The sequence below is a fragment of the Streptosporangium sp. NPDC050148 genome (assembly GCF_055586505.1).
In genome coordinates this window covers 1-215629 of record NZ_JBVJIA010000006.1, presented here as the reverse complement: position 1 = coordinate 215629, position 215629 = coordinate 1, and the positions used below count along the sequence as shown (strand labels likewise).

At 72.4% G+C, this 215629-nt stretch carries 177 protein-coding genes, 2 tRNA genes and 2 pseudogenes; 86 read left to right on the top strand and 95 right to left on the bottom strand.

The window, feature by feature from the left end:
* Positions 1-250 precede the first annotated feature (250 nt).
* The 3 genes from cysS (at position 251) to ACZ6RT_RS08775 (ending at position 3419) form a co-directional block, all read left to right on the top strand.
* Positions 251-1630 (top strand): cysteine--tRNA ligase, encoded by a 1380-nt coding sequence (cysS, locus tag ACZ6RT_RS08785; RefSeq protein WP_399187950.1) that lies wholly within the window; start codon positions 251-253, stop codon positions 1628-1630.
* A 243-nt stretch (positions 1631-1873) separates the two neighbouring features.
* The gene (locus ACZ6RT_RS08780) at positions 1874-2350 is read left to right on the top strand and encodes a GNAT family N-acetyltransferase (RefSeq protein ID WP_399187952.1); all 477 of its coding nucleotides are present in this window, start codon (positions 1874-1876) and stop codon (positions 2348-2350) included.
* 121 nt (positions 2351-2471) lie between these two features.
* Entirely contained in the window at positions 2472-3419 is a 948-nt protein-coding gene (locus ACZ6RT_RS08775) for an aldose 1-epimerase family protein (protein ID WP_399187954.1), read from the top strand.
* 38 nt (positions 3420-3457) lie between these two features.
* Here the strand turns inward: ACZ6RT_RS08775 and ACZ6RT_RS08770 are convergent.
* Positions 3458-3673: pseudogene (locus tag ACZ6RT_RS08770) on the bottom strand (RraA family protein); the annotation flags it as partial.
* 18 nt (positions 3674-3691) lie between these two features.
* Here ACZ6RT_RS08770 and ACZ6RT_RS08765 point away from each other — a divergent pair.
* Positions 3692-6346, top strand: coding sequence for a penicillin acylase family protein (locus tag ACZ6RT_RS08765; protein WP_470152690.1), 2655 nt, complete (start codon positions 3692-3694; stop codon positions 6344-6346).
* 43 nt (positions 6347-6389) lie between these two features.
* Here the strand turns inward: ACZ6RT_RS08765 and ACZ6RT_RS08760 are convergent, their stop codons facing one another.
* The 4 genes from ACZ6RT_RS08760 to mshB all read right to left on the bottom strand — a co-directional run bounded on the left by ACZ6RT_RS08760 (position 6390) and on the right by mshB (position 9814).
* Positions 6390-7706, bottom strand: a complete 1317-nt coding sequence (locus ACZ6RT_RS08760) for an MBL fold metallo-hydrolase (protein WP_470152689.1) — start codon at positions 7704-7706, stop codon at positions 6390-6392.
* 58 nt (positions 7707-7764) lie between these two features.
* A complete protein-coding gene (locus ACZ6RT_RS08755) occupies positions 7765-8208 on the bottom strand; it encodes a hypothetical protein (RefSeq protein WP_399187960.1) in 444 nt (147 codons plus the stop codon).
* Between the two features lie 65 nt (positions 8209-8273).
* Positions 8274-8804 (bottom strand): DUF6113 family protein, encoded by a 531-nt coding sequence (locus ACZ6RT_RS08750; RefSeq protein ID WP_470152750.1) that lies wholly within the window; start codon positions 8802-8804, stop codon positions 8274-8276.
* A gap of 14 nt (positions 8805-8818) precedes the next feature.
* Complete coding sequence (mshB, locus tag ACZ6RT_RS08745) at positions 8819-9814, bottom strand: N-acetyl-1-D-myo-inositol-2-amino-2-deoxy-alpha-D-glucopyranoside deacetylase (RefSeq protein WP_470152749.1); 996 nt, start codon at positions 9812-9814, stop codon at positions 8819-8821.
* Positions 9815-9932: 118 nt separating this feature from the next.
* On the opposite strand from mshB, the gene ACZ6RT_RS08740 reads away from it, so the two are divergent.
* Positions 9933-11993: a S9 family peptidase gene (locus tag ACZ6RT_RS08740; protein ID WP_470152688.1), complete on the top strand. Its 2061-nt coding sequence runs from the start codon at positions 9933-9935 to the stop codon at positions 11991-11993.
* A gap of 126 nt (positions 11994-12119) precedes the next feature.
* On the opposite strand, the gene ACZ6RT_RS08735 is transcribed toward ACZ6RT_RS08740, so the two are convergent.
* From ACZ6RT_RS08735 to ACZ6RT_RS08725, 3 genes are read right to left on the bottom strand one after another with little or no spacing between them, the layout of a single operon-like run.
* On the bottom strand, positions 12120-12509 hold the full coding sequence (locus ACZ6RT_RS08735; protein WP_399187964.1) for a hypothetical protein: 390 nt from the start codon (positions 12507-12509) through the stop codon (positions 12120-12122).
* A 24-nt stretch (positions 12510-12533) separates the two neighbouring features.
* Positions 12534-14327: an ABC transporter ATP-binding protein gene (locus tag ACZ6RT_RS08730; protein ID WP_470152687.1), complete on the bottom strand. Its 1794-nt coding sequence runs from the start codon at positions 14325-14327 to the stop codon at positions 12534-12536.
* A complete protein-coding gene (locus ACZ6RT_RS08725) occupies positions 14324-16015 on the bottom strand; it encodes an ABC transporter transmembrane domain-containing protein (RefSeq protein WP_470152686.1) in 1692 nt (563 codons plus the stop codon). Before ACZ6RT_RS08725 ends, ACZ6RT_RS08730 begins: the two co-directional genes overlap by 4 nt.
* A 107-nt stretch (positions 16016-16122) precedes the next feature.
* On the opposite strand from ACZ6RT_RS08725, the gene ACZ6RT_RS08720 reads away from it, so the two are divergent.
* Positions 16123-16356 (top strand): RNA polymerase subunit sigma-70, encoded by a 234-nt coding sequence (locus ACZ6RT_RS08720; RefSeq protein WP_344902477.1) that lies wholly within the window; start codon positions 16123-16125, stop codon positions 16354-16356.
* Between the two features lie 2 nt (positions 16357-16358).
* Positions 16359-16916 (top strand): Clp protease N-terminal domain-containing protein, encoded by a 558-nt coding sequence (locus ACZ6RT_RS08715; RefSeq protein ID WP_470152685.1) that lies wholly within the window; start codon positions 16359-16361, stop codon positions 16914-16916.
* Between the two features lie 73 nt (positions 16917-16989).
* Here ACZ6RT_RS08715 and ACZ6RT_RS08710 read toward each other — a convergent pair whose 3' ends face one another.
* The 3 genes from ACZ6RT_RS08710 to ACZ6RT_RS08700 are packed head-to-tail and all read right to left on the bottom strand — an operon-like array spanning position 16990 to position 20437.
* Positions 16990-17727, bottom strand: coding sequence for a succinate dehydrogenase/fumarate reductase iron-sulfur subunit (locus tag ACZ6RT_RS08710; protein WP_470152684.1), 738 nt, complete (start codon positions 17725-17727; stop codon positions 16990-16992).
* A complete protein-coding gene (locus tag ACZ6RT_RS08705; protein WP_399187974.1) occupies positions 17724-19661 on the bottom strand; it encodes a fumarate reductase/succinate dehydrogenase flavoprotein subunit in 1938 nt (645 codons plus the stop codon). The genes ACZ6RT_RS08710 and ACZ6RT_RS08705 overlap by 4 nt, the downstream gene beginning before the upstream one ends.
* Positions 19658-20437 carry a succinate dehydrogenase cytochrome b subunit gene (locus tag ACZ6RT_RS08700; RefSeq protein WP_399187976.1) on the bottom strand — a complete coding sequence of 260 codons (780 nt, stop codon included), beginning with the start codon at positions 20435-20437 and terminating at the stop codon, positions 19658-19660. Before ACZ6RT_RS08700 ends, ACZ6RT_RS08705 begins: the two co-directional genes overlap by 4 nt.
* Positions 20438-20671: 234 nt before the next feature.
* Between ACZ6RT_RS08700 and ACZ6RT_RS08695 the strand changes: the two genes are divergently transcribed.
* The 7 genes from ACZ6RT_RS08695 (at position 20672) to ACZ6RT_RS08665 (ending at position 28924) form a co-directional block, all read left to right on the top strand.
* Positions 20672-21616, top strand: a complete 945-nt coding sequence (locus tag ACZ6RT_RS08695; RefSeq protein ID WP_399187978.1) for a LysR family transcriptional regulator — start codon at positions 20672-20674, stop codon at positions 21614-21616.
* A 217-nt stretch (positions 21617-21833) separates the two neighbouring features.
* Positions 21834-22988: a PP2C family protein-serine/threonine phosphatase gene (locus ACZ6RT_RS08690; protein ID WP_399187980.1), complete on the top strand. Its 1155-nt coding sequence runs from the start codon at positions 21834-21836 to the stop codon at positions 22986-22988.
* On the top strand, positions 22985-24583 hold the full coding sequence (locus tag ACZ6RT_RS08685; RefSeq protein ID WP_470152683.1) for a sensor histidine kinase: 1599 nt from the start codon (positions 22985-22987) through the stop codon (positions 24581-24583). The genes ACZ6RT_RS08690 and ACZ6RT_RS08685 overlap by 4 nt, the downstream gene beginning before the upstream one ends.
* Positions 24576-25025: a response regulator gene (locus ACZ6RT_RS08680; RefSeq protein WP_344902498.1), complete on the top strand. Its 450-nt coding sequence runs from the start codon at positions 24576-24578 to the stop codon at positions 25023-25025. Before ACZ6RT_RS08685 ends, ACZ6RT_RS08680 begins: the two co-directional genes overlap by 8 nt.
* Before the next feature lie 426 nt (positions 25026-25451).
* Entirely contained in the window at positions 25452-26237 is a 786-nt protein-coding gene (locus ACZ6RT_RS08675) for a hypothetical protein (protein ID WP_399187984.1), read from the top strand.
* A gap of 9 nt (positions 26238-26246) precedes the next feature.
* Positions 26247-28160: a fumarate reductase/succinate dehydrogenase flavoprotein subunit gene (locus tag ACZ6RT_RS08670; RefSeq protein ID WP_470152682.1), complete on the top strand. Its 1914-nt coding sequence runs from the start codon at positions 26247-26249 to the stop codon at positions 28158-28160.
* A gap of 2 nt (positions 28161-28162) precedes the next feature.
* Positions 28163-28924, top strand: coding sequence for a succinate dehydrogenase/fumarate reductase iron-sulfur subunit (locus ACZ6RT_RS08665; protein ID WP_399187988.1), 762 nt, complete (start codon positions 28163-28165; stop codon positions 28922-28924).
* 63 nt (positions 28925-28987) lie between these two features.
* On the opposite strand, the gene ACZ6RT_RS08660 is transcribed toward ACZ6RT_RS08665, so the two are convergent.
* A complete protein-coding gene (locus tag ACZ6RT_RS08660; protein ID WP_470152681.1) occupies positions 28988-29428 on the bottom strand; it encodes a MarR family transcriptional regulator in 441 nt (146 codons plus the stop codon).
* 136 nt (positions 29429-29564) lie between these two features.
* On the opposite strand from ACZ6RT_RS08660, the gene ACZ6RT_RS08655 reads away from it, so the two are divergent.
* The gene (locus ACZ6RT_RS08655; protein WP_470152680.1) at positions 29565-31007 is read left to right on the top strand and encodes an MFS transporter; all 1443 of its coding nucleotides are present in this window, start codon (positions 29565-29567) and stop codon (positions 31005-31007) included.
* A gap of 142 nt (positions 31008-31149) precedes the next feature.
* Here ACZ6RT_RS08655 and ACZ6RT_RS08650 read toward each other — a convergent pair whose 3' ends face one another.
* The 11 genes from ACZ6RT_RS08650 to ychF all read right to left on the bottom strand — a co-directional run bounded on the left by ACZ6RT_RS08650 (position 31150) and on the right by ychF (position 49387).
* Positions 31150-32574, bottom strand: a complete 1425-nt coding sequence (locus tag ACZ6RT_RS08650; RefSeq protein ID WP_470152679.1) for a hypothetical protein — start codon at positions 32572-32574, stop codon at positions 31150-31152.
* A gap of 117 nt (positions 32575-32691) precedes the next feature.
* Positions 32692-35589, bottom strand: a complete 2898-nt coding sequence (locus ACZ6RT_RS08645) for a DNA polymerase III subunit gamma/tau domain-containing protein (RefSeq protein WP_470152678.1) — start codon at positions 35587-35589, stop codon at positions 32692-32694.
* A 108-nt stretch (positions 35590-35697) separates the two neighbouring features.
* On the bottom strand, positions 35698-36111 hold the full coding sequence (locus ACZ6RT_RS08640) for a (deoxy)nucleoside triphosphate pyrophosphohydrolase (RefSeq protein WP_399187998.1): 414 nt from the start codon (positions 36109-36111) through the stop codon (positions 35698-35700).
* A 14-nt stretch (positions 36112-36125) separates the two neighbouring features.
* A complete protein-coding gene (locus ACZ6RT_RS08635; RefSeq protein ID WP_399188000.1) occupies positions 36126-37226 on the bottom strand; it encodes a C40 family peptidase in 1101 nt (366 codons plus the stop codon).
* A gap of 110 nt (positions 37227-37336) precedes the next feature.
* Complete coding sequence (locus ACZ6RT_RS08630) at positions 37337-38017, bottom strand: hypothetical protein (RefSeq protein ID WP_399188002.1); 681 nt, start codon at positions 38015-38017, stop codon at positions 37337-37339.
* Between the two features lie 14 nt (positions 38018-38031).
* A complete protein-coding gene (locus ACZ6RT_RS08625; protein WP_470152748.1) occupies positions 38032-40389 on the bottom strand; it encodes a type IV secretion system protein in 2358 nt (785 codons plus the stop codon).
* A 194-nt stretch (positions 40390-40583) separates the two neighbouring features.
* Positions 40584-43076 carry an ATP-binding protein gene (locus ACZ6RT_RS08620; protein WP_470152677.1) on the bottom strand — a complete coding sequence of 831 codons (2493 nt, stop codon included), beginning with the start codon at positions 43074-43076 and terminating at the stop codon, positions 40584-40586.
* A gap of 151 nt (positions 43077-43227) precedes the next feature.
* Entirely contained in the window at positions 43228-46269 is a 3042-nt protein-coding gene (locus ACZ6RT_RS08615; protein ID WP_470152676.1) for a TcpE family conjugal transfer membrane protein, read from the bottom strand.
* A 47-nt stretch (positions 46270-46316) separates the two neighbouring features.
* Complete coding sequence (locus ACZ6RT_RS08610; protein WP_399188352.1) at positions 46317-46592, bottom strand: hypothetical protein; 276 nt, start codon at positions 46590-46592, stop codon at positions 46317-46319.
* Between the two features lie 151 nt (positions 46593-46743).
* A complete protein-coding gene (locus tag ACZ6RT_RS08605) occupies positions 46744-47775 on the bottom strand; it encodes a conjugal transfer protein (protein WP_399188010.1) in 1032 nt (343 codons plus the stop codon).
* Between the two features lie 523 nt (positions 47776-48298).
* Positions 48299-49387, bottom strand: a complete 1089-nt coding sequence (gene ychF / locus ACZ6RT_RS08600) for a redox-regulated ATPase YchF (protein WP_470152675.1) — start codon at positions 49385-49387, stop codon at positions 48299-48301.
* A 155-nt stretch (positions 49388-49542) separates the two neighbouring features.
* Between ychF and ACZ6RT_RS08595 the strand changes: the two genes are divergently transcribed.
* On the top strand, positions 49543-50847 hold the full coding sequence (locus ACZ6RT_RS08595; RefSeq protein WP_399188354.1) for a DNA recombination protein RmuC: 1305 nt from the start codon (positions 49543-49545) through the stop codon (positions 50845-50847).
* 127 nt (positions 50848-50974) lie between these two features.
* Complete coding sequence (locus ACZ6RT_RS08590; protein WP_399188014.1) at positions 50975-51496, top strand: DUF6542 domain-containing protein; 522 nt, start codon at positions 50975-50977, stop codon at positions 51494-51496.
* 105 nt (positions 51497-51601) lie between these two features.
* On the opposite strand, the gene ACZ6RT_RS08585 is transcribed toward ACZ6RT_RS08590, so the two are convergent.
* Positions 51602-52573 (bottom strand): 4-hydroxy-3-methylbut-2-enyl diphosphate reductase, encoded by a 972-nt coding sequence (locus ACZ6RT_RS08585; protein ID WP_399188016.1) that lies wholly within the window; start codon positions 52571-52573, stop codon positions 51602-51604.
* Between the two features lie 123 nt (positions 52574-52696).
* Between ACZ6RT_RS08585 and ACZ6RT_RS08580 the strand changes: the two genes are divergently transcribed.
* Together ACZ6RT_RS08580 and xseA are read left to right on the top strand one after the other, a co-directional pair.
* Complete coding sequence (locus tag ACZ6RT_RS08580; RefSeq protein ID WP_470152674.1) at positions 52697-54463, top strand: hypothetical protein; 1767 nt, start codon at positions 52697-52699, stop codon at positions 54461-54463.
* Positions 54464-54490: 27 nt separating this feature from the next.
* Entirely contained in the window at positions 54491-55699 is a 1209-nt protein-coding gene (gene xseA, locus ACZ6RT_RS08575) for an exodeoxyribonuclease VII large subunit (protein ID WP_399188020.1), read from the top strand.
* Here the strand turns inward: xseA and ACZ6RT_RS08570 are convergent.
* Positions 55677-56147 (bottom strand): GNAT family N-acetyltransferase, encoded by a 471-nt coding sequence (locus ACZ6RT_RS08570; RefSeq protein WP_399188022.1) that lies wholly within the window; start codon positions 56145-56147, stop codon positions 55677-55679. The genes xseA and ACZ6RT_RS08570 overlap by 23 nt on opposite strands.
* A 73-nt stretch (positions 56148-56220) precedes the next feature.
* On the opposite strand from ACZ6RT_RS08570, the gene ACZ6RT_RS08565 reads away from it, so the two are divergent.
* Positions 56221-56451: an exodeoxyribonuclease VII small subunit gene (locus ACZ6RT_RS08565; protein WP_344902563.1), complete on the top strand. Its 231-nt coding sequence runs from the start codon at positions 56221-56223 to the stop codon at positions 56449-56451.
* 108 nt (positions 56452-56559) lie between these two features.
* Here the strand turns inward: ACZ6RT_RS08565 and ACZ6RT_RS08560 are convergent, their stop codons facing one another.
* Positions 56560-57093 (bottom strand): DUF4245 domain-containing protein, encoded by a 534-nt coding sequence (locus tag ACZ6RT_RS08560; RefSeq protein ID WP_344902566.1) that lies wholly within the window; start codon positions 57091-57093, stop codon positions 56560-56562.
* Between the two features lie 38 nt (positions 57094-57131).
* Positions 57132-57737, bottom strand: a complete 606-nt coding sequence (locus ACZ6RT_RS08555; protein WP_399188025.1) for a TetR/AcrR family transcriptional regulator — start codon at positions 57735-57737, stop codon at positions 57132-57134.
* 83 nt (positions 57738-57820) lie between these two features.
* Here ACZ6RT_RS08555 and glpX point away from each other — a divergent pair, with 83 nt between their 5' ends.
* Positions 57821-58855 (top strand): class II fructose-bisphosphatase, encoded by a 1035-nt coding sequence (gene glpX, locus ACZ6RT_RS08550; RefSeq protein WP_399188027.1) that lies wholly within the window; start codon positions 57821-57823, stop codon positions 58853-58855.
* Between the two features lie 68 nt (positions 58856-58923).
* Here glpX and ACZ6RT_RS08545 read toward each other — a convergent pair whose 3' ends face one another.
* Positions 58924-59526: a DUF1707 domain-containing protein gene (locus ACZ6RT_RS08545; protein ID WP_399188029.1), complete on the bottom strand. Its 603-nt coding sequence runs from the start codon at positions 59524-59526 to the stop codon at positions 58924-58926.
* A 210-nt stretch (positions 59527-59736) separates the two neighbouring features.
* Between ACZ6RT_RS08545 and ACZ6RT_RS08540 the strand changes: the two genes are divergently transcribed.
* A complete protein-coding gene (locus tag ACZ6RT_RS08540) occupies positions 59737-60990 on the top strand; it encodes an MFS transporter (RefSeq protein ID WP_470152673.1) in 1254 nt (417 codons plus the stop codon).
* Between the two features lie 13 nt (positions 60991-61003).
* Here the strand turns inward: ACZ6RT_RS08540 and iolD are convergent, their stop codons facing one another.
* The 7 genes and pseudogenes from iolD to ACZ6RT_RS08505 all read right to left on the bottom strand — a co-directional run bounded on the left by iolD (position 61004) and on the right by ACZ6RT_RS08505 (position 69431).
* Entirely contained in the window at positions 61004-62863 is a 1860-nt protein-coding gene (gene iolD / locus ACZ6RT_RS08535) for a 3D-(3,5/4)-trihydroxycyclohexane-1,2-dione acylhydrolase (decyclizing) (protein WP_399188033.1), read from the bottom strand.
* The gene (gene iolB, locus ACZ6RT_RS08530) at positions 62860-63681 is read right to left on the bottom strand and encodes a 5-deoxy-glucuronate isomerase (protein WP_470152672.1); all 822 of its coding nucleotides are present in this window, start codon (positions 63679-63681) and stop codon (positions 62860-62862) included. The genes iolD and iolB overlap by 4 nt, the downstream gene beginning before the upstream one ends.
* A gap of 120 nt (positions 63682-63801) precedes the next feature.
* Positions 63802-64677 carry a class I fructose-bisphosphate aldolase gene (locus tag ACZ6RT_RS08525; RefSeq protein WP_470152747.1) on the bottom strand — a complete coding sequence of 292 codons (876 nt, stop codon included), beginning with the start codon at positions 64675-64677 and terminating at the stop codon, positions 63802-63804.
* Positions 64678-64779: 102 nt separating this feature from the next.
* Positions 64780-65703, bottom strand: a pseudogene (gene iolC, locus ACZ6RT_RS08520) (5-dehydro-2-deoxygluconokinase); the annotation flags it as partial.
* Entirely contained in the window at positions 65700-66584 is an 885-nt protein-coding gene (locus ACZ6RT_RS08515; protein WP_399188037.1) for a TIM barrel protein, read from the bottom strand. The gene ACZ6RT_RS08515 and the pseudogene iolC, both read right to left, overlap by 4 nt.
* A complete protein-coding gene (locus tag ACZ6RT_RS08510) occupies positions 66581-67558 on the bottom strand; it encodes a Gfo/Idh/MocA family protein (protein ID WP_470152671.1) in 978 nt (325 codons plus the stop codon). Before ACZ6RT_RS08510 ends, ACZ6RT_RS08515 begins: the two co-directional genes overlap by 4 nt.
* Before the next feature lie 202 nt (positions 67559-67760).
* Positions 67761-69431, bottom strand: coding sequence for an aminotransferase-like domain-containing protein (locus tag ACZ6RT_RS08505; protein ID WP_470152670.1), 1671 nt, complete (start codon positions 69429-69431; stop codon positions 67761-67763).
* Between the two features lie 67 nt (positions 69432-69498).
* Between ACZ6RT_RS08505 and ACZ6RT_RS08500 the strand changes: the two genes are divergently transcribed.
* From ACZ6RT_RS08500 to ACZ6RT_RS08445, 12 genes are all read left to right on the top strand, one after another.
* A complete protein-coding gene (locus tag ACZ6RT_RS08500; RefSeq protein WP_470152669.1) occupies positions 69499-70500 on the top strand; it encodes a DMT family transporter in 1002 nt (333 codons plus the stop codon).
* 50 nt (positions 70501-70550) lie between these two features.
* Positions 70551-70856, top strand: a complete 306-nt coding sequence (locus ACZ6RT_RS08495; RefSeq protein WP_399188045.1) for a hypothetical protein — start codon at positions 70551-70553, stop codon at positions 70854-70856.
* A gap of 160 nt (positions 70857-71016) precedes the next feature.
* A complete protein-coding gene (locus ACZ6RT_RS08490; protein WP_399188047.1) occupies positions 71017-72669 on the top strand; it encodes a fumarate hydratase in 1653 nt (550 codons plus the stop codon).
* 224 nt (positions 72670-72893) lie between these two features.
* Positions 72894-74099 carry a serine/threonine-protein kinase gene (locus tag ACZ6RT_RS08485; RefSeq protein WP_470152668.1) on the top strand — a complete coding sequence of 402 codons (1206 nt, stop codon included), beginning with the start codon at positions 72894-72896 and terminating at the stop codon, positions 74097-74099.
* Positions 74100-74134: 35 nt separating this feature from the next.
* Entirely contained in the window at positions 74135-75958 is a 1824-nt protein-coding gene (locus ACZ6RT_RS08480) for a serine/threonine-protein kinase (protein WP_470152667.1), read from the top strand.
* A gap of 93 nt (positions 75959-76051) precedes the next feature.
* Entirely contained in the window at positions 76052-77452 is a 1401-nt protein-coding gene (locus ACZ6RT_RS08475) for a class II fumarate hydratase (protein WP_470152666.1), read from the top strand.
* 73 nt (positions 77453-77525) lie between these two features.
* Positions 77526-77912, top strand: a complete 387-nt coding sequence (locus ACZ6RT_RS08470; RefSeq protein ID WP_344902607.1) for a tautomerase family protein — start codon at positions 77526-77528, stop codon at positions 77910-77912.
* A 159-nt stretch (positions 77913-78071) separates the two neighbouring features.
* Positions 78072-80006, top strand: coding sequence for a tetratricopeptide repeat protein (locus ACZ6RT_RS08465; RefSeq protein WP_470152665.1), 1935 nt, complete (start codon positions 78072-78074; stop codon positions 80004-80006).
* A 147-nt stretch (positions 80007-80153) separates the two neighbouring features.
* The gene (locus ACZ6RT_RS08460) at positions 80154-80900 is read left to right on the top strand and encodes a 3-hydroxybutyrate dehydrogenase (protein WP_470152664.1); all 747 of its coding nucleotides are present in this window, start codon (positions 80154-80156) and stop codon (positions 80898-80900) included.
* Between the two features lie 260 nt (positions 80901-81160).
* A complete protein-coding gene (locus ACZ6RT_RS08455; protein ID WP_470152663.1) occupies positions 81161-83242 on the top strand; it encodes a helix-turn-helix domain-containing protein in 2082 nt (693 codons plus the stop codon).
* 201 nt (positions 83243-83443) lie between these two features.
* Positions 83444-84763, top strand: a complete 1320-nt coding sequence (locus tag ACZ6RT_RS08450; RefSeq protein WP_470152662.1) for an MFS transporter — start codon at positions 83444-83446, stop codon at positions 84761-84763.
* 188 nt (positions 84764-84951) lie between these two features.
* A complete protein-coding gene (locus ACZ6RT_RS08445; RefSeq protein WP_470152661.1) occupies positions 84952-86244 on the top strand; it encodes a tannase/feruloyl esterase family alpha/beta hydrolase in 1293 nt (430 codons plus the stop codon).
* A 79-nt stretch (positions 86245-86323) separates the two neighbouring features.
* Here the strand turns inward: ACZ6RT_RS08445 and ACZ6RT_RS08440 are convergent, their stop codons facing one another.
* Entirely contained in the window at positions 86324-88300 is a 1977-nt protein-coding gene (locus ACZ6RT_RS08440) for a glycosyltransferase family 2 protein (RefSeq protein WP_399188063.1), read from the bottom strand.
* A gap of 60 nt (positions 88301-88360) precedes the next feature.
* Positions 88361-89095: an aggregation-promoting factor C-terminal-like domain-containing protein gene (locus ACZ6RT_RS08435; protein WP_399188065.1), complete on the bottom strand. Its 735-nt coding sequence runs from the start codon at positions 89093-89095 to the stop codon at positions 88361-88363.
* A 298-nt stretch (positions 89096-89393) separates the two neighbouring features.
* On the opposite strand from ACZ6RT_RS08435, the gene ACZ6RT_RS08430 reads away from it, so the two are divergent.
* The 3 genes from ACZ6RT_RS08430 (at position 89394) to ACZ6RT_RS08420 (ending at position 92166) form a co-directional block, all read left to right on the top strand.
* Positions 89394-90068: a response regulator gene (locus ACZ6RT_RS08430; protein WP_399188067.1), complete on the top strand. Its 675-nt coding sequence runs from the start codon at positions 89394-89396 to the stop codon at positions 90066-90068.
* On the top strand, positions 90065-91471 hold the full coding sequence (locus ACZ6RT_RS08425) for an ATP-binding protein (protein WP_399188068.1): 1407 nt from the start codon (positions 90065-90067) through the stop codon (positions 91469-91471). The genes ACZ6RT_RS08430 and ACZ6RT_RS08425 overlap by 4 nt, the downstream gene beginning before the upstream one ends.
* Before the next feature lie 164 nt (positions 91472-91635).
* Positions 91636-92166 (top strand): hypothetical protein, encoded by a 531-nt coding sequence (locus ACZ6RT_RS08420; RefSeq protein WP_399188070.1) that lies wholly within the window; start codon positions 91636-91638, stop codon positions 92164-92166.
* Between the two features lie 107 nt (positions 92167-92273).
* On the opposite strand, the gene ACZ6RT_RS08415 is transcribed toward ACZ6RT_RS08420, so the two are convergent.
* From ACZ6RT_RS08415 to ACZ6RT_RS08355, 13 genes are all read right to left on the bottom strand, one after another.
* Positions 92274-93596 (bottom strand): PhoH family protein, encoded by a 1323-nt coding sequence (locus tag ACZ6RT_RS08415; RefSeq protein WP_399188072.1) that lies wholly within the window; start codon positions 93594-93596, stop codon positions 92274-92276.
* A 242-nt stretch (positions 93597-93838) separates the two neighbouring features.
* Complete coding sequence (locus ACZ6RT_RS08410) at positions 93839-94606, bottom strand: isoprenyl transferase (protein WP_344902639.1); 768 nt, start codon at positions 94604-94606, stop codon at positions 93839-93841.
* Positions 94607-94685: 79 nt separating this feature from the next.
* Entirely contained in the window at positions 94686-95210 is a 525-nt protein-coding gene (locus ACZ6RT_RS08405) for a hypothetical protein (protein ID WP_470152660.1), read from the bottom strand.
* 40 nt (positions 95211-95250) lie between these two features.
* Positions 95251-96279, bottom strand: coding sequence for a DUF7064 domain-containing protein (locus ACZ6RT_RS08400; protein ID WP_470152659.1), 1029 nt, complete (start codon positions 96277-96279; stop codon positions 95251-95253).
* Positions 96280-96421: 142 nt separating this feature from the next.
* A complete protein-coding gene (locus ACZ6RT_RS08395; protein ID WP_470152658.1) occupies positions 96422-97279 on the bottom strand; it encodes a TIGR04222 domain-containing membrane protein in 858 nt (285 codons plus the stop codon).
* A 139-nt stretch (positions 97280-97418) separates the two neighbouring features.
* Positions 97419-97868: an SCO6045 C-terminal-like domain-containing protein gene (locus tag ACZ6RT_RS08390; protein WP_470152657.1), complete on the bottom strand. Its 450-nt coding sequence runs from the start codon at positions 97866-97868 to the stop codon at positions 97419-97421.
* Between the two features lie 16 nt (positions 97869-97884).
* Positions 97885-98697: an MbnB/TglH/ChrH family RiPP precursor modification enzyme gene (locus ACZ6RT_RS08385; RefSeq protein WP_399188082.1), complete on the bottom strand. Its 813-nt coding sequence runs from the start codon at positions 98695-98697 to the stop codon at positions 97885-97887.
* Positions 98690-99679: a TIGR04222 domain-containing membrane protein gene (locus ACZ6RT_RS08380; RefSeq protein WP_470152656.1), complete on the bottom strand. Its 990-nt coding sequence runs from the start codon at positions 99677-99679 to the stop codon at positions 98690-98692. The genes ACZ6RT_RS08385 and ACZ6RT_RS08380 overlap by 8 nt, the downstream gene beginning before the upstream one ends.
* A 307-nt stretch (positions 99680-99986) precedes the next feature.
* Positions 99987-101783 carry a phosphoenolpyruvate carboxykinase (GTP) gene (locus ACZ6RT_RS08375; protein WP_399188086.1) on the bottom strand — a complete coding sequence of 599 codons (1797 nt, stop codon included), beginning with the start codon at positions 101781-101783 and terminating at the stop codon, positions 99987-99989.
* Positions 101784-102073: 290 nt separating this feature from the next.
* On the bottom strand, positions 102074-102601 hold the full coding sequence (locus ACZ6RT_RS08370) for a hypothetical protein (protein WP_399188087.1): 528 nt from the start codon (positions 102599-102601) through the stop codon (positions 102074-102076).
* A gap of 169 nt (positions 102602-102770) precedes the next feature.
* Positions 102771-104078: a C40 family peptidase gene (locus ACZ6RT_RS08365; RefSeq protein ID WP_470152655.1), complete on the bottom strand. Its 1308-nt coding sequence runs from the start codon at positions 104076-104078 to the stop codon at positions 102771-102773.
* Between the two features lie 369 nt (positions 104079-104447).
* On the bottom strand, positions 104448-104948 hold the full coding sequence (greA, locus tag ACZ6RT_RS08360) for a transcription elongation factor GreA (RefSeq protein ID WP_344902669.1): 501 nt from the start codon (positions 104946-104948) through the stop codon (positions 104448-104450).
* 108 nt (positions 104949-105056) lie between these two features.
* Positions 105057-105485: a DUF4307 domain-containing protein gene (locus ACZ6RT_RS08355; protein ID WP_399188092.1), complete on the bottom strand. Its 429-nt coding sequence runs from the start codon at positions 105483-105485 to the stop codon at positions 105057-105059.
* 232 nt (positions 105486-105717) lie between these two features.
* Here ACZ6RT_RS08355 and mca point away from each other — a divergent pair, with 232 nt between their 5' ends.
* The 3 genes from mca to ACZ6RT_RS08340 are packed head-to-tail and all read left to right on the top strand — an operon-like array spanning position 105718 to position 107331.
* The gene (mca, locus tag ACZ6RT_RS08350; protein ID WP_399188094.1) at positions 105718-106602 is read left to right on the top strand and encodes a mycothiol conjugate amidase Mca; all 885 of its coding nucleotides are present in this window, start codon (positions 105718-105720) and stop codon (positions 106600-106602) included.
* A 34-nt stretch (positions 106603-106636) separates the two neighbouring features.
* Positions 106637-106939: a hypothetical protein gene (locus ACZ6RT_RS08345; protein WP_470152654.1), complete on the top strand. Its 303-nt coding sequence runs from the start codon at positions 106637-106639 to the stop codon at positions 106937-106939.
* Positions 106940-106977: 38 nt separating this feature from the next.
* A complete protein-coding gene (locus ACZ6RT_RS08340) occupies positions 106978-107331 on the top strand; it encodes a GNAT family N-acetyltransferase (RefSeq protein WP_470152653.1) in 354 nt (117 codons plus the stop codon).
* 42 nt (positions 107332-107373) lie between these two features.
* Here the strand turns inward: ACZ6RT_RS08340 and ACZ6RT_RS08335 are convergent, their stop codons facing one another.
* Positions 107374-108534, bottom strand: a complete 1161-nt coding sequence (locus ACZ6RT_RS08335) for a hypothetical protein (protein ID WP_399188100.1) — start codon at positions 108532-108534, stop codon at positions 107374-107376.
* A gap of 135 nt (positions 108535-108669) precedes the next feature.
* Here ACZ6RT_RS08335 and ACZ6RT_RS08330 point away from each other — a divergent pair, with 135 nt between their 5' ends.
* The 5 genes from ACZ6RT_RS08330 (at position 108670) to ACZ6RT_RS08310 (ending at position 114886) form a co-directional block, all read left to right on the top strand.
* Positions 108670-109131 carry an STAS domain-containing protein gene (locus ACZ6RT_RS08330; protein ID WP_470152652.1) on the top strand — a complete coding sequence of 154 codons (462 nt, stop codon included), beginning with the start codon at positions 108670-108672 and terminating at the stop codon, positions 109129-109131.
* 133 nt (positions 109132-109264) lie between these two features.
* Positions 109265-110503: a cytochrome P450 gene (locus ACZ6RT_RS08325; protein WP_470152651.1), complete on the top strand. Its 1239-nt coding sequence runs from the start codon at positions 109265-109267 to the stop codon at positions 110501-110503.
* A gap of 169 nt (positions 110504-110672) precedes the next feature.
* The gene (locus tag ACZ6RT_RS08320) at positions 110673-111479 is read left to right on the top strand and encodes an alpha/beta fold hydrolase (protein WP_399188106.1); all 807 of its coding nucleotides are present in this window, start codon (positions 110673-110675) and stop codon (positions 111477-111479) included.
* Entirely contained in the window at positions 111476-112720 is a 1245-nt protein-coding gene (locus ACZ6RT_RS08315; RefSeq protein ID WP_399188109.1) for a PP2C family protein-serine/threonine phosphatase, read from the top strand. The genes ACZ6RT_RS08320 and ACZ6RT_RS08315 overlap by 4 nt, the downstream gene beginning before the upstream one ends.
* Positions 112721-112837: 117 nt before the next feature.
* Positions 112838-114886: a thioredoxin domain-containing protein gene (locus ACZ6RT_RS08310; RefSeq protein WP_470152650.1), complete on the top strand. Its 2049-nt coding sequence runs from the start codon at positions 112838-112840 to the stop codon at positions 114884-114886.
* 80 nt (positions 114887-114966) lie between these two features.
* Here the strand turns inward: ACZ6RT_RS08310 and ACZ6RT_RS08305 are convergent, their stop codons facing one another.
* Together ACZ6RT_RS08305 and ACZ6RT_RS08300 are read right to left on the bottom strand one after the other, a co-directional pair.
* Complete coding sequence (locus ACZ6RT_RS08305; RefSeq protein ID WP_470152649.1) at positions 114967-117057, bottom strand: transglycosylase domain-containing protein; 2091 nt, start codon at positions 117055-117057, stop codon at positions 114967-114969.
* A gap of 177 nt (positions 117058-117234) precedes the next feature.
* Entirely contained in the window at positions 117235-117714 is a 480-nt protein-coding gene (locus tag ACZ6RT_RS08300) for an Lrp/AsnC family transcriptional regulator (RefSeq protein WP_399188115.1), read from the bottom strand.
* 102 nt (positions 117715-117816) lie between these two features.
* On the opposite strand from ACZ6RT_RS08300, the gene hppD reads away from it, so the two are divergent.
* Entirely contained in the window at positions 117817-118926 is a 1110-nt protein-coding gene (hppD, locus tag ACZ6RT_RS08295) for a 4-hydroxyphenylpyruvate dioxygenase (RefSeq protein ID WP_399188117.1), read from the top strand.
* A gap of 443 nt (positions 118927-119369) precedes the next feature.
* Positions 119370-120863 (top strand): M1 family metallopeptidase, encoded by a 1494-nt coding sequence (locus tag ACZ6RT_RS08290; RefSeq protein ID WP_399188119.1) that lies wholly within the window; start codon positions 119370-119372, stop codon positions 120861-120863.
* A gap of 46 nt (positions 120864-120909) precedes the next feature.
* On the opposite strand, the gene ilvA is transcribed toward ACZ6RT_RS08290, so the two are convergent.
* On the bottom strand, positions 120910-122118 hold the full coding sequence (gene ilvA / locus ACZ6RT_RS08285; protein WP_399188121.1) for a threonine ammonia-lyase: 1209 nt from the start codon (positions 122116-122118) through the stop codon (positions 120910-120912).
* 182 nt (positions 122119-122300) lie between these two features.
* A complete protein-coding gene (locus ACZ6RT_RS08280) occupies positions 122301-123482 on the bottom strand; it encodes an FIST signal transduction protein (RefSeq protein WP_399188122.1) in 1182 nt (393 codons plus the stop codon).
* A gap of 242 nt (positions 123483-123724) precedes the next feature.
* Between ACZ6RT_RS08280 and ACZ6RT_RS08275 the strand changes: the two genes are divergently transcribed.
* The gene (locus tag ACZ6RT_RS08275) at positions 123725-125152 is read left to right on the top strand and encodes a sigma 54-interacting transcriptional regulator (RefSeq protein ID WP_399188123.1); all 1428 of its coding nucleotides are present in this window, start codon (positions 123725-123727) and stop codon (positions 125150-125152) included.
* 9 nt (positions 125153-125161) lie between these two features.
* Positions 125162-127108 carry a VWA domain-containing protein gene (locus tag ACZ6RT_RS08270; protein ID WP_399188124.1) on the top strand — a complete coding sequence of 649 codons (1947 nt, stop codon included), beginning with the start codon at positions 125162-125164 and terminating at the stop codon, positions 127106-127108.
* 188 nt (positions 127109-127296) lie between these two features.
* Here ACZ6RT_RS08270 and ACZ6RT_RS08265 read toward each other — a convergent pair whose 3' ends face one another.
* Positions 127297-127719, bottom strand: coding sequence for a DUF6292 family protein (locus ACZ6RT_RS08265; RefSeq protein ID WP_399188125.1), 423 nt, complete (start codon positions 127717-127719; stop codon positions 127297-127299).
* Positions 127720-128036: 317 nt separating this feature from the next.
* On the opposite strand from ACZ6RT_RS08265, the gene ACZ6RT_RS08260 reads away from it, so the two are divergent.
* Positions 128037-128462, top strand: coding sequence for a hypothetical protein (locus ACZ6RT_RS08260; protein WP_470152648.1), 426 nt, complete (start codon positions 128037-128039; stop codon positions 128460-128462).
* A gap of 199 nt (positions 128463-128661) precedes the next feature.
* On the opposite strand, the gene ACZ6RT_RS08255 is transcribed toward ACZ6RT_RS08260, so the two are convergent.
* Both ACZ6RT_RS08255 and ACZ6RT_RS08250 read right to left on the bottom strand, forming a co-directional pair.
* On the bottom strand, positions 128662-129801 hold the full coding sequence (locus tag ACZ6RT_RS08255; protein WP_399188127.1) for a cystathionine gamma-synthase: 1140 nt from the start codon (positions 129799-129801) through the stop codon (positions 128662-128664).
* A 31-nt stretch (positions 129802-129832) separates the two neighbouring features.
* A complete protein-coding gene (locus ACZ6RT_RS08250; protein WP_470152647.1) occupies positions 129833-130003 on the bottom strand; it encodes a hypothetical protein in 171 nt (56 codons plus the stop codon).
* 150 nt (positions 130004-130153) lie between these two features.
* Between ACZ6RT_RS08250 and ACZ6RT_RS08245 the strand changes: the two genes are divergently transcribed.
* A complete protein-coding gene (locus ACZ6RT_RS08245; protein ID WP_470152646.1) occupies positions 130154-131341 on the top strand; it encodes a sensor histidine kinase in 1188 nt (395 codons plus the stop codon).
* Positions 131342-131423: 82 nt separating this feature from the next.
* On the opposite strand, the gene ACZ6RT_RS08240 is transcribed toward ACZ6RT_RS08245, so the two are convergent.
* Positions 131424-132794 carry a cystathionine beta-synthase gene (locus tag ACZ6RT_RS08240; RefSeq protein ID WP_344898998.1) on the bottom strand — a complete coding sequence of 457 codons (1371 nt, stop codon included), beginning with the start codon at positions 132792-132794 and terminating at the stop codon, positions 131424-131426.
* A 131-nt stretch (positions 132795-132925) separates the two neighbouring features.
* Between ACZ6RT_RS08240 and ACZ6RT_RS08235 the strand changes: the two genes are divergently transcribed.
* The 3 genes from ACZ6RT_RS08235 to ACZ6RT_RS08225 all read left to right on the top strand — a co-directional run bounded on the left by ACZ6RT_RS08235 (position 132926) and on the right by ACZ6RT_RS08225 (position 136774).
* Positions 132926-133900, top strand: a complete 975-nt coding sequence (locus tag ACZ6RT_RS08235; RefSeq protein WP_470152645.1) for an SGNH/GDSL hydrolase family protein — start codon at positions 132926-132928, stop codon at positions 133898-133900.
* A 59-nt stretch (positions 133901-133959) separates the two neighbouring features.
* Positions 133960-135303: an outer membrane protein assembly factor BamB family protein gene (locus tag ACZ6RT_RS08230; protein WP_470152644.1), complete on the top strand. Its 1344-nt coding sequence runs from the start codon at positions 133960-133962 to the stop codon at positions 135301-135303.
* Between the two features lie 250 nt (positions 135304-135553).
* Positions 135554-136774: an acetyl-CoA C-acetyltransferase gene (locus ACZ6RT_RS08225; protein ID WP_470152643.1), complete on the top strand. Its 1221-nt coding sequence runs from the start codon at positions 135554-135556 to the stop codon at positions 136772-136774.
* Between the two features lie 197 nt (positions 136775-136971).
* On the opposite strand, the gene ACZ6RT_RS08220 is transcribed toward ACZ6RT_RS08225, so the two are convergent.
* The 14 genes from ACZ6RT_RS08220 to mfd all read right to left on the bottom strand — a co-directional run bounded on the left by ACZ6RT_RS08220 (position 136972) and on the right by mfd (position 152389).
* Positions 136972-137382: a PPOX class F420-dependent oxidoreductase gene (locus tag ACZ6RT_RS08220; RefSeq protein WP_399188136.1), complete on the bottom strand. Its 411-nt coding sequence runs from the start codon at positions 137380-137382 to the stop codon at positions 136972-136974.
* Positions 137383-137454: 72 nt separating this feature from the next.
* Positions 137455-137682, bottom strand: a complete 228-nt coding sequence (locus tag ACZ6RT_RS08215; protein ID WP_344900051.1) for a DUF4287 domain-containing protein — start codon at positions 137680-137682, stop codon at positions 137455-137457.
* A gap of 184 nt (positions 137683-137866) precedes the next feature.
* Positions 137867-138652 carry a Bax inhibitor-1/YccA family protein gene (locus tag ACZ6RT_RS08210; RefSeq protein WP_399188358.1) on the bottom strand — a complete coding sequence of 262 codons (786 nt, stop codon included), beginning with the start codon at positions 138650-138652 and terminating at the stop codon, positions 137867-137869.
* A gap of 747 nt (positions 138653-139399) precedes the next feature.
* Positions 139400-139472, bottom strand: a tRNA-Leu gene (locus ACZ6RT_RS08205).
* 215 nt (positions 139473-139687) lie between these two features.
* On the bottom strand, positions 139688-141004 hold the full coding sequence (locus ACZ6RT_RS08200; protein ID WP_470152642.1) for an NAD(P)/FAD-dependent oxidoreductase: 1317 nt from the start codon (positions 141002-141004) through the stop codon (positions 139688-139690).
* 170 nt (positions 141005-141174) lie between these two features.
* A complete protein-coding gene (locus ACZ6RT_RS08195) occupies positions 141175-141975 on the bottom strand; it encodes a uracil-DNA glycosylase (protein ID WP_399188141.1) in 801 nt (266 codons plus the stop codon).
* Between the two features lie 147 nt (positions 141976-142122).
* A complete protein-coding gene (locus ACZ6RT_RS08190) occupies positions 142123-143199 on the bottom strand; it encodes a hypothetical protein (protein ID WP_470152641.1) in 1077 nt (358 codons plus the stop codon).
* A 188-nt stretch (positions 143200-143387) separates the two neighbouring features.
* Positions 143388-144371, bottom strand: coding sequence for a Ppx/GppA phosphatase family protein (locus ACZ6RT_RS08185; RefSeq protein ID WP_399188145.1), 984 nt, complete (start codon positions 144369-144371; stop codon positions 143388-143390).
* Between the two features lie 99 nt (positions 144372-144470).
* On the bottom strand, positions 144471-144980 hold the full coding sequence (locus tag ACZ6RT_RS08180) for a DUF501 domain-containing protein (RefSeq protein ID WP_470152640.1): 510 nt from the start codon (positions 144978-144980) through the stop codon (positions 144471-144473).
* 40 nt (positions 144981-145020) lie between these two features.
* Entirely contained in the window at positions 145021-145431 is a 411-nt protein-coding gene (locus ACZ6RT_RS08175) for a septum formation initiator family protein (RefSeq protein WP_399188147.1), read from the bottom strand.
* A 203-nt stretch (positions 145432-145634) separates the two neighbouring features.
* The gene (gene eno, locus ACZ6RT_RS08170; protein ID WP_399188149.1) at positions 145635-146912 is read right to left on the bottom strand and encodes a phosphopyruvate hydratase; all 1278 of its coding nucleotides are present in this window, start codon (positions 146910-146912) and stop codon (positions 145635-145637) included.
* Positions 146913-147191: 279 nt separating this feature from the next.
* The gene (locus ACZ6RT_RS08165; RefSeq protein ID WP_399188152.1) at positions 147192-148166 is read right to left on the bottom strand and encodes a MazG family protein; all 975 of its coding nucleotides are present in this window, start codon (positions 148164-148166) and stop codon (positions 147192-147194) included.
* Between the two features lie 8 nt (positions 148167-148174).
* On the bottom strand, positions 148175-148810 hold the full coding sequence (locus ACZ6RT_RS08160) for a SurA N-terminal domain-containing protein (RefSeq protein WP_470152639.1): 636 nt from the start codon (positions 148808-148810) through the stop codon (positions 148175-148177).
* Positions 148811-148837: 27 nt separating this feature from the next.
* Positions 148838-152389 (bottom strand): transcription-repair coupling factor, encoded by a 3552-nt coding sequence (mfd, locus tag ACZ6RT_RS08155; RefSeq protein ID WP_470152746.1) that lies wholly within the window; start codon positions 152387-152389, stop codon positions 148838-148840.
* A 152-nt stretch (positions 152390-152541) separates the two neighbouring features.
* On the opposite strand from mfd, the gene ACZ6RT_RS08150 reads away from it, so the two are divergent.
* Both ACZ6RT_RS08150 and cysC read left to right on the top strand, forming a co-directional pair.
* A complete protein-coding gene (locus ACZ6RT_RS08150) occupies positions 152542-153270 on the top strand; it encodes a class I SAM-dependent methyltransferase (protein WP_399188158.1) in 729 nt (242 codons plus the stop codon).
* Positions 153271-153362: 92 nt separating this feature from the next.
* Positions 153363-154592: an adenylyl-sulfate kinase gene (cysC, locus tag ACZ6RT_RS08145; RefSeq protein ID WP_399188160.1), complete on the top strand. Its 1230-nt coding sequence runs from the start codon at positions 153363-153365 to the stop codon at positions 154590-154592.
* Positions 154593-154663: 71 nt separating this feature from the next.
* Here the strand turns inward: cysC and ACZ6RT_RS08140 are convergent, their stop codons facing one another.
* Complete coding sequence (locus ACZ6RT_RS08140) at positions 154664-155899, bottom strand: glycoside hydrolase family 26 protein (protein ID WP_470152638.1); 1236 nt, start codon at positions 155897-155899, stop codon at positions 154664-154666.
* Between the two features lie 310 nt (positions 155900-156209).
* Between ACZ6RT_RS08140 and ACZ6RT_RS08135 the strand changes: the two genes are divergently transcribed.
* Genes ACZ6RT_RS08135 through ACZ6RT_RS08110 form a run of 6 tightly spaced genes read left to right on the top strand, consistent with a single transcriptional unit; the run spans position 156210 to position 163197 of the window.
* Entirely contained in the window at positions 156210-157739 is a 1530-nt protein-coding gene (locus ACZ6RT_RS08135) for a Wzz/FepE/Etk N-terminal domain-containing protein (protein WP_470152637.1), read from the top strand.
* The gene (locus ACZ6RT_RS08130) at positions 157736-159028 is read left to right on the top strand and encodes a hypothetical protein (RefSeq protein ID WP_470152636.1); all 1293 of its coding nucleotides are present in this window, start codon (positions 157736-157738) and stop codon (positions 159026-159028) included. Before ACZ6RT_RS08135 ends, ACZ6RT_RS08130 begins: the two co-directional genes overlap by 4 nt.
* On the top strand, positions 159025-159996 hold the full coding sequence (locus tag ACZ6RT_RS08125; RefSeq protein WP_470152635.1) for a hypothetical protein: 972 nt from the start codon (positions 159025-159027) through the stop codon (positions 159994-159996). The genes ACZ6RT_RS08130 and ACZ6RT_RS08125 overlap by 4 nt, the downstream gene beginning before the upstream one ends.
* Positions 159993-160877, top strand: a complete 885-nt coding sequence (locus tag ACZ6RT_RS08120) for a sulfotransferase family protein (protein WP_470152634.1) — start codon at positions 159993-159995, stop codon at positions 160875-160877. Before ACZ6RT_RS08125 ends, ACZ6RT_RS08120 begins: the two co-directional genes overlap by 4 nt.
* The gene (locus ACZ6RT_RS08115) at positions 160865-162280 is read left to right on the top strand and encodes a lipopolysaccharide biosynthesis protein (RefSeq protein ID WP_470152633.1); all 1416 of its coding nucleotides are present in this window, start codon (positions 160865-160867) and stop codon (positions 162278-162280) included. The genes ACZ6RT_RS08120 and ACZ6RT_RS08115 overlap by 13 nt, the downstream gene beginning before the upstream one ends.
* Positions 162214-163197, top strand: a complete 984-nt coding sequence (locus ACZ6RT_RS08110) for a sulfotransferase (RefSeq protein ID WP_470152632.1) — start codon at positions 162214-162216, stop codon at positions 163195-163197. Before ACZ6RT_RS08115 ends, ACZ6RT_RS08110 begins: the two co-directional genes overlap by 67 nt.
* Positions 163198-163233: 36 nt before the next feature.
* On the opposite strand, the gene ACZ6RT_RS08105 is transcribed toward ACZ6RT_RS08110, so the two are convergent.
* The 7 genes from ACZ6RT_RS08105 to ACZ6RT_RS08075 all read right to left on the bottom strand — a co-directional run bounded on the left by ACZ6RT_RS08105 (position 163234) and on the right by ACZ6RT_RS08075 (position 171330).
* On the bottom strand, positions 163234-164163 hold the full coding sequence (locus ACZ6RT_RS08105; RefSeq protein WP_470152631.1) for a WecB/TagA/CpsF family glycosyltransferase: 930 nt from the start codon (positions 164161-164163) through the stop codon (positions 163234-163236).
* 278 nt (positions 164164-164441) lie between these two features.
* On the bottom strand, positions 164442-165383 hold the full coding sequence (locus ACZ6RT_RS08100) for a glycosyltransferase family 2 protein (RefSeq protein ID WP_344899047.1): 942 nt from the start codon (positions 165381-165383) through the stop codon (positions 164442-164444).
* The gene (locus ACZ6RT_RS08095) at positions 165380-166339 is read right to left on the bottom strand and encodes a sulfotransferase (protein WP_399188178.1); all 960 of its coding nucleotides are present in this window, start codon (positions 166337-166339) and stop codon (positions 165380-165382) included. The genes ACZ6RT_RS08100 and ACZ6RT_RS08095 overlap by 4 nt, the downstream gene beginning before the upstream one ends.
* 355 nt (positions 166340-166694) lie before the next feature.
* Positions 166695-167957 (bottom strand): sulfate adenylyltransferase subunit CysN, encoded by a 1263-nt coding sequence (gene cysN / locus ACZ6RT_RS08090; protein WP_470152630.1) that lies wholly within the window; start codon positions 167955-167957, stop codon positions 166695-166697.
* Positions 167958-168132: 175 nt separating this feature from the next.
* A complete protein-coding gene (cysD, locus tag ACZ6RT_RS08085) occupies positions 168133-169047 on the bottom strand; it encodes a sulfate adenylyltransferase subunit CysD (RefSeq protein WP_399188182.1) in 915 nt (304 codons plus the stop codon).
* A 19-nt stretch (positions 169048-169066) separates the two neighbouring features.
* On the bottom strand, positions 169067-169834 hold the full coding sequence (locus tag ACZ6RT_RS08080; RefSeq protein ID WP_399188184.1) for a 3'(2'),5'-bisphosphate nucleotidase CysQ: 768 nt from the start codon (positions 169832-169834) through the stop codon (positions 169067-169069).
* Positions 169834-171330 (bottom strand): sugar transferase, encoded by a 1497-nt coding sequence (locus ACZ6RT_RS08075; protein WP_470152629.1) that lies wholly within the window; start codon positions 171328-171330, stop codon positions 169834-169836. The genes ACZ6RT_RS08080 and ACZ6RT_RS08075 overlap by 1 nt, the downstream gene beginning before the upstream one ends.
* Before the next feature lie 99 nt (positions 171331-171429).
* Here ACZ6RT_RS08075 and ACZ6RT_RS08070 point away from each other — a divergent pair, with 99 nt between their 5' ends.
* The 3 genes from ACZ6RT_RS08070 to ACZ6RT_RS08060 all read left to right on the top strand — a co-directional run bounded on the left by ACZ6RT_RS08070 (position 171430) and on the right by ACZ6RT_RS08060 (position 173008).
* On the top strand, positions 171430-171945 hold the full coding sequence (locus ACZ6RT_RS08070; RefSeq protein WP_470152628.1) for an exonuclease: 516 nt from the start codon (positions 171430-171432) through the stop codon (positions 171943-171945).
* A complete protein-coding gene (locus tag ACZ6RT_RS08065; protein ID WP_399188189.1) occupies positions 171942-172388 on the top strand; it encodes a MarR family winged helix-turn-helix transcriptional regulator in 447 nt (148 codons plus the stop codon). Before ACZ6RT_RS08070 ends, ACZ6RT_RS08065 begins: the two co-directional genes overlap by 4 nt.
* Positions 172389-172516: 128 nt before the next feature.
* Positions 172517-173008 (top strand): hypothetical protein, encoded by a 492-nt coding sequence (locus ACZ6RT_RS08060; RefSeq protein ID WP_470152627.1) that lies wholly within the window; start codon positions 172517-172519, stop codon positions 173006-173008.
* Between the two features lie 196 nt (positions 173009-173204).
* On the opposite strand, the gene pth is transcribed toward ACZ6RT_RS08060, so the two are convergent.
* The 5 genes from pth to ACZ6RT_RS08035 form a co-directional block, all read right to left on the bottom strand.
* On the bottom strand, positions 173205-173801 hold the full coding sequence (pth, locus tag ACZ6RT_RS08055) for an aminoacyl-tRNA hydrolase (protein ID WP_399188193.1): 597 nt from the start codon (positions 173799-173801) through the stop codon (positions 173205-173207).
* Between the two features lie 72 nt (positions 173802-173873).
* Positions 173874-174488, bottom strand: a complete 615-nt coding sequence (locus ACZ6RT_RS08050) for a 50S ribosomal protein L25/general stress protein Ctc (protein WP_470152626.1) — start codon at positions 174486-174488, stop codon at positions 173874-173876.
* A 369-nt stretch (positions 174489-174857) separates the two neighbouring features.
* A complete protein-coding gene (locus tag ACZ6RT_RS08045) occupies positions 174858-175835 on the bottom strand; it encodes a ribose-phosphate diphosphokinase (RefSeq protein ID WP_399188198.1) in 978 nt (325 codons plus the stop codon).
* Positions 175836-175910: 75 nt separating this feature from the next.
* On the bottom strand, positions 175911-177365 hold the full coding sequence (gene glmU, locus ACZ6RT_RS08040; protein WP_470152625.1) for a bifunctional UDP-N-acetylglucosamine diphosphorylase/glucosamine-1-phosphate N-acetyltransferase GlmU: 1455 nt from the start codon (positions 177363-177365) through the stop codon (positions 175911-175913).
* 163 nt (positions 177366-177528) lie between these two features.
* Positions 177529-177603: transfer RNA gene (locus ACZ6RT_RS08035), tRNA-Gln, on the bottom strand.
* 322 nt (positions 177604-177925) lie between these two features.
* On the opposite strand from ACZ6RT_RS08035, the gene ACZ6RT_RS08030 reads away from it, so the two are divergent.
* The 17 genes from ACZ6RT_RS08030 to ACZ6RT_RS07950 all read left to right on the top strand — a co-directional run bounded on the left by ACZ6RT_RS08030 (position 177926) and on the right by ACZ6RT_RS07950 (position 197918).
* Positions 177926-178870, top strand: a complete 945-nt coding sequence (locus tag ACZ6RT_RS08030) for an acyl-CoA desaturase (protein WP_399188201.1) — start codon at positions 177926-177928, stop codon at positions 178868-178870.
* 279 nt (positions 178871-179149) lie between these two features.
* A complete protein-coding gene (locus ACZ6RT_RS08025) occupies positions 179150-180238 on the top strand; it encodes a TetR family transcriptional regulator (protein ID WP_470152624.1) in 1089 nt (362 codons plus the stop codon).
* 62 nt (positions 180239-180300) lie between these two features.
* A complete protein-coding gene (locus tag ACZ6RT_RS08020) occupies positions 180301-182364 on the top strand; it encodes an RNA degradosome polyphosphate kinase (RefSeq protein WP_470152623.1) in 2064 nt (687 codons plus the stop codon).
* Entirely contained in the window at positions 182357-183268 is a 912-nt protein-coding gene (locus tag ACZ6RT_RS08015; RefSeq protein ID WP_470152622.1) for an NUDIX hydrolase, read from the top strand. The genes ACZ6RT_RS08020 and ACZ6RT_RS08015 overlap by 8 nt, the downstream gene beginning before the upstream one ends.
* Before the next feature lie 751 nt (positions 183269-184019).
* Positions 184020-185048 carry a UDP-glucuronic acid decarboxylase family protein gene (locus tag ACZ6RT_RS08010; protein ID WP_470152621.1) on the top strand — a complete coding sequence of 343 codons (1029 nt, stop codon included), beginning with the start codon at positions 184020-184022 and terminating at the stop codon, positions 185046-185048.
* Positions 185049-185056: 8 nt separating this feature from the next.
* Entirely contained in the window at positions 185057-186610 is a 1554-nt protein-coding gene (locus tag ACZ6RT_RS08005; RefSeq protein WP_470152620.1) for a nucleotidyl transferase family protein, read from the top strand.
* A complete protein-coding gene (locus tag ACZ6RT_RS08000) occupies positions 186600-187589 on the top strand; it encodes a hypothetical protein (RefSeq protein WP_399188213.1) in 990 nt (329 codons plus the stop codon). Before ACZ6RT_RS08005 ends, ACZ6RT_RS08000 begins: the two co-directional genes overlap by 11 nt.
* A gap of 20 nt (positions 187590-187609) precedes the next feature.
* Positions 187610-187972, top strand: a complete 363-nt coding sequence (locus ACZ6RT_RS07995; protein WP_399188215.1) for a YybH family protein — start codon at positions 187610-187612, stop codon at positions 187970-187972.
* A 70-nt stretch (positions 187973-188042) separates the two neighbouring features.
* A complete protein-coding gene (locus tag ACZ6RT_RS07990; protein ID WP_399188217.1) occupies positions 188043-188915 on the top strand; it encodes a hypothetical protein in 873 nt (290 codons plus the stop codon).
* Between the two features lie 136 nt (positions 188916-189051).
* A complete protein-coding gene (locus tag ACZ6RT_RS07985) occupies positions 189052-189804 on the top strand; it encodes a HalD/BesD family halogenase (protein ID WP_470152619.1) in 753 nt (250 codons plus the stop codon).
* 94 nt (positions 189805-189898) lie between these two features.
* Positions 189899-190855, top strand: coding sequence for a glycosyltransferase family 2 protein (locus tag ACZ6RT_RS07980; protein ID WP_399188221.1), 957 nt, complete (start codon positions 189899-189901; stop codon positions 190853-190855).
* On the top strand, positions 190852-192066 hold the full coding sequence (locus ACZ6RT_RS07975) for an ATP-grasp domain-containing protein (RefSeq protein WP_470152618.1): 1215 nt from the start codon (positions 190852-190854) through the stop codon (positions 192064-192066). The genes ACZ6RT_RS07980 and ACZ6RT_RS07975 overlap by 4 nt, the downstream gene beginning before the upstream one ends.
* Positions 192063-192866, top strand: a complete 804-nt coding sequence (locus ACZ6RT_RS07970; protein WP_470152617.1) for a hypothetical protein — start codon at positions 192063-192065, stop codon at positions 192864-192866. The genes ACZ6RT_RS07975 and ACZ6RT_RS07970 overlap by 4 nt, the downstream gene beginning before the upstream one ends.
* 3 nt (positions 192867-192869) lie before the next feature.
* Positions 192870-194174 (top strand): phenylacetate--CoA ligase family protein, encoded by a 1305-nt coding sequence (locus ACZ6RT_RS07965; protein WP_470152616.1) that lies wholly within the window; start codon positions 192870-192872, stop codon positions 194172-194174.
* Positions 194171-195430 (top strand): hypothetical protein, encoded by a 1260-nt coding sequence (locus tag ACZ6RT_RS07960; RefSeq protein WP_470152615.1) that lies wholly within the window; start codon positions 194171-194173, stop codon positions 195428-195430. The genes ACZ6RT_RS07965 and ACZ6RT_RS07960 overlap by 4 nt, the downstream gene beginning before the upstream one ends.
* Positions 195431-195432: 2 nt before the next feature.
* The gene (locus tag ACZ6RT_RS07955) at positions 195433-196905 is read left to right on the top strand and encodes a cation:proton antiporter (RefSeq protein WP_399188232.1); all 1473 of its coding nucleotides are present in this window, start codon (positions 195433-195435) and stop codon (positions 196903-196905) included.
* Positions 196902-197918, top strand: coding sequence for an NAD-dependent epimerase/dehydratase family protein (locus ACZ6RT_RS07950; protein WP_399188234.1), 1017 nt, complete (start codon positions 196902-196904; stop codon positions 197916-197918). The genes ACZ6RT_RS07955 and ACZ6RT_RS07950 overlap by 4 nt, the downstream gene beginning before the upstream one ends.
* Before the next feature lie 129 nt (positions 197919-198047).
* Here ACZ6RT_RS07950 and ACZ6RT_RS07945 read toward each other — a convergent pair whose 3' ends face one another.
* Complete coding sequence (locus ACZ6RT_RS07945; protein ID WP_470152745.1) at positions 198048-199520, bottom strand: CYTH and CHAD domain-containing protein; 1473 nt, start codon at positions 199518-199520, stop codon at positions 198048-198050.
* Positions 199521-199841: 321 nt separating this feature from the next.
* On the bottom strand, positions 199842-200606 hold the full coding sequence (locus ACZ6RT_RS07940; protein WP_470152614.1) for a trans-aconitate 2-methyltransferase: 765 nt from the start codon (positions 200604-200606) through the stop codon (positions 199842-199844).
* 57 nt (positions 200607-200663) lie between these two features.
* On the opposite strand from ACZ6RT_RS07940, the gene ACZ6RT_RS07935 reads away from it, so the two are divergent.
* Entirely contained in the window at positions 200664-201215 is a 552-nt protein-coding gene (locus ACZ6RT_RS07935; protein ID WP_399188238.1) for a MarR family winged helix-turn-helix transcriptional regulator, read from the top strand.
* Between the two features lie 157 nt (positions 201216-201372).
* Here ACZ6RT_RS07935 and ACZ6RT_RS07930 read toward each other — a convergent pair whose 3' ends face one another.
* From ACZ6RT_RS07930 to rsmA, 3 genes are all read right to left on the bottom strand, one after another.
* Positions 201373-203184: an ABC-F family ATP-binding cassette domain-containing protein gene (locus ACZ6RT_RS07930; RefSeq protein WP_470152613.1), complete on the bottom strand. Its 1812-nt coding sequence runs from the start codon at positions 203182-203184 to the stop codon at positions 201373-201375.
* Between the two features lie 154 nt (positions 203185-203338).
* Positions 203339-204241 carry a 4-(cytidine 5'-diphospho)-2-C-methyl-D-erythritol kinase gene (locus ACZ6RT_RS07925; protein WP_470152612.1) on the bottom strand — a complete coding sequence of 301 codons (903 nt, stop codon included), beginning with the start codon at positions 204239-204241 and terminating at the stop codon, positions 203339-203341.
* 102 nt (positions 204242-204343) lie between these two features.
* On the bottom strand, positions 204344-205252 hold the full coding sequence (rsmA, locus tag ACZ6RT_RS07920; RefSeq protein WP_470152611.1) for a 16S rRNA (adenine(1518)-N(6)/adenine(1519)-N(6))-dimethyltransferase RsmA: 909 nt from the start codon (positions 205250-205252) through the stop codon (positions 204344-204346).
* Positions 205253-205477: 225 nt separating this feature from the next.
* Between rsmA and ACZ6RT_RS07915 the strand changes: the two genes are divergently transcribed.
* Complete coding sequence (locus ACZ6RT_RS07915; RefSeq protein WP_470152610.1) at positions 205478-207565, top strand: serine/threonine-protein kinase; 2088 nt, start codon at positions 205478-205480, stop codon at positions 207563-207565.
* Complete coding sequence (locus ACZ6RT_RS07910) at positions 207562-208956, top strand: FG-GAP-like repeat-containing protein (protein ID WP_470152609.1); 1395 nt, start codon at positions 207562-207564, stop codon at positions 208954-208956. Before ACZ6RT_RS07915 ends, ACZ6RT_RS07910 begins: the two co-directional genes overlap by 4 nt.
* A gap of 121 nt (positions 208957-209077) precedes the next feature.
* On the opposite strand, the gene ACZ6RT_RS07905 is transcribed toward ACZ6RT_RS07910, so the two are convergent.
* The 3 genes from ACZ6RT_RS07905 to ACZ6RT_RS07895 all read right to left on the bottom strand — a co-directional run bounded on the left by ACZ6RT_RS07905 (position 209078) and on the right by ACZ6RT_RS07895 (position 213239).
* Positions 209078-209938 carry a TatD family hydrolase gene (locus ACZ6RT_RS07905; RefSeq protein ID WP_470152608.1) on the bottom strand — a complete coding sequence of 287 codons (861 nt, stop codon included), beginning with the start codon at positions 209936-209938 and terminating at the stop codon, positions 209078-209080.
* A gap of 106 nt (positions 209939-210044) precedes the next feature.
* On the bottom strand, positions 210045-211826 hold the full coding sequence (gene metG, locus ACZ6RT_RS07900; protein WP_470152607.1) for a methionine--tRNA ligase: 1782 nt from the start codon (positions 211824-211826) through the stop codon (positions 210045-210047).
* Between the two features lie 36 nt (positions 211827-211862).
* Positions 211863-213239: a glycosyltransferase gene (locus tag ACZ6RT_RS07895; protein ID WP_399188255.1), complete on the bottom strand. Its 1377-nt coding sequence runs from the start codon at positions 213237-213239 to the stop codon at positions 211863-211865.
* 101 nt (positions 213240-213340) lie between these two features.
* On the opposite strand from ACZ6RT_RS07895, the gene ACZ6RT_RS07890 reads away from it, so the two are divergent.
* Complete coding sequence (locus ACZ6RT_RS07890; RefSeq protein WP_470152606.1) at positions 213341-214942, top strand: hypothetical protein; 1602 nt, start codon at positions 213341-213343, stop codon at positions 214940-214942.
* A 45-nt stretch (positions 214943-214987) separates the two neighbouring features.
* On the opposite strand, the gene ACZ6RT_RS07885 is transcribed toward ACZ6RT_RS07890, so the two are convergent.
* Positions 214988-215629 (bottom strand): dolichyl-phosphate-mannose--protein mannosyltransferase (locus tag ACZ6RT_RS07885; RefSeq protein ID WP_470152605.1); only part of this gene is annotated, 642 nt, incomplete at its 5' end.

Below are 215629 nucleotides of genomic sequence, written 5' to 3'. Positions count from 1 at the left end.
GCGCGGACCCGGGCGCCACACGGCCATGCCTTCCCTCGTCAGACGAAATCGCTCGTACCTCACGATCCCGCCCTCCTCGGTCCAGGCACGGCCGCGACATTGCTCACGGCGCCCGCTCCGCGAGCGCGGACCCGGGCGCCACACGGCCATGCCTTCCCTCGTCAGACGAAATCGCTCGTACCTCACGATCCCGCCCTCCTCGGTCCAGGCACGGCCGCGCCCGGGTCGGGTCGCGGCGTAGGCTCGACGCATGTTGCGCCTGTATGACACGCGGAATCGCCGGATCGAGCAGATCGTGCCGGAGGGGAGCCGTTCCCTGCGGATGTACAGCTGCGGCCCGACCGTCTACAGGTCGGCCCATGTCGGCAACCTCCGGTCGTACCTACTGTCGGATCTGATCAGGCGGGTCAGCGAGCGGCAGCGGGTCCGGGTGGTGGCCTGCCGCAACATCACCGACGTCGGTCACCTGGTCGACGACGCCGAGATCGACTCCTCGGGCGAGGACAAGGTGCTCGCCCAGGCGCGGGCCGAGGGGCGCAGCCCTCTGGAGGTCGCGCGGTTCTACGAGGAGTCCTTCCTCGCGGACACGACCGCGCTGAACATCCGCCCGCCCGACCACTCGCCCCGGGCGAGCGAGACCATCGACCTGATGGTCGAGATGATCGCCAAGCTGATCGAGAAGGGGCACGCGTACGCGGTGCCCGACGGGTCGGTCTTCTTCGACGCGACCTCCTTCCCGACGTACGGGGAGATCTCCGGCAACCGGCTCGACCAGCTGCGGCCCGCGCACCGGATCGAGGGCGTCGACCCGCGCAAGCGGTTCCACGCCGACTGGGCGCTGTGGAAGCCCGCGGAGGGGGAGCCGACCTGGGAGACCCCGTGGGGCCGTGGTTTCCCCGGCTGGCACATCGAGTGCTCGGCCATGTCGCTGCGCTTCCTCGGCGAGCACATCGACGTGCACACCGGCGGCATCGACCTGCGCTTCCCGCACCACGAGGACGAGCGCGCCCAGTCCGACGCCACCGCCGGGCACGAGGTGGTACGGCACTGGGTGCACGGTGAGCACCTGCTCTTCGACGGGCGCAAGATGTCGAAGTCCACCGGCAACGTGGTCCTGCTCAAGGACGTGGCGGAGGCCGGGCTGGACCCGCTGGCCGTGCGGCTGGCGCTGCTGGAGCATCGTCACCGCCAGCAGATGAACCTCACCTGGGACACCCTGCGGGCCGCCGACAGGACCCTGCGGCGCTGGCGCGGCCTGGTGGCCCAGTGGTCGGAGTCCCCGAGCGGCCCGATGCCCGCCGACCAGGTCTCCCGGATCGAGGCCGCCTTCGACGACGACCTCGACACCCCGCTGGCGCTGCGGCTCCTGCGCGAGCTGGAGCGCGACGGGTCGGTGGCCCCCGGTTCCCGCTTCGAGGCGTTCCTGCACCTCGACCAGATCCTCGCCCTGGACCTGTCCATCGACATCGGCAGGACCAGGAGCCTCCCGGCGGGCGCCGCCGAGCTGCTGGAGCAGCGTTCGCGGGCCCGCGACGCCAGGGACTGGGCCGCCTCCGACCGGCTCCGCGACGAGCTGGCCGCCCTCGGCGTGCGGGTCACCGACACCCCGGAGGGCCAGACCTGGTCCTGACGGCCCCGGGACGACCGTGCCGGGGCCGCGGGACCCGTTCCCGCCGACAAGGCGGGCCGTCCCGGGGAAGGCCGGGTTCTCGCCGGGAAGGAGGGCCGTCCCCGGGAGAGTCCCGCTCTCGCGGAAGGGGCACCCGTCTCCCGGGAGGGGGCTCACCTCCCTGGAAAGAGCGCCGCCCCGCCCGGAAGGGGGGAAAGCAGCAGATCACTCGTAATGTCGGTCGCGACCGGTAGCGTCCGGCCCATGAGTGAGAGCACCGTCGCCGTACGACCCGGCACGATCGCGGATCTGGACGAGATCGTCGCCTGCAGTTCGGCGCTGTTCGCCGAGGACGCGGGCACCCGTGATCCCGCCCTGAACGTGAACTGGCCGAAGGAGCACGGCCGGGCCCGTTTCGCCGACGCGCTGGAGGACCCGAGCCGGCTGGTGATGGTCGCCGAGGACGGCGACCGGATCGTCGGCCACCTGACCGGCGCGCTGTCCGAGCCCACCCCGATGCGGCCGGTCACCGTCGCGACCCTGGGCAGCATGTACGTCCAGCCGCCCTATCGGGACCGCGGGATCGGCACCAGGCTCGTGGAGGAGTTCAGGCGGTGGGCCCGCCTGCACGGCGCCCGCTACGCCGGGGTGACGGCCTACGCGAGCAACGAGGGCGCCGTCCGCTTCTACCGGAGGAACGGTTTCGCGGTGCAGTCCACGGTCCTGGAGACGGTGCTGTAGCGGTCCCGGAAAGGTCCCGCAAAGGCGCTGGAGCGGTCCCGGAACGGTCCCGGGCCGATGCCGGCGGCGTTGCGGGACGGGGCGGCGATACGACCGTGATCGATGGGTGTTCAATGACCGGGTGACGAATATCGCGCCCACCGGGACCCAGCACACCATCGCGGCCGACGGCTTCGAGGCCGTCATCACCGAGCTCGGGGCCGGCCTCAGGAGCCTCACCCAGGACGGCAGGCCGCTCGTCGTCGACTTCCCCGCCGACCGGCCCCCGGTCGGCGGGGCGGGGCTGCCCCTGCTCCCCTGGCCGAACAGGATCGAGGACGGCCGCTACACCTTCGACGGCGAGGAGCGGCAGCTCGCGCTGAGCGAGCCCAAGACGGGCAACGCGATCCACGGCTTCTCCCGGACGTTCCCCTGGAGGGTCCTGTCCCATGAGGAGTCCTCGATCCGGATGGGGCTGCGGCTGTTCCCCCAGCTCGGCTACCCGCACATCCTGGACCTCTCCATCCGGTACGCGCTGAGCGCCACCGGGCTGGAGGTGGAGATCGAGGCGGAGAACGTCGGTGCCACCGACGCGCCGTACGGCTTCGGGGCCCACCCCTATCTGACCCTCGGCGCCCCGGGCACCTCCGTCCCCCTCGACGAGGCCGTGCTGGAGCTGCCCGCCGCCCAGTGGATCGCGGTGAACGAGCGGAAGATCCCCACCGGCCGCAAGGACGTCAAGGGGACCGAGTACGACTTCCGGACCGCCCGCCCGATCGGCGGGACCGAGCTCGACACCGCGTTCACCGACCTGGAGCGCGGTGACGACGGGCTGGTGCGGGTCAGGCTGACCTCCCCGGACGGAACCGACGGAACCGGCGGGACCGGCGGGGTCCAGCTCTGGGCGGGCGAGGGGATCGAATGGCTCCAGCTCTACACCGGTGACACCCTGCCCGAGGAGCACCGCAGGCAGGGGCTGGCGGTGGAGCCGATGAGCTGCCCGCCGAACGCCTTCGCCACCGGCGAGGACGTCGTCCGGCTGGCCCCCGGCGGCCGTGCCGTGCACCGCTGGGGGATCGGCCCCGCCTGACGTCCGCCGCGAACACCCCGCGCGGCGCCCTTCTCGGCGCTCCTGGCCGGGTTCGGCCCGAGGGCCTCGATCCCCAGGTCCGGCCCGGCCAGGGCGACGGTGTCACGGACGGCGCCGTCGGCCACGACACCGGACCGGCCGTTCGAGACGGCCGGGGCGTCGACCAGGCCGTCGGCCGAAAGTCTCATGCCCGCATCTTCGTCAATGATCATCATGCCGGGACGGCGGAGGTGGTGCCACACTTGCGGGACCATGCCGTCTAGGAGGTTTTCGTGAGGTTCCGCCCATATGCCCGGCTCCCCCGCGCGCTCAGGTGGCCCGCGCGGGTGCTCACCGTTCTCCTGGTGCTGGGCCTGGCGCTCGCCGGTGCCGGGGTGTGGGGCGTGCGGGCCTCGTTCCCGCAGCTCGGTGGCGAGCTCACCGTGGACGGCCTCACCGCCAAGGTCACCGTGTACCGCGACGGGACCGGCATCCCGCACATCTACGCCGACTCCCCCGACGACCTGTTCATGGCCCAGGGATACGTGCACGCGCAGGACCGTTTCTTCGAGATGGACTTCCGCCGCCACGTGACCGCCGGCCGGCTGTCGGAGATGTTCGGCGCGGCGACGCTGACCGAGGACAGGGTCATCCGGACCATGGGCTGGCGGCGGGTGGCCGAGAAGGAGCTGCCCCTGCTCGACGAGCGGACCAGGCGCTACCTGAACGCCTACGCGGCCGGGGTGAACGCCTGGATGCGGCAGAGCGGCGGCTTCGCCGACCGGAGCCTGGAGTACGTGCTGCTGCGGGCGACCAGCCCGGACTACCGTCCCGAGCCGTGGACCCCGGTCGACTCGCTGGCCTGGCTCAAGGCCATGGCCTGGGACCTGCGTTCCAACATGGGCAGCGAGATCGGCCGCGCGCTCGCGGCGAGCAGGCTGCCGCGCGGGCGGGTGGAACAGCTCTGGCCCGACTACCCGTACGACACCAACCCGCCGATCGTCACCCGGGGCTCGCTCGGCGAGCGCGGGTTCGACCAGGACGCCGAGCCCGGGGCCAGGACGACCGAGCCTCCCCGGCGGCCGGGCGAGCGGGCCCCGGAACCGACCCAGGGTCCGGTCGAGCGGGCCCCCGAACCGACCCTGCGGCCGGACGGGCCACCGGACGGCCGGGTCGCGACGGGGGCCGGGGCCCTGGCCAGGGCGGCCGCGGCCGTGCGCGCGGTGCCGAGCCTGATGGGCGACCCGTCGGGCGGCTCCGGCATCGGCTCGAACTCCTGGGTGGTCGGCGGCGGGCACACCAGGTCCGGCAAGCCGCTGCTGGCCAACGACCCCCACCTGTCGGCGGGGATGCCCTCGGTCTGGTACCAGGCCGGGCTGCACTGCCGGATCAAGAACGCCGAGTGCCCGTTCGACGTCACCGGATTCACCTTCTCCGGCGTGCCGGGGGTGATCATCGGCCACAACGACAGGGTCGCCTGGGGCTTCACCAACCTCGGCCCCGACGTCGCCGACCTCTACCTGGAGCGGACCAGGGAGGACTCCTACCTGTTCATGGGCGACTGGAAGCCGATGGCCACCAGGGTCGAGACGATCAAGGTGGCGGGTGGCGCCGACGTCCGGCTCACGGTGCGCGACACCATGCACGGGCCGATCATCTCCGACGTCATGAAGGACGCCGAGGGCACGCTGCCCGGCATGGGCGCGGTCCTGGGGCAGGAGGCCGACGCGGTCGCGCTCCAGTGGACCGCCCTGGAACCGGGCAGGACCGCCGACTCGATCTTCGCGCTGAACACCGCGCAGGACTGGCAGCAGTTCAGGAGGGCGGCGAGCGGGTTCGAGGTGCCCGCGCAGAACCTGGTCTACGCCGACACCGCGGGCAACATCGGCTACCAGGCCCCGGGCCGCATCCCGGTACGGACCCGCGGCGACGGCACCTGGCCGGTGCCGGGCTGGACCGGCGAGTACGCCTGGCGGTCGACGATCCCCTTCGACGAGCTGCCCAGCGTCTACAACCCGCCGGAGGGCTACATCGTGACCGCGAACAACGCGGTCGTCGACCCGGACCGCTACCCGCACGATCTCACCAGGGACTGGGCCTACGGGTACCGCTCCCGGCGCATCCTGGACCGCCTGGGCCGGGCGGTGAAGGACGGCAAGGTGGACGTCGCGGCGATGAGCGCGCTGCAGCAGGACGACCACAACGGTTTCGCCCGCTTCCTGGTGCCCAGGCTGACGGCCGTCGAGGTGGCCGGGCCCGTCCGGGACGCCCTCGCGCTGCTGCGCGGGTGGGACCACTCGCAGGGGGCGGGCTCGGCACCGGCCATGTACTTTAACGCCGTCTGGCGCCACCTGCTCATCGAGACCTTCAACGACGACCTGCCCGAGGGTGCCCGGCCCGACGGCGGCGACCGCTGGTTCGAGGTCGTACGGGTCATGCTGGAGCGGCCGGACGACGCGTTCTGGGACGACCGGGCCACCCCGCGCGCCGAGACCCGCGACGACATGCTGCGCCGGGCGATGGCCGCGGCCTACGACGAGCTGACCGCCGAGCTCGGCCCGGACCCCGGGGACTGGCGCTGGGGCGACCTGCACTCGCTGGAGCTCGTCCACCAGACCTTCGGCACCTCGGGGATCGGCCCGATCGAGTGGCTCTTCAACCGCGGGCCGTTCCCGGTGGCCGGTGGTGACGACGCGGTCAACGCCGCCGGCTGGGACGTGCAGGAGGACTACACGGTGGGCTGGCTGCCGTCCATGCGGATGGTCGTGGACCTGGCGGACCTGGACGGGTCCCGCTGGATCAACCTGACCGGCGCCTCCGGGCACGCCTTCCACGACAACTACTGGGACCAGGCCCCGCTGTGGGCGGACGGGCGGACCGTCCCGATGCTCTCCCGCCCGGAGTCGGTCAAGAAGGCGGCCGTCCACACGCTGGTCCTGACCCCCTGAGGGCGGGCCCGGGCCCCCGCCGGGGGTGCCCGGGCTCCGCGGCTCAGGTCGTCAGCACGCGGGACTCGCCGATCGCCAGGTCCCACAGGTCGGCGCGGTCCCGCCCGGCCGCCTCCCAGGCCGCACGGGCCTCCAGCACCGGCGCGAGCAGCGGCTCGCCGGACAGCACGAACGTCCCCCAGTGCATGGTCGCCATCCGGCGCGCGCCCACGTCCGTGCACGCCCGTACGGCCTGCTCGGGGTCGACGTGCGCGGCCTTCATGAACCAGCGGGGCTCGAACGCGCCCACCGGCATCAGGGCCAGGTCGATGCCGCCGGGGTAGCGGGCCCCGATCTGGGCGAAGCGCTCGCCGTACGCGGTGTCCCCGGCGAAGTAGATCGTCCGGTCGTCGCAGGCGATCACCCAGCCGCCCCAGAGCGTCCGGCAGGTGTCCCAGACCGACCGGCGGCTCCAGTGGTGGGACGGGACGAAGTCGAACCGGACGCCGCCGACCCAGGCGCTCTCCCACCAGTCGAGCTCGGTGACGTCGCGGAACCCGCGCCTGGTGAACCAGGACCTCAGTCCTGCCGGGACCAGGACGGGCGTGTCGCGCGGCAGCCGCCGTACGGTCTGCGCGTCCAGGTGGTCGTAGTGGTTGTGGCTGATCACCACGGCGTCGATCCGGGGCAGGTCCGCCCAGGCGACGCCGGGCGGGGTGAGGCGGGGGCGGACGCCCGGGATCTTCCTCGCCCATACCGGGTCGGTCAGGACGGTCAGCCCGCCGATCTGTACCACGTACGTCGCGTGCCCCACCCAGGTGACGACCGCGTCGGTCCCGGCCGGGCGGGGAAGCCCGTCCCGGTGGACCGGGATGAGGTCGGCGTCCCCGACGTCGGGCCGGAGCGTGCCGTGCCAGGCGACCGCCAGCAGTTCCTGGAACGTGGGGATCGGCGAGGTCAGCCGGTCCTTGAAGCCGCCCGGCCAGGTCCGCTGCGGCGCGGGCGACCGGCCCGGCCGCAGCGGGGGCGCCGGGCGGGTGCGTGCCGGAGACGCGGGAGGCGGCGCGGGCGCGTGGCGCACCGGGCCTGTCGGGGAGACCGGGGAGACCGGGGACACCGAGGGGGCCGAGGGCACCGGGGACACGGCGGCCGGGGGCGTGCGCGGGGCGGGAACCGCGACGGGCGTCCCGGGCCCGTTCCCCGGGGACCCGGTGGCGCGATCACCTCGCGGCTCTCCCGGGGCCCTGCCCAGCCGTCTCAGGGCGCGTACCGGCCCCGCGGCGAACCGGGCCGACCAGCCGGAACGTCGGCGCGGCTCGCCCGGGAGGACGGGCTCCTCGGCGACGCGTGAGGCGGTCTCGGGGTGGGATGTCGGCGACATGGGCGGCCCCCTTCGGTCATCGTCGGCTCACCCTCTGTTGATCCCCTCACACGGGAATTCATTCCTTTTGCGGGGGTCCATTCCGCGAACCCCGGGACCACCAGGGCGATCTGCGGACGTAGTTGCCGTCCTCCAGGTTCGCCAGCCGCTCGAAGACGTTCCAGGACGCCTGGTTCCCGCAGACCAGGACGGAGACGACCACCGCGAGGAGGTAGAGCGGGAGCATCGGCAGGCCCACGCAGAGCATGTACTGGGAGGCGTGCCGGTCCTCGTGCCGCAGCAGGGCCTCGGTGAGGTACCCCTCCTCGTGCCGGGTCAGCACCACGTTCCCCACGGTGAAGGCCGAGGCGATCGGGAACCGGAAGCGATAGCCGTACGCGAGGATCAGCCCGTCCGGTCCCGGGGCCGGCCGGGCGCGGCCGAGGCGCGCCACCAGCAGCCCCAGGGGCGTCGACAGGTTGATGTAGTTGAGTGTTCGCCGTACCCGGTGGAACCGCCGCATATCGGGATTGTGCGTCATCCGGATGCCCCGCGGTAGCGCTGTCGCGCCACGGAGCCCTCCCCGGCTCAGGAGACGGCGGGAGCGCCCGGCGGGGCGGGCGCGGGCGGCGGGGGCGGCAGGGGCGGGGCGGAGGGGTCGGGCGGGGTGGACGCGCCGGGGGCGGCGGACGGGCGGGGCCCGTACCCGTGCTGGGTGAGCAGCCAGGATCCGCCCCCGGCCGACGGCGCCAGCAGCACCCCGGCCGTGATCGCGACCAGGCCGCCGTAGAGGTAGACGTACCCGGCCACGTCGTCGGCGATGACCAGGTCGCCCTCGGGCCGTCCGGCGGCCCAGATCACGGTGATCAGCGTCCAGCCCGCCGCGAACGCCAGGGACACCGACTTGCCGCGCGCCATCCGGCCCGCCCCGTAGGAGATCGCGAACAGCAGGGCGACGCAGCCGAGGGCGGAGACGGGGACGGGGACGGCCCCGACCGACCAGGAGTGCTGGAAACCGCAGAGCAGGCCGACCAGGAACCCGAGCACGGCGAGCACCGCGCAGGCCGCCACGGTGACGACCGTCTCCGAGGGGCTGCGCACCACCGGCACCTGCTCCATCACAAGCACCGAGGCTAGTGGATACCGGCGAAGAGGTCGTCCTCGCGGTCGTACGGCTCGCCGAGCCCTCCCGTCTCGATCGGCGCTCCGGCTCCCGGGGGGCCCGGCACGCCGGAGGCCAGGATGAAGTGCTCCACCCCCAGCACCTCCTGGCCGACGGTGTTGGACAGGGCGTACCAGGGCGGGACCACGCTGATCTGGGTGGCGTGCGCGCGCATCGCGTCGATCTTCCGGCCGAGGTGGGCGCGGGCGTCGATCTCGGTGGTCACCTCCTCGTCCGCGCAGCCGAACGGCAGGTCCTCGACCGCCTCGGCGAGGAAGGGCGTGTCGCTGTCGCGCAGGGCCTCCGCGCTCCTGCGCAGCACCGACCGGGGGACGGCGGTGTGGTAGAACTTGGCGACCCGCCACAGCCCCGTCCCGCCGGTCACCGGTGTCCCGCCGGGTGCCGCGACTTCACCGGAGGCGGGGTTCCCGTCGGAGGCGGGTGGCTCATCGAAGGCGGGGGCCGGGACGAAGGCCGGGTCGGCGGCCAGCTCGACGGCGCGCCGGGAGACGCGGTGGGCCTGGATGTGGTCGGGGTGGCCGTAGAAGCCGTTCTCGTCATAGGTGACCAGGACCTGCGGCCGGACCTCGCGGATGATCGCGGCCAGCTCGCCCGCGGCCTCGTCCAGGTCGGCCCGCCAGAAGGCGTTCGCCCGGTCGTTGGAGGCGACGCCCATCATGCCGGAGTCGCGCCAGCGGCCCGCCCCGCCCAGGAACCTGTGGTCGGTGACGCCGAGCGCCGCGCAGGCCGCGGCGAGCTCCCCCACCCGGTACGGGCCCAGGGCGTCGTCCCGGTCCGCGGCCAGGTGGGCCAGCTCCGCGGGGATGACCTCCCCCTCCTCGCCGAGGGTGCAGGTCACCAGCGTGACGTGCGCCCCCTCCGCGGCGTACCTGGCCATGGTCGCCCCGGTGCCGATCGTCTCGTCGTCCGGGTGGGCGTGCACGAGCATCAGGCGCCGATCCGTCAGCCGCTCCGTCATGGGTCGAGGGTACCGACGCCGATTTCACCCGACATATCGGGATCCGGTCGGTGCCGTGGCCGCGAGAGCACGAGCCGGGCGGGACGGAGCTGGCAAGATGGCTCGTATGAGTGAGACCTTCCCTCGCCTGCACGCCAGAACCCGCCGCTTCACCCTCGGGGCGCCCCGGGGGTTCACGATCGCCCCGGGCGGCGACCGCGTCGTCTTCCTGCGCACCCGGGGCGGTTCCGACCCCGTGACCTGCCTGTGGGAGTACGACGTGCTCAGCGGGGAGGAGCGGCTCGTCGTCGACCCGCGCGACCTGGCCGGGGGCGACGAGGACCTGCCGCCCGAGGAGCGGGCGCGCCGGGAGCGGAGCAGGGAGCAGGCCGGGGGCATCGTCGGGTACGGCACCGACGCCGCGGTCACCGTCGCGGCGTTCGCGCTCGCCGGCGGCCTGTACGTGGCGGACCTCGCGAGCGGGCGCGTACGCCACCTGGAGACCGCCGGGCCGGTGATCGACCCGCGCGTCTCCCCCACCGGCGCCCACGTCGGCTACGTCACCGGCGGCGCGTTCCACATCCAGGACCTGCGGGACGGGGTCGACCACGCGCTGGCCCGTCCCGAGACGGCGGAGGTCACCTACGGCCTGGCCGAGTTCGTGGCCGCCGAGGAGCTGGACCGGATGCGGGGGTACTGGTGGTCGCCCTCCGGCGACGCCGTGCTCGTCGAGCGGGCCGACGAGTCCCCGGTGCAGCGGTGGTACATCGCCGACCCGGCCAACCCGGCCCGGCCGGCCGTCGAGCAGCGTTACCCCTCGGCCGGGACGGCCAACGCCACGGTCGAGCTGTTCGTGCTCACCCTGACCGGGGCCCGCGTCCCCGTGCCCTTCGACGACGAGTACCTGGTCAACGCCGTCTGGGACGCCCACGGCCTGTCGATCGTCACCATGACCCGCGACCAGCGGACGATGCGGCTGCTCGCCGTCGACCCGGCCACCGGCGCCTCCACCGTGGTGCGCGAGGACACCGACCCCGCCTGGGTCGACGTGGTCACCGGCGTCCCGGGCCACCTGTCCGACGGCCGCCTGGTCTGGGCCGTCCACTCCGAGGGCGGTCACCGCCTGATCGTCGGCGACGAGCCGGTCACGCCGCCCACCCTGCAGGTCCGCGAGATCCTCGACGTCGACGGCGAGACCGTGCTCTTCCGGGCCAGCGGCGAGCCCACCGAGATCGCCGTGTGGGCCTACCGCAACGGCCGGATCACGCTCGTCAGCCCGCCCGAGAGCGGCGTCTACAGCGGCCACACCGCGGGCGGCACCCTGGTGCTCACCGGCCAGACCCTGACCGGCGAGGGCTCGGTCACCCGCGTTCTGCACAACGGCAAGCCCCGCGGCCACATCGCCTCGCACGCCGACCGTCCCGGCCTGGACCTGCGGGTCTCCCTGATCAGGACGGGCGAGCGCGAGCTGTCCACCGCCGTGCTCCTGCCGTCGGGCCACGTGCCCGGCTCGGCCCGGCTCCCGGTTCTGATGGACCCGTACGGCGGGCCGCACGCCCAGCGCGTGCTGGCCGCGTCCGGGGCGCACCTGACCAGCCAGTGGTTCGCCGACCAGGGGTTCGCGGTGGTCGTGGCGGACGGCCGCGGCACCCCGGGCCGGGGCCCGGAGTTCGAGCGGGCCGTCCTGCACGACCTGGCCGGGCCGGTGCTGGAGGACCAGATCGACGCCCTGCACGGCGCCGCCGCGCGGTTCCCCGACGACCTGGACCTGTCGCGGGTCGGCATCCGGGGCTGGTCCTTCGGCGGCTACCTGGCCGCGCTGGCCGTGCTCCGCCGCCCCGACGTGTTCCACGCGGCCGTCGCCGGTGCCCCGGTGACCGACTGGCGGCTGTACGACACCTGCTACACCGAGCGCTACCTGGGCCACCCGGACGAGGGGCACTACGACTCCTCGTCGCTGTTCGGCGACGCCGAGAAGCTGGACCGCCCGCTGCTGCTGATCCACGGCCTGGCCGACGACAACGTGGTCGCCGCGCACACCCTGCGGCTCTCCTCAGCCCTGCTGGCGGCGGGCCGCCCGCACACCGTGCTGCCGCTCTCGGGCGTCACCCACATGACCCCCCAGGAGGTCGTGGCCGAGAACCTGCTGCTGCTCCAGGTCGACTTCCTGAAGAAGGCGCTGTCCTGAGGCCTTCCCGGGAAGGATCCGCGCCTCCCCGGGTATGACCAGTCCCTTCCCGGGGAGGACCCGCGCCTTCCCGGGAAGGTCACCGTCCGGACGTCCCCGCCCGTTCGCGGGCGGGGCCGGTCGGCGTCAGTGGTTCCGACCGGGAGGGTGGGGGAGGGTGTGGCCCTGCCGGGGGTCGTACGGCTGCGGTGCGGCGTGCCCCTGCCAGGGGTCGTGCCCCTGCCAGAGGTCGTGGCCTTGCGGGGGGTAGGGCTGCTGAGCCGGCGCCTGGTGAACCGGAGGCTGCGGGGCGGGGGGTTGCTGAACCGGGGGCCGCGGGACGGCCGGCGGAACGTACGTGGTCCTGCGCTCGGCGGCTCCGCAGGCGGCTCCGGCGACCATCAGCCCGATGCTCCCGAGCGCGAAGACCTGTGCCCGTTGCATGTTCGCGGGTTCGTCGTCGTCGAACGTCCACATCAAGGCGAAGATCAGCATCAGGGAACCGAAGGTGAGATAGAGGATGCGGCCTATACCCATGGGGCGAGAGTGTAGCTTCCGGCGTCAGAGGACCTTCGGCCCCGCGGTGGCCCGGAGGTCCGGGGCATCGTCGTGACCGGACGTGCCGTGCCAGCTCCCCCACAGGGCCGCGTACGAGCCGCCCGCCGCCACCAGCTCGTCGTGGGAGCCCAGCTCGCTGATCCTGCCGTCCTCCACCACCGCGACCCGGTCGGCGTCGTGGGCGGTGTAGAGGCGGTGGGCGATCGCGACCACCGTACGCCCCTCCAGCACGGCGGCCAGCGAGCGTTCCAGGTGGCGGGCGGCGCGGGGGTCGATCAGCGAGGTGGCCTCGTCCAGGACCAGGGTGTGCGGGTCGGCCAGCACCAGCCGGGCCAGGGCGAGCTGCTGGGCCTGGGCGGGCGGGACGGACTCGCCGCCGGAGCCCACGACCGTGTCGAGCCCCTCGGGCAGGGTCTCGACCCACTCCCATGCCTCGACCGCCTCCAGGGCCTCGCGGACCCGCGTGTCGTCGGCCTCCGGGCGGGCGATCAGCACGTTGTCGCGGACGGTGCCCCGGAAGATGTGGTGCTCCTGGGTCACCAGGGCGACGTGGCCGCGCAGGTCCTCCAGGGGGAGCTCGACCAGCGGGACGCCGCCGACCGTGACCGAGCCGGTGCGGGGGCCGTGGACGCCCGCGAGCAGGCGGCCCAGCGTGGACTTGCCCGCCCCGGACGGGCCGACCATGGCCAGCCGCTCGCCCGGCTCGACCACCAGGTCGATGTCGTGCAGCACGTCGTGGCCCTCGCGGTAGGCGTAGCGGACGCCGTCGGCCCTCAACCGGCTGCCCTCGGGCCTGGCCGAGCCGGGCTCGCGGTCGTCGGGCACCTCGGAGACGCCCAGCAGGCGGGCCATGGAGGCGCCGCCCACCTGGAGCTCGTCGATCCACATGAGCAGCCGGTCGAGCGGGTCGATGAGCTGCTGGACGTAGAGGGTGGCCGTGGTGACCTGCTCCAGCGAGGCCCAGCCCCGGATGTAGAACAGGCCGCCGACGACGAGCGTCGCCACGACCGGGATCACGTAGCCGAGCTCGACCGCGGGGAACCAGACCGTGCGCAGCCTCATCGTGTAGCGCTCGGCCGCCCAGGACCGGGCGATGTCGGTGTCGGTGCGCCGGTGCCTGCGCTCCTGCAGGCCCAGCGCCTCCACGGCGCGGGCGCCGGTGACGGTCTCGGCCAGCCCGTCGGTCATGTCGGCGTACGCCGCGCTCTCGCGCAGGTACCCGTCCCTGGCGCGCTTGAGGTACCAGCGGGTGGAGATCCACAGCAGGGGGACGGCGAGCAGCGAGGGCAGCAGGAGCAGCGGCCCGACGACGGCCAGGGCACCGATGGTGATCACGCAGGTGACCAGCGCGATCAGCGTCTCGGGCACGGCGTGCCGCACGGTGCGCGAGAGCGCGTCGACGTCGCGTGAGGTCCGCGAGATCAGGTCGCCGGACCCGGCGCGCTCGACCGTGGAGAGCGGCAGGCCGAGCACCCGGTCGACGAACTCCTCGCGCAGCTCGGCGAGGACCTTCTCGCCGAGCCGGGAGGAGGCGTACACCGCGAACCTGATCAGCACCGCCTGGGCGATCAGGAAGGCGCCGATGCCCAGCGAGACCGCGGTGACGTCGACGCCGGCGCCGCTGTGGAGCCCCTGCACGAGGCCGCCGAGCAGCCACGGCACCGCCAGCCCGGCGACCGCGGCCAGGCCGTGCAGGGCCAGCGCGCCGAGCAGCTCGCGCGGGTACTTCAGGGCGAGCCTGCGGGCGTAGGCCCGCACCTGCGCGCGGTCGGCGACGGGCAGGACCTGCCTGCTCATGGTGTCTCTCCCCGGGTGACGACGGCGGTGTATCCGGGGTGGGCGGCAAGCAGGTCCCGGTGTGAGCCCTGGGCGCGCACGACGCCGCCCTCGACGTAGACGACGTGGTCGGCGCGGTCCAGCACCAGCGGGCTGGTCGTGCAGACCAGGGTGGTCCGGCCGGCGCGGGCCTTGGCCAGCCGGTCGGCGATGCGCGCCTCGCTGTGGGCGTCGACCGCGCTGGTGGGTTCGACGAGGACGAGCACCTCGGGGTCGAGGACGAGCGCCCTGGCGAGCCTGAGCCGCTGCCGCTGGCCGCCGGAGAACTCCCGGCCCGCCTCGGCGACGCGCCCCTCCAGGCCACCGGGCAGCGCCTCGACGATGTCGGTGGCGCACGCCGCCCACAGGGCCTGGGAGATCTCCTCGGCCGAGGCCGTGCCGGTGACGTCCAGCTCGTCCCGCAGCACGCCGGCGAAGAGCAGGGCGTCGTTGTCGGCGACCAGGATCCGGCGCCGTACCTCCGAGACGGGCAGGCCGTCCAGGGACACGTCGCCGAAGTCGACGTCGCCGTCGTCGTAGCGGCCGAGGCGGTCGGCGATGGCCGCGGCCTCCTCGGGGACGGCCGCGGCCAGGGCGGTGAGCATGCCGGGGCGTACGGCGACCCCGGAGGCCACGTCGCGCAGCAGGCCGCCCTCGGACCGGCCGGTGCCGCCCTCGATCTCGGGCCGCAGCGAGAGGATCCGCACCACCCTGCGGGCCGCGACATGGCCCTTGGTCAGCTTGTCGGCGGTCTCGGTGAGGGTCCGCATGGGGCCGATCAGGAAGGTGGCGTAGCCGTAGAAGGCGACGAGCTGGCCGACGCTGATCTCGCCGCGCTGCGCGAAGGACGCGCCGAGCCAGGTCACCCCGGCGATCAGCAGGCCGGGCAGCAGGACCTGCGCCCCCTCCAGCACCGACTCCACCGCGGCCACCCGCACGCCGGCGTGGCGCACCCTCTGGGACTCGGTGCCGTAGCGGTCGGCGAAGACCCGCTCGCCGCCGATGCCGCGCAGCACCCGCAGGCCCGCGACGATGTCGGCGGCGCGGGTGGACAGGTCGCCCTGCAGGTCGCGGTGGGCGTTCTGGCGCCGGTGCAGCGGCTTGAGCAGGGGGGCGACCGCGCCGGCCATCAGGGGCAGGCCGACCAGGACCGTCAGGCCGAGCGTCGGCGAGGTCCTGATCAGGATCACGGTCACAGCGGCGATGGCGACGACCGCGCCGACGCCGCGGAGCAGGATGTCCATCGCGTTGCCGATGTGGGCGATGTCGGAGTTGCCGACGCTGACCACCTCGCCGGTGGACATCCGCCTGGGCAGGGTCGCGCCCAGCCGGGTGGACTGCCTGACGGTGACCTGGACGGTCCGGTAGGCGGCGCTCAGCCAGTTCAGGACGGCCATCCGGTGGCGCAGGACGCCGGTGACGGCCTGCGCGACGCCGAGCGCGAGCACGACCCCGCCCCAGGTGAGCAGGCCGTGCGGGTCCCCGGCCCGGAGGGCGTCGATGCCGTTGCCCACGGCGGCGGGGACGAGCGCCATGGTGAGCCACCACAGGGTCGCGTACAGGGTGCCGAGGAGCAGCGGCCTTCTCTGGGTACGGGCGATCCACCGCAGGTAACCGATCGGGCTGCGGGCGTCGGGAACGCCGGGATCGGCGACGGGTAGGGAGCGCATGGCCCTGCCAGCCTGACAAAGTCCGTCCTCGTCAGGCAAACCATTTACTGACAGCGAGCGCGTCAATCACGGTTGACATCGGGGCGACGTCAACTTAGATTGACACCATGAGCGATACGGCACAGCTGGCCTCCGACGCCGGCAGCCGCGATCCGGCCGTGGGCCTCAGGGCCGTGCGGGCGCTGCGGACACTGGTCGACCGGCTGGAGGCACTCCAGGTGGAGAACGCGAGGGAACAGGGCTGGTCCTGGCAGGAGATCGCCCACTGCCTGGAGGTCACCAGACAGGCGGTCCACAAGAAGTACGCGGGCGGCCGAGGGCTGCTGAGAAGGGACAGATGACCATGTTCGAGAGATTCCATCACGAGGCCCGCCAGGCGGTGACCCTCGCGCAGGAGAACGCGCGCCGCCTGCGGCACGAGATCATCGGCACCGAGCACATCCTGCTCGGGCTGCTCGGGCTGCCGGGCAGCCTGTCGGCCCGGGTGCTGGTCCGTCACGGCCTCGACCACGACGCGGCCTTCCGGGCCGTCGCCCGCCTGTCCCCGCGCAGGCCGGGCGCGGCCCTGGACGCCGAGGCGCTGGAGACGATCGGCATCGACCTGGCGGCCATCAGGGAGAAGGTCGAGGCCGCCTTCGGCCCCGGTGCCCTGGACCGCGAGCCCGCCCCCCGGCGCGGCCGGCTGCTCGGCGGGTCGCACATCCCCTTCAGCCCCCGCGCCAAGAAGACCCTGGAGCTGTCGCTGCGCGAGGCCGTGCACCTCAAGCACAACTACATCGGCGACGGCCACATCCTGCTCGGCATCCTGCGCGAGGGCGAGGGCCTGGCCGCCCGCGTCCTGAAGGACGCGGGCGTGGACGCCGCGGCCCTGCGGCGGGAGGTCGTCGCCGAGCTGGACTGAGATCCCGCCGGCCCCGCCGCGCCTCCGGCCGGCCAGAAGGCCGGCCGGCGGGGCCGGCCGCGGGCCGATCGGGCTACCGGGAGGCCCGCAGGTAGTCGTGGTTCATCTGGGCGATGGTGTCCAGCGGGATGCCCTTGGGGCAGACCGCCGTGCACTCCCCGGTGTTGGTGCAGCCGCCGAAGCCCTCGGCGTCCATCTGCTCGACCATGGCCCTGGCGCGGGAGTCGCGCTCGGGCTGGCCCTGCGGCAGCAGGCTCAGGTGGGTGATCTTCGCGGCGGTGAAGAGCGAGGCCGAGCCGTTCGGGCAGGCCGCGACGCAGGCGCCGCAGGAGATGCAGGTGGCGGCGTCGAACGCCGCGTCGGCGTCGTCCTTCCTGACCGGGACGCTGTGCGCGTCCGGGGCCGACCCGGCCGGGACGGAGATGAAGCCGCCCGCCTGGATGATCCGGTCGAACGCCGAGCGGTCCACGACCAGGTCCTTCACCACCGGGAAGGGCGCGGCGCGCCACGGCTCGACGGTGATGACGGCCTCGTCCTCGAAGTGCCGCATGTGCAGCTGGCAGGTGGTGGTGGCCACCTGCTCGCCGTGCGCGACGCCGTTGATGACCATCCCGCACATGCCGCAGATGCCCTCGCGGCAGTCGTGGTCGAAGGCGATCGGGTCGTCGCCCTCCAGGATGAGCCGCTCGTTGAGGACGTCGAGCATCTCCAGGAAGGACATGTCCGGGGACACGTCCTGGACCCGGTAGGTGACCATCCGCCCGGTGTCGTCGGGGTTCTTCTGCCGCCAGACCTTCAGGGTGAGGTTCACTTGTAGCTCCGCTGGCTCATCGTGACGTACTCGTAGTCGAGATCTTCCTTGTGCAGGACCGGGCCGTTCTCGGAGTGCTCCCAGGCGGCGACGTAGGCGAAGTGCTCGTCGTCGCGCAGGGCCTCGCCGTCGGCGTCCTGCGACTCCGCGCGGAAATGGCCGCCGCACGACTCGGTGCGGTGCAGCGCGTCGACGCACATCAGCTCGGCCAGGTCGAAGAAGTCGGCCACCCGGCCGGCCCGCTCCAGCGCCTGGTTGAGCTCGCCCGCCTCGCCGGAGACCTTGACGTTCCTCCAGAACTCCTCGCGCAGCTCGGGGATGCGCTCCAGGGCCTTGCGCAGCGACTCCTCGGTGCGCTCCATGCCGCAGTAGTCCCACATGAGCTTGCCGAGCTCGCGGTGGTAGGAGTCGGCGGTACGGTCGCCGTCGTTGGTCAGCAGGGCGTCGATCCGCCGGCGCACCCCGATCTCGGCCTCGGCCACGGCCTCCTCGTCGACCTCCCCGTAGGGGCCGTTCGCCAGGTAGTCGCCGATCGTGGTCGGCAGCACGAAGTAGCCGTCGGCCAGGCCCTGCATCAGCGCGGACGCGCCGAGGCGGTTGGCGCCGTGGTCGGAGAAGTTGGCCTCGCCGATCACGAACAGGCCCGGGATCGTGGACTGCAGGTCGTAGTCCACCCACAGTCCGCCCATCGTGTAGTGGACGGCCGGGTAGATGCGCATCGGCTGGGCGTAGGGGTCCTCGCCGGTGATGCGCTCGTACATCTCGAAGAGGTTGCCGTACTTCTTCTCCACGGCGGCGCGGCCCAGGCGGCCGATCGCGTCGGCGAAGTCGAGGTAGACGCCCAGGCCGCCGGGGCCGACGCCGCGCCCCTCGTCGCAGACGTTCTTGGCGGCGCGGGAGGCGATGTCACGCGGGACCAGGTTGCCGAACGCCGGGTAGATGCGCTCCAGGTAGTAGTCGCGCTCGGCCTCGGGGATCTCCGCGGGCGGGCGGGCGTCGCCCCGCTCCAGCGGCACCCACACCCGGCCGTCGTTGCGCAGCGACTCCGACATCAGGGTCAGCTTCGACTGGTACTCGCCGCTGACCGGGATGCAGGTCGGGTGGATCTGGGTGTAGCAGGGGTTGGCGAACATCGCGCCGCGCCGGTGCGCCCGCCAGATCGCCGTGGTGTTGCAGCCCTTGGCGTTGGTGGACAGGAAGAACACGTTCCCGTAGCCGCCGGTGGCCAGCACGACCGCGTCGGCCAGGTGCCGCTCGATCTCGCCGGTGACCATGTCGCGGACGATGACGCCGCGCGCCCGGCCGTCGGAGACGATCAGGTCGAGCATCTCGTGGCGGGTGTGCATGGTGACGGTGCCCGCCGCGATCTGCCGCTCCAGCGCCTGGTAGGCGCCGAGCAGGAGCTGCTGGCCGGTCTGGCCCCGGGCGTAGAAGGTCCGCGAGACCTGGGCGCCGCCGAAGGAGCGGGTGTCGAGCAGGCCGCCGTACTCGCGGGCGAACGGCACGCCCTGGGCCACGGCCTGGTCGATGATGTTCACGCTGACCTGGGCCAGCCGGTAGACGTTGGACTCGCGGGCGCGGAAGTCGCCGCCCTTGACCGTGTCGTAGAACAGCCGGTAGATCGAGTCGCCGTCGCCGCGGTAGTTCTTGGCCGCGTTGATGCCGCCCTGGGCGGCGATGGAGTGCGCGCGCCGGGGCGAGTCCTGGTAGCAGAACGAGGTGACGTTGTAGCCGAGCTCGCCGAGCGTCGCGGCCGCCGAGCCGCCCGCCAGGCCGGTGCCCACCACGATGACGTCGAGCTTGCGCTTGTTGGCCGGGTTGACCAGCTTGGCGCTGAACTTGCGCTTCTCCCAGCGGTCCTCGATCGGGCCGTCCGGCGCCTTGGTGTCGCGGATGGGCTCGCCCTCGGTGTACCTTCCGACCGGTCCGTTCACTTGATCACTCCGATCACGACGGCGGCCGGGACCGCCAGGAAACCGACCACCAGCAGCACCGACAGGCCGGTGGCCGAGGCCCTCAGCGTCCGGTAGCTGCGGCGGCTCGCCAGGCCGAGCGTCTGGAAGGCGCTCCACAGGCCGTGGCGCAGGTGCAGGCCGACCATGACGACCGCGAGCACGTAGAACGACGTCACCCACCAGCGCGACGGGGCGAAGCCCTCCACCAGGCGCTCGTACGGGGTGGAGGCGGTCCCGGCGGGGTTGGCCGTGCCGAACGTCAGGTCCAGCAGGTGGTAGATCAGGAACAGCACGATGACGACGCCGCCGTAGCGCATGGTGTGGACCGCGTACCCGTTCGAGCGGGACCTCCGCCTGACCGCGTACCTGACCGGCCGGGCCCTGCGCGCCCGCCGGGCCAGGGAGACCGCCGCCCACATGTGCAGCGCCACCGCGACGACCAGGCCCACCTCGACGATCGTCAGCAGGACGCGGCTCGGCAGCAGCGGCTCGCCCATGGTCCGCAGGAAGTCCGCGTACTCGTTGAAGGAGTCGGCGCCGAGGAAGCTCTTGAGGTTCCCGGCCATGTGCCCGACGAGGAAGAGCACCATCACGGCACCCGTGACGGCCATCACGACCTTGCGGCCGTTGGTGGAGGCCAGGAAGCCGCCCTTGCGCGCGGGCGGGGCGGGGCGGGCTCCCCCGGGGCTCTTCGCGGTGCCCTTCGAGGGGGTCACCTGCGCGGTGGCGGATCCGCGCTCAACAGTGGCAGTCACACACGTGACGCTAGGTAGGAGCCTTTACCCCCGTCCAAGTCATCATGGATGTGGTTTCCATAGCCTGTGGCTATCAGCGGTGCTTTGTCGCCTGTTCGGCGCCGTGCCCGCCCGCGGGGTGCGAGCAATCTCACATCCTCCCGGGCCCCGGCGCCCGCCCCGGATCCGCCCCCGGCCACCCGGTGCGCTATGGGGCCCGGGGCTCCGCGGGACCGACCCCCTACGCTGGAGAACGTGCAGTTCCAGCAGCTGGCCTACTTCGTGGCGGTCGCCGAGACCCGGCACTTCACCCAGGCCGCCGAGCGGATGCGCGTCGCCCAGCCCTCGCTGAGCAAGCAGATCAGGGCCCTGGAGGCCGAGCTCGGCGCGCCGCTGTTCAGCCGCGCCCGGGGGAACGTCACCCTCACCCCCGCCGGTGAGGCGCTGCTGCCGCTGGCCCGCCGGATGCTGGCCGACGCCGAGACCGCCAGGAGCGAGGTGGGCGAGCTGGCCGGGCTGCGCCGCGGCCGGGTCCGGCTCGGCGCCACGCCCTCGCTGTGCGCCGGGCTGCTCGCCGACGTGCTGGCCAGGTTCCACCGGACCTACCCGGGCATCGAGCTGTTCGTGGAGGAGGGCGGCTCCCGCGACCTGGTCCGCACGCTCGCCCGCGGCCAGCTCGACCTGGCGCTGATCATCATGCCGCTGCACAGCGACGACCCCGCCCTGGTCACCGAGGAGGTCCTGAGCGAGAACCTGGTCGTCGCCTCCCCCTCGGCCGGGCACACCCGCAGGCCGTACGCGCGCATCGAGGAGCTGCGGCGCCGGCCGATGGTGATGTTCCGGCGCGGCTACGACCTGCGCGAGGCCACGCTGACCGCCTGCCGGCAGGCCGGGTTCGAGCCCAGGTTCGCGGTGGAGGGGGGCGAGATGGACGCGGTGCTCCGCTTCGTGGAGGCCGGGCTGGGGGTCGCACTGGTGCCCTCGATGGTCCTGGACGGCCGCCCGGGGCTGACCGGGACGCCGCTGGCCCCTCCCGGGCTGCGCCGCACGGTCGCCATCGCGCACCGCAAGGACGTCGAGCCCACCCGCGCGGCCCAGGCGTTCCGGGCGACCCTGCTGCTGTTCCTCACCGACGCCGCCCGCGACGGCGACCTGCCCGAGGGCCTCGACCTGATCACCGACACGGGCACCGGCACATGATCGGCGCGGTCGCCGGCCCGTGAGCGGCGGGGCCGCGGGTCCCACGGGCGCTCCCCGGGGTGACGACGGTGACCTCATCGAGATCGGCCGGGTCCGGCGTATCGTTCCCGACATCTGGCAAGATGTGGAACGTCTCACACGGGCATCCTCAGTTACCGGACCATCGCACTATTCTACGTAGCGTCGATAGGTTCTCCGATCCCACGAAGAGGCGTCAGTGACCGCCCCCGCCAACGAAACGCTCACGCTGCTTCTCATCGAGGACGACGCGGGCGACGCCTTCCTCGTGGAGGAGCTGCTCAGCGAGGCGGAGCAGCCACCCAAGATCATCTGGGTGCGGACCATGGCCGAGAGCCGGGAGCGGCTGACCGACGACGTGCAGTGCGTGCTCGTCGACCTCTCGCTGCCCGACGCGACCGGCCTGGAGGCGCTGGAGCAGGTGCTGTCGATGGCGCCGCACGCCGCCGTGCTCGTGCTCACCGGGCTGAACGACACCCACGTCGGCGTGGAGGCCGTCGCCGCGGGCGCCCAGGACTTCCTGGTCAAGCAGGACGTGGAGGCCCGCCTGCTGGCGCGGGCCATCCGCTACTCCATAGAGCGCAAGCGCGCCGACCTGGCCCAGCGCAGGCTGGTCGAGGCCGAGCTGCTGACCAAGGAGAACTCCCGCCTGGAACGCGGCCTGCTCCCCGTCCCGCTGCTGACCTCGGACGGGCTGGAGCACCAGGCCCGCTACCTGCCCGGACGCAGGCGCGCCCTGCTGGCCGGTGACTTCTGGGACACCGTGCAGAGCCCCGACGGCGCCGTGCACGTGGTGGTCGGCGACGTGTGCGGGCACGGCCCCGACGAGGCCGCCCTGGGGGTCGCGCTCAGGATCGCCTGGCGGACCCTGGTGCTGGCCGGGCACACCGGCAACGACCTGCTGGCCACGCTGGAGTCGGTGCTCCGCCTGGAGCGCAAGTCCGCGGAGATCTTCACCACGCTGTGCATCGTCACGATCGACCCCGCACTCGACCACGCGCGGATGCACGTGGTCGGCCACCCGCCACCGCTGCTGATCCGCGACGGGGAGATCGGCGTGGTGCCCGGCACCCCCTCGGGGCCCCCGCTGGGCATCTTCCAGGGCATCGAGTGGTCGGCGATCGACGTACCGCTCGGGCAGGACTGGTCCCTGTTGCTCTACACCGACGGCCTGATCGAGGCCACCGTGGGCGGCGGGCCCGACCTGCTCGGCACCGAGGGCCTGCTCAGGCTCGTCCAGGAGGAGGGCGGCATCGAGCTCGACCGCCTGATCCAGCGGGTCATCGAGCTGAACCGCGACGCGCTCAGCGACGACCTGGCGACCGTCCTCATCTCCCGGAGCACGCGGCGGTGACCGGCCGTTCCGGCGACGCCAGCCCCCGCCCGCTCTCCGTCCCCGACTCCGGCCCTCCCGGAAGGTTCGGCCGGTTGCCGGTACGGCGCTGGTTCCTGCTCAGCGGGATCGGCATCGCGCTGGTCTTCATGATCTCGTCCGCCGTCACGATCAACGCGATCGAGGAGACGCGCCAGGCCAGGGAGGCCCTGGTCGACGTCGTCGACCCGGCGGCGCTGCGCACCCTGGAGATCTCCAACGCGCTGACCTCCCAGGAGAGCTCGGTGCGGGCGTACGGCAGGACCAACGACGACGCCTCCCTGGCGGCCTACCGGGACGCCATCGCCGCGGAGAACGTGGCGCTGGGCGCGCTGGCCGCGCTGGTCCCCCGGATGCCGGAACGCGAGACGGTCGGCGTCGAGGTGGACCGCCTCAGGACCGCCGGGCAGGACTGGCGGCGCGACTACGCCGAGCGGGTCGTCGCCGCGGTGCCCGTCCTGAAGACCGAGGCCGCCCGGGAGAACGCCGCCGTCAACGCCGCCCGGTTCAACGAGGTCCGCGCCTGTCTGACGACCCTGCAGGAGCACCTGAACCGGCTGCACGACAACGCCACCGCCCGGTTCGACGCCGGCTGGCAGGCCCTCTACATCGCGCTCATCGGGGTGGCGGTGGCGCTGCTGGTCGCCGGGGTCGCCGCGGTGCTCATCGTGCGCCACGCCGTGCTGCGCCCGCTGGCCGAGCTGACCGACCAGGTCCGCGCGGTGTCGCAGGGCGACTTCGACCACCGGCTCGCGGTGGAACGACCGGCCGAGCTGGCCGAGCTCTCCGGCCACGTCGACGCCATGCGCCGCCGCATCCTGTCGGAGTGGCGCCGGGCCTCCGAGACGCAGCGCAAGCTGGAGGACCAGGCCACCGAGCTCAAGCGCTCCAACGCCGAGCTGGAGCAGTTCGCCTACGTGGCCAGCCACGACCTTCAGGAGCCGCTGCGCAAGGTGGCCAGCTTCACCCGGATGCTGGAGCAGCGCTACGGCGACCAGCTGGACGAGCGCGCCAAGCAGTACATCTCCTTCTCGGTCGACGGCGCCAAGCGCATGCAGCTGCTGATCAACGACCTGCTCGACTTCTCCCGGGTCGGCAGGGCCGGCGGCGAGCGCGTCATGATCGACTCCGCGGTGCCGTTCAAGGCCGCGATGCACAACCTGGACGCGCCGATCGAGGACGCCGGGGCGACGGTGACCCACGACGAGCTGCCCGAGGTGCACGGCAACCGCGCCCAGCTCACCCAGCTGTTCCAGAACCTCATCGGCAACGCGATCAAGTTCCGCGGCCAGGACCCGCCGCAGATCCACATCGGGGTGCGCCGCGAAGGGGACATGTGGGAGTTCTCCTGCACCGACAACGGCATCGGCATCGACAGTAAATACACTGACCGCATCTTCCTGATTTTCCAGCGCCTGCACGGCCGGGACGCCTACGCCGGCACCGGCATCGGGCTGGCGCTCTGCAAGAAGATCGTCGAATATCACGGCGGCCGCATCTGGCTGGACACCGACAGGCCCGACCGGCCCGGCACGACCTTCCGCTGGACCCTTCCCACTGGAGACCCCGATGAATGACCTGCGCTGGATAGACGTTCTCCTGGTCGAGGACGACCCGGGTGACGTCCTGCTGACGCGGGAGGCGTTCGAGCTCAACAAGGTCCGCAACAAGCTGCACGTGGTCAACGACGGCGAGCAGGCCATGGCCTTCCTGCGCAAGGAGGAGGGGTACGAGGACGCGCCCCGGCCCGACCTGATCCTGCTGGACCTCAACCTGCCCCGAAAGGACGGGCGGGAGGTGCTGCAGGACATAAAGGCCGACGAGCGGCTCCGCGGGATCCCGGTGGTCGTGCTGACCACGTCGGAGTCCGAGGAGGACATCCTGCGCAGCTACAACCTGCACGCCAACGCCTACGTCTCCAAGCCGGTGGACTTCGACCAGTTCATCAGCGTGGTGCGGCGGATCGACGACTTCTTCGTCACCGTGGTCAAGCTGCCCAGCTCCAACCAGCACTACTGACGCGGGCTCCGGCGTCACACCCCTGCCTCCCGGTCCCCGCGGCGGGGACCGGGGGCACGGGTCGTACCGGGCGATCTCCACGCGATCCTCACCCGGCTCCCGCCCGGTTCTCGTCCGGTCCTCGTCCGGTCCTCGTGAGAGGCCGGCACAGCGGTCTCCCCGGCCTCCGAGACCTCCCTGTGATCATCCACCCCTTGAGAACCCGCAGGCGAGGAGCCCTGCCCCGCCAACGTGACAGGAATCACACCGGGTCAGTGAAATTGTGAGTGACCCCTCTGACACAAGCCCCGGGCTCCGTCGTAACGTATCCCCCACCAATATGCGCGCGCACGTGTGAGCCGGCGCGACCATGGCCCGACACGTGGCAGAACTGAAACGACCCGGACCCCTGGGCGAGCGGGGTCCGTGGGAGGTGGAGAGGTCTCGATGACCCAGACAACGGCCGAGAGCCCGGCCAGAAGACAGCGTGCGCAGATCAAGGAGCGCACCCTGCGAACGGACCAGTGGTGGCGCTATCCACTGGTCACATTCCTCATCTTCACGGCATTCATCGTCTACGCCACATGGGCGATCTTCGATAAGAGCTACTTCGTATCGCCGTACCACGCGCCCTTCGCGTCGCCCTGTCTGGCGACGAGCTGCCCGCCGGAGTCGCGGCTGTTCGGTCTCGCACCCTTCGGCGACTGGTACACCCTGCCCCCGGGGCTGCTGATCCTGGGCCTCCCCGCGGGCTTCCGCTTCACCTGTTACTACTACCGCAAGGCCTACTACCGCGGGTTCTGGCTCTCCCCGCCGGCGTGCGCGGTCAACGAGCCGCACAAGAAGTACACCGGTGAGTCGCGCTTCCCGCTGATCCTGCAGAACGTGCACCGCTACTTCTTCTACGCGGCCATCGTCATCGGCCTCATCCTGGCCTACGACGCGGTGAAGGCGCTGATCGAGCGGCCGGGCGGCCTGGGCACCTGGATCCTGATCGCCAACGCGATCCTGATCAACCTCTACACCCTCTCGTGCCACTCCTGCCGGCACATCACGGCCGGGCGCCTGAACCACTTCTCCAAGCACCCGATCCGCTACCGGGCCTGGGGCTTCGTCTCCAAGCTCAACGCCAGGCACTCGCAGCTCGCGCTGATCTCCATGTTCTCCGTCATGGGCGCCGACCTCTACGTCCGCCTGGTCGCCAAGGGCATCATCGCCTTTTCGTTCGCATAAGGATCACCTGTGGAAATCGAGCGTCACGAATACGACGTCGTCGTCATCGGCGCCGGCGGTGCGGGCCTGCGGGCGGCCATCGAGGCCCGTCAGCAGGGCAAGCGGACGGCCATCGTCTGCAAGTCGCTGTTCGGCAAGGCGCACACGGTCATGGCCGAGGGCGGCGCCGCAGCCGCCATGGGCAACGTCAACAGCGACGACAACTGGATGGTGCACTTCCGCGACACCATGCGCGGCGGCAAGTTCCTCAACAACTGGAGGATGGCCGAGCTGCACGCCAAGGAGGCCCCGGACCGGGTCTGGGAGCTGGAGGCCTGGGGCGCGCTGTTCGACCGCACCAAGGACGGCAAGATCAGCCAGCGTAACTTCGGCGGGCACGAGTACCCGCGGCTGGCCCACGTCGGTGACCGCACCGGCCTGGAGCTGATCCGCACCCTGCAGCAGCGCGTGGTCGCGCTCCAGCAGGAGGACGAGCGGCTGCACGGCGACGCCGAGGCGTACATCAAGGTCTTCCAGGAGTGCACGGTCACCCGCCTGCTCAAGGACACGGGCGTCGCCCCCGGCGAGGGCGGCGCGATCTCGGGCGCCTTCGGCTACTGGCGGGAGAACGGCAGGCTCGTCCTGTTCGACGCCCCCGCGGTCGTGCTGGCCACCGGCGGGATCGGCAAGTCCTACGTGGTCACGTCCAACTCCTGGGAGTACACCGGCGACGGTCACGCGCTGGCCCTGCTGGCCGGGGCGAAGCTGATCAACATGGAGTTCATCCAGTTCCACCCCACCGGGATGGTCTGGCCCCCCTCGGTCCGCGGCATCCTGGTCACCGAGTCCGTCCGCGGCGACGGCGGCGTGCTGAGGAACTCCGAGGGCAAGCGGTTCATGTTCGACTACATCCCCGAGGTGTTCAAGGACAAGTACGCCACCTCCGAGGAGGAGGCCGACCGCTGGTACGACGACCAGGCCAACAACCGCCGTCCCCCGGAGCTGCTGCCCCGCGACGAGGTCGCGCGGGCGATCAACTCCGAGGTCAAGGCGGGCCGCGGGTCACCGCAGGGCGGTGTCTACCTGGACGTCTCCACCCGCCTGCCGGCCGCGGAGATCGTCAGGCGGCTGCCGTCGATGTACCACCAGTTCAAGGAACTGGCCGACGTCGACATCACGAAGGAGCCCATGCAGGTCGGCCCGACCTGCCACTACATCATGGGCGGGGTCGAGGTGGACGCCGACACCGGCGCCGCGGCGGTCCCCGGGCTGTTCGCGGCCGGTGAGGTCTCCGGCGGCATGCACGGCTCCAACCGGCTGGGCGGCAACTCCCTGTCCGACCTGCTGGTGTTCGGGCGGCGCGCGGGCGCGGGCGCGGCGGCGTACGTGGACGCCCTGGCGGCCCGCCCGAGGATCTCCGAGGAGAGCGTGGCGACCGCGACCGCGGAGGCGCTGGCCCCGCTGGAGCGGTCGGGCGAGAACCCCTACGAGGTCCACCACGAGCTGCAGCGGACGATGAACGAGCTGGTCGGCATCATCCGCAAGGCCGAGGAGGTCACCGAGGCGCTCGAAGGGGTCGAGAAGCTCAAGGAGCGGGCCCAGGGCGTGGGCGCGGCCGGGAACCGGATCTACAACCCGGGCTGGCACCTCTCGCTCGACCTGCGCAACATGCTCCTGGTCTCGGAGTGCGTGGCCAAGGCCGCGCTGCTGCGCGAGGAGAGCCGTGGCGGCCACACCCGCGACGACTTCCCCTCCATGTCGGCCGAGTGGCGTACCAAGATCCTGCGTTGCGGCCTCACGCCGGACGGCTCCTCCGTCACGGTCGAGGAGCAGGTCCAGACCCCGATGCGGGACGACCTCATCGCGCTGTTCGACCGCGACGAGCTGAAGAAGTACATCACCCAGGAAGAGCTGGCCGCCTTCGACGCGCTGGCCAAGGAGTAACCATGAGTTACAAGGCGAAGTTCCGCGTCTGGCGAGGCGAGGGCGGGGAGGGCAAGCTCGAGGACTTCACGGTCGAGGTGAACGAGGGCGAGGTCGTCCTCGACATCATCCACCGGCTCCAGGCCACCCAGGCTCCCGACCTCGCCGTCCGGTGGAACTGCAAGGCCGGCAAGTGCGGCTCCTGCTCGATGGAGATCAACGGCAAGCCGAAGCTCGGCTGCATGACCCGGATGTCCACCTTCACCGAGGACGAGACGATCACCGTCACGCCCATGCGGACGTTCCCGGTGATCAAGGACCTGGTCACGGACGTGTCGTTCAACTACCAGAAGGCCAGGGAGATCCCGTCCTTCACCCCTCCGTCCGACGTGAAGCCGGGCGAGTACCGCATGCAGCAGATCGACGTCGAGCGGTCCCAGGAGTTCCGCAAGTGCATCGAGTGCTTCATGTGCAACAACGTCTGTCACGTCATCCGTGACCACGAGGAGAACAAGCCCGGCTTCGCCGGTCCGCGCTTCCTGATGCGGATCGCCGAGCTGGACATGCACCCCTACGACGTGGCCGACCGCAAGGACTCCGCCCAGGAGGACCACGGCCTGGGCTACTGCAACATCACCAAGTGCTGCACCGAGGTCTGCCCCGAGCACATCAAGATCACCGACAACGCGCTCATCCCCATGAAGGAGCGCGTCGTCGACCGCAGGTACGACCCGCTGGTGTGGCTGGGCAACAAGATCTTCAGGCGTCCGAACTCGAAGTCCTGACCCACCCCTCGCGCAACGGCGCCGCCACGGGACCTCCCGGGCGGCGCCGTCGCGTTTCCGCCCTCAGTCCCGCCACAGCCTGCGGGTCTGTTCCCGCATGACGTCGTTTGCGCGGACGGCGAAGTCGTGGATGACCGCCAGCTCCGCGTCGCTGTAGCGCCCGGCGAGCTCGGCGTAGGCCCGGTTGACGTCCGCCAGGATCTCCTGCAACGCGCGGTAGGGGCCCTCGCGTACCAGCTCGACCAGGACGCGGCGCCGGTCCGCGGCGTCCCGCTCGCGGCGCACGTAGCCCGCCTTCTGCAGCCGGTCCACGACCGCGGTGATGGCGCCGCCGCGCGTCAGCCCGATCCGCAGGGCGAGGTCGTGGGGCGTCAGGGGCCCTTCCTTGTCGAGGAGGGCCAGGCAGTTGAAGTCGGTCACGTTGATCCCGGCCCGCCCGGCGATGCCGACGTGGAACAGCGCCGCCCGCATGGCCGTCAGGCGCCCCTGGTCGGACACGGCCATGATCATCTCCGTGCGGCTCCCCGGCTCCGTTGACACGTCGGCCCCCTCTTCCTATTCTCTCTAAAACAGAGAGGCTCTAAATACGAGAGTCTCTATTTTGGTTCAAGAACACTAGTCGATCCCCCCGGAAGAGGCCATGCCCGTATCCGCTCCCCCGACCGGCCCGCCCCTGTCCCGGCGACGCTGGATCGCCCTCGGCGTCGTGCTGAGCGCCGCCTTCATGGACAACGTCGACGCGACCATCCTCGGCATCGCGCTGCCCCGCATCCAGCGCGACCTCGGCGCCGGCCACACCGCCGCGCAGTGGAGCCTGGCCGGGTACGCCCTGGCGTTCGCCCTGCTGCTGATCACCGGTGGACGGCTCGGTGACATCTTCGGCCGCAGGCGCCTCTTCCTGATCGGCGTCGCCGGGTTCACCGCCGCCTCCGTCGCGTGCGGCGCCGCCATGACGCCGGAGGCCCTCGTCGCCGGTCGCCTGGCACAGGGCGCGATGGCCGCGCTGATGGTGCCCCAGGTCATGTCGGTCATCGTCACCATGTTCGCCCCCGCCGAGCGGACCCTGGCGTTCTCGCTGCTGGGCGCCGTCCTCAGCGCGGGCAGCGTCAGCGCCCCGCTGCTGGGCGGGCTGCTGACCGAGTACGACGTGCTGGGCACCGGCTGGCGCGCGATCTTCTACGTGAACGTGCCCGTCGGGATCCTCGCCTTCTGCGCGGCGCTGCGGTTCATGCCCGAGACCCGCTCCGACCGGCCGCTGCGGCTGGACCTGACCGGGGTGGCCCTGGTCACGCTGGCCACGCTGGGGATCATGTACCCCCTCGTGCAGGGACCGGCCGAGGGCCTGCCCGCCTGGACGTTCGCCGTGACGGCCGGGGGCGTCGCGGTCCTGGGGCTGTTCGTCGTCCAGCAGCGGCGGCGCCACCGCCGGGACGGCTCCGCGCTCGTACCGCCCACGCTGTTCCGGCGGAGATCCTTCACGGCCGGGGTGGTCGTGGTGCTGCTGGTCTTCTCCGGCGTGACGTCGTTCTTCCTGGTGCTGACCTACCAGCTCCAGTCCGGCCTGGGGTGGACGCCGCTGCGCACGGCGCTGGTGACGCTGGCCTGGCCCGTCGGCATCACCGCCACCACCCATCTCGCGCTGCGCCACGGCGCGGCCCACGGCCGCCGCCTCATCGGCGCGGGCGCGCTCACCATGGCCGCGGGCACCCTCGTCATGATCGCCTGTGTACGGGTCCTGGGAGCGGGCCTGGCCTGGCCGCACGTCGCCGCCGCCGAACTGGTCGTCGGCCTCGGGATGGGACTGTGCGTGCCGATCCTCACCGGCGTGGTGCTCGGCGACGTCCCCGCCGACGACGCCGGTGCCGGCTCCGGTGTCGTCAACACCGGTATCCAGTTCGGCACCGCCGCCGGGATCACGGTCGTCGGGGCCGTCTTCTTCGCCCTGGTGACCGCGGGAACCGGTGACCTCGCGGACCGGTTCGGCGCGGCGACCGCGACGGCCCTGTGGTGCAACGTCGGCGTCTTCGTCCTGGCCGCGCTGCTGAGCCCCCTGCTCCCCGCCCCGTCCACGGCCGAGCCGTAGACCGTGCCGGACGACCGGCCCGTTCGGGGGCGCGGGAGTTCCATGAGGCGACCACCCGGGCTCGGACTCAGGTTCGGCCTGGGCTCGGGAGAACGGGCTGAACCGGGCTCGGACCCGGGTTCGGCCCGGACTCGGCTCGGGCTCAGGAGGAGCGGCGGAAGAGGCCGCGCTTCTTCTTGCCGGGCTCCGCGCCGCCCTCGCCCGTGCCGGGCTCCGCGCCGGTCTGACCCTGGGTCGGGTAGGCCGCCGTCCGGGTCGGCTCGGCCGCGGGCCGCTCGCCTCCGGCCGGCCGGTCCCCGGGAGCACCCGGGCCTGCGCCCAGGACCTCGGGAGCACCGAACGTGCTCCCGGTGGGGTCCTTCGGCTCAGGACCGAGGGGCCGGACGTCGTCGCGCGGGCCGCTCTGGAAGCGCGGGCCGTCGAAGTCGCTGCCGCCGCGGGGCGGCTCCTGCGGGAACGGCGCCCCCGGGTACTCGGCCACGGCTCCCGGCGGGAAGCCCTTCTCGTCGGCCTCGGGCCTGGGAGCCGTGGTCTCCCGGGGCTCCCTGAAGGCGACCGTCGAGCCGTCGTGGCCGAGCGGCCCGATCGGGCCCACCGGACCCGCCGGGCCGGGGACGGGCCGCCCGTACGGATCGACGTGTCCACCGGGCTGCTCGTAGCCGGGCCCCGGCATGTAGGCCGTGGTCTGCTCGTACCCGCGGGGGTACTGCTCGGGGGCGTAGCCCTCCGGGTAGGCCGGGCCGTACATCTGCATGGGGACGAGGCTGATGATCGGCGCGTACGCCGTGCCGGACTGGTAGTGGGCGGGGACGAACGCCGACCCGGCCTGATACATCATCGGGTCCACCGGCTCCCCGCGGGGACCCGCCATGCGGGGACCGGCCCGGCGGACCGCGGCGGCATGGGCCAGGCGGCGCAGCCTGCCCTCGAAGATGAGGACGGCGAACAGCACCAGCAGCACCAGGATCAGCGCCGGGATGCCGAGCTGGCGGCTCAGCGTGGCCCCGTCGAACTCCGAGCCCGCGTTGCGGATCTCGTACACCGAGCCGGAGGCCCCGTCGTCGAACGTGGCGGTCTCGGTCGGCGCGGCGGACGGGAGCGGGGTGGTCGGCGGGGTCTCGTTCGGGGGGAACTGGACGTCCGGCTCCTGTGTCGGCTGAGTGGCCGGGGCGGTGTCCGTCGGCATCGTGGGCGGCGGAACGACCGGGGCCGTCTCCTGCGCGGGAGGCTGGGTCGCCGGAGCGGTGTTCTGCGGGGGCGCCGCCGGTGCCGTGGTCTTCGGCGCCTTCGGCACCTTCGTCGACTTGGGCGGGACGGTCACCGTGGTGGTCACGGTCTTCTGCGGCTCGGCGGGATCCTGGGGCGGGTCCTCCGGCGGCGGGTCCTGGGTGACCGTGACGGTGACGATCGGCTGGGGCTCCTCGCAGGGCGCGGCCGGGTCCACGTCACACCCGGGGATCTGCGACGGGTCGGCGACCAGCGCCCTGACCGTCGTCGCACCGGCCGCCGGAGAACCGGCGAGCGGTGCCACACCGAGCAGGACGACACCGCTGAGTCCCAAGGACATCACAACGGCGGAGACAGCTGCTCTACGCCGCACTCGCGTCACCGGTGTCCTCCACGCAATCAACCATGAACACGTCAAGGAAATACTAGTCGGGCAAAAGTAACAGTAAACCGTGTTTTACAAAACGGAACGGGACCGACGACGTTGCTGGATCCGCCTCTGCAGCCAGAGTAGGCCCAGCAGCGACGCCACCGCCAGCGCGACCACCGGCAGACCGCCCATCCCTGTCAGCAACGGACCCGACTCCGCCATCGGCCGGGCCTGTCCGGCCGGGGCGTCCAGGTCCTGCGGGAGGGGTGCGCCCTGCGGCGCGGAGGCCTGTACGGAGCCCTGCGCGCCGGCGGGGAAGGGACCCGCGGGCGGCAGCCGGAGCTGGGAGCCGTTCGCGGTACCGGGCATCTGGAGCGTCCCCGCCATCCCCATGGAGAACGGCGGCATCTGTCCCTGGGGGCCCTGAGGGGGCATGCCCGGCACATGCGCACCCGGCATCTGCGTCCCGCCCTGCTGACCCGCCCCGCCCTGACCGAAGCCGGGCTGGCCGACACCGGGCTGACCGACACCGGGCTGGACCATCGTCAGGTGGCCCGGTCCCATCGGGCCGCTCATGGCCCCGCCCGCGGGTCCACCCACGGGTCCGCCCGCCTGGTGGTTCGCCGCTCCCCGCTTCGGCCCGTCCGCCCGCCGGCCGGGTGCGACGACCGGCCCCTGCGGAATCGCCCCGATCTGCCCGATCATGTTCTGCGGCATGCCGGGGCCCGTCGCCCCCTGGCCGGGGAAGAGCGGGCGCCCGACGGGCTGCCGGCCCGCGCCCGGGTACTGACCGACGGCCGGATACTGGCCGATGTTCGGTTGCTGGCCGATGTTCGGGTGCTGACCGACCGCTGGCCCGGCCTGTGCCCGGCGCGTCCCGGCCCGGCCTGCCGCCTTCTTGGCGCCTTCCTGCCGCCCGGCCCCTGTCGCACCGGGTACGGATCCGTCCGTGCCCTGACGGCCCGCTCCGGCCCGGCCGGTCGTCCCCTGCCCGGCCTCACGGCCGGTGACCCCGCCACCCGCCTCGGGGCTCAGGGCCGCCTGGTCCATGCCGCCCTGGGGGGCGGGGGCGACCGGTGCCGCCGCCTGCCTCCCGACGGACGGGGCCGTGGGAACACCGGTCGTTCCCTGCGCACCGGGCCCGCCGGTGACCGTCCCGGACGTCCCGGGGGCTCCGGCGACGGCCGCTCCCGGTCCGCCGGGAGCGATCCCGGTCGTACCCGCTCCAGAGGGCTGCCCCAGGGTGGTCCCCGTCGCGCCAGGTCCGGAGGGCTGTCCGAGCACGCCGGGCCTGCCGGAGATCATGCCGAGCGCACCGGAGGGCACGCCACCCGGTGCGTGCGCCGCGCCGTGCGAACCGTGCTGCGTCTGTGCCGCACCACCCGGAACGACGGTGCCCACGGAGGGCCGTGCACCCATCGTGTCCGGGCCGGCGTTCCCCGCACCCGGTACCGGGTTCACCGGGATCGTCCCGGTGGCGGGGGTGCCCGTCGCGGGGATGCCCGTTCCCGCGGGGGTGCCGCCGACGGCGCCGAGGTTCGTCCCCGCGCCGGGGTTCGTCCCTATGCCGGGGTTCGTCCCCGTGCCGGGGTTCGTCCCCGTGCCGGAACTCGTCCCCTGGTCGGGGTTCGTCCCCTGGCCGGGCGCCTGTCCTGCGCCCCCCGTCCCGGCCACCGGACCACGCGCGATGATCGCGGGCCGTTCCCCCAGGGCGTCGAGCATGGCCACCAGGGTGCGCTGGTCGGCCTCACCCGGCTTCACCACCATCACGTCCCACCGGGGCGTGGCGACCTGTCCTGCCGGCTGAGGGGGCTCGGGAACCGAACCCACCCCACCGGGCGTGCCGACACCGGGCCTGGAGGCATCCGGCGTACCGACGCCGGGCCTGGCGACACCGGGCGTGCCGGTTCCGGACGCGCCCGTGCCGGGCCTGGCGACAGCGGGACCGCCCGTACCGGGGGTACCGTCGACACCGGGCCTGGCGGCGTCGGGCGTGCCGGTTCCGGACGCGCCCGTGCCGGGCCTGGCGGCATTCGACGTACCGGCGCCGGGACCGCCCATCCCGGGTGTACCCGCACCGGATCCGGCGACGCCGGGCGTGCCTGCAGCGGCACCGCCCGTAGCGGGGGCACCGCCCGTAGCGGGGGCACCGGCACCGGGCCTGGCGGCACCTGGCATACCTGCACCGGGCGTACCGGTGCCCGCGTCCGCGCGTCCTGGTTGCGGGGTGGTGTTCGCCCCCTGGTTCGCCCCCTGGGCGGAGGCGGCCCCGGTTCCGGGAGCACCGCCCTGACCCCCCTGGGTTCCGGGAGCCGCCTGCGCGGGCGTCCCCGGCGTTCCCTGCGTCCCCGGCGTTCCCTGCGTTCCCGGTGCCGTCGGCGTACCGGAGGTGCCGGGGGTCGTGCCGTCGGCGGGTCCGGACATGACCAGCCGGAGCTCTCCCACCGGGCGGGAGACGTCGACCCTGCTGGGCTCTCCCGCGCCCTGTCCCCGCGGTTGTCCCTGGCCCGCCTGGACCGCCCCCGCCTGCGTCATCGGACGCCTGATGACGCCCCGCGCCTGCTGCGTCACCATCGTGCCGTCGGCCGCGCGCATCCGGGCCACCGCGGTCAGGATCATGTCCCGCGCGTGCACGGGCACGCTGAGCAGGACGTCGACCGAGCCGCCCCTGGCGGGCAGGTCACCGACCCGGCACACCGCCATCCCCCTGGGAAGCGAGGCCGGCGACTCGGTCCTCATCGGGCACAGCACGCCCCTGAGCACCCAGTGCGGAGCCGTCGCGACCGCCAGCCGGACGCCGGTGCCCGGCCCTTCGAGCCGGATCCGGAAGGAGACCAGCTCGTTGCTGCGATTCGCCTCCGACCCGGTGAGGGAGTCGACGGCCGCGGCCAGGTCGAAGGGCGGCCGGACCGGGTCGTCTCCCTGGACGGCGTACGCACCCGTGGCACCGCCGAGGACGAGCACCCCCGCTCCCACTGCTGACATGATCCGAATACCACGACACCAACCGGTCACCGTATATCTCCGTTCCCCCGAGTGCGGGCGCGCGACATCGCCACGTCCAGTAGCAGTTATGTCACGTCACGGAGTCGATCAATCCTTATTGAACCGATCTTGCCCATCGTTGAGGCGACCTTGTACCGCGCGGACGATGGGCAGGTCCGCCGGGAGCCAGGCGACGTCGTCGAGTTCGTCCGCGCCCAGCCAGCGCAGGTCCAGGTGCTCCCTGGCCTCCGGCCTGCCCTGGGCGATGACCGCGAGCCAGACCCGCAGGACGTAGCCACCGGCCAGCGCCCAGTCCCCGCCGACCCGCTCGCCCACCTCGATCAGGACGCCCAGTTCCTCCTGGCACTCCCTGACCAGGGCCGCGTGCTCGCTCTCACCGGGATCGACCTTCCCTCCCGGAAGTTCCCAGCCCCCTGCCAGCTCGGGAGGGTCCGCGCGCTGGGCGGCGAGCAGTCTCCCCGCGCCGTCGACGATGGCGGCGCCCACAACGACTTTTTCCATGGGGCCCGATTCTGTCAGCCCTGCTCCTTCAATCTCAGTTGCTCGAGAATCTGGGGGTTTTGCAGCGGCCGGGTGTATCCCACGATTCCGGTGCGGTCCCGGTAGGTGGTGACCTTGATCGGCCCGCACAGCCGGCATCTCGCCTCGACCATCTTCCCCGGCGAGACCACCATGCCCACGTGTCCGGGACGGTCCGGGCCGGTGCCGGGGCCGGAGTTGAAGAAGACGAGGTCGCCCGCCTGTTCCTCGCCCGCGGGCACCCGCACCCCGAACGGCCACTGCCCGAACGTGGTGCGCGGGATGGTCAGGCCGACGCTCCGGTAGGCCATGTAGATGATGCCGGAGCAGTCGTACCCCGCGGGTCCGGTGCCGCCCCAGATGTAGGGCTTGCCCCGCTGGGCCATGGCGTACTCGAGGATCGCGGCCACCGTGTCGGACGGCGCGGCCTCCAGCAGGGGCTCGTCGCAGCTCTCGTCGGCCTCCGGCGGCGTGGTGACCTCGCCGTCCTTGGCGTACTTCCCGGCGATCTCCATGACCTGGTCGACGTACCACCAGGCCCGGTTGTAGACGAACAGCGCGCGGCGCACGTCCTCCGGCGCGCCGTTCCGCTTCAGCATCTTCGCGGCGCCTAGGATGGCGTCCGCCGGGTTGTACACGTCGGCCCAGCCGTCTCCGTCGCCGTCGGAGGCGTAGCCGTTGAACGTGGACGGGATCTTGATCTTCGCCTTGCCGCCCCAGGTGCTGATGAGGAACTGCATCGGCCCGGCGGCACCGGCGTAGTTGACGCCGCTCTGCACGCCGGGGAGCTTGGAGCGCCCGTGGTCGGTCTCGCGCTTGCCGACCCCGGCGAGCACGTTCCACTGGACGCCGATCTCCTCACCGTGCTCACGGTAGAGCTTCAGGTACTTCTCGGGGATGTCCGAGGTGGCCGTCTCCGACTCCTCGCCCACGGTCCGCGCGCCCGGTTCGCAGGCGGCCTGGGCCTCCGGGCCGCTGACGGACGGGAACGAGGGGAAACCACTGATCATCATCATCGGCGCCATGATGAGCGTGATCATGCAGATTGCGGCGACGCCGAGGATCAGCCCGAGACGAAGGTGCCTGTTCTGTCTCATCGGCTCCCGCCGCTCATCCGACCCCGCCGTTCATGGTCCCGCGGTTCATGGTCCCGCGGTTCATCCGCCCTCGCCGCTCGTCCGGGCCCGCCGTTCACCGGCCTCGCCGTTCATCCGGCCTCGCCGGTCTGACCGGTCTCGAGGGGCTGGTCGTCTCCCTCCTGGCCGGAGTCGGCCGGCTGGAGGTCGTGGACCCGCCATTCCGCACCGGCCTGGATGAGCGTGACGGCGTACTCCGCGGTCCGCCGGCTGCTCCCGCTCTTGGCCGTGACGTTCTGGGTGCCGACGACCACGAACACCACCGAGGCGCTGTCGATCTGCCGGATCTCCTTCACCCGCGCCGTCCCGACCGAGACGATCTCGTCGGCCTTGTTCGCCTCGATCGTGCCCGGTGAGGTCACGGTCCGCAGCAGCACGCCCGAGAACTCGGCCGTGGTGTAGCCCTTGAGGCGGTCGCCGTAGACCGCCGGGTCCTCGTCGTGGCCGAAGGTGCCGTACTCGGCGGTGAAACGCCGCGCGTAGTCCGCGGCGGCGGCCAGCTCCTGCCTGGTCATGGGCAGGTAGGAGTAGACGTCGAACGGGGCGTCGCTGGCCGTCGCGGCCGGGCGCGCCGGCTCGGCGTCGCCCTGCCCCTCCGTCCCGGCCACGCCGCGGGTGGCACCGGCCGGGTCCGGCCGGCCCCCCGGTCCCGCGCCGGGGTCGGACCCCATGGTCAGGTAGACGCCCACCGCGGCGAGCAGCGCGACCAGCACCGCGAAGACGACTCCCCGCCGGTTGCCCAGCTCGGTCATGGTCAGTCCCTGCCTCAGTCCCTGCCGGGCTTCGACGGGCGGAGCCAGAACGGCGGCGCCGCCTCACCGGACTCCCCGTTGCGCTCCGACCGCCTGGTGATCCACAGCGGGGGCGCCTCGGAGGACCTGCCCCCGGAACCGGAGCTCCGCGAGCCGCCCGAGGAACTGCGCGGGCCGCCGGAGCCCGCGGGACCGCCGCCGCTCCTGCCGCCACCGCCGCCTCCACCGCCGCCGAAGATGCTCCCGCCCGGCGACCCGCCCCGCGAGGAGGACCCGGAGGAGCCGCCCCGCGAGGAACCGGACGAGGACCCGCCCGAGGACCCGGAGGAGCCGCGGGAGGAGCCGCCGAAGATGCTCCCGCCCTGCCTGCCACCGCCCGTGGAACCCGAGGAGGGCGCCGGGGGCCTGCCCGCCGGGGGTGCCGAGGGCCTGACCGACGGGGAACCGGACGACCTGCCCGTGGAGGAGGGCCCGCCGGAGGAACGACCGGCCGGGGCGGACCCGGAGCCGCCCTGCGGCGCCCAGCCGCCGGAACGGCCGCCGAACCAGCCCCCGGAGTTCCGCGCCGAGGAGCCGCCGGACCTGGCCGGGGGCGTGCCGCCTCCCGTACCCGTGCCGGAGAGGTTGAGCGGTGGTGCGGCGCCGGGGCGTGCCGTGGTGACCGGGCGGCCCGTGCCCCTGCGACGGCCGGCCGCCTGGGCGTCGGTGTCGAGCGGGGCCGGTTGCGCGCCGGCCGGGACCCGGGTGCCCGACGGGGTGGCCGGTGTGGCACCGCCCTCCTCGCCGCGGACCCTGCCCTGGGCGACCGCGGCCGCCGCCGCGCCGACCGAGGCCCCGCTCGCCATCGCGGCCGCCTGCAGCATCGGTTCCGCCTTGCGCATGCCCCACCGTCCGACCCTGGCCGCCGCCACCGGCGGCAGCGCGGACGCGGCCCGCTGCAGGGTCGGCGCGGTGGCCGCGTCGCCCAGCATCCGGGTGGTGAGGGTGTGCCCGTCCATGGAGGCGAACAGGTGCTGGAACGGCCGCCGGTAGAAGAACACCGCGATCGTCAGGATCGCCATGAACATGACCTGGAGGCCCCACGGCATCGCCGTGGAGATGATCAGCGCGTAGCCGTACACGAGCACGCCCAGGACCAGGGCCAGCACCGCCTGTCTGAGCAGGGTGCCGATCAGCATCTCCACCCAGCGCATGGCGATGATCCGCCCCGATCCCGGATGGACGCCGATCAGCAGGAAGACCGGGGCGAGGATCAGCAGCAACAGGAACCCGACCTTGAGCACCAGCAGCGAGACCGCCACCAGGAAGATCAGCAACCCGGCGACCACCGCGGCCATGAAGGCGCCGATCGCGACCCCCAGCCGGTTCGTCCAGTCCTTGCCCTGGAAGAGCGGGAAGACGGGCGCGTTCTGCAGCTTGTCGGCGATCTCCGTCTCGTACCGTTCCTGGTGGGAGCCGGCCTCGGGCATCTCGGCGCTCTTGATCTCGGCCGCGTCGATCGTCTGGATCTCCAGCAGCCTGGCGCCGAACAGCTTGATGATCGGGGCGTCGGCGTCGGCCGTGCCGAACTGTCCCATCAGCCACGGCTTGCAGACCAGGGTGGACCAGAGCGCGTCGGCGTTCTGCTCGACACCGGGCACGCCGCTCTGGCCGTACCCGCCGCCCTGGGCCTGCGGGGCGGCCTCTCCCGGCCGCGGCAGGCAGGACGTCCCACCGGCCCCGGGCAGCCCGGAGAAGGCCGAGTTGATCACCTCTCCGGTCTTGTCGGTGACGACCTTCCCGACCCCGGTCAGGTCGCCGGGACGGCTGAAGAACCAGACCGCCACGGTGACCGCGAGGACCATCCAGATGACGCCCTCGGCGGTGGTGGTGGCGCGCTTGCGGATCAGCCCGTACCAGGCCAGCCAGATGGCGCCGAGGATGACGATCGGCCGCAGGTACGGCCAGTACATGGCGTCGGCGAGCCGGATCACGATGTCGTCGACGACGTTCTTGATCGCTTCCAGCGGGCCCTCGGTGGCCGCCGCCTGGTAGGTCGTGATGGTCAGCCGGTCCAGCGCCTTGGCCCACAGGAAGACCGTGTTGGCCATGGCGTTGCCCATCACCGCCGCGATGTCGTCGCAGCCGAGCAGGTGGGTGTGCCAGAACTGGCCGCTCATGCCGTAGGTCGCGTAGTTGCTCTGCGTGCCGGGGGCCTGCGCCGGCAGGGTGCCCGGCGCGGGGTCGGCGACCGGCGGTTTGATCAGCCCGTCCACGCCGCCCGCGACGATGTCCGGCGACAGGTCCGGGGACATGTCGCAGGGCGCCGCCGCCACGGCCGTGGACGTGTCCGAGGGCAGGACCAGCGGCAGGGCCAGGAAGGCGGCCAGCATCACCAGCCCGACGGCGATCCGCCTGCCGAGCCGTCCCCTCCGGACGCGGCCCTCGCCGCCGCGCCGCAGGAACCGCCCGCGAGATCCGCCTGATTTGCCGGGGACGCGCCTCGTCCGTGAGCCGGGCCCGCGGGTGGAGCCCTGCCCGCCCGGGTCCCGCCCGCGCGTGCTTGTGATTCCCCTGAGGGAGCCTTTCATGACCGCACCTCCAGCGCCGCAGCCCCCGGACCGTCGACTCTGCCGCCCCCAGGAAGATCATGCACTTTCTCGTCGGGTCTGTCTCGGGTGGGATTCGTGTCCAGCCAGCGCAGCAGCTCGTCCGAGACCAGGTCCACCCCGATACGGCCCGCCCGGCCGTCCAGGTCCCGGAAGACGCACTCGCCGTTGCCGAGCGAGCGGAGCACGGCCTTGTGCTCCTCGGACGGCTCGACCCCGAGCAGCGCCATCACGTGCTCCACCTCGACCCGTTCGGTGGAGCGGAACGCGAACACCGACGACAGGCAGTTCGTCACCTGCTCGCTCAGCAGGTCGCCGGCGTTCTGGGAGACCAGGACCAGCGCCGTGTTCCGGGAGCGGCCCATCCTGCTGACCTCGGGCACCAGCTTGGCGCCCTCGGGCGTGGAGGTGATCGCCCACGCCTCGTCCAGGAAGATCGCCTTGGGCGACCGGCGGTCCAGGCCGTTCATCAGGCCCCGCGCGAACTGCGCGACGAGGTAGAGCAGCGCCACCGACAGGCGCTGCTCGTAGGAGTAGTCGTCGCGGCCGGTGGAGGCGTCGGGCAGCGTCAGGCCGCCCAGGGTGAAGACCGTGGTCCAGCCCTCGGTGTCGATCTGGTCGCCACCGGAGGGGTCGAAGCAGAGCCGGGCCAGATGCATGTCCGACATGGAGCGCAGCACCGCGCCCAGGTTCTTGGAGGCGGCGTCGTCGGTCCGCTCCAGGAAGTCGACGACCTTGCCCAGCGAGGGGTCGTCGGCGTTGGAGACCGCCGCGACCGCCTGGATCATCGCCGACTCGCGCTCCTCCGACATGCGCGGCAGCAGCAGGCGGAGGGTCTCGGTGGCCATCGTCTTCTTGGCCGCGAGGTCGTCGCCGAACGAGAACGGGTCGAGCAGGCCCGGCGCCGCCGAGCCGAGCGGGATGATCCGCGCCTTCCTGCCGCGCTGCTGCAGCAGCCGTACCAGGGAGTCGGCGTCGCCCTTGGGGTCGATGACCGCGACCGTCACCCCGCGCAGCGCCATCTGGTAGATCATCAGCAGTGCCAGCGTGGTCTTGCCGCCGCCGGGCTCGCCGGTGATGGCGATGGCCGTCGGCCGGTTGCGCGTCGCCGCCACCAGCGGGTCGAAGTGCACGATGCTGCGGGCCCGCCCCAGGGTCTCCCCGATGTACGGGCCCATCCAGCCCGAACCGTTCTCGTCGGTCCGGTCGCCCAGGTCGACGGTGGCGGTGGCCATGCCGCCCGCGATCGTGCGCAACGGCTGCCGCTGCGCGTAGGCGTTGACCCGGACCTTCTCGCCCGGCAGCGTCTCGCAGAACAGCGAGAACTGGTCGCCGGTGGAGTTGACGATGTCGATGCCCATGTCGCGGTAGTGCTCCACGACCGCCTCGACCCGCTGCACGCAGATCTCCTCGGTCGGGGCCGACACGATCAGGCGGTGCCAGCCGTAGACGAACGGCAGGCGCTCCTTGGTGATGCCGTGCTCCAGCATCCGGGCCGCGTCGATCTGCTCGGCCAGCGCCAGCGGTGCCTCCGCCCCGGCCTCCCGGATGTGGATGTCCATGTCGCGGGCGTGCGCGAGCTGGCGCGCCACGTCCTTGCTGGCCTTGACCGGCGGGATCAGCCGCATCCTGGAGCTGATCTCCACCGGGAAGGGGAGCTGGTCGGCGAAGTGCATCCAGGGCTCGCCGTCGGGGAACGGCATCAGGTCGGGGAACCGGGCGAAGGACATGTGCGCCACGTACGAGTCGCCGTGCGGCTGCTCGATCCTCAGCAGCGCCCTGCCGTTGTGGATCTGCCCCTCGACCAGGGACTCGATCTCCCCCTGCCCCCACCTGCGCTTGGGGCTCGCCGAGGCGGGCGGATCCCCCAGGGAGCCGGTCGTGGCGTGCTGGAAGAGCCAGGCGAGCTCGACGGAGGTGGCGTGCCTGGCGTACAGGGAGCTGGCCGCGAGCGCCCTGCCCAGCCGCTCGGCCTGCTCGGACCACTTGGCGATCTCCGCCTTGGGGACGTGGTCGTCCTCGATGCCCAGGACCTTCTCGCTGCGCTGGTAGAAGCCGAAGAGCTGGGAGAGCACCCCGGCCCCGAGCTGGCGCCCGCGCTGGCCGAGCCGCACGCCGAGGTAGACCTCCTTGGTCCAGAAGTCCTTGGCCCAGACGTGCCGGTACATGTCCTCCAGGTAGTCGCGCCAGCCCGGTCCCTCGTCGGAGGTGGCGTTCAGCGCCATCGCCCACTCGGCGGCCGGGTAGGTGCGGTGCGCCACCCGCAGGTGGACCTCGGCGTCGGGCATCCGGATCGCGGCCAGCGCGATCGTGATGTTCGTGGCCAGCGCCTCCCGCTCCTCCGGGGTGATGAACTCGTAACTGACGGTGGGAAGCCTGAAGTAGGCCCAGACCGACGAGTCGGTCAGCAGGATCCGGTCGTCGAAGTACCGGACGGCGAGGCGGCTGCGCGCCCGGGAGGCGCGGCTCACCGTCCCTCCCCCGCCGACCGTCCGGCCGTGCCCGCACCGCTCGCGGCCGTACCCGGACGGCCCTCGGCCGGGCCGCCCGCCCTGCGCCGGCACGGCCCGCTCACCCGCGTCCGGTCCAGCCCGTTCACCACATCTCCTCGTGCCCGGGGGATCACTGGGCTATTTCCTCCTCGCTGGGTCGGCTCGACTGCACCGTTCCGAAGCCCGCCACCACGACGCCGGCCAGGGCCAGGTAGGCCCGGCGGCCCGGCGCCCTCAGGTGGGACGGTTCCACCCGGTCGTCCCTGCCGGGGGCCAGCGCGTCCTCCCAGGGGATCCGGACGATCGCCCGGCACCTGCCCCGCGCGACCGCCTCGGCGTGCTCCACGTCCTCCATGCTGCGGCGGCTCACCCCGTTGACCACCATGACGGCCCGCTGGCGGAGGTCGGCGCAGCCGTGCCCGTCGAGCCACTCGTAGGTCATGGCCACCGCGTCCGGCCCGTCCTCGCTGGCCGGGACGACGAGGACGAGCTGGTCGGCGTAGGGCAGGACGCGGGCGGCCAGGGCCGCCGCCGGGTCCACGACGATCATCTTGTAGTACCGGTCGAGCATGTCCATCGTCTGGCCGAGGCGTCGGTCGGAGAAGAGCGTGCGGTCGGCCAGGCGCTTCTCGGCGTCGGCGTCGCTGTCCCCGGCGACGACCTCCAGCCCCGAGGCGCAGCGGCTGGTGTAGGCACGCATCCCCAGGTAGCCCTGGACGCCGTCGAGCCCGGCGAGCAGGGAGCTCAGCGTCTCGGGCGACTCCCCCTGGATCCTGCCGGACAGCGCGTGCGAGCCGGTGCTGGCGTCGACCGCGAGGATCCGGTCCTCCCGGTAGCGGGCCAGCGTGTGACCGAGCATGAGCGCGGTCGTGGTCTGCCCGGCGCCGCCGGTGCATCCCAGCACCACCACCCGGCGCGCGCCGCTGAAGACCGCCCTGGCCCGCGCCTCGTCGATCTCCGAGCCGTCCGTACGGCCACCGCCGCCGGGTCCGATCACCACCTGGGCCAGGCGTCGCCAGCCACCGGAGGAGTCCCGGCCGACCACCGACTCCACCCTGCGGACCCTGGTCTCGGCCTCGCCGTACGAGGAGGCGGGCACGGGAGGCGCGGGGGTCACCGGATCGGCCTTGGCCGCCCCGGTGGGGACGGCACGGATCGACATCCCGGCGCCCGGCCGGGCACCGCTCGGGTCGGCCGGACCCGTCTGCGCGCCCGCGAGCCGCTCGGGAGGCCAGGCCCGCGCGGAGCCCGCGGAGCCCGCGGAGCCTGGAGTGCCCGGGGTGCCCGAGGTGCCCGGGTGGCCGATGGGGGCGGGACGGCCCCTGCGGTGCCGGCGTCGCGCGCTCTCCTCTGCGTCCATCGCGTCCACGGTGTTCTTGGTATCCGTGGTGTCCGCGGGGTCGGCCGCGCTCGCCGCGCCGGTCGCGTGCGTCCTGCCGGTCGTGTTCGTCTCGTCGGTCGTGTTCGTCTCGTCGGTGGGGAGCCCGGTCGCCTCCGCGGTCCGCCACCCGGCCGGGGCCGGGCCGACGAACCTCGGCACGAAGGGCGCGACGGCCGGGTCGGCAGGGTCGCGCACGGGATCGGAGACGGCGGGCCGCTCGGGTGTCCCGGCCGGCTCGGGCCGTTCAGGACGCTCGGACCGCTTCGGTGTGCCGGTCTGCTCGGACCCCTTGGGTCGCTTCGGTGTGCCGGTCGGCTCGGGTCGCTCGGGTCGCTCGGGTCGCTCGGGTCGCTCGGCGGGAGCGGTCGGCACGGCGGGCGGAACGGCGGCGGACGGGACGGGCGTGGACGGGATCGACACGGGCGGGATCGACGCGGGCGGATCGGTCAGGGGCGGCACCGGAGCCGCCGGCGGGACCTGCGGGGCCGCCGCGGCGCGCTGGGCGTCGGCGGAGGCGGCCAGCCTGCGCAGGCGGCGCAGCGCCTCGGTGCCGATGGGGGCGGACGGAGCCGATGAGGCCTCGGACGCCACCGGCCCCCCGGCGGCCACCGGCGCCTCGGACGGCGACGGCCTCCCGGACGCCCCCGGCGTCTCGGAGGACACCGGGGACGCGGGGGCGACCGGGAACGGGGACGCGGAGGACGGCGAGGACGGCGAGGACGCGGAGACCCGCCCCCCGGCCCTCGTGGAACCCTTCGTCCCCCCGGCCGTCCCGGAGCCCTCGGCGACTCCGGAGTCCTCGGCCTCCCTGGCGTTGCCCGTGCCCTTCGTCCTGTCTTCCGGCTTCGTGCCCTTCGCCTCGACGGTCCTGCCGAAGCCCCTCCCGGCCCGGCCGGCACCCGTCGCCTCGACGGTGTCGCCCGGGGCGGCGATGTCGTTCCCGGCGGACGCGGTCACGTCCGGGGCGCGCTCCTCCTCACCGGTCCGCTTCACGGACGACGAGAAGGACGAGGAGGACGATCCCGCACGACCGGAACCCGCCCGGCCCACACCTTCGGGACGCGTACCCGACACGACGGGTCCCCCGGCCGACCCCGCGGCCGATCCCCCGGCCGGTTCCGCCGCGGAGACGGGCAGCGGAGGCATCGGTGGCATCGGTGGCATCGACGGCACGGTGACCGGCATCGCGACCGGAAGCACGGCCGGCGCCGTCTCGACGGCCGTGGCCTGGCCGAGTGCCGGGGCGACCCCCTGGCGCTGGGCGCGGCTCTGGCTCCAGGTGATCCGCTCGCGGGCGACCGGGGCGGTGGCCGCCGCCGCGGCCGCGGCGGCCACGGCCGGACGCACCTCGCGGGCCGCGGCGCGCTTGGCCTGTGCCTGGCGGACCTTGCGGGACGCCTTGACCTTGACCGATCCGTACTGCGGCGAGGCACGCCAGACCCGGCCGTTCAGCGCGACCTCGGCGGGCTCGGAGACGGGTGCCATCCGGCACCAGGTACGCGGCTCGCCCACGTAGCGCAGCTGCGACTGGAGCAGCTCGGTGAGCCTCTTGCTCTCGATCACCGGCCGGGTGGAGAGCCAGGTGACGATGCCGGGCGGCACCAGGTAGATGACGTGCCAGGGAGCCGCGAAGGGGAGACCGAGCAGGTAGAGCAGGAGCGACCACGGGGCCAGCACTCCCACGAACCCACCGATCCAGACGATCGGGAGCGGCATCGGCAGCCGTAGGTCGTACAGCTTGTAGAGCCGCTTCTCGATCCTCCAGATATTGGTGTACGTGGGCAGATCCACGTGATCCTCCTCTCCGCCTCTCCTTGTGTGACCGTTCGGGCGCGGTCTCAACCCCCCGAGATGCCCAGCGCGCCCGCGATCGCCTTGGCCGTCACCTCGATGATGTTCGGCACGTAGAAGATCACTCCGATGGCGATCGCCAGGATGATGAACTGGACGAACCTGGTGATCTCACGGGTGAAGAGGAAGAAGAGGGCCACCACCGAGACGATGACCAGGAAGAGGGGGGCGAAGAAGCTGCGGAGGAAGTCGGCGAGGCCCTCGGTGTTGACGCCTGCGGGAGGAGCTGTGGGCTGAGCGAGCTCCACGACGCTCAGCAACATGGTCTTGAGAATCACTTCTTGTCCTCCGTACTCACGATCGCGCCCGCCGGGTGATGACGGGCCCGCGGCGCGTACGCGCCGGGGCCCGGACCGGTGGATCGTCGATCAGGGGGGGTCTGCTCACCATGGACCGGCACCATTCGATCATGAGTCATCCCGCCACGGATCGGTACGCGCCGCGGATGTCCTTGACGAACCATTTGTCGCCCTGCTTGACCATGGTGAGCAGGTACGCCTGTTCGAGCTTGCCTCCCATTTGGCCGGGGTCCGCGGGCTCCGGCTCGTCGGACGTCGTCGTCTTCGCCGGGACGCCCCACGAGACCGTCGCGGTCACCTGGCGGGTGCTGCCCGCGGGGAGAGGCACCGAGAGGTCCTTGAGCTGCAGGAAGGTCAGGGCTCCGGAGAAACCCTCCAGGGTGGTGCCTGCGTCGGCGTAGAGCCGCAGGGAGGCGGTGTCGCTCGCCGCGTACGCCTTGAAGAAGCCCTCCAGCGAGGGGCGCAGTTCCTGTTCGGCGGCGCGGTCGCGGTCGGGCGCGGGCTTGGGCGGCAGGTCGGCCGCGCCGGGCGCGGGCAGGATGCCCGGCCGTCCCGCGACGACGAACCTCTTGGCCGACCGGTCGTGGTAGATGGGCACCGACAGCAGCTGGCGGCGGTCCTCGGACTGGTAGGCGACGGTGACGACGGCGTTCTCGGCGTCGACGACCTCGATCCCGTACGGTTGCACCGCTCCAGCGCTCATCCGGCCGAGACCGTCCCAGCCGAACTGCGACTCGACGCCCTCGGGCAGGTAGGGGGCCAGCCTGGACTCCCGCTCCTCCAGGCGTGCCCCGTCGAAGTTCAGGTAGACCTCGGCGAACTGGGCCGCGAAGGCCGAGCCCTGGACGGTGGGGAAGCCCTCCCCCGCGACGGGGGCCGTGCCGGTGGGGGCGTTCGGCTGGGTGAAGCGCTCGAAGGGGGCGCGCACCCCGTTCACCACGATGACGATGATCAGTGCCCAGAGCACGGCGCGGCCGGCCCAGACCAGCCAGCGGCCTCCGCCGCCGGACCAGCGGTTGCGGGGCGTGCCCCTGCGGCGTGCCGGAACACGGTCGAGGTCGGGATCGTCGGGAAAATCCGGGTATGCCGACAGCTCGGGGTCGCCAGCGATCCGGGGATCACGCTGGACCGTCGACCTTCGAGCCATCACGCCTCCGCTCGCGTCACTTCCGGCCGGTGCGGTGTCGTATTGCCGCCGATCCCGTTGGCCAGGGTGACGCACTTACTCTAGCCGCCCCGCCGATTCTTCCAGGAAAGCCACGCCTATGCTGCAGGCATCGTGATGACTGAGCAAACCGGGTCTGGAACCCCGGCGAGGCCGCCGATGCCGCAGATGCCCGACCGAATGTGTATTACCCCTGGCCAGGGCGCGGGTCGATTACCCAAACGCCACCCATTGCTAACTGGACGGTTCGCGGACTGTCGCGACCTGCGCATTTAACGCGAAATACGTCACCCAGTGTCACAAACGACAAAAACCCTGTTCCAGGGGGCCGAGTCGTGCGCGGGCCCCCGGGACCGAAACGGCCCGGCCCGGCTCGCGTGGAGCCGGACCGGGCCGGAGCGTGTTCTCGGTCCTCGCCGGACGCGGGACCCTCGCCGGACAAGGATCTTCGCCGGACGCGGGATCTTCGCCGGACGTCGGACCTTCGCCGGACGTCGAACCTTCGTCAGACGTTGAAGCGGAACTCCACCACGTCGCCGTCGCGCATGACGTAGTCCTTGCCCTCGATCCGGGCCTTGCCGGCCTGGCGGGCTGCGGCGATGGAGCCGGCCTCGACCAGCTCGTCGTAGGAGACGATCTCGGCCTTGATGAAGCCCCGCTGGAAGTCGGTGTGGATGACCCCGGCGGCCTCGGGAGCGGTGGCGCCCTTGCGGATCGTCCAGGCCCGGGTCTCCTTGGGACCGGCGGTCAGGTAGGTCTGCAGGCCCAGGGTCTCGAAGCCCACCCTGGCCAGCTGGGTCAGGCCCGACTCCTGCTGCCCGACGGACTGCAGCAGCTCCAGCGCCTCCTCCTCGTCGAGCTCGACGAGCTCGGACTCGATCTTGGCGTCCAGGAAGACGGCCTCGGCCGGGGCGACCAGCTCCGACAGCCTGGCGCGGAGCGCGTCGTCCACCAGTTCGTCGGCGTCGAGGTTGAAGACGTACAGGAACGGCTTGGCGGTCAGCAGGTGCAGCTCGCGCAGGTCCGCGGGGTCGATCCCGGCGCCCTTGGCCCCGGCGTACAGGGTGGTGCCGCCGTCGAGGAGCTTGAAGGCCGCCTCGGCCGCGTCCAGCGCGGACTTGCGGTCCTTGTTGGTCCTGGACTCCTTCTGCAGGCGGGGGATCGCCTTCTCCAGCGTCTGCAGGTCCGCGAGGATCAGCTCGGTGTTGATCGTCTCGATGTCGCGTCCGGGAGAGACCCCGCCGTCCACATGGGTCACGTCCGGGTCGTCGAAGACCCGGATGACCTGGCAGATCGCGTCGGTGTCGCGGATGTTGGCGAGGAACTGGTTGCCCCGTCCCTGCCCTTCCGAGGCGCCGCGGACCAGCCCGGCGATGTCGACGAACTCGACCTTCGCCGGCAGGATCTTCGCCGACCCGAAGATCTCGGCCAGCTTCTCAAGACGCGGGTCGGGGACGCCGACGATGCCCACGTTGGGTTCGATGGTGGCGAACGGATAGTTCGCCGCCAGGGCGTTGGCGGTCTTCGTCAGCGCGTTGAAAAGCGTTGACTTGCCGACGTTGGGCAATCCGACGATGCCGATGCTCAGGCTCACGTGAGCCGAGTTTACGCGGAATGACCCGGTGCCGGTCGCCACGGACCCGTCAGCCGGTCGACACGAACCCGTCACGGGGGGCGATCGGCCCGATTTCGGAGGCGTGTCGGCGCGCCAGGAGGGGCCGGGCCTGGAATCATGCCGGGGTGGACGTCATGGCGCTCTCCTTCCAGCTGGCGGTGGGCCTCGCCGCGGGACTCGCGATCGGGTTCCTGCTGGGGCGGGCACGGGCCGCCTCCGGAGCCACCGACATGGCCGCGCGCCTGGCCGACGCCGAGGCCCGCGCGAAGATCGCGGAAGAGAAGCTCGCCTACGTCGAGGGACAGCTCGCCGACCGGTTCCAGGCCCTGTCCACACGCGCGCTCGACGTCAACAACCTGCGCTTTCTGGAACTGGCCGAGACGAGGCTCGCCGCGGGCCGGGCCGAGGCCGCCGGAGAGCTGGAACAGCGCAAGCAGGCCGTCGAGCACCTGATCGAGCCGCTCAAGGACACCCTGTCGCGCGTCGAGACGCAGCTGCGCGACACGCAGGCGGGCCAGCGGGCCGCCCACGCCGAGCTGGCCAAGCACATCGACGTCGTCCGCGAGAGCAACGAGCAGCTCCGCGCCCAGACGAGCACGCTGGTACGGGCCCTGCAACGCCCGGAGGCCCGGGGGCGGTGGGGGGAGCTCCAGCTCCGCAGGGTGGCCGAGATCGCCGGGATGCAGCGTTTCTGCGACTTCGACGAGCAGGTCAGCGTCACCACCCCGGACGGCGTCCTGCGGCCCGACATGGTGGTGCGCCTGGCCGGGGGCAAGAACATCGTGGTCGACTCCAAGGTCTCGCTGGCCGCCTACCTGGAGGCCGCCGAGTCGACCGATCCGGACCACCAGTCGGCCCGGCTCGACTCCCACTCCCGGCACGTGCGCGAGCACGTGGACCGGCTCGCCTCCAAGTCCTACTGGCAGGCGTTCAGCCCGGCACCGGAGTTCATGGTGCTGTTCATCCCCGGCGAGGCGTTCCTCGCCCCGGCCCTGGAACGCGACCCCGCCCTGCTGGAGTACGCCATGCGGCGGCGGGTCCACATCGCCACCCCCACCACGCTGATCACCATGCTCCGCACCGCGCAGTACGCCTGGCAGCAGGCCGCGCTCAGCGAGAACGCGCGGGCGATCTTCGAGGTCGGCAAGGAGCTGTACGAGCGGCTGAGCAGCATGGGCCGCAACGTCGAGTCCCTGGGACGTTCGCTGAGCCGGGCGGTGGAGTCGTACAACAGGACGGTCGGCTCGCTGGAGACGCGGGTGCTGGTGAGCGCCCGCAAGCTCAACGACCTGGGCCTGGTCGAGGAGAAACTGGAGGGGCCGCAGCCTCTGGAGGACCTGCCGCGCGCCCTGACCTCACCCGAACTGCTCGCGGAAGAGGAGCCAAGCCCGTCTCTCGTATCCCGCCTGAACGGTAGGTTGACCAACGACCTGCCCTGAGACCTTTCCCTGTGGACGCCTGCGGCCGGACACTGGAGGCGACGGGACCGATGACGCGGGGGCCGAGGTCAAGGGGACGAGTGGTGGACGAGCGAGGCGGCGTGCAGCCGCCCGGCGGGGTGATCGCATGAGTGAGCTTGACCGGCCCGGCGGCATCCGGCTGACCGTCCGGGGCGCGCTGGCCCTCGTGCTGGTGGCCACGCTGCTGGGAGGTGTGCTGCAGGCCCTGTCGGGGCTGTCCGCGCTGACCGGCGTGGCGTTCGTGATCGGCTGCGCGGGTGCGACGGCGCTGGTCAACCCGAGGGAGCTGCTCTCTCTGGTGGTCTCCCCGCCCCTGGTCTTCTTCGTGACCACCGTGCTCATCGAGGCGGTCCGCTCCCTGTTCGCGGCCACCCCGCTGCAGGCCTTCGGGCTGGGCATGTACACCGCGCTGTCCCAGGGCGCCCCCTGGCTGTTCGGCGGCTCGCTCCTGGTGCTGGTGATCGCCTGGCGTCGCGGGCTGACCCGCTGCGTCCGCGAGCTGCGCGACGAGCTCAAGGCGACCAAGGCGTCCGTGCCCCGCCCGAGAAGCGGGGAGACCGCCTTCGCCCCCGAACCCGAGGGGTACTTCGAGCCCAAGGTCTACGGGACGCCGCGCGACGAACGCTGACCCGCCCCTGCGGCCCCGGCCGGGCGCCGTCGCGGGCGGGGCCCTCGGACCGGGTGGTGGTCACCGGCCCGCCCCGGCCCGGAGGCCGGGGCGCGGGACGACAGGTCAGACCGCCGTGACGCGCAGGTTCTTACGGAGCTCGTGCGGGAGCGCGAACCGCACGTTCTCCTCGACGGACTCGACCTCCTGCACGTCCTCGAACCCGTTGCGGGCGAGGCGGGCGAGGACCCCGGCGACGAGCTCCTCGGGCACCGAGGCGCCGCTCGTCACACCGACCGTGGTGACGCCTTCGAGCCAGGCGTCCTGGATGAGCGAGGCGTCGTCGACCAGGTAGGAGGCGTCGGCCCCGTGGTCGAGGGCGACCTCGACCAGCCGCTTGGAGTTGGAGGAGTTCTCCGAGCCGACGACGATCACCAGCTCGGCCTGGGCGGCGATCTCCTTGACCGCGACCTGACGGTTCTGGGTGGCGTAGCAGATGTCGTCGCTGGGCGGGTCGATCAGGTTGGGGAAGCGCTCCTTGAGGCGGGAGACCGTCTCGACCGTCTCGTCCACCGAGAGCGTGGTCTGCGAGAGCCAGACCAGCCGCTCGGGATCCCTGACCTGCACCGTGCCGACCGACTCCAGCCCGTCGACGAGCTGGATGTGGTCGGGCGCCTCGCCCGCGGTGCCCTCGACCTCCTCGTGGCCCTCGTGCCCGATGAGGAGGATGTCGTAGTCCTGGGAGGCGAAACGCTTGGCCTCGTTGTGCACCTTGGTCACCAGGGGGCAGGTGGCGTCGATCGTCCTCAGGCTGCGCCGGGCGGCCTCGCGGTGGACCTCCGGGGAGACGCCGTGGGCGGAGAAGACCACGATGGCCCCCTCGGGCACCTGCTCGGTCTCGTCGACGAAGATCGCGCCGCGCTCCTCCAGCGTCCTGACGACGTGGGTGTTGTGGACGATCTGCTTGCGGACGTAGATCGGCGCACCGTACTGCTCCAGCGCCTTCTCCACGGCCTGGACCGCACGGTCGACCCCCGCACAGTAGCCACGGGGCTTCGCCACCAGTACGCGTCGGTTCGCAGGGGTCATGGAAGTCATGCTCTTATGCTACGTGGACGCGTCCGCGAGACGGCCCATACGTCCCATGAGCCCGGCGCAACATCCCGCAGGCCCGTACTTGTCACATCTGTCCTTCCCGACACAGACCTCCAGGGAGACGCCATGTCAGTCCCCGACATGATCCGCAGTGTCACACAGAAAGCAAAAGATCTTCCCCTGCACATGCTGCAGACCGCCCTGAGCGGGGTCGGCCAGGCTCTGCTCCTCGGCGACCGGGTCCGGAACAAGATCAAGGGCTCCTCCGGCCGTGAGGACGACCTCGACGAGTCCCGGGAGGCGACCGCCGACGTGCCGGTGGACGTCGAGGAGAGCGCCGTCGAGCAGGTGGAGGAGACCGGGAAGCCCGCCCGCCGAGAGCCGGTCATCTTCGCACCGCGTCCCTCCAGGAGCGCGGACGAGGCACCGGCCGAGAGCGCCGCCGGGCAGGTGGAGGAGGCCGAGAAGCCCGCCCGCCGAGAGCCGGTCATCTTCGCACCGCGACCGTCCAAGATCACTGAGAAGGCACCCGCCGCCGAGAGCAACGGCACCGGGACCTCCCACGAGCCGGTCATCTTCAGCCCCGCCAAGCCCGCCGCCCCCAAGCCCGCCACCCCCAAGCCCGCCACCCCCGAGACCGCCGCTCCCGAGACCGTGGCCGAGACCCCCGCCGCCACGCCCGAGACCCCGGCCGCCGAGCCCGCCAAGGCCGCCGCGGCTTCCACGGCCCCGGTCACCGAGCCCCCGGTCACCGAGACTCCGGCCGCCAAGACCTCGGCCGAGAAGACCCGGACCGACGAGGCTCCGGTCGCCGACACTCCGGACACCGAGACCTCTGTCACAGAGACTTCCGTCATAGGGACCTCCGTCACCGAGGCCCCCGCCGCGACGCCCAAGGCCGCCAAGCCCGTCAAGGCCGCGAAGACGGCGAAGGCCGCGAAGGCCGCCCCCGCCGAGGAGGCCGCTCCCACGAAGGCCGAGAGCACGAAGACCGAGAGCACGAAGACCGGCGAGACCAAGGCCGACGAGACCAAGGCCGAAAGCGCGAAGACCCGGGGCACGAAGGCCGGCAAGAGCAAGGCCGACGAGACCGAGGCGGCCACCGCCACCACGACGCCCGCGGCGAAGAAGCCCAGGACCACCAAGGCGACCAAGGCCGTCAAGGAATCGGCGCAGGCCCCGACCACGTCGGCCACCCCGGCCACCCCCGCCGCCACCGAGACTCCCGAGACCGGCACCGCCGAGACCGGGAACGTCGAGCCAGGGAACGTCGAGACCGAGACCGTCGAGAACGGGACCGCCGAGACCCTGAGCCCGCGGCCCGAGTCCGAGGCCACCACCGCGAAGCCCGCCACCCGGAGGACCGGCACGAGGGCCACCGCGAAGCCCGCCACGGCGGCCACGTCCACCCCCAGGACCCGCAAGGCCCCCAAGGCCGCTCCCGCGAACGCGAAGACCGCCTCCGAGGTCACCGGGAACACCGGAGACGTCAGGGACGCCGGGGACGCCGGGGACGCCACTCCCGTCCCGGTGGACGCCGTGGTCGAGACGCCCCCTGCGACGAAGGTCGAGCTCGCCGAGGTCAAGGTGGCGAAGCCGGAGACCCAGGACGCCGCGCTGGTCGAGGTGACCGGCACCCGGGTCGCTCCCCCGGAGACGGCCGGGTCCGTCACCGCGCCGACCGCCGACGTGGTCGCCGCGGCCGGTGCGGTACCGGCCGAACCGCTGCCCGGTTACGCGGACCTGACGGTGGCGTCGCTGCGGGCGCGCATGCGCGGCAGGACGGCCGAGCAGATCAGGGAACTGATCGCCTACGAGCGGGCCACCTCCGCCCGCGAGGCCGTCGTGCGGATGTACGAGAACCGTCTGGCCAAGCTGGAGGCCGGGGAATAGTCGCGTCCGGCGCGTAGGCTCCCGCCCATGAGCTCGAAGTCCACTCCTGAGCAGCCCCTTCCGGTCCGCACGGTGTTGCAGATGGTCGGCGGCTGGATCGGCAAGCTCGGCACCGTCTGGGTCGAAGGGCAGATCACCGAGCTGACCGCCCGCGGCGGCACGGTGTTCCTGACGCTGCGCGACCCGGTGGCCAACATCTCGGCCCGGGTCACCTGCCCGCGCGGCGTCTACGAGGCCACCGTCCCCCGGCCGGTCGACGGTGCCCGGATCGTGACGCATCTCAAGCCCGACTTCTGGGTCAACAAGGGTTCTTTCGCGTTCACCGCGCTGGAGATGCGGCCGGTCGGGGTCGGTGAGCTGCTGGCACGGCTGGAGCGCCTGCGCCGGCTGCTCGCCTCCGAGGGTCTCTTCGGGGTGGACAGGAAGCGGCGGCTGCCGTTCCTGCCCGGTACGGTCGGGCTGATCTGCGGCCGTGACTCGGCCGCCGAGCGCGACGTGCTGGAGAACTCGCGGCGCCGCTGGCCCGCGGTCCGGTTCACGGTGGAACCGGTGGCCGTGCAGGGACCGTACGCGGTCGGCGAGGTCATCGAGGCGCTGCGCAGGCTGGACGCCGACACCGACGTGGACGTGATCGTGATCGCGCGGGGCGGCGGGTCGATGGAGGACCTGCTGCCCTTCTCCGACGAGGCCCTGGTGCGGGCGGTCGCGGCGTGCCGTACCCCGGTGGTCAGCGCGATCGGGCACGAGCAGGACAATCCGCTGCTCGACCTGGTCGCCGACGTGCGCGCGTCCACGCCCACGGACGCGGCGAAGAAGGTCGTGCCGGACGTCGGCGAGCAGCTCACGCTGGTCCGCCAGCTCCGTGACCGGGGGCGCAGGGTGGCCAAGGGCTGGCTGGACCGCGAGACGGCCTGGCTGGCCGCGGCCCGTTCGCGCCCCGCCCTCGCCGATCCGGTACGCGAGGTCGAGCGCAGGGCCGAGCAGGCCGAGCAGCTCAGGGACCGGGCGAGGCGTTCCCTCACCGGTTCCCTGGACCGCGCCCAGGACTCGCTGGAGCACCTGCGCGCCCGCCTGGTCTCGCTCTCCCCGGCCGCCACGCTGGAGCGCGGCTACGCGATCGTGCAGCGCCCCTCGGGCGACGTCGTACGGCTGGCGAGCGAGATCTCCCCGGGCGACGAGCTCACGGTGCGCTTCTCCGACGACCGGGTGACGGTCAGGAGCGATTCCACCACGTGAGCGAGGGGTAGCCGTCGTCGATGAACCCGAACTCCCGGTAGAGGGCCTCGGCGTCGGAGGTGGCGTGCAGGTCGACCCGGCGGACCCCGGTCCGCCGGTACCACTCCATCAGGGCGTTGACGACGGCCCGGCCGTGGCCCCTGCGCCGGTGGCCGGGGTCGGTGGCCATGCCCTGGATGTAGCCGTAGCGCCCGTCGGGGAGGCTGGGGCCGGGCATGCGCTCGAAGATCAGGCCGATCCCGCAGGCCGCCAGCCTCTTGCCGGGCGCGTCCACCACGTAGACGGCGGTGTCGGCGCTGCCGAGCCGCTCCGCGAGGCTCTCCGCGTAGGCCGGTCGCCAGTCCTCCTCGATCGGGAGGCTCCCGTCCAGGGCCATCCTGTCGGCCAGGATCTGACGCAGCCGCACCAGCTCGGGAATGTCGTCGAGGGTCGCGTCACGAACGCTCATCCGGGCATTCTGCCAGCCGTACCGGGCGGTGGGACGGGCGGGGAGGCGGCGCGGACGATCTAAGGTGGGGTCCGTGGCCGATGAGAAGACACCGTCGTACGAGCAGGCGCGCGAGGAGCTGACCGAGGTGGTCCGCCGCCTCGAGGCGGGCGGGCTCACCCTGGAGGAGTCGATCGAGCTCTGGGAGCGCGGGGAGAGGCTGGCCTCGCTCTGCGAGGAGTGGCTGCAGGGGGCCCGGGTGAAGCTCGCGGCGGCCATGGCCCAGCGGCGGCAGCCCGACCCCGGCGCGGACGCCCCCTTCTGAGCGACCGACGCCGCCCGCGGCCGCGGAGGGGCCGTACGACACGACCGAACCACGAGGGCCGGACGGCGCGCGTGCGCGAGCGGCCGGGCCTGCGGCCGTTCCCGGACGCTAGGACGTGATCTTCGGCTGCTGTCTGAGGGACCCGGCCAGGGTGGACAGCTCCTGCCAGGAGGCGGTGCCGGTGACGACGACCGTGACGTCGGGCAGGAGGCGTACCAGGGAACGCTGGTCCTTGTCCTCGCGGACGCGCTGTTCCCAGGTCACGCCGCCGATCTGGACGGTACCGGTGGCCGTGGAGGTGTTGGCGAGCCGGTTGGCGAACTCGGCCGCGGGCTTCTCGTCGCTCTGGGCGAGCATCGCGTGGCGGCGCTCGGCGGTGGCGAAGCCGAGCCTCCAGGTCGTCCAGCCGCCGTCGTTCGTCCTGCGGGAGCTGTTCGGCACCCATCCGGGGGCGACCTGTCCGGGCGCCCACACCTGGAAGGGGGCCGTACGCCGCAGGTCGGCCAGGGCGAGCGAGTAGTCGACCTTGGGGATGCGCTCGGTCCGGCTCTGTGGCGTGATGAGCAGGAAGAGGCCGACGGCCGCCAGGCAGACCGCCATCGCGAACGCGTAGCCGTAGAAGCCCTCAGTGAACCTTCGCACGACCACCGACACTATCCGTTCCGCGGGGCGGTCCCGTCTCAGGGGCGGCGGATCTGCGCGACGATGGCCAGCACGTCCTCGGCGAGCACCCGGGAGGCGTCCTCGTCGTCGGACAGGGCGACCTCGGAGACGGCGGCGGCGAGCGCCCCGGTGAGGACCACGACCAGCGCACCCTCGTCGCCCTCGAACAGGGCGGCGTTGCGCTTGGCCCACTGCCGGAGCCGGTCGCGCATGATGACCTCGAACCCGGGCGGCCCGTCGCCGCGCAGGAACAGGGCCGACAGCTCCCGCTCGGCCAGGCAGCCCTCCAGGTAGGCGCGGGCCCCCGCGATGAACAACCGCATCGGGTCGCCCTCGCCTTCGGCCCTGGCCTCCTGGACCGCCTGCTTGGTCCGCTGGGTCTGCCGGGTCTGGAACTCGTCGAAGAGGGTGAGGTAGAGGTCGGCCTTGCCGGAGAAGTGGTGGTAGAGGCTGCCCACGCTCGCCCCCGCCCGGGAGACCACGTCGGTGACCCCGGCCTCGGCGAAGCCGCTCGTGACGAACGTCTCCCTGGCCGCGGCCAGGAGTGCGACGCGCGTGGCGGCACCCCGCTCGGAGGTCCGCGCACCCCCGCCCTTCACCAGCCGTTCCGTGTCACTGCTCATGGTGGGCAGATTATCCTCCGCCGACCGGTCACAGGGGTGCCAACTACGATCGTTGCAACAATCCACGAGAGGGGTTTCCCACCATGTCCGATCAGACGTCCGTTCCCGCCACCCTCGCCACGGGTGAGCACGCACCTGATCGCAACCTTGCCCTGGAGCTCGTCCGCGTCACCGAGGCGGCCGCGATGGCGGCGGCCCGCTGGGTCGGGCGGGGTGACAAGAACGGTGCGGACGGCGCCGCGGTGAACGCGATGCGCCAGCTGATCAACACCGTGTCGATGAGCGGCGTGGTGGTGATCGGCGAGGGCGAGAAGGACAACGCGCCGATGCTCTACAACGGCGAGCAGGTGGGCGACGGCAGCGGCGCGGCGTGCGACGTGGCCGTCGACCCGATCGACGGCACCCGGCTGACCGCTCTCGGCATGCCCAACGGGATCTCGGTGATCGCGGTCAGCGAGCGCGGCTCGATGTACGACCCGTCGGCGGTCTTCTACATGGACAAGCTGGTCACCGGCCCCGAGGCGGCCTCGTCGGTGGACATCAACGCGCCGGTGGCCGACAACATCGCCGCGGTGGCGCGCGCCAAGGGCGGCGAGCCGTCGGACGTGACCGTGGTCATCCTGGACCGGCCCCGCCACGAGAAGACGATCCGGGAGATCCGGGAGGCCGGTGCGCGGATCAGGCTCATCACCGACGGCGACGTGGCCGGTGCGATCATGGCGGCCCGGGTGGGGACCGGCGTCGACCTGATGCTCGGCGTCGGCGGCACCCCGGAGGGCATCATCGCCGCGTGCGCGCTCAAGTGCCTGGGCGGTGTCATCCAGGGCAGGCTCTGGCCGCAGGACGAGGCCGAGCGCCGCCGGGCGCTGGACGCGGGCCTCGACCTGGACGCCACGCTCAGCACCGACGACCTGGTCAGGTCCGACGACGTGTTCTTCGCCGCCACCGGGATCACCGACGGCGAGCTGATGCAGGGGGTCCGCTACCGGGCCGGACGGGCCGTCACCAGCTCCCTGGTCATGCGCGGCCGGTCCGGGACGATCCGGAAGATCGAGAGCGAGCACCAGCTCTGGAAGCTGCGGGCCTACAGCGCGATCAACTTCGACAACGCCCGCTAGGCGCGGGCGGGGCACGCCCACGGCGGACACTCGCCGTGGGCGCCGACGCCGGACGCGCGTCACGAACGTCAGCGGCGGAACCAGGAGCGCCGGGGGCGCCTGGGGGACTTGGCCACGATGTTGCCGCACGTGACGACGCCGGTGATCTCGATGACCGGGCCGTCGGGCGAGGCCCGGACCTGGTTCTTCTTGCCCCCCATGTACGTCGATGCGGGCATCTCGATCCGCACCCCCTCGGGCACGATCAGGGTGAGGGTGCCGAACAGCACCGTGACCTGCAGGGTCACCCGGCTGGACTGGAGCAGCGCCTCGCACAGGTCGAGCGTGACGTTGGCGCAGATCGCGGTGGCCGGGAACCGGGTCGGCACCACCCAGCGGCCCGAGCGTTTCTCCGAGCCGAAGAACGCCGTCACCGGGCGGACGTCGGTGCGCAGCGGCTGCGCCTCGGGCGGGAGCAGGTCGGCCGTGAGGGCGGAGAGCTCCCCCAGCGTGCGCGCCCGGTAGAGGGCCTCGACGCGCTGCTCGTACTCGCCGTGGTCGAGGCGTCCGTCGGCGAGGGCGTCGCCGAGCACGACGGCCACCCTCTCGCGGTCGACGTCCCCGGCTCTGAGGTCGGCGGGACGCGGCTCGGGGACGTGACGGCGGATGGCGGGGGGCCGGTGACTCTCCACCCTTCGACCATAATCGCCGCCGGGCCCCGACGCCTCGTCCGGCGCGCTCCGGATGTGCGCGCGGACGGGCCGGCGGACGGGCGGAACCGGCATCCGGCGCGCTCCGGATGTGCGCGCGGACGGGCCGGCGGACGGGCGGAACCGGCAGGTGACGGGCCATTGACCACCGGGTACGCCGCCCATACCCTGACGGGAACTTGAATCCCCCTCATGTTCCCGGAGATCGCCATGCCGACCCCCCGTGACAGGCAGGCGCGCGTGGCGACCTGGGCGGCGTTCTTCGTCCAGGGGCTCTGCTTCGCCACCCTGCTCACCCATGTGATCGACCTCCAGCACCGGTTCGGCCTCAGCGACGGCGACCTCACCCTGGTCCTGCTGCTCGTCCCGGTGATCTCCGGGGTCGGCAGCGCGGTCGCGGCCCCCCTGGCGAGCCGGTACGGCAGCGCCCCGGTGCTGCGGATCTCCCAGATCGGCGTCTGCACGGCCGTGATCCTGCTGGGCTGGAACGACGGGCTCACCGGGCTGTACGCGCTCAGCGCCGTCTTCGGCCTGTTCGTCGGCGCGGTGGACGCGGCGATGAACATGCAGGCGGTCGCGGTCGAGCGCAGGTACGGGATGAGCGTGCTGACCGGCTTCCACGCCGTGTGGAGCGTCGGCTCGATGCTGGGCGCGGGCGCCAACTCCGCCTTCAGCGCGCTCGGCGTGCCGCTGGGCTGGTCGTTCTCCGTACCGGTGATGATCGGCGCGCTGATCTCGGTGGTCCTGCTCCCGCGCCTCTACCGGCGCGACGAGGAGGGCGTCGAGACGCCGCTCGAGGCCGTGACCTCCCGGTCGCCGTGGCGGCCGATCATCCCGCTCTGCCTGGCGATGGCGTTCCTGTACGTCGGCGACGCGGCGGTCTCCAACTACGGCACGGTCTACATGGAGAAGGCGCTGGCGGCGAGCGGGTGGCTGGTGCCGTTCGGCTACCTCGTCTACCAGGCGGCCATGCTGCTGGCCCGGGTGCCCGGCGACCTCGCCGTGCGCAGGTACGGGCCGGCGCCGGTGGTGCGCGCGGGCGCGGTGATCGCGGCGGCGGGCATGCTGGGCCTCGTGCTGGCGCCCGGCGTCGTGGTGGCGGTCGTGTCGTTCGGCCTGGTCGGCATCGGCCTGTCCGTCATCGCCCCGCAGTCGTTCTCGGCCGCGGGCCGCCTCGGCAGCGGGGCGGAGACCGCGATCGCCCGGGTCAACCTGTTCAACTACGTCGGCTTCCTGGTGGGGGCCGCCGTGGTCGGCACCCTCAACGACACGGTGGACATCAGGGTGGCGTTCGTCCCGGCCGCGGTGCTGGTGGGCCTGATCGTCTTCCTGGCCCGGGGCTTCCGGCCGGACCCCGAGCCCGCGCGCAAGAGCACATTCGCTCCCGGCCCCGCCCCCGATCCCGCCCCGGAACCCGCGCCGCGCGAGCCCGGCGCGCGGCCTTAGGGACCCGCGAGGATCACAGGTAGGGGCGCCGGGCCTTCTTGGCCTCCTCGTAGGCGGCGCGTGCCCGCCGGGTCCCCTCCTCTCCCGACACCTCGGCCACCGGTACGTCCCACCAGGCCGTGGTGTCCGCGCCGGGGCCGGGCACGGTCTCGACGTACACCACGGTGGTCGCGGTGGCCCGCCTCGCCTCGGCCAGGGCCAGGCGCAGGGACTCCGGGCCGTCGGCGCGGAGCACGTTCGCGCCCAGGCTGGCCGCGTTGGCGGCCAGGTCGACCGGGAGGAGCGCCCCGTCCAGCTCCCCGCCGGGACCGCGCAGCCGGTAGGCGGTGCCCAGCCGCCCGGCCCCGACCGACTCCGACAGGCCGCCGATGGAGGCGAAGCCCCGGTTGTCGACCAGTACCACGACGAGCTTCACGCCCTCCTGCACGGCGGTGGCGATCTCCTGGGCCATCATCAGGTAGGATCCGTCGCCGACCAGCACGAACACCTCCCGCTCCGGCACGGCCAGCTTCACCCCCAGCCCTCCGGCGATCTCGTATCCCATGCAGGAGTAGCCGTACTCGACGTGGTAGGACTTCGGGTCGCTCGCCCGCCAGAGCTTGTGCAGGTCGCCGGGCATGGAGCCGGCCGCGTTGACCACCACGTCCGTCGGGTGCGCCACCTCGTTGAGCATGCCGAGCACCACCGGCTGGGTCAGCGCGTCCCCGGTGGTCAGCAGCGCGACCTGCTCCTGCCACTCACGGGTCAGCCGGGCCGCCCTGGCCGTCCAGTCCGGGTCGGCCCGCCAGCCGTCCAGGGCGGGTCCCAGGGCCTCCAGCGCCGCGCGGGCGTCGGCGACGAGCATCTCGCCGGAGTGCTTGGCCGCGTCGAAGGCGGCGACGTTGACGTTGAGGAACCGCACCCCTCCTGCGGCCTGGCCGAACAGGGTGCGCGAGGCGGTGGTGAAGTCGGTGTAGCGGGTGCCGACCCCGATGACCAGGTCGGCGTCACGGGCCAGCTCGTTGGCGGCCGCGGTGCCGGTGTGGCCGACCGCGCCCACCGCGCAGGGATGGTCGTACGGCAGCGCCCCCTTGCCCGCCTGGGTCTCGCCCACCGGGACGCCGTGCCGGGCGGCGAAGGCGGCCAGCTCCCGCCACGCCCCGGAGTAGACCACGCCACCCCCGGCCACGATCAGCGGGCGGCGCGAGCGCCGGGCCAGCTCCGCCGCCCGGGCCAGCGCGGCCGGCTCGGGGACGGGCCGCGCCACGTGCCAGACCCTGCGGGCGAACAGCTCCTCGGGCCAGTCGTACGCCTCGGCCTGCACGTCCTGCGGCAGGGCCAGGGTGACCGCGCCCGTCTCCGCCGGGTCGGCCAGCACCCGCATCGCGGCCGGCAGCGCCGCGACGAGCTGCTCGGGACGGTTGATCCTGTCGAAGAAGCGGGAGACCGGGCGCAGCGCGTCGTTGACGGTCACGTCGGGAAAGCGCGGGTCCTCCAGCTGCTGCAGCACCGGGTCGGCGACGCGGGTGGCGAAGACGTCGCCGGGCAGCAGCAGCACCGGGATCCGGTTGATCGTGGCGAGCGCCGCGCCGGTGACCATGTTGGTGGCGCCGGGACCGATCGAGCTGGTGCAGGCGAAGGTGGACAGCCGGTCGCGGGCCCGCGCGTACCCGACGGCGGTGTGCACCATGGCCTGCTCGTTGCGGGCCAGGTAGTACGGCAGGTCGCCGGAGGTGCCCGCGCCCCGCTCGGCCAGGGCCTGCCCGATCCCGGCGACGTTGCCGTGCCCGAAGATGCCCAGGCACCCGGCCACCAGCCGCTGCTCGACGCCGTCGCGCTCCGACCACTGGTTGGCGAGGAAGCGCAGGAGCGCCTGCGCCACGGTGAGCCTCATCTCCGCACCCCCGTCATCGGGAGCCTGGGGTCGGCCTGCTCCCGCGTCCACGAGTCGCGGACCCAGGCGTGCCGGGGGTCGTCGCAGAAGGCCATCGTCCGCTCGGGCGCGGGCCCGGCCAGCACGTTCAGGTAGTAGAGGTCGTAGCCGGGGGCCGCCATCGACGGGCCGTGATACCCCCTGGGCACGAGGACGACGTCACCGGACGACACCTCGGCGAGCACCTCGTGGCCGCCGTAGACCCGCTGGTAGCCGGGGCCGCCCTCGAAGTAGTAGATCTCCTCCAGCACGGCCTCGTGATCGGAGGCCTCGTCGTGCTTGTGCGGCGGGTACGACGACCAGTTGCCGCCCGGGGTGAGCACCTCGACCGAGACGAGCTTGTCGCACTCGAAGACGCCGGGGGCGCAGAAGTTGTTGACCTGCCGACTGGCCTGGCCGGCGCCGCGCACCTCGACCGGGACCTTCTCCGCCGGGCCGTACCGCACCGGAAGGCGCCTGGTCGCGCGGGCCGAGGGAAGGGCGAAGCGGCCCCGGCCGGTGACCCTGGCGCTCGCCCCGATCGGCAGGTAGGCGAAGTCGGTGACCCCCTCGAAGACCGAGGGCCTGCCGTCGAGCGTGATCTGCTCCCCCTCGCACTCGACCACGCACTCGCCCGAGAGCGGCAGGACGAGCATCTCCTCGTCCCCGGTGTCGAAGCTCACGCCCTCGCCGGACAGGCAGAGCACGCGCAGCCCCGAGTAGGTCCACCCGGCGGTCTCCGGGGTGATCGACAGCGCCCACGGCGCCCGCGCGGTGCTTCCCGCCGGTACGAAGGTCATGGCCTCTCCTCACGTGACGACTGGGCGGCGTCCCGTTGATCGTGTCGGTGACCGCCCCGGTGACCGTTTCAATGATCGCCTCGATGGCCTCTCAGGTCACTACCGAAGTGACCGCTCGGTTCACGCCTCCTCCAGCATCTGCGCGGCGGTGTCGACGGCCGCCGCCACGTCGTCGTCGGCGGGGTACAGCAGGGCACGGCCCACCACCAGCCCCCGCACCCCGGGAAGCCGCAGCGCCCCGCGCCAGGCCGCGTGGACGACCTCCGGCGCCTCGCCCGGGTCGCCGCCCAGCAGCAGCGTCGGCAGCGTGGTGGCGCGCATCACCCGTTCCATGCCGTCCACGACCGGGATCTTCAGCCAGGTGTGCGCGGAGGTCGCGCCGAGCGCCTGGGCGACGTGGATGGAGCGGATGACCCCCTCGGGCGACAGGTCGTGGACGATCTCGCCGCCCACCCTGCGCGACCAGAACGGCTCGACCATGGCGACCAGGTCGTGCGAGGCCAGCTCGGTGACGGCCCGGCCGCACGCCTCCAGGGTGCGGGCGGTGGCCCGGTCGTCCACGCCGATCCGGCAGAGCATCTTGCCGCCGTCCAGGCGCGCCCGGACGATCGAGGAGGCGTCGTAGGCGGTGAACCGGTCGTCGAACTCGAACGCCGACCCGTGCAGGCCGCCCCGGTTCATCGACCCGATGACGACCTTCCCCTCCAGCGCGCCGAGCAGCAGGAGGTCCTCCACCACGTCCGGGGTGCCCAGCACGCCGTCCACACCGGGACGCGCCAGCGCCACGCAGAGCCGTTCCAGCAGCTCGACACGGCTCTCCATGGCCGCGGGACGGTCCCTGACGCCCACCATGCCCCTGGCGGTGTGGTCGGCGGCGACGATCAGGAGCCGGTCGCGCTCCTGGAGCAGGCTCCTGCGCTCCCGTGCCGCCAGCGCCTCGGCGATCCGGCCGGGATGGCGGGCCCGCGTGCTCGTCACCGTGGCCGTGGTCGTCACCGTGGTCGTGGCCGTCACCGTGGCCGTGGCCGTGGCCGTGGCCGGGCCCTTGGCCGTACCGGAGGCGGGTGCCGCGGGTGACGGCCCGCCCGGCCGGCCGGTGAGCAGGGCCGTCACCTCCTCCTGCCGGGGCATCGCGGGGGCGCAGGCCAGCCGGCCCGCGACGATCGCCCCGGCCGCGTTGGCGAACCGCAGCGTCTCCTCCAGGGGCCAGCGCTCCAGCAGGCCGTGGCACAGGGCCCCGCCGAAGGCGTCCCCGGCGCCGAGGCCGTTGACCACCTCCACCGACACCGGCGGCACCCGCACGGTCTCGGTCGCGGTCATGCCGAGCACCCCGGCCGGGCCCTGCTTGACGATCGCGAGCTCGACACCGGCCTCCAGCAGCGCCTCGGCGGCCGCCTCCGGGTCGCGCGTGCCGGTGGCGACCTCGACCTCGTCGAGGTTGCCCACCGCCACCGTGACGTGGCGCAGGGCCTCGCGCACCAGGTCGCGGGCCTCCTTGGGCCGGGGCCAGAACATGGGACGGTGGTCCAGGTCCAGCACGGTGTGCGGGACGCGCCCCCTGGCCCGCCAGGCGGCGAAGTGCGCGCTCCGGGAGGGTTCCTGGGACAGGCCGGTGAGGGTCGCCCAGAACAACCGCGCCCCGGCGACGGCCTCCAGGTCCAGCTCCTCGGGGAAGATCTCAAGGTCGGGCGCCTTGGGCAGGCGGTAGAAGTACAGCGGGAAGTCGTCCGGCGGCATGATCTCGCAGAACGTCACCGGGGTCGGCAGGTGCGCCACCGCGGTGACGTAGCGGTCGTCGACCCCGTACTCGCGCAGCGCGTCGTGCACGAAGAGCCCGAACGGGTCGTCGCCGGTCCTGGTGATCACGGCGCTGGTACGGCCCAGCCGGGCGGCGGCCACCGCCACGTTGGCAGGACTGCCGCCCAGGTACTTGCCGAAGGTCTCCACCTCGCGCAGCGAGACGCCCACCTGCAGCGGGTAGACGTCGACACCGGCGCGTCCCATGGTCAGGACCTCGATCACGGGCCCGCCCCGCCGCCCGGGCCGGCGAGCCCGTTCAGGTACGCCAGGCTCTCGGCGACGTTCTCCCGCGGGTCGGCGTCGGCCGCGTCCCCGGGGGCGATCACGACGTCCTGCTCCAGCACGTACCAGCCGTCGTACCCGGCCGCGGTCAGGCCCGCGACGATGGCGGGCACGTCCACGTCGCCCCGGCCCAGCGGGCGGTAGAGGCCCTCCTTGACGGCCCGGCCGTAGGGCAGCTCGCCCGCCCTGACCCGTTCGGCCATGGCGGCGTCCACGTCCTTGAGGTGGACGTGCGCGATCCGCCCGGCGGCCCGCGAGACCAGCTCGGCGGGGTCGGTGCCGCCCGCGAGCAGGTGGCCGGTGTCCAGGCAGAGCTGCACGGGGCTGCCGTCGAGCACCCGCTGCACCTCGCCGGGGTCCTGCACCACGGTCCCGACGTGCGGGTGCAGGGTGACGGAGCGGCCGAACTCCTTGGCGCTCTTGAGGATCCGGCGCAGGTTGGTCATGAGGGTCTTCCAGGCGGCGGCGTCCAGCTCGGGCCTGGCGTCGTAGCTCTCGCCGCCGGTGGAGGCGGCCAGCACGACCGTGTCCACGTCGCCGTCGGCGAAGGCGCGCATCGCGGCCCGGACCACCGGGAGCGGGTCGTGGTCGCCCTCGTGCAGGACCACCGGGACGAACCCGCCCACCGCGCGCAGCCCGTACTCGGCCAGCAGGGCGCGGCAGCGGGTCGGCGAGGGCGGCAGGAAGCCCTCGGGACCGAGTTCGGTGGCCGTCAGGCCCAGGTCCCTCATCTCGGTGAGCACCCGGGACCGGTCCAGCTGGTACCCCCAGCCGGGGACCTCGCAGACGCCCCAGGAGATCGGCGCACCGGCAATTCTCACAGGACCACCTCCGCGACGCGTACCGGGCGCCCCTCGCGCCGGGAGAGTTCCGCGGCCTCGGCGAGATAGAGCGCGGCCAGGGCGTCCTCGACCGTGCAGGGACTCTTCGTCTCCCCGCGCGCGGCGGCGAGAAACGCGTCCAGCTCGGCCACGTAGGCCGCCCGGAACCGGCTCGTGAAGTCGGGCCACGGCTCGCCGGGGGGTTGCAGCCCTTCGACGCTGGTCAGCGGCGCGCGCGGGTCGAGGCCGACGGCCCGGGTCCGCAGGGTGCCCGCCAGTTCCATCCGTACGTCGTACCCGGCGCCGTTGTAGCGGGAACCCTGCAGGGTGACGAGCGTGCCGTCGTCCAGGGTGAGCAGCGCGGCGCTGGTGTCGACGTCCCCCGCCTCGGCGAAGAACGTCTCCCCCCGGTTGGCGCCGGTCGCGTAGACGGTCTCGGCCTCGCGGCCGGTGACCCAGCGCAGGATGTCGAAGTCGTGGATGTGGCAGTCGCGGTAGATGCCCCCCGACAGCGGGATGTACCCGGGGTCGGGCGGCCGGGGATCGGCGCTGAGCATGTGCACCCGGTGCAGCGTGCCCAGCTCGCCGTCGGCCAGCGCCCTGCGCGCCGCGGCGTACCCGGTGTCGAAGCGGCGCTGGAAGCCGATGTGCACGACCGTGCCGCTCCGCCTGACCGCGTCGAGCACGCGCAGGGTCTCCGGTACGCCGGCCGCGACCGGTTTCTCGCAGAACACCGGCAGCCCCTCGGCGCAGGCGCGCGTCAGCAGCTCCGCGTGCGTCGCCGTGGGGGTGGCGACGACCAGCGCGTCGGCGTCGAAGGCGTCCCCCACCCGGGCTCCCAGCCTCGCGGCCACCGCCGCCGCCCGCTCGCCGTCCGCGTCGTTCACCACCAACTCGCCGACCCCGGGGTGCGCCGCCAGGGTCGCGGCGTGGAACGCCCCGATCCTGCCGAGCCCCAGCAGTCCAACACGCATGATGCCTCCGCGAAAGGAGAGAGCGGCCGATCTCCAGTTCTAGGCGAGGAGCCGGTCGTCGTCAAGAATTTGTCAGGACATAAGGACGATGTCATCCCATACGGGACACGGGGGCGGTCGCGGTGACCGGCACGTCGGAACGGCCCCGCCGACCGCGTGGCCGACACGGCGCGCGGCCGGTGTGGCCCGCGCGGTGGGGACGTCAGCGGGACAGGGCCGCCGCGAAGGCGCGGATCGTCCCGTCGGCGCGGTGGACCGGAAGCCGCGCGAACCCCATCACCAGCGCGGGCGGGCCGGGGGCGTGGCGCATCGGGGCCACCGGCTCCGTGGCCAGCCCGCAGGCCAGGGCCGCCTCCGCCGCCGACGCCTCGTCCCAGCCGGCCGGCAGCTCGGCGAGCAGGTGGAGCCCGGCCGAGACGCCCCGCACGACGATCTCGGGGAGGTGCTCGGCCAGGGCCCCCGCGAGGGCGTCGCGGCGGGCCCGGTACTCCCGGCGCATCCTGCGCAGGTGCCGGTCGTAGCCACCGGTGGTGATGAAGTCGGCCAGGACGTGCTGCTCCAGGACCGGTGAGCCGAGGTCGAGCTCGCCGCGGGCCAGCCGCAGCGACTCGGCGATCGGGGCCGGAGCGGCCACCCATCCCAGGCGGAGCCCGGGGGCCAGGGACTTGCTGACGCTCCCGGCCAGGATCACCCGGCCGGGGGCCAGGCCCTGCAGACAGCCCACGGGGTCGCAGTCGAAGCGGAACTCGGCGTCGTAGTCGTCCTCCAGGATCATCGCGTCGGTCGCGTCGGCCCACTCGATCAGCTCGGCGCGGCGCCGGGGGGAGAGCACGACCCCGGTGGGGTACTGGTGGGCGGGGGTGAGCAGCACGGCCCGCGCCCCGGTCGCGGCGAGGGCGCCGACGTCGATGCCCTCGTCGTCCACGCCGACCGCGACCGGGTCGGCACCGGCCGCCCGGAGCAGTGGGAGCTGGCGGAGACTGGTGGGGTCCTCGATCGCCAGCCGGATCCGGCCGGGACGCGCCGCGGGACGCGTGTCGTCCCGGACGAACCAGGCGAGGCCGTGCCGGTTCGCGACCTGGGGAAGCCTGCCGGCCAGCGCCTGGATCGCCAGGCTCAGCCCCTGGGCGACCCCGCCCACGATCACCAGTTCGTCCGGGCCGACGTCGGCCGCCCGGACCCTTCCGAGGTAGGCGGCCAGCTCCTCGCGCAGGGCGAGGACGCCGCCGGGATCGCCGTAGTCCAGGGCGCCGTCGGGCAGCGAGGTGAGCGTCCGCCGCATCGAGGCCATCCAGCGCTGCCGGGGGAACCCGCTCAGGTCGGGCGCGGCGGCACAGCGCCCGGCGGACGAGTCGCGCCCGGCCGCCGGAGCCTCCACGGCCTCCCGGGCGCTCCCGCCCGGTGCGGGACGCCCGGCCCGCGGGAGGCTCCCGTCCGGGAGGGGGCGTCCGGCCGGTGGGACCCTCCCGGTGCGCGAGAACCTCCCGGCCCGCCGGAGGCCCTCGGCACGCGAAGGGCCCGCGGCGGCCGGAGGGCTCTCATCCGGCGAAAGCCTCTGGGCCCGCGAAAGCCTCTCGGTCCGCGGAACGCCTCCGGTCCGCGAAGGACCGGACGTGGCGAAGCGGGCGGCGGCCGGGGCCACGGTGGTGCCCGCGCCGACCCTGGAGAGCAGGAAGCCCTCGGCGACCAGCTGCTCGTAGGCCTCCACCACCACACCGCGGGAGAGCCCGAGGTCCCTGGCCAGCTCACGGCTGGCGGGCAGGCGGACTCCGGCGGCCAGCCGCCCGTGCCGTACGGCCTCGCGGAGCTCGCGGGCGATCTGGGCGGCGACGCCGCCCGCCGACCGGTCGACGACGAGGTGCAGATCGGCCAATTGGCCCTCTTTTTCTCAGGATCATTGGACCCGGTGGACGAACCATTGCCTTCCTAGCATTCCGTACATGAACCACGATGTCAGCAGGTCGGAGCTGCGAGGGCCGGTCCAGGCCGCGGGCGGGATGTTCCTGGTCGGCACCCTGGCGGGGATCTCCGGAGTGATCGGCGACTACCCCGTCCACGGCGGCCAGGCCCTGCGCTACCTGGCGGCGGCCGTGATCCTGCTCACTGTCGCCCGGCTGGCGGGGCTGCGGTTCGTGCGCCTCACGCCCCGCGAGGCGGCGCTGCTGGTGGCGTTGGCCCTGACCGGGCTGGTGCTGTTCAACGTGTGCGTGATCGAGGGCACCCGGCACGGCGGGCCCGCCCTGGTCGGCACCGTCCTGGGCGCCGTCCCGCTGGCCCTGGCGCTGTTCGGCGGGCGGCCCTCGCGGAGGGTCCTCGGCGCGGCGACGGTGGTCGTCGCCGGGACGACGGTGGCCACCGGCCTGGGCAGCGGCGACCCGGCCGGGCTGCTCTGGGCGCTGGGCGCGCTGGGCTGCGAGATCTGCTTCTCGGTGCTGGCCCTCCCGCTGCTGCCCCGGCTGGGCGCGGTGCGCGTCTCGGCCTACTCCACGGTGCTGGCCGTACCGCTGCTGACGGCCGCCGGGCTGCTGGCGGACGGCACCGCGCTGGTCAGGGTGCCGACCGTGCCCGAGGCGGCCGGCCTGGCCTACCAGGCGGTGTTCGTGACGAGCGTGGCGTTCCTGCTGTGGTACGACGCCCTGCCGAGGCTCGGCCAGGGGACCGCCGGGCTGTTCGCCGGGCTGATCCCGGTCGGCGCCATCGTCACCGGCGCGATCCTCGGCCTGAGCGTCCCCACCTGGCCCGACCTGCTCGGCGCGGCACTGGTGGTCGCCGGGATCGCCATCGGTCTCAGCCCCAGGGGTTCACCCGCTGACGGGGCACGCTCACCCGCTGCGGAGGCACGTCGGCCCGCTGCGGCGGGCTCACCCGGCGCTCGCGGCTCTCGGCCCAGCGGGACGAGTTCGCCCGCCGCCGGGAGTCACCGGCCCGCTCGGGACGGCTGACCCGCCATCCGTGGGAGCCGGGGGAGGACACGGCCCCTCTCACCGGGGAGATGGCGATCGGCGCCTCGGTCAGGGCCAGGCGCGAGTCGGGCCAGCTCACCGGCCACTCGGGCGTCCGCCCCCCGGCCTCCTTGATGCTCGACAGCGTGATGGTGATCAGCGACACGGTCAGACCGGCCACGATGAAGACCGCCACGAGCACCAGCATGACGACGTTCCCGGCCACGACGGTGTTTCCGATGTCCATGATGTCCCTCGGCTTTCCCCGGACGCTCGGCCCGGCCTGTTTCCAGCTTCCCCCCTCCCTCCGAACACATATGGACAAAAGCCGCATATCCCACCAAGCCTTGTCCTGAATATTCGGTTTTCATCACATATGTCCCTACAGGTTTGCCCGACCGAGGGACGAACGTCCCCCGACCGGCAACCTCGGCCGGACCCTTCGGCCGGGCACCTGGGCGAAGCCTTACCCTCTAGGGAAAACGGAGCTGACCCCCGCACGAAGGATCGACGACGATGCCCGAGTTCGACTACACCGACCTGCTTCCCCTGGGACCGGACGAGACGGAGTACCGTCTGATCACCTCCGAGGGGGTACGGGTCGTCGAGGCCGCGGGGCGCAGCTTCCTGGAGGTCGAGCCCGAGGCGCTGCGGCTGCTCACCGAGACCGCGATCCACGACATCTCCCACTACCTGCGCTCGTCCCACCTCGCCCAGCTCCGCAAGATCATCGATGACCCCGAGTCGAGCGGCAACGACCGGTTCGTCGCCCTGGACCTGCTCAAGAACGCCTCGATCTCGGCGGGCGGCGTCCTGCCGATGTGCCAGGACACCGGCACCGCGATCGTGATGGGCAAGCGCGGCCGGCACGTGCTCACCGACGGCGCCGACGCCGAGCACATCTCCCGGGGCGTCTACGACGCCTACACCCGGCTGAACCTGCGCTACTCCCAGATGGCCCCGCTGACCATGTGGGAGGAGAGGAACACCGGCTCCAACCTGCCCGCGCAGATCGAGCTGTACGCCGAGGACCCGGGCGGCCACCCCGACGCGTACAAGCTGCTGTTCATGGCCAAGGGCGGCGGCAGCGCCAACAAGTCGTTCCTGTACCAGGAGACCAAGGCGGTGCTCAACGAGGCCAGGATGCTCCGGTTCCTGGAGGAGAAGATCCGCTCCCTCGGCACCGCGGCCTGCCCGCCGTACCACCTGGCGATCGTCGTCGGCGGCACGTCCGCCGAGTTCGCCCTGAAGACCGCCAAGTACGCCAGCGCCCGCTATCTGGACTCCATCCCCGCCGAGGGCTCCCCGGCCGGGCACGGCTTCCGCGACACCGACCTGGAGGCCAAGGTCTTCGAGCTCACCCAGAGGCTCGGCATCGGCGCGCAGTTCGGCGGCAAGTACTTCTGCCACGACGTCCGCGTCATCCGCCTGCCCCGCCACGGCGCCTCCTGCCCGGTCGCCATCGCGGTCTCCTGCAGCGCCGACCGCCAGGCCCTGGCGAAGATCACCCCCGAGGGGGTCTTCCTGGAGCGGCTGGAGACCGACCCGGCCCGGTTCCTGCCGGAGACCACGGACGAGCAGCTGTCGGACGACGTGGTGAGGATCGACCTCAACCGCCCGATGGACGAGATCCTCGCCGAGCTGACCCGGTACCCGGTCAGGACCCGCCTGTCGCTGACCGGGCCGCTCGTGGTCGCCCGCGACATCGCCCACGCGAAGATCGGCGAGCTCCTGGACGCGGGCGGCGAGATGCCCGAGTACCTCAGGAACCACGCGGTCTACTACGCCGGCCCGGCCAAGACCCCCGAGGGGTACGCCTCCGGCTCCTTCGGCCCGACCACGGCCGGGCGGATGGACTCCTACGTCGAGCGCTTCCAGGCCGCCGGGGGCTCCAAGGTCATGCTGGCCAAGGGCAACCGCTCCCAGCAGGTCACCGACGCCTGCAAGGCCCACGGCGGCTTCTACCTCGGCTCCATCGGCGGCCCGGCCGCGCGCCTGGCCCAGGACTGCATCCGGAAGGTCGAGGTCCTCGAGTACCCCGAGCTGGGCATGGAGGCCGTCTGGCGGATCGAGGTCGAGGACTTCCCCGCGTTCATCGTGGTCGACGACAAGGGCAACGACTTCTTCGCCGACTCCACCGGGCCGGTCCTGAGCATCGGCCGCCGCTGACCGTCCCCGGGTCGGCTCGGGTCGGTTCGGGTCGGCCCCGGTCCGGGTCGGCCCGGGCCGCACCGTCCCGGCCCGAATCGGTGAATTCGGGAAACGTACGGAATCGGTCTGATGTCACTCTCGGTTTCCGAACAATCACGAGAGAGAAAATCTGACCGAAGTTGGCAAGAAGATTCGGCCGGGTCTCTACTGGTCGCATTACGCAAATCGGTAAGCTGCACCACATGCGTGCGCCACCCGGATACCTTCTCGCCGCGCGCTACCGGTTGTCGGAACCGGTCGGCCGAGGCGGCATGGGCACCGTTTGGCGAGCGCAGGACGAGTTGCTCAACCGTGAGGTGGCGGTCAAGGAGGTGCGCCTCCCCCTGATCCTCGACGAGGAACTGCGCGCCGAGCTGTGCGCCAGGACCGAGCGCGAGGGACGGGCGACCGCGATGGTGGCCCACCCCTCGGTCATCACCGTCTTCGACGTCGTCACCGAGGACGAGCGCCCCTGGATCGTGATGGAGCTGCTGCGCGCCAGGTCGCTGGAGCAGCTCCTGCAGGACCACGGCCCGCTGCCGCCGCGCCAGGTGGCGGAGATCGGCCGCCAGGTCCTGGGGGCGCTGCGCGCCGTGCACGCCAAGGGCATCCTGCACCGCGACGTGAAGCCCAGCAACGTCCTGGTCACCGACGACCGGGCCGTGCTGACCGACTTCGGCCTGGCCGCCCTGGAGGGCGACGTGTCCATCACCCAGGCCGGCATCGTGCTGGGCTCGGCCGGGTACATCGCCCCCGAGCGCGTCCTGGGCGCCAAGGCCAGCCCGGCCGGCGACCTGTGGTCGCTCGGCGCGACCCTCTACACCGCCGTCGAGGGCAGGGGCCTGCACGGGCGCCGTACGGCCGCCGCCGCGCTCGCGGCGCTGACCAGCGGTGAGCCGATCCCCATGGAGCGTGCCGGGCCGCTGGCGCCGGTGCTGCGCGGCCTGCTCATGATCGACCCGAACGCCCGGCTGGACACGGTCCGGGCGGCGCTGATGCTCGCCCGGGTGGCGGCCGGCGGCACGGCCGAGGACCTCGTCCCCCGGCCGCCCGCGGCGCGGCCCGGCTCCAGGCCGTACGCGGACGGGTCCGACAGGGGTGCTCCGGCCTCGGCCCCGCCGTTCGGCCGCCGCTCGCAGCACCGCGGGCTGCACCGGGTCGGCTCCGCGCCGCCACCGGCCCCGCGTCCCACCTCGCCGGTCTCGCCGCCGCCACCGTCGGGGCCGCAGTCGGGGCCGTTCTCGGCACCGGCGCAGTCGCGGTCGCACCGGCGGACGAACGAGGGTGTCCACCGGAAAAATGTGGACATTTCTATAGGAAACAACTCGTTTGTCCGTTTCATGACGCCGTTCATCAGGTTGGTCCTCCCACGTCTTCTCTGGCCGAGGGAACTCCGTAAGCGCGGGTAAAGCACTTCTCAAGTGGGAATGGCTATCTTCTTCTCATGCCGGAACAGCAGACGCGCGTGCTCGCGGACCGTTATGAGCTGATCGCGCCAATCGGCCGGGGGACGATGGGCACCGTGTGGCGGGCCCACGACCGTTCCCTCGGCCGTGAGGTGGCGATCAAGGAGATCCGTCAGGAGCCCGGGCTCAGCGAGGCGGAGCGCACCGAACTTCGGGAACGGATGATCCGCGAGGGTCGTACGGCGGCCCGCATCAGCCACCCCTCGGTGGCCACCGTCCACGACGCCATCGTCGAGGACGGCAGCCCCTGGATCATCATGGAGCTCGTCCAGGCCCGCTCCCTGGAGCAGGTGATCGAGGAGGAGGGCCCGCTCCCGCCGCGCCTGGTCGCCGAGATCGGGGCCGACCTGCTGGGGGCACTGCGCGCGGCCCACGCCCAGGGGGTGCTGCACCGCGACGTCAAGCCCGGCAACGTGCTGATCACCGAGAGCGGCCGGGTGGTCCTCACCGACTTCGGCATCGCCAAGGCCGAGGGCGACACGAGCCTCACCAAGACCGGCATGGTGATCGGCTCCCCCGGCTACACGGCACCCGAGCGCGCCCGCGGCGAGCACACCGGCCCCGAGTCCGACCTGTGGTCGCTGGGCGCCACCCTCTACTTCGCGGTCGAGGGCCGCCCGGCCTATGAGCGGTCCTCGGTGGCGGAGACGCTGGCGGCGCTGATGAGCGAGCAGGTCGACCCGCCGACCCAGGCGGGACCGCTCCGGCCGGTGCTCGAACAACTCATGGAGAAGGACCACACGGCACGCCTGACGGCCGCCCAGGCGGGCGCGATGCTCCGGGCGGTGGCGGACACCCCCACGCACCTGGCGGACTCGCTGCCCTCCACCCCGCCCCCCGCCGCACCGCCCCGCGCGACCCCGGCATCCGCGCGGCCGTCCGCGCCCACCCCGAAGCCCGCGCCGGTCCCGAAGCCCGTGCCCGCCTCGAAGCCCGTGCCCACCCCGAAGCCCGTGTCCGCATCGAAATCCGTGTCCGCCTCGAAGGACGCGGAGCCGGAACGCGCCGAGCCGGCCGGGCTCCCGGAGGACGCCGACGCCGCGAAGGACACCGGCGTCCCCGCAGTCCAGGACGGCCCGGACGGTCCGGACGCCTCCGGGGACGACGACGCGGGCGGTTTCGACGCCGACCGCACGATGGTGGTCATCCGCCCCAAGGACGGCCTGCGCATCCCCGCCGAGCCGGCTCCCCCGGTGGCCGCCCCGGGCCGGTCGACGGCCTCGCCCTACCCGGACCGCCCGGCGCCCACCGACCTCGGCAGGCCGGTCGCGGGACGCCAGAGCTCCCCCTCCCTCGGTACGCCCGTCGCCCGGGGGCCCATGGCAGACCGTTCCCCGGGCGCCTTCGACGAGGCGGACGTCTCCTCGTCGGCCACCCCGCCCCACGGCTTCCCGGTGGCCGGGTCCGACCCCTCCGCCACCCCGCCGCACGGCTTCCCCGCGGCCGGGCCGGACTCCGGGCCGTCCACCGCGGTGCTCCCGCCGGTCCCCGCCCCGGCCGGTCCGGTGCCGCACGCGCCCCTGCCCGGTGACCGGTCACCGGGAGCGGGCGCGCCGTCCGGCCTTCCCGGGCGCCCGGGCCCGGCGGCACCCCAGCCCTGGCGCCCGCCGGGGCCCGAGGCCGGCCGCTCCCCCGGCCTGGGCACCGACCTGTTCGCGATCGCCGGGCAGAACGGCCACCCGGTTCCCGGGCAGCCGCAGGCCCCGCCCCGCAAGCCCAAGATCGGCATCTTCGTCCTGATGGGGGTGGCGGCGATCGCGCTCGTGGTGATCATGATCCTGGTGGTGGTGGCCTTCACCTGAGGAACGGCCCGCCGGGGCGGATCCTCCGTACGCGATACCCGTCGATGCCCGTTCAACCGGTTTGATTCCTCTCATAGGACGCAGACTGGATCCATGAGCGAGTATCGGATCGAGCATGACTCGATGGGCGAGGTACGGGTGCCGGCGGGCGCGAAGTGGCGAGCGCAGACCCAGCGGGCGGTGGAGAACTTCCCCGTCTCCGGGCGCGGGCTGGAGGTCCCGCACATCGCCGCGCTCGGCCTGATCAAGGCGCTCGCCGCCGAGGCCAACGCCGAGCTCGGGGTGCTCGACAAGGAACTGGCGCGGGCGATCGCCGAGGCCGCCACCGACGTCGCCGAGAACGAGTGGGACGGCGAGTTCCCGGTCGACGTCTTCCAGACCGGTTCCGGCACCTCCTCCAACATGAACGCCAACGAGGTCATCGCCACCCTCGCCGAGGAGCGGCTGGGCAGCCCCGTCCACCCCAACGACCATGTGAACGCCTCACAGTCGTCCAACGACGTCTTCCCCACCTCCATCCACGTGGCCGCCACGACCGAGGTGTCGTACCACCTGATCCCCTCCCTGCGGCACCTGGCGACCGCGTTGCGCGAGAAGTCGCTGGAGTTCGAGGGCGTGGTCAAGGCCGGCCGGACGCACCTGATGGACGCCACCCCGGTCACCCTGGGACAGGAGTTCGGCGGCTACGCCACGCAGATCGACAACGGCATCGCGCGGGTGCGGAGCGCCCTTCCCCGCCTCGCCCAGCTCCCCCTGGGCGGCACCGCGGTCGGCACCGGCGTCAACACCCCGCCCGGCTTCGCGGCCAAGGTCATCGAAAGGCTGCGCGAGGCCACCGGCCTGCCGTTCGCCGAGGCCCCCGACCACTTCGAGGCCCAGGGCGCCCGCGACGCCCTCGTCGAGCTGTCCGGCCAGCTCCGCACGGTCGCGGTCTCGCTCAACAAGATCGCCAACGACCTGCGCTGGATGGGCTCGGGACCCCGGGCCGGGCTGGGCGAGATCAACCTGCCCGACCTCCAGCCCGGTTCCTCGATCATGCCCGGCAAGGTCAACCCGGTCGTCCCGGAGGCGGTGACCATGGTCGCCGCCCAGGTCGTCGGGAACGACGCGGCCATCGCGTTCGCCGGCGCGTCGGGCACGTTCGAGCTCAACGTGATGCTCCCGGTCATGGCGCGCAACATCCTGGAGTCGGTGCGGCTGCTGGCCAACGTCTCCCGGCTGCTGGCCGACCGGTGCGTGCACGGCATCACCCCCAACGTCGAGCGGATGCGCGAGTACGCGGAGTCCTCGCCGTCGATCGTCACCCCGCTCAACCGGTACGTCGGATACGAGGAGGCCGCCAAGATAGCGAAGCAGGCCCTGGCCGAGCGCAAGACCATCCGCGAGGTCGTGATCGAACGCGGCCACGTGGCCAACGGCACCCTCACCGAGGAGAAGCTCGACGACCTGCTCGACGTGCTCTCCATGACCCGGCCGCCCTCGCAACCCGGGTGAGCCCTCGGGCCGGGATGTCCTCATCCCGGCCCCCCGGCGTCGCCGCTCCCGGGCACCTGGAAGACTTCTCGGCATGACCCAGATCAAGTTCTACGGCCGCCGGGACGTCTGGTCCGGCCGGCGCCGGCATGTCTCCGACCTCGTGCACGGTTGCCTGGTGGACGTCTGGCAGCTGCCCGAGGACAAGCGGTTCCACCGCTTCCTGCTGCTTGACGCCGAGGACATGATCTGCCCGCAGCGCAGCGAGCGGTACCTCATCGTGGAGATCGTCTGCTTCAACGGCCGGTCGGACGAGGCCAAGCGCAAGCTGATCCGTGCCCTGTTCACCCGGGCCGGTGAGGTGCTCGACCTCGCCGCCGAGGACCTGGAAATCATGATCATGGAGTCCCCCAAGACCAACTGGGGCATCCGCGGCCTCCCGGGCGACGAGCTGACGCTGATGTACCCGGTCACCATCTGACACCGCTTCACCCGCCGAACGATCTTGGGGCGGACGACACCGGAAGACCGTCCCTTCACCCCCCGGGGAACACCGGGCGGCCGGCCCCGTCCGTCGGGACGAGATAACGGATTCACCACATACTGGTGTGATATCGCCTGCAGGCGACAAGGTTGACCGGTGTCGACTCCCCTGTCCCCGGCGGACGACCCGCCCGGATCACCCCTTCGCACCGACGCCGCTCCTGCCGCGTCCCGTACCTGGGCGCAGACGCGCGAACGGATCGAGCGGACCGATCCCCTGGCGCTCCGCGTGCTGCGGATCCTGGCCTGCTACGCGCCCGACGACCTGCCGCGTACCGTGCTGAACGGGCTGGAGGACGCCGACGAGGCCGCTCTCGGCGGCGCGCTGGAGACGCTGGCCTCCGACGGTGTGATCGGCCTGTCGCCGGACGGCCTGTCCGTGAGCATGGACCACCGGGTCCGGGCCTCCGTCGTGGACGGCCTGACCCGGGAGGAGCACGCCGCCGACAGAACCACCGCGGCCGCCCTGCTCGGCGCCGCGATCCCCGAGGAGGCCGAGCACCCCTCCTCCTGGCCCGCCTACGCCCGGCTGCTGCCCCACGCCCTCGCCGTCCTGACGCCCGAGTCCCCCGCCATGGGTTCCGTCGTCGACTACCTGTACGTCCTGGGCGACCACCACACCGCCCGGACCGTGTTGCAGCGGCGTCACACCGCCCTGAACGACATCCTGGGCCCCGAGCACGAGGACACGCTGACCGCCCGCGTCGACCTCGCCTCCCTGGTGGGGGCGATGGGAGACGTCATCGGCGCCCGGGACCGGTTCGCGACGCTGACACCACTGGTCGAACGGCTCCTGGGTCCCGACCACCTCACCACCCTGGACGCCCGCGCCAACCTGGCCCACGGGGCAGGAGAGACGGGAGACGCGACCGGCGCCCGCGACCGGTTCGCGGAACTGGCGCCGGTGGCCGAAAAGGCGCTGGGCCCCGACCACTCCGTCACGCTGAACATCCGGCTGAACCTGGCCTACTGGGTGGGAGAGGCAGGGGACGCGGCTGGCGCCCGGGACCGGTTCGCGACACTGCTGCCACTGGCCGAGCGGGCCCTGGGCTCCGAACACCTGATCACGTTGTACGCTCGAGCCCAGCTCGACCGCTGGACCGGAGAGGCAGGGGACGCGACAGGCGCCCGGGACCGGTTCACTTCACTGGTGGCGACGGCCGAACGAGCTCTGGGTCCGGAGCACCGCACCACCGTGGGGATCCGGATCAGTCTCGCCCGCTGGACCGGAGAGGCGGGAGACGCGGCAGAGGCCCGAGAGCGCTACGCACTCCTGCTGCCCCTGGCCGAACGGACGCGAGGCCCCGAACACCCCATCACCCTGGAAATCCGCTGGGGTCTCGCCCGCTGGACCGGAGAAGCGGGAAACCCGGCCGACGCCCGCGACCGGTTCACCGCACTGATACCGGCCCTCGAACGCGTCCTGGGCCCCGAACACCCCACCACCCTGGACACCCACTACGCCCTCGCCCGCTGGACCGGAGAAGCGGGAAACCCGGCCGAAGCCCGCGACCGGTTCACAACCCTGATCCCCGTCCTGGAACGAGTTTCAGGCCCCGAACACCTCGCCACCCTGGACGCCCGCTGCGCCCTCGCCCGCTGGACCGGAGAAGCGGGAAACGCGGCCGGTGCCCGATACGAATTCACGATGCTGGTTCCGGTGATCAAGCGCGTTCTGGGCGCTGAACACCAGGTCACCTTGGATGTCCGCGCCCACCTCGCCAGGTGGATGGGTGAGGCCGGGGACGCGGCCGGTGCGATGGACCAGCTCGCCGCATTGCTGCCGGTGGCCGAAAAGGCCCTGGGCCCCGAACATCCGACCACGCTGACCGTTCGTTTCAACCTCGCCGCCTGGACGGGAGAGGCGGGAGACGCGGCCGGCGCCCGCGACCGGTTCGCAGCCCTGATACCGGTGCTCAAAAGGGTCTGGGGACCCAGAGACCCGAACGTGAGGAGCGCCGGGGACCAACTCGATCAGTGGACGGCCCGCGCACGTTGGTCGCTGGCGAAGCGATGGCTTCTGAGGCGTTGATCCGCTCGCGACCCTTCACCACCGCGGTCCCCACGTCCGGCGGCCTGGAGAGCCGGATCGGAGCGGCTGTCCGCCACATAGGCGTACGGCGCACTGTGGGGACGGGCGACATGGGCCGGAACCCAGGGCGTGCTTAGATTCGGCAGCATGATTGACCTATCCGGCCGCAGGGCCGTGGTGACCGGAGCGGGCAGCGGGATCGGGCGTGCCTGCGCGCACCGGCTGGCCGCCGCCGGAGCGCACGTGGTGGTGGTCGACGTCCACGCCGAGGCCGCGGCCACGGTCGCCACGGAGATCTCGGGCACCCCCGTCGTGGCGGACCTGTCGGAGCCGGACTTCGTCGGGAGGATCCCGTCCGGCGCGGACATCGTGGTGAACAACGCCGGGTTCCAGCACGTCTCCCCGATCGAGGAGTTCCCCCCGGAGGTGTTCTCCAAGATCCTCAAGGTGATGGTGGAGGCGCCGTTCCTGCTGGCCAGGCAGGCCCTTCCGGGGATGTACGAGCGCGGCTGGGGCCGGATCGTCAACATCTCCTCGGTCCACGGCCTGCGCGCCTCTCCCTACAAGTCGGCGTACGTCACCGCCAAGCACGCCCTGGAAGGGCTCTCCAAGGTGATCGCCCTAGAGGGCGCCGCGCACGGCGTCACCTCCAACTGCGTGAGCCCCGCCTACGTCCGTACACCCCTGGTGGAGAACCAGGTCGACGCGCAGGCCGAGACCCACGGCATCGGCAGGGACGAGGTGGTCGAGCAGATCATGCTCGCCCCCGCCGCCGTCAAACGGCTGATCGAGCCCGCCGAGGTGGCCGAACTCGTCGCCTACCTCTGCGGCCCGCACAGCTCCTCCATCACCGGCGTCTCCCTACCCCTGGACGGCGGCTGGACCGCCCGCTAGTCAAGAATGGACACCACGAGCCACCCGTCACCGCGAACAGGCCGCCCAAGCCGTCCCAGGGGCCCCGCCCCCGTGAGGCCGCGCCGGTGACCGGTCGTGAGGCCGCGCCGGTGACTGGCCGTGAGGCCGCGCCGGTGACTGGCCGTGAGGCCGCGCCGGTGACTGGACTGAGGAGAGGGGGATCGTGAGGAACGAACGATTCCCCTCGACGAGGGAAGGAACCGGGTCCGAGCGGCCGAACCGCGACGCGAAGCGTCGCCATGAACACTGAGGAGAGGGGGATCGTGAGGAACGAACGATTCCCCTCGACGAGGGAAGGAACCGGGTCCGAGCGGCCGAACCGCGACGCGACAGCGTCGCCAGCCAACACAGCGTCGCCGAACAACACCATCTTCCTCGAACTCCTCGCCAGGGAGGCCTCGGCCGTGGAGTTCGAGGGGCCCGTCCTCGAGGCGCGCGGCAGGGGGGCCGATGCGCGGGAGCTGGCGGAGCTGGAGGAGGCCAAGCTCGTCGCGCTGAGGGTCCGGGCGCTGCTGCGGCGCAGGGCCAAGCGCGAGGCGGAGCTGTCGGCGCTGTTCGACACTGCGGGCGACCTGGCGGGGCTGCGTGACCTGGACGCCGTCCTGGAGGCCATCGTGCACCGGGCCAGGCAGCTGCTCGGTACGGACACCGCCTACATGACGCTGCACGATCCCGAGCGGGGCGACACCTGGATGCGGGTGACCGACGGCTCGGTGTCGGCGAAGTTCCGGGCGCTGCGGCTGGCCATGGGGGCGGGACTCGGCGGGCTGGTGGCGCAGACCGCCACCCCGTACTCCACGGCCGACTACTTCGCCGACGAGCGCTTCCGGCACAAGACCCACATCGACGACGCGGTACTGGAGGAGGGCCTGGTCGCCATCCTGGGGGTGCCCCTCAAGCTGGGCGCCCGGGTGATCGGCGTACTGTTCGCGGCCAACCGGAGCGTGCGGCCCTTCACCCAGGACGAGGTGGCGCTGCTGGGCTCGCTGGCCGCGCACGCGGCGGTGGCGATCGACAACGCCCGGCTGCTGCAGGAGACCAGGAACGCGCTGGACGAGCTCAGCGAGGCCAACCGGCAGGTGAGCGCGCACAGCCAGGCCGTGGAGCGCGCCGCGCTCGCGCACGACCGGATGACCGGCCTGGTGCTGCGCGGCGGCGGGGTCGAGGACGTGGCGGCGGTGGTGACCGAGGTGCTGGGAGGTTCGCTGACGGTGCTCGACGACGCCGGGCACCCGATCGCCGGGGACGCGGGCGTGCTGGCCGGGGAGGCTCCCGGTCAGGCGCCCTCCGAGTCGCGTACGAAGGACAGGACGTCCGGGCCGCGTACCAGGGAGGGATCGTCCGGCCGGGTGCCCTCCGGGCCGCGTACGACGGCGGACGTGATCGCGGAGGCGGCGCGGTCGTCGAGGACGCTGGGGCGCACCGTGCGGCGGGGGGACCTGCTGGTCGCGTCGGTGGACGTGGGGGCGGAGCCGCTGTGCACGCTGGTGCTGCGCGTCGGCGGCCAGGTGTCCGACGCCGACCAGCGCATCCTGGAGCGGGCCGCGCTGGTCACCGCGTTGCTGCTGCTGTTCCGGCGCTCGGTGGCCGAGGCGGAGGGCCGGGTCAGGGGAGAGCTGCTCGACGACCTGATCTCCCGGCCCGCGCTCGACGGCCTGGCCGACCGTGCCCGGCGGGTGGGGGTGAACCTGGGGACCGACCACGTGGTCGTCGTGGTCCGCCACGGCGGCGGGCGTGACCGGGCCGCCTTCTGGGCGTCCTCACAGGCGGCCCTGCGGCAGGGATTGGCGGCCCAGCGCGGTGACGAGGTGGTCCTGCTGCTGCCGGGGTCCCGGCCGGGTCCGGTGGCCGAACGGGTGGCGGCCGAGTTGAGCGCCTCGCTGGGCCACCCGGCCACGGCGGGCGCCGGGGGTCCCGTACGGGGTCCCGCTCAGGTGGCCGCCGCGCACCGGGAGGCGCAGCGCTGCGCCGACGCGCTGGTGGCGCTGGGGCGCTCCGGGGACGGGGCGGGTCCCGAGGAGCTGGGCTTCGTCGGCCTGCTGGTCGGCGAGGGGCGCGAGATCGGGACGTTCGTCGCCTCCGCGCTCGGCCCGGTGATCGACTACGACGCCCGCAGGGGCACGGCGCTGGTGCGGACGCTGGACGCGTACTTCGGTACGGGCTGCTCGCTGTCGCGGGCGAGCGAGAGCCTGCACATCCACGTCAACACGGTCACCCAGCGGCTGGAACGGGTCGGGCAGCTTCTCGGCGAGGACTGGCAGTCCCCCGACCGGGCCCTGGAGATCCAGCTCGCCCTGCGCCTGCACCGCCTCAGCGGCTGAGACCGGTCCCGCACGGGCCCGGGGCCGTGGAGCGGACAGGCCGTACAGGACGCGGGGGCCCGTGATCTTCTCAGCCCGGACCCGCCGATCCGGCCGTCCACATAGGTCACCGGAAGGCTATGGCGGCCACGCCCATAGGAGTGACACACGTCACTCCGTACGGTTGCCGAAACCCCCCAACGGCGACCCCTGGTGAGTGAGATGGCAGAGAAAACCCGCACCCCCATCGGCAAGATCGTCGGTGCCAGCCTGATCGGCACCACGATCGAGTGGTACGACTTCTTCCTGTACGGCTCCGCCGCCGCGCTGATCTTCCCGAAGCTGTTCTTCCCCGAGTCGGAGCCGCTGGTCGGCACCCTGCTGGCGTTCCTGACCTACGCGGTGGGGTTCGTGGCCCGGCCGCTGGGCGCGCTGGTCTTCGGGCACTACGGCGACCGGCTCGGCCGCAAGAAGCTGCTGGTGCTCAGCCTGATGCTGATGGGCGCGGCGACCTTCCTGATCGGCTGCCTTCCCACGCACACGGCGATCGGCGTCGCGGCCCCGTTGCTGCTGACCGCGCTCCGGCTCGTCCAGGGCTTCGCGCTGGGCGGTGAGTGGGGAGGCGCGGTGCTGATCGTCTCCGAGCACGGCGACGCCGAGCGCCGCGGCTTCTGGGCCTCCTGGCCGCAGGCGGGGGCGCCGGGCGGGAACCTGCTGGCCACCGCGGTGCTGGCCCTGCTGGCCGCGATCCAGAGCGACGAGGCGTTCCTGAGCTGGGGCTGGCGGATCCCGTTCCTGCTCTCCGGCGTGCTGGTGCTGATCGGCCTGTGGATCCGGCTGACCATCAGCGAGTCGCCGGTCTTCCAGCAGGCCGTGGCCAACGCCGAGCCCGCCCCGTCGATGCCGATCGTCGGGGTGTTCAGGCACCACTGGCGGGACGTGCTGATCGCGATCGGCGCCCGCTTCGCCGAGAACGTCTCCTACTACGTCCTCACCGCGTTCGTGCTGGTCTACGCGACGACCACGGCCGGCCTGACGAAGGGCGTGGTGCTCAACGCGGTGCTCATCGGATCGGCCGTCCACTTCGTCTCGATCCCGATGTGGGGCGCGCTCTCCGACCGGCTCGGCCGCAGGCCGGTCTACCTGCTCGGCGCCGCCGGGGTGGGCCTGTGGGCGTTCGCGTTCTTCCCGCTGATCGACACGAGGAACTTCGCCGCCGTCACGCTGGCGGTGACCGTCGGACTGGTCCTGCACGGCGCCATGTACGGGCCCCAGGCGGCCTTCTTCTCCGAGCTGTTCGCCACGAGGATGCGCTACTCGGGCGTGTCGATCGGCTCGCAACTCGCCTCGATCGTCGCGGGCGGCCTGGCCCCGCTGATCGCGGTCGCCCTGCTGGACCGCTACGACTCCTCGCTGCCGGTCATGCTGTACGTGGCCGGAGCCGCCGTGCTGACCCTGATCACCGTGTACGTCTCCCGGGAGACCCGCGGACGCGATCTCGTCACCATCGGCACCCGCGACAAGACCAAGACCACCCGCTGAACCGTACGGAGAGAAATCTGATGTGCAGTATCAATGGCGACGCTCCGCGTCGCGGTTCGGCCGCTCGAACCCGGTTCCTTCCCTCGTCGCTCATCCGCTCCGCTCCTTCCCTCCTCAGTCCAGTCACCGGCGCGGCCTCACGGGTCAGAGCGGCCGCGGGGTTCGCCGTCGTCGGCCTCACCGCCCTGGTGGCACTGGCCGGAGCGCCTGCGGCGAGTGCCGGGGCCTCACCGGCGCACTGTGCCCGGCTGGACCGGGTGGCGGTGCCGGGTGCCGAGCGCCAGGTGAAGGCATGCCTGGACGACCTCACGACGGCGGGCACGGCCGTCTCCGGGCACACCGTCCCGGCCCACTGGGCGGGCCTGCACCCGGCGGGGGCGGTCAACCCGAAGGGCGTGCCCGGCATCCAGGTCGACGGCTACTTCCCCGACACCTCGACCTCCAACACGACGCACGGCTGGAACCACGACTCGCAGTTCGTGCTGCGGCTGCCCGACGACTGGAACGGCGGGCTGGTGGTCACCGGTACCCCGGGCAACCGGGAGCAGTACGCCAACGACTTCACCATCTCCGACTGGGCGCTGGCCAAGGGCTACGCCTACGCGGTGACGGACAAGGGCAACGTCGGCGTCACCTTCCACCGGGACGGCCGCAGGCCCGGTGACGCGATCGCCGAGTGGAACGACCGGGTCACGCAGATCGCGATCGCGGCCAAGGCCGTCGTCGCCCAGCGCTACGGCAGGCTCCCCGCGCGGACCTACGCCGCGGGCATCTCCAACGGCGGATACCTGGTCCGCTGGCAGCTGGAGAACCGGGCCTGGCTCTACGACGGCGGCATCGACTGGGAGGGCACGCTCTGGCGGGTCAAGGGCGACAACCTGATCAACTACCTGCCCCCGGCGCTGCGGGCCTACCCGGCGGGAGACACCCAGGCGATGTACGACGCGGGGTTCGCCCGCGGCTCGGAGTTCCTGTGGCCGTTCCACCACCAGTACTACTGGGACCTGACCCAGCGCCTCTACCGTGAGGAACTCGACCCCTCCTTCGACGGCGACACCGAGGCGGGCACCCCCTTCTGCGCCTCGGGCACCCCGGCCTGCGACACCGACTACGACTACGACGCGCGCAAGCCGTACGCGGCGGTGCGGAAGATCGGGCTCACCGGCCGGATCGGCAAACCGCTGATCACGATCCACGGCACGCTGGACTCGCTGCTGCCGATCTCCCGCTCCAGCGACGTCTACGCGGACATGGTCGGCGGGCACCGGCCGTTCCGTTACTACCGGATCACCGACGGCACCCACGTGGACAGCCTCTACGCCGCCTACCCCGACCGGCTGCGCCCGTTGCTGCCGTGCTTCCGCAGCGCGTTCGAGACCCTGGAGGGCTGGGTGGAGCGCAGGCAGAGCCCGCCGCCGAGCGCGACCCTGCCGAGGCCCTCGACCGGCGACCTGTCCAACGAGTGCCGGCTGAGCGGGTGACACCACCCCACCACCGCCACACCCCACCGCACCGCCCCCACCGCGCCGCGCCGCACCGCACCGCACCGCCGGGCGACCCTCAGCCGAGCATGTACCGCCGCTGCGCGGTGCGGGTCGCCCGGACCGCGTTCCTGACCCCCGGCACCCGCAGCGCGAGGCGCCTCAGCAGCGGACGGCGGCGCGGTGGCGGGCCGTCGGGTACGGGCTCGCGGATCTCCACCCGCCCGCCCCGGTTCATGGCCACCGTGAACCGCAGGGGGGTCTCCCTGCCGTCGATCCGCAGGAACGGCGCCCAGCGGCCGGGCGAGAGGAACTCCTCGCGGTAGGTCAGGCGGGTCGGGAACTTGGCGACCAGCCGTCCGGCGAGCTCGCCCGGGACGCCCGGCTCCACCAGAGCGGGCGCGACGATCTCCTGCAGCCGTCCCGTGGTCTGCCGCAGCAGCAGCTCGGCGGGCGGCCCCCCGCTCGGCGGCACGTACGGCACGGGTACCACGACGAAGGCGTGCCCGCGCGGCCCGACGGCCGTGGCGGCCGGTGAGACCAGGGCGATCGACTCGGGGAACGAGCGCGGCTCCACGCACACCCCGAGCTCGCCCCTGGGCGACCACCAGGGGACCACCAGCCGCTCCGAGCGGCCGACGACCGTCCCGGCGCAGCTCAGCGGGGACCCGGTCACCCGGGTACGGGCCTGGCGCGCGGCCCCGTACATGCGCACGTGAAGCTCCCACAGCCCGGCCGGCAGCGGGCCGCCACCGGCGGCCGCCTCCGCGTCCAGCCGGGCCGTGCCGGTGACCTGGAGCCTGACCCCGCCGTCGTGCCGGCAGCGGATCATCGAGCAGTCCACCGGCAGCAGGTGCACGTCACCGGTCTCCTCGTGCCTGGCGTAGACCTCGAACCTGGCCCGTGCCGCGGCCTGGCTGACGTCGGCCAGCTCGGGCGCCAGGCGGAGCCCGTCGAGGCGGACCGGGGGCTCCCAGAGCAGGCCGTCGTCGCCGTAGGGGACGAAGCGCATCGGGGTGCCGTCGGCCTGGGTGATCTCCACGGTGAGCGCCATGACGAGCGCGCCGTCCTCCCAGGCGACCCGCTCCAGATCGGCCTGCAGGCGGGTGTCGCGCATGGCCCCGGCCAGCGCGACCAGCTCGTCGAGCCTGCCTGCGCGCAGCAGCGCGGCGCGGGCCCGCAGCTGCACCGGCAACAGGGCGTCCAGGCGCGGGGGGAAGCGCTGCAGGGCCAGCTCGCGCAGGGTGGCGAAGGTGGCGGCCCGGTTCGCCGGGGAGGTGACGAACCTGCCCCCGCCGAGCCGCCGCAGCACCGCGGTGCGGAACCACTGGGCGTACATCCGGTCCCTGCGGCCCCCCTCGGGGACCTCCTCGTCGATGATGTCGAGCAGCCCGCGCAGCTCGGCGGCCCAGACGTAGGGGTCCTCGGGCGGGTCGGGCCGTTCGGCGACGTGGCAGCAGACCGGGTCGGCCAGCACGACGACGACCTTGGCCCGCAGGTAGGCGCGGAGCACGAAGGCCTGCTCGGCCAGGCGCCCGCCGGGGTCGGGGAAGGTCAGTCCCTGGGCCATCAGGAAGGTCCTGCGGAAGAGCTTGTGCGGGGTGAGCAGCGTGAGCAGCCGGTCCTTGACCACGTCGGCGCGCTCGCGGTCGGCGTCGAAGACGGCCGAGGGCGGCCTTCGGTCGTCGGTCAGCCGTCCGACGAGGATGTCGGCGTCGGTCTCCAGGGCGCGCCGGTACATCCGCTCCAGGGCGGGGCGCTCCAGCCGGTCGGTCTGGTCGAGCAGGTAGACGTACTCGCCCCTGGCGGCCAGGAGGGCGGCGTTGCGGCCGCGCATCGGCGAGCCGGTCCGCTCCAGGTGCAGCACGCGGACGTTGGGGCGCGCCGCGGCCACCGCGTCGAGGCGCCGGCCGGTGCCGTCCTCGGAGCCGTCGTCGGCAAAGATGACCTCGTACTCCTCGGGGGCCATCGACTGGTCCAGCACCGAGCGGATGCAGGCGTCGGCACCGTCACCGGGGTCGCGTACCGGCACCACCACGCTGACCTTCACGTCCATGCGGCCCAGGGTGCGGGGCGCGGAGGCGCGGGACGGTCAGACTTGCCGACTCCTGGGCTCTCAGTACCAGCCCTTGGCCTGGGAATGGGCCCAGGCTCCACAGGGCGTGCCGTAGCGGCCCTTGATGTAGGTCAGCCCCCACTCGATCTGGGTGGCCGCGTTGGTCTGCCAGTCGCTTCCCGCGCTGGCCATCTTGTGACCGGGCAGGGACTGGGGAATGCCGTACGCGCCGCTGGAGGTGTTCATGGCGCGCTCGTTCCAGCCGCTCTCCTTCATCCAGAGCTTCTCCAGGCAGCCCCACTGGTCGCCCCAGCCGCGGGACTCCAGCATCTGCTTGCCCAGTGCCCGGTTCCCGGTGGGGTTGGAGGTGCCCGGGGGGAGCGCCTGGGGGTTGAAGCCTCCGCCGCCCGGCGCCTTGTCGACGATCTTGACCTGGCTGAGCGGCTCGCGGTTCTCCCGGCGGGCGGCCAGCCGGTCGGCCTTGAGGGCCTGGGCGGCCTGGGCCTTGAGCGCGTCGGACTTCATGTCGGAGCCGAACGGGTCGGGGCCCAGCACCTGCGCCATCTCGTCCAGGGTGAGCGGCTTGCCGGGCGGCGCCGAGGCGTTCTGCACGGCGGTGTAGGCGGTGAACGCGCCGCCCCCGACCAGGAGCAGGAGCACGCCGCCCCAGATCAGCACCGGCTTGGAGGGACGTCCCCTGAGCGCCTTCGTCCCGGGGCTCGCGGCGTTCCTGCGGGACGAACGGCGGGCGCGGGACGCCGAGCGTTCCTTCAGTTGCTGTGATCCTGGACTCACGACCTATGAGCTTGCCGTGCCAGGGGGGGTGGTCCGCAACCGGAACGCGAGAGTTGGTCGGCATCCCGTCCCCGCCGCCGCGGACGCGTTCGAACTAAGGCCAGGCCACGGCCGCTTTACGACCGGCGAAAAAGAAGACGTGATTTTGCTCACACTTTACTCTAGGGTCCTCGTAGCGGGCCAGGCGATCTACGAACGCTCGATTCACGGTCTGACCACCTCATTCAGGTACTGTTTGCGCTATGTCAGGGTTTTGTGACCCTGCAGTTCCATCAAGCCTTGGGAGAAGGTCCACCCGGTGGCAGGCATCCTCCTCGTCGAAGACGACCCCGCGGTCCGGATCGGGCTGGAGCTCGCGCTCACCCGTCAGGGTCACACCGTCACCTCCTACGCCAGCGGCGAGGAGGCACTGGAGCATGTCAAGGTCCGCCGGCCCGAGATCGCCATCCTGGACGTCATGCTGCCCGGCATCGACGGCGTCGAGGTGTGCCGCCGCATCCGCAGGCTCGACCAGCTGCCGGTGATCCTCCTCACCGCCAGGGGCGACGACCTCGACGTGGTCGTGGGCCTGGAGGCGGGCGCCGACGACTACGTGGTCAAGCCGGTCGAGCCCCGCGTGCTGGACGCCCGCATCCGCGCCGTCCTGCGCCGGATGGAGTCGGTGGCCTCCGACCGCATCACCTTCGGCGACCTGGTCATCGACCGGGGCGCGCTCAAGGTCGTGCTGGGCGGCAGGGAGGTCCACCTCACCCCGACCGAGCTGCGGCTCCTGCTCGAACTGGTCCGCCATCCCGGCCAGGTGCTCAACCGCAGGTACCTGCTGCGCGCCGTCTGGGACCACACCCACGTCGCCGACTCGCGGCTGGTCGACGCCTGTGTCCAGCGGGTCCGCGCCAAGATCGAGGCGGTCCCCGCCGAGCCCGAGTTCATCCACACGGTACGGGGATTCGGCTACCGGTTCAGCCCGCCGTGAGACGCACGCACACCGGCCTGCGCGTCCGCCTGGTCTTCACCTTCACCGTCATCGCCGTCGCGGCCTCCGCGCTGGTCGCGGGGATCGGCTACGAGTTCGTCAAGAGCCGCATGATCGACCGTGCCGAGCAGGTGGCCGTGAGCGACGTACGCGACACCCTGGAGGGGATCAGGGTGCCGATCGGCGCGCTCTGGCCCGGGGACAGCCCGCCCACCGACGACGAGATCAGCGCCCTGCAGAAAAGCCTGCGACCGCAGGGCGGCCGGGTGGTGGTCCGCTACGAGGACTACCTCTACCCCGACGGCGACTTCGGGATCAGCGACGTCCCCGCCGATCTGGGGGTGCGGGCCACCCAGCGGCTGGTCGCCAAGCGGCAGCTCATCGACGGCGACATGTGGCTGCTCATCGGCACGCCGGTCTGGCGGATCGAGCCCATCCACACCGCCCAGCCCACCGGGATGACCGTCTTCGTGTTCGCCCCCCTCATCGAGGAGCAGCGGCTCCTGAGCGACCTGCGCCAGCCGCTGGCCCTCGCCGGGGGCGCCATGCTGATCATCGCGCTGGCCCTGGGACTGGCCTCGGCCCGGCGGGTCCTGCTGCCGGTCAGGCGGCTGGGCTCGGCGGCGCGCGCGCTCGGCGCAGGCCATCTCGACACCCGCCTGCCGGTGCACGGCCAGGACGAGCTCGCCGAGCTCACCGCCACGTTCAACGACACCGCCGCCGCCCTGGAGCGCAGCGTGCTCGAACTGCGCTCGCTGGAGGCGATGTCCCGCCGTTTCGTCGCCGACGTCTCCCACGAGCTGAGGACCCCGCTGACCGCGATGACCGCGGTCACCGACATGCTCTCGGAGGAGGCCGAGCGGCTGCCGCGCGAGCCCGCCGCGGCGGTCCGGCTGGTGCTGCAGGAGATCGCCCGGCTGCGGACCCTGGTGGAACAGCTCATCGAGGCCAGCCGGTTCGACTCGGGCACGGCGACGCTGAACGTCGACACCGTGAACATCGTCGACGCGGTCTGCGACTGCCTGGCCATGCGGGGCTGGACGGACCAGGTGCGGGTGAACGTGCCGCAGGGGCTGTCGTTCCCCCTCGACCCCCGGCGCTTCGACGTCATCATGGCCAACCTGGTCGGCAACGCGCTGCGCCACGGGGAGCCCCCCGTGCTGGTGACCGCCCGCAGCACCCCGAACGGCCTGGAGGTGAAGGTGCGCGACCACGGCAAGGGCATTCCGGCGAAGGACCTGCCGTTCGTGTTCAACCGTTTCTACAAGGCGGGGGCCCGCGGGGACGGCAGCGGCCTGGGACTCTCCATCGCCCGCGCCAACGCCCAGCTGCACGGCGGCACGATCTCGGTACGCGCCCAGCACCCCGGAACGCTCTTCACGGTCTGGCTGCCCCCCGCATGAGCGCCGTCCCCTCGCGATCCGTTCCCGCCTCCGCCGCAGTCCCCGGTACCGCAGCCCCCCGTACGGCAGCCTCTCGCACCGGAGCCTCCCGCACCGGGACCTCCCGTACCGGAGGCCCCCGTCCGCGTCGTTCCCCGGCCGCGGGCCTGGCCCGCCTGCTCGTCGTGCTGCTGGTGGCCGCCGGGTGCGGCATCTCCCCCACCGACGTCCAGGACCACGGCCGCCCGCCGGTGATCAGCTACAGCCCCACCTGGGTGACCGTCTACCTGCTCAAGGGCGGCAGGCTGGTGCCCTCCAAGATCCCGGTGGTCTCCGACTCGGCCAAGAACATCGTCGACACCCTGTTCCGGGCCGGCAGGCAGCCCCCGGAGACCGGGCTGACCAGCGCGCTCAACGACTTCAGCCACTACGACACCAAGACGACCCGCTACGGCGACAACGTCGGCACCGGGGACAAGCGCAACGAGCCGGACGACAACCGGGGCTACCGGCTGAACGTGATCATCACCGGTGAGGGGGAGATCTCCGAGGCGGGTCTCGCCCAGATCACCTGCACCATCCGGCAGAACAAGCAGGAGAGCATCTGGAGCGTCGAGGTCACCCGGCTCTTCCCGGGGACCCCGAAGTCGATGGGCGACCGCACCTGCTTCGAGTACCGGGGACTGGCCGCCCCGGGCGTCCGGCTGCCGCCCTGACGGCCCCGTACGGTCGCGCGCGGCCCACGGCGAAGCGGCGAAGCCGGTGTGAGGAGACGGACGTCTCCCGGCGCCGGGGCAGGCGGGCCCCGGCACCGGGAGGGGCGTCACATCGTGATGTCCTCCAGCATCTCGGTCACCAGCGCCGCGATCGGCGAGCGCTCCGAGCGGGTCAGCGTGACGTGCGCGAACAGCGGGTGGCCCTTGAGCTTCTCCACCACCGCGACCACGCCGTCGTGCCGGCCCACCCGCAGGTTGTCGCGCTGGGCGATGTCGTGGGTGAGCACGACCCGGGAGTTGGCGCCGATCCGGCTCAGCACGGTGAGCAGCACCCCGCGCTCCAGCGACTGCGCCTCGTCCACGATGACGAAGGCGTCGTGCAGGGAGCGCCCGCGGATGTGGGTGAGCGGGAGCACCTCCAGCATGCCCCGGTCCATGACCTCCTCGATCACCTCGGGCGTGGTGACCGCGCCCAGGGTGTCGTAGACGGCCTGCGCCCACGGCCCCATCTTCTCGTTCTCCGAACCGGGCAGGTAGCCCAGCTCCTGGCCGCCCACGGCGTACAGGGGACGGAAGACGATGACCTTGCGGTGCTGGCGGCGCTCCAGGACCGCCTCCAGGCCGGCGCACAGCGCCAGCGCGGACTTGCCGGTGCCCGCCCGGCCGCCCAGGGAGACGATGCCGACCTCGGGGTCCATCAGCAGGTCCAGGGCGATCCGCTGCTCGGCGGAACGGCCGTGCAGGCCGAAGATCTCGCGGTCGCCGCGCACCAGCCGCACCGACTTGTCGGGCAGCACCCGGCCCAGCGCCGACCCCTTGCTGGACAGCAGCCGCAGACCCGTGTGCGTCGGCAGGTCGCGGGCCTCGTCCAGGTCGGCGGTGCCGTGCTCGAACAGGGTCTCCACGTCCTCCGTGGTCACCTGGAGCTCCGCCATGCCGGTCCAGCCGGACTCGACCACCAGCTCGGCGCGGTACTCCTCGGCGGACAGGCCGATCGAGGCGGCCTTGATCCGCATCGGCAGGTCCTTGGAGACCAGCACCACGTCCTTGCCCTCGGCGGCGAGGGTCCTCGCCACGGTCAGGATGCGGGTGTCGTTGTCGCCGAGCCGGAAACCGACCGGCAGGATCGACGGGTCACTGTGGTTGAGCTCGACCCGGATGGTGCCCTCGCCGATCGGCATGGGCTCGTCCAGACGTCCGTAGGTCACCCGAAGGTCGTCGAGGTACCTCAGCGCCTTGCGCGCGAAGTATCCGAGCTCTGGATGGTGGCGTTTGCCCTCCAACTCGGTGATGACGATGATCGGGAGGACGACCTCATGCTCGGCGAAACGGCTCATCGCCGTTGGATCCGCCAGGAGCACCGAGGTGTCCAGGACGTACGTGCGCCGCTTGACTGCCGGCGACGTGGGTGAGGACGAAGGGTTTGCCACGCGTTCTCCCCCGGGCACCAATGACGGCGCCCTGCCATGAGCTGGGATGCGGACCGGCCCTGGACCCGCCCACGAGAACACCGAGCGGGGACCGTCGGCCGGCCCTCCTCAGCGATTCGTGACGCAAAGGCGGGCCCTCTCCGGCGTAGGCGAGCTGTGCTCTCCTACTTCTTACGGTACGTCCTGATTGACCGATTTCCAACTGGTTTAGACCAGCCGAAAGCGGCCGTTCATGCGGTGTTTCAGGAACCGTACCTGCGGTGCCGCGCGGCGTAGGAGCGGAGGGCCCGGAGGAAGTCCACCCTGCGGAAGTCGGGCCAGTAGGCCTCGCAGAAGTAGAACTCGGAGTGGGCGCTCTGCCAGAGCAGGAAGCCGGAGAGCCGCTGCTCCCCCGAGGTCCGGATGACGAGATCCGGGTCGGGCTGGCCGCGCGTGTAGAGATGCTCCGCGATGTGCTCGACGTCGAGGACCTCCACGAGTTCCTCGATGCTCGCGCCCTTGCTGGCGTGCTCCTGGAGAAGGGAGCGCACCGCATCAGCGATCTCACGCCTTCCTCCATACCCAACGGCAACGTTCACAATCAAACCGGGACGATGTGATGTCGCCTCTTTTGCGTCCTTCAGGACACGGGCCGTGCGATCGGGAAGAAGATCGAGCGCTCCCATGGGCTTGATGTGCCATCCGTCGGCCACCAGCTCCTGGACCACGTCCTCGATGATCTTCATCAGGAGGTCCAGCTCGTCCTTGGAGCGGTTGATGTTGTCGCTCGACAGCAGCCAGACGGTGACGACCTCGACCCCGGCCTCGCGGCACCAGCCGAGCAGCTCCGAGATCTTGTCCGCGCCCTTGCGGTGCCCGCGGCTCACGTCGTCGATGCCCATCGAGCGAGCCCAGCGCCGGTTGCCGTCGACGATCACGCCCACGTGCCGGGGAGCCATCTCCCTCTGGCGGGACAGCTTCGCCTCAAGCCGGCGCTCGTACAACCGATAGACGAGATCGCGCACTCCCATTGGAGCCCCTCCCTCAGCACCCGCCATGAATGAGCGCTGACAGGCAATTATCGCCGTCCCGCGGACCCCTCCGCCCCCTCTACAGGGTTCTGGCGGGCTTGCCCGGTCTGTACGGCCCCAGGCCGTCCTCCGCCTCGGCGACGATCCCCTCGACGAACGCCCCCAGCTCGGCCGAGGTCAGCACGGCGCGCAGGCCCGTCCCGCCGTCGCCCCCGGCCTCCACGACCGCCCGCCTGGTGAGCCGCCACTCCCCGGCCGGCCCGCGCCGTCCGGGCACCCACAGCGGGACGGTACGCAACCGGCAGCGCAGTTCACCCCCGCCGACGACACCGTTCCTGGCCCGGTAGCGGAGGGCGAACAGCTCCGCCTCGCCGGGAAAGCGGTCGTCGGGGTCGGGCCACCACGCCTGGTGGCCGGCGCGCGCCTCGGCGACCCCGCGGGCCAGGCCCGCGAGAAGACCGCCGCACCGCTCGCCCACCGTCCCGTAGAGCGCGCCGTCCCGGTGAAGCTCCAGCGTGATCTCGTACGGCGTGCCGAGACCGTCCCGGCACACCACCGGCGTAACGGTCAGATAAGAACCATCAAGACAACGCAGTCCCCCCACCTCAGAGAGGGTATCCCCGGCTCAGACCCTCAAAACGTGATCAACGCCATCCATGTCCCCGCCAGCCGGGCGGCTGGTGCCACTCGGTCCAGCCGTACCCCACGCGCCCGTCCTCGGCCTCGAACCGGCACAGGGCACGCGGGAAGCGGGCGACCTCCCCGTCCGGCGACGTCATGGCGACCGGGGCGAAGGCGAGCGGCACCGCCGTCATCGGCATCCCGGGCACCTCCAGCCGCGCCAGGGAGGGGAGGTCGTCCGGACCGAACTCGCTCGCCGCGGTGAACCCCTCGCGGTGCTCGATCTCCCCGCCCGGAGGGACCGTGAAGCACGGCCAGGGCATCTCGAAGCCGACGTTGGCCCGCATGCCGTGGAAGAACGTCCCGTCGTCCATCCGCCCGGAGCTCCACAGCCACGACGTCCGCCACCAGTCGCGCTCCCCCCAGCTGTGGTCGCGCTCGCCGTACCCGGAGAAGGCGATCTCCTCGCCACCGGCCCGGACCGTCCCCGCGACCTCGCAGGGGATCTCGTAGCGCGGGAGGAACCCGTAGGGATAGACCCCGCCGACGGTCGTCCACTCCAGGTCGAAGGCGAGCGAGGTCGTGACGGCGTCGTCGCGGGCGGTGTCCTCCGCAGCGGTCCCGTGCCGGACGGCGCTCCCGGGAACACCGTCCGGAGCGGTGCCGTCCGGATGGGCGTACGCCGCGGCGGGGTCGTCCGGCACGAGCGCCGCGCCGGCGTCCAGGGTGAGCCGGAAGGAGCGCATGGGGAGCGTCACGTCGTGGGTGGCGGAGAACCCCGCGCCCCGCACCGCCAGATCCGGGCCGGGAAGCGGGACGTGGTGGTCGGCCAGCAGCACCGTGGGCCGTCCGGGGCCGACCAGGCACGCCCAGTACCAGGCGCGGTTCCAGTTGGGGTACAGGCCCAGCCGGACGTAACCGGCGAGCGAGCCGTCGGCGGCCGCGAAGTCGAGGTAGAGGGACTCGCTCCACAGCGGTTCGACACCGGCCGGGTGCGGGTCCTCGTCCTCGGGCCGCAGCGGCCACGTCCCATGGTCGACGATCTTCACCACGGCCACTCCGATGCAGGCGCCCGATCAGGTACCGGCCCAACCTAACCGACCGCGCCCCCGCCGGGCAGGGCAGGGCCGAACCGGGCAGGACCTGGCCGAGCCGGGCGGGGCCGGTCGATCGGGCACCGGCCGGACGGTCCCCTCAGGGGCCTCCGCAACCCCCGCCGCCCCCGCCTCCGCCACCACCGCCGTCTCCGCCGCCCCCACCACCCCCACCACCCCCACTGCCCCCGCCGCCTCCGTCACCGCCGGACGGGCCCCAGCCGCCGTCCCCCGTGCCGTGGGTCCCCGCGGCCGTCCCGCCGTACACCCCCGCGTCGCCCCCGCCGTGACCCCCGCGGCGGCTGTGGCGGGAGCGGGGCGCGGGCCGGGGCGCGGGGCGGGGGTCGTCCAGGGACAGGGTCTCCGACAGCCTTCCGTCCCTCATCCGGCTCAGGCCGTACAGGGCGACGTCGACGACCTCCGGCCGGTCCCGGACGGCCCGCTCGCCGGGCCGGGGCGGCAGCGTCCTGTTCTCGCGGTACCGCAGGCGGTGATGGGCCAGCGCGGCCTGGCCCGCGCGGTTGGGGTGGGTGGGGTCGGCCCGGCCCGAGCCCGGGGGGTCGATCAGCCCCAGCTCGCGCAGCCGCGCGACCTGCGCCTCGACGGCCGGTCCCGAGATCACCCTCCCCCTGATCGTCCAGACCGGCAGGCCGTCGGCCTCCCGGTCGACCATCGCGAGGATCTCGGCCTCCACCGGGTGGTCCACCCGCTCCGCCCGGCCGGACACCCGGGACAGCCGCCCGTCGCGCCGCGCCCGGACACTCCCCGCGGTGGTGAGCGAGACCAGCGCGGTGTCGGCCAGCCGCGCGGGCCCGCCCGCCAGCAGCGCCAGGTCGTACGGGGTCAGCTCAGGGCCCTCGTAGACGCGGGAGGAGTGCGCGGCCAGGCGCATCGCGATCAGCCCGGCCACCGCCAGCAGCGAGACGCCCACGACGAGGGTGATCTGAAGAGCGGACATGACGACCTCCGGGACGGTGCCGCTGCGTGAGGTTCTCCGTACCCATCACGACGAACGGCGAAGAGGTGGAGTTTCACGGTTCCGGTTCCGGTTCCGGCGATCCTGGGAACCGGCGGGCCGGAACCCGCGAGCCCGAACGTCAGCCCCCGGTCCGGCGGCGGGTGAAGATCGACCGCAGCCGGGACGCGGTCACGGACCTCCGGAGGCCGGGCTCCCGGGCGGCCGGTTCCCGGACGCCCGGCTCCCGGTCGTCGGGGTCGGGCAGCCGTCCCACGGCCCGCAGGTGGCCGGCGAAGTCGTGGGCGTCGGCGTGCGAGCCGCCCGGCGGCTTGGGACGGCCCCGCGCGTAGGCGCGGAACTCCGCGGCGAAGTCGTCGCCGAGCGAGGCGACCAGGTCGGGACGGAGCCTGGCGACCGTCCTGCGCCGCTTGGCGATCAGGCTGGTCTCCTGGACGCGCAGCCGATCCCGGTCGAACCCCGCGGGCGCCTCCCGGCCGGCCACCAGCGCCGCCACCAGGGCCGCCTGCGCCCCGGCCAGCGCCTCCCGGGCGTCGCTCCCGGAGCCGGACCCGTCCTTCCGTGCGGACACGGGCGCGGGCGCGTCCTCAGGCACGGGTCATCGCGGCGCGGATCCGGGCCATCTCCTCCTCCAGCGCGCCGTCACTGGGGTAGTCGTCGTCCCATTCGAGCAGCACACCGGGCGGATCGACCCGCGCGCACAGCTCGGAGAGGATCTCCAGCACGTCGTCGGGGACGTGAGCGGTGTGGGTGTCGTGCCAGAGCCCGTCGCGGGAATGCCCCCCGGCGACGTGCACGTAGGCCAGTTCGGCGAGCGGCAGGCCGTCCAGCGCCGCGGTGGCCGACAGGCCGAGGTTGACCTGGTTGGTGTAGAGGTTCGCCACGTCGACCAGGAGCCCGACCCCGGTCATCTCCACCAGCTCGCCGAGGAAGGCGGCCTCGGTCATCTCGTCCTCGGGCCAGCCGAACAGCGCCGCGACGTTCTCCAAGGCCAGCGGGACCGGAAGGGCCTCCTGCGCCCGCCGGACGTTCTCGGCGATGACCGACAGCGCCTGCCGGGTGCGCGGGACCGGGAGCAGGTGCCCGGCCTCCATGCCGCCCGCCCGGACGAAGGCCAGGTGCTCGCTGACCAGCGGCGCCTCCAGGGCTCGCGCGCAGTCCGCCAGGTGGGCCAACCGGCGCGGGTCGGGGGGTTCGGCGCCGCCGATGCCCAGGCCGACGCCGTGCGGGATCACCGGCACCCCGCGGGCCCGCAGCACCCGCAGCGACTCCGGGAGCCGGCCCGGGTGGACGTTCTCGGCGATCACCTCGACGAAGTCGATCCCCGGCAGGCGCTCCACGGTCAGGTCGATCTCGGGCCGCCACCCGATGCCCACCCCCAGCGTCGCGTGCTCAGCCACCACCGCACCCGCCGCCACCGCCGCAGCCGCCTCCTCCACCGCAGCTGGAGCCGCCGGACGAGCCTCCCGAGTCACCGGACGAGCCGCCGGAGTCACCCCAGCCACCGGAGCCGATGTCGCCGCCCCCGCCGCCGTAGGTGACGTCCCCCGAGCCGGAGGAACCGCCGCCGCAGGCGCCCGAGGCGCAACCGCCCGACGAGCCGCCCGGGTCCTGGCGCTGGAGCTCGTCCTGCAGGCCCGGCTCGTTCAGCTCGCTCAACCCGTACAGGGCCACCGGGAAACCGACGGCGAAGGCCAGGTCGGGCGTGGCGGACCGGACGCCCCGCACGTGCGTCCTGCGGGCCGCCGCCAGCACGTCGTGGCCGCTGCGGCTCAGCGCGTCGCGCAGGGCCCGCTTCTGCCGCGAGTAGGTGGACAGGCCGACCACGGTCGACAGGACGCCGACCAGCAGCACGAGGACGCCGACCCCGCGGGGCCCGGCGAGCAGGCAGCCCGCGGTGAAGACGGCCGCGGCGACGGTGGCGATCAGGAGCCGGTTCAGCAGGCTCCGCGCGTGGTCGAGCGCGCTCTCCGGTACGAGCAGGCCCAGGCCGAGCAGCCGGTAGCGCAGGCCCTCCAGCGCCTTCCCGTCGGAGACCGCGCGGCGCAGGTCGCTCAGCGGAACGGAGCCGCCGCGCTGGTGGAGCGCCTCCATGAGGGCGTACTCGACGGGGTCCGGGGAGGGCGGGGCTCCGGCGACCAGGCTCACCAGGCCGCCGCGCGAGACCCGGATCACCCCGGCCTTGGCCAGCAGGCCGATCGCGGTGTTGATCACGCGTCGCGGTCCGCCGGAGAGGTAGGCGAGTTCGTAGGGGGTGGGCGGTCCGGCGCCGTGACCCGCCATGACCGAGCGGACCCGCCGCTGCTCACGGCTGAGTGCCGAGGCCGTCAGGACGACGACCAGGCCGATGGCGACGGCGACGACGAACAACAGGGACCACATGTCCGCCTCCTCGGGGGAAGGTGGGGCGTTGGGGTGACGTCCCGGTACACAGGTAGACGCGCACAGCCTGGCAGAAGTTTCGTCGCCGCTCGACGGCGGCCCGGTGAGACGTCGCTCACCGGAAGGCGAGCGACATCCGGCCGCCCCGTCCACCCGTTCTCACCTGCGCGTTCTCGCTCGGTCCGCCCGTCGGGCGCCGGTACGTCACGCGCCCGCGCCCGGCGCGCGGAGGACGCGGGCCGGACGCGGGCGCGGGTGTCCTCCCGGCCGGGGCGGGGAGGCGGGGGACGCGGGAGGCGGGGGCGGGTCAGCCCAGGCGGGCGACCAGGGCCTCGTACTCCTCCCAGAGTTCCTTGGGCATGCGGTCCCCGAAGGTCTCGAAGAAGGCGGGGATGAGCGACGCCTCCTGCCTCCAGACCTCCTCGTCGACGCTGAGCAGCATCCGCATGTCTTCGGCGGAGACGTCCAGGCCCTCGGTGTCGAGCTCGGCGGGGAGCAGCCCGATGGGGGTGCTCACCGCCTCCGCCCGGCCGTTGAGGCGGTCGACGATCCACTTGAGCACGCGGGTGTTCTCGCCGAAGCCGGGCCAGACGAACCTGCCCCGCTCGTCCTTGCGGAACCAGTTCACGTAGTAGACGCGCGGCAGTTCGGCGCCCTCGCGGCGGCCCATCCTGAGCCAGTGCGCGAAGTAGTCGCCCATGTTGTAGCCGCAGAAGGGCAGCATCGCGAACGGGTCGCGGCGCAGCTCGCCCACCTTCCCCTCGGCGGCGGCGGTCTTCTCCGAGGCGATCCCGGCGCCGATGAAGACGCCGTGCTGCCAGCTCAGCGCCTCCGTCACCAGCGGGACCGCGCTGGCCCGGCGCCCGCCGAACAGGATCGCGGAGATCGGCACGCCCGCCGGGTCCTGCCACTCGGGCGCGATCGTCGGGCACTGCGCCGCCGGGACCGTGAAGCGGGCGTTGGGGTGCGCGGCGGGCTCGTCGGAGTCCGGCGTCCAGTCGCGGCCCCGCCAGTCGGTCAGGTGCGCCGGGGGCTCGTCGGTGAGGCCCTCCCACCACACGTCGCCGTCGTCGGTGAGGGCGACGTTGGTGAAGATGCTGTTGCCCCAGAGCGTCCTGACCGCGTTGGCGTTGGTGGACTCGCCGGTGCCGGGGGCGACGCCGAAGAAACCCGCCTCGGGGTTGATGGCGCGCAGCCGTCCCTCGGCGTCGAAGCGCATCCAGGCGATGTCGTCGCCGATGGTCTCGACCTTCCACCCCGGCAGGGTGGGCTGGAGCATGGCCAGGTTGGTCTTGCCGCAGGCGCTGGGGAACGCGGCGGCGATGTAGCGCGTCTCCCCCGACGGCGGGGTGAGCTTGAGGATGAGCATGTGCTCGGCCAGCCAGCCCTCGTCACGGGCCATGGTGCTGGCGATCCGCAGCGCGTAGCACTTCTTGCCGAGCAGGGCGTTGCCCCCGTAGCCCGAGCCGTAGGACCAGATCTCCCGGGTCTCGGGGAAGTGGCTGATGTACTTGGTGGTGTTGCACGGCCAGGGCACGTCCGGCTGCCCGGGCTCCAGCGGGGCGCCGACCGAGTGGACGGCCTTGACGTAGGAGCCGCGCTCCTCGATCAGGCGCAGGGCGTCCTCGCCCATCCGGGTCATCACCCGCATCGAGACGACGACGTACGGCGAGTCGGTGATCTCCACACCGAGCTGGGAGATCTCCCCGCCCAGGGGGCCCATGCAGAACGGCACCACGTACATGGTCCGGCCGCGCATGCTGCCCTTGAAGATCTCTCCGAAGGTACGGCGCATCTCGGCCGGGGCGATCCAGTTGTTGGTCGGCCCGGCGTCCTCCTCGCGCTCGGAGCAGATGTAGGTACGGTCCTCGACCCGGGCGACGTCGCCGGGGTCGGAGGCGGCGTAGAAACTGTTCTGCCGCTTGACCAGGCGTTTGAAGGTGCCCTGCTCCACGAGCAGGTTGGTCAGGCGGGTCCATTCGGCCTCGGAGCCGTCGCACCATTCGATCCGGTCCGGCTGTGTCAGTTCGGCGATCTCCCTGACCCACTCGGCCAGCTCGGCATGGCCGGTCGGGGCGGCGGTCACATCTACGGTAACGGACACTACGTGGGCTCCTTTGCACTTCTCGCGGCCAAATCATCATTGACGACACGACCGCTTCCGATCCAATTGGCATAGACCATTGAATTCAGCGGTAAGACGTCCCGGCGTCCCTTCCCGATCATCACCGACAGCGCGTGACCTGGAAGGAGTCGCGTGGTTTCGAAGGCCCTACCCAGAAGAAGTGCGACTAAAAAAAGCCCTCCCGGCAGTGGTATAGGCCAATGAGAAAGGTCTAAACCAATGGGCCGGAAGGTTCAGACCAATTTCTCGGCCATTTCCGCTGACCAGGATCAGGAATTCACGCCGGGCCCGGCCGCCCGGACGCGGTCGACGTGCTGGAGGGCGTCCCTCAGATCGGCCAGCCAGGTGTCGGTGTGGTCGCCCACCAGACGCACGCACCAGGCGAGCGCGTCGCTGCGGCTGCGGGCCACCCCGGCCGCGACGAGGGTGTCGAGGACCCGGCGCTCGGACTGCCGCAGGCGGGTCATGACGGGCACGGAGAGTGTGGTGAACATCACTGTCTCCTCGCCCGCGACCACCCCCCAGGAGACCTTCCTGCGGAAGCGGCGCTCGGCCTCCACCGCGATCTCCATCCGCCGCTCCCTGGTCTCCTCGCGGAAACGCAGGACGCCGCCCTCCAACGCGGCGGCGCGCTCGACCTCGGAGACGTCGTCGCCGAGCGCGGGAGGCCGGAGCCGGCCGATCACCGTGATCTCCTCGCGGTCCAGGACGATCTGCACCTCGCCGTCGAACCAGTCGGCGGGCAGTCTTCCCGAGAACCAGCCGCGCAGCTGCTCGACCGCTTTACTGTTTTCCATGTAATGGAGATTACAACGCTACGTCCGACGAGACCAGCCTCGCGCCGCGCACGACGGAGAGCGCGACACGCTCGGATCCGGGGACGGGCCCGGACGGGGGGGACGCCGCGTACGGGCGCACCGGCGGACGCCGGGAACAGACCGGTGCCGCCGGGGCGGCACCGCCGGGTCAGCGCACGCGGGCGGCGACCTGCGGGCTGATCCGTACGACCCCGGCGAAGTTACGGGTGCTGACGGGGACGAGCTTGACCACGTCCCCGGTCCTGGGGGCGTGCAGCATCTTGCCGCCGCCCCAGTAGATCGCCACGTGCGAGACGTACCCGGGATTGGTGGGGTCGTGCCGCCAGAACAGCAGGTCGCCGGGCTGGGCCTGGGACAGCGGGATCTGCGGGCCCGAGACGAACTGCTGGTGCGTCACCCGGGGCACCTTGATGCCCGCCTGCGCGTACGCCCACTGGACCAGGCCCGAGCAGTCGAAGCTGTCGGGACCCTCGGCGCCCCACACGTACGGGCGGCCGACCTTGCCCGCGGCGGCGGTGAGCGCGGTGTGCAGCTGGGCGGTGGTCATGAACGACCCCGCCGACCAGGTCGTACGGCGCGGCGCCGTCAGCACCGGGTTGATCACGGCGACCTGCCCGCCCCTGGGCAGGACCCGCAGCAGGGCGCGGCGCAGCTTCGCGGAGTCGGCGCGGGGGGCGCTCACCACCAGCGCGTTGTTCTCCGGGATGCCCAGGGCTCGGGCGGTCTGGCGGGAGACCACCGCGTCGATGGCGCCCATGCCCATCGTGGCGTAGGCGCCGACACGCAGGTTCCGCCCGGCGGTGGTGAAGGTCTTGCCCAGCGGCATGCCCCCGTCGCTGCCCAGGACGAAGGAGACGGCGACCTCGCCGGCCGAGACGTTCCTCCAGAGCCGGTCCGAGCGCGCGGTCGGCCTGGGGGTGTACGCGCGGAACGTCGAGGGGTCGACCCCCAGCGTCTGCACCCGCTTGCCGTCCAGGACCACCTCCGCGGCGTCGGCGCGCTCCACGGCCCGCACCCCGGCCAGCCGGGTGATCCTGGCGACCACGTCGTCGCCGAGCGACCGGGGCGCCACGACAAACAGGTGCGGCTGCCGCATCGCGGTCAGCGGCGCCACCGGGGACGGCGCGGACGACGGTGCGGACGACGGTGCGGCGGGTGCGGTCGCGGCCGTCCCGCCCCGGGCGGGCTCGGCCGCGGCGGCGGGCGCGGTGGCCACGGACCTGCGCATCACGACGGTCCCGCGTTCGGTCTCCGGCATCTGCGTGAGGATCACCAGGCCGGCGGCCGGCACGCTGACGGTCATGACCGCGACGACCGGCACGAGCCACCGCAGACGGGCGGCGCGGGGGTCACGGTAGGGGTGGTACGGGTGCCGGGGGCCGAGACGGGGACGGTAGGCGAGGTCCTGACGGGCCTCCCGGATCAGATCGGAGACGCGCGGCCGCCGATAGAACACGACTTTGTTCCCTTCCCCGATGACCCAGCCCTACGAGAGTGCCTCACCCCGCGCCACAATGTACGCGAACCTCGCGAAAAGCGCCTTATTAGTGTTTAGCCGTGTTCATGGCGACGCTGCGCGTCGCGGTGAGGCCGCTCTTATCCGGCTCCTTCCCTCGTCGAGGGGATCGTTCGTTCCTCACGATCCTCCTCTCCTCGGTCCAGTCGCCGGCGCGGCCTCACGGCCGGTCACCGGCACGACCTTCGGATGTGTAGTCCGGCGGCCGTCCCGATACGTGACGATCCGCCGGGACGGAGGTCCCGGCGGATCCGTGGAGGACGGACGCGCGGCTCAGGAGCGAGGTGCGAGACGGCGGGACACGGCGGCTCAGTTGCCGATGTAGGGCACCGCCTCGAGGATCTCCACCGTGTTGGAACGGCCGTTCGGCATGGTGTAGGTCGCCTTCTCGCCGATCTTCTTGCCGTTGATCGCCGCACCCAGGGGCGACTTGGGCGAGTAGACGTCGATCGGGGCGCCGCTCTCCTCACGGGAGGCCAGCAGGAAGGCCACCTCCTCGTCGTCGCCCTCGAAACGCACGGTGACCGTCATTCCGGGGCCGACCACGCCCTCGGTACGGGGCGCCTCGCCGACCTTGGCGTTGTCCAGGATCTGACGGAGGTGGAAGATGCGCGCCTCCATCTTGCCCTGCTCGTCCTTGGCCGCGTGGTAGCCGCCGTTCTCCTTCAGATCTCCCTCTTCGCGGGCTGCCTCGATCTTCTTGGCGATGTCGACGCGCCCGGGCCCCGAGAGGTGCTCAAACTCAGCCTTCAGGCGGTCGTACGCCTCCTGAGTGAGCCAGGTGACGCTCTCGTTGTGGGAGTCGGCCACGGGTTCTCCTTGCTTCCTCTAGGGGGCATGCTGCTTCAGGGGGTTGCGGTCGGACGAATCTCGAAAGGCTAACAAGTTAAGCCCTCCACCGCCTCCCCAAATGTCTCACTATACGAGATAGCAGTACTGGACATCGACGGAAGTGGCCTGGGCACTGGTCTCTAGCCGTTCGGTAAGCCGGACATGCTCCTCACCAGGGGGGATACCGACCTCCTTGTTGCCCACCTCGACATGGTCGACGTCCATGGCCCGGAGACGGCAGCGCGCCGAGCGATCCGCCGGCTTGTACGCCTCGAAGGTGATCCGCACGGAATCGCCGCGGCTGACGTCGAACGTCACGACCTGCTCGAAGACCTCCGTATTCCCCTTCGACGCCCACATCACGTACCCCCACCCCCCGGCGCAGACCGCGCAGAGGATGGCGATCACCACGTGCACGACCAGGCGCCCCCGGCGCTCCGGGCGGTCGGGAAAGTCGCCCGGGCTGCCGAGGACGGGACCGTCCTGACGGCCCTTCTCGGCTTCGCTGGTGGCCATCACGGAATCTCCCTGCACTACCTCGGTGTTATCCGAGACGATTGTCCCTCGCGGGGGTGTCGCCCTCGCGACCGCCCAGGAGAAACTAACCTTTCTTCGGAGTGACGTAAGCCGAGGGCACGCGGGACGAGGCGCCGGAGTGGCGCGGGGGGCACGGCCGGACAGGCCGTCCGCCCGCGCGGCGGCCGGTGACATCGAAGAGCGTGACCGACACAGAGGAGACACCGAGCCCGTGAGTGCACCGCTCAGGCTGATGGCCGTTCACGCGCATCCCGACGACGAGTCGAGCAAGGGCGCCGCCACCATGGCGCGCTACGTGGCCGAGGGCGTGGACGTGCTGGTCTGTACGCTCACCGGAGGCGAGCGCGGGTCGATCCTGAACCCCAAGATGGACCGCCCCGACATCCTGGAGAACATCGCCGAGGTCCGGCGGCTGGAGATGGAGCGCGCCCGCGAGATCCTCGGCGTGCGGCAGCGCTTCATGGGGTTCGTCGACTCCGGCCTGCCCGAGGACGAGAACGAGGCGCTGCCCGAGGGCTGCTTCGCCGTACAGCCGATCGAGGTCGCCTCGGAGCCCCTGGTGGCGGCCGTCCGGGAGTTCCGGCCGCACGTCATCCTCACCTACGACGACGACGGCGGCTACCCGCACCCCGACCACATCATGACCAACCGCGTCTCGGTGGAGGCCTTCGAGGCGGCCGGTGACCCCGACCGCTACCCCGGCACCGGTGAGCCCTGGCAGCCCCTGAAGCTCTACTACCACATGGGTTTCACCAAGGACCGCTTCGAGGCGCTGCACGAGGCGATGAACGCCCGGGGCATCGGCTCCCCGTACGCCGACTGGATCGCCCGCTGGGAGGACCGGCCGCAGAAGTGGCCGGTGACCACCCGCGTCCCCTGCGGGGACTACTTCGAGGCCCGCGACGAGGCGCTGCTCGCGCACGCCACCCAGGTGGACCCGGACGGGTTCTGGTTCGTCTGCCCGCGCGACCTGCAGCGCGAGATCTGGCCGACCGAGGACTACCACCTGGCCCGCTCGCTCGTGGACGTCGAGCTTCCCGAGAACGACCTGTTCACCGGCATCCACGCGGACACGGTCTCGCCCGCCTGCCACTGACACGACCGCGAAGGGGCGGTGGCAGACTTGAGCCGTGATTGCATTCGAAACCGCCCCTACGGGCCCCACGGGTGACGTCAGTCCCGGCCTGCTGGGTTTCCTGGTCGTGGCCGGGCTGGGGTTCGCCCTGTACATGCTCGTCAAGTCGATGAGGAAGCAGATCTCCAGGATCGAGGTCCCCTCGGAGGCGGAGTTCAGGCAGCGGCGGAACGACGCCGGGGCCGACGGTTCCACCGGGCCGGCGGAGCCCCCGGCGTCCACGGGGCCCACCGCTTCTACGGCCCCTCAGGTGCCCCCGGGGCCCTCGGCACCCTCGGCCCCGACCACCGCTCCCTGACCCCGGCTCCGGCCGGGCCGACAGCTTCGAGGACGAGCATGGCCGAGACCACCGGCCCCGGCGCCCCTTCCGGCGGCGTGGCCGTCTCCGACGACCCCGGGGCCTCCCGCTTCGAGATCACGGTGAACGGCACGGCCGCGGGATTCGCCGCGTACCGGCTCCGGGCCGGGAAGATCATCTTCACCCACACCGAGATCTCGCCCGCGTTCGAGGGCAGGGGCCTGGGCGGACGGCTCGCCTCGGCGGCCCTGGACGCGAGCCGGGCCTCGGGCCGGGCGGTCGTGCCGCTCTGCCCGTTCATCGCCGGTTACATCCGGCGGCACCCCGCCTACCGGGACCTGGTCCCGGAGGGATACGCCGACCTCGTCGACGAGGAGACCGCGCAGACCTGATCCGCCCCGCCGCCGGTCGGAAGGACCCGGCTCCCGCGGCCGTCAGTCGCCGAGGGCGTCCGTCGAGGACCAGGCCCGCTCCAGCGCCTTGGGCAGGCCCCAGTGCCCCAGCGGGGTGAGCACCTCGGTCCGGTCGACGATCCCCAGGCAGGCCCAGAGCGGGGTGACCGAGCTGAAGAGCGTCTCGGCCGCGTCCAGGTCCTCGGGCTCGTCCATGTCGACGTCGATGTCCTCGGACTCGGCGATGAGCCGGGCGATCCGTTCCGGCGAGGCCAGCACCCCGGGACCGCGCCTGGCCAGGGCCGCGACCACGGCCAGCCAGTCGGCGTGGTGGATCGCGCAGAGCGCGGCCAGCACCGCGTCCTCCGGGCCGAGTTCCCCCTCCAGGTCGGAGAAGACCTCCACCCGGTCGTCCTCCTCCGGCAGGTCCGAGATCGGCCCCGCGATGCCCGCCGTGACGGTCATCCACAGTTCCTCGTCGTCGGTGGGCAGCGGCTCCTCCTCGTACCCGGCGCAGGCCCGCAGCACGTTGCCGGGATAGCCGGGCCTGTCCAGCATCTCGCGCAGCCGCGCGGCGGCGACCCGGAGGTCCCTGGCCGGACGCTCGGGGGCGGGCAGCTCGGCCAGGATGCGGCGCAGCTCGCCCAGGGCGAACGCCTCCTCCTCGTCCCAGGCGGCGAAGAGCTCCTCGTCCTGCTCGTCGGAGACGGCCGCGCCGGGGATCCGCCCGTCCGGCAGCGGCCCGGTGAGCCAGCGTTCCTGCAGGTCCGCGTACGCCTCCCTGGCCTCCTCGTCGCCCCGGGCGAGGGCGTCCGGGTCTATCTCGCCCTCGGCGACCTTCTCCTCCAGGTGGGCCACCAGCCTGCGGAACATCTCCTCGCCGACCGGCCCGCGCTCGTCCTCCTCGGGCCAGACGAAGAAGCTCCGGGTGAGCAGGAGCGGCTCGGTGCCGGTGGACTCCATCCAGCGCTGCACGTCCCCCACGGTGGCACCGCCGGACTCGATCGCGCTGAGCGTGGCCTTGGCCGAGTCCCAGAACGGGGCCGAGAGCGGGTTGCCCGCCGCGAGCATCGCCCTTCTCAGGTCGGGCAGCGCCACCAGCGCCACACCGGACGGCACGGCGAGCAGCGCACGGGCAACATCACGCCGGGTCAGCCCGGAGGCCGCTCTTCCGGCGTGCGCACAGACGAAGTCGAGATCCACGCCCAGTGAGCCTACGCCCGAAGTGCCCCGAGCACACCATCCGAGGGGCCGTCGCGCCCGTCCGGGGGTCTGCGAGACGTTCATCCGATCCGGCTGCACAATGGAGGGCGGGACACGCGAGAAGGACTGGAGAAGATGGGCACGCACCCCTCCGACGAGCTGGCCTTCACCGTCGATCTGGGCGAGCCGGGCAGTCATGCCGTGGTCCACGTCCGCGGTGAACTGGACTGGAACAGCGCCCCCACCCTCACCACCATGGTCGAGCACCTTTGGGACTTCCTCCGGGACGGTTCCCTGATCCTGGACCTGAGCCCGATGACGTTCTGCGACTCCATGGGGCTCGGCACGCTGATCGAGATCTCCAAGGGATGCCGGGCGCGCCAGGTGCGCTTCGTGCTGGCCGCCCCGCCGCCGTCACTGTGCCGCACCCTGAGGATCACGGGCCTGAACACGGTGTTCGAGCTCCGCGACACCCTGGGGGAGGCCCTGGAAGGGGTCCCGCGGGGCCTTGGGGACCGTCAGGACCGCGGCGACCCGGGGGTCGCCGCGGATCGCCTCTCCGACGCCGACGGCGGCCAGGTCGGCGTCCTCGGCTGAACCGCCGTCCCCGGTCCGGGACGGCGGCTCCGGCCGGGCGAGCCGTTCGGTGTTGCAGGCCGCCGTGCCCGCCGTCGCCCCGGCCGCGGCTCCCGGCTGTTTTCGGCGGGCGGGTCAGGGCATGCACGACCGTATGCCTGATCTCGACAACACCCTTCCGCTGCTGATCGAGGGCTACGGCTGGCTGCCGAACCTCCGGCGCCGTACCGGGAACGACGTGGTCCGCACGCGCCTGCTGGGCATGCGCGTGACGGCGCTGTGCGGTCCCGAGGCGGCGCGCTTCTTCTACGACGAGGACCACATCAGGCGCGTCGACGCCCTGCCCGGCCCGATCAAGAGCACGCTGACCGGCAACGGGGCCGTGCACACCCTGGACGGCGCCGACCACCGCCTGCGCAAGGCGATGTTCATGTCGCTCATGACCGAGGACGGCGTCCGCGACCTGGTCGGTCACACCGTGGCGGCCTGGGCCGACGCGGTGGCCTCCTGGCCCGCCGGGCGGCCGGTCGTGCTCTTCGACGAGGTCTCCAGGGTGCTGACCCGGGGGGTGACCCGGTGGACCGGCGTCCCGGTCGCCGACGACGACGTGGACGACACGGCCCGCGCCCTGGTCGCCCTGGTCGACGGCTTCGCCACCGGCGGGCCGCGGCACTGGCGGGCCCGCGCGGCCCGCGGGCGCCTGGAGGCGTGGCTGGCCGGTCTGGTCCGGGACGTGCGGGACGGGGTGCGCTCCGCGCCGGCGAGTTCGGCGCTCGCGGTGGTCGCCGGTCATCGCGGCCCCGACGGGGAGCTCCTCGACCCGCGCGTGGCCGCGGTGGAGCTGCTCAACGTGATCCGGCCGACCGTGGCCGTGTGCTGGTACGTCACGTTCGCGGCCCACGCCCTGCACCGCTGGCCCGAGCAGCGCGCCGCCCTGCGCGAGGTCGACGACCAGAGCCTGTTCGCCGAGATGTTCGCCCAGGAGATCCGCCGCTTCTACCCCTTCGCCCCCTTCGTCGGCGGCAGGGCCGTCCGGGACCTGTCCTGGCAGGGGCAGCCGATCGAGGAGGGCTCGCTGGTGCTGCTTGACGTCTACGGCCAGAACCACGCCCCCTCCCTGTGGAAGGAGCCCTACACGTTCGACCCGCAGCGGTTCGCCGGTCACCGGCCCGGCTCGTTCGACCTGATCCCCCAGGGCGGCGGCGACCCGCGTACCGGCCACCGGTGCCCGGGGGACGCGATCAGCGTCGCGCTCCTGCGGGCCCTGAGCGTCCGCCTGGCCCGGCTGGAGTACGAGGTGCCCGCCCAGGACCTCCGCATCGCGCTGCACCGCATCCCGGCCCGCCCGGCGAGCGGGTTCGTCCTCGTCCCGGCGCGCCCCGCCGGCGGCTGAGGCCGTCCCGGGGCCGTACCGGAGCCCCGATGACCCACCGGTGGGGCACAGAGGCACCGGCGGGGCGCCGGGGAGATCGTCGCGGGCCGGGGGCCCGGCCCGCCCGGGGACGGCGGCGGAGCCCGGGGCGGGCTCCCGGTGTCGTGACAAAAGATGAAATGATGCACGGATGAGCGCGACCAGACGGAACAACGTCGTGATCACCGGCCCCGAGGACGGGACGCCGGTCATGCTCGCCCACGGCTTCGGCTGCGACCAGAACCTCTGGCGCCTGGTGGTCCCGGCCCTGGCCGAGCGCTTCCGCGTCGTGCTCTTCGACCACGTGGGCGCGGGCCGGTCGGACATGTCGGCCTGGCTGCCCGAGCGGTACTCCACCCTGGACGGCTACGCCGACGACGTGCTGGACATCTGCCGGGAGCTGGGCCTGCGCGAGACGGTGTTCGTGGGTCACTCCGTCAGCTCCATGATCGGCGTGCTGGCGGCGGCGCGGGAGCCGGAGTGCTTCGCCAAGCTGGTCCTGCTCACCCCCTCACCGCGCTACATCGACGACGAGGACGGCTACCGGGGCGGTTTCAGCGAGGCCGACATCGAGGAGCTGCTGGAGTCGCTGGACAGCAACTACCTGGGCTGGTCCGCGGCGATGGCCCCGGTGATCATGGGGAACCCGGACCGTCCCGAGCTGGGCGAGGAGCTGACCAACAGCTTCTGCCGTACCGACCCGCAGATCGCGCGCGTCTTCGCCAGGACCACGTTCCTGTCCGACAACCGGGCCGACCTGGTCAAGGTCACCGTGCCGACCCTGGTGATCGAGTGCGCCAGCGACGCCATCGCCCCGCGCGAGGTGGGTGCGTTCGTCCACGCCCAGATCCCCGGCAGCCGGCTGGTGACCCTGGACGCCGTCGGCCACTGCCCGCAGCTCAGCGCGCCCCGGCTCACCGCGGAGGCGATCACCTCCTTCGCGGCCGGTACCGGGTGACACCGGATCGCGGGGGCGTCCCCCGTCAGACCGGTGCCCACGACCCGTCCCAGGTCGCGCTGTTCAACGCGCTGCTGGAGGACAGCTCCGAGGACCTGTACGAGCACGCGCCGTGCGGCTACCTGTCCACCCTCCTGGACGGCCAGATCGTCAAGATCAACACCACCCTGCTGACCTGGCTCGGCCACACCCGCGAGCAGTTGGTGGGCCGGCGCCGCTTCAGCGACCTGCTCACCGTCGGCGGCAGGCTCTACCACGAGACCCACTTCGCGCCCCTGCTGCGCATGCAGGGCGAGCTGGGCGGGGTGGCCCTGGAGATGCGGACCGCGGACGGCGCCCGATTACCCGTCATGGTCACCTCGGTGCTGAAGACCGACACCGACGGCCGGCCGCTGCTGATCCGCACGACCGTCTTCGACGCCCGCGACCGCCGGGCCTACGAACGCGAGCTGCTCCGCGCCCGCCAAGAGGCCGAACGCGACCGGGAGCGGCTCAAGCGCCTGGTGGCCACCCTGCAGCGCAGCCTGCTGCCCCCGGTCCTGCCGCACGTGCCCGGGATGGAGATCGCCGCGCACTACCACATCGCCTCTCCCGACCAGGTGGGCGGCGACTTCTACGACGTGTTCCCGCTCGGCGACGGCCGGTGGGGGATCTTCCTGGGCGACGTGTGCGGCAAGGGGGCCGGGGCCGCCGCGCTGACCTCCCTGACCCGGTACACGCTGCGCGCCGCGGCCGCCTACGCCCCCGATCCGCTGGAGGTGCTGCGCACCCTCAACACCGTGCTGCGCCAGGAGTACACCGACGACGAGATGCGCTTCTGCACCGTCATCTTCGGCGTGATCACCCCGGACGGCGACGGTTTCACCGCCACCCTGGCCAGCGGCGGCCACCCCCCGGCGCTGCTGCTGCGCGCCGCCGGCGAGGACGCCCGGTACCTGCACACCCCCGAGGGCCTGCTCATCGGCGCCCTGGCCGAGGCCCGCTTCACCGCCGTCGAGACCCGGCTCGGGCCCGGCGACACCCTGCTGCTCTACACCGACGGGCTGACCGAGGCCCGTCTCCCCGGCGGCGACCGGTACGGCGACGAGGCCCTGCTCGCCTTCGCCACCGGCCTGTCGCCCGCCGGCGCGCCCGCGGCCGTGGCGGCGGTGACCGAGCTGCTCGGCACCTTCGGCGACGGCCTGGACGACGACACCGCCCTGCTGGCGCTGGGCGTGCCCGCCCCCGACCGTCAGGTGTGAGCCGACCCTGCGGGCGGAACCGGCAGGTGTGAGCCGGGCCCTGCGGGTAGAAACCGTGACGCGCGACCCGCGCACCTCGCGAGGAGAGCGTACGCACCGCGTAGGAGAGAGGTCATCATGAACCGCTTGAAGGACGCGACCAGTCCCTATCTGCTGCAGCACGCCGACAATCCGGTGGAGTGGTTCCCCTGGGGGGACGAGGCCTTCGCCGAGGCCCGGCGCCGCAACGTGCCGCTGCTGATCAGCGTGGGATACAGCGCCTGCCACTGGTGTCATGTGATGGCCCACGAGTCGTTCGAGGACGAGGGCACGGCCGCGCTGATGAACGAGCACTTCGTCAACGTCAAGGTCGACCGCGAGGAACGCCCGGACGTGGACGCCGTGTACATGTCCGCCACCCAGGCCATGAACGGCCACGGCGGGTGGCCGATGACGGTCTTCGCCACTCCGGAGGGCCACCCGTTCTACACCGGGACCTACTTCCCGCGGCAGCAGTTCCAGCGCCTGCTGACCGGGGTGACGAACGCCTGGACCGGCGACCGCGCCGCGGTGCTGGAGCAGGGCTCGAAGATCGTGGAGGCGCTGAACGAACGGTCCGCGCTGCCCTCCGGGCCGCTGCCCACCCCGGACACGCTCGCGCGGGCCGTACGCGGCCTGGCCGGCTCCTTCGACGCCGAGCGGGGCGGCTTCGGCGGCGCGCCCAAGTTCCCGCCGTCGATGGCCCTGGAGTTCCTGCTGCGCCACGCCGCGGCGCAGGCGGTCGGCGCGGCCCGGGACGACGCGGCCGGGGAGGACTCCGGCAAGGAGGCCGGGGAGGTCGGGGCGACCGGGGAGGCCGCGGCGGCCATGGCCGTCCACACGCTGGAGGCCATGGCCAGGGGCGGGATCTACGACCAGCTCGCCGGCGGGTTCGCCCGCTACAGCGTGGACGCCGACTGGGTGGTGCCGCACTTCGAGAAGATGCTCTACGACAACGCCCTGCTCCTGCGGGTCTACGCGCACTGGTGGCGCGCCACCGGCTCGGTGCTGGGCAGGCGGATCGCGCTGGAGACGGCCGACTGGTTGCTGGCCGAGATGCGCACCCCCGAGGGGGGCTTCGCCTCCGCGCTGGACGCCGACAGCGAGGGCGAGGAGGGGAAGTTCTACGTCTGGTCGCCCGAGGAGCTCCGCGAGGTCCTCGGCGAGGAGGACGGCGACTGGGCGATCGGCCTGTTCGAGGTGACCGGGACGTTCGAGCACGGCACCTCGGTGCTCCAGCTCCTGGAGGATCCCGACGACCCCGAGCGGTTCGCCCGGGTGCGCTCCGCGCTGCTGGCCGCGCGGGCCGGCCGGGTGCGGCCCGGCCGCGACGACAAGGTGGTGGCCGCCTGGAACGGCCTGGCCGTCGCCGCCCTCGCCGAGGCCGGGGCCCTGTTCGACCGGCCGGACCTCGTCGAGGCGGCGCGGCGGGCCGCCACGCTGGTCGACGAGCTCCACCTGGACGGCGACCGGCTGCTGCGCACCTCCCGGGACGGCCGGGCGGGCGCCAACGCGGGCGTCCTGGAGGACTACGCCGACCTGGCCGAGGGCCTGCTCGCCCTGTACGGGGTGACCGGCGAGGTCAGATGGTTCCGGCGGGCCGGGACGCTGCTGGACGCGATCCTGGAGCGCTTCTCCGACGGCGCCGGCGGGTTCTACGACACCGCCGAGGACGGCGAGAGCCTCTTCCAGCGCCCGCAGGACCCCACCGACAACGCCACCCCGTCGGGTCAGTTCGCCGCCGCCGGGGCGCTGCTGTCGTACGCGGCGCTGACCGGCTCGGCCCGGCACCGGGAGGCGGCCGAGGCGGCCCTGGGCACGGTGACCGTCCTGGCCGACCGGCACGCGCGGTTCGCCGGGTGGGGGCTGGCCGCGGCCCAGGCGGCGGTCTCCGGCCCGGTCGAGGTGGCCGTCGTGGGCCCGGCCGGTGACCCGGCGACCGCGGCCCTGCACCGGACCGCGCTGCTCTCCCCGCTGCCCGGCCTGGTCGTGGCGTTGGGCGAGGGCGACTCGGACGAGGTCCCGCTGCTTCAGGGGCGGGGGCCGGTCGGGGGTGAGCCCGCGGCCTACGTGTGCCGGGGCTTCACCTGCCGGATGCCCGTCACCACCCCGGCCGCCCTGCTGGCCGAGCTCGCGGCCGGGGCCTGATGGCCCGGCGCCCGCCGCGCCCCGAAAGGGCCGGGTGAGAAGGGCGTGACGCCCCCCGGCCGGCCACGGCCCGGGAGGGGTCACCCCTCGCCGGGGGAGGTCCCCAGCCTGCGGCCCAGGCCGTCGAGGCCGAAGTCGCCGTCCCCGCCGGGGCCGTCGCCCCGGTCCTCGTCCCAGCCGCCGGGACCGTCGCCGCCGTCCCCGGGCCACTCCCCGGGCCCCTCCCCCGCGCCGGGCCCCCGGTCGGGGACCGGGACCTCCCCCTCCGGGGCCGGGGCGCCCGGCTCGGGGGTGCCGGTGTCGCCGGGCCCGGGGACCGGGCCGACGCCCGCCTGCCCCCGCGGGTCCTCCTGGCCGTAGCCGTGGTCGCCGTAGGGGTTGGAGTAGCCGTAGCTGGAGGGCTCCTTGAACTCCTTGACCGGCTTGCCCTTCATCGCCTCGGTCATGAAGGCACGCCAGATCTGCGCCGGGTAGGACCCGCCGTACAGGGCGCTGCCGTTGACCGTCACCGGCTTGTTGTCGTCGCGGAACATGTCGACGGCCACCGCGAGCTGCGGGGTGAACCCGGCGAACCACACGGCCGCCGACTCGTCGGTGGTGCCGGTCTTGCCCGCCACCGGGCGGTCGGCCAGGCGGGCTCCCGAGCCGGTGCCGGCCTCGACGACCTGCCGGAGCGCGTAGGTCGCGTCGATGGCGGCCTGCTCGCCGAAGGCGCGCCTGCCCTTGGTGGAGCTCTTCACGATCCGGCCGCTCGCCTCGGTGATCGAGCGGATCACATGGGCCTCGCGGTGGACTCCCTCGGCGGCGAAGACGGCGTACCCCGAGGCGTTCTGCACCGCGCTGACCGAGGCCACGCCCAGTGGGAGCGTCGCGGCGCCCCGGTGGGGGGCGAGCTGCTCGGCGGGGATCCCGGAGTTCTGGGCGACCTTGACGACCTTGTCCAGGCCGACCCTCTGGGCGAGGTCGACGAACGCGGTGTTCACCGAGCTCTGCGTCGCCCTGACCAGGTTGATCTGGCCGTAGGAGTAGCCGCCCGAGTTGGGGATGTCGGCCGAGGCGACCCGCAGCGGCGAGTTGCCGTCGACCTGGGTCTCCAGGCCGAAGCCGTTGTCGAGGGCGGCGGCCAGCGCGTACGCCTTGAAGGTCGATCCGGCCTGCACCTTGGCCGAGAAGGAGTTGTCGAACTTGTTGGCGGCGTAGTCGCGGCCGCCGTAGAAGGCCGTGACCTCGCCGGTCGCGGGGTCGACGGCGGCCAGGCCGGTGCGGACCTTGCGGGGGGTGCCCTCGGGCAGCACCGAGGTGACGGCGCGCTCGGCGGCGGCCATCAGGTTCTTGTCGAAGGTCGAGACGATCTTCAACCCGCCCTGGTTGATCACCTCGTCGGTGTACCCCCTGCTCTTGAGCTCGGCCGTCACCTGGTCGAGCATGTAGCCCTGCTGCCCGGTGGGCTCGAAGATCGCCCTGGGCCTGGCGAGGGCGGGGAAGGTCGCTCGGGCGGCCTCCTCGGAGGTGATCGCCCCGATGGCCGCCATCCCGTCGATCACCGACCTCCAGCGCTCCCTGGCCGCGTACAGGTCGGGCCCGGAGGGGTCGGCGAACCTGGAGGGCTGCTGGATCACGGCGGCCAGGTAGGCGCTCTCGGCGAGGGTCAGCCTGCTCAGGTCCTTGCGGAAGTAGGCCCCGGCCGCGGCGTGCACCCCGTCGGCACCCCGGCCGAAGTAGATGGTGTTGAGGTACTGCTCGAGCACCCAGTCCTTGGACTTGGAACGGTCCACCTTCAGGGAGATCATGACCTCCTTGAGCTTCCGGACGACGGACCGCTCCTGGCTCAGGCCGCTGTAGTAGTTGCGGACCATCTGCTGGGTGATCGTGGAGCCGCCCTGGAGCTGCCGACCGGTGAGCGTGGACCACATCGCGCGGAAGGTGCCCTTCAGGGAGACGCCCTGGTCGTCGTAGAAGGAGCGGTTCTCCGCGGCGATGACCGCGTTGCGCAGGGTCTGCGGCACCTTGTCGAGGGTCACGCTCCTGCGGTTGACGCCCTGGCGGGCCAGCACGGTCCTGCCGTCGCGGTAGTAGATCACCGATCCCTGCGCGGTGGCGTCGGGCTGCGTGCTGTCCGGGATGGGGGTCATCGCCCAGACCACCCCGAGCAGGCCCGCCACCGAGAGCACGACAACGCCGAAGAGGACGAGTGTGATCTTCAGGATCCTTCTCCTGGAAACGCTCGTCCGACCCTTCACCACGCGTGACCCCCCGGTAGGACCTATCGCAGACCCCCTGCGACCTGCACGGACCGCCAAGGGTAAACGATGGATAACGGTGTCTGGCCCCTGCTTGGCATGGTACGGCTACCCTCTCGCCTTGCGGGGGACATCGGCCACCAAAGGCAGAACACGGTATGGCACGGGAGTGTCCAAGGCGATCACCGACGACGTCCTGACCACGCCGTGGACGTCGACGATCTGGTCGATCACCCGCTGCAGGTCGGTGTTGCTGCGCGCCACCACCCGGCAGTGCATGTCGTCGCCGCCGGTGATGGTGTGCACCTCCAGCACCTCGGGGATGGCCGCGAGCTGGTCGGAGACCGGGTCGTGCCCGCTGACCTGGCGGATCTGCAGGGTGACGAACGCGGTCACGTCGTAGCCCAGCGCCGCGGGGGCGACGTCCGGCCCGAAGCCTGTGACCACCCCGCGGGCCGACAGCCGGTCCAGCCGGGCCTGGACGGTCCCCCGGGCCACGCCCAGCCGCCGCGAGCACTCCAGCACGCCCAGCCGGGGCTCGGCCGCGAGCAGGGCGATGAGCCGGGCGTCGAGCTCGTCGATCGTCATGGTGTACAGATTCTCCAGGTTGACCGGTGAGTAACTGGGCAAATTGTACAGAGTTTCAAGTCACTCTTGCACAGGTCGCCCAATAAAACAGACAGTATGGGCATGAGCGACATCTTCCCCGTGAACGGCATGGATGCCGTGGTCTTCGCCGTGGGCAACGCCAAGCAGGCCGCCCACTACTACTCCAGCGCGTTCGGCATGCGGCTCGTGGCCTACCGGGGCCCGGAGAACGGCAGCCGCGACGAGGTGTCCTACGTGCTCACCTCGGGTTCGGCGCGGTTCGAGTTCCGGGGCGCGGTGCGCCCGGGCACCGGCGTCTCCCGGCACGTGGCCGAGCACGGCGACGGTGTGATCGACCTCGCCATCGACGTCCCCGACGTGGAGCAGGCCTACCGGCACGCGCTCGCCCAGGGCGCCAAGGGGCTGGCGGAGCCGTACGTGATGGAGGACGAGCACGGCAAGGTCGTGCTCGCGGCGATCGCCACCTACGGCGAGACCCGGCACACCCTGGTCGACAGGTCCAACTACAGCGGCCCCTACCTGCCAGGTTTCGTGGCCGCCGAGCCCCTGGTGGCGCCCCCCGCCGTCCGCAACGGCCGGCTGTTCCAGGCGATCGACCACTGCGTCGGCAACGTGGAGCTCGGCAAGATGGACGAGTGGGTGGAGTTCTACCGGCGGGTCATGGGCTTCACCAACATGGCCGAGTTCATCGGCGACGACATCGCCACCGAGTACTCGGCGCTGATGTCCAAGGTCGTCGCGGACGGCACCCGCAAGGTGAAGTTCCCGCTCAACGAGCCGGCCATCTCCAAGAAGAAGTCGCAGATCGACGAGTACCTGGAGTTCTACGGCGGCCCCGGCGTGCAGCACATCGCGCTGGCCACCAACGACATCCTGACCACCGTCGACCACATGCGCGCGGCCGGGGTCGCCTTCCTGGACACGCCCGCCTCCTACTACGACGACCCGGAGCTGCGCGCCCGCATCGGCGAGGTCCGCGCCCCGATCGAGGAGCTCAAGAAGCGCGGCATCCTGGTCGACCGCGACGAGGACGGCTACCTGCTGCAGATCTTCACCAAGCCGGTCCAGGACCGCCCGACCGTGTTCTTCGAGCTGATCGAGCGGCACGGCTCGCTCGGGTTCGGCAAGGGCAACTTCAAGGCGCTCTTCGAGGCCATCGAGCGCGAGCAGGACCTGCGCGGCAACCTCTAGCCGCACCCGCACCCGCACCCGCACCCGCACCCGCACCCCGCCAACCCGCCAACCCGCACCGCGCGTGCCACCCGGGACGGACCGTCCCGGGTAACGCCTCCCGGGGACAACCGATGACCGCCCTTGGCTTTGCCAGGACCCCCTCGGGGCGATCAATCCGGAACGGCACCGTCACGGCCGGTCACCATCGACCGGCCGTTCCCGGTCCCGCGTCCGCCGGGGAGCCACCCCGGTGGACGCCGGCGTCCGGGACCCGAGTGATCTGCGCCACCCGCCCCCGGGGTGGATGAACCCGCATTTCGTACTTTGTCGGTCGCACGGGCGGGCCGTGTCCGGTCCCGGCGTCCGGACGCTTGCCCGAGACGCCTGATCGGCGCAGGCAGGTCGCGTAGGGTGCCATTCACTGGCTCGGCCGTACGGGCCGGGGAAGGGGGCTTGAGGGTATGGCGTCCAAGCGGCCGGCCACCACGGCGACCACCGCTCTTCTCGGCGTGCTCGGCATCGCCGGCACGGTCGCCTGCTCGGCGTCGAGCGGCCAGAGCGTGCTGGGCACGAGCCCGGCCTCCGCCTCGGCCCCGATGCCGGCCTCGGCCCCGGTGTCGGCCTCGATCTCCGCGCCGGACCGCGAGTCCGGGCCCGGCGCTCCCGGGATCGGCGACCCCGACTTCCCCACCGACGGCAACGGCGGCTACGACGTGGACCGCTACCGCCTCAGGCTGGGGTACGAGCCCTCCTCCAGGCGCCTGTCCGGGGTGGCCGGGATCGAGGCGCGGGCCACCCAGCCGCTGACCGCCTTCAACCTCGACCTGTCGGGCTTCACCGTCCGCCGGGTCACCGTGAACGGCAGGCCCGCCAGGTTCGGCCGCAGCGGCACCGAGCTCACCGTCACCCCGGCGACCCCCGTCGGGAACGGCGCGGCGTTCACCGTCGAGGTCACCTACGCCGGGGAGCCCAAGCCGGTCCGCGGTTCCTCCAACCTCGGCACGTACGGCTTCATCCCGACCAAGGACGGCGCGTTCGTCACCTGCCAGCCGAACGGCGCCAAGACCTGGTTCCCCGGCAACGACCACCCCGCGGACAAGGCCCGCTACGAGTTCTCGATCACCGTGCCCGCCGGGCTGACCGCGCTGGCCAACGGGGAGCTGGTCGGCACGCCCAGGACCTCCGGCGGCAGGACGACCTTCCAGTGGCGCGAGAACCACCCGATGGCCAGCTACCTGGCCACCATGACGCTGGGCAGGTTCGAGCTGCGCCAGGGCAGGACCCCGGGGGGCCTGAAGAACCTGGCCGCGGTCGACCCGAAGTACCGCGGCGAGCTCCAGCACCTCTACGACACCTCGGGCAGGGTCACCGACCACTGGAGCACGCTGTTCGGCCCCTACCCCTTCTCCTCCACCGGCGGCGTGGTCGACGACTTCCCGGCCGGCTACGCCCTGGAGAACCAGACCAAGCCCATGTACGGCGGGTTCGCCCCGGACGACTCCATCATCGCCCACGAGCTTGCCCACCAGTGGTTCGGCGACAGCCTCAGCATCAAGCGCTGGAGGGACCTGTGGCTCAACGAGGGCTTCGCCACCTACGCCGAGTGGCTCTGGTCCGAGCACGAGGGCCGGACCACCGCCGAGCAGCTGTTCCGCAGGAGCCACTCGGCCGGCGCCGACGACCCGATCTGGAGCTACGCCCCGGGCCGGGCCAGGGCCGACGACCTGTTCAACAACTCGGTGTACACCCGGGGAGCCATGACGCTCCACGCGCTCAGGCAGCGGATCGGCGACCCGGCGTTCTTCAGGCTCCTGCGGGAGTGGGCCGCCGAGCACCGGTACGGGAACGTCACCACCGCGCAGTTCCTCGCCAAGGCCGAGAAGGTCTCCGGCAAGGACCTGGACGCCCTCTTCGACGCCTGGCTGTTCACCCCGCGCAAGCCCACCACCTGGTAAGGCGCCCCAGACCCCGTCACGCGGGACCGTCCCCCGCCGGGCCGGTTCAGGTACAGACGATCTTGTATCCGTCCACCCGCAGGGAGCCCAGCACCTCCTCGGAGTGCACCGGCCCCTTGGTCTCCAGCTGGAGCTGGACGTCGACCTCGCCCGGGTGCATGCCCAGCCGCTGGTGCACGATGTCGAGCACGTTCGTGCCCAGGTCGGCCAGCCGGGTCAGCAGCGTCGCCAGGGCGCCCGGCCGGTCCGCCAGCGGCACCCTCACCGTGAGGTAGCGCCCGGCCGCGGCCAGGCCGTGCCGCAGGACCTTGGCCAGCAGCAGCGGGTCGATGTTGCCCCCCGACAGCACCGCCACCACCGGTGGCTCGAAGACCTCCGGGTGGGCCAGGATCGCGGCCACCCCGGCCACGCCCGCCGGCTCGACGACCTGCTTGGCGCGCTCCAGGCAGAGCACCAGGGCGCGGGAGATCTCGCTCTCGGTGACGGTCACGACGCTGTCCACCAGGTAGTGGATCAGCTCGAAGGGCAGCTCCCCCGGCCGGCCCACCGCGATGCCGTCCGCCATCGTCAGGGCGGGCCTGACCTCCACCGGATGCCCCGCGGCCAGCGACGCCGGGTAGGCGGCGGCCAGCTCGGCCTGCACGCCGACGATCCGCACCCCCGGCCGCAGCGACTTGACCGCGAGCGCCACCCCGGCCGCCAGCCCGCCGCCGCCGAGCGACATCACGATCGTGCCGACCTCGGGGAGCTGCTCGACGATCTCCAGCCCGATCGTGCCCTGCCCGGCGATGACGTCCGGGTGGTCGAAGGGGTGGATGAAGATCGCCCCGGTCCGCCCGGCGTGCTCGCGGGCCCGCTCCAGCGCCACGTCCACGGTGTCCCCCGCGAAGATCACCTCCGCGCCGTACGAGCGGGTCGCGGCCACCTTGGGCAGCGGCGCCCCCCGCGGCATGTAGACGGTCGCGCCGGTCCCGACCAGCCCGGAGGCCAGCGCCACGCCCTGGGCGTGGTTGCCCGCGCTCGCCGCCACCACCCCCCGCAGCCGCTCGTCCCCGGTCAGCCCGGCGATCCTGACGTACGCTCCCCGGATCTTGAACGAGCCGGAGCGCTGCAGGTTCTCGCACTTGAGGTGGACGGGACCGCCCACCACACCGGAGAGCACGTGCGAGTGGAGCAGCGGGGTGCGCAGCGCGACGTCGGCCAGCAGCCCGCGCGCGGCGACCACGTCGTCATAGGTCACCTGAGGGTCCTGCATGCGGCTCATCGTACGACCGGCACCGCCCCGCCCCCGCACCCGAGCCCCGGCGCCCCCGGCCCAGGCGGTCGGTATTTCTCGCCCCCGTCGCGATCGCCCTGTCGTCTCATGCTCATCGCCGACTTCGGCGACGAACAGCTCAAGGTCGGTTGATCCTCCGGCCGCCGGGCCGCCGAGGGGCGTCACGAACGGTCGGCGGGCGGGCGGGCGGAGAAGACCAGGACCGAGGCGGTGAAGGCGTGGACGTGGTTGTGGCCGCCCACCGGGCCCACCTCGCCGGCGGCGAAGAACCCGGCCACCCCGCCCGGGCCCAGCGTGTCGTGGACGGCGACGGCGTCGTGGTCGGCGCTGCCGAACATGGCCGAGCCCCGGCCGTTGCAGGAGAACAGCAGGGCGCCGTCCACCCGGCCGAACTCCTCGCGGTGGGCGTCCAGCAGCTCGTACAGGTCCTCGTCGGCGGTGGCGGCGTCACGGACCTGGAAGCGGACGGTACGGCCGATCTCGACGACGTCGCCGATGGCCACGGCCTCCCGCTCGGGGTCGATGCCGAGCACGCCCCGGATCAGGAAGTCCCCGCGCTCGTGCCGTTCGGCGTACTCGTCCATGGCGACGCCGATCTGCAGCCCGGAGGCGACCAGGTCGCGGTCGTCCTCGTCCAGGGCGCTGACGATCTCCTCCAGCCGGGCCAGGGCGGGCTGCCCGGCGAGCTCCAGCAGCAGGTTGTCCTCGGCGGAGGTGACGGCCATGGTCGGGCCGATCGGCCGGCAGCCCTGGCTGACCACGGTGGCGACGTTGACGTCGCCGCTGAGCAGCACCCCCACCGCGCCCTCGGTGTGCACCTGCCCGTCGGCGAAGAGCCGCACCGCGCCGCGGCCCTGGACGGCGTTGGCCAGGCCGCCGATCAGCGGGAGGTCTCCCATGACCTCGGCGGAGCGCTCGACGAAGCCGTCGGTGGGGAAGCTGTAGGGGTCGGCGAGCAGGACGGCCGCCCGGTCGTCGGGGGCCCGGTCGGGCAGGCCGACCACCACGAAGCGGTCCTCGGTCTTGAGCGTGTCGAGGGCGAAGGTGGTGAGCCTCGCCCCCTCCAGGGTGGCGGCCCAGGCGCTGACCGCTGGGGTCACCTCGATCCCCTGGCCGTCCCCGATGACCCCGGTGGCGCTGCATCCCAGCACGGCCGCACCGGGCGCCATGCCCATCGCGCGCAGCCCGGCCCGGGAGACCTCGTCGGGGTCGTCCCCGCAGATGAAGAAGCAGAGCAGGTCCGCCGGCCCGGACAGGCCGGACAGGGCCCGGCGCACCGCGGTCTCGGCCGCGGCGACCAGGTCGGCCCCCACCGCGAGGCCGTCGGCGAAACGACTCGTCATCAGCGCCACTCGTCCGCACCCCCTGTCCGTCGTGTTCCCGTCGCAAGCGCCGGCCGCCCCGTGCCGGAGCCGTCCGGTGCCTGTTCCTGGAGCGATTGTCCCCACTGCCGGGGCAAGCACTCGCCCCGGCCGCCACGCAATATCGGCGGCCCGTCCCGCCCGCGTCCCACGGGGGTCTCCCGCGGCTCCGCAAGGGCCCCGGCGGAAGGGAACAAGATCCGGAAGAGGGAGGAGAGTGCCGGATGGTGCGTTGTGGACGTAGGCTCGATCCCGTGCCTCATATCCCAGAGCCACGTACTCTGCGCGAGCTGCGCGCGAGCGGCCATATTCACCGTACGGTAAAGGCCGAGATCCGTGAGAACCTCCTGGCCCGCCTGCGGGCCGGGGAGCCGCGGTTCCCGGGCATCGTGGGCTTCGACGACACCGTCCTGCCCTACCTGGAGCGGGCGCTGCTCGCCGGGCACGACCTGGTCCTGCTCGGTGAGCGCGGCCAGGGCAAGACCCGGCTGATCCGCACCGTGACCGGGCTCCTGGACGAGTGGACCCCCGTCGTCGAGGGCTGCGAGATCAACGACCACCCCTACGAGCCCTCCTGCGCCCGCTGCCGCCGCCTGGCGGCCGAGTCGGGCGAGGAGCTGCCGATCTCCTGGAAGCACCGGGACGACCGGTACGGCGAGAAGCTCGCCACCCCCGACACCTCCGTCGGCGACCTGATCGGCGACATCGACCCCATCAAGATCGCCGAAGGGCGGACGCTCGGCGACCCGGAGACCGTCCACTACGGGCTGGTCCCCCGGAGCAACCGGGGCGTGTTCTCCGTCAACGAGCTGCCCGACCTGGCCGAGCGGATCCAGGTCTCGCTGCTCAACGTGCTGGAGGAGCGCGACATCCAGGTCAGGGGCTACAACCTGCGCCTGCCGCTGGACATCCTGCTGATCGCCAGCGCCAACCCCGAGGACTACACCAACCGGGGCCGGATCATCACCCCGCTGAAGGACCGCTTCGGCGCCGAGATCCGCACCCACTACCCGCTGTCGGTCGAGACCGAGCTCGTCCTGATCCGCCAGGAGGCCGCGCTCGGCGAGGTGGGCGCCGACCTGCCCGACCACCTGATCGAGGTGATCGCCCGCTTCACCCGGCTGGTCCGGGAGTCCACCGCGGTGGACTCGCGCTCGGGGGTCTCGGCCCGCTTCTCCATCGCCGCGGCCGAGACCGCGGCCGCCTCCGCCGTACGGCGTGCCGCGCTGACCGGGGAGGACCACGCGGTGGCCCGGGTGGCGGACCTGCCGGGGATCGTGCACACGCTGCGCGGCAAGGTGGAGTTCGAGGTCAGCGAGGAGGGCCGGGAGATCGAGGTGCTCTCGCACCTGCTCCGCAGGGCGGTGGCCGAGACCTTCCGCGGCACGCTCGGCGGCACGGACCTGAACCCGCTGCTGGAGAGGTTCTCCGAGGGGGCCCAGGTCGAGTCGGGCGTGACGGTCCCGGCCTCGGAGCTGCTGCGCAGGGTCGGGCCCGTGCCGGGCCTGGCAAGGATCATGTCCCAGCTCGGCATCGGCGACGAGTCCCCCGGGCACGCCGCCGCCGCGCTGGAGTTCGCCATGGAGGGTCTCTACCTTCTGCGCCGTTTGTCCAAGGACGAGGTGGACGGTACGACGGTCTACCGCACCTGAGGGGTCCGCATGAGCTATCGCTACGGTGAATACCGGGACGGGCCCGACCCGCTCGCCCCGCCCTACGACGTCCGTTCGGCGCTGGACCGGATGGGCGACGCGGTCCTGTCCGGTTCCAACCCCGCCCACGCCCTGCGCGACCTGCTCAGGGAGGGGCTGCCCGGGGCGGAGAACCGGCGGGGCCTGGAGGACCTGCTCCGCGAGGTACGGCGGCGCAGGCGCGAGCTGCGCGAGCGCGGCCGCCTGGACGGCACCCTGGAGCGGGCCAGGGCGCTGCTGGACAAGGCGATCGGCCAGGAGCGGGCCGAGCTGTTCCCCGACCCCTCCGACGACGCCCGGCTGCGCGAGGCCGAGCTGGCCGCGCTCCCGGACGACACCGCGAGCGCCATCCGGGAGCTGGGCGAGTACCGCTGGCGCTCGGCCGCGGCGCAGCGGACCTTCGAGGAGCTGCGCGACCTGCTGCGCAGGGAGGTGCTCGACAGCCAGTTCCGCGGCATGCGCCAGGCGCTGGAGAATCCCGACCCGGCCGCCATGGAGCGGGTCAGGGAGATGATGACCGACCTGAACGACATGCTCGACCGGGACGCCCGGGGTGAGCACACCCAGGCCGACTTCGAGCGGTTCATGGAGAAGTACGGGGACATGTTCCCGGAGGCGCCGCGGAACCTGGAGGAGCTGGTCGACACCCTGGCCCGCCGGGCCGCGGCCACCCAGCGCCTGCTGGCCTCGCTGACCCCGGCCCAGCGGGAGGAGCTCGACGCCCTGATCGGGCAGACCCTCCAGCAGGCCGGGCTGGACGAGCAGATGCGCCGCCTGGGCGAGTCCCTCTACGCCCGTCGTCCCGACCTGTCCTGGAACACCCCGGAGCGGTTCGGCGGCGAGGAGCCGATGGGCATGTCCGACGCGGTGGGCGCGCTGGACGAGCTCGCCGACCTGACGCAGCTGGAGTCCGCGCTGCGCCAGGACTACCCCGGCGCCCGGATGGACGACATCGACGAGGACGCGATCCGGCGCGCCCTCGGCCGGTCCGCCGTGGACGACCTGGAGGCGCTCAAGCAGGTCGAGCGCGAGCTGGAGGCCCAGGGGTACCTGCGCCGCCAGCGCGGCAAGGTGGAGCTCACCCCCAAGGCCGTCCGGAGGCTGGGCGAGACCGCGCTGCGCCGCGTGTTCACCTCCCTGGAGGGGGGCCGGCGCGGCGACCACGACCAGGTGGACGCGGGCTCGGCCGGGGAGCTCACCGGCTCCTCGCGGCCGTGGAGGTTCGGCGACGAGCAGCCGATCGACGTGGTCCGCACCGTGGTCAACGGCGTCCGGCGCGGCGGGGGCACCGGCTCGGTGACCCTGACGGTGGACGACTTCGAGGTGGCCGAGACCGAGCGGCGCACAGCCGCGGCGGTCTGCCTGCTGGTGGACCTGTCGTACTCGATGGCCCTGCGCGGCACCTGGGCCGCCGCCAAGCAGACCGCGATGGCCCTCCAGGCCCTGGTGGCCTCGAAGTTCCCCCAGGACTCGGTGCAGATCATCGGCTTCTCCAACTACGCCCGGGTGCTGCAGCCCGACGAGCTGGCGGGCCTTGAGTGGGACATGGTCCAGGGCACGAACCTGCACCACGCCCTGCTGATCGCCGGGCGCCACCTGGACCGTCACCCCGACTTCGAGCCGGTCGTGCTCGTGGTCACCGACGGTGAGCCCACCGCCCACCTGCGGCGCGACGGGTCGGCGGCCTTCGAGTGGCCGCCCACCTCCGAGACGCTGGAGCTGACCCTGGCCGAGGTCGACAAGATGACCCGGCGCAGGGCCACGCTCAACGTCTTCATGCTGGCCGACGACGAGCGCCTGCGGGACTTCGTCGACGAGGTGGGACGCCGCAACGGCGGCCGGGTCTTCTCCACGGGCGCCGACCACCTGGGGGAGTACGTGGTCAGCGACTTCCTGCGGACGCGTCGCAGCCGCTGACCCGCCGGATCCGGGCCTTTCGTCCGCCCACTCGCCGGGGCCCGATCCCGGGCTCCGGCGGACGGCCGGTCAGGCGTCGACGCCGGTCAGTCGTCCGTGCGGGTCGAGCGTCCGAGCCGATCAGGCGCCCGAGCCGGTCTGACGTCCGCGCGGGTCAGGCGTCCGAGCCGGTCGAACGCCCGTGCGGGTCAGGCGCCCGCGTAGACGGCGTAGGCGCCGAGCGCCAGGTCGAAGCCGTCGCGGTGGTGGCGGTGGGAGCGGTAGCAGGGCCGCCAGGCCGTGCAGTTCCCGACACCCGCGCGGGCGTCGGCGACGGCCGGGCCGATCCGCTCGGGAGCGGGCAGCAGGCCGCCGCCCAGATAGCGGGGGTCGGCGAGGACGGTGGGGTTCTCCCGGTCACCGCTCGCGTAGCGGCCGTGGCGCCAGCCGCTCTCCTCGTCCCAGACCAGCGCGTCGCCCCCGGCCAGCCGGATGGTGACGGTACGCGGGTCGCAGGGTCCCTGCCACCAGCTCTCCACCTGATCGCCCAGCGCCCTGACGACGAGGGCGGCGTAACCGGCCGGGCGCTCGCGCCACTCCTCGCCGTACGGCTCGACATGTCTGATGCTCACGGGGCACTCCCTTGTGCCGTCCTGCCCGATGGAACGCCCGCCCGGCACGACCGCGACCTCACCGTCGCAGGTCTCCTCACACGGGAACGAGCTCGCCAGCGATCCTACTGACCCCCGGAGGGTGCTCAGGGCAAGAATGCGAGGATCGAGCACCTTGCGTTACCTGTACGGATCTTTGCCCGGCCGTTGCCCGCCCCGCCCGCCAGGGCCCGATCAGGGCCCGATCGGCGCCCGATCGGGGCCCGGAGGCGTGTGCGAGACGTACGGACGTACGGGGGCGTACCAAGAAGACACCGCCGGAGACTAATGTCTGGCCCATGACAGACCTGCTGCTCTGGCTGCACATCGGTTTCGCGATCTTCGCCCTGGGGCCGATCACCGCCGCCACGATGTCTACCCCCAGATTCATCCGCGCCAAGGACGTCGGCGTCCTGCGCTACCTGCACAAGACCACCCGCGTCTACGGCGTCGCCTCCATGGGGGTCTTCCTGTTCGGGGTGCTGCTGGGCCGCGAGTTCCTGAGCAGGCCGTACCTGTCGGTGTCCATGACGCTGTTCATCGTCGCCGCGGTGCTGCTGGTCATGGTGGACCGCGACCAGGGCACCGCCATCCGGGTCCTGACCAGCGAGAGCCCCGACGACGACGCCAAGGTGCAGACCGGCCGGATCGCCGCGCTGTCCGGGGTGATCGTGCTGATCTGGATCGTCATCCTGGTGCTGATGGTCTGGGGGGATCCGGTCTGAGCCGGGGTCACGCCCCCGCGAGCGTCCGAGGACGTCAGGTCCGGGCCGGGGGCACGCTCCGGGGACGGGCCGGTCCGAGCCCGGGTCGCGCCCCCGCGACCCGGGCGACCCGGACGTCCCGGACGTCCCGGACGTCCCGGACGTCCCGGACGTCCCGGACGTCCCGGGTGCCCGCGGAGAGGACCGCGGGACGGTACGGCTAGCCCAGGGCCTGCGTCAGGTCTGCGAGCAGGTCGTCGATGGACTCGATGCCCACGGACAGGCGGATCAGGTCGCCGGGGACCTCCAGCGGCGAGCCCGCCACGGAGGCGTGCGTCATCCGGCCGGGGTGCTCGATCAGCGACTCCACCCCGCCGAGCGACTCGCCCAGGATGAACAGCCTGGTGCGGTCGCACACCTCGACCGCCTCGGCCTCGCCACCGGCGACCCGGAAGGAGACCATGCCGCCGAAGCGCTTCATCTGCTTGGCCGCCACCTCGTGGCCGGGGTGGTCGGGCAGGCCCGGGTAGAGCACCGAGGTCACCCGCGGATGGGCGAGCAGCAGGTCCACCACCCGCTCGGCGTTCTCGCAGTGGCGGTCCATCCGCACCCCGAGCGTCTTGAGGCCGCGCAGCGTCAGCCACGCGTCGAACGGCCCGGGCACCGAGCCCATCGCGTTCTGGTGGTAGGCGAGTTCCTCGCCCACCGAGGCGTCGCGCGCGACGAGCGCGCCGCCGATCACGTCGGAGTGACCCCCCACGTACTTGGTGGTGGAGTGCACGACGACGTCCGCGCCGAGCGCGAGCGGCTGCTGCAGGTAGGGCGAGGCGAAGGTGTTGTCCACCACCAGGAGCGCCCCGTTCTCGCGGGCGAGCTGGGCCAGGGCCGCGATGTCGGCGACGCCGAGCAGCGGGTTGGTGGGGGTCTCCACCCAGATGATCCTGGTCTTCTGGGTCATCGCCGCCGCGACCGCCCTCAGGTCGCCCAGCGGGACTGGGTCGTAGTGCAGGCCCCAGCGCTCGTGGACCCTCGCGAACAGGCGGTAGGTGCCCCCGTAGGCGTCGTTCGGGATGACCACGTGGTCGCCGGGCCTGCACAGGGCGCGCAGCACCGTGTCCTCGGCCGCCAGGCCGGACGCGAAGGCCAGCCCCCGGGCGCCGCCCTCGACCGCCGCCATGGCCTCCTCCAGGGCGGTCCTGGTGGGGTTGGCCGACCGGCTGTACTCGTATCCGGCGCGCAGCCCTCCCACGCCGTCCTGCTTGTAGGTGGACACCGCATAGATCGGCGGTACCACGGCCCCGGTGTGGGGGTCGGGGTCCTGACCCGCGTGGATGGCCAGCGTCTCGAATCCATGGTTCATGGGCCCAACGCTACTCGCTACGGCGACCCGCTCACCGCCAGGAAAGACGCTCCCCACCTGCCCCGGCGGTCCTTGTCGTCGCCGTCCCGGCCCCGTCGTCGCGCTCGCCGCCGACCCGTGAGAGCAGCAGCGGGTCGGCCAGCATCAGGACCACACCGACCACCAGGCCGGCGATCGGCAGCAGGATCTGCAGGATGTCCATTTTTTCGCCCCGTTCGTTCTCCGTCGTGACGTCTCCAGCATCCGTGGCCGGGCCCCCGCGCCGCCTCCGCTGAAGGTTCCGTCCGGGCCGGTGGCGCTCGGCCGAACGGCCGATACGACATGTCGGCCATGAGGCTTAGGCTCGGTGACCGTGGGAGAGAACAGCCGGCTCGTCTACTGGGTCAAGAGACTCAGCGAGATCGCGTTGATCGGCTGGCTCGTGCTGCTGCTCCTGGTGGACGTGCTGCTGGCGGCGTCCTCGCCCGACGTGGTGGGGTGGCTGAGCCCCGTGTGCGGGGTGGTCGGCATCGTGGCGGTGCTGCGGCGCCGCCGCCACCGGGTGGGCGACCTCCGCGTCCTGCTGACGGTGTCGGTCCTGTCCACGCTGGTCATCGGCGCCACCGGCGCGGACGGCAGGCCCGGGACGGCCGAGATCGGCGCGCTGCTGATCCTCACCGTCGGCGGGCTGCGCGCCATCGAGCCGGTCCGGCGGGCCGCCTTGTTCTCGTTGGCCGTGATGATCGTGCTGGAGGTCTCGTGCGCGCGCATCAACGAGGCGAACGCGGCGGTGGCCTCGGGGTTCCTGCTCTTCGTCGGCTGGTCCTTCGCCGCCGGGACCGGCGCCTACCTGCGCTTCCAGCTGGAGCGCCGCCGGGAGGCCGTCGACTCGGTACGGCGGGCCGAGCGCCTGGAGCTCGCCAGGGAACTGCACGACCTGGTGGCCCACCACATCACCGGGATCGTGGTGCAGGCCCAGGCGGCCAAGGTCGTCGCCGAGCAGAAGCCCGAGGCCGTGGTCCCCTCGCTGGAGGCCATCGCCAACGCCGGCGCCGACGCGCTGACCTCGATGCGGCGGCTGGTCAGCGTGCTGCGCGCCCAGGACGAGGCCGCCCGCTCACCGGGCAGCACGCTGATGGACATGCGCACGCTGGTGGAGCGCTTCTCCGCGGCCGGCCCCCAGGTGGCCTTCGACATCGGCCAGGGCATCACCGACGAGACCGTGCCCCCGGAGGTGATGACCACCCTTCACCGGGTCCTTCAGGAGTCGCTGACCAACGTCCGGCGGCACGCCCCGGGCACCGGCTGGATCGAGGCCGACCTGAAGCTGGCCGACGGCGCCGGCCTGGACCCCTGGAGCGGGACCGTCCCCTGGAGCGGGACCACCGTGCGGCTGCGGGTGCGCAACTACGGCTCGGTGGCCGACACGCGGATCAGCCGCCTGGGCGGCGGCTTCGGCCTGGTGGGCATGGCCGAGCGCGTCGAGGCGCTCGGCGGGCGGCTGCTGGCCGGTCCCACCCCCTCCGGGGCGTGGGAGGTGCTGGCGGAGTTCCCGCTCTGACCTCGGACGGCGCGGGGCCGGAGGGGGGTCCCCCTCCGGCCCGCGCCGTACCACGATCCGGCCGGACCGGAGGCCGGTGGGGTCAGTGGTTGGCCAGGAAGGCCAGCAGGTCCTGGCGGGTCAGCAGGCCGACCGGCTTGCCGTCGTCCAGGACGACCGCGGCGTCGGCCTTCTCCAGCGCCTCGACGGCGATGGAGACCGGCTCGCCCGCGCCGATCGTCGGCAGCGGCTGCGACATGTGCGCGGCGATCGGGTCGGTCGGCCGCACCCGGCCCCGGTAGAGGGCGTCCAGCAGGTCGCGCTCCAGGATCGAGCCGACCACCTCGGCCGCCATGACCGGCGGCTCCTCCTTCATCACCGGGAGCTGGGACACGCCGTACTCGCGCATGATCGAGATGGCCGTGTCGACCGACTCGTGCGGGTGGGTGTGCACGAACTCCGGCATGCCGGGGCCCTTGCGGACCAGCACGTCCTTGACCAGGCCCTCCTCGCTGGGGGTGGTCAGGAAGCCGTAGTCGGCCATCCACTCGTCGTTGAAGATCTTCGACAGGTAGCCGCGGCCGCCGTCGGGCAGCAGCACGACGACCACGTCGTCCGGCCCGGCCCGCTCGGCCACCCGCAGCGCGGCGGCCGTCGCCATGCCGCACGAGCCGCCCACCAGCAGCGCCTCCTCGCGGGCCAGGCGCCGGGTCATGCCGAAGGAGTCCCGGTCGGAGACCGCGATGATCTCGTCGCAGATCGTGGTGTCGTAGTTGGCCGGCCAGATGTCCTCGCCGACGCCCTCCACCAGGTACGGCCGCCCGGTGCCGCCGGAGTAGACCGAGCCCTCCGGGTCGGCGCCGATGACCTTGACCCGGCCGCCGGAGACCTCCTTGAGGTAGCGGCCGGTGCCGCTGACCGTGCCGCCGGTGCCGACGCCCGCCACGAAGTGGGTGACCCTGCCCTCGGTCTGCTCCCAGATCTCCGGGCCGGTGGAGTGGTAGTGGCTCTCGGTGTTGTGCGGGTTGGAGTACTGGTCGGGCTTCCAGGCGTTCGGCGTCTCCCTGGCCAGCCGGTCGGAGACCGAGTAGTAGGAGTCGGGGTGGTCGGGCGCGACCGCGGTCGGGCAGACCACGACCTCGGCGCCGTACGCGCGCAGGACGGAGATCTTGTCCTGGGCCACCTTGTCCGGCACCACGAACAGGCAGCGGTACCCGCGCTGCTGGGCCACGATGGCCAGGCCGATCCCGGTGTTGCCCGAGGTGGGCTCCACGATCGTGCCCCCCGGGCGCAGCTCGCCCGACTTCTCGGCGGCGTCGATCATCCGCACCGCGATGCGGTCCTTGACCGAGCCGCCGGGGTTGAAGTACTCCACCTTCGCCAGCACCTGGGCGGAGATCCCCTCGGTCACCTTGTGCAGCCGGACCAGGGGGGTGTTGCCCATCAGCTCGACGAGCGAATCATGTACGCGCACCGGGATAATCACCTCGAAATACCAAAGCTGGGTCAGCTTGTTTGTCGTGCGCCGTGATCCCATGGGGGTGGCGGGCCTCGGCGTGGGTTCCAAGGCAACGCTACCGCCCCGCACGGAGGGAGCAACGCCTCGTGATCCGGACGCCCGGGACGGCGCGCGCCGCCCGACGCATCGCCGCCGCGGCCGCGGTGGGAGGAGGGGGCGTCACCGCGCTCGGCGCGGCGGCCTACGGGCTGCTGCTGGCCGAGGCGCTGGTGGCCCGCCGCACGGTCGGGCGCCCGCACGGCATGGAGGGACCGCCCTCGGACGGCGTGTACGGGCCCTTCGGCGGCGAGCCGATCCGGCTGGTGATGCTCGGCGACTCCCTCTCGGTCGGGCTGGGCACCTCCGACCCCGCCGAGACGCCCGGCGCCCTGATCGCCAACGGTCTCGCCCTGATCGCCGAGCGGCCGGTACGGCTGACCGTCGCCGGCAGGTCCGGGGCGACCTCGGCCGAGCTGGGCGACCAGGTGGACCGGGCGCTGAAGGCGCGCCCCGAGATCGCGGTCGTCTTCGTCGGCGCCAACGACGTCACCTCGCAGACCCTGCCCGCCCAGGCCGTACGGCACCTGCACAAGGCCGTGCTGCGGCTGCGGGAGGCCGACGCCGAGGTGGTCGTGGGCACCTGCCCGGACCTGGGCACGGTACGGCCGATCGCCCAGCCGCTGCGCTGGGTGACCCGTCGCTGGAGCCGCCAGCTGGCCGCCGCGCAGACCGTCGTGGTGGTCGAGGCCGGCGGGCGGACGGTGGCCTTCGCCGACCTGCTGGGACAGGAGTTCGACACGAACCCGGCGGAGATGTTCGGCCTTGATCGTTACCACCCATCTGCACAAGGTTATCTACAGATCGCTTACGCGGTGCTACCTTCTGTGTGCGGCGCGTTGGAACTGTGGCCCGAACCCCGGGCCCGGCGCGCCGAGTCGATCTACCTCGCGGCGGCCAAGGCCGCGGAGGAGCCCGGCGCCGAGGTCACCGCGACCCGTGTCGGCGGCCGGGCCACCGGACCTCACGGACGGTGGGCCACCATGCTCGGCCGCAGAACCGGAGCGCGGCCCCGCCGCGTCTGAACCCGGTGACCCTCCGCGGCGAGGCCGTGACGCCTCGTCCGCATTGGAGTGGAATACCCGTGATCCGGCCCCTCGCGAAACCGGCCCTGGTGCTCGCCGGAGTTCTGACCCTGGGCGGCTGCTCCGGCAGTGAAGCGGCCACCCCGGACCATCCCACCTGGCACAACACCGAGATGAACGCGGTCAGCCGCACCACCGTCGCCGGAGGCGTGGCCGCCACGACCTCCATGAGGCCCGACGGCACCCTGGAGACGGTGGCCCTGGACCTGGTCACCGGCAGGAGGCTGTGGGCGCACCCCTCGACCATGGCGGGCCGCCTGCCCGGGATGGGGGTCTCCCCCCCGGCGATCGTCGAGACCGCCTCCGGGCGGACCGTCGCGGTGGCGATCGATCCGGCCAGGCGCGGCCGCTGGAAGGCCACGCTGGTCGGGCTCGACGGGCGGACCGGGGCCCGCAGGTGGAGCCGGCCGGTGCACTCCACCTTCGGCCCGCAGCGGTGCGGGGCGTACGTGTGCGTGTCCGAGAACACCGCCCTGGCCGGTGCCCGCGTCGTCGTGCTGGACCCGCTCACCGGGAAGGTCGCCTGGCGGCTGCCCGGCATCGCCGAGGCCCAGTGGTCCGACGCCTCGCGCGTGGTCTTCCTGCGCCTGGCCCGCCGCCCCGTCCTGCAGGCGCACGAGGTGGTGACCGGGAAGGTCCTGTGGCGGGTCCCGGTCGAGCAGGCCCTCGGCACCGGGATCGACCTGTCGGGCGGCTGGTCCTTCGGCGCGACCGCGAACGACCTGGTCGGGTACGTCGCCCCCTACACCAATCCCAAGACGAACAAGGCCTCGGCCTTCGGCCTGTTCTCCGTCAGGCTCTCCGACGGCAGGGTCAACTGGATGCGCCCCTCGGTGGTCCGCGTCTACCCCAGCGGCAGCCCCGGCCTGGCGGCGGTGGTCCGCCCGGTGGACCAGGAGGGCCGCTACGGCGGGTTCGCCCGGCTGGCCGCCGACGACGGCCGGGTGCTCGGGCAGATCTCCGCCACGCAGGTCCCCGAGGCGGGCTGGTGGCTGGCGTTCCCGCCCCGCATGGAGAAGGTCGGCTTCCTGCGGCACGGCAAGCCGGGCACCGCCTTCGACCTGCCCACCGGCCGCCCCGCCGACGTCAAGGACGCGCACGCCTGGTCCTTCTGCGTGACCGATCCCAAGCCGCTCCCGCTCAAGGGCCAGCCCGCCGGTTTCTACTCGGTGGCCTCGCTGTGCGAGTTCAGGCTCGCCGACGGCACCCGGGTCGCCGGATCGGGCGCCCCGCCCGCCTGGTTCACCGGCAGTCAGAACGGCTGGCGGATGTGGCGCGACGAGAAGGGCGGCCTGCACGGCATCAAGGACGGCGACGGCACCGCTCCCGGCATGTACGGCTGACGGACGCCCGGCTCGCACGACGGGCCCGCCCCCGGCCGGCGCGACCGGCCCACCCGATCGGCTCACCCGGCCGGCCCGCGCGGCACGCCGCACGACCGGGTCCGGCGATCCCTCACGACGGGCCCCGTCTCCGGACGGGGCCCTGTGCGTCCGGTACAACGTTCTGTTCCGGGTGCCCCCGGGGCGTGGATTCCGGCATACCGCGCGGTACGCTCCGCTGCAGGAGCAGATACGAACCCAGGAGAGCCACATGCCCGAGGCAGTCATCGTCGCGACCGCGCGCTCGCCCATCGGACGCGCCTTCAAGGGGTCCCTCAAGGACATCCGCCCCGACGACCTGACCGTACAGATCATCCAGGCGGCACTTGCCAAGGTCCCCCAGCTCGACCCGACCACGATCGACGACCTCATGCTGGGCTGCGGCCTGCCCGGCGGTGAGCAGGGCTTCAACATGGGCCGCGTGGTCGCCACCCTGCTCGGCCTGGACACCGTCCCGGGCACCACCGTGACCCGCTACTGCTCGTCCTCGCTGCAGACCACCCGGATGGCCCTGCACGCCATCAAGGCGGGCGAGGGCGACGTCTTCGTCTCCGCGGGCGTGGAGTGCGTCTCCCGCTTCGGCAAGGGCAACTCCGACTCGCTGCCCGACACCCAGAACGCGCTCTTCGACGACGCCCGCGCCCGCTCGGCCCGGGCCGCCGAGGGCGGTGGCGACGTCTGGCACGACCCGCGCGAGGACGGCCGGCTGCCCGACATCTACGTGGCGATGGGCCAGACCGCGGAGAACCTCGCCGCGCTCAAGGGCGTCTCCCGCCAGGAGCAGGACGAGTTCGGCGTCCGGTCCCAGAACCTGGCGGAGAAGGCCATCGCCAACGGCTTCTGGGAGAAGGACATCACCCCGGTGACCCTGCCCGACGGGACCGTGGTGAGCAAGGACGACGGCCCCCGCGCCGGGACCACCTACGAGGCGGTCGCCGGGCTCAAGCCGGTCTTCCGGCCCGACGGCACGGTCACCGCGGGCAACTGCTGCGCGCTGAACGACGGCGCCGCCGCGGTGATCGTGATGAGCGACACCAAGGCCGCCGAGCTGGGCATCACCCCGCTGGCCAGGATCGTCTCCACCGGCGTGACCGGGCTTTCCCCCGAGATCATGGGCCTGGGCCCGGTCGAGGCCTCGAAGCAGGCCCTGGCGCGGGCGGGCATGTCCATCGCCGACGTGGACCTCGTCGAGATCAACGAGGCGTTCGCCGCCCAGGTCATCCCGTCCTACCGGGAGCTCGGCATCGACCTCGACCGGCTCAACGTCAACGGCGGCGCCATCGCGGTGGGGCACCCCTTCGGGATGACCGGTGCCCGCATCACCTCCACGCTGCTCAACAGCCTGGCCTTCCACGACAGGTCGATCGGCCTGGAGACCATGTGCGTCGGCGGCGGGCAGGGCATGGCGATGGTCCTGGAACGCCTCAGCTGACCGGACGCCCCTCCGGGGACACCGTGCGGGGACACCCGCCCGGGGACGACGTGCCTCGGGCGGTTCCGGCCGGGGTGCCCGGCCGGTCGACGGCAAGCCGTCGCAGGCCGTCACGGGACCGTCGTGACCGCTCCGGGCCGTCAGGGGTTCCCCTGCCGACCGAGCCATGTCCCACCGGGCCAGATCGGTGCGGGCCGTCAGCCGTGGACGTCGGGGCCCGCGCGGGTGAGCTCGATCCTCACGATCACCCGCCGGTCCCGTTCCATGGCCGCCCGGTAGTCGTCCCAGTCGGGGTGCTCGCCGGAGATGTCGCGGTAGTACGCGACGAGGAGCTCCATGGCCTCGGGGAGCGGGACGATCTCCGCCGTGCCGTCGATCTGGATCCACTCGCCGAAGAAGGCGTCCGTCGTCACGCAGAGCGAGACCCGGGGGTCCCTGCGCAGGTTGCGGACCTTGGCGGCGGTCTCCCGGGTGCTGACGACCGGGTTCCCCTGGGCGTCGATCCCCACCGTGACCGGGGAGAGCTGGGGACGGCCGTCGGCATGCGTGGTCAGCATGACCGCGCGGTGGTTGGCTCGGATGAAGGCGCGTGCCCTGTCATGATCCATGCGCCCATCATGGCGGGTACGTCGAAGCCCGCACCACCGAGGTGGCGCGGGCTCGGCTGAGATCGGCGGCCTCTACAGGTAACGGGTACGGCGGTGCCGCTCGTGCTCGTGCACGATGGCGGCGGCGTAGCCGTGGGACAGCCCGTGCTCGTCGGCGAGCCAGGTGGCACGCTCGTCGCAGCGGAGGAACGACGGGCCGTTGTCGATTGCTTGGAACCACTCCGGGAGTGCGCGTCCCGTGATGTCCGGAACCCTTGCGATCAGCTTGCTCTGCGTCTCCATTGAGTGGTTCAACGACATGGGCACCTCCACGGATAGGCTCCTTTGCTCGACAGTGCATCACGAAAGCCCAGTTGGCAAGCCCCGGGACGCTTCTTCCGTCGTGCTTCGTCCATCCCCCGGCCGCCGCCTGTTCACTCGTCGGGGCGGGAAAAACGAAGGACCCCGCCGGAGGCGTTCCGGCGGGGTCCTTCTGGGAGATCGGTCAGTCGCTGCTGCTGAAGTAGCTCAGCAGGCGCAGGATCTCCAGGTAGATCCAGACCAGCGTGACGGTCAGGCCGAAGGCCATCAGCCACGAGTACTTCTCGGGAGCGCCGTTCCGCACCCCGCGCTCGACCTCGTCGAAGTCGAGGAGCAGGAAGAAGCAGCCGATGAGGATCGTGGCGATGCTGAACACGTACGCCAGCGGGCCACCGGCGCGGATGCCGATGCCGTCCTCGATGAAGAACCCGGCCACCAGGTTGACGAGCATGAGGCCCATCAGGCCCAGGCCCGCCGCCACGACGAACTTGGTGAACTTCGGCGTGACCCGGATGATGCGCAGCGAGTAGACCGTCAGCATGGCGCCGAAGGCCAGGGCCGTGCCCACCACCGCCTGGAAGACGATGCCACTGTAAAGATCGTTGTAGACGTGGCTGATCACACCGATGGCGACACCGTAGGCCACGGAGTAGCCGAGGATCAGCGCCGGGTTGGTGCTCTGCTTGAACGAGATCACCAGGGCGAGCACCAGGCCGACGAGGACGCCGGCGATCGCCGCGCCCATGCCGAGGTTGAGCGCCCAGGCGGCCGCCGCCGACACGACAAGCGTGCCCAGCGTGATGAAACCGCGTACGACCACGTCGTCGATCGTCATCGTCCGCTGTGCGGGCGGTGCGTACGAGGGCGTGTCGTACATTCCCTGAAGCTGGTCAGGGGTGGGGGTCGGCATGCCCCAGCCCTGCTGATTCCCCTTAGTCTGCCGACCGAATACGGGGTTCCTGCTCTCCATCGCTGCCTCCACGCTGCAACCTACGCGATCAGCGTATTAGATCGGTTGTCACACGGCCGTATCGTGTTGATATCCATGCTGTTCGGATGGCCGCACGGCTACCGCCGACAGTGCCAACGAACGAGTGCCGCGCCCGGTTCCCGACCCCCACATTGATTTCACCGGCCGTCGACCGGAAAGGCACCGCGAGGTCTGCGAGGTCTTCGCCTCTTTCAGGGTACGGCGCCCTCGGCCGCGCATGTGGGTCACACCCGTCCCAACCCTCATGACCCCCGTTTTATGCCTGCGGCCTCCCACCCCGGCCCCGGCCGTGATCTTCGCCCGAACCCACCCGTGACCTCGGCCCTGATCCGGCCGTGACCTCGGCCCTGATCCGGCCGCGCTCCGGGGGGAGACCCCGGGACGGTCGGCGGCACGGCCCGGCCCGGCCGGTCAAGGGGGCGGCGCCCCCTCGCGGGCGGACCCGGCGCCCGGGGGTGGCACGCCCCACGGGCCCCGGGCGTCCCGCGGGCTCCCCGGGCTCCGGAGGTTCAGCGGCATCCGTGACCTCCGGGCTCCATGGACTCCCCGGGCTCCATGGACTCCCCGGGCTCCGCGGTCCCGGGACGGCCCGGCCGGTGGGACGACGACCGTCTCCGGTCACCGAGAGCCGTTCGACGGGCCGATCAGGGGCGGGGTCGGTCACCGGAAAAGGACACCGTTCGCGTTCTCACCGGTCGGAGGCCTCGATCGGCGGGTCTTCACGGGTGCCCCCGGAGGGACTCGAACCCTCACTCGAACCCTTTTAAGGGGTTTGCCTCTGCCATTGGGCTACGGGGGCGCCGTAATCATACGTAACGGACCACTCATGCGTAACTGCTGGAGCCAACGCCCGCCTGTTCGATGGGCGGAAAGCCCCTAATCGTCCTAATAAAGGGGATCCGGTGACGCATGGGACGTCTGAAACGACGAATCCGGAGGGGGCCGTATCGCCCGCCTCCGGATTCGCAGGGTTCGGCTCCGCATTCACGGAGCCCGCCCGCGGATTCTCGGGGCTCAGCTCGCCGCCGCCCTGCGGAACTCCGTACGCGGCTCCTCGATCTCCCCCAGGGAGACGGTCTCGCGCTTGAAGAAGAGCGCCAGCGTCCAGTCGGCGGTCACGCGGACCTTGCGGTTGAAGGTCGGCACCCGCGACAGGTGGTAGGTCCGGTGCAGGAACCACGCGAGCAGCCCGCGGACCTTGATCCCGTAGACGTTGGCGACGCCCTTGTGCAGGCCCAGCCCGGCGACGGAACCGACGTAGCGGTGACGGTAGTCGACCAGCTCCTGGCCGCGCAGACTACGGGTGATGTTGTCGGCCAGGACCTTGGCCTGCCGCACGGCGTGCTGCGCGTTGGGCGCGCAGTACTGGCCGGGGTTGGTCACGTCGGGCACGCCCGCCACGTCACCGGCCGTGTAGGCGTCCTCGACGCCGACCACGGTCAGGCGGGTGGTGGCCTTGATCCGGCCGCGCTCGTCCAGCGGCAGGTCACCGGCGTTGACGACCGGGCTGGGCTTGACCCCGGCGGTCCACACGATGGTGGCGGCCTCGAACTCGTCGCCGTCGGAGAGCTTGACCAGACCGCCCTCGCAGGAGTTCAGGCGGGTGTTCATCTTGATCTCGATGCCGCGCTCGCGCAGCTGCTCGGCGGTCCACTTGCCCATCTCCGGGCCGACCTCGGGCAGGATGCGGTCGGTGGCCTCGACGAGGACCCAGCGCATGTCCGCACGGGAGATGTTGCGGTAGTAGCGGGCGGCGTCGACCGCCATGTCCTCCAGCTCGGCGAGCGCCTCGATGCCGGCGTAGCCGCCGCCGACCACGACGAACGTCAGCGCCCGCCTGCGCAGGCCCTCGTCGTCGTCGCTCTCGGCCCGGTCCAGGAGCTCCAGGACCCGGTTGCGGAGCGCGATGGCCTCGCCGACCGTCTTGAAGCCGATCGCGGAGTCGGCCAGGCCGGGGATGGGGAGCGTGCGGGAGACCGAGCCGGCGGCCATGACCACGATGTCGTACCCGATCTCGTGGGGGGTGCCGACGTTGGGGGCGAAGGTCACGGTCTTGGCCGCGTGGTTGACCTTGGTGACCTTGCCGTTGAGGATCGTCGCCTTCGAGAGCACCCGGCGCAGGGGGACCACGACGTGCCGGGGCGAGAGGTTTCCGGCGGCCGCCTCGGGAAGGAAGGGCTGGTAGGTCATGTGGGATTCGGGGGTGAGGACGGTGATGCGCACGCTTCCGTCGCGCAGTTCCCTGCGGAGGGTCTGCTGCAGGCGCAGCACGGTGTAGAGACCGACGTAGCCTCCGCCGACCACGACGATGTGCTTGGAGTTGCGGTCCACTGTGACGCCATCCTTAGTTTCGAGGCTTGTGAAACCTTTCACAAGCATACCCGTGCGATCTCCCCCGCGCCAGGTGCGACCCTGGCAACAGCACCGGTTTTTTCTCCTACGTCACGGAAAGCCCTTCTTTCGGGTAAGAAATTCCAACGATCTTCTCCTTGTGATCGACTTCACAAGCCGCGCAGCGCGTTCGCCCTGGTGAAGACGTCGTCGAGCATCCGCTCGGTCACCCGGCCGGTGAAGGTGTTCTGCTGGCTGGGGTGGTAGCAGCCCAGGAGCCGTACCGAGGCCCCCTCGGGTGAGACGATCTCCACTTCGGCCCCGTGGCCGAAGGGCGGCCTCGGGCGGGGCAGGGTGTACCCGGCGTCCCTGAGCGCGGGCCAGACCGCCTGCCAGGCGAACCCGCCGAGGGCGACCACCACCCGCAGGTCGGCCGAGGCCAGGGCGATCTCGCGGGCCAGCCAGGGAGAGCAGGCCGCCCGCTCGGAGGGCTCGGGCTTGTTGGCGGGCGGGGCGCACCGGACCGCCGCCACCATCCGCGCGCCGATCAGCCGCTGCCCGTCACCGGCGCGCACGCTCGTCTCCTGCGCGGCCAGGCCCGTCCGGTACAGCGAGGCGAACAACCAGTCGCCGCTGCGGTCCCCGGTGAAGATCCTCCCGGTCCGGTTGCCGCCGTGCGCCGCCGGGGCGAGTCCCACGATGAGCACCTGCGGCCGCTCGTCCCCCCACCCGGCGATGGGCCGTCCCCAGTAGGTCTCCCGGGCGAACGCCCGCCGCTTGACCGTCGCCACCTCCTCGCGCCACTCGACCAGGCGCGGGCAGGCCCGGCAGACGGACTGAGCGGCCACCAGGGCGCCGAGGTCGCTGATCTTCAGTGCGAGCTCGCGCACCTCGCCGGGGTTCCGGGCGACGGGGGTGTCGGGCCGGGCGGGGTCTTCGGGCCAGCCCGAGCCGGGAGGAACGTGGGTCATCCTCCGATGGTGCCCGATCCCGGGGCCGTCCCGGACCGTACCGGCACGCGAGAAGGCGGCGCCCGCGAGGTGCGGACGCCGCCCGTCGTGCTCGTGGTGCGGCCCGGCACCGGGGTGCCGGGCACGTCACCGTGACCTACCGTGCCGTCAGGCGCTCGGGGTCGGGGTGAGGGTAGGGGTGGGGGGCGGGGTGCAGACGACCTTGGCCGTCACGGTGTCGGTGGTCGGGCCACCGTAGATCTCGATCGCGCGCTTGGACTGGCCGGAGGCCGAGGCGCTCCAGGTGTCGCTCACGCTCTCGCGCTGCGGGCCCTTGCCACCGAAGTAGGCGCGCTGCCAGTCGCCCGCGACACCGTCGCGGATCCAGCGGTACTTCACCGCGACGTGACCGCGCGAGACGCTGATCGTGCCGGTGAAGGTACGGGTCGCCGGGCAGGTGCCGGTGTAGTCGGACGGTGCGCTGACGCCGGCCCAGACCTTCGGCGCCTCGTCCTCGCAGCGGATCTTGAAGTACTCGCGGCCGGAGGAGGCGTCCACCGGGCCGAGGATCTCCAGCGAGGCCCAGCCCCTGAAGTCGTCACGGGGCTTGATCACGTGGTAGACCCTGCGCGAACCGTCGACGCGCACGGCGTCGCGGTCGACCACGTGGCCGTTGACGACCCACTGGTAGCGCACCCAGCGGACACCGGAGGCGCTGATGCGGCCGATCAGGGTGGCCTTGCAGTCACCCTCGTCCACCCAGATCCGCGCGTCGACGCGGGGCTTGGGCGGCTGGATGACCTCGTGGTCGTCCTCACCGGCACCGCAGGAGACCGCGAAGCGGCCCTTGGCGGAGGTGGCGGCGCGGGGAGCCAGGAGCTGGATGGCCTGCCAGCCCTTGACGTCGCCCTTGAAGGTGGCCTTCTCCTTGACGGTGAAGTTCTTGACACCCTTGCCGCGGAAGGTGAAGGACTTCACCTTGCTCTTGGAACCGTCACCGTGCAGCCAGCGGTAGGCCACGGTGGTCTTGCTCTTGACGGCCTTCACCTTGATCCTCGAGGAGAAGGTCACCGTGACCGGGCACTCGCCGCTGTACTTGGCGGGCGAGGCCTTGGGCGTACCGGCCCAGACGGCGGGCTTGGGCTTGGGCTTGGCGACGGCGGAGGCCGCCGTCGTCTGGCCCGTGCTGGCCGCCGCTGCGGGCGTGGCCAGCAGACCGGTCGCCATCGTCGCCAGCATGGCCACGCCGGCTCCTGTTGCGGCTAGCTTTCGTGCTAGTCCGGACTTCATGAGGGGATGCTCCGTTCGTTGGGAGGCACAAGATCACCCCAGGAGACGGTTGCCGCCCCGACGGCAGTCGCGCCGGGTCTCACGGCAAAGCCTCGCTGAGGCTCCTTTACCACACCATAAACGGAAAAGCCGTTCCCTCGCGGTTAAACGCGAGAATTGTCGGGCTTGTTATGTTTAGCGATGGACCAGGCGATGCCATCGAGGATGTCGCGTTCACTGGTGACCACCTCGGCGAAACCGTACCGGCGCACCAGCCGGTCCAGGATGAGCGCCCCCGCGCCGATGACATCGACCCGACCCGGGTGCATGACGGGAATCGCGGCCCGGCGCTCGACGGTCATTCCAAGCAAGCGCTCGGCGATGTCATGCACCTGACCTGCCGCGATTCGCGAATGGTGAATTTTCTCCGGATCGTATTCCGGCAGTTCGAGCGCCATGCCGGCGACGGTGGTGACCGAGCCGGCGAGCCCGACCAGGGTCATCGCCCGCTCCACGGGCACCTCGGCCGCGACCCGGTCCAGCGCGTCGTCGATGTCGGCCGTCGCCGCCGCGACCGCCTCGGCCGACGGCGGGTCACCACCGTCGCGCAGGTGCCGCTCGGTCAGCCTGACGCACCCGATGTCCACCGACAGCGCCGCCTCCACGTGCGTCGAGCCGAGCACGAACTCGGTCGAGCCCCCGCCGATGTCGACCACCAGGTACGGGGGGCGGGTGCCGTCCGGGGACGGCATCCCGGTCTCGGGCGAGAAGCGCACCAGGTCGCGGGTGGCCCCGGTGAACGACAGCTCCGCCTCCTCGGCCCCGGTGATCACCTCGGGCTCCACCCCGAAGATCTCGCGCACGCCGTCCACGAACTCCTGGCGGTTGGCGGCGTCCCGGGTGGCGCTGGTGGCGACCACCCGGACCGCGGCGGCCCCGTGAGCCTCGATGAGGCCTGCGTAGCCGCGCATCGCGGTGAACGTGCGTTCCAGGGCCTCGGGTGCCAGCCTGCCGGTCCTGTCGACGTCCTGGCCCAGCCGGACGATCTCCATCCGCCGTTCGACGTCGGACAGGCCGCCCTCGCCGACGTCGGCGACGAGCAGGCGGACGGAGTTGGTGCCACAGTCGATCGCGGCGACGCGCATCACGCGGCCTCCTTCGGGGCTCGGGGTACGGCCGGGCCTACGGCCCGGATCGCGTGGAAGGTCATGGGAGGGCCCGGCACGCCGGTGAAGGCACGCTCGGGGTCATCGCGGATCCACGTCCCCGACGCAGGGCCCGGCCGCCCACCACTCGCCCAGCGCGTCGAGCGTCTCGCGGCCGAACGGGTTGCCGCCGGGCACCGCGAGCTCGTGCCCGGCCAGGGCGTGCAGGCACTTCACCCGGGTGGGCATGCCCCCGGTGCTCTGCATGTCGCGGGGCAGCGGCTCCAGCCCGTCCTCGGCGGCGGCACGGTCGCGGCGGGCCACGTAGTCCTCGTGGGCCACGCGGTAGGCCTCGGCCAGCTCGGGGTCCTCGGCCAGCCTGGCCTGCATGTCGCGCATCATCCCCGACGTCTCCAGCGTGCCGATGGCCGAGGCCGCCCGGGGGCAGGTGAGGTAGAACAGCGTCGGGAACGGCGACCCGTCGGGCAGCCTCGGCGCGGTCTCGACGACGTCGGGCAGCCCGCACGGGCAGCGGTGCGCCACCCCGCGCAGTCCTCGCGGCGTCCGGCCGAGCTGTCGCTCCACCGCCGCCACGTCGCGGTCATCGACCATTCGTGACACCCCCTGAAAGACGACAACCAGGGTATCGGCGTCACCCGGCCGCCTTCGCCGCCTTCTGCCCCTCGCCGCTGTCGGCGGCCTTGACCGAGTCCCACAGGGTCGCGTACCACGGCGGCCTGGTGGCGGTCCTGCGCTCACCGGCGGCGCCGGAGTCCCGCGAGGGCGACTCGCCCATGACGACGTAGCACTTCTGCCCAGGAGCGCAGTAGAAGAGCCGCTCCCTGCCCTGACGCTTGATGAAGCCGGGGTCCAGCAGCTGCCTGTGACGGTCGTCCAGGGCCTTGATCGCGGCGAGCTCCCTGGCCCTCTCCTGCTCCAGCTGGGCGATCTGACGCCGCTGGGCGACGTACTCCCTGATGGGGTAGGCGAGGCTCATGGCGATCGCGCACACCACGATCGCGAGGATCGCGGCCCGTCCGGTCAGCTGCGGTCGTGCCGCCATCGCCCCTCCTTCGTCCGTGCGCCCCCATGGCACCGGCCCCCTGCCCCGTACGGCGACCCCGACGCCGTACGGGCACCGATCCCGGCGCATTCCCGCCGGCTCCGGGGATCCCGGCCGGTTCCGGTGCTCCCGGACGGGCCGGGCGGCGGCGTGCCCGGGTGACGGCCCGCGCCCGGAGCGGGAGCGGGCCGCCAGACGAGAAACTACCGCCGGAACCGCGGGAACGCGGCACGACCCGCGTAACGGGCCGCGTCGTCCAAAAGCTCCTCGATGCGGAGCAGCTGGTTGTACTTGGCCACCCGGTCGGAACGGGCCGGGGCACCGGTCTTGATCTGGCCGCAGTTGGTGGCCACGGCGAGGTCGGCGATCGTGGTGTCCTCGGTCTCGCCGCTGCGGTGGCTCATCATGCAGCGGTAGCCGCTGCGGTGGGCCAGGTCCACCGCGTCGAGGGTCTCGGTCAGGGTGCCGATCTGGTTGACCTTGACCAGCAGCGCGTTAGCGGTGCCCTCGGCGATGCCGCGGGCCAGGCGCTCGGGGTTGGTCACGAACAGGTCGTCGCCGACGAGCTGCACCTTGTCGCCGAGGGCGCGGGTGATGGCGTTCCAGCCCTCCCAGTCGCTCTCGTCCAGCGGGTCCTCGATGGAGACCAGCGGGTAGCCGGCGACCAGGTCCTCGTAGAAGGCGATCAGCTCGGCCGAGGACAGGCCCTTGCCGTCGATGGTGTAGACGCCGTCGGAGTGGAACTCCGAGGCGGCCACGTCCAGCGCCAGCCCGATGTCCTCGCCGGGCACGTATCCGGCCTTCTCGATCGCGACCAGGATGAGGTCGAGCGCGTCGCGGTTGGAGGGGAGGTTCGGGGCGAAGCCGCCCTCGTCGCCCAGACCGGTGGCGTAGCCCTTCTCCTTGAGCACGCCCTTGAGCGCGTGGTAGACCTCGGTGCCCATCCGCACGGCCTCGCGGAACGTCTCCGCCCCGATGGGCGCGATCATGAACTCCTGGACGTCGACGTTGCTGTCGGCGTGCGCTCCTCCGTTGAGGATGTTCATCATCGGCACCGGCAGCACGTGCGCGTTGGGCCCGCCGAGGTAGCGGAACAGCGGCAGCTCGGCGCTCTCGGCGGCGGCCTTGGCCACGGCCAGCGAGACGCCCAGGATCGCGTTGGCGCCCAGCCGCGCCTTGTTGGGCGTGCCGTCCAGGTCGATCATGACCTGGTCGATGCTGCGCTGCTCGGCCGCGTCGAAGCCGAGGATCTCGTCGCCGATCTCGTCGGTCACCCCCAGGACGGCCTTCTCCACGCCCTTGCCGCCGTAGCGCTCGTCGCCGTCACGTAGCTCGACGGCCTCGAACTGGCCGGTGGACGCACCGCTGGGAACCGCGGCACGACCCTGGCTGCCGTCGTCCAGGAGGATGTCGACCTCGACCGTCGGGTTGCCCCGGGAGTCAAGGATCTCGCGGGCGGTTACGCCCTCGATGGAAGCCACGAAGCGCTCCTAAAGTCGCAGGACAGTTTGCCTCAGAAGCCTACCGAGCCCTACTTACCGGTACGGCGGCCGGGACCGGGTACCGCGATCCCGTCACCTCGCGGCCGGGAACCCTTCACGTCCCGGACACCTCGTGAAAGGTGTCCCGCCTCTCTCACGCGTCCGTCCCCGGGTCTCTCACGGCTTCGGACCTCGGTCTCTCACGCGTCCGTCCCCGGTCCTGTCACGGCTTCGGACCTCACCCCGCCCGGTCCTCGCGGCCCGGTCCTCGCGGCGACGTCAGGGCGGCAGGTCGCGGACCCGGTCGCGGTAGGCGCGGGCGACGGCGCGCAGCTCGGCCTCGGGATCGAGCCCGGCCGCGTGCGCCTGGCGTACCAGCTCGAAGAGCCGCGCGCCCAGGCCGTCGGCCGGGATCTGCTCGGGCACCTCGACCGGGGCTCCGGCGCGCTCGGCGCGGCGCAGCAGCTGGGCGGCCAGCGACAGGGCGGGCTGGCCCATCGGGACGCCGTCGACGGCCGACCCCGGGTCGCCGCCGTTCTTGGCCGCCCGCTCGGCCGCCTTGATCGTCTCCCAGTTGGCGCTGACCTCGCCCGCGCCGTCCACCCGGGTGTCGGCGAAGACGTGCGGGTGGCGGCGGACGAGCTTGGAGACGATCCCGTCGGCCACGTCGTCGATGTCGAACGCCCCGGCGGCGTCACCGGCGTCACCGGCCTCGCCGGACCGGTCCCGGGCGACCCGCGCGTGGAAGGCCACCTGCAGCAGCAGGTCGCCCAGCTCCTCGCGGAGCGCCGCGTGGTCGCCCTCCTCGATGGCCTCCAGCACCTCGTAGGCCTCCTCGATGAGGTACGGGGCCAGGGACTCGTGCGTCTGGCGGGCGTCCCAGGGGCATTCGACGCGGAGCCGGTCCATCACCGCGACCAGGTCCAGCAGCCGGGCGCCGGGCAGGTCGTAGGAGCCGGGCACGATCTCGATCACCGGCGGGTCGTCGAGCGCCACGGCGGCATGGCCGATCGAGCGCATCAGCGCCTCGTCGGCCTCCAGCCACACCACGGTCGCCGCCTGCGCCTCGCGGACCAGCGCGGCCGGGTCCGGCGCGACCACCTCCACCTGCACCCCGGCCTCGGCCAGGTAGGGCAGGTGCGGGTGGGCGGCGGAGCCGGTGCGGACCGGCCCCTGTCGGAGCACCTGCCACGCGTGGTGGCCGAGCAGCCCCGGGGCGACCCGGGGCGAGGTGGTGACGACGATCAGCGGCATGCCCGGCGCTACTGCTGCGGCGGCGCGGGAGCGGCCGCGGACTTGCCGGCGGTGCCGAAGCGACCGGCGTCGACGAAGACGCTGGGCTGCTGCTCGCTGCGCTGCGTGTTGATCTGACCGTACCGGGGGCTCCACTCGACCTTCACGGACTGCAGGTCCTTGATCGCCTGCGCCTGGCCGCGCTGCAGGGCCGCCTCGTCGTTGCCACCGCCGTACTTGGCGACGAGCTTGTTGATCAGCACCTGCGACCTCATGAAGTCGCGCGCCTTCGAGGGGGCCACGGCCTGCTGGAGCATCGCCTGCTCGAACTTCTGCGGGCCGCCCTGGCTCGCGATCACCTGGTCGATCTCGCCCTCGGTGACCGTGATGCCCTTGCTCTCGGCGACCTTCGCGTACTGCCTGGCGTTGACCAGCTGGAAGAGCACGAGCTGCGGGACGCTGTCCTGGAACTGCAGCTGCGAGGCGTTGACGCCGGCCTTGGCCAGCGCAGCCTCGTACTCGCGCACGTTCCTGTCCAGCTCACCGGAGCTGATCCGTTCCCCGCCCACGACGGCGGCGGCGCCCGCCTGGTTGGGAGAACAGGCGGTCAGCGCGACCCCGGCGGCGGCGACCGCCAGGATGACGCGTACTCGAGTCGACTTCACATGCGTTCCCTTCACGACAAACGCCGCTTACTCTACCCGTACGGCTTCGAGGAACATGGCCTCGACGAGATCACCACACCATTTGAGCAGGTCCAGGTCGCGCAGCGGCTGGCCGCCGAGCGGTCTGGTCTTGGGCACGGGCACCAGCAACGTACCGGCGGCCTGCTTCAGCAACGCCTTCGGGTACAGCCTCTGCAGCCTGACCTGCTGGGAGTCGCGCAGCTCCACCGGCGCGAACTTGATGTTCGCCCCCTGCAGGGTGACGTCGGTGAGCCCCGCGCGGCGGGCCCGGATCCGGAAGCGGGCGACCTCCAGCAGGTTCTCCACCTGCTGGGGCGGCCGGCCGTACCGGTCGACGAGCTCGTCGCGGACCGCGGCGATGTCGTCGTCGGAGCCGATCGCGGCGATCCGCTTGTACGCCTCCAGGCGCAACCGCTCGGAGGTCACGTAGTCGTGCGGGATGTGGGCGTTGATCGGCAGCTCGACCTTGACGTCGGGCCGCTCGTCCTCGCGGGGGGTGCCCGCCAGCTTGGCCTTCTGCTCCTGGACGGCCTCGGCCATCATCCGCACGTACAGGTCGAAGCCGACCCCGGCGATGAAACCGGACTGCTCGGCGCCCAGGATGTTGCCGGCGCCGCGGATCTCCAGGTCCTTCATGGCCACGTACATGCCCGCGCCCATCTCGGTGTGCTGGGAGATCGTGGCCAGGCGCTCGTGCGCGGTCTCGGTGAGCGGCTTCTCCGGCGGGTACAGGAAGTAGGCGTAGCCGCGCTCGCGGCCCCGGCCGACCCGGCCCCGGAGCTGGTGGAGCTGGGACAGCCCGTAGGTGTCGGCCCGGTCGACGATCAGCGTGTTCGCGTTGGGCACGTCCAGGCCCGACTCGACGATCGTGGTGCAGACCAGCACGTCGAAGTCGCGCTCCCAGAAGCCCACCATGATCTTCTCGAGCTGGTGCTCCTGCATCTGGCCGTGCGCGATCGCGACCCTGGCCTCGGGCACCAGCTCGCGCAGCATGGCCGCGACCTTGCCGATGCTGGACACCCGGTTGTGCACGAAGAAGGTCTGGCCGTCGCGCATCAGCTCGCGCCGGATCGCCGCGCCGATCTGCTTCTCGTCGTACGGGCCGACGAAGGTCAGGATCGGGTGCCGCTCCTCGGGCGGGGTGAGGATCGTGGACATCTCCCGGATGCCGGTCAGGCCCATCTCCAGGGTGCGCGGGATCGGGGTGGCGGACATGGCCAGCACGTCGACCTGGGTGCGCAGGTGCTTCATGGCCTCCTTGTGCTCGACGCCGAACCGCTGCTCCTCGTCGATGATGATCAGGCCGAGCTGCTTGAACCTGACCTCGGGCGAGAACAGCCGGTGCGTGCCGATCACCACGTCGACCGAGCCCTCGCGCAGTCCTTCCAGGGTCGCGGAGACCTCCCCGTCGCTCTGGAACCGCGACAGCGGCCTGACGTTGAGCGGGAAGCCGGAGAAGCGCTCGGCGAAGGTGGACATGTGCTGCTGCACCAGCAGCGTGGTCGGAACCAGCACGGCCACCTGCTTGCCGTCCTGCACGGCCTTGAACGCCGCCCGCACCGCGATCTCGGTCTTGCCGTAGCCCACGTCGCCGCAGATCAGCCGGTCCATCGGGATCGGGCGCTCCATGTCGCGCTTGACCTCGTCGATGGCCTCCAGCTGGTCACCCGTCTCGGCGTAGGGGAAGGCGTCCTCCATCTCCCGCTGCCAGGGGCTGTCGGGGGCGAAGGCGTGGCCGGGCGAGGCCATCCGGGCCGAGTAGAGCCGGATCAGCTCCCCGGCGATCTCCTTGACCGCCTTCTTGGCCTTGGTCTTGGCCTTGGCCCAGTCGGCGCCGCCCATCCGGTTCAGGGTGGGCGACTCGCCGCCGACGTAGCGGGTGACCTCGTCGAGCTGGTCGGTGGGCACGTAGAGCCGGTCGCCCTTGGCGTACTCGATCACCAGGTACTCGCGGGTGGCGCCCTGCACGGTGCGCTGCACCATCTCCACGTAGCGGCCCACGCCGTGCTGCTCGTGCACGACGTGGTCGCCGATCTTGAGCTGGAGCGGGTCGACCATGTTGCGGCGCCGCGAGGGCAGCCGCCGCATGTCCTTGGTGGACGCCTTCTGGCCGACCAGGTCCAGGTGGGTCAGCACGGCCAGCGACGGGGTCACGAAGCCGTGCTCGACCAGGCCGGTGGCGACGTGGACGACCTTGGCGTCGAGCGTCCCGGTCAGGCCCGGCTCCAGGCGGGCGGGCAGGTCGACGCCCTTGAGCAGCTCGACCATGCGCTCGGCCGGGCCGTGGCCCTCGCTCAGCAGGACGACGACCCGGCCCGAGTCCAGCCAGCCCTTGATGTCGGCCAGCGCCCGCTGGGTGTCGCCCCGATAGGACTCCACCTCGCGCGCGGTCAGCACCAGGCCGTCGTCCCGGCCGCCCTCGGGGTCCGCGTCGTCCCCGCCGCCGAACGGCGCGATCGACCACCAGGGCAGGCTCAGCTCGCGCGCGTGGTCCCGCACCTCCTCCAGCGTGCGGAAGGCCGCCTCCCCCAGGTCGATCGGGGCCTCGCCACCGGAGGCCGCGGTGATCCAGGACGCCTCCAGGAACTCCTGGCTGGTGCGCACCAGCTCGTCGGCGCGCCCGCGGATCCGCTCCGGGTCGCACACGAAGATCGCCGACTGCTCGGGCAGGTGGTCGATCAGCAGGTCCATCTCCCCGGCCAGCACCGGGGCGAACGCCTCCATGCCCTCCACCGGGACGCCCTCGGCCAGCTGCTCCAGGATCTCGGCCAGCGCCGGGTGCGCCTCGGCCAGCTCCCGGGCCCGCGCCCTGACCTCGGGGGTCAGCAGCAGCTCCCGGCACGGCGCGGCGAACAGGCCGTCCTCGGCCACCTCCAGGGACCGCTGGTCGGCGACCTTGAACCAGCGGATCTCCTCGACCGTGTCGCCCCAGAACTCCAGGCGCAGCGGGTGCTCCTCGGTGGGCGGGAAGATGTCGAGCAGCCCGCCCCTGACGGCGACCTCGCCGCGCCGCTCCACCATGTCCACCCGGTGGTAGCCGTTCTCCACCAGGGCGTGCACCACCGAATCCGGGTCGGCGTCGTCCCCGGCGCGCAGCCGTACCGGCCGCAGGTCCCCCAGACCGCGCACGATCGGCTGGAGCAGGGCCCTGACGGGCGCGACGACCACGTGCAGCGGCCCGGCCGAGTGGTCGCCCTCGACCGGGTGGGCCAGCCTGCGCAGCACCGCGAGCCGCTGGCCCACGGTGTCGCCGCGCGGCGACAGGCGCTCGTGCGGGAGCGTCTCCCAGGCGGGGAAGACCGCCACGGTGCTCTCGTCCAGCAGGCTGGTCAGGGCCGAGGCGAGATCCTCGGCCTCGCGCCCGGTGGCGGTCACCGCCAGCACGGTCCTGGCCGTGCCCTTGGCCCCCTCCCTGGCCAGCGCGGCCACCGCGAAGGGCCGCAGCGCGGGCGGCGCGACCAGCGCCACGTCGGAGGGGTCGCCCCCGCGCACGTCCCGGAGGAGGGAAGCCAGCTTAGGCTCCCCGACGACAAGATCAAGAAGTCCGGAAAGGCTCATCAGATTCGCCCACAGCCCCACGACGGCAACACGACGTCCCCGGGCCGGAGAAGACACGGGGTACCCCGTCAAGGCTACTTGGCCCGCCGCCCGCCCTCGCATGGAGCGGTAAATGCACGATGAATCGTGCTGTGTTGACTACTCTCCGTTATATGTCTGAGGTGAGATCGGTCGTCGACCGAGACGATTTGCTGAGTCAGCGGATCAGGGATCAGTGGAGCGGCCTGCTCGGCCGGCGGCTCGACGTCCTGATCGCCGGGTGCGGATGGCCGGAACCACTCGATCTGGCGCAGATGGAGACCAGGGTCATCGGCATCGACGAGGACCTGCCCGTCCTGCGCACCAGCACGTCCGCCCGCAAGGACCTGGACTCCTGGACGCTGGGCGACCTGCGCTCGGTGCCGGTGCCGCCGCGCGCGTTCGACGTCGTCTACGTGTCGTTCCTGCTGGAGAGGATCGAGCACGCCGAACTGGTGCTCGACCGGCTGCTGACAGGGCTGCGCCCCGGCGGGCTGCTGCTGGTCAGGATGCGCGACCGCGCCTCGGCGTACGGGGTGTGCGACCGGCGGACACCGGCGGCGCTGCGGCGGCTGCTGTGGCGCAGGTTCACCCCGCCGGGCACGGTGGGGCCGCTGCCGGCCGTCTACGAGCCGATCGCCTCACGCGAGGGCATGCACTCCTTCTGCCTGGTACGCGGGCTGATGGTGACCGAGGACATCTCCGCCCGCAGCGGGCCCGCGCTGGACGGACCTCTCGGTAAGCTTGCCCGCGCCGCCTGCTCGGCGGTGGAGACCCTCTCCAGGGGGCGCCGGCCCGCATCTCGCGACGAGGTGACCATGGTGATCCGCAAACCCCAGAGCCACTTCGCCCGGCTGGTCTGAGATCCGGCCGCCGGTCGTCTCCGGCTCGCCCGAGGGGGGCGCCATCCGGGGCGGGCGGGCCGGAACGTCCGACGAGCGGGATTGTGGAGCAGATGACGGCGCCTTTCGAGTGGACCCCCGACGCCCGTGAGCTGGCCGACCTCGAGCTGTTGCTCTCCGGCGCCTTCACGCCGCTGACGGGCTTTCTGAGCTCGGCCGACGCGCATTCGGTCGACGAGCGCGGCACGCTCGCCGACGGCACGCCGTGGCCGGTGCCGGTCACCCTGGTGCTGCCGGACGACCATCCGGCCGCCCCCGGCGACCGGATCACCCTGCGCGACCCCGAGGGCGCGGCGCTGGCCGTGCTGACCGTGGAAGGGCGCGAGGACGGCTTCGTCTGCGGGCCGGTCGAGGCGCTGGACGTCCCCCAGCACGGCCCGTTCGCCCGGCTCCGCCGCCCGCCCGCGGAGATCCGCAAGGAGCTGGGCGAGCGCGAGTCCGTGCTGGCCGTGACCATGCGCGGGCCGCTGGGCGACCTCGACGATCTGCTGGCGACCGCCCAGGAGCTGGAGGCGTCGATCCTGCTGCTCCCGCTGGCGTACGGCGAGGGCGGGCCCGCGGTGGTCCGCGCCGCGCTCAAGGCCCGCGACCGGTTGCCCGAGGACACGCTGGTGGCGGTGGTGCCGCTGGCGCCCCGGGAGCCCGCGCTGGACCTGGAGCTGCGCGAGCGGATCGCCGAGGCCTACGGCGCGACCGAGCACCTGGCCGGCCCGGAGCCCGTGACGATCCCCGGGCCGCCGCACCGGCGGGGGCTGGTGGTCTTCTTCACCGGCCTGTCCGGCTCGGGCAAGTCGACCGTCGCCCGCGGGCTGCACGACGCGCTGCTGGAGCGCGGCAGCCGCACGGTGACCTTCCTCGACGGCGACGTGGTGCGCCACCTGCTCTCGGCGGGACTGACCTTCTCCAAGGAGGACCGCGACCTCAACATCCGCCGCATCGGCTTCGTCGCCGCCGAGGTCGCCCGGCACGGCGGGCTGGCGATCTGCGCGCCCATCGCGCCGTACGCGGCCACCCGCGAGGAGGTGCGCGCGATGGTCGAGGCCGTCGGCGCCGACTTCGTGCTGGTCCACATCTCGACCCCGCTGGCCGAGTGCGAGCGCCGCGACCGCAAGGGGCTCTACGCCAAGGCCCGCGCCGGGCTCATCCCCGGCTTCACCGGCATCTCCGACCCGTACGAGGAGCCGGACGACGCCGACCTGGAGATCGACACCACCGACATCGGTGTGGACCGGGCGGTGCACCAGGTGCTCGACCCGCTGATCCAGGGCGGCTGGATCCGCTGACCCCGCCCTGGCCCTCGCCCTCGTGGGAGCGCGCGGATCGAGCGGGGCGCGGATCGGGCGGGGTCCGCGGATCAGCCGGAGGGGACGGCGGGACGCAGGCGGGGGTCGCCGGCGAGCTCGCCGAAGGCCCTGCGCGCGCCCGGCGTCGTGTCGAACCTGGTGTCCCCCCGGGGGGCGCGCGGCGAGTCGAAGTAGACCAGGGCCTTGATCCTCGGGTAGTCGCGCAGCCCGGCCCGTACCGAGGTGAAGAAGGACTCCTTGAAGCCGGGCCGGTCGTGCCGTTCGAAGACGCCCCACTCGGCCACCATGACGGGCTTGCCGGGAAAACGCTCCCCCGTCCAGCGGTAGAACCCGGGCCACCGGGGGAAGTCCGGACGGATCTTGTTGACCAGCGCGTCGAAGCCGTCGACCCGGCGGTCGGCGTAGGGGTCCATCGCCACCCAGTCGACCACGTCGTCGCCCGGGTAGAGCCGCTCGAACCAGGGCTTGGAGGCCCAGTTGGGCGCGCCCATGTAGGTCATCACCGTGACGGCGTTGGTCACGCCACCGGCGCGCAGCCGCCGTACCACGTGCCGGAACATCGCCGCGTAGTCGGCGGCGGACATCCCCGCGCCCGGGGTCTCCAGGACGTCGTTCTCGGGCTCGTGGTGAACGGTGAGGAAGAACCTCTCGGGGAAGGTCCTCACGATGTGGGCGGCCAGCCGGTCGATCCGCGCGTCCAGCGCGCCGCCGGCGATCTCCGCCCAGGTGTGGGAGTTGTCCACGGACGGCTTCCAGTTGACCAGCAGGAGCCTGCGGCCGTCCGGGTCGCGGGCGATGGCGCGCTCGGCGGAGGTCGGGAAGAGCTCGTCACCGCGGTGGTAGACGTGCATGACGGCGGCCGGACGGCCCATCCGCCTCTCGGCGCGCTCCAGTGCCCGCTCCGGGCGCCGTCCGGTGAAGATCTCCGGTGCGACCCCCCACCAGGCACCGCAGGAGGGGACGAGCGTGCGGGAGACCTCGCAGCCGGTCCGCCCCCGCCCGCCACCGGCGGTGCCGGGATCGGCGGCCTCCGCGGCTCCTGACCCGCTCTGCCCGCCGCGCTCACCGTGACCGTCGTGGCCGCCCTGTCCGCTATGGCCGCTGTGACCGCTCTGTCCGCTGTGGCCGTCCTGTCCGCTCCGGGCGCCCGCGGCACCGGCGGTGTCCGAGCCCGCGGCCCCGGCCGTGCAGGCGGCGCCCTTGCACCCGCTCACCCCCGCGACGGCCAGCGCCACGCACCCCAGCCCGAGCGCCAGGACGAGCCCTGAACCGCCTATTTTGACCATACGCGGAATTACCTCTATAGAACCATTTGTCTGATGCAACGATCCCTCGCAGATGTCGTCCGCAGGCATTCGCCGGCCGTCTCGGGGGAACACCTTTCCATCGCCCGGACGTGCCTCGCCCTGAACTTTGCCGCTCCATTCCACAGTCCCGGAGCCGACGGCGGGACATGTCCAATAAACGGTCGTTATATGGACGTGATCAGCCGGACCAACGCAAGGAAAATCCTGCGTACCCCTCCGGGGAAAGGAAAAGCCGACCTATAGTTCCAAGGGTTCCCGCAGCTGCTCGCCCGAGAGGCACCCGCGAAACATGAGCCCGTCACCGGACGCCCCCGCCCGTCGTTCAGGCGGAGACCTGGCGGACTACGTGTCGCTCCTGCGCCGTCGCCGGCTGGCCGTACTGTCCATGCTCCTCACCGGGACCGGCGGTGGCCTCACCCTGCTGTGGCTCACCCCGCCCTCGTACACCGCCTCCGCACAGGTCCTGGTGACCCCGGTGGGCCCGCAGGAGCAGGTCAACCAGGTGACCGCCCGCCAGCGCGAACCGCTCAACCTCGACACCGAGGCCCAGGTCGCCCGGTCCGCGGTGGTCGCCGCCAAGGCCCGCGGGCTGTTCGCCGGCCTGCCCGGGCCGGCCGAGGTCTCCGTACCGCCCAACACCTCGGTCCTGGAGATCTCCTGCACGGCCGCCGCACCGGCGGCGGCGGCCTCGTGCGCGAACGCCTACTCCCTGGCCTACCTGGCCCAGCGGCGCGAGACCGCCACCCGGGCCCTCAGCGCCCAGCTCAGGACGGTGCTGGCCAAGCTGAAGCAGGTCAACGCGAGCCTCACCGCGGTCGCCACCGCCCTTCCCGGGCTGGGCACCGGCACCTCCGAGCGCGCCCTGGCCCTCCAGCGGCAGAACGTCCTCGTCCGCCAGGTGCACGCCCTCACCGCCCGGTACGACGCCCTCAGGACGGTCGCCGTCACCCCCGGCTCGGTGATCGGTCCGCCGGTGGCCCCCAGCGAGCCCCGCGCCCCGCGTCCTCCCCTGTACCTGGGCAGCGGCCTGATGGCCGGGCTGCTCTGCGGGGTCGGCCTCGCCTGGGTCCGCGACCGCCTCGACACCACCCTGCGCACCGCCGCCGACGTCCGGCGGCTGACCGGCCTCGACGCGGTCGGCGACGAGGAGCTGCGCGGCCTGGCGGGCGCCGTGCTCGTGGTCTCCGTGCCCGGCACCTCCCCCAGGGAGGTCAGGCGTGCCGCACGGGCCCTGCGGGAGCGCGGGGTCCCGGTGGCGGGCACCCTGCTCACCGGCGGCGCGCTCCCGCCGTCCGCCGTACGGCCCCCGCCCGCTCCCCGTCCCGGGGGGAAGCGAGCACGCGAGGCCGGCCGCCAGGAGATCGCCGGGCACGAGGTCCCTGGGCATGAGCCTCCCCGGCACGAACCTCCTCGGCACGAGGACTTCCGGCGCGAGGACGTCCCTCGGGTGGACGGACGGGACCCGGGCGGCAGGGACCGCGAGGCTCTTCCGAAAAGGACCGGTCTTCCCCTCGCCGGCCTGGCGGGAGGGCACCGGGCCGCACCACCTCCCCCGGCGAGCCCTACGGGCCCGGCGAGTCCTGTGAGTCCTGTGAGTCCTGTGAGTCCTGTGAACCCGATGATCCCGGCACTCTCGCCCCCTCCGTCCTCCGTCTCCCCCGCCGCACCCCCTTCGTCCCCCTCGCTTCCCCCACCGCATCCCCCGCGCTCCGCACACCCGAACCCCGGGGTGCCCGAGGGTCCTCCGGACCCGGAGCCCCATGGGAACGTTCCACAGGAGCGGCAGGTCGCCGCCGGGCGGAGGGGACGCCGACGGTGAGGGGCCTGCGTCCGGCCGCCTGGCCGATCGCCGCGTTCCTGGTGGGGTACCCCTTCTGGTGGGCCCTCGGCTTCGGTGGCCTCTGCGTTGTCGTCGTGGCCCCGGCCATGGCGGCGGTGCTGTGGCGGAGACGGCCGATCAGGGCACCGCGCGGGTTCGGCCTCTGGCTGCTCCTCCTCGCGGGGTACCTGATCAGCGCGGTCATGCTCGGCGAGATGCCGCCGGGCACCTACGGCGAGTTCGGCGCCGGGCGGCTCATCGGCTACCTGATGCGCCTCGTCCTCTACGTCTCCCTGTTGATCATGGTGCTCTACCTGGGCAACCTGACCGAGGAGGAGCTGCCGCAGCTCACCCTGGTACGGATGCTCGGCGCGCTGTTCGTCACGACCGTGGCGGGCGGGCTGCTGGGCGTGTTCGCGCCCCGTGCCGCGTTCACCTCGCCGGTCGAGCTGATCCTCCCGGGCTGGATCAGCGGCAATCCCTTCGTGCAGAACCTGATCCACCCCACCGCGGCGCAGACGCAGTGGGTCCTCGGCCACCCCTCGCCCCGCCCCGAGGCGCCGTTCGAGTGGGCCAACGCCTGGGGCGGCAACCTGTCGGTGCTGCTCGTCTGGTTCGTGGTCGGCTGGTGGGTGTACGGCGGCCCGCGCAGGCGGACGGCCGCGGTCCTGCTGGTCGCACTGGCCGCGATCCCGGTGGTCTACTCGCTCAACCGCGGGCTGTGGATCGGGCTCGGCGTCGCCGCCGCGTACCTGCTGGTGCGTCTGGGCGGGCGTGCACGCGTCGTGACCTGCGCGATCCTGGCGGCGGGAACGCTGGTGTTCGCCCTCAGCCCCCTGCGCACGATGGTGGCCCAGCGGCTGGAGAGCCCGCACAGCAACGACATCCGCGGCTTCACCGTGACGGCCACCGTCGCGGCCGCGGTCACCTCCCCGATCATCGGGTACGGCAACACCCGCAACGCCAGGGGCAACCACCGGACGATCACCACCGGGAAGACCGACTGGTGCGTCACCTGCGGTCACCCGCCGCTGGGCGGCGACGGCCACCTCTGGCACCTCATGATCACTCAGGGGTTCACGGGAGCCGCGCTCTACGTGGCGTTCTTCGCCGGGGCCGTCCGCCGCCACTGGCGTGACCGCAGTCCGATCGGCATGGCCGGGGTCCTCGTGATGATCCTCACCCTGCTCTACATGTTCGTCTACGACGGCCTGGTCACGCCGCTCAGCCTGTACCTGGTCTCGTTCGCGCTGCTCTGGAGGAACTCGATGGCGAGCACGGCTGCATGAACGACGCCCACGCCCGCCTGCGCTATCTCGACCGGACCGTCGACCTGCTCTTCCCCGGTCCCGGCGAGCCGAGACCGTACACCCTGCTCCCGCACCGGCTGCTCCCCCGCAGGCTGGTCCCGCGCGCGTGGTGGCATCCGGGCGGACGGGTCATGGTGCGGCGAGGGGGCATCGAGAGCCACCTGAGCGAGATCTTCGGCACCCGTCTCCGCGTCACGCTGCGGGTGCCCCCGGCCCGGCGGGCCAACCGCAAACCGATCCTGGAGGCGCACGCCCCGGACGGGCCGATCGCCTTCGTGAAGATCGGTGACACCGACCTCACCCGGGAGCTCGTCGCGCACGAGGCACGGACCCTCGGCCTGCTCGCCGGCGTGCCGCTGAAGACCGTCGTCCCACCGGCCGTGCTGCACCACGGGTCGTGGCGCGGCCTGTCCGTCCTGGCGCTGACCCCGCTCCCGGTGCGGCGGGGACGGATCCGCGACGACGTCCTCACGGCCGCGATCACCGAGATCGCCCACATCCCCGCGGCTCCGTTCCCCGGCCGCGCGTTCCCCGGCACCGGACCCCCCGAGCCCCCATGTCCCGAGACCCCGTACCACCGGGCCTCTCGTTTCGCCTGGCACGGGGACCTGACGTCGTGGAACATCTCGCGGGGGCCCGACGGGCGGTTGCTGGTCTGGGACTGGGAACGGTTCGGCACGGGGGTTCCCCTGGGCTTCGACGCCGTCCACCACTTCCTCCACCGCGCGCTGCGCCGCCAGGACCCGGTCACCGCGGCCGGGGCGTGCGTGGCGCGCTCCCTGCGGATCCTGGCCCCGTTCGGGCTGTCGGCCGCCGAGTCCCGGCTCACCGCCCTGCGCTACCTGATCGCGCTCGCCGACCGGCACGCGGCCGACGGCCACGCCCCTCTCGGCCCTCCCGAGATATGGCTCAGCCCGGTCCTCGACGGCCAGGAGAGCCTGCTGTGAGGCCCGCGGTCGTGCCCGCGGCGCTGAGGCCCGAGCTGAAACGCGCGGCCCACGCGATCTCCCAGGCCGCGGGGCGCCTCACCTCGGCACGGCGGACGCCCCCCACCTTCCTCATCGTCGGGGCCCAGCGCTGCGGCACCACCTCGCTGTACCGCGCCCTGTCCCAGCACCCGCTGATCTTCAAGCCCCTGCTGCGCAAGGGCGTGCACTACTTCGACGTGGCCTACGACCGGGGCCCGTCGTGGTACCGGGCCCACTTCCCGCTGCGGATGTCGCTCTCCCGGGCGGCACGCAGGTACGGCCACCGGCCACAGGTCTTCGAGTCGTCGCCCTACTACCTGTTCCACCCGCTGGCCGGGCCGCGGATCGCCCGCGACCTGCCGGGCGCCAGGCTGATCGTGCTCGTCCGCGACCCCGTCGAGCGGGCCTTCTCCGCGCACGCCCACGAGCTGGCCAGGGGGTTCGAGACCGAGCCGTCCTTCGCCAGGGCCGTCGAGCTGGAGGAGGAACGGCTGGCCGGGGTGGCCGAGGCGCTGTGCGCCGCACCGAACTCGACGAGCCTGGCCCACCGCCATCACGCCTACCTGGCCAGGGGACGTTACGCCGAGCAGCTCGCCCGGCTGGAGCCCCTGGTCGGCCGGGAACGGATCCTGGTCCTGGACAGCGGCCGGTTCTTCGCCGAACCGGAGGTCACCTACGACCGCGTGCTGGCGTTCCTCGGGCTGCCCCACCTGGGGGACCCGGTGTTCGAGCGGTACAACGCCCGGCCCAGACCGTCCCCCATGCCCCCGTCCCTGCGCCGCGAGCTGACCGACCGCTTCGAGGAGCAGGACGCCCTGCTGATCTCGTGGCTGGGCACGGAGCCCTCGTGGCGCCGCTGACCCCGGCCGAGGGGACGGACCGGGCCCACAGGGTGGCGCGGGTGGCCGGGCTGGCCGGGGCGGGTACCGGTGCCGTCGCGCAGTTCCTGACGGTCGTGCTGGTCGCCAGGGGGACGGACCCGCGGACGGCCGGGACCTTCTTCGCGGCGACCACCCTGTGCCTGCTGGCCGCCACGGTGCTGCGGCTGGACGCGGGGAACGGGCTGGTCCACCTCATCGCCCGGTCCCGGCCGGCCGGCCCCCCGGACGCCACAGGCCACCCGCACACCGTGGACCGTCCGCGCACTGCGGCACACCTCCGCGCGGCGATGGTCCCGGTGGCGTCGCTCTCGTCGACCGTCGGCGTCGTGGTCTTCCTGACCGTCCCCGATCCCGCGCTACGGGTGCTGGCGGTGGCGTTGCCCGCGGTGACGTGCTCGGGCGTCGTGGTGAGCGCGACCCGCGGGTTCGGTTCGATGCGGCCGACGCTGCTGCTGACCGGCGTGCTCCAGCCGGTGGCCCAGCTCGTCCTGGTCGGTACGGCGGTGACGGCCGGCGGGGGCGAGGGGAGCGGTGGCGATGGGGACGGTGGTGGCGGCTCGGTGGCACCGCTGGTCGCGGCCTGGGCGCTGCCGTACCCGATGGTCCTGCTGCTGGCCTGGCTCTGGCTGCGCCGGCGGCTGCCGGGAACGTCCGGCCCGCCGGGTGCCGCGCGCGAGCTGTGGCGCCACACCTGGCCTCGGTCGCTGGCCGCGGGGATCCAGGCGGTGTTCCAGCGGCTGGACATCGTGGTCGTGGCCTGGCTGGCCGGTCCGGCGGAGGCGGCCGTCTACACCGCCGCCACCCGGTTCAAGGTCGTGGGCCAGCTCGCCGGGCAGGGGCTGGCGCAGGCGGCGCAGCCGAGGCTGGTGCGCGCCCTGGCCGAAGGCGACCTGCCGCGCGCCCGTGAGCTGTACCGGTCGTCCACCCGCTGGCTGGTCGCGCTCACCTGGCCGATCTGGCTGGGGTACGCGGCGTTCGCGCCCTGGCTGCTCGGCGCCGTCCTCGGCGAGGAGTACGCCCCGGGCGCGCCGGTGGCGCTGGTGCTGGCCGCGACCATGCTGCTCGCCACCGCGTGCGGGATGGCCGACGTGGCGCTGACCGCCGCCGGGCACACCGGTGCCGGTCTGGCGTACCTCGTCGCGGCCCTGGCCACGACGGTGCTGCTGGACCTGCTGCTGATCCCCTCCCTGGGCTCGCTCGGCGCCGCCTTCGGCTGGGCGGGCGGCACGGTGGTCAAGAACCTGCTGCCGCTCCGGCACGTCCACCGCCGGTACGGCCTGCGCCCCCTCGGCCCGTGGCGGAAACCCCAGGCCCGGTGGACACGGTGGACACGACCGGCATGGCCAGCGCGGTGGACACGGTACACGCGGTGGACGCGGTGACCCCCGTGCTGGTCACCGGGCTTCCCCGGAGCGGGACCAGCTGGACGGGCAGGATGCTCGCCGCCGGCGGGGAGCTGGTCTACGTCAACGAGCCGCTCAACCCCGAGCACCCTCCCGGTCACTGCCCCGGTGTGCTGGACGCCGTGGTCGGACACCGCTTCCAGTACATCTGCCCGGACAACGAGCGGGACTGGCTGCCCGCCTTCACCCGGACCGTCGCGCTGCGCTACGGGTTCCTGGCCGAGCTGCGCCGCAACCGTTCCCCGTACGACCTGGCGAGGATGGTCCGGTACGGCACCGCGTTCACGCTGGGGCGGCTGGCCGGGCGCCGGGCGCTGCTGGACGACCCGTTCGCGCTCTTCTCGGCGGGCTGGTTCGCCGACCGGCTGGACTGCCGGGTGATCATCTTGCTGCGCGACCCGGTGGCGTTCGTCGGCAGCTGGCAGCGGCTGGGCTGGACGGTCCACCTCCGCGAGCTGTTCGACCAGCCGCTGCTGATGCGCGACCACCCGCACCTGGAGGAGCTGCGCGCGCTCGCGGGCTCCCGGGACCGCGTCGCCACGGCCGCCGCCCTGTGGCGGGCGGCGGCGGTCAGCGCCACCGAGCTGGCCGACCGGCATCCGCGGATCATGCTGGCCCGCTACGAGGACCTGGCCCTCGACCCGTCGTCGGGTTTCCGCCGCCTGTACGAGTGGGCGGGCCTGACCTGGTCCGTCCGCGCCCGCGAGCGTGTCCGCCGCGCGTGCACGGCCGCCCCCCGGGCGAGCGCCGCCGGTTTCGCCTGGCACGGCCTGTCCCGCACGGCCTACCGGCCGACGGACTCGCGCCGCGCCGTCGCCGAGGCCGGTGCCCGGCTGAGCCCGTGGGAGGCCCGCCGGGTCAGGGAGCTGGCCTTCGGGGGGCACCCGGAGCCCTGAGACCGAAGCCCAGGAGCCTCGGCCGGAGCCGGGCGTTCAGGAGAACAGGCCGCGGACCAGCGAGACGGTCAGGAGGCGGATCGCGTACGGCAGGTCGTCGACCAGGTAGCGGCGGGCCAGCCTGCCCGGTTCCCGTACCAGCCGGAAGAGCCACTCCAGGCCCGCGCGGCGCATCCACCTCGGCGCGCGGCGCGCGGTGCCCGCGGCGAAGGCGACCGCCGAGCCGCAGCCGACGAACCAGGTGCCCGGCAGGTCCCGGCGGAGCGAGGCGATGAGCCGCTCCTGCCGGGGGAACCCGAGCCCGACGAAGACCAGCCGGGGAGCGGCGGCGATCACCGCGTCGCGCACGCGGGCGTAGGCGTCGGGGTCGTCCTCGAACCCGTGCGGCGGACTGTCGGTCCCGGCGACCACCAGCGCGGGATGGCGGGCCACCAGCTCACGGGCCGCCCGCGCGGGTGCGCCCTTCGGACCGCCCAGCAGGTACACCGGGTGGCGGTAGAAGGCTGCGGCCTCGGACAGCGACCAGATCAGGTCGGCACCGGTGACCCGGCCGGGGACGGGGGTGCCGAGCAATCTCGCCGCCCACACCAGCGGCATGCCGTCCGCGACGACGAGGTCGGCGCCCTCGACCAGCTCCCGGGCCCGGGGGTCACGGGCGGCGATCCGGCCGATGTCGACGTTGGGGGTCACCAGGTGACCGCCCCTGCCGCCTTTCAGCGCGGCCACCACGTGGTCGACGACCTCGCCCTCGGTCATCGGGTCGAACGCGATCCCGGCCACGTGCACGCGCCTGCGCAGCCGCCTCCGGGTGGCCTTGTCCGGCCGGGCCCGCCGACGGGAGGTGGCCCTGTCGGGCCGGCTCCGCCCTCGGGAGGTGGCCCGTGCCGCCCCCCGCGCGGTGCCCGGGGTCCCGGCCTGCCCGGCGACGGCGGGCAGGCCGGGCACCGGACCGTGATCGACGGACACGTGATCGACGGACACGGCCCGGTGGTCGGTGAACGCGCCCCCGTGGACGGCGGAGGGAGCGGGCCGGATGTCACGGGGCACGACCGCCCGCGGGAGCCCTGCCCCCCACGCGCTCGCGAACGGTACCTGCGCGGACGACACGGGCGACGACGACGGCAGCGGCGGCGCCACCGGGAAGGGCGTCACGACGGGCTTCGTCGTGAGGGGCACGGTGAGGAACGGTGCCGTCGCGGGACCGGGGCGGACGGTCGTGCGCGGGTGCTCGGCCAGGGGCGCCATCAGATACCGCGTCCCCGGTGGTGCAGGACGCTGAGCAGGCCCCGCGCGGGGAGCAGCCCGGCCGCGACCGCGAGCGCGATGGGCGCCCGTGGCTCGCCGTGCCGGGCGGTGAACGCCCGCCAGGCCCATCGGCCCGCCTCCCGCCTCCGGCCCAGGGCCGCGTGGTGGAAGGCGAGCTGACCGTAGACCCGCGCCGCGCCGCGCGGATCCACGGCCAGATCAGGGTGCCGGGCGAGCATCCACTCCAGCCCGGCGATTCGATCGGCCCAGCGGGTCACGTACGCCGACCCGCCCCAGCGCACCCGGACCAGGGGCCGGTCGACGTGCACGATGGGGTGCTGGGCGGCGGCGCGCAGCGCCAGGTCCCAGTCCTCGTTCTGGCCCCCGGGGGCGCTCTCGTCCACCCAGAGACCACCGCGCCGGAACACGAACGTCGAGGAGTGCACCATCACCATCCGCGAGCGCACCAGGTGGCGGTAGGTGACGCGGCCGGTCCCGGCCAGGCGGGGGATGCGGCGCGAGCCGTACTCGACCTCGATGGCGCAGCTGGAGAAGCGCGCCCGCGGCTCGGCCTCCAGCGCCGCGACCTGGGCGGTGAGCTTGCCGGGGAGCCACTGGTCGTCGTCGTCGCAGAACGCGACCAGGTCGGTGGCGAGCGCCGCGATGCCGGTGTTGCGGGCGCCGGGCAGGCCGGGGGTGAGCCGGTTGGCCATCACCCGCACCCCGCGCGCGGGCGCGTCCTGCGGGCCGGGGGTCAGCGCCCTGCCGACCAGCAGGTCGGCCACCTGGTCGGCGACCCAGGCCGGGTCGCCCCCGTCCACCACGACCACGACCTCGACGGGACCGGGATGATCCTGGCCGAGCACGGCGAGCGTGGCCGCGCGCAGCTGGTCGGGCCGGTGTCCCCGGGTGGGGATGACGACACCCACCGATGTGTTCACGCGAGTCTCCTGTGGTAACCGTACTTGATCATGAGTGGCCAGGTCAGCGCGGTGACCAGGCGCAGGCGACGGGACGACGCCGCGGCCCGCCAGCCGTCGTCCCTGGTCAGCTCCGTGCGGCCGACCGTGAAGCGCACCGGGTTGCCCGAGGCCGTGTGCGCCGTGGACAGCTCCGCCCAGCCGCCCGAGAGGAAGTCGAGGCGGCACGGGACGCCGATCGCGGCGACCAGGCGCCTGAGCGTGTCGGCGGGGTCGGCGAGCAGGTCCTCGTAGCGCACCCGGGTGACCGGGACGCCCCTGCGGGCCAGCAGCTCCAGCCCGAGGTTCTCGCTCAGCCAGTGCAGCGAGGTCCGGGCGGGCGACCAGTGGGTCATCAGATGGCCGTCCTCGGGGCGCGGGACCCTGCGGCGCCAGGAGTGCGCGACCGCGCGGGGATCGCGGACCACGTGGACGACGTGGACGTCGACCCCGGCCGCCGCCAGGCAGAAGGCCAGGGAGGCGTGCTTGCTGGAGTCGATCACGACCGGGCAGTCGGCGACCTCCCCGGCCGCGTCGTACAGGCGGCGGTGGGCGGCGACGTACTCGTCCAGCTCGGCGGTGCCGGACGCCGGCCACCTGCCGGTGCCCGCCTGCTCCTCGGCCAGCAGCCTGGACAGGGTGGGGATCCGCCGGGTGCGGTCCACCCGCGGCCTGAGCGCGATCATCCTCCGCGCCGTCTCCTCGGACCAGCCGCCGAACGCGCGCTCGCCGACCTTCTCCCAGAAGGGGCACGACCCGAAGGGCTCGCCGCACCCGCACGCCTCGTCCGCGAGCACGCTCCTGGCCCACAGGTGGACGACCTCGCCGAGCGGCGCGATGCCGGGGACCTCGCCGAGCAGGCGCTCCAGCAGTGTGGTCCCGCTGCGGCCGAGGCCACCGAGGAAGACCACCCGGGCGGGTGACGGACTATCAGACAAGGCACGAACCCCTACCCCACGGATACGGAACGCGACGAGGCTAGCGCGTAGCGTAACGGAGGGGTCAGAGAACGGACAAAGGATCTACCCACAGGAGGGGGAGGCCACCCTCGCCCTCCACCGCCGCGGGCCGCCTCGTCCTTCACGGCCCGCCCCGCGCCTCCCACACCGCCCCGCCCCGCGCCTCCCGCGGGCCGCCTCGTCCTTCACGGGCCGTCCGGCCCGCCATGGGGTCCGCCCGCCCCGGCCCGCCCCGCCCGGAAACGCGGAACGCCCGCGCCCGGACCGTGCCCCTCCCGTCCTGTACGGAAGGAGGCGCGGTCCGGGCGCGGGCGAGGGCACCCGGGCGGACGGCCTACCGGGCGTCGACGATCATCCCGGCGCCGACGGTGTTGTTGGTGGCCTCGTCCACGAGGATGAAGCCGCCGGTGAGGCGGTTGCGGGCGTAGTCGTCCACGAACAGGGGCTGGGTCACCCGGAGCGAGACGCGCCCGATCTCGTTGAGCCCGAGGGATCCGGCCGTCTCGTCCCGGTGCAGGGTGTTGACGTCCAGGCGGTAGTGCAGCTCCTTGACCAGGGCACGCGCGCTGCGGGTGGTGTGCTTGATGATCAGCTTGGAACGCGGGGCCAGCTTGACCGTGTCGGCCATCCAGCAGACCATCGCCTCCAGCTCCTGGGAGACGTGCGGCTGGTTGTTGGGACGGCAGATCATGTCGCCGCGCGAGATGTCGATGTCGTCCTCCAGCCGGAGGGTCACCGACATCGGCGGGAACGCCTCTTCGATCGGCCCGTCGAAGGTGTCGATCGACGCGATACGGGTGGCCAGCCCCGAGGGCAGGTGCATGACCTCGTCCCCGGGCTTGAGCACGCCGCCCGCGACCTGCCCGGCGTAACCGCGGTAGTCGTGCAGGGACGGGTCGGTGGCCCGCTGCGGGCGGATGACGTACTGCACGGGGAAGCGCACGTCGACCAGGTTGCGGTCGGAGGCGATGTGCACGTGCTCCAGGTGGTGCAGCAGGGAGGAGCCGTTGTACCAGGGTGTGTTCTCCGAACGCGCCACCACGTTGTCGCCGTGCAGCGCCGAGATCGGGATGAACGTCAGGTCCGGCGCGTTGAGCTTGGAGGCGAACGCGGTGAACTCCTCGCGGATCTGCTCGAACCGCTCCTGGGAGTAGTCGACCAGGTCCATCTTGTTGACGGCCAGCACCAGGTGCGGCACCCGCAGCAGGGTGGTGAGGAACGCGTGCCTGCGCGACTGCTCCAGCACGCCCTTGCGGGCGTCGATCAGGACGATGGCCAGGTCGGCGGTGGAGGCGCCGGTGACCATGTTCCGGGTGTACTGGATGTGGCCGGGGGTGTCGGCGATGATGAACTTGCGCCGGGGGGTGGCGAAGTAGCGGTAGGCCACGTCGATGGTGATGCCCTGCTCCCGTTCGGCGCGCAGGCCGTCGGTGAGCAGTGACAGGTCGGTGTACTCGGTGCCGCGGTCGCGGGAGGTGCGCTCGACCGCCTCGAGCTGGTCCTCGAAGATCGCCTTGGAGTCGAAGAGCAACCGTCCGATGAGCGTCGACTTTCCGTCGTCGACGCTTCCCGCCGTAGCAAAGCGAAGGATGTCCATCAGATTCTCGGCAGGAGACCGTCGGTGACCCGACGGGCGGCGCCGTCCCTCCTCGTGAGGTGTCGTTCTTCCGTTTCAAGGGTCAGGTGCCGGCCGCCGGGGGTGCGCGGGCACCCGTCCGGGCCGGGGAGCGGGCGGACCGCCCCGGAGGGGCCTCGCCGCGTGCGCGAGGGCATCAGAAGTAGCCCTCTCGCTTGCGGTCCTCCATGGAGGCCTCGGAGGCGCGGTCGTCGGCGCGGGTGGCGCCGCGCTCGGTGATCCGGGTGACCGCGATCTCGTCGATGATCTCCTCGACCGTCGCGGCGGCGGACTGGACCGCGCCGGTGCAGGTCACGTCGCCGACGGTACGGTAGCGGACCGTCATCTCCACCAGCGGCTCGTCCTCGTCGCGGGTGATGAACTCGCTGTCGGCCAGCAGCATGCCGTCGCGTTCGAAGACCTTGCGGGTGTGGGCGTAGTAGATCGACGGGATCTCGATGCCCTCGCGGCGGATGTAGTCCCAGATGTCGAGCTCGGTCCAGTTGGAGAGCGGGAAGACCCGGATGTGCTCGCCCTTGCGGATCTTCGCGTTGTAGAGGTTCCACAGCTCGGGGCGCTGGTTCTTCGGGTCCCACTGGCCGAAGTCGTCGCGGAAGGAGAACACCCGCTCCTTGGCGCGGGCCTTCTCCTCGTCGCGGCGGGCGCCGCCGAACACCGCGTCGTACTCGTGCTCCTCGATCGCGTCCAGCAGCGTGGTGGTCTGCAGGCGGTTGCGCGAGGCCCTGCGGCCGGTCTCCTCGACGACGCGGCCGGCGTCGATGGAGTCCTGGACGCTGGCGACGACCAGGCGCGCGCCCAGCTCGGCGGCGCGGCGGTCGCGGAACTCGATGACCTCGGTGAAGTTGTGGCCGGTGTCGACGTGCATCAGCGGGAAGGGGATGGGTGCGGGCCAGAACGCCTTCTCCGCGATGCGGAGCATGACGATGGAGTCCTTGCCCCCCGAGAAGAGCAGACAGGGACGCTCGAACTCGGCCGCGACCTCGCGCATGATGTGGATGGCCTCTGCCTCGAGAACGTCGAGCTGCGACGTGGTGTAGTCGCGCTGAAGCATCTGTCTCTCCTAGCGGGGATTAGCGGTGCAGATCCCGGATTCCGGCGAGCAACGTTGGCGCCAGTCCCGGTAGGGATACCAGGATATCCGGCAGCGACGGGTCAGGCTGGTTGTAGACCAGCGGCGAGCCGTCGACACGGCTCGCGTGGACGCCCGAGGCGAGGGCCACGGCGACCGGCGCGGCCGAGTCCCACTCGTACTGGCCCCCGGCGTGCACGTACGCCTCGACCTGCCCGGTGAGCACCGCGGAGATCTTGGCACCGGCCGACCCGATCGGCACCAGGTCGGCACCGGCGAGCCCGGCGAGGGCGCGGACGAACTCCGGGGGCCGGGTGCGGCTGACCGCGATCCGCGGCCTGGCGTCCGGCCGCGGGGCGGGCGGCACCGGGGGTTGGAGCGTCGAGAGCGTGCGGCCCTGGGCGGGCAGCGCCACGGCCCCGGCCGTCAGCGTGCCGCGCTCCCAGAGCGCGACGTGGACCGCCCAGTCCTCGCGGCCCTCCTCGGCGAACTCGCGGGTGCCGTCGAGCGGGTCGACGATCCAGACCCGCTCGGCGCGGAGCCTGCGCGGGTCGAGGCGCTCCTCGCTCGTCGCCTCCTCCGACAGCACGCTGTCGTCCGGGCGCAGCCGGGACAGGGCCTCCATCAGGAACAGGTGGGAGGCGGTGTCGCCCTCCTTGCGCAGCCCCGAGGGGTCGGCGAAGCCGCGCTCGGCGCGCAGCGCGGTCAGCCTCTCGCCCGCCTCGGTCGCCAGCTCGGCGGCGAGTGCGTGATCGTCGCGAACGGTCATCAGTATGCTCCAGCTCCTCGCGCGACAGCCGACCAGGTCTTCCACAGGATCTGCAGGTCCAGCATGAGGGACCAGCTCTCCACGTAACGCAGGTCCAACCGTACCGATTCCTCCCACGACAGGTCCGAGCGGCCGCTCACCTGCCACAGGCCGGTCATCCCCGGCTTGACCAGCAGGCGGCGGCGGACGTCGTCCCCGTACCGGGCGACCTCCTCGGGCAGCGGCGGCCGGGGACCCACCAGGGACATGTCGCCCAGCACGACGTTGATCAGCTGGGGCAGCTCGTCCAGGGAGCGGCGGCGCAGCCGGGCGCCCAGCGGGGTCACCCTGGGGTCGTTCCGGATCTTGAAGAGCATGCCCGGGCCGTCGCTGGACAGGGTGATCTTCCGATGCTCCGCGTCGGCGCGCATCGTCCGGAACTTGTAGATCGTGAACTCGGCGCCGTCGCGTCCCACCCTGCGCTGCCGGAAGAGCACGGGACCGGGCCCCGAGGCGCGCACCGCGACCGCCAGGCCCACCAGGAGCGGCAGCAGCACCGCGAGCAGCAGCCCGGCGCCGAGCCGGTCGAACAGGTTCTTGAGCAGCCGGCGCAGGCCGGACAGCTCGGGGTGGTCCACGTGCAGCAGCGGCAGCCCGGCCGCGGGGCGGATGGTGATCCGCGGCCCGGCCACCTCCATCAGCGCGGGGGCGACGACCAGGTCGGTGTCGCTCTCCTCAAGCCGCCAGGCCAGCCTGCGCAGCGCCGTGCCGTCCATCTCCGGGCAGGCGAGCACGGCCACGGTGTCGGCGCGGACCCGCCCGGCCGCGAGCGCGACGTCGGACAGGTCGCCCAGCACCGGCACGCCCTCCACCTGCCGCGTCCCGCCGGACGGGACGCACACCCCGACGACCTCCAGGCCGTGGTAGCGCTCCCGGCGGAACCGGCGGACCAGCTCGGCGACCGCCACCCGGTGGCCCGCCGCCACGACGCGCCGCATGCAGCCGCCCCGTGCCCGCCTGCGGTGCAGGCAGCGGCGTAGCGCGTACCGTGCCAGCAGGGTGAGCAGCGTGGTCAGCGGCAGCGCCAGCACCACGTACCCGCGGGCCACCTCGGTCTTGGTCAGGTAGGCGCCGACGGCGAGGGCGGCGGTGAGCATGAAGCCGCACTGCAGGATGCGCTGGAACTCCTCCGAGCCCAGGCCGACGAGACGGGCCTCGTAGGCGCGGTTCAGCGCCACCACGCAGACCCAGACCGCGGGCAGGGCCGTGCTCATCACGACGTACGGGAAGACGTAGGCGGTAACCTCGCCGAATCGGAGGATCAGCGCGAGTGCCCCGGCCAGTGCGGCGCAGGCGGTGTCGGCGACGACGGCCATCGCCCGGTGTCCCTGCACCCAGCCCGGCTCGCGCCGGCGCACGGCGGGCACCCCGCCGGCGGCCGGCCCGGGCACCGCACGAATCGCGGTCACGTCGCGCACACGCTCCCCCTGCGTAACCGTTCGCGGACAGACAGTCATGGAATGCTATCGGCGGTTGGAAAGGCCCGAGGGTTGAAGACGGAAACGTACATCTCTGTGGACATAGAGGCCGATGGCCCGATTCCGGGGCCGTACTCGATGATCAGTTTCGGCATGGCGGTGGCCGGGCGGATGACCGGAAGGGTCTTCGAGCCCGTCGACCCGCGGAGCCGCACCTTCTACGCGGAGCTGCGGCCGATCAGCGACGACCACGTCCCCGAGGCGCTCGCCGTGAGCGGGCTGGACCGGGACAGGCTGGTCCGCGAGGGCCGCGACCCGGCCGAGGCGATGCGGGAGGCCGCGGGATGGATCCGCGAGGCGAGCGGGAACGGCTCGCCGGTGCTGGCGGCCTACCCGCTCTCCTACGACTGGATGTGGATGTACTGGTACTTCATGCGCTTCACCGGCGCCTCGCCGTTCGGGCACTCGCGCTGCATCGACCTCAAGACGCTGTACGCGGCCAAGGCGGGCGTGCCGATCGGCTGGGCCATCAAGCGCCAGATGCCCGCCCACCTGCACTCCGGCCGCCCGCACACCCACAACGCCCTGGACGACGCGGTCGAGCAGGCCGAGCTCCTGCAGAACCTGATGGCCTTCACGAGGGAGGACGGGTGACGGTCGGGAAAGGCCCTTCGGGGCCGCCGGTGACCAGCCCCTCCATCGTGCTGCTCACCCTGGCGCACCGGATCGAGTCCGAGCTGGGCGCCGCCCTGGCTCCGCTCGGGCTGACGGTCAGCAGGCTCGGTCTGCTCGGCCACGTCTCCGCGGTCCCCGGGGCGTCGTTCAGCGACCTGGCGCGGATGTCCGGGATCACCGTCCAGAGCGTCCACACCGCGGTGAAGGCGCTGTCCGCCGCCGGGTTCGTCCGCGACACCACCGCCCGCGCCGGGTCCGCCTCGGCGATCGAGCTCACCCCCGAGGGCACGCGCCTGATGCGGGCGGCGATGGGGGCCGTGTCCGAGGTCGACGAGCGGCTGTTCGGCCCGGACGCCGACCCGATCCAGCGGCGGATCGCCGACACCGTACGCGCCGCCTTCGAAGGTCCCTTCCCGCCCTGAGCAGCGCCGCGGGAGCCGGCCGGGCGACGACGGCGTCCCCGGCCTCCGTCACCGTTCCCTCCCGACCTTCAGGCCGACTGAAAGCACTGCTAGGCTTCAGCCTGACTGAAGGTAGAGGAGGAGAGCCCGTGGAAGGTCTGCTGCTGTCGATCCATGTACTGGCCGGCATCGTGTTCGTCGGGGGTTCGGCCGTCGCGGCGAGCCTGTTCCCCCGCTACGCCCCGGTGGCCGCGGGCGTCGTGGTGAACCCGGCCGCCGTGGGCGCGCCCGCGGGCCCGCGGCCGGAGCCCCAGGAGGAGCGCAGCCGGGCCGTGGCCGTCGCGCTGCACCGCATCACCCGCGTGTACGGCGTCTTCGGCGTCGTGGTGCCCGTCGTGGGGATCGCCCTGGCCCTCGTCCAGGGCCGGATGGGCGAGATCTGGGTCAACGTCTCCATGATCCTCACCGCCGGGGCGGGCGGGCTGCTCGCCCTGCAGATCTATCCGCGTCAGCGCGACGCCCTCGCCGACCCCGACGACGGCGGACGGCTGCGGACCCTGAGCATGCTCGCCGGGATCTACAACCTGCTGTGGGCGATCGTCGTGGTCATCATGATCGTCCGCCCGGGCGCCTACCCCTGAGCACTACTCCCGGCCGGTGGCCTCATGGGACCAGGCCGGAGGCACCCCGTGAGTCCGCGCCAGGTGAGTCCGCGCCGGCGACTGGACCGAGGAGGGCGTGGTCGTGAGGAACGAGCGACCACGCCCGACGAGGGAAGGAGCCGGATCCGAGCGGACTCACCGCGACGCGCCAGCGTCGCCATGAGCATGTCTATCGCTAGCGGGGCGGGCCGGAGACGTTCAGGTCGATGCCGTGGAAGGCGTTCTGGGTCGGCTCCAGGCCGGCCTTGATCAGCGACTCCACCATGTCGGCGGCCCGGTCGACCAGGAACCCCAGGTCCTTGCGCTCGGCGGTGGCGAAGTCACGCAGGACGTAGGAGGCGGCGTCCATCCGGCCCGGCGGACGGCCGATGCCGAACCGCACCCGGAGGTAGTCCTTGGTCGCCAGGGACTTGGTGATCGACTTCAGCCCGTTGTGGCCGTTGTCGCCACCGCCCAGCTTGGCCCTCAGCGCTCCGTACGGGACGTCCAGCTCGTCGTGGACCGCGATCACGCGGGCCGGTTCCACCTTGTAGAAGTCGGCCAGGGCCTTGGTCGGCCCTCCGGAGAGGTTCATGAAGGAGAGCGGCTTGGCCAGCACGGCGGGAGCTCCCGCCAGACGGCCCTCCAGCACCTCCGCGCGCGACCTGTGCGCCTTGAACCGCCCGCCGGCCCGCGCGGCGAGCTCGTCGAGCACCATGAACCCCGCGTTGTGCCGGTTCCCGGCGTACTCAGGCCCGGGGTTTCCCAAACCCACGACCAACCAGCGGTCCACGATGTGATCCCTTTCATGCGCGCGTCAGGGCGGCTCGCACGCGAGCCGCCCTGACAGGTCCGGCAGAGAAGGCTACTCGGCGTTCTCGTTGTCGTCGCCCGTGGCGGCCGGGGCGGCCTCGGAGGTGGCGGTGTCGGCGTCGGGCTCGGGCTCGGCGACCGGGGTCGGGGCCACGATCAGGACCAGCGCCTCGGGGTCGGCGGCCAGGGTGGTGCCCTCGGGCAGCTTCAGGTCGGCGGCGGTGATCTGCGTGCCGATCTCCAGGCCCTCGACGTCGACCTCGACGCCCTCGGGGATGTGCGTGGCCTCGGTCTCGACGGAGATGGAGACGAGCTGCTGGTCGAGGATGCCGTCGGCGACCTCGCCCACCACGGTGACCGGGATCTCGACGGTGACCTTCTCGCCACGCCTGACCAGGATGAGGTCCACGTGCTCCAGGAAGCCCTTGATCGGGTCACGCTGGACGCCCTTGGGGAGCGCGAGCTCGGTGACCGCGCCCTCGAGGCGGATCAGCACGTTCGGCGTACGCAGGGCGAGCAGCAGGTCGTGACCGGGCAGCGACAGGTGCTGGGGCTCGGTGCCATGTCCGTACAGGACGACGGGTACCTTGCTCTCGCGGCGGATCTTGCGCGCGGCGCCTTTTCCGAACTTGTCACGGAGCTCGGTGGTGATTACCACTTCGGACACGGCTGATCTCCTAGGGATCTCGGGAGCGGAAAAGGTGCGCTCCCCCTCACCCGCCCTAGCGGAAGGCGTTACGAGCGCACACAATCCCTCAACCATACAGTGTCATGGCGACGCTGCGCGTCGCGGTGAGATGTGCTCATGGCGACGCTGCGCGTCGCGGTGAGACCGCTCTGATCCGGCTCCTTCCCTCGTCGAGGAGGATCGCTCGTTCCTCGCGATCCTCCTCTCCTCGGTCCAGTCGCCGGCGCGGTCTCACTGGGGTCCCTGGGGGGCTTGATCGGGCGGGGGTAACCGACGCAGAGCATGAGGGCGCCCGGGAACAAAGGCTGGGCGCTCCCGGGCGGTGGTGAGGATCGATCGGGTGTGGGGTCAGCTGTCGCCTTCGAAGAGGCTGGTGACGGAGCCGTCGTTGAAGACCTCGGTGATCGCGCGGGCGATGAGGGGGGCTATCGACAGGACCGTGAGCTTGTCGAACCGCTTGTCCTCGGGGAGCGGCACCGTGTTGGTGACGATGACCTCGGAGATCTGCGAGTTCTTCAGCCGGTCGACCGCGGGGTCGGAGAAGACCGCGTGGGTGGCGGCCACGACCACGTTGGTGGCGCCCTGCTCGTAGAGCGCGCCGGCGGCCTTGCAGATCGTGCCCGCGGTGTCGATCATGTCGTCGATCAGCACGCAGGTACGGCCCCGCACCCGGCCGACGACCTCGTTCACCTTCACCTGGTTGGCCACGTCGAGGTCGCGGCGCTTGTGGATGAAGGCCAGCGGGGTGCCGAGGGTGTCGGCCCAGCGCTCCGAGAGCCGCACCCGGCCGGTGTCGGGCGAGACGACCGTGGTGTTCTCCAGGTCCAGCTTGTCCTTGAGGTAGTTCACCAGGACGGGCATGGCGAACAGGTGGTCCACCGGGCCGTCGAAGAAGCCCTGGATCTGGGAGGTGTGCAGGTCGATCGACATCAGCCGGTCGGCGCCCGCGGTCTTGAACATGTCCGCCATGAGCCGGGCGGTGATGGGCTCGCGTCCCTTGCTCTTCTTGTCCTGGCGGGCGTAGCCGTAGAACGGCATGATCACGGTGATCCGCTTGGCGGACGCGCGCTTGAGGGCGTCCACCATGATCAGCTGTTCCATGATCCACTGGTTGATCGGCCAGGTGTGGCTCTGCATGACGAACGCGTCGCAGCCGCGGACGGACTCCTGGTAGCGGGCGTAGATCTCGCCGTTGGCGAAGTCGCGCAGCGTGGTCGGCGTCGCGCCCACCCCCAGGTGACTGGAGATCTCGTCCGCCAGTTCCGGGTGCGAGCGACCGGAGAAGAACATCAGGTTCTTCTCACCGGTCTGCTTGATACCGCTCATGCCGTCCTCCTCGCCTGACGGCACGCCGATGTCCGCGCGATGCCGCCGCCGTACCCACCGGGCCGCTCGCTTCGCTCACTCACTCTGGCTCCCCTGCTGTTTCCCGGTCTCGGCGGCGCCCAGCGCCGCCTTGGCCGATCTGGTGCCCGCGCGCTTGCGCACGACCCACCCTTCGATGTTGCGCTGCCGTCCGCGGGCCACACCGATGGCCCCGGGGGGGACGTCGGCGTCGATCACCGAGCCCGCGGCCGTGTAGGCGCCGTCGCCGATGGTCACCGGCGCGACGAGCATGGTGTCGCACCCGACGAAGGCGTGCTCGCCCACCGTCGTGTGGTGCTTGTCGACCCCGTCGTAGTTGACGAAGATCGCCGAGGCGCCGATGTTGGCTCCGTCGCCGATGGTGGCGTCGCCCACGTAGCTCAGGTGCGGGACCTTGGCGCCCTCGCCCACCCGGGCGTTCTTCATCTCCACGTACGTGCCGGCCTTGGCCTTGCGGGCCAGCACGGTGCCCGGCCGCAGGTAGGCGTACGGCCCGACCAGGGCCTCGGGGCCGATCTCCGCCTCGACGCAGACGGCGTTGCGGACCAGCGCCCCCTCGCCGACGATCGTGTCGGTGAGCGTGGTGGCGGGGCCGACCTCGGCGCCCTCGGCGATCCGGGTACGGCCGTGCAGCTGGGTGCCGGGATGGAGCACCACGTCGGGTTCGAGGACGACGTCCACGTCGACCCAGGTGGTGGCGGGATCGATCACGGTCACCCCGGCCCGCATGTGCGCCTCCAGCAGGCGCGTGTTGAGCACCTTGCGGGCGAAGGCGAGCTGCACGCGGTCGTTGACGCCCTCCACCTCCACGTAGTCGGCCGCGATGTGCGCGCCGACCCGGTGCCCGTCCTCGCGGAGGATGGCGAGGACGTCGGTGAGGTACTCCTCGCCCTGGGCGTTGGAGGCGGAGACCCGCTTGACGGCGTCGGCCAGCAGGGTGCCGTCGAAGGCGTAGACGCCGGAGTTCATCTCCCGGATCGCCCGCTCCCGCGCGTCGGCGTCCTTCTCCTCGACGATCTTCAGGACCGCCCCGGAGGCGTCGCGGACGATCCGGCCGTACCCGTACGGGTCGGGGACCTCGGCGGTCAGCACGGTGACGGCGTTGCCGTCCTCGCCGTGCCGGTCCAGCAGGGCCGCCAGGGTCTCGGTCCGCAGGAGCGGCGTGTCACCGTAGGTCACCAGGACGGTGCCGCCGATGGTGCCCACGGTCTCCAGGACGGTCCGGACCGCGTGGCCGGTGCCCTTCTGCTCGGCCTGGACGACGGTCTGCACGTCGGGGCCGGTGCCGGCCAGGTGTGCCCGGACCCGTTCCCGTTCGTGACCGATGACGACGATGAGCCGTTCGGGTTCGAGCCCCCTGGCGGCGGCGAGCATGTGGTCGACCAGACTGCGGCCGCACAGCTCATGAAGAATTTTCGGTGTTCTCGACTTCATCCGGGTGCCCTCACCGGCGGCGAGGACGATGACGGCTGCCGGGCGCGGCACACTCACGGACGAGGCTCCCTCGGCGTCGCGGCTGAGACATGGCGAAGCGCGATGACGGATGGCCATCCCCGGGGCACGGCGCCGTCACCTGCTCGACAACGTGAGGATACCTCTCCCCCCTGGGACCCACCCAGCCGACCAGGCTGATCAATAAACCAGACAGGAGGGATGGCTCCGGCACCAGGACTCGAACCTGGACAACAAGGACCAAAACCTTGCGGGCTGCCAATTACCCAATGCCGGACCGACCAGGCGATCGGGGACAGGGCCCGCACACCCGGCCCCCCTACGATACAGAGCCTTCCGCGCCGTACGCGCCCCTGTTCGCACGCCCGTCCCCCGGCGATCGGGACCGGCCCGAACGCCCGTCGGCGGACGTGCTGTCGTTTAGCAGGTCGAGGGCGGGTAGGAGACAGGGTGAACCCGACATGGCATCAGGCATGACATCAGGCCGGGGAGCCGTCTTTCATACTTTCGGCGCTCATGCATTCCTAACTTACGATTGCGTAGGTTACGGTGGCGTAGCCACATGAGTTTGTTCTTTCCGAGTCACCGCGAGGTAGCGCATGACCGTCATCGAAGAACGTCCTGCTCCAGGACCCAAATCCGACGTCGACCCCGAGCGGAAGACCCTGCCCGAGATCATCACCTTCGGCGTGGTCGTCGGCGCCCCGCTGGTCGCCCTGCTGGTGGCGATCCCGTTCGCCTGGGGCTGGGGTCTGGGCTGGTCCGACGTCTTGATCGCGGGCGTCTTCTACGTGGTCACCGGGCTGGGCGTCACCGTCGGCCTGCACCGCCACTTCACGCACGGCTCGTTCAAGGCCAAGCGCCCTCTGAAGATCGCGCTGGGCATCGCGGGCAGCCTCGCGATGGAGATGTCGGTGCTCGACTGGGTGGCCACCCACCGCAAGCACCACAAGTTCTCCGACAAGGACGGCGACCCGCACTCGCCGTGGCGCTTCGGCACCGGCTTCGTGGCCGTGTCCAAGGGCCTGCTGTGGGCGCACATGGGCTGGCTGTTCGAGACCGACCGCGCCAACCGCCAGAAGTACGCCCCCGACCTGGTCAAGGACCCGGACATCGTCCGGCTGCACAAGCTCTTCCCGGTGCTGGCGATCACCACGATCGTCGCGCCCGCCCTGCTGGGCGGCCTGCTGACCTGGTCGTGGTGGGGCATGGCGACCGGCTTCTTCTGGGGCACGCTGGTCCGGATCGGCCTGCTGCACCACGTGACCTGGTCGATCAACTCGATCTGCCACGTCTTCGGCGAGGAGGTCTTCGAGTCCCGCGACAAGTCGCGCAACGTGTGGTGGCTGGCCATCCCGTCCTTCGGCGAGTCCTGGCACAACCTTCACCACTCCGACCCCACCTGCGCCCGGCACGGCGCCCTGAAGGGGCAGATCGACCTCAGCGCCGGCGTCATCCGCATGTTCGAGAAGGCCGGCTGGGCCTACGACGTCCGCTGGCCCACTCCCGAGCGCCTCGCCGCCAAGCGCATCGCCACCACCTGACCGGACACGGACCGGGCCCCTGGGACCAGACCGTCCACCGGTCTTCCGAACGCCCCGATCTCTTTTCCCGAGGGACTCCCGTGAGGCCGCGCCGGCGACTGGACCGAGGAGAGGGGAATCGTGAGGAACGAGCGATCCCCCTCGACGAGGGAAGGAGCCGGATCAGAGCGGACTCACAGCGACGCGCAGCGTCGCCGTGAACACAACTCACCGCGACGCGCAGCGTCGCCGTGAACACAACTCACCGCGACGCGCAGCGTCGCCATGAACAGGTCCATTATGAGAACCGTGAGTGAACCCCGTCGGCGCATGTCAGGTAAGGAACGCCGGGAACAGCTGATTCAGATCAGCAGGACCCTCTTCGCGGAGAAGGGGTTCGACGGCACCTCGGTGGAGGAGATCGCGGCGACCGCCAACGTCTCCAAACCGGTGGTCTACGAGCACTTCGGCGGCAAGGAGGGCGTGTACGCGGTCGTCGTCGACCGGGAGATGCAGAAGCTGCTCGGCATGGTGACCGAGGCCCTGTCGGCCTCGCACTCGCTGATCAAGCTGGAACGGGCGGCCCTGGCCCTGCTGGCCTATGTGGAGGAGAACAGCGAGGGGTTCCGCATCCTGGTGCGCGACTCGCACGCCGCCTCCGGGACCGGCACCTTCGCCAGCCTGATCAACGACATCGCCAGCCAGGTCGAGGACGTCATGGTCGACGAGTTCGCCGAGCGGGGGTACGAGCCCACCCTGGCCCCGATGTACGCCCAGATGCTGGTGGGCATGGTGGCGCTGACCGGCCAGTGGTGGCTGGACGTGCGGACCCCTCCGCGCCAGGAGGTCGCCGCGCACCTGGTGAACCTGGCGTGGAACGGCCTGACCGGCCTGGCCGCGGCCCCCCGGCTGACCTCGACCTCGCGCGACCTGGAACAGCGGCCGGTCCCGGCGCCGCAGCGCGCCGGGGAGCCGCCCGCGTCCCAGCCGCGTGCGCGTCCCGCGTCCCAGGTGCCGGCCCGTACGGACAAGGAGCTCCGCGAGCTGGCCAAGGCCCGCGAGCGGGAGTCCAGGGAGCAGGAGAAGGCCCGCGAGCGTGAGCGGCGCGAGGCCGAGAAGGCCGCCCGCGAGCAGGAGAAGGCCCGGCTACGCGACCTGCGCGAGCAGGAGAAGGCCCGTGAACGCGAGCGGCGCGAGGCCGAGAAGGCCGCCCGCGAGCAGGAGAAGATCCGCCTGCGCGACCTGCGCGAGCAGGAGAAGGCGTGGGAGCGTGAGCTCAAGGAGCAGGAGAGGGCGCGCCTGAAGGAGGCCAGGGCGGCCGGGCGCGGCGAGGTCAAGGGGGCCGACGTCTTTTCCCAAGAACGGGCAAAGATCGAGACGAGCGGGTAAGCAACAGCGCCCGTTGAGACGAAATTAACGTTCCGTTCAACCAAAGCGGGCATTCTGGTCATATGTCCGCTGAACCCACCCAACCCACCCCTGACGGGCTCCCCCTGGCGCAGGACCGCTTCCTGAACCGGGAGGAGAGCTGGCTCCAGTTCAACCAGCGCGTTCTGGAGATGGCCGAGGATCCGTCCCTGCCCCTCCTGGAACGGGTGCGGTTCCTGGCCATCTTCGCCAGCAACCTGGACGAGTTCTTCCGGGTACGGGTGGCCGGGCTGAAACGGCGGATGGCCACCGGCCTGCTGCTGCGTACCAAGAGCGGGCTGAAGCCCCGCGAGGAGCTGGCCAGGATCGCGGCGATCGCCAACGATCTCGCCCAGCGGCAGTCGGCCTGCTTCTACGAGCGGATCTGCCCGCAGCTGAGCGCGGTGGGCATCGAGATCGTGCGCTGGGACGACCTGGGCCGCGACGAGCGCACCGAGATGCGCAAGCTGTTCCGGGAGCGGATCAGGCCGGTGCTGACGCCGCTGGCCGTCGACCCCGCCCACCCCTTCCCCTACATCTCGGGCCTGTCGCTGAACCTGGCCGTCACCGTGCGCAACCCGACGACCGGCAACACGGTCTTCGCCCGGGTCAAGGTGCCCAGCCAGCTCCCCCGCTTCGTCACCGCGTCCACGAACCGGTTCGTCCCGCTGGAGGACGTGATCGCCGCCCACCTGGGGCAGCTGTTCAAGGGCATGGAGGTCGTCGAGCACCACGTCTTCCGGGTGACCCGGAACGAGGACCTCGACGTCGACGAGGACGTCACCGAGAACCTCATGCAGGCGCTGGAGCGCGAGCTGCTCAAGCGCCGCTTCGGCCCGCCGGTCCGGCTGGAGGTGGAGGAGACCATCACGCCCGAGGTGCTGGAACTGCTGGTGGACGAGCTGGGCGTGGCCGACCACGAGATCTACCGGCTGCCCGGGCCGCTGGACCTGACCGGGCTGCACGCGATCGCCGACCTGGACCGGGGCGAGCTGAGCTTCCGCCCTTTCGTCCCGGCCGAGGTCGTGCACGTCGAGGACGACATCTTCGCGGTGCTGCGCGAGCGGGACGTGCTGCTGCACCACCCCTACGACTCGTTCTCCACCAGCGTGCAGCGCTTCATCGAGCAGGCCGCCGCAGACCCGGCCGTGCTGGCCATCAAGCAGACGCTCTACCGCACCAGCGGTGACTCGCCGATCGTGGACGCGCTGATCGACGCGGCCGAGGCGGGCAAGCAGGTCGTGGTGGTCGTGGAGATCAAGGCCAGGTTCGACGAGCACGCCAACATCACCTGGGCGCGCAAGCTGGAGCGGGCCGGGTGCCACGTGGTCTACGGCGTCGTGGGGCTGAAGACCCACTGCAAGCTGGCCCTGGTCGTACGGCAGGAGTCCTCGGGCGAGCTGCGCAGCTACTGCCACATCGGCACGGGGAACTACAACCCCAAGACCGCCAGGCTGTACGAGGACCTGGGCCTGCTCACCGCCGACCGGCTGGTCGGCGAGGACGTCACGGACCTGTTCATCCACCTGACCGGCTACTCCAACCACTCCGCCTACCGGCGGCTGCTGGTCGCCCCGCACTCGCTGCGCGGCGGGCTGCTGGCCAGGATCGAGCGGGAGATCTCCCACCACGAGGCCAGCCGCCCGGCCAGCATCAGGATGAAGACGAACTCCCTGGTCGACGAGCCGATCATCGACGCCCTCTACCGGGCCTCGAACGCCGGCGTGCCGGTCGACCTGTGGGTGCGGGGGGTGTGCACGCTCCGGCCGGGCGTCCCGGGCATGTCGGAGAACATCCGGGTCAGGAGCGTGCTGGGCCGCTTCCTGGAACACTCGCGGATCTACGAGTTCGGACACGGGCGCCGCCCGGAGATCTGGATCGGCAGCGGCGACATGATGCGCCGTAACATCGAACGGCGCGTGGAGGCGCTGGTCAAGGTCTCCAGCCAGCAGCAGCGGAACTACCTCAGCGACCTGCTGGACCGGGCCATGGCCGACGAGACCGCCACCTGGTGGCTCAACCCGGACGGGACCTGGACCCGGCACCCCGGTGACGACCTGCAGACCTATCTGATCGGCACGCGCAGGTGGAGGACGATCGATGACTGACGACGGCCGCGAGCCGGACGACCTGATCCGCGCGGCCGGAGCGCTCGTGTGGCGCGGTTCCCCGGACGCCCCCGAGGTCGCCCTCGTCCACCGGCCCGCGTACGACGACTGGTCGTTCCCCAAGGGGAAGCTCAAGCGCGGCGAGCACGCCGTCGCCGGGGCGCTGCGCGAGGTGGCCGAGGAGACCGGCCTGACCGTGGAGCTGGGCCGGTCGCTGCCGCCGACCCGCTACACCCACCGCGGGCGGCCCAAGCGGGTCGAGCACTGGGTGGCCAGGATGGTCGCCGAGGGGCCGTTCACCCCCGGTGACGAGGTCGACGAGGTGGCCTGGCTACCGGTGCGGGAGGCCGAGCGGCGCCTGAGCTACGAGGCGGACGCCGTGCTGCTGCGCGCGTTCGGCACGGTCTCCCCGGCGACCACCCCGCTCGTCCTGGTCCGGCACGCCCTGGCCGGCAGCCGCAAGGAGTGGAAGGGCGACGACGACGAGCGGCCGCTGGACAAGAACGGCCGCAGGCAGGCCGAGACGCTGGCGGGCCTGCTGGGCGCCTTCGGCCCGGCGGAACTGGTCAGCTCCCCCAGCGAGCGGTGCGTGCGGACGCTGCAGCCGTACGCCGAACGGTCCGGCCTGCCGGTGCGGCTGGAACCGGCCCTGTCGGAGAGCCGCTACGACCCCGACGCCTGCCTGCGCCTGGTCACCGAGGCCCTGGCCTCGGACCGGTCCGTGGCGCTGTGCAGCCACGGCAAGGTCCTGCCGGAGCTGATCTCCGGGATCGACGGCCTGGCCGGCGGCGGCACCGGCGACCGGCCCGGCCGGCTGGGCGACGGGAAGCTGCGCAAGGGCGCGTTCATGGTGCTGCACCACACCGGGGGCGTCGTCGTGGCCGCGGACGACTACCCCGTCTGACACGCGCGTCCCCTGGAGCCGTCGGACGCCCCCGGGCCTTCCCGGGGCACCGGCCGCCTCAGAGGACACGGGCCTGCCTCGGGGGCAGGGCGCCCCTGCGGGCACGTGTGCGAGAGGCGGGTTCCGGGCCGCGCGGCCCGGAACCCGCCTCTCGTCCGTCTCGCCGCCCGATGATCCGGCACCGTCACCTGACCCCGAAAACGGATCGCCGAATACTTCGGTAAGACCAGACCGAATCAACGGCAACATTCGTCCGCGCGTTCCGGGCCGGACAGGAGCAGGCGCTTTGGAACGTGCACGGCCATATTCACCGGCGCCGCGAATACCCGTCGTGAGCGGCGGGAACGGCGACACCCCTCCGTCGCGCCCATCCGGACGCCGATGTTTTAGGTCCATACCGGTTGACCGCTTTAACCAATGAATAGGCAGTTTGTGGCACTATGTGGGCATATGTCCTACTTGATTGAATGACCGGCAATCTATACGCTCCCGAAATATCGGAGTCCGGGGACTTTCGATAAAAAGATACTTTCACGTGAAAAAATGCTTCTCACCTGCGGGACCGCGTCACGGAACAGCCGACAGTGCGGTCTTCTCGACTGACCCGGGAGTCAAGATTCACCGTTCGATTTCTGCATGCGCAAAAATCCCGACAGTTCACTGAGACCCGCCACGTAGGCCGTACGGCCTCCTCGAAGATTTTCGGGCTCGCCCCCGCGAGCGCCACGCTCTTATCTTCCGGGAAGGGCACATGAACCATCCCCACATCGCCATCACGGGTGGCGCCGGATTCCTCGGCTCCCATCTGTGTGAACGCCTCCTGGGGGAGGGATACCACGTCACCTGCGTGGACAACTTCTCCACGGGATCGATGACCAACGTCGAGCACCTCATGCCCCGTACGGGGTTCCGGATGCTCCGCGCCGACGTGTCCCTGCATCTCAGAGTTCCCGAAGAACTGGACGCGATTCTTCATCTCGCCTCCCCGGCCTCTCCCACCGACTACCTGCGGCTGCCGATCGACACGCTGCGCGTCGGTTCCAGCGGGACGTTCAACGCGCTGGAGCTCGCCAAGGAGAAGGGGGCGCGGTTCCTGCTCGCCTCGACCTCCGAGGCCTACGGCGACCCGCTGGTCCACCCGCAGCCCGAGGGCTACTGGGGCAACGTCAACCCGATCGGGCCGCGGGGAGTGTACGACGAGGCGAAACGCTTCGCGGAGGCGATGACGATGGCCTACCGGCGTGCCGGTGACGTCGACACGGCGATCGTGCGGATCTTCAACACGTTCGGCCCGCGGATGCGTCCCTTCGACGGCAGGGCCATCCCCACCTTCATCCGGCAGGCGCTCCGCGGCGAGCCCGTCACCGTCTCCGGGGACGGCAGCCAGACCAGGTCGATCTGTTACGTGGACGACCTGATCGACGGGATCGTCCGCATGCTCAACTCCAACCTCGAAGGGCCGATCAACCTCGGCAACCCGCACGAGATCTCGATGCTGGACCTCGCCGAGTGGATCAAACGGCTCACCGGCTCGTCCTCCGAGATCGCCTTCGTCCCGCGTCCGCAGGACGACCCCTCGGTGCGGTGCCCCGACATCACGCTGGCCCGCACCCGGCTGGGCTGGACCCCCCGCGTCCCCATCGAGGAGGGCCTGGAACGGACCGTGGAATGGTTCCGCGCCCATCCGGGCCTGTGGGACGACGAGGCGTCCGCCGGCGGGACGGCACCCGGGCGGCCGGGCACCGGGCCGCTGGCGGCCCCGGTCCCCGCGGCCCAGTAGGGGGTGCGATGAACCTGGGGACCCGCGCCGCGCGCGACGACGACTACGCCGACCTCTTCCGGCAGGACGCGTCCCAGCCGCACTGGGCCTGCGACTACGCCGACCGGCTGGCCAGGCGGCATCCGCCGGAGCGGCGCATCCTCATCCAGACCAGCATGTCGCCGAGCGGGCCGTTCCACGTCGGGAACTTCCGGGACACCGCGATCGCCCATCTGGTGCACCGCGCGCTGCGGCGGATGGGCCGCCGGTCGGCGATCCTGCTGAGCTTCGACGACTTCGACCCGATCCGCGCCGGCCAGGCCGCCCGGCAGCCGGAGCTGGCCGGGTACGCCGCGCGCCCGCTGGGCGCGGTCCCGGCGCGTTCCACCGCCATCTGCCGCCGCTACATCGCCGAGCTGAAGCAGGCCGGCATCTGCCCTCCCGAGGCGGACGCCGACGGCCGCACCCCGCCCGGCTCGCACTGGCAGACCCACTACCAGCACAAACGCTACCTCGCGGGGACCTACACCCGCCTGCAGGGGCGCTACCAGCGGCACGCGGGGAAACTCGCGAAGCTGCTCGGGGCCAAGGCGCCGGAAGGCCTGTTCAACGTCTACTGCGAGCAGTGCGGCCGCGGCACCACCGTCATCCTCGGCCTCGGCGCGGCGCGGGTGCGCTACGCCTGCCGGTCCTGCGGCGCGATCGCGGTGACCGGGAGGCTCGGCGTCGTCAAGCCGTCGTGGGCGCTGGACTGGACGCTGCGGGTCACCCACGAGCAGATCGACTGCGAGCCCGCCGGGCAGGACCACTGCAGCGCGGGCAGCACGATGGACCGCACCCGGGTGATCTACCGGCGGTTCCTCGGTTCCCGCCAGCCGGTCATCGTGCCCTACGGGCTGGTCCGCCAGTTCGCCGACCGGGGCAAGGTCTCCGGCTCGCGCGGTGGCGGCATCACGCTCGGCGACCTGCTCCCGATCATGCCTCCGGCCATGATCCTCTGGCTGTACGGCAGGACCAACTGCAAGGCCGACTTCCGGATCAGCACCGAACGCGCGGGCTTCCTGGGGAGCTACGCGGCCTACGACGCGTTCCTCGACGCGGCGCGCGGCGGTGACCGGCGGGCGCGCGTGCTCCACGAGCTCACCACCGACGAGGAGGTGCCCGCTCCGGCGCCGCGGATGCGGACCGTGCTCGGCCTGCTGCACGGCCTGTGCTACGACACCGACCTCGTCGCCGCCGAGCTCGGCGGCACCCCCGAGGCCCATGAGCGCGCGCGGTACGCGCGGGCGTGGCTGGCGGTGCACGGCCGCTGCTGGATCGACGCCGAGCGGGACGACGTCCCGGACGCCGCCGGGCTGATCGCGACCGGTGACCTGCCGGAACGCTGGTCCCGCGACGCGTACCGGACGCTCACCCTGACGTTGTTCGGCACACAGGACGGCCCGCCGCTGAGGCGGCTGGAGCAGGTCTTCGGCCGGGAGGCGATCGTGGCCGCGGTCCGCGCCTACGCCGACCGCGGCGAGCGTCCCCTGCGCGAACGGGTCCTGGCCCGGTTACGGTCGGGTGATCCCGGTGCACGTTGAGATCGTCGACCCGACGGCCGAGCCGGTACCCGCCGACTGGGAGATCTTCCGCAAGCAGGAGCGGCTCGCCGCCGCCTGGCAGGCCGATGCCCTCACCGCGTACGCCTGGTGCGCCCAGCGCCCGGTCCGCCTCGCCGTGGTCCGCGACGGCGGCCAGGTGGCGGGCATGTTCCTCGGTGACGTGGGCGGCCTGCCCGCCCGCCGCGACCGCTACGCGCGGCCCGGGTCGCTGCCCCCGGCCGGATGGTTCGACTGCCGGTTGCCGCTCGGGTTCACCCCCGGCTTCGCCTTCGCGGCGAGGCTCGACGAGGTGGAGCGCCGGGCCGTGCTGAGGGCGTTCGAGAGGGCGACGCGGCGCCGGTTGGGCCGGCACTGCCTGGGCATCGTGTACCGGCAGGTCGGCACCGGCGAACTGCCGCTGGTGGCGGGCCGGTCCCGCCCCCGGGTGGCCACCGCGCCGAACACCCTGCTGGTCAACCGCTGGTCCGACCCGGAGGAGTACCTCGCCGGGCTGCCGCGCGGGCGGCGGCAGCGGTTCCGCCGGATCCACGCCGAGGCCGCGGAGACGACCGAGCCGCTGCACGCCGTCGGCACCGTGGACCCCGCCCAGGCCAGCAGGCTGGCGCACCTGACCGACCTGAAGCACGGCGGCGGCAGACCCCCCATCCCCCTGGGCTACTTCGGCCATCTCAACGGCGAGGGCGGGGTGTGCTACTTCGGGCACCGCGAAGGGAACCGGCTGCTCTCGTTCGACCTGGCCTTCGACACGGGCGACCGGCTGATCACCACGGTCACCGGCTCCCTGGACATCCGGGACGGCGGCCGTCGCGACCTCTACTTCGATCTCTACCTCCAGGAGATCGACTACATGATCCGGAAAGGCCGGGACGGGATCGAGTTCGGCAAGGGAATGGCCGAGCTCAAGCAGCGGTTCGGCTGCGACCTCGTACCGCAGACCCTCGTGGTCGCCCCGTGGTGACCCGTGGAAAGGACAGGACGATGAAGTTCGACGAGGCGCTCGCCCGGCACCTGAAGGCGATCGACGAGCGGGACCTGGACGGTTACCTGGAGACCGTCCACCAGGACGCGACGCTGATCCTGCCCAACGGCACGCTGCTGACCGGCAAGGACGAGATCGCGAAGTTCCACCGCGACTGGTTCGCCGACCAGGACTGGTCGATGAGCTCGGAGACCGTCCGCGTCAGCGAGACCGGCGACTCGGCCTTCGCCCTGCTCGCCGTCGCCTACGACGACGTCGACCCCGAGGGCGCCCCGTACCGGAAGACCTACCACCTCACGCTGGTCTTCGCCCGGAGCGACGGGCGCTGGCTGCTCGTCCACGACCAGAACACCTTCAACTGACCGGACGGCGAGGCACGGCGGGAACGACGGGGAACCACGGGGAACGACGGGGAACGACGGGGGACGGGGCATGTTCGGGGAATCGCGCGGCTACTCGTGGCGCGCCGGTGAGCGGGCCTACCGGGCCGCGGTGGCACGGGCCTTCGCGACCGTGCCCCACTACCGGGAGATGTGGGCCGACGCCGGGGCCGTCCTGGACGATCCCGCTCCCCTGCCCGCGGCCGGCCTGGACGACCTGCTGCCCACGCTGTACCCCTTCGCCGCCCCGCACCTTCCGCGTACGGACGTGGTGCCGTGGCTCGGCGAGCCCGGCGAGCTGTACGAGGCGCTGCGGCTCACCGGGGTCCACCGGAGCGACCGCCCGCTGTTCGAGGTGCGGACGGCGCTGCTGGACTGGCGGCGGCTGGGACCCCGGCGTGGCCGCTACGCGGTGCTGCTCTGCGCGCACGCCGAGACGGCCGACCCGAGGCTGCGCTCCGACGGGATCCGGGCGTTCCACGACGCCCGCGAGCCCGGACTGCTCGGCGACCCCGGCCAGGTCGAGGAACTGCGCCGGGGTCACACCGGGCAGGTGCGCGTGTTCCTGCGCAGGCCCCTCGGCGAGCTGCACGAGCACGCCGTGCCCGCCGGGAGCGGGCCCCGCGGAGGGGACGCGGACGCGGGCGGGCCGCGAGGGCGTGACCGGGGCGCCGGCCGGCCGGCCGAGGTGCTGTGGGACGCCCGTCTCGGTTACCTCGGGGCCCGGCACCGCGAGTGCGGCCGGATGCACACGAACTGGCGGCGCGTCCACGTCCGGCCGCACGCCACGGGACCGCTGTTCACCATGCTGCGCCGTACCCGTCCCACGCTCGTGAACGTCGTCCCGCCGGGCACCGCCGGTCTGGTGCCCGAACTCTGCCCCCGGCACGGCACCCCTGTGCTGGTCGCCCGCGGACAGACCTGACGTCCCGTCCGGAGCCGGTGAGCCGGCCCCGGACGCGACCCGCCCCATGAAGATCGTGAAAAGCGCCGGTCCTCCCCGAGAGCCGCGCCTTTCGCCGGACAGACACCGTGAACGCAGAGAAAGGCGCCCGGACACCATGGCGAACCCCACCCTGAAAGAGCAGACCGACCAGCGCATCCGCGAGCACATCGAGACCCGGTACGCCGACGACAAGGTCGTGCGCAAACTCTCCCAGCACTACCGGCGGGAGGGATACGTGAAGCTGCGGGGCCTGGTCCCCGACGACCTGTTCCAGGAGGTCTCCCAGGAGGTGCACCGTCTCCTCGACGAGCACGGCCAGCGGATCGACATCCACCTCAAGGAGACCGGCAACACGCCCCGGTACATGACCACCATCAGCCAGCAGGCGATCGCCAAGGGCAGCGAGCTCATCCCCGCCGTCTACGAGTCGCAGGCCCTGATGGGCTTTTTGTCCAGGCTCGCCGCGCAGCCGGTGCTGGAGTGCCCGTGGGAGGAGGAGAAGTACATCGCCATCCGCCAGCACAGGAAGGGCGACACCCACGGCTGGCACTGGGGCGACTTCAGCTTCACGGTCATCTGGATCATCGAGGCGCCGGACGCGAAGTACGGCGGCCAGCTGCAGTGCATCCCGCACACCGACTGGGACAAGAACGACCCGCAGGTCGAGGACTACCTGCTGGAGCACCCGATCAAGACCTACGGGCACGTCACCGGCGACCTGTACTTCCTGCGGTCGGACACGACCCTGCACCGGACGATCCCCCTCAACGCCGACCGGACGCGCATCATCCTCAACACGTGCTGGGGAAGTGAGTCCGACCTGAAGAAGGAAGCGACCCACGAGACCATGAACGCGATGTTCGACTGACACGACCCCTCCGCCGAACATGTCGCCGACGCCCATGGCGGCCGCGGGTGCGAGCGCGCAGAACGCTCGCATGCCGCGGCCCGGCATCACAGCCATGATCCCCTGTTACAACGAGGCCGCCTGCGTCGAGCAGGCCTACCGCGAGATCCGGTCCGAGCTGCTGCGGTACGACGACGTCGAGATCCTGTTCATCGACGACGGCAGCGACGACGGCACGCTGGACGCGATCAAGTCCTTCGCCGCCCAGGACCCCCTGGTCAAGTACATCTCCTTCGCGCGGAACTTCGGCCTGGAGGCCGCCTTCTCGGCGGGTTTCAAGTACGCCTCCAAGCCGTGGACGGTGCAGTTCGACGCCGACCTGCAGTCCCCGCCCGAGGAGATGCACCGCCTGGTGGAAAAAGCGCTGGAGGGCTACGACGTGGTCTTCGCGGTCAGGGAGAACCGCCAGGACCCGTGGTACCGGCGTCTCGGTACCTGGGGACATCAGATGATCGCGCGCAGGTGGCTCGGGATCGAGATCCCTGCGGGCGCCTCGGTGTTCCGGATCGCCCGTACCTGCGTGGCGCGCAAGGTCGTCGACAGCCGGCTGTCCACGCCCTACTTCTCCGCCACCGCCCCGCTGCTCGGCGCGCGGTACACGACCCTGCCCACCTCGCACCGGCCTCGGGTGGCCGGCCAGGGCAAGTGGAACCTGCGCAAGCTCGCCGGGCACGCCATCGAGCTCTTCGTCGGTTTCTCCTTCCGGCCGCTGGTCTGGCTCTACGCGCTGGCCACGGCGATGCTGGCCGCGGGCGTGCTGCTCCTCGAACTGTTCTGGACGGGCTTCGCCGGGCACGACGCGCTGGCCACGGCCGGGCTCGCCACCAGCCTGATCACGCTGCTCGTCGTGGTCGTGGTGGCCCGCTATCTCGTGCGCGTCATGCGGGTGCAGGCGATCGGGATGCCGCGCTACCAGATCCGCGAGGCCAACATCGTCGTCCGCGCCGACGAGGCCCTCTACGGCCAGGAGACGCCTTACCTCACCGCCGACATCTGGGAGGACGTCAGTTGAGCGCCCGGAACATCATCGTGCTCGGCGGAGGCGAGGACCAGATCCCCGCCTACCGCGAGGCCCGGCGGCTCGGTTACCACGTGATCGGCGTGGACCAGCGGCCCGACGCGCTCGGCGCCGCGGAGGCCGACCGGTTCCTCTGCATGACCAGCAGGGACCCCGCGGCCATCGCGGCGACGCTCGGGCCCATCGACGTCGCGGCGGTGATCTCACCGGCCAGCGACGCCGCCCAGGAGTCCGTCGCCGAGCTGAGCCGGATCTACGGCACGGCGCACCAGCCGTCCCCCGGCGCGCTGCGCTGCTCGGTCGACAAGGGGTTCTTCCGCGCGCTGGTCGCCCGGCTCGGCCTGCCGAGCCACGCGTACGTGCAGGACGGCAGCACCGAGGTGCTGCTGGCCGCCGCCGGGCGGATGCGCCACCCGTTGATCGTCAAGCCCGCCGACTCCTCGGGCAGCAAGGGCATCACGGCCATCGGCACCCCGGCGGACCTGCGGGGCGCGATCGAGCACGCCTGGAAGTACTCCTTCTCGCACCAGGTGATCATCGAGGAGATCGTGTCCGGCAGGCACTGCTCGGCGGAGTGCTTCTTCACCGGCGGCCGGCTGGGGTTCATGGCGGTGACCGACCGCACGATCACCGGCCCGCCGGAGATGATCAGTCTCGCCCACGTGGTGCCGGCCGACCTCGACGCGTCCGTCCACGCGCGGCTCCGGGAGGCGATCGTCATGATCTGCGCGGAGGCCGGGCACGAGCACGGCCCCGTCAACCTGGACTTCGTGCTGACGCCCGAGGGCGACATCCACTTCATCGAGATGGGCGCCCGGCTCGGCGGCAACGGCATGCCGCTGATGGTGCGGCACGCGTTCGGGCTGAACACGGTCGAGGCGGCGATCCGGCTGGCGCTGGGCGAGCCGCTGGAGATCACCGCCCCCTTCCGGCGCACCGCCATGCTGCAGATCCTCACCTCGGAGGCCGACGGCGTCCTGCGGGACGTGGTCGGCATGGACGCGCTGCTGCGGATGCCCGAGGTGGTGGACGTGCAGGTGTTCAAGTCACCCGGCGACCGGGTGCACGCCTACCGGCAGGCCGCGCACAAACTCGGCTACCTGATGGTGGTCGCCGACACCAGGGAGTCGCTGATGCCGGCCCGGGACAGGGCGCTGGAAACCCTGCGGTTCGTGATCGAGAACGATGAGAAAGGGTCAGAATGATCCCCCCCAAGCACCGCAGATTCGCGATCTTCGCCTCGCTGGCGGTGATCGCCGCGGCGATCGTCTGGTTCGGCCTGCCACACGACCGCGAGGTGAAGTCGCTCTGGCTCTTCCTGTTCAAGCTGGTCCCGTTCGTGATGGCCGCGGAGGCGGTGGCCGCGCTCGACGTGGAGTGGGCGAAGCGGATGCGGCTCCCGCTCCTGCTCATCCCGCCGACCTTCCTGCTCTACTTCCTGTACTTCGTACCGAAGATCTTCTTCTTCGGCGGTGCCATCTCCGAGGACCCGACCTCCTTCGGCAACCTCTACTACCACGTCCTCACGCTGACGCCCATGATCATCCTGGCGCTGGCGCTGGCCTACCGGCTCGGCGGGGGCACGGCCGCGACCGTGCGCAGGCTCTCCTACGGGATGCTGCTGCTGATGCTGTCCGGCCTGGAGGACCTGGCCTTCCTCACGGTCAACGACCACACCGACCCGGCCTACGCCACGATTCCCGAGGTGTGGGAGTGGGCCTCGCACATCACGGTCTTCATCGGCCACCCGCCGACCAAGATGGAGGCCTACGCGTTCATCGTCGTGCACGTGATCCTGGCGCTCCTGGTCTTCCTCTCCCCGCAGCGCTGGTGGGAGGCCCTGGTCCGCTCGCCCCGCTCCCGGGCGGACGGCCCGGACGCCCCCGCCGCCTCCACCGCTCCCGGGGTCTCCCGGGCCGCCGACGCCCCCGGCGCCCCCGGCGCCCCCGGCACCTCCGGGACGGACGCCGCCCGAGCGGACGGTTCCCCCGCGAACAGGGGCTGACCGGTGTTCCTCCGCGAGGCCTGCTACATCCCGGTCACCGTCGCCAGGCAGTACGGCAGCCCCTCCGCCCTGCGACGGCGGCAGTTGCGCGAGCTGAACCGGATGATCGAGTACGCCCGGGCCCGCGTCCCGTACTACCGGGACGACCCCCGCTACTCCCGCCCGCCGCTGACCGCCCTGGCCGACCTGTCGGACCTGCCGGTGCTCGACAAGGAGGTGCTGCGCGAACGGCCGCTGGAGAACCTGCTCGCCGACGGTGTCGACCCGGCGACGTGCAGGTCCTTCCAGACCAGCGGCAGCACCGGCCGGCGGGTGCGGATCCTGCACGACGAGGCCTCCCACGACTACCACGGCGCCGCCCTCGTCCGCCGGTTCCTGGCCACCGGACGCTACCTGCCGACCGACCGGCTCACCCACATCCGGCCGTTCGCCCCGCCCGCCCGGATGTTCGAGCGCCTCAACCTGTTCCGCAGGCACGTGATCCTGTCGCACCGGCCGATGGCGGAGATCAAGGCCGAGCTGCTGGCCAACCGGCCCAAGGTCCTGATCGGCTACCCGGTCCACCTGCGCGCGCTGCTGCGCGCCCTCACCGACGCCGAGCTGACCCGGCTGAGACGGACCCTGCGGATCGTGATGACCGAGTCCGAGCTCCTGCTCCCCGAGCACCGGGCGATGTTCGCCGAGAGGTTCGGCGCGCCGGTGTTCGACGAGTACTCCGCGTTCGAGGTGCTCAACGTCGCCTACGACTGCACGCACGGCAGGGCGCACCTGAGCGAGGACCGCGTCCACTGCGAGATCGTCGACGACCGGGGGCGGGCCCTGCCCGCGGGCGAGGAGGGCCACGTCGTGGTCACCTCGTTCCTGGAGCGGGCCATGCCGCTCATCCGCTACGACCTCGGGGACATCGGCCTGATCGAGCCCGGCCGGTGCGGGTGCGGGCGCAGGTTCCGCGTCCTGCGGCTGACCAAGGCGCGCAGCAACGACTTCGTCACCCTCCCCGGCGGTGAGCGGCTCTACCCCGACGCGTTCCTGCACCTGGCCGCCACCCACCCGGGGATCAGCGAGTGCTTCGTCCACCAGGAGGCCACCGGGCTGGTCCGCCTGCACGTGGTCCCCGGCGCGGACGGCATGGACGGCGCGGACGGCGCGGACGGCGCGGACGGGCTCTTCGAGAGCGTACGGGCCAGGCTCTTCGAGCTGGCCGGGGGCGACTTCCCGCTGGAGGTGGTGACGGCCGAGTCCGTGACGATCACGCCGGGGGGCAAGGGGAAGTTCGTCACCTCCGACTACGCAGACGCTCCCGGATGACGGGCACCGGAACGACCGGTCCCGGGGTGACCGCCAGGAACCTGTTCGCCGTCGCCCCGAAGGTCATGGCATCGCTCGTCGGCGCGCGCATGGGCTACCGGGGGACGGTCGTGCTCGCCAACGTCGCCCTGGCGGGCGCGTGGGGTCCCACCGGTTACGCCGGTTACGCCGCGGCCATGGGCGGGGCGGCGTTCCTGCTCCCGATCGCCTCCCTCGGGATCGAGAAGTGCGCGCTGAAGCTCGTCCCGCGGGCCCGGCGCACCGTCGACCGGCTGATCGGGATCTTCGTCGCGCTCGCCGCCGTGCTGCTGCTGGCCTCGCTCGCCGTCCTGGCCGTGCTGCTCCTGGGCCGCGACGACCCGCTGCTGCCGGGCCTGGCCGGGCTGTGGGCGATCTGCGCGGGGGGCAACCAGGTGCTGGTCGGCCTGAGCCGCGCCGTGGACCGGCCGGGCAGGGACGTGGCCAACCATCTCGTCCTGGCGGCGGTGCTGGCCGGGCTGACGGTCGCCGCGGTGACGGGCACCCCGCCCACCACGTTCCTGGCCCTGTACACCCTCACCCTGATCGTGCTCAACGCGGCGCTGCTGGCCGGGTTGCGGCCCGACTTCACCGGGCTGCGCCGCAGGACGTTGGTCCGCGTCTCGGTCGGCACCTCGGCGCTCATGGCGGTCGCCGACGTGGTGGGCGGCGTCTCGGTCAGCCTGCTGTTCCTGGCGCTGTCCGTGACGGGTGCCGAGGACGAGAGCGGCGGGCTCTACCTGGCCGTCATCGCCTCCTCGGTCCTGCTGAACGCCTTCGCCTACCTGCTGCGCATCCTGCAGCCGCAGGTGTCGCGCGAACTGCACCAGCGCGACCTGACCTCGATGCTCGGCACGCTCGCCCGCTGGCTGCGGCTGCTGGTGCTCGCCGGGGTGCCCTACCTGGCGCTCACCCTGGGCGCCTCGCTCCTGCTGCTCAGGGACCTGGGCGGGCCCGGGGTCCTGGTGCTGTACGCGGCCTGCGTGCCGATCCTCTTCGCGATGGGCAGCGTCAACTACCTGATGGAGAACGCCACCCCGCGGACACTCCGGACGACCGCGTACGGGGCGGCCGTCTCCCTCGTCGCCATGGGGGCGCTCGCCTTCGCCGTCGTGCCCTGGGCGGGCGCGCTCGGCGCGGTGACCGTGCTCGGCTGCGGCGAACTCGTCCACGCCGCCGTCGTCCTGCGCCGGCTCCCCCCCGGAGGGTCACGACGCCGGCCCACACCAGGAGTGTGACCATGCATCCGGAAACACCGCTCGAAGAGACGGAAGAGCGGCTCATGCCCGCTCCCGCGCGAGGTGTCGCCGTCGCCGTCGGCCTGACCGCGGCGGCCGTGCTGCTGCTCGTCGTCGTCGGGCTCTCCGTGTCGTCGCCCGCGGTCCACCGGGCGGCCGCGGACGCGGCGCACGCCTCGTCCCCGATCCAGCTGATGGCGCGCCTCTTCCTCGCCGTCGCCGTGATCGGCGGCCTGGCCTCGCTCGGCGGCGTGCTGGCCAGGCGCGTCGGCCAGCCTCCGGTGATCGGCGAGATCATGGCCGGTCTGCTCCTCGGGCCGTCCGTGCTCGGCTCGCTCGCCCCGGGCGTGGTCTCCGCCGTCCTGCCGGACACCGTCCTGCCGCATCTGAACCTCATCGCCCAGGCCAGCCTCGCGCTGTTCATGTTCACCGTGGGCGCCGAGTTCGACCACGGCGTGCTCGGCCGTCAGCGGGGGGTCATCGGAGCGGCCAGCCAGGCGATGATGGTCGTCCCGTTCGCCCTCGGCGTGGTCGCCGCGCTGCCGCTGTTCGACATGTTCGCGGGTGACTCGGTCGGGCTCGTCCCGTTCGCCGTCTTCGTCGGTACCGCGCTGAGCGTCACGGCGTTCCCCGTGCTCGCCCGGATCGTGCGGGAGACCGGGCTGGACGGCACCCGGCTCGGGTCGCTCGCCATGATCTGCGCGGCCGTCGCCGACGTGCTCGCCTGGTGCGCGCTGGCCGTGGTGCTCGCCATCCTGCGCGCGGAGGGCGCGTCCGGCGTCGTGGTCGCGCTCTCGCTCACCGTCGCCCTCTGCGCGGTGCTCCTGCTGGTGGTGCGACCGGCGTTGCGGGCCCTGGCGCTGCGGTACGCGCACCGGCGACTGCCCGCTCCCGCCTGCCTCGGCCTGGTGCTGGGCCTCGTGTTCGCGCTGGCCGCGGTCACCGACCTGATCGGCGTTCACGCCATCTTCGGCGGTTTCCTCGCCGGTGTCGTGCTGCCGAGGGAGGCCAGGGTGCTGGGTACCGTGCCGGCCCGCCTGGGCACGTTCAACCAGGTACTGCTGCTCCCGGTCTTCTTCGCCTCGATCGGCCTCCAGGTGGACGTCCGGTTCGCCGTCTCCCATCCCGGGGTGCTGCTGGGCGGCGCGCTGCTGCTGGTGGTGGCGATCCTCGGCAAGCTCGGCAGCGCGTGGCTGGTCACCCTGGCCGGAGGCATGCCCCCCAGGCTCGCCCTCGGCCTCGGGGTGCTGATGAACGCCCGCGGCATCACCGAGATCGTCGTGCTCAGCTCGGGCCTCAGCATCGGCGTCATCAACGGCAACGCGTTCACCGTGCTGGTGATCATGGCGCTCGTCACCACCGTCATGACCGTTCCCAGCCTCCGCCTGCTCGGCCTCACCCGGCCGGCGGCGGGGCGACGTCCCGCCTCGGAACGCCAGGTCATCACGACCGGCGGAAAGGAAATCCCCCTATGACGATCACTTCCCTGGTCACCGGCGGCGCCGGGTTCATCGGCTCGCACGTCGCGGCCGAGCTGGTGCGGGCGGGTCACCGGGTCGTCGTCCTCGACGACCTCTCCGGAGGCGACGCGGCCAACGTGCCGGACGGCGCGCACTTCGTCGCCGGGAGCGTCTGCGACGCCGGGCTCGTCGACTCGCTGTTCGCGCAGTGGCGGTTCACCTACGTGTTCCACCTGGCGGCCTACGCCGCGGAGGGACTGAGCCACTTCATCAAACGGTACAACTACACCAACAACGTCATCGGCAGCGTCAACCTCATCAACGCCTCGGTCAACACGGGGACCGTGCGGTGCTTCGTCTTCACCTCCTCGATCGCGGTCTACGGCGACGCCGAGCCGCCGATGAGCGAGGACCTCACCCCCCTGCCGATCGACTCGTACGGGATCGCCAAGTACGCCGTCGAGCAGGAGCTGAAGGTCAGCCACGAGATCTTCGGCCTGCCGTACATCGTCTTCCGCCCGCACAACGTGTACGGCGAACGCCAGAACATCGGCGACCGCTACCGCAACGTCATCGGCATCTTCATGAACCAGATCCTGCGCGGGGAGTCCTGCACGATCTTCGGGGACGGCGAGCAGACGCGCGCGTTCAGCTACATCGACGACGTGGCGCTGCCCATCGCCCGTTCGGTGGACAACCCGCGGGCGTACGGCCAGACCTTCAACATCGGCGGCGACACGCCCTACACCGTCAACGAGCTGGCGACCACCGTGGCCGCGGCCATGGACGCGCCCCTGCGGGTGGAGCACCTTCCCGCGCGCCACGAGGTCGTGCACGCGTACTCCTCCCACGAGAAGGCGCGGGACGTCCTGGGGGTCGGCGCCGGCTCGGTGCCGCTCGCGGAGGGGATCGCCAGGATGGCCGCCTGGGCCCGGAAGCAGGGACCGCAGGAACCCTCCGTGTTCGACGGGATCGAGATCGACAAGAACATGCCGCCGTCGTGGCGGGCCGTGTCCAGGATCCCCTGACGACGGCCTCCTCCCCGGGCACCGCGGGAGCGCGCGCGACCCCGGCATCGCGGAAGCGGCCGGGCCTCGTCCGGGTCCCGCCCGGGCCTCGTCCGGGTCCCGCCCGGACGAGGTGGGCGGCGCGGGACGTCAGAGGAGCCTCGCCACGGCCTCCGTGGTCTCCTGCCAGACCCGGGGGAACTCCTCGCTCGCGCGCTCGGCCCGGGCCCGCTCCAGCCCGGTCAGCACGCCGTAGGTGAAGGTGTCCTCCCCGGCCCGCCGGGCGTTCTCGGCCTCGGCCGCCAGCCGTTCCTGGGCGACGACGCCGTCCATGTGGGTGCCCAGCACCTCCTGGACGGCTTCGGCCAGCTTGGCCAGCCTGGTCATGCCGATGACCTCGGCGGTGTAGCGGGCGCCCTTGGCCGCCTTGCGCACGTCGTGCATGGCGAGCTCGCGCTCGGTGATGTTCTCGATGGCCTGGGCGGTGGCGTAGGCGTCGGTGACCCTGCGCCAGCTTCTGGCGGCGACGCTCTCCAGGGTGTCGGCGGGCTTGTGGGCGGCCTTGGTGAGCACCGGGGTGGCGACCAGGTCGTCGAGGGCGTCGAGCAGGGCGAAGTAGCGCTCACCGCCGAGGACGTCCCTGATCCGGTCCAGGGCCTCGTGCTCCTCGTCCAGCAGGTCCGAGCTGAGGCGCGTCCCGACCGGGCCGACGATCAGGGAGCCCTCCAGCGCGCCGAGCCTGTCGGCGAACCGGTCGCGGATGACCTCCAGGTCGCGCGCCTCGCCGAGGACCGCGCCGAGCCACCTGAGCTCCTTCTGGACGGTCCCGGTCCCCTTCACGATCCCCTTGAACGACTTCAGCGCGCTGCGCAGCCGCCGGGCGGCGACGCGCATCTGGTGCACGGCGTCCTCCTCGGCCTTGCGGACCCGGGGGTCCTGCGCCAGCAGCGCGCCGACCTGGGTGCCGAGGTAGGCGAGCACGACCTGGCCCGCCGAGCCCGGCTCGACCTCGGTGCGGGGGTGCTCGGACACCGCTCCGGCGGCACCGAGCAGGCGGGCGAGCTTGCTGGCCGACTCCGCGGGGACGGCCCCGGCCTTGGTCAGCCGCCTGCCGACCTTCCTCAGCAGCTTCTCGTCACCCTCGATCAGCTCGGCCTCGACCTCGCGCCAGCGCTCGACGTGCGGACTCTCCCCGAGCACGGTGCCCTTGACCCGGTCGTCGGCGATCTCGACCAGCCGTACGCCCGCGCCGTTGACCACCGTGGTGACGGCACGGCGGGTGTCCAGCTCGGCGATGGCCACCAGCGGCGCGCCCCGCGTGTAGGCGAGCACCAGGTCCGCCAGCTCGACAGGAACGATCTTGGTACTCCGGGTCAGCGGGTGGACGATCTCCTGGCGGGCGCCCTTGGCCTTGGGGAGCTTGAGGTGCCAGCCGGGGTCGGTGCCTCCCCTGCGCCGGCGCAGGGTGATGCCCCGGGCGGCGAGCCTCAGATCGGGCGTGTCGAAGTAGAGGGCGACCAGCTGGTGGGTCTTGGGGCCCACGACATCGGCCGAGCCCGGAAGGCCGGCGAGGTCCGGCACCTCGTAGTCCACCGGGACGTCGAACTTGTCCTCGATCTCCATTGCCACAGGTCATCCCCTGGATTCTCAGATGTCCGTACGCTTCGCGGTATTCATTGATGCCCCGTCATCCGCACAGGAACCCGAATCGGACGCATTCCCCCAGGGCTGGCGGAAACCGAAACCGCGCCCATGGTTCTCCCGAGGACAGGAAACGGGCGCGTTGACCCGCGAGGGGATCGGCGCCCGCGCACCGGCCGGGACATCACCCGGCCCCGTCTCGCGGACGGGGCCGGGTGATGTCCCGTCTCGCGTGCGGGACCGGGCGCGGGGCCGGACGGACCGGGCGCGGGGCCGGGCCGGGTGCGGGACCGGGCCCGTCCGTCACCGCCGGGCGACCACGAAGATCCTGCGGAAGGGGAAGACGGTGCCGTACGGGCCGGGAGGGTAGGCCGCGCGCAGCGACACGGCGCAGTCGGCCAGGAAGCGGGTCGACTCGTCGGGGTCCAGCCGGTCGAGCATGGGACGCAGGGCGGTCCCGGTGATCCAGCCGAGCACCGGGTCCTCGCCGGGGAGCACGTGCAGGTAGGTGGTCTCCCAGGCGTCCACCCGGCAGCCCAGGCCGGCCAGCAGGGCCAGGTAGCCCGCCGGGTCGTCGACCGGGGAGCCCGGGGCCAGGTCGCCCAGCCGGTCGCGCCAGGTGCTGCGGCACAGCTCGCGGACCACGGCGTGGCTGGGGGCGTCGAAGTTGCCGGGCACCTGGAAGGCGAGCCATCCCTCGGGGGCGAGCGCCTCCACCCAGCGCGCCAGCAGCTCGCGGTGCCCGGGCACCCAGTGCAGGACCGCGTTGGACACGATCACGTCCACCGGCGCGGACGGGCGCCACCGGGTGACGTCGTCCACCGAGAAGGTCAGGGAGTCCCCGGCCGGGGCTTTCGCGATCATGGCGGGCGAGGAGTCGAACCCGTGGACGCGGGCGCCCGGCCAGCGCCTGGCGAGCTCCGCGGTGAGCTCACCGGTGCCGCAGCCCGCGTCGACCACGCTGCCGGGGTCGGACGCGGCTATCCTGGACACAAGATCGAAGAAGGGCCGGGAGCGCTCGTCGGCGTAGCGGCCGTAAACCGTGGGATCCCACACATCTCTTGACATCAAGATGATTGATACCCGTCGGAATATCTCGATGTCAAGACAGATAGACTCGGCGCCATGAGCCTGCACCACGCCGACCGCGACGCCGGGCCCGACGCCGGTACGAGGGACGAGGTCGACCTGCTGGTCGCCGCCTGGCGTCAGGAGCGGCCCGACCTCGACGTGGAGCCGCTCCAGGTGCTCAGCCGGGTCTCCCGGCTGGCCCGCCACCTCGACCGTGCCCGCCGGGCCGCCTTCGCCGAGCACGAGCTGGAGACCTGGGAGTTCGACGTGCTCACCGCCCTGCGCAGGGCCGGTGAGCCGTACGAGATGAGCCCGGGGGCGCTGCTGCGCGCGACGCTGGTGACGTCGGGGACCATGACCAACCGGATCGACCGGCTGGCCGCGGCCGGGCTGGTCAGGCGGCGTCCCGACCCCGAGGACCGGCGCGGCGTCCTGGTCTCGCTCACCGACGCCGGGCGAACCCGCGTGGACGGCGCCTTCGCCGACCTGCTCCGCCGCGAGCGCGAACTCCTGTCGGGCCTGGGGGAACGCGAGCGTCAGGTCCTGTCGGACCTGCTGCGCACACTGCTCGTCCCCTTCGACGCGGGCGACTCCGGAGCGCACTGACCGTCCGGCATCAGCGATCGCGCGCCGGCCCGCAGCCCGGGAGGGCCAGGGGTCCGAGGACCCGGGGGCCTCACCGGAGCGCACCGACCGCCCGGGACCCGCGATCGCGACGCCGGCCCGGAGCCCGCGAGCCCAGGGGTCCGAGGACCCGGGGGGCTCACTCGCCCAGGCGGTCGGCCAGCTCCAGCCACTCGCTCTCGATCGCGTCCTTCTCCGCGATGATCTCCTTCAGCTCGGCGTCCAGCGAGGCCAGCCGGCCGTAGTCGGCGGCCGCGTCGGCCATGGACGCGTGCAGCTTCGCCTCGCGGCCGTCCAGCTTCTGAAGCTGGCGCTCCAGACGGGAGAGCTCCTTGCGGAGCTCGCGCTCGTCCCGCGCCGACAGGCCGGTGCCCGGATCCTTCGCCGCGGTGGCGGAGACCGCCGACGCCGTACCGGAGACCGCGCCCGAGGCCGCCCGCGCGGACACGGCCGCGCCCGAGGCCCGCCGGGCGAGGTACTCGTCCACCCCGCCGGGGAGCATCGACAGCCGGTGGTCGCCGAGCAGCGCCACGGTCTTGTCGGTGACCCGCTCCAGGAAGTACCGGTCGTGGCTCACCAGGATCAGCGTGCCCGGCCAGCCGTCGAGCAGGTCCTCCAGCTCGTTGAGCGTCTCGATGTCGAGGTCGTTGGTCGGCTCGTCGAGCAGCAGCACGTTGGGGTCGTCCATCAGCAGGCGGAGCAGCTGCAGACGACGGCGCTCGCCACCGGACAGGTCGCCGACGACCTTCCACTGCGCGTCGCCCTTGAAGCCGAGACGCTCCAGCAGCTGGGAGGCGGTCCACTCCTTCTTGCCGACCTGGATGAACTTGCGGACCTCCTCGACCGTCTCCAGCACCCGGCGCTCGGGGTCGAGCTCGCCGAGCTCCTGCGACAGATGCGCCAGGCGGACCGTCTTGCCCCGCACCAGCTTCCCCGAGTCGGGCCGCACGGTCCCGGCGAGCAGGCGCAGCAGGGAGGACTTGCCCGACCCGTTCACGCCGATCAGGCCGACCCGGTCACCGGGACCGAACTGCCAGGTCGTGTGGTCCAGCACCAGCGGCCCCTGCCCCGGCCCCCCGGCGTGCAGGGTGACGTCCTCCAGGTCGTAGACCGTACGGCCCAGCCGGGCGGCGGCGAACTTGACCAGCTCGACGCTCTCCCGCGCCGGAGGCTCGTCGGCGATCAGCGCCTGGGCGGCGTCGATGCGGAACTTGGGCTTGGAGGTACGGGCCGGCGGGCCCCGGCGCAGCCAGGCGATCTCCTTGCGCATCAGGTTCTGCCGGCGGGCCTCGGAGGCCGCGGCGACCCGGGCACGCTCGGCCTTGGCCAGCACGTACGCGGCGTACCCGCCCTCGTAGCGCTCGACCGTGCCGTCCACGACCTCCCACGTCCTGGTGGAGACCGCGTCCAGGAACCACCGGTCGTGGGTGACGACCACCAGCGCGGTCCTGCGCCCGGCCAGGTGCCGGGCCAGCCAGTCGATGGCCTCGATGTCGAGGTGGTTGGTGGGCTCGTCCAGGATGATGAGGTCGTGCTCGTCGATGAGCAGCTTGGCCAGAGCGGTGCGGCGCCGCTCACCGCCCGACAGGCTCCCGGCGAGCGCGGTCAGGTCGATGTCGCCGAGCAGGCTGGCCAGGATCTCGCGGATGCCCGCGTCACCGGCCCACTCGTGCTCGGACCGGTCGCCGAGGACGATGTCGCGCACCGGCCGGGCCGGATCGAGATCGTCCCCCTGGGAGAGCGACCCGACCTGGAGCCCCCGGTTGTGGGTGACCCGCCCGCTGTTGGGTTTGAGATCACCGGCTATCACCGAGATCAGGGTCGTCTTGCCACCGCCGTTGCGGCCGACCACACCGATGCGGTCACCCGCCTCGATGCCGAGGGAGACGTCGCTGAGCAGGGGCTTGGGACCGTAGGAGTGGGAGACCGACTCAAGATTGACCAGATTCATCGCCACACAAGCGTATCCGCTCCCGGCCGTCGCGCCCCCCGCCGCGGACGCCGCCCGCCCGGCCGGCGGACCGGGGACGGGTCACGCCGCGGGGCCCGGGTCCCGCGCCCCGGCCCTCGTGCCCCGGCCCGGGGACGCCGCCCGGGGACGCGGCCTATCGCACCAGGGGGCCGGGGACGGGACCGTAGGCGGTGATCACGTCGCGCGCCACGCCGGCCGCCTTCAAGGAGGCGGCCAGCTCGCCCGCGTGCTCCGCCGACCCGGCCAGGAAGGCGCAGGTGGGCCCGGACCCGGAGACCAGCGAGCCGAGTGCGCCGTGCTCGCGCCCGGCGGCCAGGGTGCGGGCCAGGGAACCGCGGAGCATCACCGCGGCGGGCTGCAGGTCGTTGCTGAGCCCGGCGCCGAGGGCCTCGGCGTCCCCGGAGCGGAGCGCGGCCAGCAAGGGCTCGGCGGCGCGGGGCCAGGGGACCTGCTCGCCGGTGGCCTGGCGCAGCCGGTCGCACTCGGCGTAGACCGTGGCGGTGGACAGGCCGCCCTCGGCCAGCGCGAACACCCAGTGGAAGGTGCCCGACACCTCCAGGGGGGTCAGCCGCTCCCCCCTTCCGGTGCCGACGGCCGTACCGCCGAGCAGGGCGAAGGGGACGTCGCTGCCGATGTCGGCGGCGATCTCCATCAGGTCCTCCAGCGGCAGGCCCAGGCCCCACAGCTCGTTGCAGGCCACCAGGGCCGCGGCGGCGTCGGCGCTGCCTCCGGCCATGCCGCCCGCCACCGGGATCGCCTTGCGGATGACCAGGTTCACCCCGTACGAGCGGCCCGCGTGACCGGCCAGCGCGAGGGCGGCCCTGATCGCGAGGTTGTCGCCGTCCTCGGGCACCTGGTCGGCGGACTCGCCCTCCACCCGGACGCTCATCCCGGTCTCCGCGGTGGCCGTGACCTCGTCGAAGATCGAGACGGCGTGGAAGACGTTGACGAGGTCGTGGTAGCCGTCGTCCCGCAGCGGCCCGACGGCGAGCTGCAGGTTGACCTTCGCGGGCACGCGGACGGTCACGGAGTTCATGCGTCCCTCACGGAGGCTCGCTCACTGGTCACGACGACAAATCGTAACGGGCTCCTTCCGCGCTCACGCAGACGGATCGACGAATCACACTATGTACGGCAATCAAGGGGATGATCCAGACGGATCACCATCGGCCGCGCCGTCACCGGGACCGGCACCGCCACCGGCGCCGCGGTTCTCGGCGATCCGCGCGAAGTCCTCCACGGTGAGCTGCTCGCCGCGCGCGGACGGGTCGATCCCGGCCGCCCGCAGTGCCCGCTCGGCGGCGGGGGCGCCGCCCGCCCAGGAGGCCAGGGCGGCGCGCAGCGTCTTGCGGCGCTGCGCGAAGGCCGCGTCCACCACCGCGAAGACCTCCTCCCGGGCCGCCACGGTGCTGGGCGGCTCCCGCCGGGTCATCGCGACCAGGCCGGAGTCGACGTTGGGAACCGGCCAGAAGACCGTACGGCCCACCGGACCGGCCCGGCGCACGTCGGCGTACCAGGCGGCCTTGACCGAGGGGATGCCGTAGACCTTGGAGCCGGGTGCGGCGGCCAGCCGGTCGGCGACCTCGGCCTGAACCATGATCAGGACCTTGCGCAGCGAGGGCTGCGTCTCCAGCAGGTGCAGCACCACCGGAACGGACACGTTGTAGGGCAGGTTGGCCACCAGCGCGGTCGGCCGCTCCGCGGGCAGGTCCGCGGGCAGCACGCGCATGGCGTCGGCGAGCACCACGGTCAGGCGGTCGGCCAGCTCGGGCGCGTGCCCGGCGACGGTCAGCGGCAGCTGCCCGGCGAGGACGGGGTCGATCTCCACCGCGATGACCCGGCTGACCTCGGGGAGCAGCGCGAGCGTGAGCGATCCCAGACCCGGGCCGACCTCGATGACGACGTCGTCGGGATCGAGCCCGGCGACCCGCACGATCTTGCGGACCGTGCCCCCGTCGATCACGAAGTTCTGGCCGAGCTTCTTCGTGGGGCGGATGTTCAGCGTATCCGCCAAAGTACGTATCTCCGCTGGACCGAGGAGGCTCATGCTGGTTCCCCGCACGGCGCCGCGCATCCGGCACCCGCCGGACCGCCGCGCTCTCCCCGTCGTCCGTCTCGATCACCCAAGGTCGCTCTCCAATGCCATCCGACAAGTTTCCCGCACCGAAGCCCGTGCAAGAACGCGTGATGGAGCACGAGGGGTTCCGTTGTGGATAACGTTGCCCTACTCGGGACCAACGGCGAGGAAGGGACCCTTCCCGGTGAAGAGGACGTGAACCAGCCCGGTGTCGAGGGGCTGCGCCCCGCCGATCCCGAGCAGATCGGGAGCTACCGCCTTCTCGGCCGCCTGGGCGAGGGCGGAATGGGAACCGTCTACCTGGCGGTGGCCCCCGCGGGACGGCCGGTCGCGCTCAAGGTGGTGAAGGCGGAGTTCGCGATCGAGGAGGGCTTCGCCTCCCGCTTCCACGCGGAGGTGGAGAACGCCCGCCGGGTGGCCTCCTTCTGCACCGCGCAGGTGCTGGACAACGGCACCGCCGACGACGGCCGGCCGTACATGGTCACCGAGTACATCGCGGGCACGCCGCTCTCCCGCCAGATCTCCGAGCACGGCGCGCTGGAGGCCGGGACGCTGCACGGCGTGGCGCTGGGGGTGGCCGCGGCGCTGGCCGCCATCCACGTCGCCGGGCTGGTCCACCGGGACCTCAAGCCGGCCAACGTGATCCTGTCCATGTCCGGCCCCCGGGTGATCGACTTCGGCATCGCCAGGGCACTGGACTCCACGCACAGCTTCACCCGTTCCGGGGAGGTGCTCGGCAGCCCGGGATGGTGGGCCCCCGAGCAGGTCCGCGGCCTGGAGATCACCCCGGCCGCCGACGTCTTCGCCTGGGGCTGCATGGTCGCGTACGCGGGCAACGGCCGCCACCCCTACGGGCGGGGCGACCTGATGACGATGGCGACCCGGCTGCTCAACAGCCCGCCGGACCTCGGTGCCCTCCCGGCCCCGCTGAACGACCTGGTACGGCTGGCGACCGCGATGGACCCCTACCGGCGGCCCAGCGCCCAGGACCTGCTGATCGCCCTGGTGGGGGGTCAGATCGCCGCTCCCTCGATGCCGGTCCCGCTCCCGGCCGACCCGCCCACCCTGATCGCCACCGACCTGCTGAGCGAGTCGTGGCGTCCGCCCTCGAACGTGGAGCCCGATTCCACCCAGACCCTCAGCGCGCTGAACCTGGCCGAGGGGTTCGACGATCCGGCCACGGCACCGACCCCCGTTCCCACCGGGTCGCGGGGACGCGGACCGGCACGTCCGGCCGCCCCCGCGACACCGCCCCCGGCGTCGGCGTCGGCGCCCTCGCCGGCGCCGGCGGACTCCGCCGATCCCGCGCCGACCAGGGAGATCCTCGGAACGACGGGAACCCACGGAGGCCCGGGGACCATCGAGACCCCGGGAGGCCCGGGGACGCGGACGGACCCGGGACCGGTGGCCGGTTCGCGTTCCGGCTCCCCCGAGGCGCCCGCACGGCCCTCCTCCGGCCCCTTCTCCCCCTCCGTGTCCCCGTCGTCCCCGTCGTCCCCGTCGTCGTCCCCGTCGTCCCCGTCGTCGTCCCCGCCGGGTGCCGACCCCGCGACCTCGCCCTCGCGCTCGTTCACCGCTCCCCTGGCCGACCGGGGCGAGGACCGCGAGGAGAGCCGGAGGGCCACCACCCTGCCGCCGTCGTCCCCGACGTCGCCGTCCTCGCGGGGGTTCCCGGGGTTCCGGCCGGATCTCCCCTCCGAGGCCGGGCCACCCGCGCCGCCCGCCCGGGAGGAGGAGTCCGGCAGGACCGCTCCCCGCAAGCGCTGGCTCTTCGCCGGGCTGGCCGCGCTCGCGGCACTGCTCGTCACGATCGTCGTGCTGCTGAACACCGGCGGGCGGGGCAGCGGATCGGACGACGGCGGGCCGGCGAGCGCGCGGACCGGCAACCTCGCCGGTACCGGCGCCACCGACGTGGGCCGCAGCATCGCCGTCGGCTCCCCCGTCGAGGGTGTCCGGTTGATCGTCCCGCGTTCCCCGGCCTGCGGCCTGACCTCCTACCGGGGGGTCTCCCCGGCCCGCGGGCGCTTCTGCACGATCCCGTGGACGCTGGTCAACACCGGCGGGACGCCGGTCACGCTCGACGGTGCCCCGCCCACCGTCCTCGACGACCGCGGCGCGAGCCATTCGCCCGCCGACGTCTCGACGGTGCCGCCGTCCACCCTCCCGCCGGGGAGCCGGGCGGACGGCGTCCTCGTGTACGACCTGCCGCCCTCCCGCAGGCCCGCGAAGCTGACCGGCGTGACGGTCGAGGGAGGCAACAGAACAGAGGTGAGGCTCTCGTGAGGCCGCTGCTCGCCGTCCTGGCCGCGACCGCGGTCGCCCTGTGGCCCGCAGGGGCTCCCCTGGCCGCCCGGACCCCCCTGAACGCCACCCCGGCCTCGGACTGCTCCGGGACGGGCGCGAGCGACTTCAACGGCGACGGCGTGGACGACGTCGCGGTGGGCGACCCGTTCGCCGACCCCGGCGGGCTAGCGGGCGCCGGGGCCGTGCACGTGCTGTTCGGCCGCGGGGAGGGCGGCAGGGCCCTGGCCGCGCCCCGGCCCGGGGCCGGGGACGGTTTCGGCTGGTCGGTACGGCTGGCCGAGATCGACGCCGACGGCTGCGCCGACCTGCTGATCGGCGCGCCGTACACGGACGTGGAGGGCGTCAAGGACGCGGGAGCGGTCTACGTGGTCCGCGGCGGCCCCAAGGGCGGGACGGCCCGGCTGGTGGCCCCCGAGCCCGAGGCCGACGCGCACTTCGGCTGGTCCCTGACCTCCGGCGCGACGCTGATGGCGGTGGGCGCCCCGCACGAGGACGCCGACGGCGTGACCGACTCCGGCGCGGCCTACCTGTTCGACGCCGCCGCGCCCGGCACGGGCAGGAGGATCTCCCAGCAGACCGGGGGCGTCTCGGGCAACGGCGAGGACGGCGACATGTTCGGCTGGTCGCTGGCGATCGGCAGGATGGGCGGCGAGCCGGGCGAGCTCGACCTCGCGGTCGGGGCCCCGTTCGAGAACGACGACGGGGCGGGACAGCAGACGGGCGAGGGCAAGCTCGACTCGGGGTCGATCGCGGTCGTCTTCGACGTGGGCCGGGAGCGGGACGAGTACCGGAGCAGGAAATGGGACCTGCGCCAGGTCGTCGCCGCGGAGGCGGGCGACCGGTTCGGGTACGCGATGGCCTACGCCGAGCAGGGCGACGTCGGCTACCTGGCGGTGGGCGCCCCGCTCGGCGACGCCGACGGGGTGCAGAACTCCGGCATCGTCCAGCTCTTCCAGGCGTCGAGCTCCCTGGAGATCACCGCCTCGGCCACCTTCCACCAGGACGCCGGAGCCGCCCCCGGGGAGGGGTACGGCTCCTCGCTGGCCCTCACCGCCGAGGGAGGCGTCCGGCTGGCCGTGGGCGTGCCCTTCGACGGCACCGACCGGCGCGGCGGCGTGCACCTGATGACGCTGGGCGACGGGACGGCGGGCCGCACGATCTCCCAGAGCGGGGCCGGTGACCATTTCGGCTGGTCGGTGGGCTTCAGCGGCAACCGGCTGGTCGTCGGCGCCCCCGACCGGGGAGGTTCGGGGGCGGTCGTCCTGCTGGGCCGTAACGACGCCGAGGGGGTCGTGCTCGCGCCGGGCACCGGCAGGATCCCGTTCCTCGACGGCGCCGTTCCCGTCGAGTTCGGTGCCGGCGTGGGCTGACCCGCTTCCGCGCCTCCCGCGCCTCCCATGCCTCCTGCGCTTTCAGAGCCTTCCGTGCCTGCCGCGCTTTCGGGGCCGTCCGTGCCTCCCTGGCCTTCCGTCCCGGCTCCGGGCCGGACGCTCACCAGGCGCCGAAGACGGTCTCCCCGTTGGCGTTGACGGCGGTGGCGAGGTCGGCGACGTCCATCCCCTTGACCTCGGCGAGGCAGCGCAGCGTGAGCGGGATGAGGTAGGGGGCGTTGGGCTTGCCCCGGTGCGGCGTGGGGGGCAGGTAGGGGGCGTCGGTCTCGACGAGGACGAGCTCCGGAGGCGCGACCCGCGCGGCCTCGCGCAGGTACCCGGCGTTCTTGTAGGTGACCGGCCCGGAGAACGACATGAAGTACCCGGCGGCGACGCACCGCTTCGCCATCTCGGCGTCCCCCGAGAAGCTGTGGAAGACCACGATCTCGGGGGCGCCCTGCTCGGCCAGTACGCGCAGCACGTCGTCGTGGGCCTCGCGGTCGTGGATCACCAGGGCCTTGCCGGTCCGCCTGGCGATCTCGATGTGCGCCCGGAAGCTCGCGTGCTGGTCCTCCTTGGAGGCCCAGTCGCGGTAGTAGTCGAGCCCGGTCTCGCCCACCGCCCTGACGTGCGGCAGGCGGGCCAGCTCCTCGATCTCGGCGAGGGTCTCCGGCGTCGCGGAGTGCGCCTCGTTGGGGTGGACGGCCACCCCGGCGTAGACGTCGGCGTGCAGCGCGGCCGTCTCGGCGTTCCAGCGCGAGGAGGGCAGGTCGTAGCCGATCGTGACCAGCCGGCTCACCCCGACGGCGCGGGCCTCGTCCAGGATGCCCTCGACGCCGACCCGGGCCGCCTGCGCGGCCTGGGCGACCGGGTCTCCCGAGGACGCCCGGCGGTCGCCCACCATGATGTCCAGGTGGCAGTGGCTGTCGAACACCTCTACCGGCAGGGGTTCGGGGGCGGCGGGAAGCTTCGTGGCGCTCACGTCGTCCAACCTACCGAGAAGCCGGTACGGCCCGCGCCGGGCCCCGGCCGCCGCGACGGGCCGCACCCGCGGGCACGGGCCGTCGCGACGGACACGGGCCCGGCCGTCACTCCGCCAGGCGGGCCAGCTCCTCGTCGACGATCTTCGGGTCGAGCTTGGCGAACAGCGGGGTGGGAGGGGCCAGCGGGGAGCCCACCCGGATCGGCATCGACTCCCAGCGCGCGGCCCCCTCGTAGGAGCCGGTGATGATCGGGTACGTCCGGCCGTCGTCGTCGGTGACCTCGTGGATCTCCGGCATGCCCGACCATACGCCGGTGCCGCCGAGCATCGCGTAGATCTTGTTCGAGGAGTTGGGCAGCACCGGGGTCAGCAGGGTCTTGGCGTCGTCCACCACCTGCAGCGCCACGTGCAGGATGGTCTTCACCCGCTCGGGGTCGTCCTTGATCTTCCAGGGCTCCTGCTCGGCCAGGTACCTGTTGGCCTCCCGGATGACCTCGAACGCCTCGTTCGTCGCGTTCTTGAACCGGCAGTGCTGGAACTCGGCCGCGGCCTTGGGGAAGGCCCCGCGGCTGCGCTCCAGCATCGCCCGGTCGGCGTCGGTGAGCTCGCCCGCCTCGGGGATGACCCCGAAGTTCTTGGCGGCCATCGAGATCGACCGGTTCACCAGGTTGCCCCAGGCGGCCACCAGCTCGCCGTTGTTGCGGTTGAGGAACTCCGACCAGGTGAAGTCGGTGTCCTGGTTCTCCGGACCGGCCACCGCGATGTAGTAGCGCAGCGCGTCGGCGTCGTAGCGCTCCAGGAAGTCGCGCACGTAGATGACGACCTGGCGGGAGGAGGAGAACTTGCGCCCCTCCATGGTCAGGAACTCGCTGGAGACGACCTCGGAGGGCAGGTTCAGCGCGCCGAGCGAGCCCGGCTCGCCCCCGCGCGCGGCCTGGCCGTTGTAGCCGAGCAGCATCGCCGGCCAGATCTCCGCGTGGAAGACGATGTTGTCCTTGCCCATGAAGTAGTACCCCAGGGCCTCGGGGTCCTGCCACCACGCGCGCCAGGCCTCGGGGTCACCGGAGCGGCGGGCCCACTCGATGGAGGCGCTCAGGTAGCCCACGACCGCGTCGAACCAGACGTAGAGCCGCTTGTTGGCCTGGTCGCTCCAGCCCTCCAGCGGGATCGGCACGCCCCAGTCGAGGTCGCGGCTGATCGCCCGGGGGTGCATGTCGCCGAGCATGTTGAGGGCGAACTTCAGCACGTTGGGCCGCCAGTCGCCCTCCTTGGAGCTCAGCCACGACGCCAGGACCTCGGCGAACGCGGGCAGGTCCAGCATGAAGTGCTCGGTCTCCACGAAGACCGGCGTCTCGCCGTTGACCTTGCTGACCGGGTTGATCAGCTGGACCGGGTCGAGCTGGTTGCCGCAGTTGTCGCACTGGTCGCCGCGGGCGCCGTCGTAACCGCAGATCGGGCAGGTGCCCTCGATGTAACGGTCGGGCAGGGTGCGCCCGGTGGAGGGCGAGATGGCGCCCATCGTGGTCTGCGGGAAGATGTAGCCGTTGGCGTGGAGTCCCTTGAAGATCTCCTGCGCCACCGCGTAGTGGTTCTCCGTGGTGGTCCGGGTGAACAGGTCGTAGGAGAGACCCAGCGCCTGGAGATCCTCGACGATCACCCGGTTGTAGCGGTCCGCGAGCTCGCGGGCGGTGAGGCCTTCCTTGTCGGCCTGCACCTGGATCGGGGTGCCGTGCTCGTCGGTCCCGCTCACCATGAGGACCTTGTTGCCCGCCATCCGCTGGTAGCGGCTGAAGACGTCGGACGGCACGCCGAATCCGGAGACGTGCCCGATGTGGCGAGGGCCGTTGGCATAGGGCCAGGCGACCGCGGTCAGGATGTGCTGGGACATGGTGTCAAGCCTAAGGGACGCGGGCTCGGACCTCGCTCAGGTTTCCTCGCCCGCCCGCCCGTCGGCGGCCTTGCGGTCCGCCGTGACGCCCGTCACCGGCACCGCGGCCGCGGGGACGTCGGCGGTCACGGCACCGGCCGTGGAGGCGCCCAGCGGCGTCTGGGGCCCGCCCACGCTCACCGGGACGTCGGCCGGGTCGCCCGCCGCGGCCCGGCTGACGGCCTCGGCGGCCTCCTCGGCCGCGGAGGCCGCCACGTCGATGGGCGTCTCCTTGGTACGGCGGATGCCGAGGATGCTGATGAACAGGGCCGCGAAGATCGTCTGGAAGCTCACGATCAGCGCGGTGGCCGAGGGCACGACGATGCGCAGCGACTCCGAGGGGATCAGCGGGCCGAAGCTGCGCGTCTGCCAGTGGACCAGCGAGGCGACCAGGCCCGCCAGGCCCGCCAGGGCCAGCAGGCCGCCGACCACGAGCCCCTTCTCCAGGGAGACGATGTCGACGAGCTTGCGCACCCGGGGGCTCTCCGGCAGGAAGCCCTCCTCGGCCGCGTACACCTTGGCGAACAGGGCGAACAGCACCGCCTGGAAGCCGATCACCACCATGGCGGAGGCGCCGACCAGGGTGTCGACGTCGAAGGCGAGCTTGCCGATGTAGACCGGCCCGAAGGTCAGCGCGGCGCCCGCGACCAGGCCGAGGGTCATCACGACCAGGCCGGGGATGAAGAACAGCCAGCGCGGGCTGTAGAGCAGCAGGAAGCGCAGGTGGCGCCAGCCGTCCCGCCAGGAGCGCAGGTGCGGCGGGCGGGAGCGCCCGTCCGGCGAGAGCGTGGTGGGCACCTCGCGCACGTCCAGCCCGGACAGGGTGGAGCGGACCACCATCTCGCTGGCGAACTCCATGCCGCCGGTCTGCAGGCCGAGCCGCAGGATGGCGTCGCGCCGGAAGCCGCGCAGGCCGCAGTGGAAGTCGCCGATCGCGCTGGGGAAGAACAGCCGGCCGATGAAGGAGAGCACCGGGTTGCCCAGGTAGCGGTGCAGCGGGGGCATGGCGCCCGGCGCGATGCCGCCCTTGAACCGGTTGCCCATGACCAGGTCGGCACCGTCGCGGAGCTGCTCGACGAACGGCAGCAGCGCGGTGAAGTCGTAGGAGTCGTCGGCGTCGCCCATGATCACGTAACGGCCCCGGGCGGCGCGGATGCCGCCCATCAGCGCGTTGCCGTACCCCTTGGCGTCGACGTGCACGACGCGGGCACCGGCCTCGCGCGCGATTTGCTGGGAACCGTCCGTGCTGCCGTTGTCGGCGATCAGGACCTCCCCGTCGATCCCGTGTTCCCGCATGCAGGCGAGCGCCTTGCGTACGCAGGTCTCCACGGTCTCCGCCTCGTTCAGACAAGGCATGACCACGGTCAGTTCCACGTCTCAACCCTTCACTCACGGCACAGCTCAATCTCACCATGATGCCCTCTGCGGCCGGGTGCCCGGGTCAACTCCCCGAAACGGCTGGCATCCTGTAATGCATGGTGACCGTCACCGACCGCCCTCGCCTGGACGCCCCCCCGCCTGGGCGGGGCTCCCGCCTGCGAGCCTTCCTGCACCGGCATCGGCTCTTCGCGGCCGTCCTCGCGCTGGCGTTCCTGCTGCGCGTGGTCACCATGCTCGGCTACGGTCCGGCCCTGTGGTTCAACGACTCCTACGAGTACGTCTCGGGGGCCGTCAACCCCGACCGTCCCAGCGCCCTGCGCCCGAACGGCTACTCCTTCCTGCTGCTGCTGCTGAGGCCGCTGCACAGCTTCGCGCTGGTGGCCTTCCTGCAGCACCTGATGGGCCTGGGCGTCGCGGTGCTGATCTACGCCCTGCTGCGCGGCAGGTTCGGGCTGCCCGCCTGGGGGGCGACGCTGGCCGCGGTGCCGGTGCTGTTCGACGCGTACCAGATCCAGCTCGAACACCTGATCATGTCCGACGTGATGTTCATGCTGCTCGTGGTGGGCGTGATCACACTGGTGCTCTGGCACCGGCGGATGTCCTGGCGGCTCGGCGCGGTGATCGGGCTGATGCTGGCCCTGACCGCCCTGACCCGGTCGATCGGCCTGCCGATCCTCGCGCTGGTCGTGGTCTACCTGCTGGTCAAGCGCACGGCCTGGAGGACGATCGCGGCGATGGTCACCGCGTGCGCCCTTCCGGTGGTCGGCTACATGGCCTGGTTCGCCTCGGCGCACGGCAACTTCGCGATGACCAACAGCGACGGCGCGATCCTGTACATGCGGACGTCGCTGTTCGCCGACTGCACGAAGATGGGGATCGACCCGCGCGAGGAGCTGGACCTGGCGCTGCTGTGCATCAGCGCGCCGCCGAGCGAGCGCCACTTCTCCGGGCAGAAGTACCTGTGGTGGGCGCAGAACGGTCAGCGCTTCCACGCCTTCGGGGTGGGCAGCACGTTCACCCCGGAGATGAACAAGACCGCGGGCGCGTTCGCCCAGCGGGCCATCCTGTCCCAGCCGCTGGACTACCTCGGCATCGTGGCCGGCGACTTCTTCCGCGCCTTCCACTGGGGCCGGCCGCGCTTCCCCGACGCCGTGACCTACCTGCAGTACGAGTTCCCGCCGACGATCAAGGTCCTGCCGGTCTGGTCGTCCTACCGGGGCAGCACCGACACCGACGCGCGCGCGTACGACCCCGGCCTGCGGGTCGCGGCGATCCAGGACAAGCCGCGCGTGATCGGCACCGAGCTCAACGACCCCTGGGCCACCTTCATGCAGGGGTACCAGCGGGTCGTCCGGCTGCCCGGCATCGTGATCGGCGCGCTGCTGCTGGTCGGCCTGGCCGGGGTGGCGGTGCGCTGGCGCACCCTGGGCGGGGCCGTGCTGCTGCCGTGGCTGGCCGCGTTCGGGCTCATCCTGGCCCCGGCGGCGACCGCCGAGTTCGACTACCGCTACCTGCTGCCCGCGGTGCCGCTGGCCTGCATGGCCGCGGCGATCACGCTGCGCCGCGGGTTCTCCCGGCCTGCCGACCCTGCCGACCCTGCCGCGCCCACCACCGGCGCACCGGTCACCGCCTCACCCGCCGGCGCGGCGGCGGTCACGCCGGATTCGGCCGGGCCCGGCACCCCGGACCCCGCGTGACGCTCCCGCGCGACCGGTCCTGGCGGGAGGCGCGTCCCCGGTCCGTCACACCCAGCCGCGGAACATCATCCGCGCCCACCACTGCGAGTGCGGGACGACCTCGGCCACCAGCACCGGGTACAGCCACCAGAGGTTGACCAGCGCCAGCAGGGTGAAGGCGCCCACGACCGCGGCGCCGAGCGCCCTGCGGTTGGGCGTGGCGCCGGCCCGGCCGACGACCAGCCCGGCGGCCATGGTCAGCGCGAGGATCATGAAGGGCACCATGGTGATCGCGTAGAACAGGTACATGGTCCGGTTGTCGGCCAGGGCGTAGTAGAACCAGGGCAGCCAGCCCGCGGCGTAGGCGAGCAGGACGGCCCCGGCGCGCCAGTCGCGGGTGGCGACGTACCAGGCGATCATGGCGATGAGCGCGGCCAGGCCGCCGTACCAGATGACCGGGGTGCCGACGCCGAGCACGGCCTCGGCGCAGTCGCCGGCGCCGCACCGTCCCTTGGGCGTCTGGTAGTGGAACGCCACCGGCCGGGACAGCAGGGGCCAGGTCCACGGGGCCGACTGGTAGGGATGCGGGTCCTCCAGCCCGGTGTGGTAGCCGAGCACCTGGACGTGGTAGCTCAGCCAGGAGCGCAGCGAGTCGAAGACGAAGAAGCCCGGCCCTTGAGAGGTGGCCTGTGCCCAGTTGCGGCCCCA

What these genes read in the sequence shown, in the direction of transcription:
- cysS (WP_399187950.1), top strand. Translation starts at nt 251, where the DNA reads ATGTTGCGCCTGTATGACACGCGGAATCGCCGGATCGAGCAGATCGTG.
- ACZ6RT_RS08780 (WP_399187952.1), top strand. Translation starts at nt 1,874, where the DNA reads ATGAGTGAGAGCACCGTCGCCGTACGACCCGGCACGATCGCGGATCTG.
- ACZ6RT_RS08760 (WP_470152689.1), bottom strand. Translation starts at nt 7,706, where the DNA reads ATGTCGCCGACATCCCACCCCGAGACCGCCTCACGCGTCGCCGAGGAG.
- ACZ6RT_RS08755 (WP_399187960.1), bottom strand. Translation starts at nt 8,208, where the DNA reads ATGCGGCGGTTCCACCGGGTACGGCGAACACTCAACTACATCAACCTG.
- ACZ6RT_RS08750 (WP_470152750.1), bottom strand. Translation starts at nt 8,804, where the DNA reads ATGGAGCAGGTGCCGGTGGTGCGCAGCCCCTCGGAGACGGTCGTCACC.
- ACZ6RT_RS08740 (WP_470152688.1), top strand. Translation starts at nt 9,933, where the DNA reads ATGAGTGAGACCTTCCCTCGCCTGCACGCCAGAACCCGCCGCTTCACC.
- ACZ6RT_RS08735 (WP_399187964.1), bottom strand. Translation starts at nt 12,509, where the DNA reads ATGGGTATAGGCCGCATCCTCTATCTCACCTTCGGTTCCCTGATGCTG.
- ACZ6RT_RS08730 (WP_470152687.1), bottom strand. Translation starts at nt 14,327, where the DNA reads ATGAGCAGGCAGGTCCTGCCCGTCGCCGACCGCGCGCAGGTGCGGGCC.
- ACZ6RT_RS08725 (WP_470152686.1), bottom strand. Translation starts at nt 16,015, where the DNA reads ATGCGCTCCCTACCCGTCGCCGATCCCGGCGTTCCCGACGCCCGCAGC.
- ACZ6RT_RS08720 (WP_344902477.1), top strand. Translation starts at nt 16,123, where the DNA reads ATGAGCGATACGGCACAGCTGGCCTCCGACGCCGGCAGCCGCGATCCG.
- ACZ6RT_RS08715 (WP_470152685.1), top strand. Translation starts at nt 16,359, where the DNA reads ATGTTCGAGAGATTCCATCACGAGGCCCGCCAGGCGGTGACCCTCGCG.
- ACZ6RT_RS08680 (WP_344902498.1), top strand. Translation starts at nt 24,576, where the DNA reads ATGAATGACCTGCGCTGGATAGACGTTCTCCTGGTCGAGGACGACCCG.
- ACZ6RT_RS08675 (WP_399187984.1), top strand. Translation starts at nt 25,452, where the DNA reads ATGACCCAGACAACGGCCGAGAGCCCGGCCAGAAGACAGCGTGCGCAG.
- ACZ6RT_RS08665 (WP_399187988.1), top strand. Translation starts at nt 28,163, where the DNA reads ATGAGTTACAAGGCGAAGTTCCGCGTCTGGCGAGGCGAGGGCGGGGAG.
- ACZ6RT_RS08660 (WP_470152681.1), bottom strand. Translation starts at nt 29,428, where the DNA reads ATGGCCGTGTCCGACCAGGGGCGCCTGACGGCCATGCGGGCGGCGCTG.
- ACZ6RT_RS08655 (WP_470152680.1), top strand. Translation starts at nt 29,565, where the DNA reads ATGCCCGTATCCGCTCCCCCGACCGGCCCGCCCCTGTCCCGGCGACGC.
- ACZ6RT_RS08650 (WP_470152679.1), bottom strand. Translation starts at nt 32,574, where the DNA reads ATGTCCTTGGGACTCAGCGGTGTCGTCCTGCTCGGTGTGGCACCGCTC.
- ACZ6RT_RS08645 (WP_470152678.1), bottom strand. Translation starts at nt 35,589, where the DNA reads ATGTCAGCAGTGGGAGCGGGGGTGCTCGTCCTCGGCGGTGCCACGGGT.
- ACZ6RT_RS08640 (WP_399187998.1), bottom strand. Translation starts at nt 36,111, where the DNA reads ATGGAAAAAGTCGTTGTGGGCGCCGCCATCGTCGACGGCGCGGGGAGA.
- ACZ6RT_RS08635 (WP_399188000.1), bottom strand. Translation starts at nt 37,226, where the DNA reads ATGAGACAGAACAGGCACCTTCGTCTCGGGCTGATCCTCGGCGTCGCC.
- ACZ6RT_RS08630 (WP_399188002.1), bottom strand. Translation starts at nt 38,017, where the DNA reads ATGACCGAGCTGGGCAACCGGCGGGGAGTCGTCTTCGCGGTGCTGGTC.
- ACZ6RT_RS08625 (WP_470152748.1), bottom strand. Translation starts at nt 40,389, where the DNA reads ATGCTGGCCGCCTTCCTGGCCCTGCCGCTGGTCCTGCCCTCGGACACG.
- ACZ6RT_RS08610 (WP_399188352.1), bottom strand. Translation starts at nt 46,592, where the DNA reads ATGTTGCTGAGCGTCGTGGAGCTCGCTCAGCCCACAGCTCCTCCCGCA.
- ACZ6RT_RS08605 (WP_399188010.1), bottom strand. Translation starts at nt 47,775, where the DNA reads ATGGCTCGAAGGTCGACGGTCCAGCGTGATCCCCGGATCGCTGGCGAC.
- ACZ6RT_RS08595 (WP_399188354.1), top strand. Translation starts at nt 49,543, where the DNA reads ATGGCGCTCTCCTTCCAGCTGGCGGTGGGCCTCGCCGCGGGACTCGCG.
- ACZ6RT_RS08590 (WP_399188014.1), top strand. Translation starts at nt 50,975, where the DNA reads ATGAGTGAGCTTGACCGGCCCGGCGGCATCCGGCTGACCGTCCGGGGC.
- ACZ6RT_RS08585 (WP_399188016.1), bottom strand. Translation starts at nt 52,573, where the DNA reads ATGACTTCCATGACCCCTGCGAACCGACGCGTACTGGTGGCGAAGCCC.
- ACZ6RT_RS08580 (WP_470152674.1), top strand. Translation starts at nt 52,697, where the DNA reads ATGTCAGTCCCCGACATGATCCGCAGTGTCACACAGAAAGCAAAAGAT.
- xseA (WP_399188020.1), top strand. Translation starts at nt 54,491, where the DNA reads ATGAGCTCGAAGTCCACTCCTGAGCAGCCCCTTCCGGTCCGCACGGTG.
- ACZ6RT_RS08570 (WP_399188022.1), bottom strand. Translation starts at nt 56,147, where the DNA reads ATGAGCGTTCGTGACGCGACCCTCGACGACATTCCCGAGCTGGTGCGG.
- ACZ6RT_RS08555 (WP_399188025.1), bottom strand. Translation starts at nt 57,737, where the DNA reads ATGAGCAGTGACACGGAACGGCTGGTGAAGGGCGGGGGTGCGCGGACC.
- glpX (WP_399188027.1), top strand. Translation starts at nt 57,821, where the DNA reads ATGTCCGATCAGACGTCCGTTCCCGCCACCCTCGCCACGGGTGAGCAC.
- ACZ6RT_RS08540 (WP_470152673.1), top strand. Translation starts at nt 59,737, where the DNA reads ATGTTCCCGGAGATCGCCATGCCGACCCCCCGTGACAGGCAGGCGCGC.
- iolD (WP_399188033.1), bottom strand. Translation starts at nt 62,863, where the DNA reads ATGAGGCTCACCGTGGCGCAGGCGCTCCTGCGCTTCCTCGCCAACCAG.
- iolB (WP_470152672.1), bottom strand. Translation starts at nt 63,681, where the DNA reads ATGACCTTCGTACCGGCGGGAAGCACCGCGCGGGCGCCGTGGGCGCTG.
- ACZ6RT_RS08510 (WP_470152671.1), bottom strand. Translation starts at nt 67,558, where the DNA reads ATGCGTGTTGGACTGCTGGGGCTCGGCAGGATCGGGGCGTTCCACGCC.
- ACZ6RT_RS08500 (WP_470152669.1), top strand. Translation starts at nt 69,499, where the DNA reads ATGAACCACGATGTCAGCAGGTCGGAGCTGCGAGGGCCGGTCCAGGCC.
- ACZ6RT_RS08495 (WP_399188045.1), top strand. Translation starts at nt 70,551, where the DNA reads ATGGCGATCGGCGCCTCGGTCAGGGCCAGGCGCGAGTCGGGCCAGCTC.
- ACZ6RT_RS08490 (WP_399188047.1), top strand. Translation starts at nt 71,017, where the DNA reads ATGCCCGAGTTCGACTACACCGACCTGCTTCCCCTGGGACCGGACGAG.
- ACZ6RT_RS08485 (WP_470152668.1), top strand. Translation starts at nt 72,894, where the DNA reads ATGCGTGCGCCACCCGGATACCTTCTCGCCGCGCGCTACCGGTTGTCG.
- ACZ6RT_RS08480 (WP_470152667.1), top strand. Translation starts at nt 74,135, where the DNA reads ATGCCGGAACAGCAGACGCGCGTGCTCGCGGACCGTTATGAGCTGATC.
- ACZ6RT_RS08475 (WP_470152666.1), top strand. Translation starts at nt 76,052, where the DNA reads ATGAGCGAGTATCGGATCGAGCATGACTCGATGGGCGAGGTACGGGTG.
- ACZ6RT_RS08470 (WP_344902607.1), top strand. Translation starts at nt 77,526, where the DNA reads ATGACCCAGATCAAGTTCTACGGCCGCCGGGACGTCTGGTCCGGCCGG.
- ACZ6RT_RS08460 (WP_470152664.1), top strand. Translation starts at nt 80,154, where the DNA reads ATGATTGACCTATCCGGCCGCAGGGCCGTGGTGACCGGAGCGGGCAGC.
- ACZ6RT_RS08455 (WP_470152663.1), top strand. Translation starts at nt 81,161, where the DNA reads ATGAACACTGAGGAGAGGGGGATCGTGAGGAACGAACGATTCCCCTCG.
- ACZ6RT_RS08450 (WP_470152662.1), top strand. Translation starts at nt 83,444, where the DNA reads ATGGCAGAGAAAACCCGCACCCCCATCGGCAAGATCGTCGGTGCCAGC.
- ACZ6RT_RS08440 (WP_399188063.1), bottom strand. Translation starts at nt 88,300, where the DNA reads ATGGACGTGAAGGTCAGCGTGGTGGTGCCGGTACGCGACCCCGGTGAC.
- ACZ6RT_RS08410 (WP_344902639.1), bottom strand. Translation starts at nt 94,606, where the DNA reads ATGGGAGTGCGCGATCTCGTCTATCGGTTGTACGAGCGCCGGCTTGAG.
- ACZ6RT_RS08395 (WP_470152658.1), bottom strand. Translation starts at nt 97,279, where the DNA reads ATGTCCGCTCTTCAGATCACCCTCGTCGTGGGCGTCTCGCTGCTGGCG.
- ACZ6RT_RS08380 (WP_470152656.1), bottom strand. Translation starts at nt 99,679, where the DNA reads ATGTGGTCCCTGTTGTTCGTCGTCGCCGTCGCCATCGGCCTGGTCGTC.
- ACZ6RT_RS08370 (WP_399188087.1), bottom strand. Translation starts at nt 102,601, where the DNA reads ATGGAAAACAGTAAAGCGGTCGAGCAGCTGCGCGGCTGGTTCTCGGGA.
- ACZ6RT_RS08355 (WP_399188092.1), bottom strand. Translation starts at nt 105,485, where the DNA reads ATGGCCACCAGCGAAGCCGAGAAGGGCCGTCAGGACGGTCCCGTCCTC.
- ACZ6RT_RS08340 (WP_470152653.1), top strand. Translation starts at nt 106,978, where the DNA reads ATGGCCGAGACCACCGGCCCCGGCGCCCCTTCCGGCGGCGTGGCCGTC.
- ACZ6RT_RS08330 (WP_470152652.1), top strand. Translation starts at nt 108,670, where the DNA reads ATGGGCACGCACCCCTCCGACGAGCTGGCCTTCACCGTCGATCTGGGC.
- ACZ6RT_RS08325 (WP_470152651.1), top strand. Translation starts at nt 109,265, where the DNA reads ATGCCTGATCTCGACAACACCCTTCCGCTGCTGATCGAGGGCTACGGC.
- ACZ6RT_RS08320 (WP_399188106.1), top strand. Translation starts at nt 110,673, where the DNA reads ATGAGCGCGACCAGACGGAACAACGTCGTGATCACCGGCCCCGAGGAC.
- ACZ6RT_RS08310 (WP_470152650.1), top strand. Translation starts at nt 112,838, where the DNA reads ATGAACCGCTTGAAGGACGCGACCAGTCCCTATCTGCTGCAGCACGCC.
- ACZ6RT_RS08300 (WP_399188115.1), bottom strand. Translation starts at nt 117,714, where the DNA reads ATGACGATCGACGAGCTCGACGCCCGGCTCATCGCCCTGCTCGCGGCC.
- hppD (WP_399188117.1), top strand. Translation starts at nt 117,817, where the DNA reads ATGAGCGACATCTTCCCCGTGAACGGCATGGATGCCGTGGTCTTCGCC.
- ACZ6RT_RS08290 (WP_399188119.1), top strand. Translation starts at nt 119,370, where the DNA reads ATGGCGTCCAAGCGGCCGGCCACCACGGCGACCACCGCTCTTCTCGGC.
- ilvA (WP_399188121.1), bottom strand. Translation starts at nt 122,118, where the DNA reads ATGCAGGACCCTCAGGTGACCTATGACGACGTGGTCGCCGCGCGCGGG.
- ACZ6RT_RS08280 (WP_399188122.1), bottom strand. Translation starts at nt 123,482, where the DNA reads ATGACGAGTCGTTTCGCCGACGGCCTCGCGGTGGGGGCCGACCTGGTC.
- ACZ6RT_RS08275 (WP_399188123.1), top strand. Translation starts at nt 123,725, where the DNA reads ATGGTGCGTTGTGGACGTAGGCTCGATCCCGTGCCTCATATCCCAGAG.
- ACZ6RT_RS08270 (WP_399188124.1), top strand. Translation starts at nt 125,162, where the DNA reads ATGAGCTATCGCTACGGTGAATACCGGGACGGGCCCGACCCGCTCGCC.
- ACZ6RT_RS08260 (WP_470152648.1), top strand. Translation starts at nt 128,037, where the DNA reads ATGACAGACCTGCTGCTCTGGCTGCACATCGGTTTCGCGATCTTCGCC.
- ACZ6RT_RS08255 (WP_399188127.1), bottom strand. Translation starts at nt 129,801, where the DNA reads ATGAACCATGGATTCGAGACGCTGGCCATCCACGCGGGTCAGGACCCC.
- ACZ6RT_RS08250 (WP_470152647.1), bottom strand. Translation starts at nt 130,003, where the DNA reads ATGGACATCCTGCAGATCCTGCTGCCGATCGCCGGCCTGGTGGTCGGT.
- ACZ6RT_RS08225 (WP_470152643.1), top strand. Translation starts at nt 135,554, where the DNA reads ATGCCCGAGGCAGTCATCGTCGCGACCGCGCGCTCGCCCATCGGACGC.
- ACZ6RT_RS08220 (WP_399188136.1), bottom strand. Translation starts at nt 137,382, where the DNA reads ATGGATCATGACAGGGCACGCGCCTTCATCCGAGCCAACCACCGCGCG.
- ACZ6RT_RS08215 (WP_344900051.1), bottom strand. Translation starts at nt 137,682, where the DNA reads ATGTCGTTGAACCACTCAATGGAGACGCAGAGCAAGCTGATCGCAAGG.
- ACZ6RT_RS08210 (WP_399188358.1), bottom strand. Translation starts at nt 138,652, where the DNA reads ATGGAGAGCAGGAACCCCGTATTCGGTCGGCAGACTAAGGGGAATCAG.
- ACZ6RT_RS08195 (WP_399188141.1), bottom strand. Translation starts at nt 141,975, where the DNA reads ATGACCCACGTTCCTCCCGGCTCGGGCTGGCCCGAAGACCCCGCCCGG.
- ACZ6RT_RS08180 (WP_470152640.1), bottom strand. Translation starts at nt 144,980, where the DNA reads ATGGTCGATGACCGCGACGTGGCGGCGGTGGAGCGACAGCTCGGCCGG.
- ACZ6RT_RS08175 (WP_399188147.1), bottom strand. Translation starts at nt 145,431, where the DNA reads ATGGCGGCACGACCGCAGCTGACCGGACGGGCCGCGATCCTCGCGATC.
- ACZ6RT_RS08165 (WP_399188152.1), bottom strand. Translation starts at nt 148,166, where the DNA reads ATGCCGCTGATCGTCGTCACCACCTCGCCCCGGGTCGCCCCGGGGCTG.
- mfd (WP_470152746.1), bottom strand. Translation starts at nt 152,389, where the DNA reads ATGAGCCTTTCCGGACTTCTTGATCTTGTCGTCGGGGAGCCTAAGCTG.
- ACZ6RT_RS08150 (WP_399188158.1), top strand. Translation starts at nt 152,542, where the DNA reads ATGTCTGAGGTGAGATCGGTCGTCGACCGAGACGATTTGCTGAGTCAG.
- cysC (WP_399188160.1), top strand. Translation starts at nt 153,363, where the DNA reads ATGACGGCGCCTTTCGAGTGGACCCCCGACGCCCGTGAGCTGGCCGAC.
- ACZ6RT_RS08140 (WP_470152638.1), bottom strand. Translation starts at nt 155,899, where the DNA reads ATGGTCAAAATAGGCGGTTCAGGGCTCGTCCTGGCGCTCGGGCTGGGG.
- ACZ6RT_RS08135 (WP_470152637.1), top strand. Translation starts at nt 156,210, where the DNA reads ATGAGCCCGTCACCGGACGCCCCCGCCCGTCGTTCAGGCGGAGACCTG.
- ACZ6RT_RS08125 (WP_470152635.1), top strand. Translation starts at nt 159,025, where the DNA reads ATGAACGACGCCCACGCCCGCCTGCGCTATCTCGACCGGACCGTCGAC.
- cysN (WP_470152630.1), bottom strand. Translation starts at nt 167,957, where the DNA reads ATGGACATCCTTCGCTTTGCTACGGCGGGAAGCGTCGACGACGGAAAG.
- cysD (WP_399188182.1), bottom strand. Translation starts at nt 169,047, where the DNA reads ATGCTTCAGCGCGACTACACCACGTCGCAGCTCGACGTTCTCGAGGCA.
- ACZ6RT_RS08080 (WP_399188184.1), bottom strand. Translation starts at nt 169,834, where the DNA reads ATGACCGTTCGCGACGATCACGCACTCGCCGCCGAGCTGGCGACCGAG.
- ACZ6RT_RS08075 (WP_470152629.1), bottom strand. Translation starts at nt 171,330, where the DNA reads ATGACTGTCTGTCCGCGAACGGTTACGCAGGGGGAGCGTGTGCGCGAC.
- ACZ6RT_RS08070 (WP_470152628.1), top strand. Translation starts at nt 171,430, where the DNA reads ATGATCAGTTTCGGCATGGCGGTGGCCGGGCGGATGACCGGAAGGGTC.
- ACZ6RT_RS08045 (WP_399188198.1), bottom strand. Translation starts at nt 175,835, where the DNA reads ATGAGCGGTATCAAGCAGACCGGTGAGAAGAACCTGATGTTCTTCTCC.
- ACZ6RT_RS08030 (WP_399188201.1), top strand. Translation starts at nt 177,926, where the DNA reads ATGACCGTCATCGAAGAACGTCCTGCTCCAGGACCCAAATCCGACGTC.
- ACZ6RT_RS08025 (WP_470152624.1), top strand. Translation starts at nt 179,150, where the DNA reads ATGAGAACCGTGAGTGAACCCCGTCGGCGCATGTCAGGTAAGGAACGC.
- ACZ6RT_RS08020 (WP_470152623.1), top strand. Translation starts at nt 180,301, where the DNA reads ATGTCCGCTGAACCCACCCAACCCACCCCTGACGGGCTCCCCCTGGCG.
- ACZ6RT_RS08015 (WP_470152622.1), top strand. Translation starts at nt 182,357, where the DNA reads ATGACTGACGACGGCCGCGAGCCGGACGACCTGATCCGCGCGGCCGGA.
- ACZ6RT_RS08010 (WP_470152621.1), top strand. Translation starts at nt 184,020, where the DNA reads ATGAACCATCCCCACATCGCCATCACGGGTGGCGCCGGATTCCTCGGC.
- ACZ6RT_RS08005 (WP_470152620.1), top strand. Translation starts at nt 185,057, where the DNA reads ATGAACCTGGGGACCCGCGCCGCGCGCGACGACGACTACGCCGACCTC.
- ACZ6RT_RS07995 (WP_399188215.1), top strand. Translation starts at nt 187,610, where the DNA reads ATGAAGTTCGACGAGGCGCTCGCCCGGCACCTGAAGGCGATCGACGAG.
- ACZ6RT_RS07990 (WP_399188217.1), top strand. Translation starts at nt 188,043, where the DNA reads ATGTTCGGGGAATCGCGCGGCTACTCGTGGCGCGCCGGTGAGCGGGCC.
- ACZ6RT_RS07985 (WP_470152619.1), top strand. Translation starts at nt 189,052, where the DNA reads ATGGCGAACCCCACCCTGAAAGAGCAGACCGACCAGCGCATCCGCGAG.
- ACZ6RT_RS07980 (WP_399188221.1), top strand. Translation starts at nt 189,899, where the DNA reads ATGATCCCCTGTTACAACGAGGCCGCCTGCGTCGAGCAGGCCTACCGC.
- ACZ6RT_RS07970 (WP_470152617.1), top strand. Translation starts at nt 192,063, where the DNA reads ATGATCCCCCCCAAGCACCGCAGATTCGCGATCTTCGCCTCGCTGGCG.
- ACZ6RT_RS07960 (WP_470152615.1), top strand. Translation starts at nt 194,171, where the DNA reads ATGACGGGCACCGGAACGACCGGTCCCGGGGTGACCGCCAGGAACCTG.
- ACZ6RT_RS07955 (WP_399188232.1), top strand. Translation starts at nt 195,433, where the DNA reads ATGCATCCGGAAACACCGCTCGAAGAGACGGAAGAGCGGCTCATGCCC.
- ACZ6RT_RS07950 (WP_399188234.1), top strand. Translation starts at nt 196,902, where the DNA reads ATGACGATCACTTCCCTGGTCACCGGCGGCGCCGGGTTCATCGGCTCG.
- ACZ6RT_RS07945 (WP_470152745.1), bottom strand. Translation starts at nt 199,520, where the DNA reads ATGGAGATCGAGGACAAGTTCGACGTCCCGGTGGACTACGAGGTGCCG.
- ACZ6RT_RS07940 (WP_470152614.1), bottom strand. Translation starts at nt 200,606, where the DNA reads ATGTCAAGAGATGTGTGGGATCCCACGGTTTACGGCCGCTACGCCGAC.
- ACZ6RT_RS07935 (WP_399188238.1), top strand. Translation starts at nt 200,664, where the DNA reads ATGAGCCTGCACCACGCCGACCGCGACGCCGGGCCCGACGCCGGTACG.
- ACZ6RT_RS07930 (WP_470152613.1), bottom strand. Translation starts at nt 203,184, where the DNA reads ATGAATCTGGTCAATCTTGAGTCGGTCTCCCACTCCTACGGTCCCAAG.
- ACZ6RT_RS07925 (WP_470152612.1), bottom strand. Translation starts at nt 204,241, where the DNA reads ATGAACTCCGTGACCGTCCGCGTGCCCGCGAAGGTCAACCTGCAGCTC.
- rsmA (WP_470152611.1), bottom strand. Translation starts at nt 205,252, where the DNA reads ATGAGCCTCCTCGGTCCAGCGGAGATACGTACTTTGGCGGATACGCTG.
- metG (WP_470152607.1), bottom strand. Translation starts at nt 211,826, where the DNA reads ATGTCCCAGCACATCCTGACCGCGGTCGCCTGGCCCTATGCCAACGGC.
- ACZ6RT_RS07890 (WP_470152606.1), top strand. Translation starts at nt 213,341, where the DNA reads ATGGTGACCGTCACCGACCGCCCTCGCCTGGACGCCCCCCCGCCTGGG.